Annotated in this window: 182 protein-coding genes, 2 tRNA genes, 4 pseudogenes and 1 riboswitch; of the genes and pseudogenes, 93 read left to right on the plus strand and 95 right to left on the minus strand. The window is 65.4% G+C overall.

Annotated elements, in window-relative coordinates:
• The coding region (locus ACW2Q0_RS17155) for a DUF2637 domain-containing protein (protein WP_457191227.1) at positions 1 to 699 on the minus strand (699 nt) is incomplete at its 3' end.
• On the minus strand, positions 699 to 1,160 hold the full coding sequence (locus tag ACW2Q0_RS17160; RefSeq protein ID WP_457191228.1) for a hypothetical protein: 462 nt from the start codon (positions 1,158 to 1,160) through the stop codon (positions 699 to 701). The genes ACW2Q0_RS17155 and ACW2Q0_RS17160, both read right to left, overlap by 1 nt.
• Positions 1,161 to 1,376: 216 nt before the next feature.
• On the opposite strand from ACW2Q0_RS17160, the gene ACW2Q0_RS17165 reads away from it, so the two are divergent.
• Positions 1,377 to 2,060, plus strand: a complete 684-nt coding sequence (locus tag ACW2Q0_RS17165; protein ID WP_457191230.1) for a GntR family transcriptional regulator — start codon at positions 1,377 to 1,379, stop codon at positions 2,058 to 2,060.
• A 52-nt stretch (positions 2,061 to 2,112) separates the two neighbouring features.
• Here ACW2Q0_RS17165 and ACW2Q0_RS17170 read toward each other — a convergent pair whose 3' ends face one another.
• Positions 2,113 to 2,946, minus strand: coding sequence for a hypothetical protein (locus ACW2Q0_RS17170; RefSeq protein WP_457191232.1), 834 nt, complete (start codon positions 2,944 to 2,946; stop codon positions 2,113 to 2,115).
• A gap of 646 nt (positions 2,947 to 3,592) precedes the next feature.
• Between ACW2Q0_RS17170 and ACW2Q0_RS17175 the strand changes: the two genes are divergently transcribed.
• From ACW2Q0_RS17175 to ACW2Q0_RS17205, 7 genes are all read left to right on the plus strand, one after another.
• Positions 3,593 to 4,210, plus strand: a complete 618-nt coding sequence (locus ACW2Q0_RS17175) for a DUF6630 family protein (RefSeq protein WP_457191234.1) — start codon at positions 3,593 to 3,595, stop codon at positions 4,208 to 4,210.
• Between the two features lie 128 nt (positions 4,211 to 4,338).
• Positions 4,339 to 4,393, plus strand: a tRNA-Arg gene (locus tag ACW2Q0_RS17180).
• 409 nt (positions 4,394 to 4,802) lie between these two features.
• Complete coding sequence (locus ACW2Q0_RS17185; RefSeq protein WP_457191236.1) at positions 4,803 to 5,411, plus strand: Rv0361 family membrane protein; 609 nt, start codon at positions 4,803 to 4,805, stop codon at positions 5,409 to 5,411.
• 75 nt (positions 5,412 to 5,486) lie between these two features.
• Entirely contained in the window at positions 5,487 to 6,827 is a 1,341-nt protein-coding gene (locus tag ACW2Q0_RS17190) for a metallophosphoesterase (RefSeq protein ID WP_457191238.1), read from the plus strand.
• A 129-nt stretch (positions 6,828 to 6,956) separates the two neighbouring features.
• Positions 6,957 to 7,976, plus strand: coding sequence for an iron ABC transporter substrate-binding protein (locus ACW2Q0_RS17195; protein WP_457191240.1), 1,020 nt, complete (start codon positions 6,957 to 6,959; stop codon positions 7,974 to 7,976).
• A gap of 2 nt (positions 7,977 to 7,978) precedes the next feature.
• Positions 7,979 to 9,532, plus strand: a complete 1,554-nt coding sequence (locus tag ACW2Q0_RS17200; protein ID WP_457191242.1) for an ABC transporter permease — start codon at positions 7,979 to 7,981, stop codon at positions 9,530 to 9,532.
• Positions 9,529 to 10,578: an ABC transporter ATP-binding protein gene (locus ACW2Q0_RS17205; RefSeq protein ID WP_457191244.1), complete on the plus strand. Its 1,050-nt coding sequence runs from the start codon at positions 9,529 to 9,531 to the stop codon at positions 10,576 to 10,578. Before ACW2Q0_RS17200 ends, ACW2Q0_RS17205 begins: the two co-directional genes overlap by 4 nt.
• A 107-nt stretch (positions 10,579 to 10,685) precedes the next feature.
• Here ACW2Q0_RS17205 and ACW2Q0_RS17210 read toward each other — a convergent pair.
• Positions 10,686 to 10,757, minus strand: a tRNA-Cys gene (locus ACW2Q0_RS17210).
• Between the two features lie 169 nt (positions 10,758 to 10,926).
• Here ACW2Q0_RS17210 and ACW2Q0_RS17215 point away from each other — a divergent pair.
• On the plus strand, positions 10,927 to 11,475 hold the full coding sequence (locus ACW2Q0_RS17215) for a MarR family winged helix-turn-helix transcriptional regulator (RefSeq protein ID WP_457191246.1): 549 nt from the start codon (positions 10,927 to 10,929) through the stop codon (positions 11,473 to 11,475).
• Positions 11,476 to 11,594: 119 nt separating this feature from the next.
• The gene (locus ACW2Q0_RS17220; protein ID WP_457191248.1) at positions 11,595 to 12,662 is read left to right on the plus strand and encodes an Hsp70 family protein; all 1,068 of its coding nucleotides are present in this window, start codon (positions 11,595 to 11,597) and stop codon (positions 12,660 to 12,662) included.
• 111 nt (positions 12,663 to 12,773) lie between these two features.
• Here ACW2Q0_RS17220 and ACW2Q0_RS17225 read toward each other — a convergent pair whose 3' ends face one another.
• The 5 genes from ACW2Q0_RS17225 to ACW2Q0_RS17245 are packed head-to-tail and all read right to left on the minus strand — an operon-like array spanning position 12,774 to position 18,245.
• The gene (locus tag ACW2Q0_RS17225; protein WP_457191250.1) at positions 12,774 to 13,562 is read right to left on the minus strand and encodes an enoyl-CoA hydratase; all 789 of its coding nucleotides are present in this window, start codon (positions 13,560 to 13,562) and stop codon (positions 12,774 to 12,776) included.
• A 43-nt stretch (positions 13,563 to 13,605) separates the two neighbouring features.
• Positions 13,606 to 14,502: a 3-hydroxyisobutyrate dehydrogenase gene (gene mmsB, locus ACW2Q0_RS17230; protein WP_457191252.1), complete on the minus strand. Its 897-nt coding sequence runs from the start codon at positions 14,500 to 14,502 to the stop codon at positions 13,606 to 13,608.
• Entirely contained in the window at positions 14,499 to 15,581 is a 1,083-nt protein-coding gene (locus ACW2Q0_RS17235; RefSeq protein ID WP_457191254.1) for an enoyl-CoA hydratase/isomerase family protein, read from the minus strand. The genes mmsB and ACW2Q0_RS17235 overlap by 4 nt, the downstream gene beginning before the upstream one ends.
• Positions 15,578 to 16,717 (minus strand): acyl-CoA dehydrogenase family protein, encoded by a 1,140-nt coding sequence (locus ACW2Q0_RS17240; protein ID WP_457191256.1) that lies wholly within the window; start codon positions 16,715 to 16,717, stop codon positions 15,578 to 15,580. Before ACW2Q0_RS17240 ends, ACW2Q0_RS17235 begins: the two co-directional genes overlap by 4 nt.
• Positions 16,718 to 16,745: 28 nt before the next feature.
• The gene (locus tag ACW2Q0_RS17245) at positions 16,746 to 18,245 is read right to left on the minus strand and encodes a CoA-acylating methylmalonate-semialdehyde dehydrogenase (protein WP_457191258.1); all 1,500 of its coding nucleotides are present in this window, start codon (positions 18,243 to 18,245) and stop codon (positions 16,746 to 16,748) included.
• Positions 18,246 to 18,580: 335 nt separating this feature from the next.
• Between ACW2Q0_RS17245 and icmF the strand changes: the two genes are divergently transcribed.
• From icmF to ACW2Q0_RS17260, 3 genes are read left to right on the plus strand one after another with little or no spacing between them, the layout of a single operon-like run.
• Complete coding sequence (icmF, locus tag ACW2Q0_RS17250; RefSeq protein ID WP_457191260.1) at positions 18,581 to 21,799, plus strand: fused isobutyryl-CoA mutase/GTPase IcmF; 3,219 nt, start codon at positions 18,581 to 18,583, stop codon at positions 21,797 to 21,799.
• A 55-nt stretch (positions 21,800 to 21,854) separates the two neighbouring features.
• Positions 21,855 to 22,118 (plus strand): TetR/AcrR family transcriptional regulator C-terminal domain-containing protein, encoded by a 264-nt coding sequence (locus ACW2Q0_RS17255; protein ID WP_457191262.1) that lies wholly within the window; start codon positions 21,855 to 21,857, stop codon positions 22,116 to 22,118.
• Between the two features lie 43 nt (positions 22,119 to 22,161).
• Positions 22,162 to 23,235 carry an amidohydrolase family protein gene (locus tag ACW2Q0_RS17260; protein WP_457191264.1) on the plus strand — a complete coding sequence of 358 codons (1,074 nt, stop codon included), beginning with the start codon at positions 22,162 to 22,164 and terminating at the stop codon, positions 23,233 to 23,235.
• A 32-nt stretch (positions 23,236 to 23,267) separates the two neighbouring features.
• On the opposite strand, the gene ACW2Q0_RS17265 is transcribed toward ACW2Q0_RS17260, so the two are convergent.
• The 7 genes from ACW2Q0_RS17265 to ACW2Q0_RS17295 form a co-directional block, all read right to left on the minus strand.
• Entirely contained in the window at positions 23,268 to 24,029 is a 762-nt protein-coding gene (locus ACW2Q0_RS17265) for a helical backbone metal receptor (protein WP_457191266.1), read from the minus strand.
• Positions 24,026 to 24,289, minus strand: coding sequence for a hypothetical protein (locus ACW2Q0_RS17270; RefSeq protein ID WP_457191268.1), 264 nt, complete (start codon positions 24,287 to 24,289; stop codon positions 24,026 to 24,028). Before ACW2Q0_RS17270 ends, ACW2Q0_RS17265 begins: the two co-directional genes overlap by 4 nt.
• Positions 24,289 to 25,056 carry an SWIM zinc finger family protein gene (locus ACW2Q0_RS17275; protein ID WP_457191270.1) on the minus strand — a complete coding sequence of 256 codons (768 nt, stop codon included), beginning with the start codon at positions 25,054 to 25,056 and terminating at the stop codon, positions 24,289 to 24,291. The genes ACW2Q0_RS17270 and ACW2Q0_RS17275 overlap by 1 nt, the downstream gene beginning before the upstream one ends.
• Positions 25,053 to 27,863 carry a DEAD/DEAH box helicase gene (locus tag ACW2Q0_RS17280; RefSeq protein ID WP_457191272.1) on the minus strand — a complete coding sequence of 937 codons (2,811 nt, stop codon included), beginning with the start codon at positions 27,861 to 27,863 and terminating at the stop codon, positions 25,053 to 25,055. Before ACW2Q0_RS17280 ends, ACW2Q0_RS17275 begins: the two co-directional genes overlap by 4 nt.
• Positions 27,864 to 27,984: 121 nt before the next feature.
• A complete protein-coding gene (locus tag ACW2Q0_RS17285) occupies positions 27,985 to 29,196 on the minus strand; it encodes a benzoate/H(+) symporter BenE family transporter (protein WP_457191274.1) in 1,212 nt (403 codons plus the stop codon).
• A gap of 228 nt (positions 29,197 to 29,424) precedes the next feature.
• Positions 29,425 to 29,859 (minus strand): RICIN domain-containing protein, encoded by a 435-nt coding sequence (locus ACW2Q0_RS17290; protein WP_457191276.1) that lies wholly within the window; start codon positions 29,857 to 29,859, stop codon positions 29,425 to 29,427.
• A 330-nt stretch (positions 29,860 to 30,189) separates the two neighbouring features.
• Positions 30,190 to 30,666, minus strand: a complete 477-nt coding sequence (locus tag ACW2Q0_RS17295) for an SPW repeat protein (RefSeq protein ID WP_457191278.1) — start codon at positions 30,664 to 30,666, stop codon at positions 30,190 to 30,192.
• Positions 30,667 to 30,773: 107 nt separating this feature from the next.
• On the opposite strand from ACW2Q0_RS17295, the gene ACW2Q0_RS17300 reads away from it, so the two are divergent.
• Both ACW2Q0_RS17300 and ACW2Q0_RS17305 read left to right on the plus strand, forming a co-directional pair.
• Positions 30,774 to 31,241, plus strand: a complete 468-nt coding sequence (locus ACW2Q0_RS17300) for a MarR family winged helix-turn-helix transcriptional regulator (RefSeq protein ID WP_457191280.1) — start codon at positions 30,774 to 30,776, stop codon at positions 31,239 to 31,241.
• A 255-nt stretch (positions 31,242 to 31,496) separates the two neighbouring features.
• On the plus strand, positions 31,497 to 32,303 hold the full coding sequence (locus ACW2Q0_RS17305; RefSeq protein WP_457191553.1) for a sulfurtransferase: 807 nt from the start codon (positions 31,497 to 31,499) through the stop codon (positions 32,301 to 32,303).
• A 14-nt stretch (positions 32,304 to 32,317) separates the two neighbouring features.
• Here ACW2Q0_RS17305 and ACW2Q0_RS17310 read toward each other — a convergent pair whose 3' ends face one another.
• Together ACW2Q0_RS17310 and ACW2Q0_RS17315 are read right to left on the minus strand one after the other, a co-directional pair.
• Positions 32,318 to 33,028: an HNH endonuclease family protein gene (locus ACW2Q0_RS17310; protein WP_457191282.1), complete on the minus strand. Its 711-nt coding sequence runs from the start codon at positions 33,026 to 33,028 to the stop codon at positions 32,318 to 32,320.
• 76 nt (positions 33,029 to 33,104) lie between these two features.
• Entirely contained in the window at positions 33,105 to 33,467 is a 363-nt protein-coding gene (locus ACW2Q0_RS17315; protein ID WP_457191284.1) for a hypothetical protein, read from the minus strand.
• 200 nt (positions 33,468 to 33,667) lie between these two features.
• On the opposite strand from ACW2Q0_RS17315, the gene ACW2Q0_RS17320 reads away from it, so the two are divergent.
• Complete coding sequence (locus tag ACW2Q0_RS17320; protein WP_457191286.1) at positions 33,668 to 34,351, plus strand: DUF899 domain-containing protein; 684 nt, start codon at positions 33,668 to 33,670, stop codon at positions 34,349 to 34,351.
• On the opposite strand, the gene ACW2Q0_RS17325 is transcribed toward ACW2Q0_RS17320, so the two are convergent.
• The 3 genes from ACW2Q0_RS17325 to pdhA are packed head-to-tail and all read right to left on the minus strand — an operon-like array spanning position 34,352 to position 37,813.
• Positions 34,352 to 35,674, minus strand: a complete 1,323-nt coding sequence (locus ACW2Q0_RS17325) for a dihydrolipoamide acetyltransferase family protein (RefSeq protein ID WP_457191555.1) — start codon at positions 35,672 to 35,674, stop codon at positions 34,352 to 34,354.
• Between the two features lie 58 nt (positions 35,675 to 35,732).
• Positions 35,733 to 36,704 (minus strand): alpha-ketoacid dehydrogenase subunit beta, encoded by a 972-nt coding sequence (locus tag ACW2Q0_RS17330; RefSeq protein ID WP_457191288.1) that lies wholly within the window; start codon positions 36,702 to 36,704, stop codon positions 35,733 to 35,735.
• Complete coding sequence (pdhA, locus tag ACW2Q0_RS17335; RefSeq protein WP_457191290.1) at positions 36,701 to 37,813, minus strand: pyruvate dehydrogenase (acetyl-transferring) E1 component subunit alpha; 1,113 nt, start codon at positions 37,811 to 37,813, stop codon at positions 36,701 to 36,703. The genes ACW2Q0_RS17330 and pdhA overlap by 4 nt, the downstream gene beginning before the upstream one ends.
• A 146-nt stretch (positions 37,814 to 37,959) precedes the next feature.
• Here pdhA and ACW2Q0_RS17340 point away from each other — a divergent pair, with 146 nt between their 5' ends.
• A complete protein-coding gene (locus ACW2Q0_RS17340) occupies positions 37,960 to 38,469 on the plus strand; it encodes an Lrp/AsnC family transcriptional regulator (protein ID WP_457191292.1) in 510 nt (169 codons plus the stop codon).
• A 23-nt stretch (positions 38,470 to 38,492) separates the two neighbouring features.
• Here the strand turns inward: ACW2Q0_RS17340 and ACW2Q0_RS17345 are convergent, their stop codons facing one another.
• Positions 38,493 to 38,927, minus strand: coding sequence for an acyl-CoA thioesterase (locus tag ACW2Q0_RS17345; RefSeq protein WP_457191294.1), 435 nt, complete (start codon positions 38,925 to 38,927; stop codon positions 38,493 to 38,495).
• 58 nt (positions 38,928 to 38,985) lie between these two features.
• Between ACW2Q0_RS17345 and ACW2Q0_RS17350 the strand changes: the two genes are divergently transcribed.
• From ACW2Q0_RS17350 to ACW2Q0_RS17360, 3 genes are all read left to right on the plus strand, one after another.
• A complete protein-coding gene (locus tag ACW2Q0_RS17350; protein ID WP_457191296.1) occupies positions 38,986 to 39,255 on the plus strand; it encodes a hypothetical protein in 270 nt (89 codons plus the stop codon).
• A gap of 73 nt (positions 39,256 to 39,328) precedes the next feature.
• The gene (locus ACW2Q0_RS17355; protein WP_457191298.1) at positions 39,329 to 40,606 is read left to right on the plus strand and encodes an MFS transporter; all 1,278 of its coding nucleotides are present in this window, start codon (positions 39,329 to 39,331) and stop codon (positions 40,604 to 40,606) included.
• Between the two features lie 43 nt (positions 40,607 to 40,649).
• A complete protein-coding gene (locus tag ACW2Q0_RS17360) occupies positions 40,650 to 40,886 on the plus strand; it encodes a hypothetical protein (protein ID WP_457191300.1) in 237 nt (78 codons plus the stop codon).
• Between the two features lie 47 nt (positions 40,887 to 40,933).
• On the opposite strand, the gene ACW2Q0_RS17365 is transcribed toward ACW2Q0_RS17360, so the two are convergent.
• From ACW2Q0_RS17365 to ACW2Q0_RS17375, 3 genes are read right to left on the minus strand one after another with little or no spacing between them, the layout of a single operon-like run.
• The gene (locus ACW2Q0_RS17365) at positions 40,934 to 42,364 is read right to left on the minus strand and encodes an NAD(P)(+) transhydrogenase (Re/Si-specific) subunit beta (RefSeq protein WP_457191302.1); all 1,431 of its coding nucleotides are present in this window, start codon (positions 42,362 to 42,364) and stop codon (positions 40,934 to 40,936) included.
• Positions 42,364 to 42,702, minus strand: a complete 339-nt coding sequence (locus ACW2Q0_RS17370; protein ID WP_457191304.1) for an NAD(P) transhydrogenase subunit alpha — start codon at positions 42,700 to 42,702, stop codon at positions 42,364 to 42,366. The genes ACW2Q0_RS17365 and ACW2Q0_RS17370 overlap by 1 nt, the downstream gene beginning before the upstream one ends.
• The gene (locus ACW2Q0_RS17375) at positions 42,702 to 43,820 is read right to left on the minus strand and encodes a Re/Si-specific NAD(P)(+) transhydrogenase subunit alpha (protein WP_457191306.1); all 1,119 of its coding nucleotides are present in this window, start codon (positions 43,818 to 43,820) and stop codon (positions 42,702 to 42,704) included. Before ACW2Q0_RS17375 ends, ACW2Q0_RS17370 begins: the two co-directional genes overlap by 1 nt.
• A 280-nt stretch (positions 43,821 to 44,100) precedes the next feature.
• On the opposite strand from ACW2Q0_RS17375, the gene ACW2Q0_RS17380 reads away from it, so the two are divergent.
• From ACW2Q0_RS17380 to ACW2Q0_RS17390, 3 genes are read left to right on the plus strand one after another with little or no spacing between them, the layout of a single operon-like run.
• Positions 44,101 to 44,565: an HIT family protein gene (locus ACW2Q0_RS17380; protein ID WP_457191308.1), complete on the plus strand. Its 465-nt coding sequence runs from the start codon at positions 44,101 to 44,103 to the stop codon at positions 44,563 to 44,565.
• Positions 44,562 to 45,401, plus strand: a complete 840-nt coding sequence (locus ACW2Q0_RS17385) for a maleylpyruvate isomerase family mycothiol-dependent enzyme (protein WP_457191310.1) — start codon at positions 44,562 to 44,564, stop codon at positions 45,399 to 45,401. The genes ACW2Q0_RS17380 and ACW2Q0_RS17385 overlap by 4 nt, the downstream gene beginning before the upstream one ends.
• A 6-nt stretch (positions 45,402 to 45,407) precedes the next feature.
• A complete protein-coding gene (locus ACW2Q0_RS17390) occupies positions 45,408 to 46,046 on the plus strand; it encodes a Type 1 glutamine amidotransferase-like domain-containing protein (protein ID WP_457191312.1) in 639 nt (212 codons plus the stop codon).
• A 32-nt stretch (positions 46,047 to 46,078) separates the two neighbouring features.
• Here ACW2Q0_RS17390 and ACW2Q0_RS17395 read toward each other — a convergent pair whose 3' ends face one another.
• Entirely contained in the window at positions 46,079 to 46,597 is a 519-nt protein-coding gene (locus tag ACW2Q0_RS17395; RefSeq protein WP_457191314.1) for a GtrA family protein, read from the minus strand.
• A gap of 87 nt (positions 46,598 to 46,684) precedes the next feature.
• Here ACW2Q0_RS17395 and ACW2Q0_RS17400 point away from each other — a divergent pair, with 87 nt between their 5' ends.
• A complete protein-coding gene (locus ACW2Q0_RS17400; RefSeq protein ID WP_457191316.1) occupies positions 46,685 to 48,043 on the plus strand; it encodes an FAD-binding oxidoreductase in 1,359 nt (452 codons plus the stop codon).
• A gap of 29 nt (positions 48,044 to 48,072) precedes the next feature.
• Positions 48,073 to 48,408: pseudogene (locus ACW2Q0_RS17405) on the plus strand (GNAT family N-acetyltransferase); the annotation flags it as partial.
• Between the two features lie 137 nt (positions 48,409 to 48,545).
• On the opposite strand, the pseudogene ACW2Q0_RS17410 reads toward ACW2Q0_RS17405, so the two are convergent.
• From ACW2Q0_RS17410 to ACW2Q0_RS17425, 4 genes and pseudogenes are all read right to left on the minus strand, one after another.
• Positions 48,546 to 48,620, minus strand: a pseudogene (locus tag ACW2Q0_RS17410) (hypothetical protein); the annotation flags it as partial.
• A gap of 1,296 nt (positions 48,621 to 49,916) precedes the next feature.
• On the minus strand, positions 49,917 to 50,642 hold the full coding sequence (locus ACW2Q0_RS17415; protein WP_457191318.1) for a hypothetical protein: 726 nt from the start codon (positions 50,640 to 50,642) through the stop codon (positions 49,917 to 49,919).
• Positions 50,639 to 51,034, minus strand: a complete 396-nt coding sequence (locus ACW2Q0_RS17420; RefSeq protein ID WP_457191320.1) for a kinase — start codon at positions 51,032 to 51,034, stop codon at positions 50,639 to 50,641. The genes ACW2Q0_RS17415 and ACW2Q0_RS17420 overlap by 4 nt, the downstream gene beginning before the upstream one ends.
• Before the next feature lie 134 nt (positions 51,035 to 51,168).
• Positions 51,169 to 52,032 carry a GntR family transcriptional regulator gene (locus tag ACW2Q0_RS17425; protein ID WP_457191322.1) on the minus strand — a complete coding sequence of 288 codons (864 nt, stop codon included), beginning with the start codon at positions 52,030 to 52,032 and terminating at the stop codon, positions 51,169 to 51,171.
• 190 nt (positions 52,033 to 52,222) lie between these two features.
• On the opposite strand from ACW2Q0_RS17425, the gene ACW2Q0_RS17430 reads away from it, so the two are divergent.
• The 11 genes from ACW2Q0_RS17430 to ACW2Q0_RS17480 all read left to right on the plus strand — a co-directional run bounded on the left by ACW2Q0_RS17430 (position 52,223) and on the right by ACW2Q0_RS17480 (position 59,733).
• Positions 52,223 to 52,699: a hypothetical protein gene (locus tag ACW2Q0_RS17430; RefSeq protein ID WP_457191324.1), complete on the plus strand. Its 477-nt coding sequence runs from the start codon at positions 52,223 to 52,225 to the stop codon at positions 52,697 to 52,699.
• Between the two features lie 2 nt (positions 52,700 to 52,701).
• The gene (locus tag ACW2Q0_RS17435; protein WP_457191326.1) at positions 52,702 to 53,343 is read left to right on the plus strand and encodes a DUF2637 domain-containing protein; all 642 of its coding nucleotides are present in this window, start codon (positions 52,702 to 52,704) and stop codon (positions 53,341 to 53,343) included.
• A 10-nt stretch (positions 53,344 to 53,353) separates the two neighbouring features.
• Complete coding sequence (locus tag ACW2Q0_RS17440; protein ID WP_457191328.1) at positions 53,354 to 53,623, plus strand: hypothetical protein; 270 nt, start codon at positions 53,354 to 53,356, stop codon at positions 53,621 to 53,623.
• A 235-nt stretch (positions 53,624 to 53,858) separates the two neighbouring features.
• A complete protein-coding gene (locus tag ACW2Q0_RS17445; RefSeq protein ID WP_457191330.1) occupies positions 53,859 to 55,163 on the plus strand; it encodes an FtsK/SpoIIIE domain-containing protein in 1,305 nt (434 codons plus the stop codon).
• Positions 55,160 to 55,483: a hypothetical protein gene (locus ACW2Q0_RS17450; protein WP_457191332.1), complete on the plus strand. Its 324-nt coding sequence runs from the start codon at positions 55,160 to 55,162 to the stop codon at positions 55,481 to 55,483. The genes ACW2Q0_RS17445 and ACW2Q0_RS17450 overlap by 4 nt, the downstream gene beginning before the upstream one ends.
• Positions 55,483 to 55,710, plus strand: coding sequence for a hypothetical protein (locus tag ACW2Q0_RS17455; protein ID WP_457191334.1), 228 nt, complete (start codon positions 55,483 to 55,485; stop codon positions 55,708 to 55,710). Before ACW2Q0_RS17450 ends, ACW2Q0_RS17455 begins: the two co-directional genes overlap by 1 nt.
• Entirely contained in the window at positions 55,707 to 55,958 is a 252-nt protein-coding gene (locus ACW2Q0_RS17460; RefSeq protein WP_457191336.1) for a hypothetical protein, read from the plus strand. Before ACW2Q0_RS17455 ends, ACW2Q0_RS17460 begins: the two co-directional genes overlap by 4 nt.
• Positions 55,958 to 56,587 carry a hypothetical protein gene (locus tag ACW2Q0_RS17465; protein WP_457191338.1) on the plus strand — a complete coding sequence of 210 codons (630 nt, stop codon included), beginning with the start codon at positions 55,958 to 55,960 and terminating at the stop codon, positions 56,585 to 56,587. Before ACW2Q0_RS17460 ends, ACW2Q0_RS17465 begins: the two co-directional genes overlap by 1 nt.
• Positions 56,587 to 58,245 (plus strand): replication initiator, encoded by a 1,659-nt coding sequence (locus tag ACW2Q0_RS17470; protein WP_457191340.1) that lies wholly within the window; start codon positions 56,587 to 56,589, stop codon positions 58,243 to 58,245. The genes ACW2Q0_RS17465 and ACW2Q0_RS17470 overlap by 1 nt, the downstream gene beginning before the upstream one ends.
• A gap of 70 nt (positions 58,246 to 58,315) precedes the next feature.
• Positions 58,316 to 58,480 (plus strand): helix-turn-helix domain-containing protein, encoded by a 165-nt coding sequence (locus ACW2Q0_RS17475; RefSeq protein ID WP_457191557.1) that lies wholly within the window; start codon positions 58,316 to 58,318, stop codon positions 58,478 to 58,480.
• Positions 58,480 to 59,733 carry a tyrosine-type recombinase/integrase gene (locus tag ACW2Q0_RS17480; RefSeq protein ID WP_457191342.1) on the plus strand — a complete coding sequence of 418 codons (1,254 nt, stop codon included), beginning with the start codon at positions 58,480 to 58,482 and terminating at the stop codon, positions 59,731 to 59,733. The genes ACW2Q0_RS17475 and ACW2Q0_RS17480 overlap by 1 nt, the downstream gene beginning before the upstream one ends.
• 44 nt (positions 59,734 to 59,777) lie before the next feature.
• Here the strand turns inward: ACW2Q0_RS17480 and ACW2Q0_RS17485 are convergent, their stop codons facing one another.
• The 4 genes from ACW2Q0_RS17485 to ACW2Q0_RS17500 all read right to left on the minus strand — a co-directional run bounded on the left by ACW2Q0_RS17485 (position 59,778) and on the right by ACW2Q0_RS17500 (position 63,510).
• Entirely contained in the window at positions 59,778 to 60,938 is a 1,161-nt protein-coding gene (locus ACW2Q0_RS17485) for an acyl-CoA dehydrogenase (RefSeq protein ID WP_457191344.1), read from the minus strand.
• A gap of 158 nt (positions 60,939 to 61,096) precedes the next feature.
• Entirely contained in the window at positions 61,097 to 61,777 is a 681-nt protein-coding gene (locus tag ACW2Q0_RS17490) for a TetR family transcriptional regulator (protein ID WP_457191346.1), read from the minus strand.
• A 64-nt stretch (positions 61,778 to 61,841) separates the two neighbouring features.
• Entirely contained in the window at positions 61,842 to 62,351 is a 510-nt protein-coding gene (purE, locus tag ACW2Q0_RS17495) for a 5-(carboxyamino)imidazole ribonucleotide mutase (RefSeq protein WP_457191559.1), read from the minus strand.
• Positions 62,335 to 63,510, minus strand: a complete 1,176-nt coding sequence (locus ACW2Q0_RS17500; protein WP_457191561.1) for a 5-(carboxyamino)imidazole ribonucleotide synthase — start codon at positions 63,508 to 63,510, stop codon at positions 62,335 to 62,337. Before ACW2Q0_RS17500 ends, purE begins: the two co-directional genes overlap by 17 nt.
• A gap of 129 nt (positions 63,511 to 63,639) precedes the next feature.
• On the opposite strand from ACW2Q0_RS17500, the pseudogene ACW2Q0_RS17505 reads away from it, so the two are divergent.
• Positions 63,640 to 64,119: pseudogene (locus tag ACW2Q0_RS17505) on the plus strand (GtrA family protein); the annotation flags it as partial.
• A gap of 59 nt (positions 64,120 to 64,178) precedes the next feature.
• Here ACW2Q0_RS17505 and ACW2Q0_RS17510 read toward each other — a convergent pair.
• From ACW2Q0_RS17510 to ACW2Q0_RS17520, 3 genes are read right to left on the minus strand one after another with little or no spacing between them, the layout of a single operon-like run.
• Positions 64,179 to 65,492, minus strand: coding sequence for a sensor histidine kinase (locus ACW2Q0_RS17510; RefSeq protein WP_457191347.1), 1,314 nt, complete (start codon positions 65,490 to 65,492; stop codon positions 64,179 to 64,181).
• Positions 65,493 to 65,510: 18 nt separating this feature from the next.
• Complete coding sequence (locus tag ACW2Q0_RS17515; protein WP_040686995.1) at positions 65,511 to 66,188, minus strand: response regulator transcription factor; 678 nt, start codon at positions 66,186 to 66,188, stop codon at positions 65,511 to 65,513.
• A gap of 30 nt (positions 66,189 to 66,218) precedes the next feature.
• On the minus strand, positions 66,219 to 66,776 hold the full coding sequence (locus ACW2Q0_RS17520; protein WP_457191350.1) for a PH domain-containing protein: 558 nt from the start codon (positions 66,774 to 66,776) through the stop codon (positions 66,219 to 66,221).
• Positions 66,777 to 67,051: 275 nt separating this feature from the next.
• On the opposite strand from ACW2Q0_RS17520, the gene ACW2Q0_RS17525 reads away from it, so the two are divergent.
• Positions 67,052 to 68,005, plus strand: coding sequence for an acyl-ACP desaturase (locus ACW2Q0_RS17525; protein ID WP_457191352.1), 954 nt, complete (start codon positions 67,052 to 67,054; stop codon positions 68,003 to 68,005).
• An 81-nt stretch (positions 68,006 to 68,086) separates the two neighbouring features.
• On the opposite strand, the gene ACW2Q0_RS17530 is transcribed toward ACW2Q0_RS17525, so the two are convergent.
• Both ACW2Q0_RS17530 and ACW2Q0_RS17535 read right to left on the minus strand, forming a co-directional pair.
• A complete protein-coding gene (locus ACW2Q0_RS17530) occupies positions 68,087 to 68,887 on the minus strand; it encodes a biotin--[acetyl-CoA-carboxylase] ligase (protein ID WP_457191354.1) in 801 nt (266 codons plus the stop codon).
• Positions 68,888 to 68,896: 9 nt separating this feature from the next.
• Entirely contained in the window at positions 68,897 to 69,076 is a 180-nt protein-coding gene (locus ACW2Q0_RS17535) for a hypothetical protein (RefSeq protein WP_457191356.1), read from the minus strand.
• 268 nt (positions 69,077 to 69,344) lie between these two features.
• On the opposite strand from ACW2Q0_RS17535, the gene ACW2Q0_RS17540 reads away from it, so the two are divergent.
• The 3 genes from ACW2Q0_RS17540 (at position 69,345) to ACW2Q0_RS17550 (ending at position 72,068) form a co-directional block, all read left to right on the plus strand.
• Positions 69,345 to 70,985: an acyl-CoA carboxylase subunit beta gene (locus ACW2Q0_RS17540; protein WP_457191357.1), complete on the plus strand. Its 1,641-nt coding sequence runs from the start codon at positions 69,345 to 69,347 to the stop codon at positions 70,983 to 70,985.
• 122 nt (positions 70,986 to 71,107) lie between these two features.
• Positions 71,108 to 71,428 (plus strand): acyl-CoA carboxylase subunit epsilon, encoded by a 321-nt coding sequence (locus ACW2Q0_RS17545; protein WP_457191359.1) that lies wholly within the window; start codon positions 71,108 to 71,110, stop codon positions 71,426 to 71,428.
• Positions 71,429 to 71,432: 4 nt separating this feature from the next.
• Positions 71,433 to 72,068: a Maf family protein gene (locus ACW2Q0_RS17550; protein WP_457191361.1), complete on the plus strand. Its 636-nt coding sequence runs from the start codon at positions 71,433 to 71,435 to the stop codon at positions 72,066 to 72,068.
• Here the strand turns inward: ACW2Q0_RS17550 and ACW2Q0_RS17555 are convergent.
• Positions 71,994 to 72,779 (minus strand): helix-turn-helix transcriptional regulator, encoded by a 786-nt coding sequence (locus tag ACW2Q0_RS17555; RefSeq protein ID WP_457191363.1) that lies wholly within the window; start codon positions 72,777 to 72,779, stop codon positions 71,994 to 71,996. The two genes, ACW2Q0_RS17550 and ACW2Q0_RS17555, sit on opposite strands and share 75 nt — an antisense overlap.
• A 166-nt stretch (positions 72,780 to 72,945) precedes the next feature.
• Here ACW2Q0_RS17555 and ACW2Q0_RS17560 point away from each other — a divergent pair, with 166 nt between their 5' ends.
• The 3 genes from ACW2Q0_RS17560 (at position 72,946) to ACW2Q0_RS17570 (ending at position 76,950) form a co-directional block, all read left to right on the plus strand.
• A complete protein-coding gene (locus ACW2Q0_RS17560) occupies positions 72,946 to 73,860 on the plus strand; it encodes a sulfurtransferase (RefSeq protein WP_457191365.1) in 915 nt (304 codons plus the stop codon).
• 237 nt (positions 73,861 to 74,097) lie between these two features.
• Positions 74,098 to 75,903: an acetyl/propionyl/methylcrotonyl-CoA carboxylase subunit alpha gene (locus ACW2Q0_RS17565; protein ID WP_457191367.1), complete on the plus strand. Its 1,806-nt coding sequence runs from the start codon at positions 74,098 to 74,100 to the stop codon at positions 75,901 to 75,903.
• A 78-nt stretch (positions 75,904 to 75,981) separates the two neighbouring features.
• On the plus strand, positions 75,982 to 76,950 hold the full coding sequence (locus ACW2Q0_RS17570; RefSeq protein ID WP_457191369.1) for a patatin-like phospholipase family protein: 969 nt from the start codon (positions 75,982 to 75,984) through the stop codon (positions 76,948 to 76,950).
• On the opposite strand, the gene ACW2Q0_RS17575 is transcribed toward ACW2Q0_RS17570, so the two are convergent.
• On the minus strand, positions 76,903 to 77,145 hold the full coding sequence (locus ACW2Q0_RS17575) for a DUF4352 domain-containing protein (RefSeq protein ID WP_457191371.1): 243 nt from the start codon (positions 77,143 to 77,145) through the stop codon (positions 76,903 to 76,905). The two genes, ACW2Q0_RS17570 and ACW2Q0_RS17575, sit on opposite strands and share 48 nt — an antisense overlap.
• A 206-nt stretch (positions 77,146 to 77,351) precedes the next feature.
• Between ACW2Q0_RS17575 and ACW2Q0_RS17580 the strand changes: the two genes are divergently transcribed.
• On the plus strand, positions 77,352 to 77,765 hold the full coding sequence (locus tag ACW2Q0_RS17580; RefSeq protein ID WP_457191373.1) for a DUF1707 SHOCT-like domain-containing protein: 414 nt from the start codon (positions 77,352 to 77,354) through the stop codon (positions 77,763 to 77,765).
• Positions 77,765 to 78,103: a hypothetical protein gene (locus tag ACW2Q0_RS17585; protein WP_457191374.1), complete on the plus strand. Its 339-nt coding sequence runs from the start codon at positions 77,765 to 77,767 to the stop codon at positions 78,101 to 78,103. Before ACW2Q0_RS17580 ends, ACW2Q0_RS17585 begins: the two co-directional genes overlap by 1 nt.
• 1 nt (position 78,104) lies before the next feature.
• Here ACW2Q0_RS17585 and ACW2Q0_RS17590 read toward each other — a convergent pair whose 3' ends face one another.
• The 3 genes from ACW2Q0_RS17590 to ACW2Q0_RS17600 all read right to left on the minus strand — a co-directional run bounded on the left by ACW2Q0_RS17590 (position 78,105) and on the right by ACW2Q0_RS17600 (position 81,383).
• The gene (locus ACW2Q0_RS17590) at positions 78,105 to 79,352 is read right to left on the minus strand and encodes a YVTN family beta-propeller repeat protein (protein WP_457191376.1); all 1,248 of its coding nucleotides are present in this window, start codon (positions 79,350 to 79,352) and stop codon (positions 78,105 to 78,107) included.
• Positions 79,353 to 79,515: 163 nt separating this feature from the next.
• Entirely contained in the window at positions 79,516 to 80,865 is a 1,350-nt protein-coding gene (gene lat, locus ACW2Q0_RS17595; RefSeq protein WP_457191378.1) for an L-lysine 6-transaminase, read from the minus strand.
• A 65-nt stretch (positions 80,866 to 80,930) separates the two neighbouring features.
• Complete coding sequence (locus ACW2Q0_RS17600) at positions 80,931 to 81,383, minus strand: Lrp/AsnC family transcriptional regulator (protein WP_457191380.1); 453 nt, start codon at positions 81,381 to 81,383, stop codon at positions 80,931 to 80,933.
• A 109-nt stretch (positions 81,384 to 81,492) separates the two neighbouring features.
• Between ACW2Q0_RS17600 and amaB the strand changes: the two genes are divergently transcribed.
• Positions 81,493 to 83,022: an L-piperidine-6-carboxylate dehydrogenase gene (gene amaB / locus ACW2Q0_RS17605; protein ID WP_457191382.1), complete on the plus strand. Its 1,530-nt coding sequence runs from the start codon at positions 81,493 to 81,495 to the stop codon at positions 83,020 to 83,022.
• Positions 83,023 to 83,225: 203 nt separating this feature from the next.
• Here amaB and ACW2Q0_RS17610 read toward each other — a convergent pair whose 3' ends face one another.
• Positions 83,226 to 83,771 carry a histidine phosphatase family protein gene (locus ACW2Q0_RS17610; protein ID WP_457191384.1) on the minus strand — a complete coding sequence of 182 codons (546 nt, stop codon included), beginning with the start codon at positions 83,769 to 83,771 and terminating at the stop codon, positions 83,226 to 83,228.
• A gap of 137 nt (positions 83,772 to 83,908) precedes the next feature.
• On the opposite strand from ACW2Q0_RS17610, the gene ACW2Q0_RS17615 reads away from it, so the two are divergent.
• From ACW2Q0_RS17615 to ACW2Q0_RS17640, 6 genes are all read left to right on the plus strand, one after another.
• Complete coding sequence (locus tag ACW2Q0_RS17615; RefSeq protein WP_457191563.1) at positions 83,909 to 88,723, plus strand: ATP-dependent helicase; 4,815 nt, start codon at positions 83,909 to 83,911, stop codon at positions 88,721 to 88,723.
• Positions 88,724 to 88,956: 233 nt separating this feature from the next.
• Positions 88,957 to 89,763 carry a DNA-formamidopyrimidine glycosylase family protein gene (locus tag ACW2Q0_RS17620; RefSeq protein ID WP_457191386.1) on the plus strand — a complete coding sequence of 269 codons (807 nt, stop codon included), beginning with the start codon at positions 88,957 to 88,959 and terminating at the stop codon, positions 89,761 to 89,763.
• A 333-nt stretch (positions 89,764 to 90,096) separates the two neighbouring features.
• Positions 90,097 to 90,678: a TetR/AcrR family transcriptional regulator gene (locus ACW2Q0_RS17625; RefSeq protein ID WP_457191388.1), complete on the plus strand. Its 582-nt coding sequence runs from the start codon at positions 90,097 to 90,099 to the stop codon at positions 90,676 to 90,678.
• Between the two features lie 91 nt (positions 90,679 to 90,769).
• Complete coding sequence (locus ACW2Q0_RS17630; RefSeq protein ID WP_457191390.1) at positions 90,770 to 90,988, plus strand: hypothetical protein; 219 nt, start codon at positions 90,770 to 90,772, stop codon at positions 90,986 to 90,988.
• A 54-nt stretch (positions 90,989 to 91,042) separates the two neighbouring features.
• Positions 91,043 to 91,711: a response regulator transcription factor gene (locus ACW2Q0_RS17635; RefSeq protein ID WP_457191392.1), complete on the plus strand. Its 669-nt coding sequence runs from the start codon at positions 91,043 to 91,045 to the stop codon at positions 91,709 to 91,711.
• A gap of 2 nt (positions 91,712 to 91,713) precedes the next feature.
• Positions 91,714 to 92,985 (plus strand): sensor histidine kinase, encoded by a 1,272-nt coding sequence (locus ACW2Q0_RS17640; protein ID WP_457191394.1) that lies wholly within the window; start codon positions 91,714 to 91,716, stop codon positions 92,983 to 92,985.
• Positions 92,986 to 92,988: 3 nt separating this feature from the next.
• Here the strand turns inward: ACW2Q0_RS17640 and ACW2Q0_RS17645 are convergent, their stop codons facing one another.
• Entirely contained in the window at positions 92,989 to 94,722 is a 1,734-nt protein-coding gene (locus tag ACW2Q0_RS17645) for a glycerol-3-phosphate dehydrogenase/oxidase (protein WP_457191396.1), read from the minus strand.
• A gap of 283 nt (positions 94,723 to 95,005) precedes the next feature.
• Between ACW2Q0_RS17645 and glpK the strand changes: the two genes are divergently transcribed.
• Entirely contained in the window at positions 95,006 to 96,526 is a 1,521-nt protein-coding gene (glpK, locus tag ACW2Q0_RS17650) for a glycerol kinase GlpK (protein WP_457191398.1), read from the plus strand.
• A gap of 98 nt (positions 96,527 to 96,624) precedes the next feature.
• On the opposite strand, the gene ACW2Q0_RS17655 is transcribed toward glpK, so the two are convergent.
• The 4 genes from ACW2Q0_RS17655 to ACW2Q0_RS17670 all read right to left on the minus strand — a co-directional run bounded on the left by ACW2Q0_RS17655 (position 96,625) and on the right by ACW2Q0_RS17670 (position 101,858).
• The gene (locus ACW2Q0_RS17655; protein WP_457191400.1) at positions 96,625 to 97,827 is read right to left on the minus strand and encodes an aminotransferase-like domain-containing protein; all 1,203 of its coding nucleotides are present in this window, start codon (positions 97,825 to 97,827) and stop codon (positions 96,625 to 96,627) included.
• 91 nt (positions 97,828 to 97,918) lie between these two features.
• Positions 97,919 to 99,001 carry a hypothetical protein gene (locus ACW2Q0_RS17660; RefSeq protein WP_457191402.1) on the minus strand — a complete coding sequence of 361 codons (1,083 nt, stop codon included), beginning with the start codon at positions 98,999 to 99,001 and terminating at the stop codon, positions 97,919 to 97,921.
• A gap of 73 nt (positions 99,002 to 99,074) precedes the next feature.
• Complete coding sequence (locus ACW2Q0_RS17665) at positions 99,075 to 100,055, minus strand: hypothetical protein (protein WP_457191404.1); 981 nt, start codon at positions 100,053 to 100,055, stop codon at positions 99,075 to 99,077.
• A 399-nt stretch (positions 100,056 to 100,454) separates the two neighbouring features.
• The gene (locus tag ACW2Q0_RS17670; protein ID WP_457191406.1) at positions 100,455 to 101,858 is read right to left on the minus strand and encodes an NAD(P)H-quinone dehydrogenase; all 1,404 of its coding nucleotides are present in this window, start codon (positions 101,856 to 101,858) and stop codon (positions 100,455 to 100,457) included.
• A 125-nt stretch (positions 101,859 to 101,983) separates the two neighbouring features.
• Between ACW2Q0_RS17670 and ACW2Q0_RS17675 the strand changes: the two genes are divergently transcribed.
• Positions 101,984 to 102,463, plus strand: coding sequence for a gamma-glutamylcyclotransferase (locus ACW2Q0_RS17675; RefSeq protein ID WP_457191408.1), 480 nt, complete (start codon positions 101,984 to 101,986; stop codon positions 102,461 to 102,463).
• 51 nt (positions 102,464 to 102,514) lie between these two features.
• Here the strand turns inward: ACW2Q0_RS17675 and ACW2Q0_RS17680 are convergent, their stop codons facing one another.
• The 3 genes from ACW2Q0_RS17680 to ACW2Q0_RS17690 form a co-directional block, all read right to left on the minus strand.
• A complete protein-coding gene (locus ACW2Q0_RS17680) occupies positions 102,515 to 103,714 on the minus strand; it encodes a M20 family metallopeptidase (protein WP_457191565.1) in 1,200 nt (399 codons plus the stop codon).
• 59 nt (positions 103,715 to 103,773) lie between these two features.
• The gene (locus ACW2Q0_RS17685; RefSeq protein ID WP_457191410.1) at positions 103,774 to 105,006 is read right to left on the minus strand and encodes a M20 family metallopeptidase; all 1,233 of its coding nucleotides are present in this window, start codon (positions 105,004 to 105,006) and stop codon (positions 103,774 to 103,776) included.
• 93 nt (positions 105,007 to 105,099) lie between these two features.
• Entirely contained in the window at positions 105,100 to 105,804 is a 705-nt protein-coding gene (locus ACW2Q0_RS17690; RefSeq protein WP_457191412.1) for an enoyl-CoA hydratase-related protein, read from the minus strand.
• 373 nt (positions 105,805 to 106,177) lie between these two features.
• On the opposite strand from ACW2Q0_RS17690, the gene ACW2Q0_RS17695 reads away from it, so the two are divergent.
• On the plus strand, positions 106,178 to 106,957 hold the full coding sequence (locus ACW2Q0_RS17695) for a purine-nucleoside phosphorylase (protein WP_457191414.1): 780 nt from the start codon (positions 106,178 to 106,180) through the stop codon (positions 106,955 to 106,957).
• Entirely contained in the window at positions 106,958 to 108,472 is a 1,515-nt protein-coding gene (locus tag ACW2Q0_RS17700) for a phospho-sugar mutase (protein ID WP_457191416.1), read from the plus strand.
• Between the two features lie 4 nt (positions 108,473 to 108,476).
• Here the strand turns inward: ACW2Q0_RS17700 and upp are convergent, their stop codons facing one another.
• Positions 108,477 to 109,100: a uracil phosphoribosyltransferase gene (gene upp / locus ACW2Q0_RS17705; protein ID WP_457191418.1), complete on the minus strand. Its 624-nt coding sequence runs from the start codon at positions 109,098 to 109,100 to the stop codon at positions 108,477 to 108,479.
• Between the two features lie 145 nt (positions 109,101 to 109,245).
• Here upp and ACW2Q0_RS17710 point away from each other — a divergent pair, with 145 nt between their 5' ends.
• The 5 genes from ACW2Q0_RS17710 to ACW2Q0_RS17730 all read left to right on the plus strand — a co-directional run bounded on the left by ACW2Q0_RS17710 (position 109,246) and on the right by ACW2Q0_RS17730 (position 112,940).
• Positions 109,246 to 109,563 (plus strand): hypothetical protein, encoded by a 318-nt coding sequence (locus ACW2Q0_RS17710; protein ID WP_457191420.1) that lies wholly within the window; start codon positions 109,246 to 109,248, stop codon positions 109,561 to 109,563.
• Positions 109,564 to 109,567: 4 nt separating this feature from the next.
• A complete protein-coding gene (locus ACW2Q0_RS17715; protein ID WP_457191422.1) occupies positions 109,568 to 110,686 on the plus strand; it encodes a bifunctional WXG100 family type VII secretion target/C40 family peptidase in 1,119 nt (372 codons plus the stop codon).
• Between the two features lie 20 nt (positions 110,687 to 110,706).
• Complete coding sequence (locus ACW2Q0_RS17720) at positions 110,707 to 111,057, plus strand: hypothetical protein (protein WP_040686879.1); 351 nt, start codon at positions 110,707 to 110,709, stop codon at positions 111,055 to 111,057.
• Between the two features lie 240 nt (positions 111,058 to 111,297).
• A complete protein-coding gene (locus tag ACW2Q0_RS17725; RefSeq protein ID WP_457191425.1) occupies positions 111,298 to 111,645 on the plus strand; it encodes a YbaB/EbfC family nucleoid-associated protein in 348 nt (115 codons plus the stop codon).
• A 26-nt stretch (positions 111,646 to 111,671) separates the two neighbouring features.
• On the plus strand, positions 111,672 to 112,940 hold the full coding sequence (locus ACW2Q0_RS17730) for a primosomal protein (RefSeq protein WP_457191427.1): 1,269 nt from the start codon (positions 111,672 to 111,674) through the stop codon (positions 112,938 to 112,940).
• A 3-nt stretch (positions 112,941 to 112,943) separates the two neighbouring features.
• Here the strand turns inward: ACW2Q0_RS17730 and ACW2Q0_RS17735 are convergent, their stop codons facing one another.
• The 3 genes from ACW2Q0_RS17735 to ACW2Q0_RS17745 all read right to left on the minus strand — a co-directional run bounded on the left by ACW2Q0_RS17735 (position 112,944) and on the right by ACW2Q0_RS17745 (position 116,274).
• Positions 112,944 to 114,041, minus strand: coding sequence for an adenosine deaminase (locus ACW2Q0_RS17735; protein WP_457191429.1), 1,098 nt, complete (start codon positions 114,039 to 114,041; stop codon positions 112,944 to 112,946).
• A gap of 316 nt (positions 114,042 to 114,357) precedes the next feature.
• Complete coding sequence (locus ACW2Q0_RS17740; RefSeq protein ID WP_457191431.1) at positions 114,358 to 115,644, minus strand: thymidine phosphorylase; 1,287 nt, start codon at positions 115,642 to 115,644, stop codon at positions 114,358 to 114,360.
• Positions 115,645 to 115,872: 228 nt separating this feature from the next.
• Positions 115,873 to 116,274, minus strand: a complete 402-nt coding sequence (locus tag ACW2Q0_RS17745) for a cytidine deaminase (protein ID WP_457191432.1) — start codon at positions 116,272 to 116,274, stop codon at positions 115,873 to 115,875.
• A 298-nt stretch (positions 116,275 to 116,572) separates the two neighbouring features.
• Between ACW2Q0_RS17745 and sdhC the strand changes: the two genes are divergently transcribed.
• From sdhC to ACW2Q0_RS17770, 5 genes are all read left to right on the plus strand, one after another.
• Positions 116,573 to 116,971 (plus strand): succinate dehydrogenase, cytochrome b556 subunit, encoded by a 399-nt coding sequence (gene sdhC, locus ACW2Q0_RS17750; RefSeq protein ID WP_457191434.1) that lies wholly within the window; start codon positions 116,573 to 116,575, stop codon positions 116,969 to 116,971.
• A 5-nt stretch (positions 116,972 to 116,976) separates the two neighbouring features.
• Complete coding sequence (locus ACW2Q0_RS17755) at positions 116,977 to 117,408, plus strand: succinate dehydrogenase hydrophobic membrane anchor subunit (RefSeq protein WP_457191436.1); 432 nt, start codon at positions 116,977 to 116,979, stop codon at positions 117,406 to 117,408.
• Between the two features lie 93 nt (positions 117,409 to 117,501).
• Positions 117,502 to 119,268, plus strand: a complete 1,767-nt coding sequence (gene sdhA / locus ACW2Q0_RS17760) for a succinate dehydrogenase flavoprotein subunit (protein WP_457191438.1) — start codon at positions 117,502 to 117,504, stop codon at positions 119,266 to 119,268.
• Positions 119,268 to 120,038 carry a succinate dehydrogenase iron-sulfur subunit gene (locus ACW2Q0_RS17765; RefSeq protein ID WP_457191440.1) on the plus strand — a complete coding sequence of 257 codons (771 nt, stop codon included), beginning with the start codon at positions 119,268 to 119,270 and terminating at the stop codon, positions 120,036 to 120,038. The genes sdhA and ACW2Q0_RS17765 overlap by 1 nt, the downstream gene beginning before the upstream one ends.
• Positions 120,039 to 120,203: 165 nt before the next feature.
• Complete coding sequence (locus tag ACW2Q0_RS17770) at positions 120,204 to 120,536, plus strand: GNAT family N-acetyltransferase (RefSeq protein ID WP_457191442.1); 333 nt, start codon at positions 120,204 to 120,206, stop codon at positions 120,534 to 120,536.
• Positions 120,537 to 120,541: 5 nt separating this feature from the next.
• On the opposite strand, the gene ACW2Q0_RS17775 is transcribed toward ACW2Q0_RS17770, so the two are convergent.
• Positions 120,542 to 121,225, minus strand: coding sequence for a JAB domain-containing protein (locus tag ACW2Q0_RS17775; RefSeq protein ID WP_457191444.1), 684 nt, complete (start codon positions 121,223 to 121,225; stop codon positions 120,542 to 120,544).
• A gap of 34 nt (positions 121,226 to 121,259) precedes the next feature.
• Between ACW2Q0_RS17775 and ACW2Q0_RS17780 the strand changes: the two genes are divergently transcribed.
• Complete coding sequence (locus tag ACW2Q0_RS17780) at positions 121,260 to 121,670, plus strand: alpha/beta hydrolase (protein WP_457191446.1); 411 nt, start codon at positions 121,260 to 121,262, stop codon at positions 121,668 to 121,670.
• Here the strand turns inward: ACW2Q0_RS17780 and ACW2Q0_RS17785 are convergent.
• Complete coding sequence (locus ACW2Q0_RS17785; RefSeq protein WP_457191448.1) at positions 121,635 to 121,838, minus strand: type II toxin-antitoxin system VapB family antitoxin; 204 nt, start codon at positions 121,836 to 121,838, stop codon at positions 121,635 to 121,637. The two genes, ACW2Q0_RS17780 and ACW2Q0_RS17785, sit on opposite strands and share 36 nt — an antisense overlap.
• A gap of 130 nt (positions 121,839 to 121,968) precedes the next feature.
• Here ACW2Q0_RS17785 and ACW2Q0_RS17790 point away from each other — a divergent pair, with 130 nt between their 5' ends.
• The 3 genes from ACW2Q0_RS17790 to ACW2Q0_RS17800 all read left to right on the plus strand — a co-directional run bounded on the left by ACW2Q0_RS17790 (position 121,969) and on the right by ACW2Q0_RS17800 (position 123,998).
• The gene (locus tag ACW2Q0_RS17790; RefSeq protein ID WP_457191449.1) at positions 121,969 to 122,109 is read left to right on the plus strand and encodes a DUF4396 domain-containing protein; all 141 of its coding nucleotides are present in this window, start codon (positions 121,969 to 121,971) and stop codon (positions 122,107 to 122,109) included.
• A gap of 180 nt (positions 122,110 to 122,289) precedes the next feature.
• Positions 122,290 to 123,222: a phenylalanine 4-monooxygenase gene (locus ACW2Q0_RS17795; RefSeq protein ID WP_457191451.1), complete on the plus strand. Its 933-nt coding sequence runs from the start codon at positions 122,290 to 122,292 to the stop codon at positions 123,220 to 123,222.
• Between the two features lie 101 nt (positions 123,223 to 123,323).
• Positions 123,324 to 123,998 (plus strand): SnoaL-like polyketide cyclase, encoded by a 675-nt coding sequence (locus ACW2Q0_RS17800; protein ID WP_457191453.1) that lies wholly within the window; start codon positions 123,324 to 123,326, stop codon positions 123,996 to 123,998.
• Between the two features lie 22 nt (positions 123,999 to 124,020).
• Here the strand turns inward: ACW2Q0_RS17800 and ACW2Q0_RS17805 are convergent, their stop codons facing one another.
• On the minus strand, positions 124,021 to 124,626 hold the full coding sequence (locus ACW2Q0_RS17805) for a TetR family transcriptional regulator (protein ID WP_457191455.1): 606 nt from the start codon (positions 124,624 to 124,626) through the stop codon (positions 124,021 to 124,023).
• Positions 124,616 to 126,160: an MFS transporter gene (locus tag ACW2Q0_RS17810; protein WP_457191457.1), complete on the minus strand. Its 1,545-nt coding sequence runs from the start codon at positions 126,158 to 126,160 to the stop codon at positions 124,616 to 124,618. Before ACW2Q0_RS17810 ends, ACW2Q0_RS17805 begins: the two co-directional genes overlap by 11 nt.
• Before the next feature lie 125 nt (positions 126,161 to 126,285).
• On the opposite strand from ACW2Q0_RS17810, the gene ACW2Q0_RS17815 reads away from it, so the two are divergent.
• The gene (locus ACW2Q0_RS17815) at positions 126,286 to 127,590 is read left to right on the plus strand and encodes a D-alanyl-D-alanine carboxypeptidase family protein (protein WP_457191459.1); all 1,305 of its coding nucleotides are present in this window, start codon (positions 126,286 to 126,288) and stop codon (positions 127,588 to 127,590) included.
• A gap of 275 nt (positions 127,591 to 127,865) precedes the next feature.
• Here ACW2Q0_RS17815 and ACW2Q0_RS17820 read toward each other — a convergent pair whose 3' ends face one another.
• From ACW2Q0_RS17820 to ACW2Q0_RS17835, 4 genes are read right to left on the minus strand one after another with little or no spacing between them, the layout of a single operon-like run.
• Positions 127,866 to 128,576: an ESX secretion-associated protein EspG gene (locus ACW2Q0_RS17820; protein WP_457191461.1), complete on the minus strand. Its 711-nt coding sequence runs from the start codon at positions 128,574 to 128,576 to the stop codon at positions 127,866 to 127,868.
• On the minus strand, positions 128,573 to 129,934 hold the full coding sequence (locus tag ACW2Q0_RS17825) for a hypothetical protein (protein WP_457191463.1): 1,362 nt from the start codon (positions 129,932 to 129,934) through the stop codon (positions 128,573 to 128,575). The genes ACW2Q0_RS17820 and ACW2Q0_RS17825 overlap by 4 nt, the downstream gene beginning before the upstream one ends.
• Positions 129,935 to 129,936: 2 nt before the next feature.
• Entirely contained in the window at positions 129,937 to 130,572 is a 636-nt protein-coding gene (locus tag ACW2Q0_RS17830) for a DUF3558 domain-containing protein (RefSeq protein WP_457191465.1), read from the minus strand.
• Positions 130,569 to 130,943 (minus strand): hypothetical protein, encoded by a 375-nt coding sequence (locus tag ACW2Q0_RS17835; RefSeq protein ID WP_457191467.1) that lies wholly within the window; start codon positions 130,941 to 130,943, stop codon positions 130,569 to 130,571. The genes ACW2Q0_RS17830 and ACW2Q0_RS17835 overlap by 4 nt, the downstream gene beginning before the upstream one ends.
• Before the next feature lie 358 nt (positions 130,944 to 131,301).
• Between ACW2Q0_RS17835 and ACW2Q0_RS17840 the strand changes: the two genes are divergently transcribed.
• The 8 genes from ACW2Q0_RS17840 to ACW2Q0_RS17875 all read left to right on the plus strand — a co-directional run bounded on the left by ACW2Q0_RS17840 (position 131,302) and on the right by ACW2Q0_RS17875 (position 136,643).
• Positions 131,302 to 132,180 (plus strand): helix-turn-helix domain-containing protein, encoded by an 879-nt coding sequence (locus ACW2Q0_RS17840; protein WP_457191567.1) that lies wholly within the window; start codon positions 131,302 to 131,304, stop codon positions 132,178 to 132,180.
• On the plus strand, positions 132,177 to 132,380 hold the full coding sequence (locus tag ACW2Q0_RS17845) for a DUF397 domain-containing protein (protein WP_457191469.1): 204 nt from the start codon (positions 132,177 to 132,179) through the stop codon (positions 132,378 to 132,380). The genes ACW2Q0_RS17840 and ACW2Q0_RS17845 overlap by 4 nt, the downstream gene beginning before the upstream one ends.
• Before the next feature lie 453 nt (positions 132,381 to 132,833).
• On the plus strand, positions 132,834 to 133,259 hold the full coding sequence (locus ACW2Q0_RS17850; protein ID WP_457191471.1) for a YbaB/EbfC family nucleoid-associated protein: 426 nt from the start codon (positions 132,834 to 132,836) through the stop codon (positions 133,257 to 133,259).
• Positions 133,260 to 133,268: 9 nt separating this feature from the next.
• Positions 133,269 to 133,568 (plus strand): hypothetical protein, encoded by a 300-nt coding sequence (locus ACW2Q0_RS17855; protein ID WP_457191473.1) that lies wholly within the window; start codon positions 133,269 to 133,271, stop codon positions 133,566 to 133,568.
• On the plus strand, positions 133,565 to 134,791 hold the full coding sequence (locus ACW2Q0_RS17860; protein WP_457191475.1) for a DUF6973 domain-containing protein: 1,227 nt from the start codon (positions 133,565 to 133,567) through the stop codon (positions 134,789 to 134,791). The genes ACW2Q0_RS17855 and ACW2Q0_RS17860 overlap by 4 nt, the downstream gene beginning before the upstream one ends.
• On the plus strand, positions 134,788 to 135,324 hold the full coding sequence (locus ACW2Q0_RS17865) for a hypothetical protein (protein WP_457191477.1): 537 nt from the start codon (positions 134,788 to 134,790) through the stop codon (positions 135,322 to 135,324). Before ACW2Q0_RS17860 ends, ACW2Q0_RS17865 begins: the two co-directional genes overlap by 4 nt.
• A gap of 28 nt (positions 135,325 to 135,352) precedes the next feature.
• Positions 135,353 to 135,964, plus strand: coding sequence for a hypothetical protein (locus ACW2Q0_RS17870; protein WP_457191479.1), 612 nt, complete (start codon positions 135,353 to 135,355; stop codon positions 135,962 to 135,964).
• A gap of 295 nt (positions 135,965 to 136,259) precedes the next feature.
• Positions 136,260 to 136,643 carry a hypothetical protein gene (locus tag ACW2Q0_RS17875; RefSeq protein ID WP_457191481.1) on the plus strand — a complete coding sequence of 128 codons (384 nt, stop codon included), beginning with the start codon at positions 136,260 to 136,262 and terminating at the stop codon, positions 136,641 to 136,643.
• 254 nt (positions 136,644 to 136,897) lie between these two features.
• On the opposite strand, the gene yhjD is transcribed toward ACW2Q0_RS17875, so the two are convergent.
• Complete coding sequence (yhjD, locus tag ACW2Q0_RS17880; protein WP_457191483.1) at positions 136,898 to 137,917, minus strand: inner membrane protein YhjD; 1,020 nt, start codon at positions 137,915 to 137,917, stop codon at positions 136,898 to 136,900.
• A gap of 66 nt (positions 137,918 to 137,983) precedes the next feature.
• Positions 137,984 to 139,018, minus strand: coding sequence for a tryptophan--tRNA ligase (gene trpS / locus ACW2Q0_RS17885; protein WP_457191485.1), 1,035 nt, complete (start codon positions 139,016 to 139,018; stop codon positions 137,984 to 137,986).
• Positions 139,019 to 139,545: 527 nt separating this feature from the next.
• On the opposite strand from trpS, the gene ACW2Q0_RS17890 reads away from it, so the two are divergent.
• The gene (locus tag ACW2Q0_RS17890; RefSeq protein WP_457191487.1) at positions 139,546 to 139,701 is read left to right on the plus strand and encodes a hypothetical protein; all 156 of its coding nucleotides are present in this window, start codon (positions 139,546 to 139,548) and stop codon (positions 139,699 to 139,701) included.
• Between the two features lie 82 nt (positions 139,702 to 139,783).
• Here ACW2Q0_RS17890 and ACW2Q0_RS17895 read toward each other — a convergent pair whose 3' ends face one another.
• From ACW2Q0_RS17895 to ACW2Q0_RS17905, 3 genes are read right to left on the minus strand one after another with little or no spacing between them, the layout of a single operon-like run.
• Positions 139,784 to 140,269, minus strand: coding sequence for a barstar family protein (locus tag ACW2Q0_RS17895; RefSeq protein WP_457191489.1), 486 nt, complete (start codon positions 140,267 to 140,269; stop codon positions 139,784 to 139,786).
• The gene (locus ACW2Q0_RS17900) at positions 140,269 to 140,754 is read right to left on the minus strand and encodes a ribonuclease domain-containing protein (RefSeq protein WP_457191491.1); all 486 of its coding nucleotides are present in this window, start codon (positions 140,752 to 140,754) and stop codon (positions 140,269 to 140,271) included. The genes ACW2Q0_RS17895 and ACW2Q0_RS17900 overlap by 1 nt, the downstream gene beginning before the upstream one ends.
• Positions 140,755 to 140,805: 51 nt before the next feature.
• Positions 140,806 to 141,621 (minus strand): exodeoxyribonuclease III, encoded by an 816-nt coding sequence (locus tag ACW2Q0_RS17905; RefSeq protein WP_457191493.1) that lies wholly within the window; start codon positions 141,619 to 141,621, stop codon positions 140,806 to 140,808.
• Positions 141,622 to 141,691: 70 nt separating this feature from the next.
• On the opposite strand from ACW2Q0_RS17905, the gene ACW2Q0_RS17910 reads away from it, so the two are divergent.
• A complete protein-coding gene (locus ACW2Q0_RS17910) occupies positions 141,692 to 142,537 on the plus strand; it encodes an alpha/beta fold hydrolase (protein WP_457191495.1) in 846 nt (281 codons plus the stop codon).
• Positions 142,538 to 142,620: 83 nt separating this feature from the next.
• Here the strand turns inward: ACW2Q0_RS17910 and ACW2Q0_RS17915 are convergent, their stop codons facing one another.
• Positions 142,621 to 143,274 carry a TetR/AcrR family transcriptional regulator gene (locus ACW2Q0_RS17915; RefSeq protein ID WP_457191497.1) on the minus strand — a complete coding sequence of 218 codons (654 nt, stop codon included), beginning with the start codon at positions 143,272 to 143,274 and terminating at the stop codon, positions 142,621 to 142,623.
• Between the two features lie 156 nt (positions 143,275 to 143,430).
• Between ACW2Q0_RS17915 and ACW2Q0_RS17920 the strand changes: the two genes are divergently transcribed.
• Positions 143,431 to 143,874, plus strand: a complete 444-nt coding sequence (locus tag ACW2Q0_RS17920) for a nitroreductase family deazaflavin-dependent oxidoreductase (RefSeq protein WP_457191499.1) — start codon at positions 143,431 to 143,433, stop codon at positions 143,872 to 143,874.
• Here the strand turns inward: ACW2Q0_RS17920 and ACW2Q0_RS17925 are convergent.
• The 4 genes from ACW2Q0_RS17925 to ACW2Q0_RS17940 form a co-directional block, all read right to left on the minus strand.
• Positions 143,871 to 145,082, minus strand: a complete 1,212-nt coding sequence (locus tag ACW2Q0_RS17925) for an MFS transporter (RefSeq protein WP_457191501.1) — start codon at positions 145,080 to 145,082, stop codon at positions 143,871 to 143,873. The genes ACW2Q0_RS17920 and ACW2Q0_RS17925 overlap by 4 nt on opposite strands.
• Before the next feature lie 163 nt (positions 145,083 to 145,245).
• Positions 145,246 to 145,410 (minus strand): hypothetical protein, encoded by a 165-nt coding sequence (locus tag ACW2Q0_RS17930; RefSeq protein WP_457191503.1) that lies wholly within the window; start codon positions 145,408 to 145,410, stop codon positions 145,246 to 145,248.
• 112 nt (positions 145,411 to 145,522) lie between these two features.
• Positions 145,523 to 146,740, minus strand: coding sequence for an NADP-dependent isocitrate dehydrogenase (locus ACW2Q0_RS17935; RefSeq protein ID WP_457191505.1), 1,218 nt, complete (start codon positions 146,738 to 146,740; stop codon positions 145,523 to 145,525).
• Between the two features lie 270 nt (positions 146,741 to 147,010).
• Positions 147,011 to 147,148 (minus strand): hypothetical protein, encoded by a 138-nt coding sequence (locus ACW2Q0_RS17940; RefSeq protein ID WP_457191506.1) that lies wholly within the window; start codon positions 147,146 to 147,148, stop codon positions 147,011 to 147,013.
• Positions 147,149 to 147,357: 209 nt separating this feature from the next.
• A riboswitch (SAM riboswitch) is annotated at positions 147,358 to 147,468 on the plus strand.
• Positions 147,469 to 147,850: 382 nt separating this feature from the next.
• Here ACW2Q0_RS17940 and metX point away from each other — a divergent pair.
• Positions 147,851 to 149,005, plus strand: a complete 1,155-nt coding sequence (metX, locus tag ACW2Q0_RS17945) for a homoserine O-acetyltransferase MetX (RefSeq protein ID WP_457191508.1) — start codon at positions 147,851 to 147,853, stop codon at positions 149,003 to 149,005.
• A 157-nt stretch (positions 149,006 to 149,162) separates the two neighbouring features.
• Here metX and ACW2Q0_RS17950 read toward each other — a convergent pair whose 3' ends face one another.
• Positions 149,163 to 149,408, minus strand: coding sequence for a DUF3017 domain-containing protein (locus ACW2Q0_RS17950; RefSeq protein ID WP_457191569.1), 246 nt, complete (start codon positions 149,406 to 149,408; stop codon positions 149,163 to 149,165).
• 267 nt (positions 149,409 to 149,675) lie between these two features.
• On the opposite strand from ACW2Q0_RS17950, the gene ACW2Q0_RS17955 reads away from it, so the two are divergent.
• A complete protein-coding gene (locus ACW2Q0_RS17955; RefSeq protein ID WP_457191510.1) occupies positions 149,676 to 150,140 on the plus strand; it encodes a tRNA (cytidine(34)-2'-O)-methyltransferase in 465 nt (154 codons plus the stop codon).
• Between the two features lie 9 nt (positions 150,141 to 150,149).
• On the opposite strand, the gene ACW2Q0_RS17960 is transcribed toward ACW2Q0_RS17955, so the two are convergent.
• The 9 genes and pseudogenes from ACW2Q0_RS17960 to ACW2Q0_RS18000 all read right to left on the minus strand — a co-directional run bounded on the left by ACW2Q0_RS17960 (position 150,150) and on the right by ACW2Q0_RS18000 (position 159,755).
• Entirely contained in the window at positions 150,150 to 150,380 is a 231-nt protein-coding gene (locus ACW2Q0_RS17960) for a DUF167 domain-containing protein (RefSeq protein WP_457191512.1), read from the minus strand.
• Positions 150,337 to 151,452, minus strand: a complete 1,116-nt coding sequence (locus ACW2Q0_RS17965) for a DUF4349 domain-containing protein (RefSeq protein ID WP_457191514.1) — start codon at positions 151,450 to 151,452, stop codon at positions 150,337 to 150,339. The genes ACW2Q0_RS17960 and ACW2Q0_RS17965 overlap by 44 nt, the downstream gene beginning before the upstream one ends.
• Before the next feature lie 101 nt (positions 151,453 to 151,553).
• Positions 151,554 to 154,925, minus strand: a complete 3,372-nt coding sequence (locus ACW2Q0_RS17970; protein WP_457191516.1) for an error-prone DNA polymerase — start codon at positions 154,923 to 154,925, stop codon at positions 151,554 to 151,556.
• Positions 154,926 to 154,993: 68 nt separating this feature from the next.
• Positions 154,994 to 155,449, minus strand: coding sequence for a hypothetical protein (locus ACW2Q0_RS17975; protein WP_457191518.1), 456 nt, complete (start codon positions 155,447 to 155,449; stop codon positions 154,994 to 154,996).
• 256 nt (positions 155,450 to 155,705) lie between these two features.
• The gene (locus tag ACW2Q0_RS17980) at positions 155,706 to 156,605 is read right to left on the minus strand and encodes a sucrase ferredoxin (RefSeq protein ID WP_457191520.1); all 900 of its coding nucleotides are present in this window, start codon (positions 156,603 to 156,605) and stop codon (positions 155,706 to 155,708) included.
• Complete coding sequence (locus ACW2Q0_RS17985) at positions 156,605 to 156,820, minus strand: hypothetical protein (protein ID WP_457191522.1); 216 nt, start codon at positions 156,818 to 156,820, stop codon at positions 156,605 to 156,607. Before ACW2Q0_RS17985 ends, ACW2Q0_RS17980 begins: the two co-directional genes overlap by 1 nt.
• 9 nt (positions 156,821 to 156,829) lie before the next feature.
• Positions 156,830 to 157,201, minus strand: a pseudogene (locus ACW2Q0_RS17990) (alpha/beta fold hydrolase); the annotation flags it as partial.
• Positions 157,202 to 157,237: 36 nt separating this feature from the next.
• Positions 157,238 to 158,806: a DNA polymerase Y family protein gene (locus tag ACW2Q0_RS17995; protein WP_457191571.1), complete on the minus strand. Its 1,569-nt coding sequence runs from the start codon at positions 158,804 to 158,806 to the stop codon at positions 157,238 to 157,240.
• A gap of 169 nt (positions 158,807 to 158,975) precedes the next feature.
• Entirely contained in the window at positions 158,976 to 159,755 is a 780-nt protein-coding gene (locus ACW2Q0_RS18000; protein ID WP_457191524.1) for a hypothetical protein, read from the minus strand.
• 472 nt (positions 159,756 to 160,227) lie between these two features.
• On the opposite strand from ACW2Q0_RS18000, the gene ACW2Q0_RS18005 reads away from it, so the two are divergent.
• Positions 160,228 to 161,349, plus strand: a complete 1,122-nt coding sequence (locus tag ACW2Q0_RS18005) for a serine/threonine-protein kinase (protein ID WP_457191526.1) — start codon at positions 160,228 to 160,230, stop codon at positions 161,347 to 161,349.
• 104 nt (positions 161,350 to 161,453) lie between these two features.
• Here ACW2Q0_RS18005 and ACW2Q0_RS18010 read toward each other — a convergent pair whose 3' ends face one another.
• The 3 genes from ACW2Q0_RS18010 to ACW2Q0_RS18020 all read right to left on the minus strand — a co-directional run bounded on the left by ACW2Q0_RS18010 (position 161,454) and on the right by ACW2Q0_RS18020 (position 163,932).
• Positions 161,454 to 162,089, minus strand: coding sequence for a response regulator (locus ACW2Q0_RS18010; RefSeq protein WP_457191573.1), 636 nt, complete (start codon positions 162,087 to 162,089; stop codon positions 161,454 to 161,456).
• Between the two features lie 136 nt (positions 162,090 to 162,225).
• A complete protein-coding gene (locus ACW2Q0_RS18015) occupies positions 162,226 to 162,663 on the minus strand; it encodes a VOC family protein (protein ID WP_457191528.1) in 438 nt (145 codons plus the stop codon).
• Positions 162,664 to 162,714: 51 nt separating this feature from the next.
• Positions 162,715 to 163,932 (minus strand): ATP-binding protein, encoded by a 1,218-nt coding sequence (locus tag ACW2Q0_RS18020; RefSeq protein WP_457191575.1) that lies wholly within the window; start codon positions 163,930 to 163,932, stop codon positions 162,715 to 162,717.
• A gap of 463 nt (positions 163,933 to 164,395) precedes the next feature.
• Between ACW2Q0_RS18020 and ACW2Q0_RS18025 the strand changes: the two genes are divergently transcribed.
• Both ACW2Q0_RS18025 and ACW2Q0_RS18030 read left to right on the plus strand, forming a co-directional pair.
• The gene (locus ACW2Q0_RS18025; RefSeq protein WP_457191530.1) at positions 164,396 to 166,057 is read left to right on the plus strand and encodes a PspC domain-containing protein; all 1,662 of its coding nucleotides are present in this window, start codon (positions 164,396 to 164,398) and stop codon (positions 166,055 to 166,057) included.
• Positions 166,050 to 166,262 (plus strand): hypothetical protein, encoded by a 213-nt coding sequence (locus tag ACW2Q0_RS18030; RefSeq protein ID WP_457191531.1) that lies wholly within the window; start codon positions 166,050 to 166,052, stop codon positions 166,260 to 166,262. Before ACW2Q0_RS18025 ends, ACW2Q0_RS18030 begins: the two co-directional genes overlap by 8 nt.
• Before the next feature lie 253 nt (positions 166,263 to 166,515).
• Here the strand turns inward: ACW2Q0_RS18030 and ACW2Q0_RS18035 are convergent, their stop codons facing one another.
• Complete coding sequence (locus ACW2Q0_RS18035) at positions 166,516 to 166,971, minus strand: hypothetical protein (RefSeq protein ID WP_457191533.1); 456 nt, start codon at positions 166,969 to 166,971, stop codon at positions 166,516 to 166,518.
• 74 nt (positions 166,972 to 167,045) lie between these two features.
• Positions 167,046 to 168,614 (minus strand): glutamine-hydrolyzing GMP synthase, encoded by a 1,569-nt coding sequence (gene guaA, locus ACW2Q0_RS18040; RefSeq protein ID WP_457191535.1) that lies wholly within the window; start codon positions 168,612 to 168,614, stop codon positions 167,046 to 167,048.
• 143 nt (positions 168,615 to 168,757) lie between these two features.
• Here guaA and ACW2Q0_RS18045 point away from each other — a divergent pair, with 143 nt between their 5' ends.
• Positions 168,758 to 169,558: an alpha/beta fold hydrolase gene (locus tag ACW2Q0_RS18045; protein WP_457191537.1), complete on the plus strand. Its 801-nt coding sequence runs from the start codon at positions 168,758 to 168,760 to the stop codon at positions 169,556 to 169,558.
• Between the two features lie 11 nt (positions 169,559 to 169,569).
• On the opposite strand, the gene ACW2Q0_RS18050 is transcribed toward ACW2Q0_RS18045, so the two are convergent.
• Both ACW2Q0_RS18050 and guaB read right to left on the minus strand, forming a co-directional pair.
• Positions 169,570 to 170,742 (minus strand): GuaB3 family IMP dehydrogenase-related protein, encoded by a 1,173-nt coding sequence (locus ACW2Q0_RS18050; RefSeq protein WP_457191539.1) that lies wholly within the window; start codon positions 170,740 to 170,742, stop codon positions 169,570 to 169,572.
• A gap of 437 nt (positions 170,743 to 171,179) precedes the next feature.
• Entirely contained in the window at positions 171,180 to 172,724 is a 1,545-nt protein-coding gene (gene guaB, locus ACW2Q0_RS18055; protein ID WP_457191541.1) for an IMP dehydrogenase, read from the minus strand.
• Between the two features lie 306 nt (positions 172,725 to 173,030).
• Here guaB and ACW2Q0_RS18060 point away from each other — a divergent pair, with 306 nt between their 5' ends.
• Positions 173,031 to 173,444, plus strand: coding sequence for a DUF5319 domain-containing protein (locus ACW2Q0_RS18060; RefSeq protein WP_040686729.1), 414 nt, complete (start codon positions 173,031 to 173,033; stop codon positions 173,442 to 173,444).
• Between the two features lie 200 nt (positions 173,445 to 173,644).
• Here ACW2Q0_RS18060 and ACW2Q0_RS18065 read toward each other — a convergent pair whose 3' ends face one another.
• The 3 genes from ACW2Q0_RS18065 to ACW2Q0_RS18075 all read right to left on the minus strand — a co-directional run bounded on the left by ACW2Q0_RS18065 (position 173,645) and on the right by ACW2Q0_RS18075 (position 176,331).
• The gene (locus ACW2Q0_RS18065; protein ID WP_457191543.1) at positions 173,645 to 174,769 is read right to left on the minus strand and encodes an anti-sigma-D factor RsdA; all 1,125 of its coding nucleotides are present in this window, start codon (positions 174,767 to 174,769) and stop codon (positions 173,645 to 173,647) included.
• A complete protein-coding gene (locus ACW2Q0_RS18070) occupies positions 174,762 to 175,340 on the minus strand; it encodes a sigma-70 family RNA polymerase sigma factor (RefSeq protein WP_354951867.1) in 579 nt (192 codons plus the stop codon). The genes ACW2Q0_RS18065 and ACW2Q0_RS18070 overlap by 8 nt, the downstream gene beginning before the upstream one ends.
• Before the next feature lie 127 nt (positions 175,341 to 175,467).
• Entirely contained in the window at positions 175,468 to 176,331 is an 864-nt protein-coding gene (locus ACW2Q0_RS18075; RefSeq protein WP_457191546.1) for a hypothetical protein, read from the minus strand.
• A gap of 627 nt (positions 176,332 to 176,958) precedes the next feature.
• Between ACW2Q0_RS18075 and ACW2Q0_RS18080 the strand changes: the two genes are divergently transcribed.
• From ACW2Q0_RS18080 to ACW2Q0_RS18090, 3 genes are all read left to right on the plus strand, one after another.
• Positions 176,959 to 177,252, plus strand: coding sequence for a WhiB family transcriptional regulator (locus tag ACW2Q0_RS18080; RefSeq protein WP_014981828.1), 294 nt, complete (start codon positions 176,959 to 176,961; stop codon positions 177,250 to 177,252).
• A 339-nt stretch (positions 177,253 to 177,591) separates the two neighbouring features.
• Entirely contained in the window at positions 177,592 to 178,167 is a 576-nt protein-coding gene (locus ACW2Q0_RS18085) for a sigma-70 family RNA polymerase sigma factor (protein ID WP_457191549.1), read from the plus strand.
• 1 nt (position 178,168) lies between these two features.
• Positions 178,169 to 178,420 carry an RskA family anti-sigma factor gene (locus ACW2Q0_RS18090; RefSeq protein WP_457191551.1) on the plus strand — a complete coding sequence of 84 codons (252 nt, stop codon included), beginning with the start codon at positions 178,169 to 178,171 and terminating at the stop codon, positions 178,418 to 178,420.
• Positions 178,421 to 178,515 lie beyond the last annotated feature (95 nt).

Below are 178,515 nucleotides of genomic sequence, written 5' to 3' on the forward strand. Positions count from 1 at the left end.
AGCCAGCGGACGAGGCTCGACCGGGGTAGCCGCAGGTGCGGGAGTAGACGCATAGTTCGCTGCCGTACGAGGCGAAACACCCAGCGCCTTACCGATTTCGGTGTAAGACTTACCGTCGGCCCGCATAGCGACCGCACGAGCAACCGTCGCGGGATCACGCCGCGGCCGAGACTTCTTGCGAACCGGAACCGGGACGGGTGCAGGAGTCGGAGCAACATCGCCCCGTACTTCCTGCCCTTCTCCAGGCTCGCGGACAGGTGACGGCTCCGCGTCCGAAGCCGACTCGCGTTGAGCCGCACGGAACAACACGACCAAGCCGTGGGTGTCCACGAGCAGCGAGATAGGAGCGACAGCAGCCACCAGCGCCGATGCCCACCACGGAAGTTCACGGCCAGCAGCGACCGCGTGCAAAGAGTTACCGACCACCGAGACCGCAGCCCCGATGATCAACACCCCGCTAAACCATTGACGCTCAGGACTTTTCGCGAGAACCACCGCCCCGAGTGTCGCCAGGATGATGGTGCCGTCCACGATCACCGGGAACAGCCACGCATCCCGAGCCGGGATATGGGCGAGGATCGCCAGGTCCCGCAGAGTCGCGAAGGACAGCCGAAATGCCGCCGCCCCAACACCCGCGATGATGATGACGGCGGACCAGCGCGCCACACGCATCCCCGCCGACCGGCCCGCCGTATTCATCACGCCGCCTTAGAACCGGACGGACGCGCCGCACCAGGATCAGCCGGTGCCTGCTTCGAACCGGAGTTGTCGCCCTTGATGCCGGTCGCTCGGACGTTCCAGCCGATCGACTTGAACTCACCCGAGCCGACGATCTTCGGCTTGACCTGCAAACCCTCCAACTCGATCGGCGTCATCCCCGGGGCGATCTCGGGCGCCGCCGGAACCGGCTGCACGTCCGACACGAAAATCACATCGAAGCTGGCCTGCTTCGCATTGGCCGCAGTCGGATCGGTGACCGTGCCCTTCCACAACCGCTTACCGGTGCCGTTGCCGTCGTTGTCGAAGTCGAGCTTCTGACGCTTGGGCGCATTGCGATCGGAGTTGTACTCCGTCATCGCCTCAATCGCCCCCAACAGGTACACACCCTTCGGGTACGCCTCACCGAACGGCGGGTTCAACCACAAATCCTTCAAAGCCATTGCTTCACTCCTCCAAGAAAATAGGTCGCTGTACTGCGCCGATTCTGCGCATACATAACAGCGTATACGCAACTACGTATCGGCACAAGACCTTGCGTATACGTAGAATCAAGAGGGGTTTACGCGATGCTGTGCATGCCAGAAATTTGCGTATACGCAGCAGGTATACTGAACATCGTTGTCGAAACAACGGACACCACTCGGAGGGCATGCGCCATGACAGAACCGCAGTACGTTTCCATCGCGGGAGAGATCGCACAGAAGATCCGCAGCGGTGCACTGCCGGCCGGGACGCAGCTACCGAGCTACACCGAACTCGCCAAGACGCACGGCGTATCGGAGATCGTCATCCGCAGCGTGAGAGATCTTCTCGTACGTCAGGGGCTCGTCCGTACAGTCCAACGCCGAGGGATGTTCGTCGTCAATCAACCGAGGCTGGTTCGTATTGCGCCGGAGCGTCAGTGGGAGGACCCCGAGGTGACCTTTGGTAATGAGTCAGCGGGTGGGCGTGAAGCGGTGACTATCCAGCGCGAAGAGTCGCGGTTGACCGCCGACGATGAACTTGCCTCGTTACTCCGGGTCGATGTCGGCGCCGAAGTCATCCACACAGTGGTGAAAGCCGCCGTGGAGGAGCGCCCTGTTTCGATCTCCGATAGCTACCAGCCGTCTGATGCGCCCGAGGTCAGTTCGGCGGAAATTCTTGAGGAGACCGTCACCGATCGTCCGGCGGTACCCGCCCACGCGGAATGGCTACGCACGAGTGCCAGCGACCTCATAAAAGCTGTTCATCAGCGATTTCTCATGTCAGACGGGCGTGTGCTGATGGTCTCTGACGTTTCGTATCCGAAGGACCGGTACGGGTCGTTTGTGTTCCGCATGGCACTCGATCCACAGGAGTGATTCACGCCAGAAAGGGGTCGTCGCCGCCGGAGGTGACGGCCCCTTTTTCGCGTCAGCGCTTCCGTATCCATCCTTGAGCGACGTCACTGAGGTTCCACCACGAGACGAAATGCTTGTCGACACTTTCCAAGGTCCAGCGCGCCGCGAGACCATCGAAGAATTTGTCGTCGCCGGTTTTACCGCCCATCGGCTCACCCACATAGATGAGCCGATGCCCGCCGCGAGACTCGAATTCTTCGAGTGCGGTAGACGCCATCGGGTCGTTCCATCCGGGCGGCCAGCACATAAAGAGCACGCCGTCACCGTCGAGATCACTCTCGAACCGGGCGAGGGCTTCGACCGGATACCACTCGTTTGCCTGTCCTCGGACTGCCGGGAATGACACATTCGTTGTAGATGCTGGCGGTTCGGAGTCGTACGCGCAGACCGGCACATCGACATCGGCGAGTTGTCGTGCCCAGTAGCCGCGTCCCGCGCCGAGTTCGAACACTTTGCGCCCCAGCGAAAACTCTCGCATCCACAGCACAGTCTCAGGCGCCGGTACCGCGTAAGCATAGGTTGCTTGCAAGATCGTCTGCGCGAACCCGAGCCGTGCGCTTCCCCTTGGACTTCCGCCATCGATTCGTCGCCGCTGGCCGTCGTCGGTAACTGCCGGAGCGACGATGTCCCAGTAAGGGTTACGGGAAGCCGAATCATCTCCGGTCATGTAGTGCAGCAACCGGAGATCGAACGCACGATCTACAGCTTCATCGCCAGTGCCCGACAGCATCGGTGCAGTGTTCAGATACTCTGCGACCTTCGGGAACTCGGCGTTCAATCGCGATTCGTCCTCAAGCAGTGCCGCGAGTTCAGTCCGGCGGTCCGGCGTCAACACAAGCCCAGTCATATCCTCATTCTCCGGGTGCCGTCGCGTACTACGAGGGTGGTTGCTGAATTTCGCTATATAGAGTCAAGAGCGCCCCGGCGGCGCTACGCGCCGCCGCCGCGCTACGACGCGCAACGCTCCCTCCGCACGCTGCGTTCGCGGCGCGTCGGCACGTCGGCGGCGCACCGCTTCGCCGAGGCGCATTCTGGCCCAGTTTGCGTGTTCTGGCATCCGCTCTGGCGACGTGGCATCACGCAGACTCTTCGGCCCTGGCCGCTTTTTCATTCACCGGACAGTGCTGGGCACGACGACAGCCGTACCCGACCTACCTCCGCAGCTGCACGCGGATTCACCGGCCCCGGCCGGAGTGACTGGCTGTGGTCCCGACACCGATTCGGCCGACATATCCTCCAACGGCAGCTGACCTGCGCAGATGAATTGCTGAACGAATCCGGTGGTGGTAGTCCCTGCCTCCTCATGGCCCAATCGTCTCGCTCCGGCCGAACGAGTCAAGGACCACCTACGGTGTCCGCTACGCGGTGCCTACGGCATCCTTGACACGCCCGACCTCCACTGAGGGATGGCCAGTATGAGGAAGCAGGGGAAGGGAAGTCACCAGGCTGCGAGCGGTCAGCGACAATTGGGCGCGTTCCCTTACGATTCCGCTATGGAGCCGCATACCGGAGTTTCGTGGTCAGACCCCTACCCGTTTCCGCCGCCCTACTCCTCACCGACCCGATCGATCGAATACTCGCTGATGTCGGTCGCGGTCTTGCTGGCCCCGGACGCGCACCTCGCCGGAGGCATGGTCGAGATTGTTAGCTCGGCGATGGACAATCCGGACGAACTGGTGCAGTACTACCGAGGGTGGCTCTCCAACTCGTCCAGGTCGCAAAGCCAGCTCGCACGGGAGGGGTTGCTCGCGTCTATGCAAGGGGGAATGGTAGGCAGGGAACCGTTCCTGGTCCTGTGCGACTGGCGCGAGAGTGCCGACGACATACACGAACAACTGCGACCGGTGCCATCACGTCCAGCGATGTCGTGGGATCAGCCTCCAGGGTTGTCTGACGGCCCATCGGAATATCCCCGTAACGCCGAGGACTATCTACGCGAGACCGCCCGCCAGAGCCGCGAGGCCGGTATGACAATGATTCGCATCACTCGGGGCGACTCATACTATTTCGGATTCATACCAACCGAACGATGTGAACTGCTTCTCGCTGACGCCGCAGCTGCGGGCTTCACGTACGAAAACGGCTTCCTATTCGAAATCGTCACAGGATAAGCCCGACACTGTCCCCGTGGTGCTGTCCAATGACACGTCGGTGACACAACTACCCCGGACACAGCCGGACAGCCGGATCCCGAATCGCCATATGACGCGACGACCACATCCGGTCGGATACCCCGAAAACCTCACTGGAGCTGCCTCCGGAGCAGAAGGCCGCAGGTTCGAATCCTGCCGAGGGCACACAACGAAGGAGGCCCTGACCAGCGCACATGCGGTCAGGGCCTTTCTTGTCTAGCCAACGCGTCGGTCCGCATCCGCTCGACAGTTGCCTTATCGGCGGCGTGTACCCAGATCGGACCCGTTGAATCCTCTGGTCACACAGGGGATGCCCGGCACGTCCCGACGTGGCATCAGATCACCTGCACGTTCCCATCTTCCGCATGGCCCGACGATCTCGCTCTACTCGGACGAGTAAAGGACCACATACGGTGTCCGCTACACGGGCACTCCGCTCCTGGTTGGCTCATGCTCACGGAGACGACGAGCCCGTGCTCAGTGCGCACTCGCGTTGAATCGGTGTTCGGGTCGTGACGGGTCGGGTTGCCGTAACCTCACTCACAGATGGGGTGAGCGGGAGGACGGGATCATGACATATCCGCAGGGTGGGCAAACGCCATTCGGGCAGCCGCAGTACCCGCAAGGGGCGGGGCAGCCGCAGCAGGGGTACGGGTATCCACAGCAGGGTGGGTATCCGCCGCCTAGTGGTCAGGGATATGGGCCGCAGCAGGGGTATCCGCCGCCGAAGCGCAGGACCGGTTTGATTATCGCTCTGTTGGTGTTGGTGCTGGTCATCGCGGGAGCGGTTGCCGCCGGTGTGGTGCTGATGGCGCAGGGGAAGACGCCGCTTGCCTCGGATGAGAAGAAGATCCAGGTGGCGATCCACGACTTCTACGACACGCTCGGGAAGAGCGGGTTCGCCGCGGCAGCGGCCAAGGCGTGCGCGGCCGACCGTGCCGACTTCGACACACTGACCGAGGAGCAGAAGAAGGAATTCGACAGCGCCAAGGTCGAGGTCGATATCGACAAGATCGATGACATCGTCATCATCGGTGACCGCGCGACGGCCAAGATCACCGGAAAACTCACACTGACCGTCCCGGGTGAGACCCCGGATACCGATACGGGCACTACCGAACACCTGCGCAAGGAAGACGGGAAGTGGAAGGTCTGCTCGGCGGAGTCGGGTAAGAACTGACGTAATCTCGGTCGAATGAGCTGCTGCGGGCCGTCGCGCCGGACCTTCCTCAGCGCCATTGGGCTGGCCGCGCTCGTGAGCATCGCGGACCGGGGTTCGGTTCGGGCCCAAACGAATCCGCTTTTCGCGACCGATCTCGAGGTCGTGACGGTCACCGAACGATCGGTCATTCTGACCTGGACGACGGTGACCCCGGATCCGAATGGTCGATTGCTGGCGGTCGACGCGGACACCGAAGTGCGCCTCGGACCGGCCGATTCCGCGCTGACCACCGTCTACGCCGATGACGAGCGCACGCCGTTCCACTACGCGGAGATCGACGGCCTCGAACCGGGCCGCCGCTATCGATTCCAGGCATGGTCGAACGGCATCCGCGCCGTACCTGCCCTCGCACTGACCACCCGAGCCCCCGGAAGTCCGGAGTCCACTGGTGAATTCACCACCCTGACACCGCCGCCGGGCCGACCACTGCGCACCGTCGCACTCGCCAATGACGTGCACTACGGCGAGCAGGTCAGCGGCCTCATCGTCGACAACCTGCCCGCGGGTTTCCGGCAGGAGCCCGGCCTGCCGCCCTATCCGGAAGTCATGCTGGCCGCCGTACTCGATGATCTGCACCGCCCCGACCGCGCCGCCGATATCCTGCTCATCGCGGGCGATCTCACCGCCGAGGCGAAACCGGAGCAATCGCGTTCGGTTCGCCGGCACCTGGACTCCTGGGGCGCGCAGGGCCGCGACTATCTCGCCGTACGCGGCAATCACGACCGCCCGCACATCGGCTCGGAATATCAGGGCTGCATCCACGCACCCGCGGATCATTACGATTGCTGGGCCGAGCAGTTCACTCCACGTGAGCAGCTGATCGAGCACGAGATGGGCGGCCTGCGGCTGATCGGACTGGACACCAGCCAACTCGACGGTTCGGGCGGCAGCATCGAAGTCGCACAATTCGACCGGCTCGGTGAACTGCTGCGCGCGGATCCGGATCGCCCGACGCTGGTGTTCGGACATCACCCGGTGACCGTCGAATCCGGTTCGACCAATACCGCCGGACCGGGCTTCGTCCTCGATCGCACCGACAGCATCGAACTCCAAACGCTCTACGAACGCGCCCCTGGCGTATTCCTGCAGCACAGTGGCCATACCCACCGCAACCGTCGCACCCAGCCCGACACCGCTTGCGCGGTGGAATTCCTGGAAGTGGCCGCGGTCAAGGAGTACCCGGGCGGCTACAGCCTGCTGCGCCTGTACGAGGGCGGGTACATGATCAACTTCTATAAGACCCGCACCGCGGCCGCCCGCCGCTGGAGTGCGACCACCCGGGGCGAATACTTCGGTCTGCTGCCGGACTACACGCTCGGTACCTTCGCCGACCGCAATCACGTTGTGCTGCGGGACTTCTCGGGCCTGTCCTGACCGACGAGCCAGCCAACCCGCGCCCGCCGCAGCCGTACCGATACCGTTACGCAGTTCGGACGCGGTATCTTGCTTAGGTAAGCCTCATCATATGAAGTGGAACCTTGCACGCGTCGGAAGGACTCGAACATGTCGATCAGATGGAAAGCGATTTCCGCGGCGTTGACCGTCGCTGTCGCGGCGCTCGGCGTGACGGCCTGTTCGAATTCCTCGGACGACAAGAACGAGATAACCGTCTACAACGCCCAGCACGAATCCCTGACCAAGGAATGGGTGGACGCGTTCACCAAGGAGACCGGCATCAAGGTCACGCTGCGCCAGGGCGGTGACACCGCACTGGGCAACCAGTTGGTCGCCGAGGGCGCGGCCTCCCCCGCCGATGTCTTCCTGACCGAGAACTCCCCCGCCATGGCGCTGGTGGAGAATGCCGGACTGTTCGCCGATATCGATAAGACGACGCTGGACCAGGTGCCCGCCCAGTTCCGCCCGTCCACCGGGAAGTGGACCGGAATTGCCGCCCGCTCAACGGTTTTCGTCTATAACAAGGATAAGATCGCGGCCGACAAGCTGCCCGCGTCGCTGCTCGATCTGGCGCAGCCGCAGTGGAAGGGCCGCTGGGGCGCGGGCGTTTCCGGCGGCGACTTCCAGGCCATCGTGGCGGCGCTGCTCGCACTAAAGGGTGAGGACGCCACCAAGGCGTGGCTCGCGGGCATGAAGAACAACGCCACCGCATTCCCGAACAATGTCGCCACCATGAAGGCGGTCGACTCCGGTCAGCCCGATGGCGGCGTGATCTACCACTACTACTGGTACCGCGATCAGGCCAACACCAAGGAGAGCAGCAACCACACCGCGCTGCACTACTTCAAGAACCAGGATCCGGGCGCGTTCATCTCAGTTTCCGGTGGCGGCGTACTGAAGTCGAGCAAGAAGCAGGAATCGGCGCAGAAGTTCCTGGCCTTCATCACCTCCAAGACCGGGCAGCAGATCCTGCGCGACGGCTCCTCGCTCGAGTACCCGGTCGCAAGTGATGTCGCGGCCAATCCGGCGCTGCCGTCGCTTGCCTCGCTGCAGGCACCGGCCATCGATCCGAGCAAGCTCGATGCCAAGAAGGTGACGGCGCTGATGACCGAGGCGGGGCTGCTCTAGTCATGGCCGTCCGGACCGCTGTCGCCGCATCCCGGGTCGGAAGACCCGGACCACTCGTCACGACCATCGCTGTGCTGTTGGTGGCGGCGACATTCGTGCCGCTCGGCTACATCGTGTCCACTGTCTTCTCCACCGGCCTGCACGAGGCTGCGGAGCTGGTGTTCCGCCCGAGAGTCGGTGATCTGCTGCGTAATACGGCTGGGCTGGTCATTGTCACCGTCCCGATCTGTGTGGTGCTCGGGATCGCGCTGGCCTGGGTGGTGGAGCGTACGAATGTGCCAGGTGCGGCGTGGTGGGGGCCGGTTTTCGCGGCACCACTGGCCGTGCCGGCGTTCGTGAACAGCTACGGCTGGGTCAGCGTCTTCCCGACCATGCACGGGCTGTGGGCGGGTGTGGTGATCTCCACCATGTCGTATTTCCCGCTGGTGTATCTGCCCGCGGCGGCCACGCTGCGCCGTCTCGATCCGGCAGTGGAGGAATCGGCGCGTGCGCTGGGGTCCGGGCCGGTCGCGGTCTTCACCCGAGTCGTCTTGCCGCAGTTGCGATTGGCGATTCTCGGCGGCGCACTGCTCATTTCGCTGCATCTGCTCGCCGAATACGGCGCGTTCGTGATGATCCGGTTCGACACGTTCACGACCGCGATCTTCGAACAGTACCAATCCAGCTTCGCCGGCCCGGCCGGCAGCATGTTGGCCGGTGTGCTGGTGCTGTGCTGTCTGGTGCTGTTCGCGGCCGAGGCGGGGGCGCGCGGTAGGGCGCGTTACGCCAGGATCGGCGGCGGTGCGCCGCGTGCGGCTGTCCGGGTCGCGCTGGGGCCCGCCACGATTCCGGTGCTGCTCGCCTTCGCCGGGGTGATCGTCGGCTCGATCGGCGTACCGCTGTGGACCATCGTGCGCTGGCTGCGCATCGGCGGTGCGCGGGTGTGGGATTTCACCGAAATCGGGACGGCGCTCGGGCAGACCGTCGGGCTCGCCGCAATGGCCGCGCTGCTCACCACGCTGTGCGCGTTCCCGGTGGCCTGGATCGCGGTGCGCTCCACCTCGGCCTTCGCCCGAATCGTAGAGGGCGCCAACTACATTACGAGTGCGCTACCCGGCATCGTCATCGCGCTGGCCATGGTGACGGTAACCATCCGGTGGGCGCCGCCGCTCTATCAGACGGTCACCATGGTCGTGGCCGCCTATGTGTTGCTGTCTCTGCCTCGGGCGCTGGTCAGCGTGCGGGCCGGTTTGGCGCAGGTGCCAGTCGGGCTGGAGGAAGTGTCGCGGTCGCTCGGTCACTCGGGGCCGGTCACCTTCCTGCGCGTCACGCTGCGGTTGACCGCGCCCGCCGCGGCCTCCGCGGCGGCGCTGGTGTTCGTCGCGGTCGCAACCGAATTGACCGCGACATTGCTGTTGGCGCCCAGCGGAACTCGCACGCTGGCGATGCGATTCTGGTCGCTGTCCGGCGAATTGGACTACGCGGCGGCGGCACCCTATGCGCTCATCATGATCGTCGCGGCGGTGCCGGTGACGTATCTGCTGTTCACCCAATCCAGGAAGGCGGCTGGGCTATGAGTCGACTTGTCGTGGCGGACGTTTCGAAGACGTTCGGCCAGCACCGGGTCCTCGGCGGGATCAGTCTCGAAGTGCCGAATGGCAGTTCGACCTCGGTGGTCGGCTCGTCGGGGTGCGGTAAAACCACGCTGCTGCGGGTGATCGCCGGATTCGAGGCGCCGGATACGGGTTCGGTCGCGATCGGCACGGAAACCGTGACCCGCGAGCGGTTCTCGGTACCGCCGCAGCGCCGCAATGTCGGATACGTCGCGCAGGACGGTGCACTGTTTCCGCATCTGACCGTCGGTGAGAACATCGCCTACGGCCTACGCAGCGGATTCTGCGGCCTGCGACGCGGCCGGAATCGGGTGAACGAACTGCTGGAGATGGTCTCGCTCGATCCGTCCTACGCGGACCGACGCCCGCATCAACTCTCCGGCGGCCAACAGCAGCGCGTCGCACTCGCGCGTGCGCTGGCCCGCAAACCGCGGTTGATGCTGCTGGACGAGCCGTTCAGCGCACTCGATGCCGGATTGCGAGCCACTACCAGGCAGGCCGTGGCCGATACGCTGCGCGCAGCGGGCATGACAAGCATCCTGGTCACCCACGACCAAGAGGAGGCGCTCTGCTTCGCCGAACAGGTCGCCGTCATGCGCGAGGGGGTATTCACCCAGGTCGGCACGCCGGAAGAGGTCTACGCCGCGCCCACCGATCTGTTCACCGCCAAATTCCTCGGTGATTGCGTGCTGCTCGACGCGGTGGTCGAGGGCGATGTGGCCAAATGCGCGCTCGGCCGGATTCCGGTGCAGAAGTCCGCGCCGACGGGTCCGTCGACCATCATGATTCGTCCGGAACAGCTTGTGGCGCAGGTGGTTTCCGATAGCGAGCCGAAAAGCGGAATCGTGCGCGAGGTGGAGTTCCGCGGGCCCGATGTGATGCTGACCATCGCGCTGGACGGCGATGTCGAACCGGTGCGGGTGCGCCGGGCCAGCATCGCGGCGCCGACAGTGGGCCAGCGCGTCCGTCTGGACGTGCTCGGTAACGCCGTGGCCTTCGAAGCGACGTGAACCACGGACGCCCGGTACGGCGGTGGCGTATGGCCGGACCGGGCGCCCACAGCAGACCTTTTCGAGCGACCTGCAAACAGTCGCCGACGATGGCGCCATTGAATTAGAGCGAGCGGCGGGAATTGAACCCGCGTAAACGGCTTTGCAGACCGTTGCCTAAACCACTCAGCCACGCCCGCCTCGCCATGAATATTGCCGCCGCCGCATCGAAATGCCCACGATTGCACTCAGCGTGATCCGAACCGATGACACCCGAACCTCGGTCACCGGATCCGAATGCGACTTCTGCGACTCTCACCGATCGAGAGAGGAGCCGGAGCGGCACCGGAGCATGGAATGATCAAAGTCATGTCGCAGCCACGTCCACTACCGGTTGATCCGATCGAGGAGGCCCATCGTCAATGGGTCGGCCACGGCTGGGGCGATGTCGCCGACGGAATGGCAGCGGTGACCTCATTGGTTCGCGCCCAGCAAATCGTGATGGCGCGGGTGGACGAGGCCCTGAAACCAACCGGCCTTACTTTCTCTCGATATGAACTTCTGATGCTGCTCGCCTTCAGCAAGACGGGTGCACTGCCCATGGCGAAGGCCAGTGCGCGACTACAGGTGCATCCCACCAGCGTGACGAATACCGTCGACCGACTCGAGGCCGCCAAGCTTGTCGAGCGTGTTCCGCATCCCAGCGATCGACGTGCGACACTTATCGAAATTACTTCCGCCGGAAGGCAATTGGTCGCCGAGGCGACCAAGGAGCTGAACGCGAAAGTCTTCTCGATTCCGGGTCTTCCACCGGATCGGCTACAGACTCTGCTGCAGCTGCTCGCGGAATTCCGCCATGCCGCAGGCGACTTCGACACCGGCGCCGAACCGGCCCGGTGGTCGGCGCACGAGCAGTAGCCAAACACCCGAACCGGTCGGTATTTACACTTCTCGGACGACCGACCGGTAACGGTCTGGCATCCAACTAGCGAATTCCCCGCCCCGTCGTCTTGGCACCGGAGCCGAAAGGGTCCACCATGGAATCCATGGTGCTGGTCCTGGGGGTATCGGCGGGCGCAGGCGGGGCCCGCGCGATGCTGACGCATTCCGATCAGCCGCACCTGCCTCCAATTGATCGATGCCAGGTGCGGCGTCGGGCGGGTGGTGGGGTCGAGGAACCGGTCTTCGAGGCGATCCGGCAGATGCGCGCGGCCGCCGACCGGCGCGACGAGCTGATCACCGGAACCGCGGTGACCTGCCGCTGCCCGCTGCACGTCGACGCCATCCGGACCGCCGCGGGCCGCAACCGGCTCACCATCGCCGACGAACCGCTGGCCCAGCTGCGCTACCTGCGCTTCACCGGCCGACTGCCCACCACCGGCTCGGTAATCCTCTACGACCTCGGCAGCTCCGGTGTCACCATTACCCACGCCGACTGCCGCACCGACACCATCCTGTCCAGCAAACGCAGTACCGTACTCGGCGGCGATGGCTACGACGCACTGCTGCGCTGGCAATTGGCCCGCGGCGGCGTACTAACCGACAAACCGACCAGTCGCAGGCACCGCGAAGAACTCAGCAGCGCCCGCGTAATCACCGCCATGGATACCAGTTCCGGCGAACGTGCCGTGGTCACCCGCAGCGATCTCGCCGAACTGTGCGCCGCGGGCATCCATTATTCCGCGTCATTCGTCCGCCAACTGATCGAGGAAACCGGCGTTCAGCCAGAGGCCCTGATCTTGCTCGGCGGTTGCACCCGCAATCCCGATATCCGCGAAGAATTATCCGAAATGATCCAACTCCCGGTCATTTACGACGAGGAGCCCGAATACGTTTCGGCTCGCGGTGCGGTATTGCTCGCCGCAGAATGTCCCAACGGTGATGTGCGCATGGCACGCCTACGCAGCGGAGCGCTGGCCGGCGCACTGGCGCCGACCCCCACCGGCCGTCGCAAACTCATTGCCGCCGTTGCGGTTACGGTCGCCTTGGGCGCAACAATCGCCGGACTGCTCGCCATCAACCACACCGCCACCCAGCCGCCCGGTGGCGTCAACGCGCCGACCCCCGTCGAAGTCGCCGGAATCCCGGTGACCTCCTTCAACTGAACCGTCGTTCGCGAGCTGAAACCGTTCCCTGCGTCGCGGCCGTCGCTGACCGCCCGAACAGCACTGTGCCCGGCCGAGATTCACGCGGCCGGGCACAGGTGCAGTCGTGGGTCAGCGGTTGGTGAACTTGGCTGGGCGCTTCTCGACGAAGGCGCTCATACCTTCCTTCTGATCGTCGATCGCGAACAGCGAGTGAAAGACTCGGCGTTCGAAGCGCAGGCCCTCGGCGAGGGTGGTTTCGAAGGACCGGTTCACGGCTTCCTTGGCGATCATGGTGACCGGCAGCGACATCGAGGCGATGGTTTCGGCGACCTCGAGTGCGGTGTCGAGCAGTTCGGCGGCGGGCACGATGCGGGACACGAGACCGGCGCGCTCGGCCTCCTCGGCATCCATATTGCGGCCGGTGAGTACCAGATCCATGGCTTTGGCCTTACCGATGGCGCGGGTCAGGCGCTGCGAACCGCCGATGCCCGGAATGACGCCGAGCTTGATTTCCGGCTGACCGAATTTCGCGTTATCGGCGGCGAGCATAATGTCGCAGATCATGGCCAGCTCACAGCCTCCGCCGAGGGCATAACCGGCGACGGCGGCGATGGTGGGCTTGCGGAACTGCGCCAACCGGTCCCAGCGGGCGAAGTAGTCGTTCATGAACATATCCATGTACGACTTGGGCTGCATCTCCTTGATATCGGCGCCGGCCGCGAAGGCCCGCTCCGAACCGGTGATGACGATGGCACCGATCGCGTCATCGTGCTCGAGTTCGTCGAGCGCGGCGATGACATCGTCGAGGACCTGCGCGTTCAGCGCATTCAGCGCCTTCGGACGGTTCAGCGTGATCCAGCCGACCCGGCCCTTGCGCTCCAGCAGAATCGTCTCGAAGTCGGGCCCACCACCCGTCACCGGACCTCCACCCCCACGGAATCGCTTCGCAATGCATCCATCTTCAGACACCTTCTTGGTCGGAACGGTCACGGATATCGGTGACGATAGCGGAGAAGTCCTTACCCGCCTGCGCCTGGTTGAACCGCGTGTAGATCTCGGCGGCCAGCAGGCCGAGTTTGCCGTCGACATCGTTATCGCGCAGGGCGTTCGCGGCCAGGCCCAGGTCCTTGGTCATCAACGCGGTGGCGAAACCGGGCTGGTAGTCGTTGTTGGCCGGGCTGGTGGGCACGGGTCCCGGGACCGGACAGTAGCTGGTCAACGCCCAGCTCTGACCGGATGCGGTGGAGACCACATCGAAGAACGACTGGTGGCTCAGTCCCAATTTCTCGCCGAGCACCAGCGCTTCGGACAGACCGATCATCGAGATACCGAGCAGCATGTTGTTGCAGATCTTGGCGGCCTGGCCGACGCCCGAGCCACCGCAGTGCACAACCTTGCCGCCCATCACCTGGAGCACATCGAGCGCATCGGCGAAGTCGGCCGCGCCGCCGCCGACCATGAAGGTCAGCGTGCCCGCGGCGGCGCCCGCGACACCACCGGAAACCGGGGCGTCCAGTGCGCGATGGCCCGCATCGATGGCGCGGATCGCGGCCGTCTTGGCGTCGGCGACATCGATGGTGGAGCAGTCGACGAACAGGGTGCCCGGATTCGCGGCGGGGAGCAGATCGGCGTAGACGTCGAGGACCAGCTTGCCATTGGGCAGCATGGTGATCACGACATCGCGACCGACGGCGGCCGCGGCGGCCGAATCCACTACCGTGGCGCCGTCTTCGCGTGCCTGCTCCTGTGCGGCGGGGACCGGGTCGAAGGCGAGCACGTCATATCCGGCCCTGACCAAGTTCGCGGCCATCGGCCCGCCCATGTGGCCGAGACCGAGGAAACCGATCCGCTTCGTCATTTACCTGCCTCCAAACCCAGTTCCTTATTGCCCAATTCGACGAAATACGCGTCCACCTGCGCCGCGGTGACTTCGGCGAGCGTCGCGGGTGACCACGTCGGGTTGCGGTCCTTATCGATCACCTGCGCGCGGATGCCCTCCACCAGATCGTGGGAGGCCAACGAGGCGATGGACACGCGATACTCCTCGTTCAGCACCGCCTCGAGGCTTGTCGCGGCACGCGCCGCACGCAGCGAACGCAACGTAACCTTCAGTGCTACAGGCGATTTCGCGAGCAGTTCGGCCGCGGCCGTGAGGGCCTCCGGCGAACCGTGCGTCCGCAACCGATCGACGATCTCCTCGACCGTTTCGGCGCTGTAGCAGGCATCGATCCAGTCCCGCTGGGCGAGCAGTCCGGATTCCGGTGGGTCCGTGGCGAATTTGGCGATGGCGATCTCAGCGGACTCGCTACGCAGCGTTTCCAGCAGTGCCGAAATGTGCTCCGAGGCCACGTAGTAATCGGCGAAACCCGCGGCGATGGCGTCACCGGCGCTCATCCGCGCGGTGGTCAGTGCGACGTGCGTACCGATTTCGCCCGGCGTGCGAGCGAGCAGGTAGGTGCCACCGACATCCGGAACGAAGCCGATGCCGACTTCCGGCATACCGATCTTGGAGCGCTCGGTGACGATCCGATGGCTACCGTGGCCGGAAAGACCGACGCCACCGCCCATCACAATGCCATCCATGACCACCACATACGGCTTCGGATAGCGGCCGATCAGGGCGTTGAGAATGTACTCGTCGCGCCAGAAGAGGCCGGTGGCCGAATCCGCATCGGCGGCACCGGTCGAAGCGGACCGATTGTTCATCTCGACCGCGTCGTGGTGGATGGCGACGATATCGCCGCCCGCGCAGAGCCCGCGCTCCCCCGCGCCGGTGACGGCTACGGTACGCACCTCGTCGTCATCGGCCCACCCCCGCAGTGCCGCGGAAATAGCAAGGGCCATTGTATGGTTCAGCGCATTGATGGCCTTGGGCCGGTTCAGCGTGATCAGACCGAGTCCGTCCCGCTTATCGATGAGAACTTCGGGTTCGGTCATGCTGCTCCTACCACCGAGCGGGCGACGACCACCCGCATGATTTCGTTGGTGCCCTCCAGAATCTGGTGCACCCGCAGATCACGGACGATCTTCTCCACACCGTATTCGGCCAGGTAACCGTAACCGCCGTGCATCTGCAGCGCCTTGTTCGCGACCTCGAATCCGGCGTCGGTCGTGAACCGCTTTGCCATGGCACACAATTCGACCTTGTCATCGGCATCCGCATCCAACGCGGCCGCGGCGCGCCACAGCAGGGTCCGCGCCGCCTCCAGCTCGGTACGCATATCCGCGAGCTGGAATTGCAGTGCCGGATTGTCCAGCAGTCGGCTGTTGAACGCCTTGCGCTGCGCCAGATACGCCACGGATTTCTCCAGCGCCGCCTGGCCGCCGCCCAGCGAACAGGCGGCGATATTGAGTCGACCGCCATTGAGCCCGTTCATGGCGATGCGGAAGCCATTGCCCTCGACACCGAGCATATTGGCGGCGGGCACCCGGGCGTTGTCCATAATCACCTGACGAGTGGGCTGGGCATTCCACCCCATCTTCTTCTCATTGGCGCCGAAGGAAATTCCCGGCGTATCGGCCGGAACGATGAACGCCGAAATCCCGCGCGCCCCCGCATCGCCGGTACGCGCCATGATGACATACACATCCGTGCTACCCGCACCGGAGATGAATTGCTTGACTCCGGTGAGCAAGTAATCGTCACCGTCGCGAACGGCCTTGGTCCGCAAGGCGGCCGCATCCGATCCCACCCCCGGCTCGGTGAGCGCGTAGCTGCCCAGCCATTCCATCGAGGTCAGCCGGGGTAGCCAATGGTTACGCTGCTCCGCATTGCCGTAGCTATCGATCATCCACGAAACCATATTGTGGATGGAGATATACGCCGCGATGGCGGGGCAGCCGGTGGCCAGTTGTTCGAAGATACGCACGGCATCGAGCCTGCGCAGCCCGGAACCGCCGAGATCCTCGCTTACATAGATACCGCCCATGCCGAGCGAACCCGCCTTGCGCAGCACATCCACTGGAAAGTGCTTCTGCTCATCCCATTCCAGGGCGTTCGGGGCGAGGTATTCGTCGGCGAATTGGCGCGCCATTTCGGCAATGGCGCGCTCGTCGTCATTCAGTGCGAACACGATCGTCGACCTCCCGTCGGTCCGCTGCTCAATCCATCGTCGGAATGACGAAGTGGTTGCTGTCCTTCAGCCCGGAAGGCCAGCGCTGGGTGACGGTCTTGGTCTTGGTGTAGAAGCGAATGGAATCCGGACCGTGCTGGTTCAGATCGCCGAATCCGGAACGCTTCCAGCCGCCGAAGGTGTGGTACGCGATCGGCACCGGAATCGGCACATTGATGCCGACCATGCCGACCTGCACGCGGGCGGCGAAATCCCGGGCGGTATCGCCGTCGCGGGTGAAGATCGCGACACCGTTGCCGTACTCGTGCTCGTTGGGCAGTGCCAGCGCTTCGTCGTAATCCTTGGCCCGCACGATCGACAGCACGGGACCGAAGATCTCCTCCTTGTAGATCCGCATTTGCGCCGTGACGTTGTCGAAAAGCGTTGCGCCGGTGAAGTACCCGCCCTCACCACCGGCGACCTCCAGGCCGCGGCCGTCAATGACCAGCTCCGCACCCTCGTCGACGCCGATCTGGACGTAGTTCTCGACCCGGCCGAGCGCATCCGCGGTGACCAGCGGGCCGAAATCGGCACCGGCATCGTCGGAACGTCCGACATTGAGCTTGGCGATGCGCTCGATCAGCTTCTCGCGCAAACGATCCGCGGTCTCCTGCCCGACCGGGACGGCGACCGAGATGGCCATACAGCGCTCACCCGCCGAGCCGTAGCCCGCGCCGATGAGCTGGTCGGCGACATCGTCGAGGTCGGCGTCCGGCATGACGATCGCGTGGTTCTTGGCGCCGCCGAAGCATTGCGCGCGCTTACCGTTCGCGGTCGCGGTCTCGTAGATGTACTGCGCGATCGGGGTGGAACCGACGAAGCCGACGGCCTTGACGGTCGGCGAATGCAGGATCGCGTCGACGGCTTCCTTATCGCCGTTGACCACGTTGAATACGCCTGCGGGCAGACCGGCCTCGAGGAACAACTCGGCCAGCCGCAGCGGCACCGAGGGATCGCGCTCGGACGGCTTGAGCACGAAGGCATTTCCGCAGGCCAGTGCCGGTCCGGCCTTCCACAGCGGGATCATGGCCGGGAAGTTGAACGGGGTGATACCCGCGACCACACCGAGCGGCTGACGCATGGAATAGACATCGATGCCGGTGCCCGCGCTCTCGGTGTACTCACCCTTGAGCAGGTGCGGAATACCCGCCGCGAATTCGACGACCTCGACACCGCGCTGGATATCCCCCTTGGCGTCGGCGATGGTCTTACCGTGCTCGGCCGACAGCAGTGCTGCGAGGGAATCCATTTCGTCCTGCACGAGCGTCAGGAACTTCATCAGCACCCGGGCCCGCTTCTGCGGGTTGAACGCGGCCCACACCCGCTGCGCCTCGGCCGCATTCGCGATGACGGCATCGACCTCGGCCTTGCTCGCCAGCGGCACCCGCGCCTGCACCTGGCCGGTATTCGGGTCGAAGACATCGCCGAAGTTGCCCGAAGCCCCGGCGACACGCTGTCCGCCAATGAAGTGAGTCAGTTCGCGAACCATGCCAGTCCTGTTCTTGTAGTGGACGCCGCGCGTTGCGCGATCTGCGGTCATCCTATAGTTGGATGTCCAATTAAATTGGACAGTGTGACTCATCCCACGGAAACCATCGAGCGACCGACCCGAAGGCGAGTGCGAACAGCGCCGTCGCGAGCGGCACGCGAGAGCTGTGCGGGACCGCGATACGTGCGAACAATACGGCGACGCCCCCGGCGAGCATGATCGCGCCGAGGATGAATCCGCAGGCACGTCTACCTGGCGCTGTGACCGACACCACCGTAATATTAGTTTGACGTCCTAGTATCGGGCGCCAAACAGGATCTCCCCTGGAGGACCCCGTGGCCGACCGCAGCGCGCAGCACACGCCCACCCATCCCGTCCGATTCGTGACCTCGGCCGCGCTCTTCGACGGACACGATGCCGCGATCAACATCATGCGGCGGATCCTGCAGGCGCAGGGCGCCGAGGTCATTCACCTCGGGCACAATCGCGCGGTCAGCGAGGTCGTGGACGCGGTACTCACCGAGGATGCCCAGGGCGTCGCGGTGAGTTCGTATCAGGGCGGCCACGTCGAGTACTTCGAATATCTCGCCGACGCGCTGAAAAAGGCCGGTGCCGAGCATGTCCGGATCTTCGGCGGTGGCGGCGGGGTGATCGTCGCCGAGGAGATCGCGCGCCTCGCCGAATCCGGCGTGACCATCTTCTCCCCCGAGGAAGGCCAGCGACTCGGCCTGCCCGGCATGATCAATCAGCTGATCCGGACCTGCGATGTCGATCTCGCCGCGGAACCGCCGATGCTGGACGCGGTACTCGCAGGTGAGCGGGCTGCGCTCGCGCGCGCGATCACCTGCCTGCAGCAGGACACACTGTCGGAATCGGATCGACAGACCCTGGTGTCGGCCGCCGCCGCGCGCACCGTGCCGGTACTCGGCATCACCGGCACGGGCGGTTCCGGAAAGTCCTCGCTCACCGATGAATTGGTGCGCCGTCTGCGTTCGGATCAGCAGGACAAAGTGCGCGTCGCGATTCTCGCGGTGGATCCGACCCGGCGTCGCGGCGGCGGGGCACTGCTCGGCGACCGCATCCGCATGAACGCCCTCGACGGCGAGCACATCTTCTTCCGCTCACTGGCCACCCGCGGCGGCCACGAATTGCCGCAGAATATCGACGCCATCGTGACCGCCTGCAAGGCAGCGGGATACGACCTGGTCATCCTGGAAACCCCCGGCATCGGCCAGGGCGATGCCGGGGTCACCGACCACGTCGACGTGTCGATGTATGTGATGACACCGGAATTCGGCGCGGCCTCCCAGCTCGAGAAGATCGACATGCTGGATTTCGCGGATGTGGTGGCGATCAATAAGTTCGAGCGACGCGGCGCCGAAGATGCGCTGCGTGATGTCTCGCGCCAGCTGGTCCGCAATCGCGAGGAGTTCAGCAAATCTCCGGAGGAAATGCCCGTATTCGGCACCAGTGCGGCCACTTTCAACGATGACGGAGTGACGGCGCTCTACCAGCACCTCACCAGGTTGCTCGCCGAGCGTGGTCTGCGGATGGAACCCGGCGTACTTCCGAAGGTGGATACCCGCTCCTCCACCAGGTTCGCGCAGATCATCCCGCCCGCCCGGGTGCGCTATCTCGCCGAGATCGCCGAGACCATTCGGACTTACCATGCCGACACGACCACACAAATCGTTGCGGCACAACGCTTGCAACGGCTCGAGCAGGTGGCGGCCGAGCTGCCCGATGACATCGCGGTGGCCGAGCTCACCGAAAAGGCCCGCGACGCAGTGCATGCCGATAATGCCGAACTGCTCGCGGGTTGGCCCGCACTGGCCGAATCCTATCGGGGCGATGAGCAGGTGGTTCGGATTCGTGATCGCGAGATCCACACCCCGCTGCGCCGGGAGACACTGTCCGGCAACTCCATTCCGCGCGTAGCGCTGCCGCGGTTCACCGATCACGGCGAGCTGCTGCGCTTCCTGCGCTCGGAGAATCTGCCCGGACGGTTTCCGTTCACCGCGGGCGTCTTTCCGTTCAAGCGCGATAACGAGGATCCGGCGCGGATGTTCGCCGGTGAAGGCGATCCATTCCGCACCAACCGGCGCTTCAAGGTGCTCAGCGAACACGCCGAGGCGACAAGGCTTTCCACCGCCTTCGATTCGGTGACGCTCTACGGCCATGATCCGGCCGAACGTCCGGATATCTACGGCAAAGTCGGCACCTCCGGTGTCTCGATCGCCTCACTCGACGATATGAAGGCGCTCTACGACGGCTTCGACCTGATCGCGCCTACCACCTCGGTATCGATGACCATCAACGGTCCGGCTCCCACCATCCTGGCCTACTTCCTCAATACCGCCATCGACCAAGCGTTGGAACGCTTCTCGGCCGCCGAGGGCCGCCGGCCCACCGCCGAGGAGGCCGCGGATCTCGAGGCGCGCACCCTGGCGACAGTGCGCGGCACGGTGCAGGCCGATATCCTCAAGGAGGATCAGGGCCAGAATACCTGCATCTTCTCCACCGAATTCAGCCTGCGCATGATGGCCGATATCCAGGAATGGTTCGTGCGCAACGGTGTTCGAAACTTCTACTCCGTCTCGATCTCCGGCTATCACATCGCCGAGGCGGGCGCGAATCCGATCAGCCAGCTGGCCTTCACCCTCGCCAACGGATTCACCTATGTCGAGGCATATCTCGCGCGGGGCATGCGGATCGACGATTTCGCACCGAACCTGTCGTTCTTCTTCTCCAACGGGATGGATCCGGAATATTCGGTGATAGGCCGGGTAGCACGGCGCATCTGGGCCATCGCCATGCGAGATCGCTACGGCGCCGATGAGCGTTCACAGAAGTTGAAGTACCACGTGCAGACCTCTGGCCGGTCGCTGCACGCACAGGAGATGAGTTTCAACGATATCCGCACCACGCTGCAGGCGCTCATCGCGATCTACGACAACTGCAACAGCCTGCACACCAATGCCTATGACGAGGCGGTGACCACACCTACCGAGGAGTCGGTGCGCCGCGCGCTGGCCATCCAGCTCATCATCAACCGCGAGTGGGGCGTCGCGATGAACGAAAACCCGCTCCAGGGCAGCTTTCTCATCGATGAACTCACCGATCTCGTGGAAGAGGCGGTGCTGGCCGAATTCGATCGGATCAGCGAGCGTGGCGGGGTCCTCGGGGCCATGGAGACCGGCTATCAGCGGGGCAAGATCCAAGACGAATCCATCCGCTACGAGCACCGCAAACACGATGGCTCGCTGCCGATCATCGGTGTCAATACCTTCCGCAACCCGCACGGCGAACCGCATCGGGTCATCGAATTGGCGCGCGGCACCGAGGCCGAGAAGCAGTCACAGTTGCAGCGTGTGCGCCAGTTCCAGACCGACCATCGCGATGCCGCGCATGCCGCCCTCGCCCGCCTGGACGCGGTGGCCCGCACCGACGACAACATCTTCGAGGTGCTGATGGACGCCGCCCGAGTCTGCACGCTGCAACAGATCACCGACACCTTCTTCACCGTCGGCGGGCAGTACCGCCGCAACGTGTGAGAAATACCTTGGACCTACGCACAGTTCGCAGCCTTCGGCGGACCTGACCGACACCGTGCTGGAGCGCACCTCGCGGCGCATAGCCGAGGCGCCGGCCGATCGGCTCGCTCGTCTCACGCTTTCGGGACGGCTGCAGACCGATGATCCGGCGCAGACGGCCGAGCAGCTGTTCGCCCTGCTCACCACGCCACTGGAAACGCGGTCGCGGCTCGGCACCCGCGAGGTGAGCGATGCCGGGCAGCACGAAATCGCCGATTCGGACATCCCTGTCCGCATACGGTTCCCGCTGATTGCGAACACCCTCGCCGCGCACATGTGACAATCGCGAGGTCAGGGCCTTCGACGTGGTTGGGACGGCGGGCATGGATCTTTCGGATATCGAGATTATCGACAGTCATATTCATCAGTGGGATCCGTTCGGCACACCGCGCGAATTCAGCCAGACCGCGAAGTTGCTCCGGATGCTGCCCATTCCGATCGATGTGGCCAAGCGGGTGGCACCGCGCCGGGACCGGGAATTCGTCGGGGATCCGACCGCTTATACCAAGCCGTATCTGCCCGCGAATTACCGCGCGGATGCCGACGGCGTCCCGGTCGAGTCGATCGTGCATATCGAGGTCGGGTGGACCGGAAAGGGAACGCTGGCCGCAGCCGAGGAGACGAAGTGGGTGGCCGGACTGCCATTCGGCGGCGGCAATCCGGCACTCGGCGCAATCATCGGGAGCGCCGATCCGGCCGCACCGGATTTCGCGGTGCTGCTCGATACCCATATGGCCACATCACCGCTGATACGCGGTATTCGCGCGCATGTCGCGCACCATCCCGATCCGGATGTCCGTCCCTATGCCCGGCACGAGAGCGCACTCACCACCACGGAATTCCTGAACGGGTTCGCGGCATTGGCCGAGCGTGGACTGTCGTTCGAGGCCTGGGTCTATTCGCATGCGCTACCCGATGTGACGGCACTCGCCGAGCGTTATCCGGAAGTCCCGATTGTGCTCGACCATCTCGCCACACCCGCGGGGATTTTCGGCCCGGTGGGTACACGCACCGGAACGAATCCGAGCCTGCGCCGGGATCTATTCTTCCGGTGGCGCGACGATCTCACCGCACTCGCCGAAAACCACAACGTGGTCGCAAAGGTCAGTGGCTTGATGATGCCGGTCCTCGGTCACCCGGTACCGCCACGTGGCACCTCGACGCCGATTCCGGTATTGCTGGATCGAATTCGCCCGCTCGTCGCGCACGCCTTCGATGTTTTCGGCGCCGACCGGATGCTGTGGGGCTCCAATTTCCCGGTGGACAAACCGATTACGACCATCGCCGACAGCGCCGAGATCATCGCCACCGCAATCACCGAGCACGGCGGCGGCCACAGGGAGCTGGAGCAGATCTTCCGAACCAACGCCCAGCGAACCTACCGAATCGAATGGTGAGCCCAGGATGCTCGGTGCAGTGGGCATTTCTATCAGGTGACGAAGGCTTCGGCGATTTGGCGGGTCAGGGTGTCGCGGGCGGTGGCAAGGGATGGGCCGTACCAGGTGAGGATACGGCCTTCGACCAGGGCGACCGGAAGACCTGGGAAGGCCTCGGGGCCATCGGATCTGGTGAATACGTAGGGTTCGTCAGGGAGCAGGACGAGTTCGACATCGCGAGTCAGCTCGTCCTCGGAAACGTGCGGATAGCGCTCGGCACGGTCGGTGTGCACGAGCCGCAGGCCGAGGCGCGCTGCCAGATCGCCGGTGAAGGTGTCGTGGCCGACCACCATCCAGGGATTGCGCCAGATCGGTATGACCGTATTGCGCCGTGGTGCCGGAGATGGTGCGGACCAGGATACTTCGGCCTCGATGAGCCAGTTCGGCACGGCAGCGTCGAGCGCTTCGGTAAAAAGACGGCGCAGTGAGGCAAAGCCCTCGTCCAAGGTTTCGATTCTGGTGACCCACACCGGGATTCCCGCATCGCGCAGGCGCTGCACATCGATGCGGCGATTCTCTTCCTGATTGCACAGCACCAGATCCGGTGCGAGCTCGATGATTCGGCGGACATTCGGATTCTTGGTGCCACGAACCCGCTCGACATCCAGGTCGGCCGGATGGGTGCACCAATCCGTCACCGCGACAAGGACTTCGGGGCTACTCACGGCGACGGCCTCGGTCAGCGACGGCACCAGCGACACCACCCGACGTACCGGGCGGTCGATGGGCACGGCCGCACCCAGATCGTCGGTCATGCCAGAGCCCGACGGCACAGGACACGCAACTGTTCGAGCGGCACGGACAGGAGCGTATCGCCCGCGCCGAGAAGCGGCAGACAGCGGATCTGCACCGTCTGCTCGGCGCATCCACAGTCCATGAGCAGTGTGCGCAGCATACCGAGCCGGGTCCCGTCGACGCGCTCCTCGGCCGCGGCGACGATCGGGTCATCCGGCGCCCAGGCCTTGCCACATTGTGTTTCGCGACTGCGCTGGTACCCGGACCGGCCGCACACCACTAGCGATCCAAGGCTTCGTAGAGTGCGCGGATATCGCGCAGACCGGCCGCGGCCATCGGTTCGTCCTCGGCGATCATGCGCAGGGCGCGGCGCAGCAGGGTCGAATCCAAGTCATCGATGGCGGGGCGGAATTCGAGCTTCGGCAGGTCGGGCAGTTGGATGCGGTCCCCGTAGGGATCGTCGCAGACGGCTGGGGTCGTATCCCGTTCGATACCGATAATGAGGGTGTCCAGGTCGAGGCCGCGCAGGGTGAGGATTTCGCGAGGACGCTCATCGAGACGTTCGGCGAGCAGATAACAGACCGCGGCCACATGTTTGCACGGCCAGCCGGGATCCGGGCAGGTACAGGAGAAGTCGAGATCCGCTGCCGTTGTCGGGAGCAGATGCTCACCGAGGCTCGTCGGCAATGCGCCGGAGGCGATTTCGGCCAAAACACCCGGCGTGGTCCGGATGGTCTCGATCAGCAATCCGAGTTCCTCGTCGCGCAGCGGCCGGATGGCGAAAACCGAGGTGAACGGGCGCGGCTGGCTCCCTTGCACTTCCGCGGTGACCGCACCGGGTTCGATCCGATAGCTCACGACCTGTCCGGCCCTGGCGTAGGTGCGCCCGCGAGCGAGTCGCCCCGGTTCGGCCATCCGTTCGACCGCCTCGATCAGCGCCTTACCCCACCAGGTGCGGCCGAATCCGCCACGGCGGCTGCGTGCTTCGACCCCGCCGCGCACCGGGCGACGCTTACCGTACTTGCTGTAATCGTCGAACGGACTCAATCGCCGACCGCCTCCGCGCCGAGGGCGAAAAGCCGGTGCAGTTCGTCCGTGCTCAATTCGGTGATCCAGGTCTCGCCCGCGCCGACGGCCAGATCGGCGAGTTGGCGTTTACCGCTGATCATTTCGTCGATCTTCTCCTCGATGGTGTCGACGCAGATCAGTTTGCGCACCTGCACATTACGCTGCTGACCGATCCGGAAGGCACGATCGGTGGCCTGGTTCTCGACGGCGGGATTCCACCAACGATCCAGGTGCACGACATGGTTGGCGGCGGTGAGGTTCAAGCCGGTGCCACCGGCCTTGAGCGACAGCAACATCAGCGGTGGACCGTATGGTTCCTGGAAGCGCTCGACCATGCTGTCGCGCCGCTTCTTCGGCACACCACCGTGCAGGAATGGGATCGCCGCACCGAAGCGCTCGGTCAGATAGGGCGCGATGAGATCGCCGAATTCGCGGAACTGGGTGAACAGCAATGCCTTCTCACCGTCCGCCAGCACCGCCTCGAGCACATCCTCCACCAGGGCGAGCTTGCCGGAGCGGTGACCGCCGCGGTGCAGCACCCCGGAGCCGTCGCCGAGGAAATGCGCGGGATGGTTGCAGACCTGTTTGAGCCGGGTCAGCGCGCCGAGCACGGCACCCTTACGCGCCATACCCTTCGCGTCCTTCAGCTTGGTCATCATGTCGTCGACGACCGCCTGGTACAGCGCCGCCTGTTCGACGGTCAGATTGGCGCGCACCGTCATCTCCAGTTTCTCCGGCAGATCGCTGATGACGGCGGGATCGGTTTTCACTCGGCGCAACACGAACGGCTGCGTGACGGTGCGCAGCCGGCTGATGGCGTTCTCGTCCCGATCGCGCTCGATCGGCACGGCGAACCGGGCACGGAACGTCTGTGCGCTCCCGAGCACTTTCGGCATTGTGAAGTCGAGAATCGAGCGCAATTCCTCGAGACGGTTCTCCACCGGAGTTCCGGTGAGCGCCAAGCGATGCCGGGCGGGCAGTGCGCGCGCCGCCTTCGCCTGTCTGGTCCCCGCGTTCTTGATGTGCTGCGCCTCGTCGAGCACCACCCGATCCCACTGTTGCCGCGCCAATTCGGCTGCGTCCCTGGCCAACAGCGAGTACGTGGTGATCACCAGGTCGGCATCCGCAACAGCTTCGTCCAATTCCGTGCCGGACTTGCGGGCGACACCGTGATGCACTGATACCCGCAGATCAGGGGCGAATCGCCGCGCCTCGCGCTGCCAGTTGCCGACAACCGACATCGGGCACACGAGCAGCGTCGGTCCAGCACCGTCGGTCCCCTCGCGCTCGTGCACGAGCAAGGCCAACACCTGCACGGTCTTACCCAAACCCATGTCATCCGCCAGGATTGCGCCGACGCCATAGCGGCTCATGGTTGCGAGCCAGGCCAAACCACGCTCCTGATACGGCCGCAACTGCGCCTTCAACCCGACCGGCGCAGTCACCGGTACCGGCTCGCGAGTCCGGTCCAAAAGGTCCGCGGCCCAACCGGTTGCGCTGACCTCGGTGATCGGCACCTTCTCGACATGGCCGGTGACCAGTTCGCCGACCAGATCGGCGAAGGTGATTTCCGAATCGTCGAGATGGGCGGCGACGTAGCGGGCGGCGGCGGCCAGCACCTTGTGGTCGGCGTGCACCCATTCTCCGCGCAGCTGCACCAGATCCGATTTCGAGCGGACCAGCCTTGCCATTTCGGCCTTGGTCAGCACGGTATCGCCGAGCGCGAGTTCCCAACGGTAGGAGACGAGTCCCCGCATGCCGACGGTGCTCTCGGCGGCGGGTACGGCGCTGTCCACACGTAGCCGCATGCTGGGGGCGCTGATATTCCAGGCCCGCGGCAGCAGCAGCCGCACCCCTGCCGCCTGCAGCGCATGGGCGCCGTGTTCGACCAAGTCCGCGACCACCTCGGTCGGCAACAGCAGATCCATCGACTGCGGATCGTTCGGCAGGTCGCGCAGTCGCGGATAGGCCCGCGTCGCCTCCCCCAACTTCTCGATCGCAGTGCGGACCAGTACCGGATCGCCCAGCAGCGGAACCGGATTCGGTGCTTCACCATCGGCGCGCAGACAGACCTGCAGGCGCCATAGCGCCACCACATCGTCGACATCGGTATCGGCCTCGCCCAGCGCGATATCCCCTTCGGGCTCCAGCAGCCGAAGCACCAATTCGGGCTCGTCCCCGGTCAGACTCGCCCGCCAGCGTTCCAGCACCTCGGCCAGCTGATGGCTGCCGCCATCCAGGGCGCTGTCATCGGTCAGTGCGGCCACCAGCGGATGCGCCGACGGTGGTGGATCCAGTAGCTCCCGGACGATCGGATCGGCGAGTTCGGCGACCATATCCTCGAGCAACAGCCCCGGCTTCCCCGCGACGCGCAGTGCGGGCGGCATGGCCACCGCCAATTCCGCGAGCCAGGCACGCTGCCGCTCGCCGCCGACCAGCCGCCACCGCACCCACCACTGCCCGTCGCCGCGGCGCAGTTCGGGCGCGACCCGCCCGGCCCGCACCCACCGCTCGACTCCGTGCGCCACATGCGCGAGAAACCGCAGATCGCCCGAAACCGCATCGACCGGCAACCGTTGGCGCAGCGCGACCGCGGCCGCCGCGGGCACCATCGCATGCGCCCTGACCTGCTCGGTTTTCTCCTGCGACCCGCTGACCAGCACCAGTGCCCGATGCCGGAACTTCGACGCCGCAAGCACTCCACCCAGCGGTTCGGGTAGCGCGACGACCGGGGCCTGCTGCCAGAGCAGCAAGCCCGATCCCGGCGACCACAGACCGTGCAGCATCACCCCATCCAATCAGGCGGGTCCGACAGTGGTTGCGGCCATCCCATCGGGCCTGGGACGGGCGACAGAGAACGTGCCGATTGCTTTTCATACGGCGCAACGTAACGATGGCGACCGACCACTACTCGTGGCGCGCGAGGACCTTGCGCACGACCAGACCAACGACCAGTGCCGAGAAGGCCGCACCGATGCCGAAGAACCCGACACCGGAGGCGGCGATCAGGAACGTGACGACGCCCGCCTCGCGGTGGTGTTCGGATTTCAGGGCACCGGCGAGGGTGGCCGCGAGGGTGGCCAGCAGGGCAAGGCCCGCGACGGTTTCCAGCGTGCCCTTGGGTGCGGTGGCGATCAGGGTGACCAGCGCCGCCGAGCCGAGGGCGAGAATCAGATAACAGGCACCCGTGGTGAAGGCCGCGATCCAACGGCGTTTCGGGTCCGGATGCGCGGCGGGGGCGGCCGAGAGCGCGGCACTGATCGCAGCCAGATTGATCGCGTGCCCGCCCGCGGGCGCGCCGAGCACGGTGCCGATACCGGTGATGGACATCGAAGCGCGCCAAGGGATTTGGTAATCGAAGGACTTCATCACGGCGGTGCCTGGAATGTTCTGGGAAGCCATGGTGACGATGTAGAGCGGAATGGCGATACCGATCATCGCCTGCCAGCTCCAGTGCGGCACGGTCAGTTCGAGCGAGGGTCGCATCGCCGCGAGGTCGAGTTGCTTGTGCTGCACCGCGATACTGATGCCCGCCCCGATCGCCGCGGTCGCGAAGGCCGCGATCACGGCCCAGCGCGTGGCGAATCGCTGCAGCACCAGCCACACCACGATCACCGGCACTACCACCGCCGGACTGGCCTGCACGGCCTTCACCGGTGCCAGACACAGCGGCAGCAGTACACCGGCGAGCATGGCCTGCGCGATCTGCACCGGAATCACGGCTACCAGATTGCCGAGCCGCTGCCACAGTCCGGTGATCACGATCAGCACTCCGGTAACCGCGAACGCCCCGACGGCCGCGGCCCAGCCACCGGCGACCGCACCGGTGCCGGCGAGCAGTGCCGCGCCCGGGGTCGACCAGGCTAGCGTGATCGGCATTCGGTACCGATAACTCAGCAGCATCATCCCGACGGCCTGGGTGAGGCAGAGCACGAGCAGTCCCGACGCCGCCTGTGCCGAGGTGGCCCCGAGCGCCGTGAACCCGCTCAGGACCACCGCGAAGGAGCTGGTGAATCCGACCAGCGCGGTAACAACACCGGCCCCGATCGGCTGTGCGAGCCGCGCCTCACGATGGACCGGTGCGGGAGCGTCGGCGAGCGCCGGGGAAAGCCTGGACATTTCTGGAATACTCCCCGGTCATCAGTCCAGTTGTCACAGCCAGTCGCTGGAAACTGGACTGAATTCCGCGCATCCGGCTAAGAACTTCCCAGGGGACGCCGACCGACCAGATGTGTTCACCGCCGTCTATGCGAAAACTGCCATCGTGCGTGTTTCGAGGTTCGACGGATAAGTTGCGCCACCACCGTTGCCCATCAGTCGCCGGGTTAATTCATCCAGGGACCGGTGTTATGTGCGCTGGAACCGCCACTGCTGGGTATCGCTGGTTTGCGCGTATCGCTTCAACCCGGGCCGCTCGCTGCCGATGTCGTGGCCGGGGAGGGCGAGGACGAGTTCGCTTGCCGGCCAGGCAGCGATCCGGTGACGGTCGGGGTGTGTTTCGTCGGTCCTGATCTGCCATCCCATCGGGGTTCCACCGCACTCGACGTGTGCTCCTTCGCTCGCCTGGACCTCGCCGAGTCCGAGGCGGGCACCGGTGAGGCCGTTGGCGATGAACCAGATTCCTTCGCCGATTTCTGGCGCGCTCGATAGCAGCCAGTGCTGCCAGCCGTCTTCGACGCCCGGCTCTCCCACCACGGTGACCTGGTCGGTGCTGTCGAGTGCCAGCACGTGACCGGTGCCGACGTTGACGACGCGATACACGCCCTCGCTCAATTCAGTCATGATTCTCGTCCTCACCATGCGCGCCACCGCAACACTCATCCGCCGACACAGTCGTGTTGGCCGGTGAGTCGACCCGGCACAATCCGAGGTTCAGGTGGCTGAACTGGGGTCTGTGGTCTTCAGCGGTACAGCGGCGTGTTGTGCCTCTGCGGACGGCGTGTTCCCGCGGAGTGGGCAGCATTGAGCGCGCCGACTATGAGTTCGGGCAAAATCCCGATGCTTGGTCAGCGCGCGCAAAACCCCGGCCTGCGCCGTACCTCGGCTGCCTGCCCCCACAAGCGAACGCTGTCGTCGCCGCACCGTGGGAGTCTTAGGCTCATCCGGACGATCCTAGCTTTGTCCCGCTCCCACGGACGGCACCCGGCCTGGCAGTAGGCCGGTTCGGCTCATCCCGAAGAACATCGAGCCCAGACCGAGAAGGAGTGCGACCCCGCCGGCGACTACGTTGCTCCAGATCGTCGATGCGGTGTCGACATTGCCGCTCACGACCCAGGGAGCGATGATCGTCCATACACCGATCACTGGAGCAGCCCAGACGATGCCGTGTGTGCGGCCGTACACCGAAGCGAATCCGAGGGCCAGTATCGCCAGGGCGATTCCGACGATGAGGTTGTTCCCTGTCAATGTCGGGCGCCAGTTGAATCCGACAACCCAGGGGGAGATCGCGATATAGAGCCCGGTCAGGAACATCAGGCCGGCGACCGCTTGGGCGGCCGGCGCTTCCGAGGCGAGCTCATATTTCTCATGCTTGGCCCGCAACTCCATGATGTCGGGATGCCGGCTCATGCTCATGGCCTCACTGGTCATGTCCTGCACCACCCTTCAAAGGCAGTTTGTGAATAGAGACTGCCGAGCGGAGACGACCACAGCCCTAACCGCCCGGCCTATGCGTCATTCTATGATAATATCACGATATGATACATCAGTCCATGATGGCGGCTGATCACCTCAGTGACGCGGAGTATTCGAGACTGCTGGCGTTCCGGGCCGGGCTCCGCCGGTTCCTGCGATGGAGCGAGCAGCGGGCAGCCGATGTGGGACTCACCGCCACGCAGCATCAACTGCTGCTGGCGATTCGAGGCCATTCCCATCCAGCTGGCCCCAGCATCGGAGAAATCGCCGAGTATCTGTGCACCCGGCACCACAGCGTGGTGCAACTGATCGATCGCGCCGAGCAACTCGGTCTCGTCGTTCGCAATCGGGGGCAGGGCAAGGACCGTCGCGTCGTGCGCCTCGCGCTGACCGAGCTGGGTCGGGAAGTTCTCGCACAGCTCAGCGCGACCCATCTGGAAGAACTTCGGCGACTGGCCCCGTTCGTCGACGCGCTCGTCGACCCCACCGCGATGCCGCCCTCGGATGAGGCCTGTCCGGTTCGGTCATAGTCTCGGCGCGCCGTCGAGCCCCACATTCACCTTGGCCGAATTCTTGACGACTACATGGCAATTTGGCCACCGAAAACACGGTACTGTCGGCACTATGACCAGCGGCGACGCTTTCAGCGAGCACACTGGTAACTCACCTGGCACACCCAATACCGATGTGGCACATGACATAGACCCTGCACCCAGGCATGGCGGCTCTCACCACAATGGCCTGAATACTCGGAGAGGCGGAACACAGCGTTGTTGAGCGCGGTACTGATCTCGGCGGATGAACTTCGGGAAGTATTGGCGAACAAGCGGGTTCATCTACTCGATGTGCGTTGGGCACTCGGTGATCCAGACGGTCCACAGCATTATCTGAACGGGCACATCCCCGGCGCGGTCTTCGTCGATCTGGAGACCGAATTGGCCGCACCGCCGTCCCCGGCACGCGGGCGGCATCCACTGCCCGATCCCGCGCAGCTGGAAAAATGCGCGCGCAGCTGGGGTCTGCAGGCCGGCGATCCGGTGGTCGTCTACGACGCGACCGGCGCGATGGCGGCGGCAAGGGCCTGGTGGCTATTGCGCTGGGCCGGCATCGCGGATGTGCGAATTCTCGACGGCGGTCTGCCCGCGTGGACCAGTTCGGGCGGTGCGATCAGGACCGGCGAGGAGGCCGATCCCGAACTCGGTGATATCGAGGTGAATCCGGGTCAGCTGCCCGTCATCGATGCCGATGCGGCCGCCCAATGGCCCGGCGTCCTGCTCGACGCCCGCGCGGGCGAGCGCTACCGCGGCGAGGTGGAGCCGGTCGATCCGCAGGCAGGCCACATTCCGGGCGCGATCAGCGCACCGACCACGGAAAACCTCGACGCCGACGGCCGATTCCGCAGCATGGACGCCTTGCGAGATCGGTTCGCCGCATTCGAGTCCGAGTCGGTCGCGGTCTACTGCGGCTCCGGAGTGACCGCGGCCCACCAGGTCGCCGCGCTCGCCGCCGTAGGTATCGAGGCCGCCCTGTACCCGGGCTCGTGGTCGCAATGGTCGAACGACCCGAAACGCCCGGTCGCCACCGGGGCATAACCGAATTCCGGTCGCTACGGACACAAGCGGGCAATGTCGCTCAGCACGGCATTGTCCGCTGCGGTCACCGGTAGGTCGTATCGGGCCGCCACAGTCAGGTATTTGTCCGCATAGAAGCAATGGTTCGCACGCGCGGGCGGCAGCCATTGCGACGGTGTGCCATCCCCCTTGGCCTGGTTGGCATTCGCCGTGGTGGCCAGCAGATTCACATCGATATCGTTGGCGAAACGCACCCGCCGTTCCAGCGGCCAGTGCGCCGCACCCATATCCCAGGCCGCGGCCAGCGGATAGACGTGGTCGATCTGGACATCGCCCGCATCGGCCTTGCCGAAGGTGATCCGGTCACCGGTGTACGGATCGTCGAGAGTGCCCGCGATGACCACACAGCCGTGGGTACCGGGTCGCAAGCGCACCCCGGTCAGCTGCGCACTGAGCACGTTATTGCGGGTATCGCAGCCGTCGTGTCCGCCGGGACCGGCGTAGTCATCGGTCCATGACGGCCCGAATACGCACCGCTGTCCTTCCCGACAACCGCGCTCATAGCCGCCGGGATGTCCCCGCACGGCGACGACCCGCACCGAGGCGAGCAATCGTTCGAGCTGAACCCGGGTGGGCGTGCCCGGTGCGGGTGCGACCGATTCGCCGCCCGGATCGATGCATCCGGGCAGCGCCAACAGCGCCGCCCCGAGCAGGGCAGGCAACCATCGTCGGATGTCGGCACGCACGGCCCCAGATGTACCCGTGTGCACCGACACTCGGACAAACCAGCTGAAACGCCTCGGAAATGGAGCCGGTCAGGACTCACAGCCAGGCGCGAGCCAGCAGTTCGTCATCGGCGACTTCGCTCGCCCGCGGCGGGAATCTGGTTGCCGAAATGGACTCCGGATGCGCGCCATCGTGCCCGATCAGCCAGGAACCCCCGCGCTCCTCGCACTCGGCGATCTTCGCGAAGGTGTTGAGCAGGAACGTGACCGCTTCACGTGGGTCCAAGGTTCGGGCCAGGCGCTGCGATTCGCCCGGGCGGGACAGGTCCAGCCAGACGCCGGACTGTCCGTCCAGTCGCATGCCGACGATCTTGTCGGCATTGACAAAGGTGAATTTGCGCCGTTCCCATGGCGTGGTCGGCGTGAAGCTCTGCTCGAGTACCTGGAGCAGAATCGTCATGCTTTGCCCTCCGCTTCCGTTGATGCCCACTGCGGTTCTCATGCGATGACCAGCGGATATACCAGTATGTTCCGAAAATGGTGCCAAGGGTAGTAACGGCTCCATCTCGGCGAGTTCGCCGGAGTTATCCGGCGACCGATGAGTTCGTCGGCCGGGCCGCGTCTATATCTGCAAACGCAATATGATCAGGGAGGACTCCGATGAATACCCTGCCACCCGTTGTCGACTCCGATACCTGGCAGCGCCAACTCGACGAGTTGCGTATCCGGGAGAAGGCGGCGACCCGAGAACTCGATGCGATCGCCGCGCAGCGGCGGCGCCTGCCGATGGTTGAAATGCCCGAGTACGCCCTCGAAGGCGAGCAGGGACCGGTCCGGCTGGCGGATATCTTCGACGGCAAGTCACAGCTGATCGTCTACCACCACATGTGGTTCCCGGGCCAGACATGGCAGTGCGGTGGTTGTACCGGGTTCACTTCGCAATTCACCCGGTTGGAGTTCCTGGACAACTACGATGCCCGGTTCATCATCGTCACCCAGGGGCCGATCGGCGAGGCACTCGCGTACAAGCGGCGAGTCGGCAACAAAATGGCCTGGTATTCCACGGCGAACAGTCCATTCGGCACCGATGTGGGCGCGCCGCCCGGCGGCGGATTCGCGGTCAACGTATTCCTGCGCGACGGCGATACGGTCTATCGCACCTGGCACACCAACGGCCGCGGCACCGAGCAGCTCAGTCACAGCTTCGCGCTGATCGACGCGCTGCCGTACGGGCGGCAGGAGCAATGGCAGGACTCGCCCGAGGGTTGGCCACAATCGCCCACCTACAGCCGTTGGAGCGACTCGAAGGACATCGCCGCACACTACGGCGCCCCAGAGGCGTGATTACATCCGGCTCAATAGCGTGAGCGGATCCTCGAGCAATCCGGCGACGGTCGCGAGGAAGCGCGATGCCAGTTCACCGTCGATCATCCGGTGGTCGAAACTGATGCCGAGGGTGGTGACCCACCGGACGGCGAGTTCGTCACGGAATACCCACGGGCGCTTGCGAATCGAGCCGAGGCACAGGATCGCGGCCTCGCCCGGATTGACCAGCGGAACACCGGCGTCGACACCGAAGACGCCGACATTGGTGATGGTGAAGGTGCCACCGCGCAGATCGGTCGGGGTGGCACCACCCGAACGCGCGGTCTCGGCGAGCCAGGCGATTTCGCGGCACAGGTCGCGCAGGCTCGAGGTCTGGGCTTCCTTGAGATTGGGCACCAGCAGACCGCGTTCGGTGGCGACCGCGATGCCGAGATTCACATAGTGCTTGGTGATGATCTCCTGCTTGGCCTCGTCCCAGCATGCGTTGACACCGGGATATTCGGCGAGGGCGGCGAGTGCGGATTTGGCGACCAGGGCCAGCGGTGTCAGTACCAGCCCCTCGAAGGATTTGGTGGTGCGCAGATGGTCGAGCAGTTCCATCGATGCGGTGAAGTCGATGGTGACGAAGGTGCTGGCCTGTGGGATGGCGCGCGCGCTCGCCAGCATGGCGGCCGCGGTGCGTTTGCGGATTCCGCTGATCGGCGTGCGTTCCTCGCGAGATGCGGGGCGAGGGGTGCCCGCATCCGAATCGGTGCCCGATGGCGTCGGTGGCGCGGGCGGGCCGTCGGTGTTCGTCACCGCGGCCCGCGGCTGCGATACCGGAACCGCGCCGCGCACGTCCTCCACCGTCACGGCGCCATCGGGGCCCGAACCCGCGACGTACCAGAGGTCGATGCCGAGTTCCTTGGCTAGTTTGCGCGCCCCCGGAGTCGCCGCGGCCCGCCCCAGACCCGTCGCGACCGGTTCGGCGGTCGAACTCGCCTGCGGTGCGGTCGATTCCGTCGACGCCGGTCGGCGCCGCCGCGACACCGTCTCCCCCTCGGGCCCGTATCCGACCAGAACCGAAGTCCGCCCGTTCGCAGTTTCCTGCGCGGACGCGACCGCCAGATCATTGCGCACCCGGATCAGCGGCGCACCCACCGCGATCGTCTCGCCGGGCTGCGCGAGTAGTTCGACCACCGTCCCCGAAAACGGCGACGGCAGCGACACCACCGCCTTGGCCGTCTCCACGTCGGCGATCGTCTGATTCAGCTGCACCGTGTCACCGACACCCACCGACCACGACACCAACTCCGCGTCGGTCAGTCCCTCGCCGAGATCGGGTAGGCGGAATTCCAACATATTGCCCTGATCTTCCTCGGGGGCACGATCTTCCACTGGGGCACCTCTCAGTGAGCGGTCAGGCGGCGAGTGAGCGATCGACCGCGGCGAGAATGCGGTCCGGATCGGGCAGGTGGTGCTTTTCGAGCTTAGCCGGGGGGTAGGGGATGTCGAAGCCACCGACGCGCAGTACCGGCGCTTCCAGGTAGTAGAAGCAGCGCTCGGTGATCCGTGCGGCGATCTCGGCCCCGAGCCCGCCGAAAACCGGCGCTTCGTGTGTCACGATCAACCTGCCGGTTTTGGCCACCGAAGCCGCGATCGTGTCGACATCGATCGGCGATAAACTACGCAGATCGACCACCTCGAGCGAATGCCCCTCCTCGGCGGCGATTTTCGCGGCGGTAAGGGCCGAGGCCACGGTGCCGCCGTAGGCGACGACGGTGGCATCGGTGCCACTGACGCAGACGCGGGCGCGGTCCAGCGGCAGGGCCTCCGCATCGAAATCGACCTCGGCCTTATCCCAGTAGCGCCGCTTGGGTTCGAAGAAGATCACCGGATCATCGAGCGCGATCGCCTGGCGGATCATGAAATACGCGTCGGCGGGATTGCTCGGCGTCACGACACGCAGTCCCGCGGTGTGGGCGAAATACGCCTCCGGCGATTCCGAGTGGTGCTCCACCGAACCGATTCCGCCGCCGAACGGAATGCGAATCGTGATGGGCACGAATACCTTTCCCTGCGTGCGATAGTGGATCTTGGCGACATGCGAAACGATCTGGTCGAAGGCCGGATAGACGAAGCCGTCGAATTGAATCTCACAGACCGGCCGGTAGCCGCGCAGCGCCATTCCGAAAGCCGTTCCGATAATTCCGGATTCGGCCAGCGGCGTATCGATGACGCGGTTGTTCCCAAAATCCTTTTGCAGCGTATCGGTTACCCGGAAGACCCCGCCGAGACGTCCGATATCCTCCCCCATCAGTACGACTTTCGGATCGTCGTCCATGGCCCGTCGCAGCCCGGCATTGAGCGCTGCGGCAAAGGTCGTGATCATGTGCGAACTCCTTCCGGTCGCGCGGTGGTCTCACCGGGATCGCCGGCCAGATACGCCGCGTACTCGCTCCGCTCCTGGGTGATCAGCGGATGCGGGGTGGCATAGACATGATCGAACAGCTGTGTCGGTGCCGGATCCGGCATATCGATGGTCGCGGTGCGCACCTGGTCCGCGACTTCGTCGGCGCGCGCATCGACGTGACGCTCGAATGCCGTGTCCCACAGCTCCTCTCGCTCCAGCAGCTTGCGCAGCCGCGCGATCGGGTCGCGGCGCGCCCATTCCTCGGTCTCGGCGGTGGAACGGTAGCGGGTCGGATCGTCGGCGGTGGTGTGTGGGCCCATCCGATAGGTGAGCGCTTCGATGAACGACGGTCCGCCGCCGGTGCGGGCGCGGGCGGCGGCCTGCCTGGTGATCGCGAGAACAGCGAGCACATCGTTGCCGTCGACCTGCAGGCCGGGAATCCCGTACCCGTAGGCGCGCCGCGCGATCGGAGTCGCGCTCTGGATCCGGACGGGGGAACTGATTGCCCAGTGGTTGTTCTGGCAGAAGAAGACGACCGGCGCGCCCCAACTCGCGGCGAAGCCCAAGGCCTCGGCGAGATCGCCCTGACTCGAGGCGCCGTCACCGAAGTAGGCGATGGTCGCGATCTCCGCGCCGTCGAGATGAGCGGCGTAGGCGTAACCGGTCGCATGCAGGCCCTGCGAGCCGACGATGATGTTCGGGTTGGTCATATTGACCGCTTCGGGATCCCAGCAGGAGTGCGCGACCCCGCGCCACATCCGGGTGAGCTCGGTGGGATGGACGCCGCGGCAGTAGGCGACGGCATGCTCGCGGTAGCTGCAGAAGACGTAGTCGTCGGGGCGCAGCGCGTAGGCCGAGCCGACCTGAGCGGCTTCCTGTCCGATCATCGGCGCCCACAGTCCAAGCTGGCCCTGGCGTTGCAGGGCAGTTGCCTCGGTGTCGATCCGGCGGGTGACAACCAGGTCCGTATACATCGCGCGAAGCTGTGCGGGACCGATGTCGGCGACCAGTGCGGCGTGCTCTCGGTCCACTACGCGGCGGCCGTCGGGTTGTACCAACTGAACCGGATAGTCGGATTTGTTCGTCATTCGGGATCGCCTCCTGACTGCGGACGCAGGGCGGGTGTGCCCCATATCACATAGCATCCACGAGTAGGCGATGTGCGCAAGTGATCGCTACGCGAGTAAGCAGAATGCCCAAATATTGATCGCAACGTACTGTCATACTGCGTTGTATGACCAGTAAAGAACCGGCCGACGTGACCTTGGACGCCACCGATGCGCGGCTGTTGCTCGAGCTGGTCGCCAACCCACGCGCGACCGGTGTCGAGCTGGCGACCCGGCTCGGGTTGTCCCGCAATACCGTGCAGGCGCGGCTGTCGCGCTGGGAGGCGAACGGTGTGCTGGCCAGCTTCGAACGTCGCGTGCAACCACAGGCGCTGGGCTACCCACTGGCAGCTTTCGTCGCCGTCGTCGTCGATCAGCATCGATTGGATTCGGTGGTCGCCGAACTCGCCCGGGTACCGGAGGTGACCGAAGTGTGCGGCATGACCGGGCTGACCGATCTCACCGTCCGGGTGGTAGCGCAGGATGCGGACGATCTGTACCGGATCGCCGGGCAGATATTGAAGATTCCCGGCGTGGAGCGCACCAATATGGCATTGGTGATGCAGCAATTCGTCGGCCCACGCACAGCACCGCTGCTGCATCGCCTGGCCGCCGCCGATCGCTCGCTACGAGCCTGATCCGGTGAATACTCGCGGCACGTTCACCCAGTGACGAGGGTGGCGGCGGCGGTGCGGATTATTTCGGGGATTTCTACTGGTTTGCGCGTTTCGTTGTCTACGTAGACGTGGACGAACGTGCCGGTGGCGGCAAGTTCCAGGGCATCGTCGGCTTCGCGGAAGATGGCCAGGTCGTAGGTAATGCTGGACCGGCCGAGTCGGGAGATGCGTAATCCGACCTGGAGTTGGTCGGGGAAGCTCAGGGAGCCGTGGTACTGACAGGAGGTCTGAGCGACCACGCCGAGAGCGGGCAGTTCGCGGATATCCGTGCCGGTGGCGTGCATGAGCCAGGCGTTGACGGCGGTGTCGAAGTAGGAGTAGTACGTCACGTTGTTCACGTGACCGTAGTGGTCGTTATCGGCCCAGCGGGTCGGCATCGGCCAGAGGACTGGATACTGCGGCGTCACCAGGCCGACCATAGCTCAGCCGGAGTACTGCCCTGCCGGTGGTCGCGTGGACTCACACCGAAGTGCTTGTGTGGCACTGACCGAGTACCAACTGTCCGCCGACGTCGTCAGCCTGCTCGACTACCTGCTCGGCACGATACTGGACGGCAGAACTCCAACATCGCGGACGGCTTCCAGCGTGCTGCCGGCCGGGAGCCGAAAGATATCCGCGATTACGCCCGAGGAGAAGGCCGCCGGTGTGCGGAACATCTCAAGTCAGTGGATGGTTGTAAGCGGTAAGACCACCGCACGGACGCCGATCTCAACGGCGAGATCCGCGGAGCCCGGCCTAGGCCGATGATGTCCCGGACCGGCTCCCCGTGCGGCCACGCGATCGAACTCGAGGCGGTACCGTCGAATCGGTGGCGACCACGATGATCGATCCGCAGACCCGGGTAGCACGCGCCGCGGTATTCGTGGTGTTCGCGTTGAACGGTTTCCTGCTGGCCATGTGGGTCGTGCACATCCCGACCATTACCGACCGGACTGGGATCGCGCATTCCACGCTGGGCATGTTCATTCTCCTGCTCGCCGGTGCCGGCATTGTCGGCATGCGCATCGCGGGCCCGCTCGCCGACCGATTCGGCAGCCGGATCGTGGTGGCGGCCGCCGCAGCGATCACCTCGATATCCCTGCTCGGACCAGGACTCGCGACGGGGCCGGTGGGCCTGGCGATCGCGTTGGCCTGCTTGGGTTTCGGCAGTGGCGCGCTGGACGTTTCGATGAATACCCAAGCCGTGCACGTCGAGCGGGTTTATGACCGACCGATCATGTCGTCGTTCCACGCCTTGTTCTCCGGCGGTGGATTCCTCGGCTCGCTGCTGGGTGCCGCCGCTCAGCGCGCGGGATGGGATGTGCGCCTGAGCTTGTCGCTCGCGGCGGTGACCGGGCTGGCGATTACCGCCGCGCTCGCGCCACGCCTGCTGACGGACACCGGATCGGTTGCGCGAGAATCGAACCCGGACGCCCCCTCGGAGCGCGACCGGTACGAGCACGACCACATTCCGCAGGACCGCGGTGGCGAGTCCGAAACCATGTCATACGACGCCGCAACAGCCCCGTCGACAACCGTGACAAACCGCTCCCGAAAAGTCCTGGCGCTGGCCGCAATCGCCTTCGCCCTACTCCTCACCGAGGGCGTCGCCGCCGACTGGAGCGCTCTGCAGGTCCGTGACCACCTCGGTGTCGACGATGCCACCGCGGCCCTGGCATTCGGCGCATTCTCGTGCACCATGACCGCAGGGCGATTCACCGCCGACCGCGTCGCAGGCGCCTTCGGCCGCGTCGCAGTCGTCCGTTACGGCGCCCTGCTCGCCGCATTCGGACTGATCTTGATCATGGCTTCGGGCCGGCTGCCGCTGACGCTGTTCGGCTGGGCGCTCTGCGGCCTCGGCGTCTCCGGCGGCATCCCGCAAATCTTCACCGCCGCAGGCAATCTCGGCTCGACTACGGCGGCCACCGACATGTCGCGGGTATTCAGCCTCGGTTACCTCGGCCTGCTCGCCGGCCCCTCCATCATCGGCTGGCTGACCGATCTGGTCACACTCACCATCGCCATGGTCGTCCCGCTCGTCGCCGCCGTGTTCTGCTGCTGCTACGCGAGTGCGGTCGCGCCACCCCAGAAGTCGCGCGGCCGGATCAGCGGGCTGTAGCGCAGTCTGCGTGCATAGCACTCCGGGTCGGTAGGTTCGAGAGATGTTCGATAACAACAGGCTCGAGCGCCGGATCGATCAGCTCGAACGCAAGCTCGACGCGATCATCAAACACCTCGGACTCCCTTACGAAGACCCAGCGACACCCTATGACGAAATCGACGAACTCATTCGGCAGGGCAACAAGATTCACGCGATCAAGGTCTATCGCAGCCACACGAGTAGTAGCCTGCGGCAGGCCAAGGATGCGATCGAAGCGCGCGAACGGCAGTTGGGATGACGAAAGCCCGCTTCCGCGAACGGAAGCGGGCTTTCGTACACCGGTACTTACAGCGCTTTGAGTTCTTCGGTGACAGCTCCGACGGATTTCTTCGCGTCGCCGAAGAGCATGGAGGTGTGGTCGGCGTAGAACAGTGGGTTGTCAATACCTGCGAAACCACTATTCATCGAACGCTTCAACACGATCACGCTCTTGGCTTGGTCGACGTTGAGGACGGGCATCCCGTAGATCGGGGACGAGGAGTCCTCGCGGGCGGCGGGGTTGGTGACGTCGTTGGCGCCGATTACCAAAGCCACATCGGTGCGGGCGAATTCGCCGTTGATGTCGTCCATTTCCTTGAGCGCGTCATAGGAGACCTCGGCCTCGGCGAGCAGCACGTTCATATGGCCGGGCATGCGTCCAGCGACGGGGTGGATAGCGTATTTGACCTCGACGCCCTTGGCCTCCAACAGCGAGGCCATTTCCTTGACCGCGTGCTGGGCCTGGGCAACGGCCATACCGTAGCCGGGGACCACGATGACCTGATTGGCGTAGGCCATCTGGATCGCGGCATCCGCGGCGGATGTGGCCTTGGCCTGCTTCTGCTCACCACCACCGGCACCGGGTGCGGTGCCGCCGCCGCCGAAGCCACCGGCGACAATGGCCGGGATCGAGCGGTTCATCGCCTTGGCCATGAGGTTGGTCAGGATTGTGCCGGAGGCACCGACGATCATGCCGGCCACGATCATGGCGGTGTTGTTCAGTGCCAGACCCGCGGCGGCCGCGGACAAACCGGTCAAAGCGTTGAGCAGGGAGATGACGACCGGCATGTCGGCGCCGCCGATGGGTAGCACGACCATCAGGCCCAGTACACCGGCGAGGACGAGGACCGCGATCATCCAGTACTGGGGCACACCGTCTTTGGTGGCGCCGATCCCGATCACGACCGCCGCGGCGATCGCGCCCACCAGCAAAAGCAGGTTCAGCGGTTGCTGGAATTTGCCGACGCCGATCGGGCGTCCGGGCAGGATCTCCTGCAGCTTGCCGAAGGCGATCAGCGAACCCCAGAACGACACCGATCCGATGATCGCCGCGAACAGCGAGCCGATCACGATGTGCACGGTGGGTTGTTCGTCGAAATGCGAGAAACCCTGGGAGTTGATGAATTCCGACCACGCGATCAACGCGACCGTGCCGCCACCGACACCGTTGAACGCGGCCACCAGCTGCGGCATCGCGGTCATCTTGGTGTATTTCGCGGGCGGCACACCCAGCACGACACCGACCACGAGCCCGGCGACGATCAGAATCCAGTTCGAGGTGTGGCGGATGGAGATCAGAGTGGCCACCACGGCGATGACCATGCCCGCGGCGGCGATCAGATTGCCGCGCACGGCGGTCTTCGGACCGGTCAGGCCCATCAGACCGTAGATGAACATGCCGAAGGCGACGATGTAGAGCCCGTTGACCAGATAGGTCACATTGTCGAAGGTATGCATCACGCTGCTCCCTCTGATCGCTCGGCCACGGCAGCCTTGACCGGCGCGGCCTTCTTGCCCTTGAACATGCCCAGCATCCGGTCGGTGACCACGAAACCACCGATGACGTTCAGCGTTCCGAACACGACCGCGACGAACAGGATGATCTGGGTCAGGATCGAGGGATCCGCCACATTGCCAAGGGTTACCAACGCGCCGAGCACGACGATGCCGTGAATGGCGTTGGTACCCGACATCAAAGGCGTGTGCAGGGTATTGGGGACCTTGGAGATGACGGCGAACCCGACGAACCCGGACAACACCAGGATCGCGATATTGGCTAGCAGTTCGGTGTACATCAGGCATCCACCTCACGAGTGACGCAGGAATCGGCGAGCACCTGATCGGAGAAGTCGGGCGCGAGTTTCCCGTCGACCAACATCAACTCCAACAGTGCCGCAATATTCTTCGAGTACAGCTCCGAGGCATGCTCGGGCATGGTCGCGGGCAGATTCAGCGGCGAGGCGATCGTCACCTCGTGCTTGACCACCGTCTCGCCTGGTTCGGTCAGCTCACAGTTGCCGCCGGTCTCACCGGCCAGATCCACGATCACACTGCCGGGCTTCATGCCCTCCACCGCCGCCGCGGTCACCAGCCGCGGCGCGGGGCGACCCGGCACCAACGCGGTAGTGATCACCACGTCGAAACCCTTGATCGCATCCTCGAGCGCCCGCTGCTGTTCGGCCTTCTCCGCATCAGTGAGTTCACGGGCGTACCCGCCCTCACCGGCGGCGTCGATACCCAGATCCAGCCACTGCGCACCCACCGACCGCACCTGATCGGCGACCTCGGGACGCACGTCATACCCGGTGGTCCGGCCACCCAGACGCTTGGCCGTCGCCAGCGCCTGCAGACCCGCCACGCCCACACCGAGCACCAGCACGGTCGCGGGCTTCACCGTGCCCGCCGCGGTGGTCAGCATCGGGAAGAATCGCGTCGATTCCGACGCGGCCAGCAGCACGGCCTTATAACCGGCCACATTGGCCTGCGACGACAACGCGTCCATCACCTGAGCACGCGAAATACGCGGAATCGCCTCTACGGCGAAAGCGTGTACCCCGGCCACCTTCAGCGCCGGAATCTGGTTCTCGGCATTGCGCGGGGCGAGGAAGCCGATCAGGGTCTGCCCGCTGGTCAGCTTCGCCACCTCGGCGTCACCGGGCGGAGCGACCTTCACCACCACATCGGCCGACCACGGATCACCGATGGTCGCGCCCGCATCTTCGTAGGCCGCGTCCGGAATGAGCGCGCCGACCCCGGCACCCGCTTCGACCACCACCTCGACCCCCTGCTTCAGCAGGCTCGGAATGATCTTCGGCACCAAAGCGACACGCCGCTCGCCCGCGTTTGACTCGCGAACGACTCCGACACGCGCTCCGCGCGGCGATTCGTCGCCTACGCTCTGCGTTGTCTCCACTTGTCAGACTTCCTTCTCTGGCTGAGCTTCACGCAACCGGTCGACCGCCGGACGATGTTACTTTGGAGTAAGTTCGTCCAAATTCTCGCAAACTGTACCCGGCTCGCGGTGAGCGTAGCTGAGATGCTGGTCACAAGCTGCGGCCAGATTCCGCCGTTTTGTCGGATTCGTGACCAACACCAAGGTTGGAAGCCTGGTCGATGCGATGCAATACCCCGGATAGTGACATGCGTCATGCTCAGTCTGTTGCCCGGGGGCCCTACGCCGTATGGTCGGCGGTGTGAACGACTGCGTCTTCTGCCGCATCGCGGCAGGACAGGCCCCGGCGACCAAGGTCTACGAGGATGACACGCTCTGCGCATTCCTGGATATTCGTCCGATCGCCCGCGGCCACACCCTGATCATCCCGAAACGACACGCATCCGAACTTGCGGAGCTGGACGCCGACTCGGGCGCGCACATCTTCCGCGCCGGACATCGGCTCGCACTCGCGATCCGACGCAGCGAGCTGGCCGCCGACGGTGCGAATCTCGTCCTCAATGACGGCACCGCTGCCTTCCAGACGGTTCCGCATGTCCACCTGCACGTGATACCGCGCCGGCACGGCGACAAACTGAGCATGGCCGCCGGGCTGCTGCTGCGGCGCCCACACGATCCGCAGACCACAGCGGCCGCCATCCGCGCCGGAATATCGGCATTGGAAAACGCAGGCGAGACCAGCGCCGAGCAGGGATCGCGAGGATGACCGACTCGCCCCAGGACCGGACCGAACTGACCGGCCTGCTGTCGGAGCAATGGGAGGCGATCGCGACACTGGTCGCCGATCTCGATGAAGAGCGTTGGCGCACATCGTCTCCGCTGCCGGGCTGGTCGCTGTTCGATGTGGTCGCACACGTGGTCGGCACGGAATCCTGGCTGCTCGGTGAGCACCCACCCGCACACGATCCGATCCGGCCCGAAACCGATATGCAGACGCTGCCGCATGTGCGCAACGAGACCGGCGTGTTCAACGAGATCTGGGTCGACAGGCTGCGGCCGCTGTCGGGTAGGCGACTGCTCGAGCTGTATCGCGAGGTCACCGAGCGCAGGCGCGCGGCACTGGCATCATTCGGTGACGCGCAATGGCAGGCCGAGACCGTATCCCCGATCGGCAAAGTCAGCTATGGCCGGTTCATGCGGGTGCGGCTGTTCGACTGCTGGGTGCACGAACTGGATATCGCCGACGGGCTCGGCGTTTCGATCGACGAGGGCGGGCCGCGCGCCGCGCGCGCCTTCGGCGAACTCACCGCCAGCATCGGGCGAGCGGTCGCGAAGGGTGCGGGAGCGCCGGACGGAACACGCATCACCATCGAGCTGACCGGCCCGTTACCGCAGACACTGCACGTCGCGATGGACGGCCGCGCCACTGTCGTCGAGGAACTGGACGCACCCGCCACCGTGGTGGTTCGGATGGACTCGGGCCTGTTCGCCCGACTGCGCGGCGGACGCACCACGGCGGATGCGCACGAGGGCGAATTCACCATCTCCGGCGACGTGGCACTCGGCAACCGACTGGTGCGCAGTCTGGCCTTCACCATCTGAGCCCCGGTGCGACTTTTCCTGTCCAGCTACCGATTCGGCGGACACTACGACCGGCTCGCCGCGCTCGTCGGCGAGCCGGGCCGAGTCGCGGTGATTCCCAACGCATGTGACGCCTGGCCTGCGGCCTGGGCGGCTGCGGTCACCAGTGACATGACCCCGCTGCGCAAACTCGGCTACACCCCCGAGGTGCTGGATCTGCGCGAATTCGTCGGACGGGCAACCGAACTGGAAACCACCCTGGCGAAATACCCACTGGTGTGGGTGCGCGGCGGCAATACTTTCGTGTTGCGCGCCCAATTCGCCCGCAGCGGAGCCGATTTCGTACTGCCGAAGCTGCTCGACGCCGATGCGCTGGTGTACGCCGGGTACAGCGCTGGCGCCTGTCTGCTGACTCCGGATCTGCGCGGTCTGGAGTCCGCCGATGATCCGGCCGAGGTCGAACCGGCCTGCGGCATCGAACCGCTGTGGGATGGGCTGGGATTGGTCGACCATCGCATCGTGGCGCATCTGGACTCGGCGACCGATCCGGACGGTATATCCGCGGCACTGGCCGCCCGCTATCGAGCCGAGGGGATCGCACACTGGGCGCTCACCGACAACGATGTCGTCGTGGTCGACGGCGACAATATCGAGATCTTGCGGTAGGCGAAACCAATCCGCCGATCACGTGCGAATGATCAGGCCGACGGGGACATGACGACGGCGTCACTGCGGCGGAATACCACCCAGCGCATCGCGCTGTACATATAGACCGCCTCGCAGGCCCCCGCCAGCAACCGCGACAGATGGTATTCCAAGCCCAGCGCGGCCAGTCCGCTACCGACGCCGAGGATGAAGGCGAGGTAATTGATCACGACCACCACCACGTACACCACGGCCTGCCTGCCGACGGGCGCGTGCGAGTGGAAGTTGAACGTGCGATTGAGGACGAAGCTGAGCCCGAACGCGCACATATAGGCCACCGTGACCGACAGCCATACGGGCAGTCCCAACCAGCCGTGCAGCACTGTGAGCAGCGCCAGGTCGATTCCGAAGGTGAAACCGTTGATCAGCGCGAAGCCCAGAAACGTCGGGGCGACAAGGTGATTCAACCCCGACGGCAGCCGCGCGACGACGGCTTCGCACCAGCGGGAGAAGCCCGCCACCAGGGACTCGGTGCTCGTCACGCCGCCAGCATGCCAGCGGTAGGTGTCCATCAGGTGAGCGCCCAGGAAACAAGATCGGGTGGAACCCCAGAGTCGACCGCCCACCCGGGCTCGCACCCACCGTATAGCGTGAGCTGTGTGGACCTGCATGACCTGATCTCCCACCTGCCCGACGGCGCGATACTCACCGACGCCGACCTGCTGGCAGGCTATCGACAGGACTGGGCACGCGATCCGGGCGCCGGCGCACCGCTGGCCGTGGTCCGTGCGACCGGCACCGATGATGTCGCGGCGACATTGCGGTGGGCACATGAACACAAGGTCGCGGTGGTGCCGCGCGGGGCCGGATCCGGACTGTCGGGCGGTGCGACTGCCGTCGACGGTGGCATCGTGCTCAGCACCGAACGCATGCGCGCGATCACCGTCGACCCGGTCACCCGCACCGCGGTAGTTCAGCCCGGCCTGCTCAATGCGGAGGTCAAACGTGCGGTCGCCGAACACGGCCTGTGGTACCCACCGGACCCATCCTCCTTCGAAATCTGTTCGATCGGTGGCAATGCGGCCACCAACGCGGGCGGCCTGTGCTGTGTGAAATACGGCGTGACCACCGATTACGTGCTCGGCATGGAGGTGGTGCTCGCCGACGGCACGGTGGTCCGGCTCGGCGGACCCCGGCTCAAGGATTCGGCGGGCCTGTCGCTGACCAAGATGTTCGTCGGCAGCGAGGGCACGCTCGGGGTGATCACCGAACTCACCTTGCGACTGCTGCCCGCACAGCCGCCACAGTCCACTGTGGTAGCGACCTTCGCGACGCTGACCGCCGCCACCGACGCCATCCTCGGCATCACCGGCGCCCTGCGGCCCGCCATGCTCGAGTTCATGGATGCCGTCGCGATCAATGCGGTAGAGGACGAGCTGCGGATGGGTCTGGATCGCGAGGCCGCCGCGCTGCTACTCGCCCGTTCCGACGCACCAGGCGAATTCGCCGGGCACGAGGCCGAAGTCATGGCGGGCATCTGCGAAAAGTCCGGTGCCACCGAGGTTTTCCACACCGAGGATCCGACCGAAGGCGAAGCCTTCACCGCCGCACGGCGTTTCGCCATTCCGGCGGTCGAGAAGATCGGGACGCTCCTGCTCGAGGATGTCGGTGTTCCGTTGCCGCGGCTCGCCGATCTGGTCAACGGCGTCGCTGCTATCGGGGCACACAACGATGTGCTGGTTTCGGTGATCGCGCACGCCGGGGACGGCAATGCCCACCCGCTCATCGTGCATGATCCGGCCGACACGGATATGACCGAACGCGCGCACCGCGCCTTCGGCGAGATCATGGATCTGGCCATCGAACTCGGCGGCACCATCACCGGCGAGCACGGAGTGGGCCGTTTGAAGAAGGCGTGGCTGCCCGATCAGCTCGGACCCGATGTGATGGCTCTCACACGCCGGATCAAGGATGCGCTCGATCCGCATGGCATCCTCAATCCAGGAGCGATTCTGTAGACGGAACATTCCCGGCCGCTGAGGAGTTTCACCCGACCATGACCACCAGGCTCGAGCACAATGTCGCCGATACCCGATTCGAGATCTATATCGACGACACCCTCGCCGGGTACGCCGACTACGCCGAACGCGAAGACGCTGACCTCACCCGCCCCGTCGGCTCCGCCGACAACCACCCCCCTAAGGTGCGGGATTTCCACCACACCATGACCTTCCCGGAGTTCCGCGGCCGCGGCGTGGCCGCCCAGGTGGTCGAGTACGCGCTGCAGGATTCGCGCGCGGATGGCTTCGCCATCATCCCGACCTGCTGGTACGTCGAGAAGTACATCGCCGAGCACCGCGAATACGCCGATCTGGTCGCCTGATACGGATGGTCCGCGAGGATCGGACCGATTCCCGATCAGTTGCCTCGATGCCGCCCGACCGGCACCGGTTACCGCAAAAAGACCGGGTGTTCGAACCGCTCAGTGCTTCGGCGTGAACTCCCGGTCGGTATGCGTCATCAGCCTCGCAGCAGTGCGCGCGACATGACGACACGCTGGATCTGGTTGGTGCCCTCGTAGATCTGGGTGATCTTGCGGCCGGAAACCGGTGCCCTCGGGGAAGAGCGTGAAAATCTCGTCTGAGCTGGGCGGAAGGTTCTCCTTGGTTCTCACCTGTTCCGGGCGCTCCCCGGCCTCCCACGGCCTGTAGACGGCCTGGCTTTTGCAGCGGATAGATCGCCTATCCGCTGCTTTGGCATGTCCGACACCTACTCTCCCCGCTTCCTCATACTGGCCGATCCTGTGCTGAGGGAGGGTTAGTCAAGGGTGGCCTTCGGCCATCGCGTAGCGACGCGGTAGCGCCCTTTACTCACCCGGACTGAAGTCAGATCATGGGGCCATGAGGAGGCGGGACCCCGAGCCGGGATGTGTTCTCTAGGGGTGAGATTGGTGCTATCCGGCGCGGATGGAAAGGACATGCTGCCGCTACCGTCGATCAGCTGCCCGACATCGGGGGTGACGATGGTCGACTACCGCGGCGAGGGCTTGCGTCTGCGGGCACGTGTTCGGGTCGGTGTCGCCCAATTCCCCGACTGGGAATGGCCCGGAACGGACGGAGCCCGGTCGTAGTGCGGCAGCTGGTACCTCAACGGCACACTCCCCCGGTCCGTGACCGCTGCGGGTCGGGACCACAGCCAGTCGACCGGGCAGCCCGCCGGCCGTTTCGTGATCGGCTGCGGGAGGTAGGTCGGGTACGGCTCACGTCGCGCCCACACTTCCTCTGTTATTGCCAAAATGGCCAATCATGTCCTGGAGCGACATTGGAGGCGCAACGCGTCGCCGACGTGCCGACGCGCCCGGCGGCGAGGGACGAGCAAGACGGTTGCGCGTCGTAGCGCGGCGGCGGCGCGTAGCGCCGCCGCAGGCGCTCTTGATCCTGTATGGCTGAATTCGGCAGTGACCGCAGTACGTGCCGATGGCGCGTCTGGAAGCCAGTCACAGCCCAATTCCCGTAGCCCGATCAAACATCGCTCGCTGCTGCTGCCTGGTTCGTGGAATGGGCTGCGTTCCAAGGGTTCTGGTCGGCGGACTGGCGTAGGGTGATGGCACCTCTCTTCGAGGGGCGGTGGACATTGGTCCAGACACCGCGCCCAGGAGGGAGGTGGTGGGGATGGCGAAACATCGCCGGAGAAAGAGCAAGGCCCCGGTCGACTACGGCATCGTCTTGACGGTTGCTGCCGTGATCGCCGGGGCGCTCATGCTGGTCCGCTGGCTGCGGGCTAAGTAACCCATCAGGTGAGGCGTCGGTTGCACCCGGCGTCTCACCGCCCAGCATCACTCGCGTGACAGATTCAGTGTAAGTGGTGCCCTCAAGAAGTCGGTAGCGAATATCAGATTGCGCTGGTTGCCTGCTGTATCAGCGCCTTGGTGCGGTCCATTCGAGTAGCCAAAGAGTCGAGGGCTGACTGGATAGGGTCAACTGCAAGTTGGATCGCTGCGGTGTCCTTGGCGGGGAAGTTCTCCCCGAAGGGACTTAACGGTGTGGCGACGATACCTGTTGCGCCTGCGCGAACAGAGGCCGCAATTCGTCGGGACGACCCGTCCCAGAGTTGAAAGGCGTTGCCCGTAGCTTCGCGGATGGTACGTACCTGATCCGTGTTGATCTTGGCGAGCTTTCCGCCGACCGGTAAGACGTTGGCGGCGCGAGCATCGCGTGCGAGTGCAGCGTCGAAGACAGTACCGCCAAACATCGGATGGCTGTAAATAGCTGTGCCAGTTGGCAATTCGCGGATAAATTGCAGCGCGCTGACGTGGTCGCGATGCTGCAACACGGCCATCGGTGTGACCATCCGAGTTACAGCGTGCTCGATGTCCGCGGGTTCCCAGCAGCATGGAAGCAATCGAGCTGGCTCGGCGACATCAAGCCATAGGTCGATGATGGCGGCGCGTTCGTCGGGAGTCAGCAGGTCGCCTCGCGTGGTTGATCCCGAGAGAATGAGGTAATCGACCCAGGTTGCGGCGGCTCGCTCCGCGTACCTTCGCGTGGCGGCGAAGTCGATAGAACCATCGCTTGTCTGAATGGTGAGCGCGGGCACAACTACATCGAAGACGGTCACTCGGACTCCATGGCGCGGCGGATTGCGTCCGCTGATTCGGTTGGGGCGGACAATGATGTGTCGATGTTGAGGTGGGCGTCTTCCAGGAGCGGCGTAGCCTCCCATGCGGCAAGTCGGGCATCAACGTCGCCTGTGCCGCGTTCAACGATCCGCGATCGTGCGATATCGGGCGGGCACCACAGCTGCGCGATAATCCATGTTGTCTGAGGAAAGGCGCTGCGTACTGCGGAGATGACTTCAGGCTGCCCTGCATGGATGACGGGGATCGCATCGGCACTAATCATCTCAAGCAGATGACCGCGGTCAATGACATAGCGCGAGCCGTAACGTTCATTCTGCCAAATGATTTGGCCATGCTCCGCTAGAAGATCAAGCGCCTCAGGAGTCGTCATGCGGTATCCATCGGTCCTGCCAGGGCCAGCCTTCAGGCGGTAGTACAGCCGAAATCGGTGATCCGCAGTTGTAAGCGCAGCGGTGACTGTGTCCTTGCCGGATGCTGGTGCGCCATAGAGGATTACGCCGTGACTCATTGGGACGGTATCGCTTCCCGTCGGAACTTCTCGATCAGATGCTGGGCCTGCGTACGTAGTGGCTCGCTGTCCGGATCGTTTTCGATCACAACATGTTCAGCTGCGGGTCGGTATGACTCATCGATTCGAGCCGCGTATTCCTCCCAATGGGACAGCTTCCAGCCATCCCTGCCCGCACCCCGGTGCCGGAGATAAGTCAGCATCGTATCGGGGGTGCATCGGACCCAAGCGAATGTCGTATCGGCTCCTGATGTCGCTGCACGCGCGGTTGCGCGGTCGATCCAAGCCTTGTCATTGAATTCGCGGAGATACGGTGCAGCCGCGATCACCGAGTTGCCGCACTCGATGTTGTCCTGAATGACAGCGGCAAGGGCCTCGTATTCGCGTGGTCGAATTCGATTCAAATAGGTGTCGGATTCGCGATCGTTGATGCTCTCGCCCAGATCTTCAAGGGCCGGTTCGATGATCGGGCGTGCGATCGTGTCCTTGTCGAGGATTGCCCATCCGGTCTCGCGTGCAAGAACGCGGCCGAACTCGCTCTTGCCGCTCCCGGGGTACCCGCCGACGTAGACGACTCGTGGGCGTCCTGGGCGTACCGGTGTCGACATAGCCAAACTGAGCGCTGTCGGTGTAGTGACGACACGGCCTGATCGCTCACGACTCGCTACGTAGCCGTCGTCGGCTAGCTGGTCCATCGCTTTCGTGATCGTGAGCTGGCTGGCTTGCCATTGCTTCGCGAGTTCTCGGGTAGACGGAAGTCGTTGACCATCGCGCAGGCGGCCAGCCTCGATGTCGGCTCGGATGGCGTGAGCGATGCGCAAGTGGGCCGGTGGAACCGGGGTGTGGTCGGGACCGGTCACGGTGCTCCTTCGTGAGTAGCAGTTGCCTCTGTGAGGATAGCAGTCGTCTTTCCTCGCTTTACCTGGGCTTATGCCGAAGTGCGCAGTAGCTGCATATTCACTATGGAAAGTAGTTGCTTTCACTGGAAAGCAACTGCTACCGTAGTGATACGGCGCACACACGGTGCGGAAGTCAAGCCAAGGAGAAGCAATGGCAATCATGAGGGGTTACCGGTTCCCGATCGAGTTCAAGGATGCGTTCCCGCAGGGTTTGGTGCTGCTGGGGGAGATCACGCAGATGACGAAGTACAACCCGGATCCGCGTGCGGCGGTGGAGGGTGTTTTCGACTTCGACAAGGACGGGAACGGCACGGGGTTGCCGTTGTGGTCGGCGTCGGTGACCGACCCGCATGAGGGCAACGAGGGTAAGGCTGCGCGTGCCTCGTTCCAGATCGTGTTCGTCGCCTCGCATCAGCCGGTACCGGCGTCGAAGGAGATCGTTCCGGGTACCGGGATGCGGATGATCGAGCTGGAGGGTTTGACCGCCGAACCGGTGGTTGTCCGGCAGGGTTCGGGTGACAAGAACTTCTCGTATGTCACCTACAAGTTCCGGGCGACCGGGATCAAGGGCGACAACTCCGGTTCGAAGCAGGCTCCGGCCGATATCCCGGGTTCTAAGGCCGCGTAGTCATGAGGTTCAACGTGGCGACCGCGAGCATGCTGCTCGTTCGTGTGTTCGCGGTCATAACCATCGTCGGCGTCGGGGCTGCCGCGTTCCGGTTGTCCTTCGCCACGTTGCAAGACCTGGCCGTGCTGGCTCACATCCCGCGTGGTGATGCGTGGCTGCTGCCGGTCGTCATCGACGGCACGATCCTGCTGGCCACCCTGGGCACGTTGGTGCTGGCCAACAGCCCGGATCGCCGCTACTTCGTGCGGCTGTTGATCATCGGCGCGGCGGTGTCGATCGTGGGCAACTGCCTGCACGCGGTCGTCTCCGGCATCACCCTGCCGGTGTGGGCCTCGGCGGTCCTGTCGGCGACGGTGGCCGCTATCGCCCCGATATCGCTGCTCGCGGACACGCATGGCCTGGCTGTGCTGCTTCGTGCGGCACAACACAATTCGGCTCCAACACCTGTCCCGGCTGCTGCATCGGTCGCTGATGAGGTGGCTGACCAACCAACCCACGCCTCTGCGTCCGAACCCGTTGCCGCCGCTGTTGCGGAGCCGGTGGCGGTGGTGGCTCCTGTTCGTCCTCGTCCGGTTCCTACGCCGGTGCGTCCTGTTCGTCCTGTGCGGCCGGTGCAAGAAGCGCTGCCGCTGGCAATGTCCTGAGGAGTTCCCCATGTCCGAGAAGTTCTACCCACGGCACACAACCGGCGCCGACGATGACGTGCTGGTGACGATGGCCGCCCATCATGTCTCGTTCGAAGTCCATTACTGGAACGGCAAGCTGCACATCGATTTCGGTCCCGCGTGCGGGATGCAGCTGACGATCGAGCAAGCTCAGGGCCTGCGGAACCTGCTCGATCTCGGTATCGCTGACCTGCTGGAAGCACTCGCGGACCGGGAAGCCGCTCAGTCGCGTGTCGATCTGGTGAAGGCGGCGGCGTGATGATCACGAAAGTTGTACTCGCTGGGGTGTTGTTCGTCCCGCTGTTGGCCGCGACTGCCCCGGCTGCGATCGCGGCCCCGGAATCGCCTCGGTGCGTGATGTTTTGTGACGACCAGCACAAGCGTTCGCCGCGTGAGTGCGTGATGTTCTGCGATCAGCCTGCCCCGCCTGCGGATTCGAACGGCTGCCGCCTGTTCTGTGAGCTGGGCAAGCCCTCTGACGCTGAGGGGGCGTGATGTCGACAACGTTGGCGTTGCTGTCTGCTGGTGCGGCAACAGGTGCGGCGGTGCTGGCCTACTGGTCCCGGCTGGGTGCCGGTCCTGGTGCCCGTCCGGTCACCGCGGCGGATATCGCGGCTCAGGCGCCGCCCGGATTGGATACGGCAGTCTCGATTCTGGCGGACCCGCCGCAGACGAACCTGATGCTCGCCGCGCTGGGCCTGGGGTCGATCGAGGGCGGATTCCCCTACCTCGAGGGCTACTACTACACCGATCACGGCCTCGATGTGGACCTGTTGATGCTGGGTGGTCAGTCCCTGTCGGACTGGAACAACGACGAAGTTCTCGACCAGTTCGCCACCTATCTGCGTGTTCCCGGGGTGAGCGTGGTGTCACCCGAGCCCAGCTGGGTCCGTCTCCAGGTGCGGGTGTTCGACACCCTCGCTGCGCCGACAACGGTGTCGGAGGTGGTTCCGGGCGGGGTGGACCTGGAGGCGGTCCCGGTCGGGGTGACCGAGGACTTCGATACCTGGCGGCTGCGGGTCCTCTACGGGCACATCCTGCTCGCCGGTGCCACCGGTTCGGGTAAGGGCTCGGTGTTGTGGTCGCTGGTGGCGGGTCTCGGGCCTGCGATCAAGGCCGGGTTGGTGGATGTGTACCTGGGTGATCCCAAGGGCGGCGCGGAATTCGGCGCGGGTGAGGATCGGCTGTTCGTCCGCTTCGCCACCGACACGACCACGATCCTGGCGATGCTGCGCGAGGCCGAGCAGACCATGCGTGAACGACTCGCCGGGATGCGCCACGCCGGTATCCGCAAGCATGTCCCGACCCCGGATGAACCACTGATCCTGATCATCATCGATGAAGCGGCGGCGTTGTCGTCCTATGCCACCCGCGAACAGCAAGAAGAGTTCCGGCGCCTGACCGGGATGTTGCTGTCACAGGGCCGCGCTGCCGCGGTGTCGGTCGTGGCCGCGTTGCAGGACCCGTCGAAAGAGACGATGCCGAATCGGCAGTTGTTCCCGATCCGGATCGGGCTGCGCCTGGATGAACCGACCCAAACAACGATGGTGCACGGTCAAGGCTCCCGCGATCGTGGCGCCCACTGTGACCGGATCTCCGAGCACACGCCCGGTGTCGGTTATGTCGGCGAGGACGGCACCACCGAGTTCGTGCGGGTGCGGGCGTTCTGGGTCTCCGATGACGCGATCGACCGCATTGTCGAGCTCTACTCTCCGGCACCCGAAATCGTCGGTCCTACTGAGGATTACACGGGTTTCGATCCCGATGACCTCGGCGACGAGGGGCCGGTGGCGGCATGAAGCGCGGGTTCGTCACTGAATGCCATGTCGTCATCTACTGCGACGGCTGCGGCGACATCTACGCCGAAAACTCCGGTGAGTCGGTGTGTTTCGACTCCGTGCATCAGGCCGTGCACTACCTCAACGCTCGATCGGCTGGTGTCGGCTGGATCTACGACGGCGACAAGGTGCTCTGTGACGGCTGCCTGGCCGCTGCCCGCTGCGAAGACCACGGCCATTCCTTCCCTGAAGCCTGGCAGACCACGAAACGGCTGCTCGGCGTCTCCACCCGTTCGCGCACCTGCACGGTGTGCGGCGTCCCCGAAATCGAGGCTCTGTGATGACCATTCGCCGTACTCACGACATCGACGGTTTCGACTATGACGATATCGACGCTGTTCTCGACATCCGCTCGGTACGCCGCTGCCACCTGGAGCGTTCGGGCCTGGACTCGATCGCGGTCGCGGTGCACCTGCTCGCGGAAACCGGGGATCTTCCCGGCTGGGATGACGCCATCGACAACGACGGCGATCACTCCGATGAGTCCGATTGGCGGTGGGCGGCATGAGCGCCCGTAAGCCCGTGCAGTGGGGTGTGTTGATCGGTGAGCAGGTCAAACCCTTGCCGAAGGCCCGCAACGTCACTGACGCCACTCTCTACGCGAGCAATCTGAACACGGCTCGTGGATCGAAAGTGGTTGTGGTGTACCGGGATTCAGATGAAGAGTTGTGGCGTCGCTGGATCGATGAGGCACCGGTACCGACCCAATTGGGCCTCGACTTCGATATCCAACCCGCGGCGAGGGGGCTGCTGTGATGGCCACGAAAACCCAACAACGCGACACCGACCCGTCCGACGTGATCGCGCAGGCACTGCTGGAACTGGTGTGGCTGATCATCAAGGCTGTCGCGGTGATCGCCTGGTGGGCGGTGTTGTTCCCGATGGTGTCGCTGCCGTTGGGGTTGGCGGTCGCGGCCGGCCGTTTCCTCGGCTGGGGATGGGCTGTCGTGGTGGTCGGGGTGTCCATCGCGGGGATGGTGCTCTGGCGTGCGAAGCATCCGGAGACCTTCGAGCGGTGGATCACCTCGCGGGCACGGCACCGGTTCCTGACCTGGTGGCGCTACAGGCGTCGCTGGACCCGGCTCATGACGGCCTGCGGTCTGAGCATCGACCGGGGTGAGCACACCCTTATCCCACCGTTGCGCAGTGTGGAGGTCGGCGATTCGGTGGACCGGTTGCGGGTGCGGATGCTGGAAGGCCACTGCCCCGCCGACTGGGAAAACCGTGTCGAGCACCTGGCACACGCCTTCGGTGCCCTGGAATGCCGCGCCACCATCGCCGGTCCCGCAACCGTGGAACTGGTGATGCGGCACTCGGATTCACTCGCCGAAGCGATCGAGCTGCCCCGTATCGACGGTGGCCACTGGTGGAAGGACGCTGCCTGATGACCAACACCGACACCACCACGGAAGCCAAGAGCCGCGAAACCGCGGCCGAGCGTCGCGCCCTGCCCAACCTGTATGAAGTCGCCGTCGCTGCGGCCGAGAAATTCGGGGTGTGCGTGCGACCGGTCACGATGCGTACCGAGGATCCGCACACCGGGACCGTCTCCTACATCGGGGCACCCTGCAAGGCAACCGTGGCATCGGTGTGCAAGCCGTGTGCGGACAAGGCCCGCTATCTGCGGATCACCCAATGCCGGGAAGGCTGGCACGCCGATACCGAACCGGTGGCCGAGAAGCGTGAACCGACCGAGTGGCAAACCGAATTGCTCACCGCCAGAGCCGATCTCGCGACCCAATACTTGGAGGCGAAAGACGACGGCGACGAAGATCTGATGGCCGCGATCCGGGAAATCGTCGCCGATCTCGACAAGGAATTGCGGGCCTGTGGTCTGCGTGGCCCGCTGCCCGCACTGGATCCGAAACCGGCCAAGCGGCGTGCTCGTTCCACCAAGCGGCGCCAGGATGTGCCGGATCTGCCGCGTAAGAAGGTCACGCGCAACACCATCGGGCGTATCTATGGCGGCAAGTACCGGCCCTCGATGATGGTCACCCTCACCATGCCGTCCTATGGTGCGATCAACCACGATGGCGCGGTCGACAAGGACGGCAAGCCCTGCTCGGATGGGTCCCCGCGTCGGCCCGATGAGTACGACTACCCGAGCGCCGCACGGGACATCGTGTTCTTCTCGGCGTTGTTCGACCGCTGGATTCAGAACCTGCGCCGCGCGGTCGGCTACGACGTGCAGTACTTCGCGGCCGTGGAACCGCAAAAGCGTGGTGCCCCGCACATTCACGTGCTGCTGCGGACCGCGATCCCGCGCGACATCCTGAAACTGGTCACCGCGGCGACCTACCACCAAGTGTGGTGGCCGCACTTCGACCCGCAGAACGAGGTGTATTCCGGGGATCGGATGCCGGTCTGGGACCACAAGGTGATGACCTTCGTGGACCCGGACACGAAGGCACCGTTGCAGGGCTGGGATGACGCCCTGGACGTTCTCGACACCATCGATGACCTCGAACCGGCCTACACCGTGCAGTTCGGGGCACGCATGGACCCCGGCGACATCCGCGGCCATGTTCCCGGCAAGGACGCCGACCGCGCCATCGGCTACGCCACGAAATACCTCACCAAGTCGATCAGCGAGGTCCTGGACACCGATTCGGTGCGCACCTCCGTGCACTACGACCGGTTACACACCGAGCTCAAACACACCCCGTGCTCACCGAAATGCGCGGTCTGGTTGCGGTACGGCATCGTCCCCAAGGGCGCCAGCGACAAAACCATTCCCGGACGCTGCAAGGGCAAAGCCCACCGCCGAGATACCCTCGGCCTGCCCGGTCGCCGGGTCTTGGTCTCGCGGCGGTGGAGCGGCAAGACCCTCTCGGATCACAAGGCCGACCGTGCCGATTTCGTTCGGCAACTCCTGGCCGATGTCGGCATCGTCAAACCCGACACCAGCCATGTGAAGGTCACCCCGGTCGAACCCGGCGACCAATCCCGGCCCCTGCGCGAACACCTGATCATGGCCGCCATATCCCAACGAACCACATGGCGCGCCGAGTACCTGAAAGCCAGGATGGCCGCGAATCCATAAGGCATGCAAGAAGATTCAGAAATTCGGCAAGTAGCGTAGGGGGATAACGGTGGAACTACCCGACAATCGGATGTGGACAGTGGAGGAAGCTTCCTACTTCCTCGGTGTACCTATCAAGACGCTCTATCAGTGGAAGTGGGCGGGAGGCGGACCGCCGGTCAAAAAGGTGGGTCGTCACCTGCGCTACAACCCGGCGAGACTTCGCGCATGGGCTGATCAGGATGAGGCTGCCTGATGGGCCACGTAGACGATCGCTGGTGGCGGCCGACACGTGATGAGGATGGCAAGGTCATCGTCAATGGGCGCGGCAAACCGGTCATGGAAAAGACCGAACTGTACGGGCGTGGTCTGCGTTACCGCGTTCGCTACATCGACCCGGACGGTGCGGAACGATCCAAGTCGTTTCCGGATCGGCAACGCAAACGCGCCGATGATTTCCTGATCGAGGTCGAGTCGGACAAGCGCGAGGGTAAATACATCGACCCACGAGCTTCGCGTAAGACGTTTCGGCAACAGGCGGAAAGCTGGTTCAAGGCACAGTCATCTGATCCGGCCACCCGAGAGGCGCTGCGGAGTCGGTTGGAACGGCAGATCTATCCGGCTCTAGGCAGTTTCACGTTCGACACGATCGAAAAGCCTTCGACTATTCGCGATTTCGTCGCCGGAATGATCGAGCGAGGGTTGTCCGAAAACTATCAAGCGGTGCTATTCACCATCGTGTCATCGGTGTGTGACTCGGCGGTGGACGACAAGGTGATCCGCCGGAATCCCTGCAAGGTGAAGACGGTTCGGCGCCCGGTCGCTCGTAGCCCGAAAGTAGTTGTCTGGCCGGAGGATCGCTTGCACACAGTGAGATATGGGATGGAGCCCCGGTTCGGGATCGTGGCCGATCTCGGTGCTGGTGCTGGACTTCGGCAAGGCGAGATTCTGGGTTTCTCTCCCGACGATGTCGACCGCGATGCGAAGGTCATCCGGGTAGAGCGCCAGATCAAGACTGTCGATGGTGTCATGATGTTCGCTCTCCCCAAGGGCGGCAAGACTCGGACTGTGCCGGTGGCCGATGCGGTGCTCACGGGGATTGACGACCATTCGTGGCAATTTCCTCCGAGCGTGGTGACCTTGCCATGGGGTAAGCCGGATGGCGAGCTGGTGACGGTGCGGTTGCTCATGACCGGTGAGGCGGGTCGGCTCTACACCGGCGACCTGTTCACGAAGGTGGTATGGCAGGCCGCATTCCGGAATGTGGGTCTGGAGTATCGCCCACGGATCGACGGCATGCACGCATTGCGGCACCTGTTTGCGTCGATGCTGTTGGCGGATGGTTGCTCGGTCACCGAGCTGGCCGAGTACCTCGGCCATGAAGATCCGGGATTCACGTTGCGCGTTTATACGCACCTGGTGCCGTCGAGCTATGAGCGTGCACGGCGTGCGATCGAAGGCATGTTCAGTAGACGGCCCGCACTCCTTGACGGCCTGTGGACGGCCTAGAGATGCGACACCTGATCAGCACGAACCGCCCTCGATCGGCGGAATCAGCCTCTGAGCAGTGCGCGCGACATGACGACACGCTGGATCTGGTTGGTGCCCTCGTAGATCTGGGTGATCTTGGCGTCACGCATCATCCGCTCCACCGGGAAGTCGGTGGTGTAGCCCGCGCCGCCGAAGAGCTGCACGGCATTGGTGGTGACCTCCATGGCCACGTCGGAGGCGAAGCACTTGGCGGCGGCGGAGATGAAGCCGAGGTTCTTCTCGCCGCGCTCGGCGCGGGCCGCGGAGGTGTAGACCATGAGGCGGGCGGCCTCGATCTTCATCGCCATATCAGCGAGCATGAACTGGGTATTCTGGAAATCGGCGATCGCGGCGCCGAACTGCTTGCGGTCCTTGGTGTACTCGATCGCGGCGTCGAGCGCGCCCTGCGCGATACCGACGGCCTGGGCTCCGATCGTCGGACGGGTGTGGTCGAGGGTCTGCAGCGCGGTCTTGAAGCCGGTGCCCGGCGCGCCGACGATGCGGTCACCCGGCACCCGGCAGTTCTCGAAGTACAGTTCGGCGGTCGGCGAGCCCTTGATGCCGAGCTTGTGCTCGAGCGGGCCGACGACGAAGCCCTCGTCATCCTTGTGCACCAGGAATGCGGAGATGCCGTTGGCACCCTTGTCCGCATCGGTTACCGCCATGACGGTGTACCAGGAAGACTTGCCGCCGTTGGTGATCCAGCATTTGGAGCCGTTGATGATCCAGTCGTCGCCGTCCTGCTTGGCCCGGGTGCGCATGCCGGCGGCATCAGAGCCGGCCTCTCGTTCGGACAGCGCGTAGGAGGCCATATCGCCGTTGACGATGTCCGGCAGCACCTTCTGCTTGAGCTCGTCGGAGCCGTTGAGGATCAGGCCCATCGTGCCGAGCTTATTGACCGCCGGGATCAGCGAGGACGAACCGCAGGCGCGGGCGACCTCTTCGATCACGATGCAGGTGGCGACCGAGTCCGCACCCTGGCCGCCGTAGGCCTCGGGCACGTGCACCGCATTGAAGCCCGTGGCGTTGAGCGCGGTCAGTGCCTCCTCCGGGAAGCGGGCGTTGCCGTCGACGTCCTTGGCGTACGGAGCGATTTCCTTCTCCGCCAGTCCGCGGATGGCCGCACGCAGTTCATCGTGGAAGTCCTCGAGCTGGAAGAGGTTGAAATCGGGGTTCCCCGCCATGGGACACACTCCTGTTTGTCGGTCGCGATTGTGCTGAATCGGAGTTTCCAGCGCTCGACACTCAGTGCCAAGATTTCATTCAATATACGCCCAGAAAACACGTCAAGTGGCCTGGCAAACCGGCACTCAGTGTCATATAGGGCATAAGTTGACTCTCATCACAACCTACCGAGCTGCCGTGTCACCAGGTCCGCCACCTGCCGCGGCGGCATATCCCTCGGAAACACCGCGACCACCATCTCCGTCGACCCCGACCCGCGCCCACGCGGAATCGCCGACAACTCCTCGCGCAGATCCGCCGTTCCCGCATCCGACTCGCCGCGCACCATACGCCGCAGCAAGTAGTTGTGGGTGGCCGTCACCGCAGCCGTGAATTGCACCCGCGCCAGATCCGGCACCTCCGGCAGCCGCTCGCGCAGATAGTCGGTGAACAACCGCTGGTACCGGAACACGGTCACGATCTCGCGCTCGCGCAGTGCGGGAACCTTCCGCACCACCCGATACCGCCGCTCGGCGATCTCGCGCCACTGGGTGAAACGCTCGAATACCTGCACGACCGCGGCGCATACCGCCGCCCAGGGATCCCCCTGCGCCGCCGCCAGGAACTCCGCCGCCTTCGCCAGCTGCGACTCGTGATCGGCGAAAATCACATCCTCCTTCGACCGGAACTGCCGAAAGAACGTCCGCCGCGAAATCCCCGCAGCCTCCGCGATCTCATCCACGGTCGTCGCCTCATACCCTTGCTCGGCGAACAACCGCAATGCTTGATCCACCACGGTCAGCCGAAACCTGGCCGCATCGTCGCCAGTACGCCCCCGAACGGTTTCCTCGATAGCCACCGCATCACCGTACTGAGCCCGGCCGATACCGGATCCGCATGGCTGAATACCGACGCCGGAATCGTCAGCCGAGAAGTTTGGTGCGCAGGGCTTCGTCCTTTTCCAGGACCATGGTTTCCAGGCCGGCCTGAAACTGTTCCATGCGGGTGCGCAGGGCGGGGTCGTTGCTGGCCAGAATGCGGGCGGCGAGCAGTCCCGCGTTACGGGCGCCGCCGATGGAGACGGTGGCCACCGGGACGCCCGCTGGCATCTGGACGATGGACAGCAGCGAGTCCATGCCGTCGAGATATTTGAGCGGAACCGGCACCCCGATGACCGGGAGCGGGGTAGCGGAGGCGACCATGCCGGGCAGGTGGGCGGCACCGCCCGCACCCGCGATGATGACCTTCAGGCCACGGCCCGCCGCCTCGCGCGCATAGTCGAGCATGCGCTGCGGTGTACGGTGCGCCGAGACGACACCCACCTCGAAGCGAATATCGAACTCCGCCAAGGCGATCGCGGCGGCCTCCATGGTCGGCCAGTCGGAGTCGCTGCCCATGATCAGGCCAACTTGCGCATTACTCACCGTGGGGATCCCATCCGTCGGTCCACATTGCGTGCGACATCCAATGCGCCGCGCGCTCGGCCTGCTCCCGCACCGCGGCGACGTCGTCGCCGAGCACGTTGACATGCCCGATCTTGCGATCCGGGCGTTCGCCCTTGCCGTACAGGTGCACCTTCGCCTGCGGCAATCTGGCGAACAGGTGGTGCAGCCGCTCGTCCATCGACATGGTCGGCGCCTCGGCCGCGCCGAGAATATTCGCCATCACCGTGACCGGCGCCAGCGGACTGGTATCGCCGAGCGGATAGTCGAGCACCGCGCGCAGATGCTGTTCGAACTGTCCGGTGCACGCGCCGTCCATGCCCCAGTGACCGGAGTTGTGCGGGCGCATGGCCAGTTCGTTGATCAGGATGGTGCCATCATTGGTTTCGAAGAGTTCGACCGCCATCGCACCGACCACACCGAGTTCCGCGGCAAGGTTGAGTGCGAGGGTCTCGGCCTGCGCGGCCAATTCGTCGCTCAGGTCCGGCGCGGGCGCGATCACCACAGCGCACTGACCGTTGCGCTGCACCGTCTCCACCACCGGCCAGGTCGCGGCCTGACCGAACGGCGAGCGCGCCACCATCGCCGACAGTTCGCGCTTCAAGTCCACCTTGGCCTCCGCGAGCAGCTGCACCCCGTGCGCCAGCTGATCGGACACGATCGTCTCGGCCTCGGCCGTCGACGCCGGCATCCAGACACCGCGCCCGTCGTAACCGCCGCGCACCGCCTTCAGCACGATCCGCCAGTCGTGTTCGTCACCGAATCGCACCACATCCGCCACCGCGGTGACCGGCACGAAGGCGGGCACCGGCAATCCGAGCTCGGACAGCCTGGTCCGCATGGCCAACTTGTCCTGCGCGAAGACCAGCGCATGTGGCGGCGGCTGCACGTTCACGCCCTCCGCGACCAGCGCCTCCAGATGTTCGGTCGGCACATGCTCGTGATCGAAGGTGAGCGCGTGCGAGCCGACAGCGGCCTTGCGCAGCGCGGTCAGATCGGTGTGGCTGCCGAGTACGACTTCGGGGCTCACCTGTGCGGCCGGGTCATCCGGATTCTCGGCCAGCACCCGCAGCCGCTGCCCCAGCGCGATGGCGGCCTGGTGCGTCATACGCGCGAGCTGGCCACCACCGATCATGGTGACGGTGGGCATGGCGGCAGGATCGAATGAACGGCGGGAGGTCACGCCTCCCGTGGAGACGGTGTTGATGATTCGCTCGCTCACGTCGTGCCATCTTGTCATGTCCGAGCGCGGGGATCCCTACCGGTACACTCGGGCCTTGTGTCTTTCGTCGACGATGTGGTCAACGTCCTCCCCAAGCCCCTGCGGGAGATCGCTTACCGTCACCACGAGCTGATCAAATTCGCCGTCGTCGGCGCGACCACCTTCATCATCGACTCGGGCATCTTCTATGTGCTCAAGTGGACCGTGCTGGAGACCAAGCCGGTCACCGCGAAGATCATCTCCGGTGTGATCGCGGTCATCTGCTCCTACATCCTCAACCGCGAATGGTCGTTCAAGAACCGCGGCGGCCGCGAGAAGCACCACGAGGCACTGCTGTTCTTCGGCGTCAGCGGCGTCGGCGTCGTGCTGAGCTTCATGCCGCTGTGGATCTCCAGCTACGTCTTCGACCTACGCCAGCCCGATGTGAGCTTCACCGTCGAGAACATCGCGGACTTCATCAGCGCCTTCGTCATCGGCAATCTGCTGCAGATGGCGTTCCGCTTCTGGGCGATGCGACGCTGGGTGTTCCCGGACGAAATCAGCGAACTCGTCGAGGAATTCGAGGACCTGCTCGAGGAAGACCAACTCGACCGCAGCTAGCGCGGCTCAGGCACCTGCGCGCCGTTCGACGTGCGCTGTGACGCACTGGATCCGAGGAACATCGCGAACAGCGCGGGACGGCGGCGCTGCAATTCCAATCGTCCACCATCCGCCTCGATGAGCGCCCTGGCGAGGGCGAGCCCTACACCGGTCGAGCCGCCGGCGGAGAAGCCGCGGTCGAAGATGTGCGGCGCGAGTTCGTCACGAATGCCATCGCCCTCGTCGGCGACTTCCACCACCACCAGGGGCTCGCGATCACTGACCGTCCGCACCGTGCGCACCGATACCGTGCAGGTGCCGCCGCCGTGCATCAACGCATTGTCGACCAGCACGGCGAGTGCTTCGCGCAGCCGGGAACCGGTGATCGGCGCGCGCAGCGATTCGTCGCCGATCAGCCGCAGGATCCGGCCCGCCTCGGTGAACGGATGCGACCATTCCTCGACGACACCGCGCAGTTCGTCCATGACGGGTACCGGATCGCGATCGGCGGCGTCCTCGTCACGGGAGGCCCGGACCAGATCGTCGATCGCGTCGGTCAGCCGGTCGACCTGTGCCATCGCCTCCTCGGCCTCGTGCACCACGGCCGGATCGGAATGCTCGGACAATTCGTCCAGCCGCAATCGCACCGCGGTCAAGCGACTGCGCAGTTGATGGGAAACGTCCGCGACCAGTGCGTGCTCACGCTGCAACCGCCCGGCGATCTCGACGGTCGCCGAATCGAGCACATCGGAAACGCGGTCCAGTTCGGAAATCCCGTGCCGCCGCGGATCCGGCCGGAAGTCACCCATAGCCAGTCGGGCGGCACGGGCCGCCACGTCACGCAGCGGATCGGCGACCCGGCGCGCGGTGATCATCGCCACCGATACCGCCGCGCCCAGTGAGGCGAGCACCGCGACCGCCACCACCGCGACGGCCTGGATCTGCCGCGCATGCATCGGACCCGATGGCACCTCGAGGCGCAGCGACCCCTTCGTGCCCATCGCCAGCGATTGCACCACGGGATCGTGGACCTGCTCCGCGCCGATATCGAGCCGGGAGGCATTGTCCTGCGGCGCCGGATAGATGATCGTCAGCTTGCCGTCTTTGGGGATCAGCGGGCGCACCAGGCGGGTATCGAGTTCGCCGAGCACCATCCCGTCACCGTGTTCCTGGGCGATGATCTCCGCGGCGATCCGCTCCAGTCGGCTCTCCAGATCCTTGCGGGTGATGTCTTCGACCCACAGCCACGCGGTGTAGATCAGCGGGACGCCGAGCACCACCGTGGTAATGGTCAGCACGGTGAGGATCGATCGCAGGATTCTGCGCCTCATATCAGTTGTGCCACATCATCAATCGGTGTTCAGCCGGAAACCGACACCGCGCACGGTGACGATGCGTCGCTCGGCCATCGGGCCTTCGTCGCCGATCTTGCGGCGCAGCCAGGACATGTGCATATCCAAAGTCTTCGAACCGCGCAGCTCGGCGTCGCCCCACACCTCGCGCAGGATCGTTTCGCGCGGCACCACTTGGCCCGCCCGATCGATCAAGACCTTGAGCAGCTCGTATTCCTTATTGGCCAAGCCGACTTCGACGCCGTTCACCAGCACCCGGCGCGCCGCGGGCTCCAGCCGGATACCGCCGACCTCGACCGCCTCGTCACCGATTCCGCTGCGCCGCAGAAGCGCTCGCACTCGGGCAAGCAACTCGGCCAAGCGGAACGGTTTGCCGACATAGTCATCGGCACCCGCATCCAAGCCGACGACGAAATCCACCTCGTCGGTACGCGCGGTGAGCATCAGCACGGCCAGATCGGCACCGCGGGCGCGCACCTGACGGCACACCTCGAGCCCGTCCATACCGGGTAGGCCCAGATCGAGGATGAGCAGATCGTGATCGCCCTCCAATGCGCGTTCGAGCACCGCGGGCCCGAAGCGTTCCACGGTGACCGAATAGCCTTCGCGCCCAAGCGCCCGCGACAGCGGTGCGGCGATGGCCTCATCGTCCTCGGCCAGCAGTACGGCGGTCATATGCTCAGATTACGGACCTGCACCGGCAGATCATCGGTAACTGCCCCCGGGTGTGCCGCTGCGGCCGCGGTCGTCCCAGCGCGGATCGCGGTCCCTGGACTCCTCGAACACCTGGCGGTACAGCAGTGCGTGCACCTGCTGCACCTGTGGGATGTCGTCGTATTCGAGCGGTTCCTCGGAGGAAGATCCGATGATCAGGGTGCCGGTGCCGAGCAAGCGATCGAACAGCCCGTGCCGGAACTGCACACTGGAAATCCGGCTCATCGGGATATCGATGCCGGTGTGGGTGATCACGCCCTGCCGGATGAGCACCCGGCGGTCGGTCACGATGAAGTGTGTCGACTTCCAGCTGATAATCCGTGCGACACAACGCCATCCGACGATGCCGAGCCAGACGACCAGCACCACGATCAGCAAAACCGAACGGGTCGTGCCTTCGGTCCTGCGCCAGATCAGCCCCCCGGCGAATCCGGCCAGTGCGGTCGCGACAATGAGCGTCACGATCGGCCAGAACAGCATTTTCCAATGCGGATGACGATGGAGTATCAACTGCTCGTCCGGGGCGAGCACCTCCTCCGGATAACCCATGCCCGAACCCTACCGCGAGAACATGCCGGAAAGCGTGGACAGCGGCGCGTGCCGTGCTGCACAATCGGCACCCTGCCACCGTCGCGACCTCGCAAGAGCCTCTCGAGTAACCTCGAGATTCCGCACAGGATCGCTCCATAGCCTTCGAGCCGGCGGCAACCGCTCGACCCGGCTCTGTCGTTCGACCAGCTCTCGTTTTGTTCTGCTCAATGCTCTGCCTGTGAAAAGACAAGTCCGGCTTGACAAGACGTCGAAAACGAACCGTGGAGGCGTGTGTGACCAAGGATCTGACCCAGCTGCAAATCCTGAAAGAACTCGAACCGGTGGCCGAACAGAATCTCAACCGCCATCTGTCGATGGCCAAGGACTGGCACCCGCACGACTATGTTCCCTGGGACGAGGGTCGCAACTTCGCCGCGATGGACGGCACGGACTGGGCGCCGGAGCAGTCCAAGCTGAACGAGGTCGCCAAGGCCGCGATGATCACCAATCTGCTCACCGAGGACAATCTGCCCTCCTACCATCGTCTGATCGCCGAGAACTTTTCCCAGGACGGCGCGTGGGGCAGCTGGATCGGGCGCTGGACGGCCGAGGAGAACCGACACGGCATCGTCATGCGTGACTACCTTGTGGTCACCCGTGGCGTCGATCCGGTCGCACTCGAACAGGCGCGCATGATCCATATGACCCGCGGCATCCCCTCGCCCGCGTACTGGGGCGGATTCCTCGTCAATGTCGCGTACGTGACGTTCCAGGAGCTGGCCACCCGGGTCAGCCACCGCAATACCGGCAAGGTCTGTGACGACCAGGTCGCCGATCGCATGCTCCAGCGCGTCGCGGCCGACGAGAACCTGCACATGATCTTCTACCGTGACATGTGCGGCGCGGGCTTGGATCTGGTCCCCGACCAGGCTATGGCGGCGATCACCCAGATCCTCGCCAACTTCATCATGCCCGGCTTCGGCATGCCCAACTTCCGCCGCAACGGCGCGCTGATGGCCAAGCACGGCATCTACGATCTGCGCCAGCACCTCGAAGAGGTGGTGGCGCCAGTGTTGAAGAAGTGGAACATCTTCGACCGCACCGACTTCGGACCACGCGGCGAACGGGCTCGGCAGGAACTCGCGGAATTCCTCGAGAAGCTGGAAAAGGACGTCCTCAAGTTCGAGGAACAGCGCGATCGCCTACTCGCCCGTGAGGCGGCGCGCGGCATTATGCAACCGGTCTGATCCGCCGATGCCGTTATCGCGCAACGGCGCCCCGGGCGGGGATTCATGGGTCCCCGCAAGGGGTGCGGATTCCGGGCGGGATCAGTAGCCGGGGCGCAGGTGGGTTACGTCGGCGGCGGAAACGACATGCTCGCCGATGCGTAGGCGGCCCGCGGTGTCGACATCGGTGGCAATGCCCTCGAGGGTCTGGCCGCCGGGTAATTCGGCGCGGACGGGTGCGCCCAGGGTGGCGCAGAGGTCGCGGTAGACGCCGATCAGGTCGGTGGTGTCCCAACCCGCGTCGCGCCACGCGGTGAAGCGGCGGGCGAATTCGGCCAGCAGCGACCGCACGAGCTCGGTGCGGTCGGTCATCTTCGCCCCCGCCAGCATAAGCGAAGTGGCATGCGGCACCGGCAGTTCCGCCTCGGTGAGACTGACGTTCAGGCCGAGCCCGACGACAACGGCGGGCGCGCCGCCACCGGAAGCGACTTCGGCCAGGATGCCCGCGACTTTGCGGCCATCGATCAGCACATCGTTGGGCCACTTCAGATTCGCGTCCACACCGGCGCTCGAGCGCAGCGCGTCCACCACGGCGACACCGGTGAGCAGCGGCAGCCAGCCGAGCGCGGCCGGCTCGATGCCGCGCAGCCGCACCAACATCGACATCGCTATCTGTGCGCGCGGCGGGCTGATCCAGGTCCGCGCATGCCGACCCCGGCCGTGCTCCTGAGTTTCGGCGAGCAGTACCGCGTGGTCGGCGTCGGCCTGCCCGGCCCGAGCGATCAGGTCCGCATTGGTGGACCCGGTCGACTCCACCACATCGATGTGGGAGAAAAACGACAGCGCCGGCGACTCGATGAGACTGCGCCGCAACTGCTCTGCATCCAATGGTGGCCTGTGCACACCGGCAGGCTATCCGACGAGGTCGTATTCGCGAATCGGTGCCGCGACGCGCATGCCGTCATCGGATTCGGCGTCGACCTCCGCCCACTCCCGCGGATCCACCACCGTCGGCTCGGTTTCCACGAGCTGCCAACCGGTCCACGAGGTCGCCGCGGCGTGCTCGGCTACCCTGCTGCTCCAACCCCACATGATTTGCTCCTCAGCTAGATTTGAGCTGCCCTCCCACGCACCCCTGTTGCCCCTTACTCGCTGAAATGCGAACGTCCTGAGGGTATCCGGGCACCGCCCGGCAGCTCCACTGATTTTCCCGGCATCGAGTGCCGCGTTCGGTTCGGTAATCGACCAGGAAGTTTGCGGTCATTCACCGACTGGAACATGATCTAGCTGCGGTTTTCTACTGACCGGTAAGCGGCACTCGGTTACCGAGAAGCACTGGCACTGGTTACACTCCGGAGCCATGACGAGTGTCCAGCACCAGCCCGCATCGGAATCGGCGGGCGCCCCCGATATCCACACCACCGCTGGGAAGCTGGCTGATCTACGGAATCGGTTGGAAGAGGCCAAACACCCGATGGGTGAGGCCGCGGTCGACAAGGTGCACGCCAAGGGCAAGATGACCGCCCGCGAGCGCATCCTCGCACTGCTGGACGAGGGCTCCTTCGTGGAACTGGACGCGCTGGCCCGCCACCGCAGCGTGAACTTCGGGCTGGAGCACAACCGCCCGCTCGGCGACGGCGTGGTGACCGGCTACGGCACCATCGACGGGCGCGACGTCTGCATCTTCAGCCAGGATGTCACCGTCTTCGGCGGCAGCCTCGGCGAGGTCTACGGCGAGAAGATCGTCAAGGTGATGGATCTGGCGCTCAAGACCGGTCGCCCGCTGATCGGCATCAACGAGGGCGCTGGCGCGCGCATCCAGGAGGGTGTCGTCTCGCTGGGCCTCTACGGCGAGATCTTCCACCGCAATATCCAGGCCTCCGGCGTGATCCCGCAGATCTCGCTGATCATGGGCCCGGCCGCCGGTGGACACGTCTACTCGCCCGCGCTGACCGACTTCGTCGTCATGGTCGATGGCACCAGCCAGATGTTCGTCACCGGACCGGATGTCATCAAGACGGTCACCGGTGAGGACGTCACCATGGAAGACCTCGGCGGTGCGCACACCCACATGACCAAATCCGGTGTCGCGCACTACGTCGCCTCCGGCGAGCAGGACGCGCTGGACTACGTCAAGGATCTGCTGAGCTACCTGCCCAGCAACAACCGCGCCGAGGCCCCGCGCTTCCCGGCCACCGACCCGATCAACGGCTCCATCGAGGATTCGCTCACCGACGAGGACCTCGAGCTGGACACGATCATCCCGGATTCGCCGAACCAGCCCTATGACATGCACGAGGTCATCCGCCGGCTGCTCGACGACGACGAATTCCTCGAGGTGCAGGCCGAGCGCGCGATGAACATCGTCGTCGGCTTCGGCCGGATCGACGGCCGCAGCGTCGGCATCGTCGCCAACCAGCCGACCCAGTTCGCGGGCTGCCTCGATATCGACGCTTCGGAGAAGGCCGCGCGCTTTGTGCGCACCTGTGACGCCTTCAATATCCCGATCATCACGCTGGTCGATGTTCCCGGCTTCCTGCCCGGTACCGGCCAGGAATACAACGGCATCATCCGGCGCGGTGCGAAGCTGCTCTACGCCTACGGCGAGGCCACTGTGGGCAAAATCACGATCATCACTCGCAAGGCTTACGGCGGCGCCTACGACGTCATGGGTTCCAAGCATATGGGCGCCGATGTGAACCTCGCCTGGCCGAGTGCCCAGATCGCGGTGATGGGTGCCTCCGGCGCCGTTGGTTTCGTCTACCGCAAGCAGCTGCAAGAGGCCGAGAAGAGCGGAAACGATGTCGACGCGCTGCGTCTCGAGTTGCAGAACGAGTACGAGGACACCCTCGTGAACCCCTATGTGGCCGCCGAGCGCGGGTACGTCGACGCGGTCATTCCGCCCTCGCACACCCGCGGTCAGATCGTCTCGGCGCTGCGTCTGCTCGAACGCAAGATGGTCTCCCTGCCGCCGAAGAAACACGGCAACATTCCGCTGTGATCAAGCGATAACCTCGATGCCCGCGCACACTGGTTGCAGAGACGCGATGAGTCGATTCGGGGATGATGATGTCTTCGACTAGGGCATGGGCTCGATCGAAAAAGAGAGAGGATCTGGCACCTGTGACGACCGTGGCAGATGATGATGTGTTGACCGCCGTCGAACTGGACCTCACAGTCGACCCGATCGCGGATGCGGTCGATGCGACGGCAACTCCGGCGTCGGCGGTGGCCGAGCAGCCGTTCATCCAAGTCATCAAGGGTGCGCCGACCGATGAGGAAATCGCGGCGCTGGTATGTGTACTGTCGGCGGCCGCGAACAGCGCCGCACCCAGCGGACCGGGCGGTCCGTCCGACTTCTGGGGTCGCCCGACCCTGATGCACCGCGGCACCTCGCCGTACTCTCCGTACGCTTTCCCGCAACTGTCACACCTGCGCGACTGATCGGATGACGAGACTCGTTCTCGCCTCCGCGTCGCCCGCCCGCCGCGCGGTGTTGCGCTCGGCGGGCATCGAACCCGTCGTCCGAATCTCCGATGTCGACGAGGACGCCGTTGCCGCGGCACTGCCGCCCGGTACGGCGCCCGAAGTCGTCGTGGTAGAACTCGCGCGGGCCAAGGCACGTTCGGTGGCCGCCACGATTCCGGACTTCGCCGCCGATTGCGTTGTGGTCGGCTGTGATTCGATGTTGCTGGTCGACGGCGAGCTGCAGGGCAAACCGCATACCCCCGAGGTGGCGCGGGCCCGCTGGTCCGACATGGCTGGGCACAGTGCGGATCTCATCACCGGCCATTGCGTCCTGCGCATGCGCGACAGCGAAATCGTCGCCGAGTCCGTCGACTGCAGTTCCACCACAGTGCATTTCGCCAAACCCGAACCCGAAGAGCTGGATGCCTATATCGCTTCCGGCGAGCCCTTGCGGGTCGCCGGTGCATTCACCCTCGATGGTATGGGTGGTTGGTTCGTCGATCGCATCGATGGCGATCCGTCGAGCGTTATCGGAATAGGACTACCACTGTTGCGCCGACTGCTTGGCGACGTTGGGGTCGGCATTGCGCAGCTGTGGCGGCACTCGCCCAGTTGAGGGCGGCGCGATCCGCGGCTCCACCCCGGCCTCCGCGCCGATCGGCACCGGCGTCGCGTCACGCTCCGGCTCTCGCCGTGCCATGAGCCCCAATCGGACCATGCAGAGTTCCGGCTCGACGAACGGTTGCAGCCGGACATTCACCTCGCCGCGCACGCCGTTGCGGTCGAGCACTTCTTTGATCAGGCCTAGGTGCACACCGCAGACCACCTCGGAATGCGTGCGGGCGAGTTCGCGCAGCGGGCAGGCGGTGAGCCGGATCAAGACCTGCTCATCGGTGTCGGCGGCCGCATCGCGCTCGGGTGCGAAACCGAGTTCGGACATCAGCGTCATGGTGACGTCCTTGGCGTCCTCCAGTGATTCGACCGTATGGTCGCCCGCGTCGAGTTTGGCGCCCCAGGCGCGTCCGGCGGCAATGGCCGCCTCGGAGCGACGCCGCAGATCCGGACCGAGCTGGTCGGCGAGCACCTGGGCCAGTTCCTGATAGCCAACCGATCGCTGAACCGCGCTGTAACCGATGCGTGGGCGTCCGCGCCCACGTGGTGGTTGTTGGAACTGCCTTACCAGCGATTCCCTGGTAAGTACATCCAGATGGAACCGAACAGTGGTGACGTGCTGTCCGGTGATTCTGGCCAGTTCTTGGGCGTCGAGAGGTTCGCTGGCGCCACGTAGGATCGCGAGCAGTCGACGCCTCGGCCAAGAATCGGACATAGCTCACCCCTCCTCCCAGGAGACTTTATCGGATGAGGGTGCGATTTATTCGCCCATTCAGCCGATTGTGATCTGAAATGAGTTTCACCAACGCCTCACTCCCGACATCGGCGTGAGACCAAAACCGCTGTAACCACCCGTCTACCTCGCGTGAAGGACCCATATCGTGCCCGTTGCCCCGGACCCTCATCCTGCTTTCGGTTCGTACGCATATCCTCACCGACTAGTAACCACAGAGTGGCTGTCGGCAAACATCGGCACGCCGGGCCTGAAGATCATCGAATCCAACGAGGACATCCTGCTCTATGACATCGGTCATGTTCCCGGCGCCACCAAGATCGATTGGCGGGGCGACCTGAACGATCCGGTTGCGCGTGACTATATCGATGGCGCCCGGTTCACCGAGTTGATGTGCGCCAAGGGAATCGAGCGCGACGATACCGTGGTGCTCTACGGCGATCGCGGCAACGCGCAGGCCGCGCACGCGTTGTGGGTCTTCACCCTGTTCGGTCATCCGGATGTGCGACTACTCGACGGCGGACGGGACGCGTGGATCTCCGAAGTTCGCGACACCACTTTCGACCTGCCGTACCTGAGGCGCAGCGAGTATCCGACAGTCCGGCGCGACGACGGTTCGGCGCGGGCGTTCCGCGAGGATGTATTCGCCCATCTCGGCAAACCGCTGATCGATGTGCGCTCTCCCGAGGAGTACTCCGGTGAACTGATCCAACCTCCGGTCAATCCCGAGGACGTGGAGCTGCGCGGCGGACATATTCCGACCGCGGTGAACATTCCGTGGACCGAGGTCTTCCACAGCGATGGCCGCTTCCGTTCCCGCGCCGAATTGGACGATATCTACGGCGCGCTCGCGACCGCCGACGATCTGGTCGTCTACAGCCGGGTCGGCGAGCGATCCAGCCACACCTGGTTCGTGCTGACCTATCTGCTCGGCTTCGAAAACGTGCGCAATTACGATGGGTCCTGGACCGAATGGGGCAACTCGGTTCGGATGCCGATTGCCAGGGGGTACGAACCGGGCGACGCACCGACGGCCGGCCCGCGCACGGCGCGAGCCCGATAGGCGTGATCTGGGGCGCATCACAATCCCATCGCCGTATTTGATTCGCGACGTTGCGGCCCTACGCGGTCACGCAGGCCGCCGCCTCCGGGCCTGACGTAAGGTCACGGATGTGATCGGTGACCTACTGCGGAGTAGGGCTATCCGAGTGCGGCGGTTGTTGGCAGACTGCCTACACTCCCCCGAGACGGAAGTATGTCGACCACGGGGCGACCAAGAAGATTGCTTACAGGAGGCTCAGTGCCCAGCCATGCCAGCGCGCGGATATCGAAGGTGCTCGTAGCTAACCGAGGCGAGATCGCCGTTCGCGTGATCCGGGCGGCCAAGGATGCCGGTATCGGCAGTGTCGCGGTGTACGCGGAGCCGGATGCCGATGCCCCCTTCGTGAAACTCGCCGACGAGGCGTTCGCCCTCGGCGGGCAGACCTCGGCCGAGTCGTACCTCGTCTTCGACAAGATTCTCGATGCCGCGGCCAAGTCCGGCGCCGATGCCGTCCACCCCGGCTACGGATTCCTGTCCGAGAACGCCGACTTCGCCCAGGCCGTCATCGACGCCGGGCTGATCTGGATCGGCCCCTCCCCACAGTCGATTCGCGACCTCGGTGACAAGGTCACCGCGCGTCATATCGCCGAGCGCGCGAAGGCGCCGATGGCGGCGGGCACCAAGGATCCGGTCAAGAACGCGGCCGAGGTGGTCGAGTTCGCCGAACAGTACGGCGTGCCCGTCGCGATCAAGGCCGCCTTCGGTGGTGGCGGTCGCGGTATGAAGGTCGCCCACTCCATCGAGGAGATTCCGGAACTGTTCGACTCCGCCGTCCGCGAGGCAACCGCGGCGTTCGGTCGCGGTGAATGCTTCGTCGAGCAGTACCTGGACAAGGCCCGCCATGTCGAGGCACAGGTCATCGCCGACAAGCACGGCAACGTGGTGGTCGCGGGCACCCGCGACTGCTCACTGCAGCGCCGGTTCCAGAAGCTCGTCGAGGAGGCGCCCGCGCCGTTCCTGACCGATGACCAGCGCGCACGCATCCACGCCTCGGCCAAGGCCATTTGCAAGGAAGCCGGTTACTACGGCGCGGGCACGGTGGAGTATCTGGTGCAGGGCGACACCTTGTCGTTCCTCGAGGTGAACACCCGCCTGCAGGTCGAGCACCCGGTCACCGAGGAGACCGCCGGTATCGACCTGGTGCGTCAGCAGTTCCGCATCGCCGAGGGCCATGAGCTGGCGATCACCGAGGATCCGACGCCGCGCGGTCACGCGTTCGAGTTCCGGATCAACGGAGAGGACGCCGGTCGCGGCTTCCTGCCCGCGCCGGGCCCGGTTTCGGTGTACCAGGAGCCCAGTGGCCCCGGTGTGCGTGTCGATTCCGGTGTGGTGCAGGGCAGTGTGATCGGCGGTCAGTTCGACTCGATGCTCGCCAAGCTGATCGTCACCGGCGAGAACCGCGAGCAGGCGCTGCAGCGGGCCCGGCGCGCGCTAGCCGAATTCCATGTCGAGGGGCTGGCGACGGTCATCCCGTTCCACCGCGCGATCGTCGAGGATCCGGCATTCATCGGCGACGGCGAAAAGTTCGACGTCTACACGAAGTGGATCGAGACCGAATGGGTCAACAACGTCGAGCCGTACACCCCGGCCGGTGCCGCCGCTGACGAGGACGAAGCGCAGCCGCGGCAGAAGGTCGTCGTCGAGGTCGGCGGGCGTCGGGTCGAGGTGTCGTTGCCGGGCAACTTCACCGTCGGCGCCGGTGCTGCGGGTGCGGGCAGCAATGGCGCCGGGGTGATCCGCAAGAAGCCCAAGCCGCGCAAGCGTGGCGGCGCCGGTGGCGGCACGGCCTCCGGTGACGCGGTCACCGCGCCGATGCAGGGCACCGTGGTCAAGGTCGCGGTCGAAGAGGGCCAGTCGGTGGAGGCGGGCGATCTGATCGTGGTGCTCGAGGCCATGAAGATGGAGAACCCGGTCAACGCGCACAAGGCCGGTGTCGTCACCGGACTATCCGTGGAGGCGGGTGCGGCTATCACGCAGGGCACCGTGCTGGCAGAAATCAAGTAAGTAAACAGCTGGCGAAGACCGTCTCGGAGCGGGCGCTGGACACCGACGTCCGCTCCCGCTCTGTCGTATCGTGGTCCGGTGCCCCTCTCTGCCGTCGTGCCCACCGTCGCGGAGGTCATCCGCGGTCGAGGTGAATCAGCCAGCCGCGCCGACGGATATCGCCTCGCCTTGGTCATCGAGGGCGGTGGCAGCCGCGGCGTCTACTCCAGTGGGATGGTGCAGGCGCTGGAGGAACTCGGGCTCGCCTCGATCTTCGATGCCGTGTACGGCACTTCGGCGGGCGCGATCAACGCGGCGTGGTTCTTGTGTGGGCGGGCGCCGTCGGGTGTACGGTCCTGGACCGATCCGGTGATCATGCGACGCGCGGTCGATCCGGCGCGGCTGCTGCGTGGTCGGCCCGCCTTCGATCTGCACTATCTGGTGAACCAGGTCTACGACGGCATCGAGCCGATGGATTTTCCGGCGATTCTGGCCAATGCCACCACCTTTCATCCGATCGGCACCGATATCCACACCGGGCACGCCGTCGATCTGCACCGCCATATCGTCGATAAGCCCACGCTGATGACCGCACTGCGGGCCTCGGCGGGACTGCCGATTCTCGCGGGTCCGCCGGTACCGCTGGGCGGAGCCGAATATCTCGACGGCGGGCTGTCCGAAACGGTCCCGATCCGCACCGCCGTGCGCGACGGTGCGACGCACGCCTTGGTACTGCGCACCCGACGCACCGATGAACGACGTCCACCCGCGCCGTGGCTGCACCAGATCGTCGGGGGCAGCTATCTGCGCTTCCGAGCGCCGGGCGCCTACCGTGCCTGGCTGCAGCGGCCGTATCAGCAGGATGTCGAGGACAGCTTCCTGGCGGGCCTCGGTGACGCGGTTCTGCAGATCCACCCACCCCTCGGTGCTCCGGATGTGGACAGCGCCGCGCGCGACACCGCGCTGCTCGCCGAGGCATTGACGATCGGGCGCCAAGCCGTGCACGCGTCCCTGGCCGCGCTAGTTGAGCTCGACGGTGGTGCCGTCGGAGAGCATGAAGTCGTGTAGTTCGAGTCGGTTCGGGGTGGCGTCCTGCGGGACGTCGAAGACCAGCTGAGTGGTGGCCGACTGCCCTGGCTGGAGTTCGAACGAATAGCCGTAGCGACGCTGCGCGGTCTGCCACATCGTCGCGATCGCATTGTGGTCGATCTGGCGGCGGCCCTGGGTATCCACGAGGCGTTGGCCGACGGGCAGAAACCGCAACGAGCGATTGCCGTCGCGGGAACAGCCCGTCCGAGTAGTCGACGATTCGGGCCGCTCGACCGACCTGCGAGCCGATGTCCCCGGGTTGCGAATCGAATCGGTCCGCAGAGGCGGCGTAACCGGCCCACTCCACGCCGCGGAATTCGACGAGCCCGGATGCCACGGCAGCACCGGACCGTTCAGCAAAAGCGGCTAGCCTACCTGTCATGAGTGACCTGCCCGAGATCCGCATCGGCACCGCGGAGCGTGAGCAAGCGATGCAGCGCCTTTCCGATCATTTCGCCGCCGGGCGACTCAGCGTGGCGGAGTTCGACGAGCGCAGTGCCGCGGCCGCGGCCGCACTGACCCGTGGCGACTTGGAGAAAGTCTTCGTCGATCTGCCCGATCCCGCGCCTGTCGCCACGGCACCCGCCAAACGCGACTCCGGATTCCTCGACGAGTGGCCGGAGCGGGCGATGGCGGTGATCCCGATCCTGGCGGTCATTCTCTTCTTCGTCACCGGCAGCTGGCTCTGGTTCCTCGCTATCCCGCTAACGGGCGCACTGCTGTTCGGCGGTCGGCACGAACACCGGCGCCGCCGCCCGCGCGACCGGCGCCGCCGCAGGGAGCTGGAGGACTGATGGAGCCCGTCGAAATCAATGCGGGCACGTGGTATCTGCGCGCCCTGCGCGCCGACGACCGCATAGATGATCGCCCCGCCCTCGCCGATGGCGGCATCACCGATCCGGACTACGTCACCCTTCGCGGCGAGCAGTGGGATGACGAATCTCATTTCTCCTGGGCCGTCTGCGAACCCACCACCGCCGAACTGGTCGCCGAAATCGTCGTAACGCCCGGCGCCGACAACACCGCCGAACTCACCGGCTGGGCCCGCCCCGGTTACGAGTCCGCCCTCGAAACCGGGACCACCGCGGTCCGCCGCTTCGTAGCAGACGGCCTGGGCCTGCGACTGTCTTGAGTCAGCGCATTACACCGGTGTGTCCGGTGGAGTAGCGGCCCGGCTGCGGCCAGACGGTCAGTCCATGCGCGCCACGCCCAACAGGTATGCGCGCCAACAGATTCCAGTTCTCGATATCGATCGCGTACACCTCCGCGTGGTATCGACCGGAGACCCAGAAAACTCGCCCGTCCGCGGACAGGTTGCCCATATCCGGACTGCCACCGCCCGGGATGAACCACTTGCGCACCAACGCATTCGCGGCGAAATCCCAGACGGAGATGCTGCCCTCGTGCCGGTTGGTAATCAGCATCTGTTTGGAGTCGCGAGTGACATACAGGCCATGCGCACCTTTGCCGGTCGGCACGAAACCGGTGTTCTCCCAGGACGATGCGTCGATAGTGTAAACGCCGTCCGCGACCATATCGGCGATGAAGAAGATGCGCCCGTCCGGCGACAGCTTGACGTCCTGCGGCATGCCACCACGACCGCCCGGCAGGTCGATCATTTTCACCACCGTGCGCTCGGCCACGTCGAAAACCAGCATGCGGCCACTGAATTCACAACTGGCCAGTGCGAATCGACCGTCGGCGGTGAAGTCCATATGGTCCACGCCCGCGCAGTCGGGCACCGGGAGGGCGTGCACCTTCTGCCAGGTGTGCGGATCGTAGAAGTCCAGCGACCTATCCGCCTCCGCGACAACCAGCGCGTATTGGCCATCCGGCGTGTAGTACATGTTGTAGGGGTCGCGCACCGGGAAGGACTCGCCGGGTTTGCCGGTCCGCGGATCGATCGGCAGCAGGGAACCCCCACCGATCGGCAGATCATTGGTGACATACAGCGTCTGCAGGTCATAGGACGGCACCACATGCTGGGGTTCCCGACCACCGACCGGGAAGCTGTCGATCACCTGGAAGGTTGCCGGGTCGATCACCGAAACCGAATGCGATTCGCTGTTCGGCACGTAGACCAGGGGCCGATGGTCGGCCACCGCCGGACTCAACTCCCGGTTCGCGGCATAGACATCGGTCGGTGACAACGGCGGCGGCATGCCGGGTAACAGATTCTCCAGATGCGGTGGCGCCGCGCTGGTTATGCCGTTGACCGTGGTGGTCGGCGGCGCGGTCGCCACACCCACCGAGCCGGCTTGGCTCGCGGCGCACCCCGCGACCGTCACCAGGACGGTCAGCGAAGCGAGCAGTTGCCGGATGGCGGAAGTTCTGGTTCCGCCATCCGGTGCGCAGCTTCGGTGATTGCGCTGTCGGGTCACGCGCTGCACCGTCCCAGAAAGTGGTGAAGACGAGATGACATGGGTGCGAAGCCTAGGCGCTACCGCCCGGTTTCCCCAGCAATCCGCGCCAGGACGCTACGGATTGCCCGAATCATCCGGAAAAATGCACTCGGACAGTCGGGTTCCGGCGGTGGTCAGCTAACTACCCGACATCGCCGAGTACTCGATCGAGGGCGTCGACCGCGGCATCCAACTCCGCCTCGGTCACGGTGAGTGGTGGCCGGAACCGGATGCCGCATTCGCCGGTGCCGAGAATGAGCACGCGTTCGCGTTCCCGCAGTGCGGTCAGCACGTCATTGCGCAGTTCGGCCGAGGGCAGCGTGATGGCGCACATCAACCCGCGTCCGCGCGGTTCGGTGACCCGAGGATGGTCCGCCGCAAGCTGTTCCAGACGCCGCAGCAGGTGCGCGCCGAGCGGTCTGGACCGTTCGATCAGCTCATCACGCTCGAGCACCTCGAGGATGCGCCGGGTCCGCACCATATCGGTAAGGTTGCCGCCCCAGGTGGAATTGAGCCGCGAGCTGACCACGAAGACGTTATCGGGCACCTCGTCCACGCGCCCGCCCGCCATGATGCCGCAGATCTGGGTCTTCTTGCCGAAAGCGACGACATCGGGCTCGAGCCCGAGTTGCTGGTATGCCCATGTGGTTCCGGTCATACCGACACCGGTCTGCACCTCGTCGAGGATGAACAGCGCGTCGTTTTCGTGACAGAGCCGCTGCACGGCCTGCAGGAATTCCGGGCGCAGATGACGGTCGCCACCCTCGCCCTGGATCGGTTCAGCGATGAAACATGCTATGTCGTGCGGGTTTTCGGCGAAGGCGCGGCGCGCCTGGTCGAGTGCGTGCGCTTCGGCGGCGGGGACGTCGACGCCGTTGGCCAGGAACGGCGCATCGATACGCGGCCAATCGAATTTGGGGAAGCGGGCCGTCTTCACCGGATCGGTGTTGGTCAGCGACATGGTGTAGCCCGTGCGGCCGTGGAACGCTCCGGTCAGGTGCATCACTTTGGTGCCGAGTTCCGGTGCGCGCCCACAGGATTCGTTATGCCTGCTCTTCCAGTCGAACGCGACCTTGAGCGCATTCTCCACCGCCGGTGCGCCGCCGTCGATGAAGAACAGGTGCGGTAGCCGGGGATCGCCGAGTACGCGCCCGAAAGCTTCTACGAAGCGGGCCATCTCGACGGTGTAGATATCGGAGTTGCTCGGCTTGTTGATGGCCGCGACGCTCAGTTCGGCGCGGAACTCTTCGTCCTCGGCCAAGGCCGGATGGTTCATGCCGAGGGCATTCGAGGCGAAGAAGCCGAACATATCGAGGTAGGAGCTGCCGTCGCGTTCATCGACGATCCGGCAGCCACGGGATTTCCGTAGATCCAGCACCAGGTCGAATCCGTCGACGAGGATGTGCGCCGACAGGATCTCGTGTACCCGGGAGGCGGGGGTGACCGGTGCGGTGTCACTCCCCGCGCGGGTGCGCTCCAGTTCGATGGTCACATCCGTAGGGTACGTAAATCTTTACGAAACTTCTACGGAATAACGAATTAATTACGGCCAGACGGCTACCTGTCGTAGAATGTCTGCAAGATGATGGTGCTTCGAGTTCTCACGTTGGCGGTCGTCCTGATCTCCTGCAGCAACTGCTCGAGGTGCCGAGGAGAGGCCACCCGAACCAGCAACACGTAGCTCTCGTCACCGGCCACCGAATGGCATGCCTCGATTCCCGGGATATGTTGCAGCACGGCAGGCGCGTCATCGGGTTGCGAGGGGTCGAGAGGAGTGATGGCGACGAATGCCGACAGCAACTGCCCGAGCGCCTCTGGATCGACATGTGCGGTGTAGCCACGGATTACCCCGCGCGCCTCTAGTCTGCGGACCCGCGATTGCACAGCCGATACCGATAAGCTCGCCTTTTCGGCCAGATTCGACAAGGTGGCGCGACCATCGGCCATCAGTTCACGAATCAGCAGGCGATCGATGTCGTCGAGTACGGGTCTTGCCGGTGTATCCGCCATCAGCGAAGGCTAACCCAGCCGAGGCAACTCGTGGCGAAAACTTTTTCTCGTTAACCCACCGTACCCGTCCGATATTGTTCGCGGACCCAAAGCTACAGCGGAGCAACCGATGACAGAGACGCTCGACGACCACCGGACCAAGAACTTGGCCGCCCGCGCGGCCGAACTGCTGCACATACTCGGCGCGCAGACACCGGTCGTGGGCGAACTGCCCGCGCGGACACCGATCACCGGTGGCACGCTGATGACCCTGCCCGCCGATTCCCTGGACGATGCGGATGCGGCGATCGGCAGAGCAGCGGCGGCCTTCCGCGGGTGGCGCACCGTTCCCGCGCCGGTGCGGGCCGGGGTGGTGCGACGACTGGCCGAACTGCTTACCGCGCACAAGGCCGAACTCGGCGAGCTGGTCACCCTGGAAGCCGGGAAGATCCGCGCCGAGGCCGTCGGTGAGGTGCAGGAGATGATCGATATCTGCGAATTCGCAATCGGTTTGTCGCGCCAGCTCTACGGCAAGACCATGCCCTCGGAGCGACCCGGTCATCGGCTGATGGAGACCTGGCATCCGCTCGGTGTGGTCGGGGTGATCTCGGCGTTCAACTTCCCGGTCGCGGTGTGGGCATGGAATACCGCCGTCGCGCTGGTCTGCGGTGACACGGTGGTGTGGAAACCATCGGAGACGACACCGCTGACCGCGCTGGCCTGCCATACGCTGTTGCGCCGCGCGGCCGCCGACGTCGGCGCGGATCCCGAAGTGCACCAATTGATTCAAGGTGGCGCGGAGGTCGGGTCCCGAGTGGTCGACGACGAGCGGGTGGCGCTGGTGAGCGCGACCGGTTCGGTGCGGATGGGCCGCGCGGTGGCGCCGCGGGTGGCCGCTCGGTTCGGGCGGTGCCTGCTGGAGTTGGGCGGCAATAACGGCGCGATCGTCACGCCCACTGCCGATGTGGAGCTGGCGGCGCGCGGCATCGTCTTCGCGGCGGCGGGTACGGCCGGGCAGCGCTGTACAACCTTGCGTCGGCTGATCGTGCACGCCGATGTCGTCGGGCCCCTGCTGGACCGCGTCGCGGGGGCGTATCGACAACTGCGCGTTGGCAATCCGCTCGACGACGGCGTGCTCGTCGGCCCATTGATCAACGAGCGCGCCTATGCGGGGATGCGTGTGGCGATCGACCGTGCGCTCGCCGATGGCGGCGAATTGGTTTGCGGCGGTGAGCGAGTCGACGGCCTCGGCGACGATGCCTTCTATGTGCGCCCCGCGATCGTGCGGATGCCCGCCCAGACCGCCGTGGTTCGCGAGGAAACCTTCGCACCGATCCTGTACGTGCTGACCTACCGTGACTTCGACGCCGCCATCGAACTGCACAACGGTGTGCCGCAGGGCCTTTCCTCCGCGGTATTCACCGCCGACCAACGTGAGGCCGAACGCTTCGTCGCCGCCGACGGCTCCGATTGCGGTATCGCCAACGTCAATATCGGCACCTCCGGCGCGGAGATCGGTGGCGCGTTCGGCGGCGAGAAGCACACCGGCGGCGGGCGGGAGTCCGGGTCGGATTCGTGGCAGGCATACATGCGGCGCGCGACCAACACCGTCAACTACTCCGATCAGCTGCCACTGGCCCAGGGCATCCAATTCGGCTGAGCCCGTTCGGGATAGCCGGTTTCGGGGAGCAGTTCCCTCGCTGGACTCGCCAACGCCGGAGGGGTGCAGTCTGTCGGCCGATGGAGCGTGGCTGCGCGACCTCCGGCCGCCGCGGCGCGGATCCCTCCATCCCGGCTCAGTTGCTCACTGATGCCGTGCGAGACAGGGCACGGTCGACGTGGGACGGCTGCGCGCAGTCCCCACTACGCCGTGAAGTGCAACGTCCACTCGCCGCGGTAGTGCAGCCGGGTGACGCTGCCCGGCGGAATGTCGATCCGCCAGAACGATTTCGGCGGTGCGTCCAGGGTCACCAGCAGCGCCGCGCGAATCACCGCCGGATGGGTGACCGCGATGGTGGACATGCCCTCGGAGGCGATTTCGGCCATCCAATACCTGGTCCGCTCGACCACATCGGTCACGGATTCGCCACCGTGACCACGGAACTGCGGGTCGGTCAGCCAGGCGTATAGCTCATCCTGCGGCACCGACATCAGTTCACCGCCGCGCCACGCGCCGGCATCCAGATCCCGCAGCCGGACGTCCTGCTCGCCCGGAAGTCCCATCAGCGCGGCCGTTTCCACGGTCCGGCGCTCGGGTCCGGTGAGCACTCGCGCCGCGGCCAGGCGGCCGCCCGCCGCGATTGCCCGGCGACCGGCCTCGGTCAGCGATTCGTCTACTGGAAAACGTGCCTTTCGCATCGCCTCGGTCATGCCATGGCTGACCAGGTCGAGTCTGAGCACCTTTTGCACGGTTGGAAGCGTACGGGGCGACACTGGCGGCCGTACTTCGATTGCCACCTCTTCGCTCGCGCTGGGAGCCATGTGTCGGACCCGAGGTATTCCGGCCATCGCTGCTGGTTGTCGGTGCCCGGGTGCACACTGATGTCATGGCCCAGTTCTCCACCGCGACCCAAGAGTGGTTCGACGGCGCATTTCCCGCGCCGACAGCCGCTCAGTTGGGCGCGTGGCAGGCCATTGCCGCAGGTGAACACACCCTGGTCGTCGCGCCGACGGGTTCGGGCAAGACGTTGTCGGCCTTTCTGTGGGCCATTGATCAACTCGCGACCCGACCGAAGCCCGAGGGCAAGGTCCGCACCTCGGTGCTCTATGTGTCACCGCTGAAGGCATTGGCGGTGGATGTCGAGCGGAATCTGCGCGCGCCGCTGGTCGGGGTCACCCAAACCGCCAAGCGGCTCGGCCTGGATCCGCCGACGATCACCGTCGGCGTGCGTTCCGGCGATACCAGTGCCGCGGACCGGCGATCGATGCAGCGGACACCGCCCGACATTCTGATCACCACGCCCGAATCGCTGTTCCTCATGCTCACCTCGGCGGCCAGGGAAACACTGAGCAATGTCGGCACGGTGATCGTGGACGAGGTGCACGCCATCGCGGGCGGTAAGCGCGGTGCGCATCTGGCGCTGTCATTGGCCCGGTTGGACCTGCTGACCGAGCGGCCCGCCCAGCGGATCGGGCTCTCGGCGACGGTGCGCCCGCCCGCGGAGGTCGGGCGATATCTGGTGGGGAATGCGCCGATCACCATTGTTGCACCGCCCGCACCCAAGACCTTCGATCTGTCCGTGCGCGTGCCGATCGCGGATATGACCGAACCCGGCGATTCCGATCAGCCCGGTTCGATCTGGCCGCATGTGGACGAGGCGATCGTGGATCTGGTGCTGGAGCACCGGTCTTCGATCGTCTTCGCGAATTCGCGCAGGTTGGCCGAGCGGCTGACCGCGCGGCTCAACGAGGCCTACGCCGTGCGGCTGGGCGAGGCCGTCGAGACCGTGTCCGACAGGCCACCCGCGGGGCCCACCATGGTTACACAAGCTGCCTCCCCCATGTCTGACGCGCGCGGCGCGCACAAACCACCAGCCCAACTCGGTGCGTCCACCGAGGTGATCCACGGCGCCGACCCGCTGCTGGCCCGCGCACACCACGGTTCGGTGAGCAAGGAGCAGCGGGCGCTGATCGAGGACGATCTCAAGAGCGGACGGCTGCGCTGCGTTGTCGCCACCAGCAGTCTCGAACTCGGAATCGATATGGGCGCGGTCGATTTGGTGGTACAGGTGGAGGCGCCGCCGTCGGTGGCGAGTGGTTTGCAGCGGGTCGGGCGGGCCGGGCACCAGGTCGGTGAGATCTCGCGCGGGGTGCTGTTCCCGAAGCATCGCACCGATGTCATCCACTGCGCGGTCGCCTCGCAACGGATGACGGCGGGGCAGATCGAGGCGCTGCAAGTTCCCGCGCACCCCTTGGACATCCTGGCCCAGCAGACCGTCGCGGCCTGCGCGCTCGAACCCATCGATGTCGACGCCTGGTTCGAAACCGTGCGCGGCACCGGCAATTACGCCTCGCTACCCAGGTCGGCATATGAATCGGTGCTCGATCTGCTCGCCGGTCGCTATCCGTCGGACGAGTTCGCCGAACTGCGGCCCCGGTTGGTCTGGGACCGCGACGCGGGCACGCTCACCGGTCGCCCCGGCGCCCAGCGACTGGCGGTGACCTCGGGTGGCGCGATCCCGGACCGCGGTCTGTTCGCGGTCTACATGGTCGGTGAAAAGGCCTCCCGGGTGGGCGAACTCGATGAGGAGATGGTGTACGAGTCACGCGTCGGCGATGTATTCGCTCTCGGCGCGACCAGCTGGCGCATCGAGGAGATCACCTTCGACCGCGTGTTGGTCACGCCCGCGTTCGGTCAGCCCGGGCGGCTGCCGTTCTGGCATGGTGACGGACTCGGCCGCCCCGCCGAACTCGGTGCGGCGCTGGGTGAATTCATTCGCAAGGCGGGTGCGCATTCGCCGTCGGATTTCGACCCGGAAGCCGACGGAAAGAAGAAGGCCCCAACGGATCCGGCGGTCGAGGCACTCGTACGTGGCGCCGGCCTCGACGACAAGGCCACCGCGAATCTGGTGACCCTGCTCGACGAACAACGCACTGCCACCGGACAATTGCCCACCGATAAGACCCTGATCGTCGAGCGCTTCCGCGACGAACTGGGCGATTGGCGGCTGGTGCTGCACTCGCCGTACGGTCTGCCGGTACACGCGCCCTGGGCGTTGGCGATAGGTGCGCGGCTGCGCGAGCGGTTCGGGGTCGAGGTGGCGCCCAATGCCTCCGATGATGGAATCGTGGTGCGACTGCCCGACACGACCGACGATCCGCCCGGTGCCGAACTTTTCGTCTTCGAACCCGATGAGATCGACGATATCGTCACCGAACAGGTCGGCGGATCGGCACTGTTCGCATCGCGATTCCGGGAGTGCGCGGCGCGAGCGCTACTGCTGCCCCGGCGCGATCCGGGTAAGCGTGCGCCGCTGTGGCAGCAGCGGCAGCGTTCGGCGCAATTGCTCGATGTGGCGCGGAAGTTTCCGGACTTTCCGATCCTGTTGGAGACGGTGCGCGAATGTCTGCGTGACGTCTACGATCTGCCGGCACTGCGGGATCTACTGGGGCGGGTGGCACGTCGTCAGGTGCGACTGGTCGAGGTCGAGACCGCGACGCCGTCACCGTTCGCCAATTCGCTGCTGTTCGACTACATCGGGCAGTTCATGTACGACGGGGACAGTCCGCTGGCCGAACGTCGCGCCGCCGCACTGTCACTCGATTCGAGTCTGCTCGCCGAACTGCTCGGACGGGTGGAACTGCGGGAGCTGCTGGACGCCAACGTCATCGAGCAGACCGAGCGGGAACTGCAGCGGCTCACGCCCGAACGGTTGGCGCGGGATGCGGAGGGGCTGGCCGATCTGCTGCGGCTGCTCGGACCGCTGACTGCCGAGGAAGTCGCGCGGCGGTGCGTCGGTGCCACCGAGGTTCGACTCGACGACGCGGAGCAATCCGGTGATCCGGCGGAATGGTTCGCGAACTTGGTGACATCGAAGCGCGCACTCGAGGTCACCTTCGCCGGACGAACCTGGTGGGTCGCGGTGGAGGATGCCGCGCGCCTGCGCGATGCGCTCGGCGTACCGCTGCCGATCGGCACCCCGGCCGCATTCATCGAACCCGTCGCCGATCCACTCGGCGACCTGGTCGGGCGCTATGCCCGCACACACGGACCGTTCACTACCGAGGCCGTAGCCGCCCGTTTCGGGCTCGGCACCGCGGTCGCCGCGACCGCACTGCATCGGCTGGTCGCGGAAAAGCGGGTGGTAGAGGGCGAATTCACACCCGCGGCCAGCGGCTCGGAATGGTGCGACAGCCAGGTGCTGCGCCGATTGCGCCGCCGGTCGCTCGCGGCCGCTCGGCACGAGGTGGAACCGGTCGCGACCGCCGCCTTCGGCCGGTTCTTGCCGTCTTGGCAGCACATCGGTACCGGTGAATTGCGCGGGGTCGACGGGGTCGCGGCGGTAGTGGAACAGCTTGCGGGAGTGCCGATTCCCGCTTCCGCATGGGAATCGCTGGTATTGCCCGCGCGGGTGCGCGACTACTCCCCCGCCATGTTGGACGAGCTGATGGCCACCGGTGAGGTCATCTGGTCCGGGCACGGCGCCATCACCGCCAAGGACGGCTGGATTGCGCTGCATCCGGCCGATCAGGCCGCGTTCACGCTGACGCCTGCCGACGAGATCGAACTCTCCGAGGCGCACTTGCGCCTGCTCAGTGCGTTGGGCGCATCGATCACCCCGTGGACGCCCATCGGAGCCGACAGCGAGGCACCGCCCGATCACGTCGTATCGCTGGATGATGACACGGCACAGGATATTTCAGGGAAAATTTCCATCACCACCAACAGTGCCGCACCGCCACTTCGACTCCCCCCGGTTCTGCACGGCGGTGGCGCGTACTTCTTCCGGCAGCTCTCCGATACCACCGGACTGCTCGACGACGCTCGAGTCGCGAACGCGCTGTGGGAGCTCGTTTGGGCAGGTGCGATCTCCGGTGACACCTTCGCCCCGGTCCGCGCACTGCTCTCGGGGACGGCTCGGACCACAACCGCGCATCGCACACCGCGGCGCGCGCCACGCGGACGTGCCTACCTCCCACGACCCAATATGCCGACCAGATCCGGACCACCCGCCGTCGCGGGCCGCTGGTCCCTGCTGCCGGAGCGAGTGGCCGACAACACCCTGCGTGCCCACGCGACGGCCGACATCCTGCTCGAGCGGTACGGCGTGCTGACCCGCGGTTCGGTGCAGAACGAGGGCGTGCCCGGCGGATTCGCGCTCATGTACCGCGTGCTCACCGAATTCGAGGATCGCGGACGGTGCCGCCGTGGCTATTTCATCGATTCGTTGGGCGGCGCGCAGTTCTCCACCACCGATGTGGTGGACCGACTGCGCTCCTTCGACACCGAACGCACCCGCCCCGACACCATCGGACAACGCCGGAGCACCGCATTCACCTTGGCGGCAAGCGATCCCGCGAACCCGTATGGCGCGGCACTGCCCTGGCCGAAGGGACCGTCCGAAGGCGCGGGCCACCGCCCCGGACGCAAGGCCGGGGCCATCGTCGTCCTCGTCGACGGCGAACTCGCGCTGTATCTGGAGCGCGGCGGGAAAACGCTGCTCACCTTCACCGAGGATCCGAACGTCCGCCAGGCCGCGGCCACCGCCCTCGCCGATCTGGTACGCGACCGCCGCGTCGACTCACTGGTGATCGACAAGGTGGACGGAGAAACCGTGCACGGCAACACCTTCGCCGATTTCCTGACCGCGGCCGGATTCTCCGCAACCCCACGCGGACTCCGTTTGCGGAGCAAGCCGTGACCTGGCAGCGAACCCGCAGACGGCATCGCTGCGGCCGCGCGGCACGCGCGACGACCGCTACTCACACGCCGCGATGCCGGAACCACCCGCCGACGACCACGCGCACACCGCGAAGAGTCGATGTCGAACCCGCGCCGAGATCGGCTGCGGCCGTCAGCGTCCGCGTGACGACGCACGGACTCGCAATGCGAGGCCGGCAGTGACTCCGGTCCGAATCAACCTATGGTCGACTCATGCCTGAAGGCGACACCGTATACCTGACCGCGGCCAGACTGCGGCTCGCGCTGGCAGGGAAAACGCTGATCCGCAGCGATTTCCGGGTGCCGCGCTACGCCACGGTCGATCTGGTTGGGCAGCGGGTCGAGGCGGTCGCCAGTTATGGCAAGCATCTGTTCGTCCGAACCGACGAGGTCAGCGTCCACACGCATTTGAAGATGGAGGGTGAATGGCGGACCTACTGCGCCGGTGAACGGTGGACGCGGCCGCCGGTGACCGCCCGGCTGGTGCTCGGCACCGATGACACCGAGGCGGTGGGCTTTTCGCTCGGCACCGTCGAGGTGCTGCGACGCGCGGACGAGCACACCGCCACCGACCACCTCGGCCCGGACCTGCTCGGCGCGAACTGGGATGTCATCGAGGCAGTGCGACGGCTCGAGCGGCATCCGGCCCAACCGATCGGCCTCGCCCTGCTCGACCAGCGCAACCTGGCCGGTATCGGCAATATCTTCCGTAGCGAAATCTGCTTCCTGCGCCGGGTCCACCCCGCCACTCCGGTCGGCGAAGTCCCCGACCTGCTCGCCCTAGTGCACGAGGCCCATCGCGTACTCACCAAAGCCGCCACCAAACCACCATGGCGGCCACTGGCCTACGGCCGCGCCCGCCGCCCGTGCCAGCGCTGCGGCACCCGCATGCTCGTACACCTGCTCGGCGAAACCGAACCCCAACCCGCCCGAACGGCCCGGATCACCCAGTCCGACCGCATCACCCAGCGCGAACGCGGAATCTACTTCTGCCCGCGCTGCCAGCTCGAACCCGCTTAATAGGAGTTACCGGGTCAGCCTGACAACACGACCGGGAGCAAGCGGTGCATCGGCGGCGAGGACTGGCTCGGCCGCCGCTTCCTCCGGCTCACGGCCTTCTGCTCCCGGGCGCTCGGCACACAGCCCGCGCTCGGATCAGCGCACCTCGGCGCCGACGGTGGTACTGGCCGGTGACTGGGCCGCGACCGACTGGTCGGCCACCATGGAGAGCGCGGTGCACAGCGCTGCCCAGGCGGTGGACCTGCTATTTGCGCTACCGTCTTTGCCGTGACCACGGAGCGTTCGACGTCTGGGCACCCTACTGCGAAGCCCTGTCCCGCACCCAAGCGCCGCATGTCCGCGGCCGAGCGACGCGAACAGCTACTCGATGTCGCGCGTGACATCGTCGCCGTCGACGGCTTCGGCGCGGTGAGTATCGATCGGGTCGCGCGCGAGGGTGAGGTCGCACGCGCATTGGTGTATCAGCAGTTCACTGATCTGTCCGGACTGATGACCGCGCTGGTGGATCGCGAATCGGCCATCGCACTCGCCGGTATCGGCACGCTCGACTGGTCCGACGCCGATGACGACGCGGATCGGATCGGGCGCGGCATTCTCGCGTACCTGCATGCCGAGCCGACGAGTTGGCGGATCATCCTCAGCCCGCCCGGCGGCGGACCGCCGGATCTGCGCGACCGGCTCGAACTCGGCCGGTCCTATGCTCGGGCGATCGGCGCGCGGCATCTGTCGCGCCATGCCGGGGTCACCGTCGATCCGGATGGCGCGACCGAGCGAATCATGCTCGCGGCATTGGAGGAACTGGCTCGGCTGCATCTGGGCGACCCGCAGCGGTACCCGGATGAACTGGTACTGCGCTACATTCGATCGCTCATGGCGTGGGCCACCCATGTCGAATCCCCGAAAAAGGAGCATTGAACGGCGGTTTCAGCGTCATCACGAAATTCTCACGCACGCTTTGGTTTTCTTGTCCCAACGCGGGAACAACCCGCGCGAAAGAGAGGAAACCATGAAGATCCGCTCCGCGATCGCCATCGGAACGCTCGCACTCGCCGCCGCCGCGGGCGCCGGGGTCGCCTCGGCCGCACCCATCCCGATGCACACCGATTTCATCGGCAACTACGCGACCTACGAGGCCTGCGCCGCCGACGGGAACTCGCCGAAGACCGGTGGCACCCAGTGGGAGTGCCGCCAGGTCGCCGACGGCTGGGATCTGTACACCTACTGAGTACTCGGACGCCAGCCAGCGCATCGGGAGTGAAATACCTTATTCTCTGACCTCGTGCGAGTGCTGGTGATCGAGGACGACGAGGGTCTGGGCATGGAAGTCACCGCGGGACTGCGCTCGGCCGGTTTCGCGGTAGACCTCGCCGCCGATCTCGCGGATGCCGATGTCAAGATCTCCGTCAATGGCTACGACGTGATCGTGGTGGATCGCGGCCTACCCGATGGCGACGGTCTGCAATTGGTCGCGGCGTACCGCGCGCGGGGGCAGCGGGTGCCGGTCCTGATGCTCACCGCTCGCGACGCACTCGCCGATCGTATTGCCGGCTTCGAGCATGGCGCCGACGACTACCTCGTCAAACCGTTCGCCCTCCCGGAACTCCTCGCGCGGGTGCGTGCGCTGTCGCGGCGGCGCGAACATCCGGCGCCGGCCCGAATCGTGCTCGGCGATATCGATATCGACCTGCCGCGGCGCCGGGTGCAGCGCGCGGGCATTCTGCGGTCGCTGACGCCGAAGGAATTCGCCGTACTCGAACTGCTCGCCATCCGCGCGGACAGCGTCGTCTCGCGTTCGGAGCTCATCGAATGCTGCTGGGACGAAATGGCCGAACCCGCATCGAATGTCGTCGACGCCGTCATAGCGCAGCTGCGTCGCAAGCTCGGTGCACCACCGGTGATCGAGACCGTGCGCGGCACCGGATTCCTGATCGGAACTGACTCATTCTAACCGTGATTTCCACGGCGGATGCCCGCCCCGCCGTGGCCCGCCTCCGCCGCACCCGCTGGCTGCTCACCGCCCTGATCACCGCCATCACCGCGACCTGTCTGATCATTCTCGGCATCGTCGCGGCGACCATCGATGCCCGCTCGCGGGAGACCGCGCTCGACGATTCCCTCGATCGGGTGGTGAGCGGACTCTTTCGCGCCGTCGACCTGCCCGAGGGCGAGGAAACCATCGACATCAGCCAGCTCGAGAACGACGTGCTCGCCAATGGCGAGGTCGCGGTGGTGGTGCTCAGCGCGCGCGGAAATGGCAAGTGGCAGGAGAATTTCGCGCATCTGCGCTCCTGGCTGCCCAAGGATGACGGCGTGGCCGGCCTCGCCGATGACGCCGACCTGGCCGGGCAGACCCTCTTCCGCGACGGATACGACGGCGCGGGCCGCCCGGTCCGTATCGCGGCGACACCCATCACCTGGGAGGATTCCGAGACGAAGGCCGTGGTTATCGCGGGCACGAATCCCGGTGCATTCGACCGTGATCGGGCGCTGCTGATCTGGGGACTCGTCGTCGGCGGGCTCACGCTCGTCGCGCTGTCCGCGATGGCCGGACATCTGCTCTCGAGCCGGAGCATGCGACAGGCCATTGTGCTGCTCGAAGAGCAGGAGCGTTTCCTCGGCGATGCCGCACACGAATTGCGTACGCCGCTCACGACTCTCGGATTGGTCACCGCACCGCGCCGCCGTAATCCGCACGAGGTCGAGCGAGCGCTGGTCGATGCCAGGGCATTGGGCAGTCGGATGGAACGGATCGTCGCGGGATTATTGGCGCGTGCGCGTATGCAGTCGGGTATCACCACCATGGAGCAGGTGCAGTTGCTGCTCGATCAGCTCACCGAATCGGTGGTCGAGGAATTCCCGCAGGCCGATATCGTGCTGCGGGCCGATCCCAGTGTGGTGACCGGGGATCCGAATCTGCTGAGCCTCGCGGTGCGCAATCTCATCGAGAACGCGATCACGCACGGGGCGGTCAACCGCGGTGCGCCAGTGGAAATTCATGTCGCCGATGGCCGGGTCAGCGTGCGTGACCATGGTGCGGGTTTGCATCCTCAGCTGTCGAGCAGTCCGTTCACCCGCGGGGTCAGCGGGGGGCGGGGCAGCGGGATCGGGCTGGCGCTGGTGGCGTGGATCGCCGAATTGCACGGCGGCACCGCGACGATGGAACCGGCCGCGGGTGGCGGCACGATCGCCTCGATTGTGCTGCCGCCACCAGCCGTCGACTAAATCTCAGCTGTCCAACGGGACCGGTTCCAGGATTTCCGGGCGCGGTTCGGGGGCGGCGATGCGCAGGGCATCGGCGGAGCGGTCGTCCGGCTGGGTCTGGGAGTGCACCTCCGCATCGACGCGGGCCTGGTAAGTGCTTACCTCCCAGTCGATTTCGTCCTCGTCCCAGCCGAGGATCGGTGCGACCAACCGGGCCACCTGTTCGGCGCAGTTCGCGCCGCGGTGCGAGTATTCGATGGAGATCCTGGTCCGGCGGGCCAGAATGTCGTCCAGATGCAGCGCGCCCTCCGCTGCGGCCGCGTAGACGGCCTCCACCTGCAGATACGACGGTGCGTCCATAATCGGTTGCAGCAGTTCGGGTTTGCCGTCGGCCATCGCCATAACCTCGTCGATCAGCGAGCCGTAGCGATCGAGCAGATGTTTGACCCGGTACGGATGCACACCGTATGCCTCGGCGAGTTGGACCGTCTGATTGATCAGCGCGAAATAGCCGTCGGCACCGAGCAGCGGCACCTTCTCGGTGATGGACGGCGAAACGCGCGCCGGAATGTCCTGCGCCGCTTCATCGACCGCGTCATAGGCCATCACCCGGTAGGTGGTGTACTTACCGCCCGCTATGCCGACAAGTCCGGGCGCGACCCGGGCGACAGCGTGCTCGCGCGAAAGCTTGGAGGTCGAATCGCTTTCTCCCGCAAGCAAAGGCCGCAGACCTGCGTACACGCCGTCGATATCGGCGGGCGTGAGCGGAGTGACCAGCACCTGGTTGACCCGGTCCAGCAGATAATCGATATCGGCCTTGGTCGCCGCCGGATGGGCGAGATCCAGATTCCAGTCCGTGTCGGTGGTGCCGATGATCCAGTGCGCGCCCCACGGGATGACGAACAGCACCGAGGTCGCGGTGCGCAGGATGATCGCGGTATCGCTGACGATGCGGTCGCGCGGCACCACGATGTGCACGCCCTTGGATGCGCGCACGTGGAAGCGGCCACGATTGTGTGAGAGCGCCTGGACCTCATCGGTCCACACGCCGGTCGCGTTGATCACCACATGCGCGCGGATTTCGCCGGTGCAGCCGTCCTCGCTATCGCGCACTTTCACCCCGACAACTCGGTCCGCCTCACGCAGGAAGCCGACGACCTGGGTAGACGTACGAATAACCGCACCGTAGTGCGCGGCGGTGCGAGCGACGGTCATGGTGTGGCGGGCATCGTCGACGACCGTGTCGTAATAGCTGACGCCGCCGACCAGCGCGTCGGGGCGCAGCCCGGGTGCCAGCCGCAGCGCACCGTGTCGGGATAGATGCTGTTGTCCGGGAACGGATTTCGCGCCGCCCATGGTGTCGTAGAGCACCAGCCCGGCGGCCACGTACGGGCGTTCCCAGCCCCGGTGGGTCAGCGGGTAGAGAAAGCGCAGCGGTTTCACCAGATGCGGTGCGAGCGTGGCGAGGGACAGTTCGCGCTCCCGCAATGCCTCGCGCACTAATCCGAGTTCCAGTTGCTCCAGGTAGCGCAGTCCGCCGTGGAACATCTTCGAGGACCGGCTCGAGGTACCGGAGGCGAGATCGCGCGCCTCGACCAGCGCGACCTTCAGACCGCGCGTAGCCGCGTCGAGCGCGATACCCGATCCGACCACACCGCCCCCGACGACGACCATGTCGAAGTGGTCCTTACCGAAGCGCTCCCATGCCGCCGCTCGCTGTTCGGGGCCAAGGAACTGCGATTCCGGTTTCTTGGTCATGGTCGACTCCTCCAGCCGGCATCGGGGTGTAGACGACGTTTGTGGTCTTTCGGGCACACGATCGAGCTGCTCAGTAAGGGGGCGGTGTTCTGTTGTACAGGCTAGGGGAATCGGCGACGATCCCCTGTCGGGTCCGACGCCGTGTCGCCCGCAGCCGATAACTGGTGCTACCCGCCGGTAACCGATACTGAGACTAGTCCGAAAACCCGCTGGCCGCGATGTGACGCACAATGCTCTCCGCGGTTTCCGCCGCGCGCCACGTCGGTTTTAGTAGCCTGCACGAATGCGTCGCTATGTGGCCGCCATTGATCAGGGCACGACCTCGAGTCGGTGCATCATCTTCGACCGACAGGGCCGCGTCGTCGGTGTCGCGCAGCGCGAACACGAACAGATCTTTCCGCGGCCGGGCTGGGTCGAGCATGATCCCGAAACCATTTGGCGCAATACCGAATTCGTGCTCGGCGAGGTACTTCGAAGCACCGGCATCGCCGCCGACGAGATCAACGCGATCGGCGTCACCAATCAGCGCGAAACGACCGTGGTGTGGGATCGGGCCAGCGGCAAGCCGATTCATCATGCGATCGTCTGGCAGGACACCCGCACCGACCGTCTGGTCACCGAACTGGGCGGCGAATTCGGTGCGACGCGCTATCAGGACCGCACCGGTCTGCCGCTATCCACCTACTTCGCCGGCCCGAAACTGCGCTGGATTCTCGACAATGTCGAGGGTGCGCGGGGCAGGGCCGAGGCCGGTGAGCTGTGTTTCGGCACCATCGACAGTTGGGTGCTGTGGAATCTCACCGGTCAGCACATCACCGACGTGACCAATGCCTCGCGCACTATGCTGATGGATCTGCGGACCCTGCAATGGGATTCGCGGATCTGCACGGAATTCGGGATACCGCAGTCGATGCTGCCCGAGATCCGCAGCTCGTCGGAGATATACGCGGAGATCGGCTCCGGTCCGTTGGCGGGCATACCCGTCGCGGGCATTCTCGGCGACCAGCAGGCGGCGACCTTCGGCCAGGCCTGTCTGTCGCCCGGCGAGGCCAAGAACACCTACGGCACCGGCAATTTCATGCTGCTGAATACCGGAACCACTCCGGTATTCAGCAGGCACGGCCTGCTCACCACCGTCTGCTACCGGCTCGGCGGCGAGGCGGCGGTCTACGCGCTGGAGGGCTCCATCGCGGTGACCGGCTCACTGGTGCAATGGTTCCGGGACAATCTCGGCATCATTTCCGCCGCCGATGAGATCGAACCGCTGGCGCGCAGCGTCGAGGACAATGGCGGCGCCTACATCGTCCCCGCGTTCTCCGGTCTCTTCGCGCCGCGCTGGCGCCCGGATGCCCGCGGTGTCATCGCGGGCCTGACCCGCTTCGTCAACAAGGCGCATCTGGCGCGAGCGGTGTTGGAGTCCACCGCCTTTCAGACGCGCGAGGTCATGGACGCGATGCGTGCGGACGCCGAATCCCAGCAGTTGCGGCTGGAATTGACCACGCTCAAGGTCGACGGCGGAATGGTCGGCAATGATCTGCTGATGCAGTTCCAGTCCGATATTCTCGATGTGCCGGTGGTCCGTCCGGTCGTCAATGAAACCACCGCGCTGGGTGCGGCTTATGCGGCCGGACTCGCCGTCGGTCTGTGGGAGAGCACCGATGACATCCGCGCCAACTGGGCCGCGGATAAGACCTGGCGGCCCGCGATGTCGGCCACGGACCGCGAAACCCATCTCGCCGCCTGGAATAAGGCCGTGGAGCGCACCTACAACTGGGTCGGCTCCCCCGCCTCCCCGAATATTTAGCCGGTCGTCGGCCGCGCCGAGGGTCACGGCGCGGTCCGGCGGCGGAGTGCGCAGCGGCGCTTGGTCGTACCTGACGAGTTATCCACGTGCTGACGAAATCAGTCGCCGCGTGCAGTGGCCCTCAACTGCTCAGCAGCTCTGGCCATCCGGGCGACCGCAGCTTCCAGCGCCGGCGGGTCGAACGTAGTGAAGCACATGCGCATCGAGTGGCTGTAATCGGTGTCGACGGCGAAGGCCGAACCGGGGACGAAGGCCACGCCGTGCGCCAAGGCTCGGGGCAGCAGTTGATCGGTATCGGTGCCGTCGGTGAAATCGGCCCATACGAACATGCCACCGGCGGCGTCGGTGCAGGTGACGCGGTCGCCGAAGCGGGTGCGCACGGCGTGCACGAGCGCCTTGGCGCGGTCGCCGTATGCGGTGCGGATGGTGTCGACGTGGCCGGTCAGCCAGGTTTCGTCGGTGAGCAGGTCGGCGGCGATCTGGTGGGTCAGCGCCGAACCGCACAGGTCCGCACCCTGCTTCAGCAATTCGACCGCGCGACAGATCCGTTCCTGCGCCACCATCCAGCCGACCCGCAGCGCGGGCGCGAGGATCTTCGAGGCACTGGAGAGCCGAATCACATTGCGGGAGTAGGTTGCCACAGGATCGGGCGAAGGCTGATCGAACCAGAGCTCACCGTACGGATCGTCCTCGATCACCCAGAAGCCGTGGGTATCGGCGAGTTCGGCCAACTCGCGACGACGCGACGGGCTCATGGTTACGCCACCCGGATTGTGGAAATTGCTCACCGTATGCACGACCGCCGGCCGCTCACCGCATGCAAGCAGCTCCTTCAGCACCTCCAGCCGCATACCCTCGGCATCCAAGGGCACCGCGACAATTCGCGCACCGGCCGCCCGGAACACCTGCAGCGCCCCGACATACGCCGGATCCTCGACGACCACCAGCGCACCCGGATCCAGCAGCACCTCGGCGAGCAGCGAAAGCGCCTGCTGCGATCCATGGGTCACGAACACCTCGTCGAACCCCACCGAGCGGCCGAGCTTGGCCGACTCCCGCTGACGCAGCACATCGCGCAGCGGAGCCCAACCGGGCGACTCGGTGTACTGCAACACCGCGGAACCGCGCAGCGCCGCATCGGCCGCCGTGGCGAGACGTTCCCGTGGCATCAACTCCGCATCCGGCAGACCACCCGCGAGGCTGATCACCTCGTCGCGCGTGGTCAGCTTGAGCAGATCACGAATCGCCGAACTCTTCAGTCCGCCCAGCTTGGCCGCGAGCGGTGGATCGGTCGGCGACATGGAAACCTCCGAGGGAACGCCACGGTACGCGAAACCCCACTGTCCCACACCGCTACCAAATTGTGAAATATTCATCCCATGATCTGAGAACTCAGGCGCGCTCCCGGATCGCGAAGATCACCGTCTTGCCGTCTCGGACCACCGTGATGATGGTCTGCCGGTAGACATTGGTCGTGCCGTCGGGCCGATGCTCGGTGAGGTCCACCTCGAAGGTGTCCGCGGCCGCCTCGGCAATCCGCAGGCAGTGTGTGGTGCCAACCGGGATCTGTTCGTTGATGGCCCGCTGGATAACCTCGGCCGTCGACACATTCTCGGCATCCGGCGCGACGAACCTGCGCGCGCGTTCACCGCTGCGGTCGACGTAGAACTCGTACTGGAAGCCGAGGATCGCACCGGCGCCGCTCGCGGTGTCGCCCTGCCCGTTGCCGCGCGTCACCTTGCCATCTTTGCTCGCGGGGCAGCTCAGCGCGGCCGAGGTGCTCGGCGGTGCGGGTGGCGCCACCTGCGGACTGCCGTTGCCGTCGCGGCGGACCGCGACGAAGGTCACCACCAGCGCGAGGACCACCACGATCGCGGCGAGCACACCGAGCACGATCCACCGGCCGCGCGAACTGTGCCGCGGGGCCGCGGTGATGGTGTCGGAGATCAGCGTCGGCGCGAGACGCTTGGCGATCGGATCGTCGGCCCAGGACAGGCCCGACGGCTCGGACGGCGGCTTCGGTACCTCGCCCGATTCGGTGGGGCTGTTCCACCAGGTGTCACGCTGGCCCGTGGCCGGTGTCGCATGCCGGACGGTGGCCTCGTCGGGGTCCGGCTCGACCGGCGGTTCGGGTCGACGGGTCGGCGGCTGCGGTTGCCGCGTCGGCGGTGGCGGTACGTCACCGAACACGGTCGAATCCGGCGCGCGGTGCTGCGGAGGTGGCGGCGTCACCGTCGGCGGTTCGTCGGCGGGACGCCAGATCAGCTCGGGATGATCAGCGGCAGGCTCCGGCACCGACCACTGCGGTCGAGCCTGCGCACCCGTCGGCGGACCGAATTCACCGACCGGCGGACCGAAATCGTCCAATGGGGGTCCGAAATCGCCCAACGGGGGTCCGAAATCGCCCAACGGGGGTCCGAATTCCGACCCCGACCGGTCGGATTCGTTATCCCTGCGATCACCCTCGGAGCCCACACCAAATCCTTTCCCCAGGACACACGGGTGGGGCGGTCGCGAACGACCGCCCCACCCGTCGAATCAGCTCGTGTCAGTACTGGAGCGACCCACCCCACTGGGTGGTGACCCCGGCAACGTTGACCGTCTGCGGAGCCAGCTCGCCTGGCGGCACCGGAAGTTTAACCTGCGCGGCGGCCTCTAGGGCGGCCGCGCCGCCCGGCTGTTCCCGAATCCACTGCTCGACCGCCGCCTTGGCCAGGTTGGCCTGGGTGGTATCGATGATGACCTCGGTCTTGTTGTCTGCCAGACCCTCACCACCGGTGTAGGAGGTGACCTTGACACTGTTGGCGGTGATGTATTCGACCGACACACCGGCCTCGCCCTGACCGGTCGGGGTGCGGTAGCCGACGGTGCCGACGTAGCCCGAGGCGTTGTTGAAGTGGTGGGTGTTGGCCACATAGCCGGGTGCCAGCGAGCCACCGTCGATATTGGCGCCGATCTCCTGGTGCGGCCCGTCCATCTCGACGACGGGCGCGGCGGGAGCCTGCTGGAAGCGCGGGGCTTCCCAGCGCGGCTGCTGCACCAGGGTTTCGGTCTCCGGCTGCTGCGCGGCCCGGGCGTTCGGATCGGTCTGGGTGTTCGCACCAGGCGCGGTGGTACCGGGCTGCACGGGCTTCGGAGCCGTGCCGGGGGCCGTATCCGGCACTGCGGCGGGCAGCGCGGGACCGGCCTGTCCCGGCACCGGCAGCGGCGCGACGCGCGGGGTGGTGACACCCGGCTGGGTCGGCTGGGACAGCATCGGATCCTTGGGCGGATTCGGCATGATCTGATTCGGATCCGGCGTGGTGACACCCGGCTGGCTCGGCGTCGGCGACGGCTTCGCCTCCGGCTTGCCCGGCTCCGGCTTGGTGGTCTCCGGCTGGCCCTGATCCGTCGGCGCCGCGGTGCCGGGATCGGCAGGCGCGGCCGGGGTGGTCGGTGTACTCGGCTGATCCGGAACTGCCCCCGCCGGCGCAGCGAAGAGCGTGGCCACGGCCGCCGCGGTGGCCAGTGGCAACGATGTGCTAGCCATCGCTCGCTGCGCCCGACTCGGCTTACGATGTTTCACTTTTCGCAATCCCTTTCCCGTGTGCGACCGAGTGGGTCACACGCAGATATCCCTGGTGAGACGCTTGGTCCACGAACGAGGACCGGCGAACGACCACGCGGTGCGTTCACCGTTGCCGCTGGAAAGGATCGATCCCCCCACACAGAACCCTCGCGATCGCCCGCCGATCGCATCTCTGCGGGGAAGTGAACCACATGCGCGGCGGACTGGCAACGCGGTGAAAGTCCAGACAAGACAATAGGTCTCGGGCAACCTAACTCGATCACCGAATCGAGCACCAGCACTCGATCACCAGCACTCGATCACCGAATCGAGCACCAGCAAGTGAGATCTATGAGCGCGGCAAAGCCACCAAGGCGCCTGTTAATCCAGGTCGTCGTGACGCATCAAAAGCCGGGCCGCCTCGGTGACCGAGCCGGTGAGCGACGGGTACACCGAGAAGGTCTGGGCGAGATCGTTGACGGTCAGGTTGTTCTGGACCGCGAGCGCGATCGGCAGGATGAGTTCTGAGGCGATCGGCGCGACGACCACGCCGCCGATGACCACACCGGTCGCGGGCCGACAGAAGATCTTGACGAAACCGCGGCGCAGACCCGACATCTTGGCTCGCGGATTGGTGTTCAAGGGCAGCATCACCGTGCGCGCGGGCACCTCGCCGTTATCGATGGCGGTCTGGCTCACGCCGACGGTCGCGATCTCCGGACGAGTGAAAATGGCCGAGGCGACCGTCTTCAGCCGGATCGGGCTGACGCCCTCACCCAGCGCGTGATACATCGCGATGCGGCCCTGCATGGCGGCCACCGAGGCCAGCGGCAGCAGACCGGTGCAGTCGCCCGCCGCGTAGATACCAGGTGCCGAGGTGCGCGACACCCGGTCGACCCGCAGATACCCACCGCGGTCGAGTTCGATGCCGACCCGTTCCAAGCCGAGGTCATCGGTATTGGGGGTCGAGCCGACGGTCATCAGCGCATGCGTACCCGTGACCGTGCGGCCGTCCGAGAGCTTGACCACAATGCCCTCGACGGTGCGTTCCACCGCATCCGCGCGGGCGTGCTTGACCAGCTCGACACCGCGTTCGGCGAGCGCGTCCTCGAGCACGAGCGCGGCATCGGCGTCCTCACCGGGCAGCACCCGGTCACGGCTGGAGACCAATTTCACTCGCACACCCATTTCGGTATACGCGGAGACGAATTCGGCACCGGTCACACCGGAACCCACTACGACCAGGGTCTCCGGGAGTTCCTCCAGGTCGTAGAGCTGACGCCAGTTCAGGATTCGCTCGCCATCGGGCTCGGCGCCGGGCAACACGCGCGGGCTCGCACCAGTGGCGATCAACACCACTTCGGCCTCGACGGACTCCTCGGTGCCATCGGCCAGCAGTACGCGCACCCGGTGCGCGGCCAACCCGGTGGCCGGACCACTGAGCTGTCCGCGTCCGGCCAGCACCGTCACGCCCGCGGCCTGCACCTTGGATCGGATATCGGAGGACTGCGCCAGCGCCAGCGCCTTCACGCGCGCGTTCACCTCGCCCATTTCGATCTGGGCCTGGCTCGGATCGAGGGTAATGCCCAGGTCACGGGCGCGACGCAGATCGGTGCGCACGCCGGTCGAGGCGATGAAGGTCTTCGACGGCACGCAGTCCCACAGGACACACGCCCCGCCTATGCCGTCGCTGTCGATCAGGGTGACGGTGGCTCCGTGTTGGGCCGCCACCAGTGCCGCTTCATAACCGGCCGGTCCGCCACCGATGATCGCTATGCGGGTCATGGATACCTCCGCTGGAGCTGTTCGACCGGGATCTCCGGCGCCGGTACACAACGTTAGCTGGCGAACACACGGTCATCTCGCCGGGATAGAGACGCTGCGCGCGGGTTATTGGATACCCTTGCGTCGTGCCGATCTACGCCGCCTACGGGTCCAACATGGACTCGTCCCAGATGCTCGAGCGCTGCCCGCACTCCCCCATGTACGGGACGGGCTGGTTGGAGGGCTGGCGCCTCACCTTCAGCGGCGACGACATAGGCTGGGAGGGCCCGCTGGCCACCGTCGTCGAGGAGCCGGGTTCGCAGGTATTCGTCGTGCTCTACGACGTATCCCCCGAGGACGAGCAGCGCCTCGACCGCTGGGAAGGTTCCGATTTCGGCATCCACCGCAAGATCCGGCTGCGCGTGACGCCGAGTGCGGGCAGCGGATCCGAACCCATCCTGGCCTGGCTGTACGTACTCGATGCGTACGAGGGTGGGCTACCCTCGGCGCGCTATATCGGCGTCATGGCCGATGCGGCGGAAAAGGCCGGCGCGCCCGCCGAATACGTGCACGCACTGCGCACCCGCAACAGCAAGAACGTCGGACCCGGATTCTTCGGTAGCTGAACGAACGCGGAAGCGGCCGACCTTGTCGGGTCGACCGCTTCCATGGCTTCGTCAGCCCGCGTTCAACACGATATTGCTGAGCACCCGGACACCGACGGCAAGTGCGCGTTCGTCGAGATCGAAGGTCGGCTGGTGCAGATCCAACTGTTCGCCGTGACCGGCCCAGACCCCGAGGCGTGCCATCGCGCCCGGCACCTCCTCCTGGTACCAGGAGAAATCCTCACCGCCGCCGGACTGCGGCGTATCGGCGAGTGCGTCCGGGCCGAGGGCGCGAATCGCGTCCTCGAACATCCTGGTCGACTGCTCGTCGTTGACCACCGGCGGCACGCCGCGGCGATAGTTCAACTGGTAGCGGACCCCGGTCGGGGCGAGCAGGCCGTCCACGATCTCGCGCACCATCGGCTCCAGCAGCGACCAGGTCGCGTGATCGCCGGTGCGGACAGTGCCGGTGAGCATGCCGGTCTGCGGAATCGCATTGGGCGCCTTGCCCGCGCTGACCGCACCCCAGACCATCACCGTGCTGGTACGCGGGTCGATGCGGCGGCTGAGCAGCCCGGGCAGGCCGGTGATCACGGTGCCGATGGCGTAGACCAGATCGCTGGTCAGATGCGGACGCGAGGTGTGCCCACCCGGCGAATCGAGGACCAATTCGATGGTGTCGGCGGCCGAGGTGATCGCACCGACCCGGATGCCGACTCGGCCGACCTCGAGGCGGGGATCGCAGTGCAGTGCGAAGATCCGGTCGACACCCTCCATCGCGCCGGCCGCGACCATATCGATGGCACCGCCCGGCATCACCTCTTCGGCGGGCTGGAAGACGAATCGCACGCCCACCGGCAGCTCCTGATCGGCCAGCGCGAGGGCGGTGCCGAGCAGGATCGTGGTGTGCGCGTCGTGGCCACAGGCGTGCGAGACGCCGGGGACGGTCGAGGCGAAGCTGAGTCCGGTGAATTCCTGCAGTGGCAGCGCGTCCATATCGGCGCGCAGTCCGATGCGCGGCGCGTCCACCGGACCGATGTCACAGAGCACTCCGGTGCCGTTGGGCATCTTCTGCGGCGTCAATCCCGCCTTGGTCAGCCAGGCCGAGACGAACTCGGTGGTGGCGAATTCGGTGCGGGACAGCTCCGGGTTCGCGTGGATATGCCGACGCCACTGGACGAGATCGACCGTGTGCTCGGCCAGCCAGGCATCGACCGCATCCGGTCCGGCTGCCGCGATATCCGATTGCGCGGCGCTGCCCTGGCCCCCCATGGTCACGCGCGTCGCTGTCCCGGTGCGTGTCGCGTGCGCCGCGGAGCGGCCGGTAATGCTCACCGAATGTCCTCCTGTCGTTGAACGAGCCGTTGCAACAACCTGTCCCTATGTACTTGATCGCGGGCTACGGCGATAGCGGTACGCGCGAGCGCGATCGCACCGTCGGTTACCGCACGATCCGCCGAAGCGTTGACACTCGCCGCGGCGAAGCCGGGCTGATGCGTCACCGCCCCACCGGCATCTATGCCGATGACCGGATGTATGCCCGGTACGACGTTGGTGACGTTGCCCATATCCGTACTCCCGAGCGGTCGCTGCGCCTCGAGTTCCGGTGCGATCGGCACCCGCCCCAAGTCGACGATTTGCTCGCGGTAGGCAAACAGTAATCCCGAATCGGGCGTCAGCTCGGTATATGTCGGCGCAATCGTCCGGATTTCGTGAGTGCAGCCGGTCGCCAGCGCACCCGCCTCGAAACAAGCCGACGCTCGTCGCATCAGATCGTCGAGGGATGCGGAGTCGACTGCGCGTAGGTAATACAGCAGTTCCGCACGTCCGGGCACGATGTTGGGGGCCACGCCACCGTCGCTGACTATACCGTGCAGTTGCTGCCCGGGTTGGAGATGTTGACGCAGCAATCCTAGAGCAACCTGAGCGACGGTCACCGCGTCGCCCGCATTGCGGCCCTTTTCCGGGGCCGCGCTGGCATGCGCCTCGTGGCCGTGGAAGACCACCGATAGATCGGCCAGCGCCAGCGAGCGCGCATCGACGATATCGAGGGGGCCGGGGTGCACCATCATCGCCATCGCGACATCGTCGAAGACACCGCGCTCCAGCATCAGGACCTTGCCGCCGCCGCTCTCCTCGGCGGGTGTCCCGAAGACCACGACAGTGATGCCGAGGGCGTCGGCCACCTCGGCGAGGCCGAGTCCGGCGCCGACCGCGGATGCGGCGATGATGTTGTGTCCGCAGGCGTGCCCGATCTCGGGCAGCGCGTCGTATTCGGCGCAGATAGCGACCGTGAGCTCGCCGGATCCATAGGTCGCGCGGAAAGCGGTGGGCAGGTCGGCGATGCCGGTCTCGATCGCGAAACCACGTTCGGCCAGCGGTGCGATGGTCTTGGCAACGCTGCGGGTTTCCTCGAACGCCAGCTCCGGTTCGGCGTGGATCGAATGCGAGAGCTCGATCAGTTCGGGCGCCGCGGTCAGGATCGCGGCCTCCGCCGCGGCGCCGGGATGCGCGAGGTGGATATCCGTCTGTGATTCGGGGTGCCCGCTGCGCGGTGGTGGCATGGCACACAGTCTGGCACTGCGCCGACGATCGGGCGCGTCCTGCGTCCGGGGGTCAGGTCGCCGCGCGCGGCAAGGGTTGCGCCCAGGCTGCGGTTATTTCGGGGCGAACGCCAGATTCTCCGGGGTGGTCGGCGTCGCGAGCCCGGCGAGCGCCTTGGCGTGCAGCGCCCGCTTGATCACCGGCAGATTCGGCTTGCGATTTGCCGCGAGGGCACCCGCGCGCTCGAGCGCAGAATTCAGCAACATATCAGCATCCGCTTTCGCATCGACAATTCCCGCGCTGATGGCCTCATCGGCGGCGAAGCGGTGTCCGGCGGTCATGGCCTGTACGCAGACCTGGTTGGTCAGGCGCTCGGTGAGCAGCGCGTTCATGCCGACAGTGAACGGCATGCCGAGGTGCACCTCGGGCAGACACCAGAAGCCACGGTCGGCGCGCACCACTCGAAAATCGTGCGAGGTGGCGAGCATGGCGCCCGCCCCGAAAGCGTGCCCGTTGACGGCGGCGACCGTCGGCAGCGGGAAAGTCAGCAGCCGGGAGTAGATGCTGTGCACCCGGTCGAGGTAGCCGTGCATCCGGTCCAGGTTGCCGAACAGCCAATCGGTATCGAGCCCGTTGCTGTAGAACTTCCCAGTCGCCGTGGTCACCAGCGCTGCCGGCCCCTCGGACGCCTCCACCTGGTCCAACAGCCCGTGGAACGCATCGATCCAATCCGGATGGAAACGGTTCTCACTGTCGGCCTGCCCCTCGTTCCCGAGATAAACGACGAACACATCCCCTGCGCGTTCCAGATACGGCATGCGTGCAGCGTAACGAGTACGCGACGGAATACCTACTCGCGGGTAGCAAATCGTCGGCAGGTCCGCGGCCGCGAGCGTCGCTGCTCATCCTGGCCCCAGCGAAGCGAGTCTTGCGGGCGCGGAGTTCGCGGCCCGTCTCGCGTCCGAGCTGTCGAAGCGCATGCGACAACGCCCTCGACCGAGTAGTCCCTTATCGGTACACAGCGGCTCGACAGCCGCAGCTGCCGAGCCGCCGTTCGTAAGTCTCGAGTCTCGACGGCATCCGCTGGCGACTGCTCGCAGGTCGCTCGGAAGGGCCGGACGCGAGACACCAGGTGGCCGCGAACACGCCGAGCCGCAGGCGCGGCAAATCAAACACGGCTATCGTGACGGCATGCTTGCCGAACAGGCCGCGAGGGCGATTGCCGAACGCACGGGAGTGGAGCGGCACCGGGTTGCGGTGGTGCTCGGGTCGGGGTGGCAGGAGGCAGCCGCGGAGATCGGGACGCCGACGGCTTCGGTGCCTATGCCGGAGCTGCCCGGATTCGGGACGCCAAGTGCGCAAGGGCATATCGGGACGGTGCATTCGGTCGCCGTCGACAACACGCCCGTACTGCTGCTGATGGGGCGGCAGCATCTGTACGAGGGTCATCAGCCGAGCGATGTGGTACATCCGGTGAGCGCGGCGATCGCGGCGGGTGCGGACACTGTCGTGCTCACCAATGCGGCGGGCGGGATCCGGGACGGACTGCGCGTCGGTGAGCCGGTGCTGATCAGCGATCATCTCAATCTCACCGGCCGCACGCCGCTGGCGGGCGCGACCTTCGTCGATCTGGTGGACGCGTGGGATCCCGAATTGCGTGCGCTGGCAAGGGAAATCGATCCGAGCCTGGCCGAGGGCGTGTACGCGGGTCTGACCGGACCGCAGTACGAGACTCCGGCCGAGATCCGGATGCTGCGCACCATCGGCGCGGATCTGGTCGGCATGTCGACGGTGCTCGAGGTGATCGCGGCGCGCGCGCTCGGGGCCCGAGTGCTCGGCATCTCGCTGGTCACCAATCTCGCCGCGGGCGTCACGGGTGCGCACCTCTCGCACGCCGAGGTACTGGCAGAAGGACATGCGGCCGCACCGCGCCTCGGCAAACTGCTGCGCGGCGTACTGGAACGGCTCTAGATGCTGCGCTTCGGCACCGCCGGGCTACGTGGGCCGCTGCGCGACGGGCCCGACGGCATGAACCCGGACACGGTGAGCCGGGCCACCGCCGGACTGGTGGACTGGTTGCGCGGTCGCTGTCTCGGCGGCGGCGCGGTGGTCATCGGACGCGACGCCAGGCACGGCTCCGCCGAATTCGCCATCGCGACCGCGGAAATCTTTGCCGCCGCGGGCTTTCCGGTGACACTGCTGCCACGCCCGCTGCCCACGCCGATCGTCGCATTCGCGGTGCGTGAGCTGGGAGCCGTCGCGGGAGTACAGATCACCGCATCGCATAATCCCGCGACCGACAACGGCTACAAGGTCTATCTCGACGGCGGTTCGCAACTGATCGCACCGGCCGACACCGAGATCGAGCGCTGCATCGAGGCCGTCACCGAGTCGATCGCCCGCATGCCTGTCACACCGGCGGCCGATGACGTGGTGCGCCGCTATATCGATCGGGTGGCCCGGCTGCCCGAATCGATCGGCGGTCCCGGCCAACGTGCCGATATCCGGATCGCGTTGACACCGCTGCACGGGGTCGGCGGCGATACCGCCGTGGCGGCCCTTGCCGCAGCGGGATTTCACCATGTGCACGTGGTGGGTGCGCAATTCGCACCCGATGCCGACTTCCCGACCGTCGCCTTCCCGAATCCCGAAGAGCCCGGCGCCACCGACCTTCTGCTCGCCACCGCCACCCGGATCAACGCGGACCTCGCTATCGCGCTCGATCCGGATGCCGACCGCTGCGCCATCGGAATTCCGGACGGCGATGGCGGTTGGCGCATGCTGCGCGGCGACGAAACCGGTGTGCTGCTCGGCGCTTGCGTGTTGCGGACCGCGCGGCCGGATGCATTGGTGGCGACCACCATCGTGTCGTCGCGATTGCTCTCGAAACTCGCCGCCGCCCGCGGGGCGCGGTACGCGGAAACGCTGACCGGTTTCAAATGGCTGGCCCGCGCGGGCGACGGTCTGGTCTACGCCTATGAGGAGGCCATCGGTCACTGCGTGGACCCGGCCACGGTCCGCGATAAGGACGGTATCTCCGCGGCGGTGCTCGCCGCCGATCTCGTGGCCCGTCTGAAGGCCGCGGGCCGCACCCTCGCCGACGAACTCGACGACTACGCGGTCGAATTCGGGCTCCACGTCACCGACCAGGTCGCCCTGCGGCTACCCGACCCCGCGGCCGCCGCGGATCTGGTGGATCGGCTACGCACCGCCCCGCCCGACGAAATCGCGGGCGAGCCGGTCGAATACACCGATCTGCTCCAGGCGCGCGGTCGAATGCACACCGACGCACTGATTTTCGAGGGGGCCAGCGCCCGTATCGTGGTGCGCCCTTCGGGCACGGAGCCGAAACTCAAGTGCTACCTGGAGGTGGTCGAACCGGTCGCCACCCGGCACGCACTCGCCGCCGCACGATCCGCAGCGGCACACCGTCTCACCGACCTCCGCGCGTTCTGCGACGCGCTGTTGTTCGCCCGGCCGCGCTGATCGGTCAGCGGGGGCCGAATTGCCGGTCCCCCGCGTCGCCCAGACCGGGAACGATGTACGCGTCGGAGTTGAGGCCCGCATCGACGACGGCGGTGACCAGACGCACTGGCAGACCTGAATCCGTAAGGGCGGCAATACCTTCGGGGGCGGCTACGACACAGACCGCAGTGATGTCGGTCGCACCGCGAGCGGCGAGCAGTTGCAGGGTGTGGCGCATCGAACCGCCGGTGGCCAGCATCGGGTCGAGTACGAAGACCGGCGTCTCGGACAGGTCGGCGGGCAGCGATTCCATGTACGGCACCGGCTGATGGGTGGTTTCGTCGCGGGCGATGCCGACGAAGCCGACCCTGGCATCGGGGATCAGCTCGGCGGCCGCGTCGACCATACCGAGTCCGGCACGCAACACCGGAACCAACAGTGGCGGCTGCGCCAATCGCGTTCCCTCCGTGTCGGACACGGGCGTGGTGATCGGGAAGTGGATCACCGGTGCATCGCGCAAGGCCTCGTAGATCAGAATTCCGGTGAGATCGCGCAGCGCCGCACGGAAGGCCGGATTCGATGTGCTCGCATCGCGCATCGTGGTCAGCAGGGCGGCGGCGAGTGGATGGTCCACGGTGTGCGTGCGCATGAGGGAACGATAAGGTCGAAGACGAGTTCGGCGGCGAACCTCCACCCGAATTTTTTTCGAACAGCTGGAACCGATTGGTAAGGCGGCGCGTCGAACTAGGTGGATGACGTACTCTGCCTGGGAACGACAGATGGGGGAAAGCACTATGCGAAAGATGTCGGCCGACACCGCGGGCATCACCGCCTACGGCGCGACCGCCGCGGCGATGTCCGGTGATCTCGCCGCCGCCGGAGTGAGCGCCGCGGCCGCCGATCCCACTCTCCTCGGCCCCATCATGGGCTTGATCGGCGGCGACTTCATGGCCGCCTACGCCGCCGCGCACGCCGGGCATGTCGCCTCGATCGGTCAGCTGTCCGCGGTGCTCGCGAGCATGGGCGGTGCGGCTGCCAGTTCCGCCGTCGTGCTCGAGGAAACCGACCTGAACAATGCCGCCGGGCTGCGCGCCACCGGACTGGACGGATGACGCGGTGATCGATGTCAGCGTCCTGGTCCAGCCACTGCTCGACCTGCTCTCCAGCTTCGGCTCCGGCGTCCTACCCACCGGCGGGCCGTCCGACGCACTGACCTCCACCTCGACCGCCATCGACCAAGTACACGCGCTCGGCCGCAACAGCATCGACCAGGTGAACAACGCGTGGGACGGCGCGGCCGCCGATTCTGTCACCGCGAAGGCCCTACGGGTGCAGACCTCCGCCGCTACCATTTCCGACCGCGGCAACGATATGGCTACCGTCGTGAATCAGGCTGCCGCCCAGGTCGAAACGGGTCAGAAGGAGCTGAACGGGATCGTCCAGTCGTTCGTGAACCAAGCCACCGGCCTCGGCCCGGCACTGGCGACGCCGGAAGGGCTGACCGTGCTCGTCGGCTCCGCGATCGACCACATCGGTCAGGGGCTGAATGTGGTCGGCCGCGTACGCAATGAACTGGATACCCAGACCGCGTCGATGACCGAGCTGACTCCCGCGCCGTCGACGCCGTCGCTGTCCAATGTCGCAGGCACAGTAAGCGCCGCCACGCAGGGTGCGTCGCAACTGTCTTCGACGGTGGGCACAATCGCGAGCGGTGCGGGCAGCATGCTCAGCAGCCTGATGAGCACCGCGAGCAAGGCCAGCACGACGACCGCGAGCACGGCGTCGACGTCCAAACCGAGTACCAGCAGCACGACCGGGCAGTCGTCGGCCTCCGGCAAGGGAGTGAAGGTCACCCTGCCCGACGGCAGTGTCGTGGCGGCCCCGAACGAAAAGGCGGCGACCGCCGTCAAGGCAGCCATCGGCGCGGTCGGCACCCCCTATGTGTGGGGTGGCAATACGCCCGGCTCCGGACTGGATTGCAGCGGTCTCACCAAATACGCGTACGGCGAGGCCGGTGTCGATCTGCCCAGGCTGGCGCAGGAACAGGGCAATGGCCATATGCAGGTGTCGCCGGGCGATCTGATGCCGGGGGATCTCGCAGTATGGGACGGCCACGTCGCGATGGTGATCGGCAACGGGCAGTTCGTCGAGGCCGGTAATCCGGTCCAGATCAGCTCGATTCGAACCGACAACATGGGCATGAACTTCCATGGCTTCTACCGGCCGACCTCATAAATGAGCGGAGCGAACGAATAATGTCCCAGCCCCAGACCCCACCGATACCTAATGTCACGGTGGCGTCGAGCACCAATCGATCGGGCACCATCTCGGTCCGTGCCACGGACCAGGGCATGCCGATCGAGATCAAGTTCGAGCGCAGCGAATACCGTTATGGCGCACAGACTCTGGCCGACGAGATCCTGCGACTGACCAAGCGCTCCACTGTCGCCGCGCGCGCCCGCCGCCGCGAGCTGCTCGCCGAGGCGGGGATGCCCGCCGACATCCTGGACAAGCTCGGCCTGCCGACGCGCCAGGCCGCGGTGGACGAACTGGACCGGATCGATGACGCGGACACAGGACCGACGAGCTGGATGAGGCCGGTTTGATCGAGCTGAGCGAGCGAACAATAGACACACCTGCGATCGCAGTCATGCTGGAGCCGGGCGCTGGCGAGGTGCAGGTACATGAGTGAGCGGAGCGAACGAATCATGAACACAGGCGCGCTCGCGCTCATGCCGGAGCTGAGCGCTAGCGAGGCGCAGGTACATGAGTGAGCGGAGCGAACGAATCATGAACACAGGCGCGCTCGCGCTCATGCCGGAGCTGAGCGCTAGCGAGGCGCAGGTATGAGTGCGGAAATGGACGCGCTGGTCGCCAACGCGACAGCGAAACTGGAAGCGCTCGAAGCCGCACTGTACGGCCTGAAGCAGGTGCACGGCCGGTTCCGGACCGAGGACGGCACGGTCAGCGTAGAGGTGAACAGCGACGGCGCCCTGGTCGCGCTGAGTCTGTCGGAGTCGGTCACCTCGTTGCCGCCGACCGAGGTCGGTCAGCTGATCATATGGGCCTGTCGCCAGGCCGCCGAGGACGCCGGCGCACAGCGATCGAAGGTCGTTGCGACACTGAACGAGTCATTCGCCGGGGCGCCGGAGGGTGCACCCGGAAGCGTTGGGGGCGGGCCGGATAGTCACTGACACGGAAGGTCGATAGGCTTCCGCACATGGCTTCTGGAGACATCGTCCCGATCGAGCTCGGCCTGACCGACGGCGATCTCGTCACCCTGTGGGCACCGCGCTGGCGCGACGGTGACGACGAGTGGGAGGCGTTCCTCGGACATGAGGACTCCCTCTACGGTTTCGAGACCGTCGCGGAGCTGGCCGCATTCATCCGGACCAACTCCGATAACGATCTCGTGGACCATCCGGCGTGGAAGGTCGTGGCCGGGCTGTCGGCGGCGGAACTGGAGCCGGAGGAGAACTTCACCTTCGACCTGGTCGGGGTGCCGGAGCTGGTTGCGAGCGATCCCGATGTCGATACCATCACCGAGCTCGACGACACGCTCAGCATGGTGCGCAATATCGGTGAGGTGTGCGAGCTGGAGACGGTGACCAAGTTCTTCGGCTCCCATCCGGTGGTCGGCGCACTGGCCAGCGGCGTGAGCGCCTTCGTCGGGCGCGACGGCGAGGAGCTGTGGGATCAGATCGGCGCCGCCATCGCCAAGGGCTGGGACGACGTCCTCGACGCCATCGACTCCGTGGTGCGGACCCCTGAGGTCGATGCGGAGGCGGTCGCGGTCGCGGAGGCCGAACTGCTGGCCGCGGAGGAGAACGTCGTCGACGCCGATGACGCCGCCGACAGCGAGGAGGACGAGGAGTTCGAATCCGTCGACCTCGATGCGGACGACGAAGACGAGGAAGACGAAGACGAAGACGAAGACGACTCGTTCTGGCATGAGGTCGGCATCGACCCGGTCAAGATCGTAACCTCCGACGGCAGCTACTTCACGCTGCGCTGTTATCTCGACGACGAGCCGATCTTCCTGGGCAAGGACGGAGCAATCACGGTTTTCGGCTCCGAGCGTGCGCTGGCCCGCTACTTGGCCGATGACCACGAGCACGATCTGGCGCGGGTGAGCACGTACACCGATGTGCAGACCGCCGCCGTCGACGGATCACTCGAGGTCGAGGTGACCGATGAGAACGTCTACGTCCTGCCTGGTCTCGCCGACGATCTGGGTGAGGGCCCGGAGGCGGTCGATATCGAACAGCTCGATCTCGCGGTCGAATTGTTCACCGACGCAGCCGATTACGCCGACGACGATACGGTGGAGCAGGCGTTGGCGCAGTCCACTCCGCTCGGCTGGTATGTCTCCTACCTGCTGAACCCGGACCCGACCCGCCTGGCCCCGAACCCGCCGTTCACCGCGGAGGCCCAGAGCTGGCGGGATCTGGAACGCAATTTCGAGTCCCGGCTCACGCAGGAGAAGTAGGAGCTACCCGAGCAGGACGGCGTAACCCGGCTTGATGATGTCGTCGATGATGCGCAGGCGTTCGGGGAACGGGATGAACGCGGACTTCATGGCGTTGATGGTGAAGCGTTCGAGATCGCTCCAGCCGTAACCGAAGGTGTCGACCAGCTTGAGCATCTCCTGGCTCATGCTGGTATCGCTCATCAGGCGGTTGTCGGTATTGACCGTGACGCGGAAACGCAGCCGGGCCAGCAGGTCGAACGGATGCTTGTCGAGTGACGGGACCGCGCCGGTCTGCACATTCGACGACGGACAGAGCTCGAGCGGAATTCGCATATCCCGCACGTAGTTCGCGACGAGTCCGAGTTTCGCATCCTCGATGGCGCCGGGGACGGTGATGTCGTCGGTGATCCGCACACCGTGGCCGAGCCGATCGCAGCCGCAGAATGCCAGCGCCTCGTGGATGGACGGCAGTCCGAACGCCTCACCCGCGTGAATGGTGAAATGCGCACTATTGGCGCGCATGTATTCGAAGGCGTCCAGGTGGCGGCTCGGCGGGAACCCCGCCTCCGCGCCCGCGATATCGAAACCACCGACGCCGCGATCGCGCCAGCGCACCGCGAGTTCGGCGATCTCGCGCGAGCGCGCCGCATGCCGCATGGCGGTGAGCAGACAGATCACCACGATCGGGCGACCGTCCTCGGCCGCGACCGCCGCACCCTCGCGGAATCCGGCGAGGGTGTGCTCGACCACTTCGTCCAGGGTCAGGCCACGCTCCAGATGCTGTTCGGGAGCGAAGCGGACCTCGGCATACACCACACCGTCGGCGGCGAGGTCTTCCGCACATTCCCGAGCCACGCGGCGCAGGCCCTCGGGGGTCTGCATGACCGCGACGGTATGCGCGAAGGTTTCCAGATAGAGCTCGAGCGAACCGCTGTCGGCCGCATCGCGGAACCATGCCGCCAGTTCGGTCTCGTTATCGGCGGGTAGGTCGTCGTAACCGCAATCGGCGGCGAGCTCCAAAACCGTCGCGGGCCGCAGACCACCATCGAGATGATCGTGCAGCAGCGCCTTGGGAGCTTGGCGGATCGAGGCAAGGGTCAAAGGCATCGGTCCTGTCATGAACACACGTTAGCCGCACCGCCCCCTGCATGCGGCTGTGATTGCGCTCTCCACCACCCCGGCCACCACATAACCTGCGACAGCCCTGCTCGAGCCGCGATTTGCCACCTGGAAAGCCTCTTTGACCAGCAAATAATCAACGTATCGGTCGGTTTTGCACCCACTAGCCACACGCACCGGCGCAGTGGTCCGCCCAGGCTGGGTCAGGCGAGCTCATGTATTCGGGAGTATTCCCGCGTGCCGAAGCGAACAGTGAGTTCGTGCGTTCAGGCGAGTGCGTGCCGAGTGAACTGCGGGACGTGGCGCGGCTGGACTGTCAGGTCGTGATGCGGTCCAGGACCAAGGGGGATTGCGGTGGGGGCGAGGTTTCGATGGTGATGGAGTTTTCGAGGGCGGCCAGGGCGGCGGGGAAGGCTTCCGGGGTGTCGGTGTGCAGGGTGAGCAAGGGTTGGGTTGCGGATATGGGATCGCCTGGCTTGGCGTGCATTTCGATGCCCGCGCCGAATTGGACGGGGTCGCCTTGGCGGGCTCGACCTGCACCGAGTCGCCAGGCAGCGATGCCGACTGCCATCGCGTCGAGGCTGGTGAGCACACCGTTTTGCGCGGCCCGCACGGTCTCGGTGTGCTCGGCGCGTGGCAGGGGCGCGTCCGGATCGCCGCCTTGAGCCGCGACCATGGCGCGCCAATGGTCCATCGCACGGCCGTCGGCGAGGACGTCGGCCGGGTCGATATCGAGTCCGGCCTGGGCAACCATCTCGCGGGCGAGGCTGAGCGTCAGCTCGACGACGTCGGCGGGGCCACCGCCCGCGAGTACCTCCACCGATTCGGCGACCTCGAGCGCATTGCCCGCGGTCCGGCCGAGCGGAGTGTCCATCGCGGTCAGCAGTGCCACGGTCCGTACCCCGGCGTCGGTGCCGAGTTCGACCATGGCCGTGGCCAATTCGCGCGCCCCGTCCAGGGTTTTCAGGAAGGCACCGGAGCCTACCTTCACATCGAGGACCAGGGCGGCAGTACCTTCGGCGATCTTCTTGCTCATGATCGAGCTGGCGATCAGCGGTATGGATTCGACGGTCCCGGTGACATCGCGCAGCGCGTACAGCCGCTTATCGGCGGGTGCGAGATCGGTACCGGCCGCACACACCACCGCGCCGATGCCGGGATCGGCCAGCATCTCCCGCATGCGTGCCATCGGCACATCGGCACGCCACCCTGGGATCGATTCGAGTTTGTCCAGCGTCCCGCCGGTATGCCCCAGCCCGCGCCCCGACAACTGCGGCACCGCCGCACCGCACGCGGCGACCAGCGGCGCCAGCGGCAGGGTGATCTTGTCCCCCACCCCACCGGTCGAATGCTTGTCCACGGTCGGCCGCGGCAGATCGGTGAAGTCCATCCGCCGCCCGGACGCGATCATGGCATTCGTCCACCGCGTGGTTTCCCGACGCGTCAGACCACGCCAGACGATGGCCATGGCCAATGCCGCCATCTGCTCATCGGCCACCGCCCCGTTGGTGAATCCATCCACCACCCAATCGATCTGCGCATCCGACAGCTCCCCGCCGTCCCGCTTGGCCGTAATGATCGAAACCGCGTCCAGTGCCGTCACACCGGCAAGTCTGGCATGGGACACGCTCGGGCCCCGGAACTTGCCGGTGACCTCCGATAGCCTCAGCGCATCATCGAGTCGGCGTCTGAGGAAGCGCTGACGCACACACCCATCGATCGCCGCGCAACCGACCTCGTAACCGCCGATTCGACTCACCGATGTCGAGCTGTCGACCGAAGCCGAAATCGGCGCATCGTTCGAAGCGGATCGCTGAGGACGACATTCACCCTATGTTTGCCCAGCGTCCAGATCGTCGGGGCCGAAGGCGTCTGGGAGCAGGGTTCGCAGCGGGACGGGTCCGGCTTTGTGGTCGACCTGCAGGTCGGGTCCGCCGTGTTCGTAGAGCAGCTGTCGGCAACGGCCGCAGGGCATCAGGATTTCGCCCCGGGAATCGGTTACGGAGATAGCCAGCAAACGCCCGCCGCCGCCCGCGAATAAGTTACCGATGAGTACACATTCGGCGCACAGGCCTAATCCATATGAGACATTTTCCACATTGCAGCCGCTCACAATTCGGCCGTCGGAACTGAGAGCCGCAGCGCCGACTGGAAACCGTGAGTACGGCGCATAGGCATTGCGCATAACCTGAATTGCTTTGTCGCGCAAGGTTTTCCAGTCGATATCCGACACTGGAACCCCCCTTTCGAGCCGAGCCGCAAATGCCGCGCGAGGGCCACGGCGGAACTCTTTACACATCAAGAAAGGTAAACCTAACTCGCTCGACTGTAGCGCAACGCACCGCACGCTGAATTAGTTCCGCGATTGCGAGGGGATTAGAGTCCAGATCAGATCGGTTCAGGTTCCCGGCGGCGGGCCCCGCGCGAGCCAGATGGAGCAGCAAAGCGCAGCCACCTGGGCATTTATATCCACGTCGCCTACGCCGGACTTGCAACCGGGTCCATCAACGACGTTGGAGGCACCGCACTCTATGACCACGACAGAAGCTCCGGCACAGCCGAAGCGGAAGACGCTGTACCGAGGCGACCCCGGAATGTGGTCCTGGGCGCTGCACCGGATCACCGGTGTCACCATCTTCTTCTTCCTCTTCGTGCACGTCTTGGACACCGCACTGGTTCGGGTCAGCCCCGATACCTACAACCACGCCATCGAGACCTACAAGAACCCCATCGTCGCGCTGATGGAGATGGGTCTTGTCGTCTGTGTGCTGTTCCACGCGCTCAACGGCGTACGCGTGATCCTGGTCGACTTCTGGGGCAAGGGCCCGAGGTACCAGAAGACGATGCTCTGGGTGATTCTCGCCATCTGGTTCCTGCTGGTGGTTCCGGCCGTCGGTCGCCAGTTCTTCTACCTGTTCACGGAGCACTGATAATCATGAGCGCACCTGTTCTCGGTAAGTCTTATGACCGGCCCGCGAGCCTGGATCTGCCCCGCTCGCCGCGTGCCCGCTCCAACAGCAACTTCGAGAAGTACGCGTGGCTGTTCATGCGCTTCTCCGGCCTGCTGCTGATCGTGCTGGTCCTCGGCCACATGACGATCATGCTGCTGCTCGACGGCGGCGTGAAGCGCCTGAACTTCGCCTTCGTCGCGGGCCGCTGGTCCAGCCCGTTCTGGCAGTTCTGGGATCTGACCATGCTCTGGCTGGCCCAGCTGCACGGCGGCAACGGCCTGCGCACCGTGATCGCGGACTACTCGCGCAAGGACTCGACCCGGTTCTGGCTGAACACACTGCTGGCCATCTCGATGATCCTGATCGTGGGCGTCGGCACCTACGTCATCTTCACCTTCGACCCCAACATCAGTTAGGAACAGGCGAACTCCGATGAGTGAGCGCAGCGAACGAATCATCGACACAGCGTGTTTCACACATGCCGGAGCCGAGCGCAGCGAGGTGGAGGCATGAGTGAATCCCGGATTCAGGAGCACCGCTACGACGTCGTCATCGTCGGTGCCGGCGGCGCCGGTATGCGCGCGGCGATCGAGGCCGGTCCCCGGGCCCGCACCGCCGTCCTGACCAAGCTCTACCCGACTCGCAGCCACACCGGCGCGGCCCAGGGCGGCATGTGTGCCGCACTGGCCAACGTCGAAGAAGACAACTGGGAATGGCACACCTTCGACACCGTCAAGGGTGGTGACTACCTGGTCGACCAGGACGCCGCGGAGATCATGGCCAAGGAGGCCATCGATGCCGTGATGGACCTGGAGAAGATGGGTCTGCCGTTCAACCGCACGCCCGAGGGCAAGATCGACCAGCGGCGCTTCGGTGGTCACACCCGCGATCACGGCAAAGCCCCGGTCCGTCGCGCGTGTTACGCCGCCGACCGCACCGGCCACATGATCCTGCAGACGCTGTACCAGAACTGCGTCAAGCACGACGTCGAGTTCTTCAACGAGTTCTACGTGCTCGACCTGGTGCTTTCCGAGACCGATCGCGGTCCGGTGGCGACCGGTGTGGTCGCCTACGAACTGGCCACCGGCGAACTGCACGTCTTCCACGCGAAGTCGATCATCTTCGCCACCGGCGGTTCCGGCCGGATGTACAAGACCACCTCGAACGCGCACACGCTGACCGGTGACGGTATGGCGATCGTGTTCCGCAAGGGTCTGCCGCTGGAGGACATGGAATTCCACCAGTTCCACCCGACAGGTCTGGCCGGTCTGGGCATTCTGATCTCCGAGGCCGTCCGCGGTGAGGGCGGCATCCTGCGCAACGCCAGCGGTGAGCGCTTCATGGAGCGCTACGCCCCCACCATCAAGGACCTCGCGCCGCGTGACATCGTCGCCCGCTCGATGGTGCTCGAGGTGCTCGAGGGCCGCGGCGCCGGGCCGAACAAGGACTACGTCTACATCGATGTGACCCACCTCGGCGAGGACGTCCTCGAGGAGAAGCTGCCCGACATCACCGAATTCGCACGCACCTACCTGGGTGTCGACCCGGTGAAGGAACTGGTGCCGGTCATGCCGACCTGTCACTACGTGATGGGGGGTATCCCGACCCGGATCCGCGGCGAGGTGCTGCGCAACAACACCGATGTGGTGCCCGGCCTGTATGCCGCGGGTGAATGCGCGTGTGTCTCGGTGCACGGCTCCAACCGTCTCGGCACCAACTCGCTGCTCGACATCAATGTCTTCGGCCGCCGCTCCGGCATCGCCGCCGCGGAGTACGCCCAGCGCAGCGAGTTCGTCGACATGCCGGAGAACCCGGCGCAGATGGTGCAGAATTGGCTGGCCATGCTGCTCTCGGAGCACGGCAACGAGCGCGTCGCGGATATCCGCACCGAACTGCAGTACACGATGGATATGAACGCCGCGGTGTTCCGCACCGAGGACACCCTCAAGCAGGCGCTCACCGATATCCACGCGCTCAAGGAGCGCTACACCCGAATCACGGTGCAGGACAAGGGCAAGCGCTACAACAGCGACTTGCTCGAGGCCGTCGAGCTCGGCTTCCTGCTGGAACTGGCCGAGGTCACCGTGGTTGGCGCGCTGAACCGCAAGGAATCGCGTGGCGGCCACGCCCGCGAGGACTACCCGGACCGCGATGACGTGAACTTCATGCGGCACACGATGGCCTACAAGGAGGGTGCGGAACTCATCTCCGAAATCCGTCTCGACTTCAAGCCGGTGGTGCAGACCCGCTACGAGCCGATGGAGCGTAAGTACTGATGACTGCCGTACTCGAAACACCCCCGCAGAAGGCCGCACCGGTTCCCGAGGGCTCGGTCATGGTCGACGTCAAGATCGCCCGGTTCAACCCGGAGGACGGCAAGGGTGCGCACTGGGAGACCTACCAGGTGCCGGTGCTGCCGACCGACCGCTTCCTCAATGTGCTCATCTACATCAAGTCCTACCTGGATGGCACGCTAACCTTCCGCCGCTCCTGCGCGCACGGCGTCTGTGGTTCGGACGCCATGCGGATCAACGGTGTGAACCGGCTGGCCTGCAAGGTGCTGATGAAGGACATGCTGCCCAAGAGCGGCAAGACCCTCACCATCACCGTCGAGCCCATCCGCGGCCTGCCGGTGGAAAAGGACCTCGTGGTCAACATGGAGCCGTTCTTCGACGCGTTCCGTGCCGTGAAGCCCTACCTGATCACCTCGGGTAACGAGCCCACCCGCGAACGCATCCAGAGCCAGGCCGACCGCGCCCGGTTCGACGACACCACAAAGTGCATCCTGTGCGCCTGCTGCACCACCTCCTGCCCGGTGTACTGGAGCGACGGCAGTTACTTCGGCCCGGCCGCGATCGTGAACGCACACCGCTTCATCTTCGACAGCCGCGACGAAGGCGCCCGCGAGCGCCTCGACATCCTCAACGACGTCGAAGGTGTCTGGCGCTGCCGCACGACCTTCAACTGCACCGAGGCCTGCCCCCGCGGCATCGAGGTCACCAAGGCCATCCAGGAAGTCAAGCGCGCACTGCTCTTCGCCCGCTGACCCGAGGCACCCGAAGGCCGCCTGTATCGAAAGATGCCGGCGGCCTTTGTCGTCCGCGCGGTACGCAATAAACGCCGGTACAGATGTGTTCCATGGGGGCATGAGCGAACGAACGGTAAACACAGCCGAGCTCGTGCCGGAATCTCGCGAAAGCGAGGCGCAGGCGTGAACGAACCGAAGGTGGAGGTCGTCGGCGTTCCCGAACGCAGCGCGTACGAGATCCGACTCGACGGCACGATCGTCGGCGAAGAGTTGTACTTCGATGACGGAGCACATCGTGTCTTCTATGCGACCGAGGTCGATCCGGTATTCGGTGGCCGGGGCTTGGGCAGCATTCTGATCCGCGACGCACTCGCGGACTCCGTGGCGAGCGGCCGCCGGATCGTAGCGGTTTGCCCGTTCGTGGTGCGCTGGGTCACCAGGCACGACGACTTCGCGGCAAACATCGATGAGCCGACATCCGCACTGCTGCAACGCATTCCGGTGCTACCCCGCTGAACGCACTACGCGCCGGACCCGTGCAGCGGTGCGGCGCTGGCCCACCCGTCCCCCGCGACCACCACATGATCGAGAAAGCGCAGGCCGACGGTGCGGGCGGATTCCATGAGCAGGGTGGTCGCGCGACGGTCGTCGAAGCTGGGCACGGGATCACCGGAGGGATGGTTGTGGACGACCGCGAAGGCACGCCCGTCGTGGCGCAGCACGGTATTCAGAATTTCACGGACCGGAACGGCCACCTGATCTATCGCGCCCTCGGCAACGAATACCTTGCGCCGCAAGCGATTCTGCGCATCGCACACCAGCACCAGCAACCGTTCTACCCGGGCGCCGGTGAACAGCGGCAGCGCCACCCGGAAGACATCGGCGGCGCCGTCCAGACGCGGTGTGGTTTCCGGAATGTTGCGGGCCCTGGTGCCGAGGTGGAAGGCCGCGATGATGGCCGCGGCCTTGGCATCCCCAACACCGGCGTGCCGCGATAGTTCCTCCGGCCGCGCGGCCGCCAAACCGGCGATGCCGCCGTACTCGACGATCAGTTCGGCGGCCATATCCAGGGCGCTTTCACCCCGACGGCCCTGACGCAGTAGCACGGCGAGCAACTCGCGGTCGCTGAGCGCGTGTGGGCCCAGCGTGAGCAGCCGTTCCCGTGGTCGTTGACTGGATGGCAATTTGGCGATGGGTACCGACATCAATCCCCCTCGAATGCGGTTCGATCTCCGCATCATGCCAGCCCCCACCGACACTCGGCGGTGCTGGCGGCCAAGGTCTGCCTGCCGCGTTCGCCCGGTTGACTGGGTTCCGTTCGACGCCTGCGCGTTCCGGCCGGTCCCACCGACCAGCCGCCCGCATATCCCGACGGTGACCGGCCTACCGAAGTTGGTGGTCGTCTCCGCCACCGACGATCCGGTCACGCCGTACCAGGGCGCGACGAATCTCGCCCATGCGCTGGGCACCACCTTGCTCACTTATGAAGGCATCCAACACGGTTCGTTCCTGGACGGCATCAAAGGCGTCGACGAACCGGTCCTGAAGTACCTGATCGAGCTGACCTCGCCGCAGGACGGGCTGTGCTGCCCGACTCGGTATGCGGCGGTCCGATCACCCGTCGACAACCGCGATTTCGGGTGCGCGTAAGGTAGTCAGCACGCCCGCGGCCAACCGCTCCAGATGGTGAAGTTGCCGCTCGTGCACCACGATTCGGCGCAGCGCCTCGTTGATGGTGGCGTTGCTCGTCGACGTGCCCATGATGGCGGCCGCGGCGGCGAGCAGTTTCTGGTCGAGATCGATCCGCACGGATTTCATGCGCCCTCCTTCGTACATTCGCCATATTGCTTTATCGGCTCGCTCATGTCTGGCAAATTGGGCACAACGTCGGAATTCACTGCTGCGGTGACCGTCGCACCGGCCGTGGATTCGGTCTCGATCACGGTTCATGGAAGTCGTCGACAACATCGTTATCCTCGCCGTGCCCGCGGCCATGGACGCGCATCTGGATACGGTCATGTTCTGGGCGACACTCGCCTTCTCGCTGGTGCTCGCATCCGTACTCACCACGCCGGTCGACAACGGATGATCGGCCGCGACAAGGGCCATGCGGTGGTGCACGAATTGTTCGGCAACGACTGATCAGCTCGCCCCGGCAGGAGCCGGTCTACTGCCGGTAATCACGCGAGAGAGCCCGCCCAGCTATGCAGTTTGCGCAGCTGGGTGAGCTTTTGTTGTCGCAACGGCCCAGCGGTGCTTGCATCGAGGTATGTTCACCGAAGCTCAGCTGTACTCGCCGGTGACCCGATCCGGCGATGGCGATGTCACGGTGCACCTGAGCGACGAGCACCCCGGCGTGCACGATCCGGATTACCGCGCCCGCCGCAATGCGATCGCCGCGATGGCGCTGGATTACGCACCGGGTAGACCCCTGCCGCATATCGACTACACCGATGCCGAACAAGAAGTGTGGCGCATCGTGTCCGCGGAATTGGCCCGCAAACACCAGAAATACGCCGCCACCGAGGTGCTCGCGGCCGCGGCGCGGCTCGGTTTGCCGAGCGATCACATTCCACAGCTCGATGAGGTCTGCGCGGCATTGACTCCGCTGACCGGATTCCGCTACGTGCCCGCCGCGGGCCTGGTGCCGCTGCGCGAATTCTTCGGCTCCTTCGCCGACCGGACCTTCCACTCCACCCAGTACATCCGACATCACTCGGCCCCGCTGTACACCCCCGAACCCGATGCCATCCACGAGATCATCGGGCACGCCAACCAGATCGCCGCCCCGCGCTTCGCCGCGATCTACGAGGCGGTCGGGGCAGCCGTTGCCCGATTGACCACCGAGACGGCGCTGAAGTTCCTCGCCGATGTCTTCTGGTTCTCCATGGAGTTCGGCGTGGTTCGGGAGAAGGGCGAAATCCGTTGCTACGGGGCCGGATTGCTGTCCTCCTACGGCGAGATCGAGGAGTTCCGGCACGCCGAGCTGCGACCGCTGGACGTGGCGGCGATGGGTAGCGCCGTCTACGACATCACGCACTACCAACCGATCCTCTATTGCGCACAGTCGATTTCGGAGATCGAAGATGTGATCGGCGGCTTCTTCGCCACGATGGACGACGATTCCCCGAATCGCGCGCTGCGCGCCACCGAAAATGTGACACATCATCGTTTAAACTCGAAAGTTGCTGGAACACATTAGAGTTCGGCGAATTCACCCACTCCGCTGATCCGCCGCGACAACTGGACAACCGACTGCTAGCCTGCCTCCGATCCGATCTCTTCGAAGGGGCCAGAGCCGAGATGACAGTTGATACAACCGATTCCACAGCCGAGACGACGCCGCTGTGGCTTCAGGGCCGGGATGCGGTAGTCGCCGCGACGCCCGCCGAGCATTGGCGCAATGACGCGCCCGACTACCACCTGACCAACGAAACCGTGCCGCGCGAGCGCACCACCGATCACGCCACGGGCTCGCTCGAGGCCGTCGTCGAGGATCTGGTGCGGGTCTTCGAGATGGAGGTTTCACACAAGAAGGATCCGGCGACCTGGGTTTCGCTGGTGGCCGAGCACTACCGGGGCCGGGTCAACGGCGGAACGTGGCAGGACGCCGAGGAATTCGCGCGGATCGGCAGCTACAACATCCTGATCGGCGACAACCCGTACTACGAGGTCGAGCAGGAGACCTTCGAGTCCTCGCACCACATCTTCCACACCGCCTTCCCGGGCGGCTTGTTCTGGGAGGTGCTCGAGGTGCTGGCCGGACCGCCCGCGGTCACCTTCCGCTGGCGGCACTGGGGACGCTACGAGGGCGAATACAAGGGTCATCAGCCCACCGGTGCTTTGATCGAGATGTTCGGCATGACGATCGCCAGGGTCAGCGACGACCTGCGCATTCTCGAACTCGAGCACTTCTACGACAACAATCAGTTGCTCGGTCCATTGGCGCACGGCTGCCCGGTTACCAAGCCCGCCTAGGATTTTCGACCGCTCGGCAGCGCTACTGCTTGCCGAGCGGTAACCCTGCCTCCAGGAAATCCAGGGCGCGATCGAGGTTCTCAGCATTGAGCGGTGTGAGCGGCGCGATGCCCAGCGCGATGCCCGCCACGGCGCCGGCGGTCACGCGTATCTCGAAGTCGTCCGCATCCCGACCCATCTGCTCGGCGAGCAGACCCGCCATCAGATCGATGCCACGTTGCATTTCCAATCCGATGGCCGCACGCAGCTCGGGCACGTGATATACCAGCGCCTGGCGCTCCTGCTCGAATGCCAGCTCGGCAGCGGGCAGGTTCGCGAACACTGCTGCCAGCGCATTGCGGAATGCGGTCAGCGGCGGGATGTCGTGTGGCTGGGCTCGTATCGCATCGATCATCAGCGGATCGAGATCGTCGGCCAGCACCAGCTGTTCCTTGGTCGGAAAGTAGCGGAAGAAGGTGCTGGGCGATACCTCGGCCGCCGCGGCGATCTGCTCGATGGTGGTCTCGGCGTAACCCTGCTCACGGAACAGCCGGAACGCTTCTTCGCGAATCGTCCGGCGGGTCCGTTCCTTCTTCCGTTCACGCAGACTCTGCGCGGCCGTCCCGTTCACGGGCAGTTCAACCGACATGTTTCGATTGTGGCCCATCGACCGCCACCAGCGCCTCCGGTGTCGCATCCGGACGTTGTGGTGCGGCTGTGGACCGCCGGGGCAGCACCCGCAGCGCGAGCGGCACCGCCACCGCGCAGATGGCCGCGCACACCCACAGCATCGCGCTCATCCCGCCGATGAACGCCGATTGCACCTGCTCCAGCATGCCCACATTGCCGGTTGACTTCGCGACCGCCACACCGGCGTTCACACTGTCGCGAATCGGGTCGACATTCAGCGCTCCGAGTTCGGAGCGATACACGGTGGCCAGAACGGTGCCGAGCAACGCCACCGCGATGGTGCCCGCCGCCTGACGCAGCGCCTGCACCAACGCCGAGCCGACACCCGCGCGGGCCACCTCGAGATCGTCCAGCGCGACCGCCATGCCGACCGGCAGCCCGAGGCCCATGCCCGCGCCGGTCAATCCGACCCACAGGGCCACGAACCAGTACGGGGTCCCCAGTTCGGTCAGCCCGCCCAGGCCCATGCCGACGGCCAACACCATCAGGCCGAGTGCCACCATGAGCGCCGGGCCGAGTTTCGGCTGCCACCGATCCCCCAGCCGCGATCCGACCAGCAGTCCGGCGATCATCGGCAGTAGCCGTACCCCGCTGCCGAGCGCGTCGACGCCGAGGACCGCCTGGTAGTACTGCGGCACGGTGAAGAACAGGCCGAATAAGCCGAAGGTGATGATCACGGTGAATGCCGCGCCCCAGCGGAAACCGGGGCTGCGGAACAGGCCCAGATCGATCAGCGGGAAGCTCGCACGCCGCTGCCACACGATGAATACCGCGACGATCGTCGCGCCGCCGAGCAGCGCAGCCCAGCCGAGTCCGTCGTCCCAGCCCTTATCACCGAGCCGGATGAATCCGTAGGTGACCCCGAGCATGCCCAGGATCGATAGCGCGATGCCGGGCAGATCCATCGGCTGCTGGTCCGGGTTCCGCGACTCCGGTACCAGGGCCGCGACGGCCGCCGCACCGAGTACCACCATCGGGACATTGATCAGGAATACCGAACCCCACCAGAAGTTATCGATCAGCCAGCCACCCAGGATCGGACCGAGCGGCAGTCCGAGTGCGGTCGAGGTGATCCAGATATTCATGGCCTTGGCCCGCTGGACCGAATCCGGGAAAAGCACCGGCAGCACCGCCATCGACAGCGGCATCATGACCGCGGCCGCGACGCCGAGGACCACGCGGGCCGCGATGAGTTGACCGGCGGTGGTGGCGAAGGCGCAGGCCAGCGAGGCCGCGCCGAACAGCACCAGCGCACCGAGCAGTAACTTTTTGCGGCCGTACCGGTCGCCGAGCGCGCCCGCGGGCAGCATCACGGCCGCGAGCGCCAGTGTGTAGGCCGTGCTGAACCACTGCAGCGCGCCGGTATTCGCGTTCAGGTCCACCGCGAGAGTAGGCAGCGCGACGGTCAGCACCGTCATATCCAGGCCGATGGTCAGCATTGCCAAGGCCAGCGCCCCCAGCGCCAACCAGGGGCGAGTCGATTCTGTGTGCATAACCCCTCCAAAAATGAAAGTCACATCTTTTTGATAGTAACTCTCATTTAGTAGTTAATGTCAATACCTGCCCATTCGTGTCTCTGCCCGGCCCTGCGCGCGACCGATCAGTAGGCTCGCAGCCGATGAACACCCGGGACCTTCGCCTCCTCGTCGCCGTCTGCCTTGGTTCTGCGCTGACCATCGCGGCCGTCACCTGGGGCCCTGCCACGACCGTTTCGCATGCGACACCGTCGAGCAACACCACGACGACGCCGTTCACCACCCCGAATACCGACAGCTGCCCGCAGAAGACGAAGCCGCCCAACCCGATCGACGAATCCGAGGTCCCCGAACCCGGACAGCCGACGCCGACACCGCTGACCGTGCCGATACCACCGGTCGGCGGTTCACGTCTGGGTGAATGTGGTGTCGTCATCCCGCGCGGCGCACCGCCGGTGCCGCAGGACATCTCCGCCACGGCCTGGCAGGTCACCGATCTCGATACCGGTGAGGTGCTCGCCGCCAAGGATCCACACGGACGCTACCGGCCCGCCAGCACGATCAAGGTGCTGCTCGCGACCGTCGCACTGCGCAACCTCGACCTGAACAAGACCGTCACCGGAACACAGGAGGACGCGAATGCCGACGGCACCCGCGTGGGTATCGGTTCGGGCGGCCGTTACACCAACCGACAGCTCATGCAGGCACTGGTCATGGCGTCGGGCAACGATGCCGCGCACGCCATCGCGGCGCAACTCGGCGGTGACGCCGGTGCCGTGCAGAAGATGAACGAACTGGCGAAGTCGTTGTACGCCTTGGATACTCGCACCGCCAGCCCATCCGGCCTGGACGGCCCCGGCATGAGCACCTCGGCCTACGACCTGACGGTGCTGTTCCGCGAGGCGATGACAATTCCCTTGTTCGCCGAACTCATCCATACCGAGCAGGTCGACTTTCCCGGCTATCCCAAGGACCCGAAAAACCCTGACGACAAAGATCATCCGGGCTTCCCGATCGCCAACGACAACCGTCTGCTCTACGACTACGACGGTGCGCTCGGCGGCAAGACCGGTTACACCGACGACGCCAGGCAGACCTTCGTCGCCGCCGCCCAACGCGACGGCCGCAGACTCGCCGTGACGCTGCTGAAAGCCGATGTGCTGCCGCTGCGTCCATGGGAACAGGCCGCGCGTCTGCTCGATTACGGTTTCGCGCTGCCGAAGGGCGCCACCGTCGGCAAGCTGCCCGAAGCCAAGTCCGAATCCACGAAAGCCACTGCGGGACTAGCCTCTCCACCACAAGAGGACACCGACCACGAGGCGCAGCCCGCCGATGAATCCGATAGCCACGCGGTCCCCCGCACGCTACTGCTGGTAGGCGGCGCCCTCCTGGTCCTCGCGCTCTTGCTCGGAGCCCGCCGCGCCAACCGCCGGCGACGACAGCACTGAAGCCGTAGCCCCAAGCACTCGCACGACGTGCGCGACCGGAGCCGCGAGCGCACCCACGCATAGCCAACCACGACAGTATCGATCGAGAAGCCAGCGCTTATATCACCGTGGGGCCAGGCGGCGATTTCGGTCTCGAGCTCAGTCGCCGATGCAGGGCTGCGAACTGGCTCAGTTGTTGAGCGGCCCGCGGCAGTCGCCACGGATGTATACCGGATTCGCGGCCGGTCGAGCAGAGCACCCGCCGGCACCGACAGCGCCCGGTATCTGGCAGTGGATCAGGGGAGCGGCTGTGCCATGCGGGTGATTTCGCGGCGAATCGCGGCCTGGTCGCAGGGGGTGATGTGGAATTCGTTGTATTGGTGGCGGTAGTGGTAGCGGCCGTCGCCGTCGATATCGAACCAGTTCAGATATTCGGGTGCGGCGGGATGTGAATCACGTAGGCCGCGAAGGGTTTCCACGGTTCCGGAACCGGAGCGTGGGGCACGCAGCAGGCGATAGATCCGGTCGGACGCTGTCTCTTTGATGCCGGTCCAGGACTCGAGATTGTCGACCAGGCGTTCGACATCCTCGACCACGGCCGGATGCCGTCCGGGCGGCACGTCGCCGAGCACCGCCGTGAACACGGCGGGCACGATCGCGGCGGTACCGACCTCGAGCACGACATTGCCGCCGAATTCGGCGGTGGGGCCCGGCCGTTGTACCAGGGTGACACCGATATCGGCATCGATCGCACCGAACGCGCGCAGCGGACGCCGCCGAGTTCCGGTGAGCGTCAATGCGATTCGCGGATCCGCTGCCACGCGCAAGGCCGCCGAGAGGTCCGGGTTCGCGTGCAGTGGCATGCGGCGGTTCAATTCGCGTGTGAGCTGGTCGAATTCGTCCTCCCAGCGCACCGAGGCGATCAGGCGCAACGGAAAGGGGTAGCGATCCGACTGCGTTTCGCGCCAGATGTGCATGAACTCATCGGGGGTGAACTCGAACTTCACCTGCGCTCACCGCTCGGGTGGGCCGGTTGCGCCGAGGGCGCGTCGGCCCCGATCGACTGGGGAACCGCCGGATCATCCGGGCCGACCAATTCTTCGTACTGGCCGATCAGGTAATCGGGGACCTTGCGGCTCGACTCGTCCTCCCCCGATTTACGCCCCGCGCCGGGCGCCGACATGCCCGACATACCGTTGCGGCCGCTGCTGGCCGCGCTGGTCGCTGCGGTGGAAACCATTGCCGCGCTGGGGCTTCCGGTGGTCGGCACGCCGGTGACGCTGCGTCCCGGACTCGGTGTGGTGCTGCTGCCGAAGCCAGATGTGCCGCCCGGTCCGGATGTGCCGAGGCCACCCGGCTGCCCCGAGGGCGTCTGGGTGGTGGTTGTCGCGGCGGGCGAGGTGGCGGTGGTGCTCGCGGTCGTAGTCGGGGACTGTGTCTGTTGTCCGGCAGTGGAATTCGAGTCGAGTCCTGTGGGGTTCACCGTGCCCTGATCGGTCCCCGGTGTCCCCGATCCGTTCGACTCGCCGTTGCTACCACCGGTGTTACCGGTGCCCGATCCGGTGGTGCCGCCAGTGCCGCCACTGCCGCCCCCGCTACCGCCACTCGGCCCGGTAACGCCCTCGGCGCCCCCGCCGCCCGGCGACGTGACCGGCACGAATGTCGGGACTCCGGACCCGGCGGGACCGTAGGACGGTTTGTAGTTGTTGTTCATGGTGTCGATCGCCGTGCGATGCAGGGCCTCGATACCGCGCTGATAGGCGAGCTCCTGGCTGTCACCGGCCCCGACAAGTCCCGCACCGACCGCGGAAATAATCACCTGCGCGGGGTCCAGTGAGTTCGCCGAACCCCTGCTCCCTTGTGCCGCGGACGGCGGCGGCACCGTCATCTTCACCACTTCGGCAGCCGACGCCACGCCTTTGATCCGGTGCCCGCAGGCATTGATCACCTGCTCGACATCACTTGCCTGCCGATAGAAGCTCTGCGCCGCAGCGAGAGCCGCATCGGCCATAACCCCCTCGATGCCCGATGCCAACGCCTTCTGAATCGCGAGATTCGCGCCGAACAACCCACCGCTCAGCGCGGTGGCGATGCTGATCCAGGTATCGGCCTGATGATGCATGATGCCCGGACTCATCTGCTGGGCGTGGGTGTAGATCTCCTCGTGAGTGATGCCCTCGAACTGCTCCATCCGAGTGATGTACGCCGGATCCTGGCCGTTGGCGGAAATCTTCGTCCCGTACTGCTCCGCGCCCTGCTGCTGACCGCGCGCAAGCGTGCTCGGCTGGGTGGTGTCCGGCTTGCGGCTCGAATCGAATGCACCGAGCGCCGAGGGAACATTATTGATGTCGAGAGGGCCGGTCATCGTCAGTTGTCCTTGCCGATCTCCGGTTCGATGGTGGAGGCGATGTCGGTGATGCCGTCGCAGGGGTCGGTATCCTGCGGAGCCCGAGGGGTCAGGTATGCGGAGATCTGCACGAATCCCACCTTCGTACGCAGATCGACCTGACAGCCGCGATGGACCTCTGGATCACGGACGAGGAGAGCTTCGCGGCCGTTCACGGTGATCGGCTGACTGTAGGAACCGACCTTCGCGAGATCTTCCGCCCAAGTTGCGTTACCGGAATCCAGACTCAGATCGCGCAGTTGGGAGGAGAAGCTGCAGACCAGGAAGCTGTACTCGGCGACTAGATCTCTACCGCGCTTACGTGAGGCCGGATCGAACCCAGCCCTTTGAATGGCTTGGTCGCTGACCCATGTACACGGGTCGAAGACGATCTTGGGACGTCCCGTGATGGAAGTGTATTTGTTGTCCTGCGAGGGCGGCTGGAGTTTGGGGTCGGTGAGCGTTGGCCGCGCTGATTGCGTGCCCGTGGACGAGGTGCTGGCCTGATCTGAGTTGGCAGTGGGCTGTGTCGGGTCGTTTTTCGTCGTACAACCCGCGGCCAGCAGGGTGGCGGTCATTACCAGCAGTGCCAGCGCAGAATTCCGTACTGTCGTCATCGCCCCCGTACCTCCGAGATGGCGGTATTGATCGACTGCGCGTACATCACGTCGGCTTCCTCCACCAGTTGACCGGCTCGTAGATAGGCCGCCGCCATCTTTAACGCCGCTTCTCTCATCCCTTCGAGAGCCTCCGTCATCTTCACCGCTTTGCCGGAAAATCCGCTTTGAAGCTCCTGAGCGGACTCGAATCCACCAAAACCTTCATGACTGCGCACACTGCGCGACGCGATGATCTGTGGTTCGAGTGTCTTCTCAACGAACCTCGTATAGACCTCGGCGCACCGTTGCGCGGCGTCGGCCTCCATCCGAAACGTTCCCCCACTGGCCTGTTGATACAGCGCGTTCGCGGCCGACTGCCCCACTTCCATCGACTGCCCCTCCCTCGCGGTCCGTGCGCTTATTGTACTGGACGCGTGAGACGGTCAATCGGTTCCATTGGGACATAACGACAGTCTCAATGGTTTTGATCCTGCCGGTTCGGACCACATATGCCGCGCTCAGCGTGAACACTCACACGAAGCCGCCTGCATGTACCGGGCTCGCGGTGGGGCGAGCGGACTGATGGACAGGCACACACCAACGCTGATCTGGTTCGCGAATCCGCCGCTGGATGCAATTCTTCCTGGGGTTATGCCCTGATTGCATGACGATTCGCAATGCCACCTCCATATGGGATGGCGGTGTGGTCTGCTGACGCGAACAGTGAAACCTGAAGGGAGGCGGGCAATGTCGGAGGACGGATCGACGCTGGCACGGCGGCAGCTGGGGAAGTATCTGCGGGATGGACGGGAGGGGTGCGGCCTCACGTTGGCACAGGCGGCGACGTTGATCGAGCGCAGCGGCAGCACGTTGCAGCGGATCGAGAAGGGCACAGTAGCGCATCTGCGCGATGTGGACCTCGACGCACTGTGCAAGATCTACAGTTTCGATGCGGACCACACGGCCGCAATGAAAGGGCTTGCGATACAAGGCAATGAGCTGAGCTGGTGGTACGAGTTCGGCGACGTCATGCCGACAAACTTCGACTTCTTTGTCGGGCTGGAGGCTTCGGCACAGCGGCTTACGACCTATGAGCCCGAACTCGTGCCCGGGTTGTTGCAGACACCGGCATACGCGAGTGTGCTCATCCGATCCGTCTACCCGGACGATGGCCCCGAGGAGCACGCACGCCGAGTGCAGCTGCGCACACGTCGGCAAACGAGAATCACCCGAAAGCACCAGCCGGCGACACTCAACGTCATCCTGCGAGAGTCGGTCCTCCGGGGGATGATCGGCGGGTCGAAGGTGATGGCGACCCAGATGAGGTATCTCGCCGACATGAGCACACGCTCCAATGTCAGGTTGCAAATCCTCCCGTTCCGCGCGGGGTTTCCCTTGGGGGTCGCGGTTGGTCCATTCGTAATTCTGGAGTTCGGCACGGATAAGCAGGGACAGGCGATCGAGCCTCCGGTGGTGTACACAGAGACGTTCACGGGGAACTTGTATCTGACGAAACCAACCACTATTCAGCGATACCATGAGGCGTACCAGAGCCTCCGGCAAAACGCGATGGATCCCGCCGACAGCCGTGCTCTGCTCAGGCGAATGGCAAAGGAGTACGCGTGAACATTGATCTGACGGGTGCCGACTGGTTCAAGAGCAGTCGCAGCGGGGGCAACGCGAACTGCGTCGAAGTCGCCTTCCTTCCGAACAACCATGTCGGCGTTCGTGATTCGAAGAACCCATCCGGGCCCGCACTCGTATTCACCCCAGCCGAATGGTCAGCCTTCACCGCCGCAACGACTCGCGGAGAGTTCAACCGCTGACGGCCCCGAATCGGCAGCGGGGTAACCCCGAAAGCAGCAGCGCCGCAAACACACCCGCCCCGATCTAGGCGGCGCCGCGGCCTTCCAGCATCAAGCCGCTGTGGCACCCCCAAACAGGAGTTGCGAGCAGGCCACAGGACTGCCCAGTCGAGCCGCGCACCCCGTCACGCCTCGATTGACAAGTCGGCGGGGCGGGACAGAGGTCGGAACGGGCTATCAGAGCTCGGAAGCGATACCGTCCGAGCTTGAATTCGTTGATTGCCAACCTGATTGCTTACCGGATACACAGATGTATATATGGCCCGCCCCGATACGGTGAACTGGGCTGTGATCGCCGATCAGACATGTGGTCCCGCCGTTTTCCGGCACGAAGCCGGTTGCCGACAACCTGATACGTTTGTGGGAACCTGCGGCGTCGGAGCAGGCACGAGATGATCGGGGGGTTGGGGCGGAATGGCTGAGGACACCGAAGAGTTGGCCACGCGGATCAAACGGATCAACGAGGCGACCGAGCGGGTGCGGGGGCGTGCCCAGTCTGCGGACGGCACCGTGTACATCGAAACCGATGCCCGCGGGGCGATTACGGATCTGCGGCTCGCGCCCCATGCTGTGGAGCATGGAATGAGCCGACTGGCCATGCTCATCGCCGATCGGCATCGGGCGGCGTATACGAATGCCGAAGCCGAGGCTCAGCAGGTGTTCACGGAGGTGTCGGCGGAGTACCGGCACGTGGATAGCGGATCCGGCGACACGCGGGACGAACAACGTACGATCCAGAACTCGGAGCCAGCCGCGCTGCCGACGTATGTCCCAACACATCTCCGTGGCGACAACGGCACTCGCCGCGGTGCGTATGACGGCCACGATTACGTCATTTGAGGTCGAGGAATGTTCGAGATCGATCCGGTGCGAGTTCGTGAACTCGCCAACAAAGTGCGCGGACACTCGACCACCATTGCGGGTAAGGCACCAGTGGCCGTTCCCGTCCGCGATGAGGCCCGAGCCGGAGCGAGGGAATCGCTGGCACTGACTCGGGCCGAGGAGACGCTGAAAGCTCTTGATGGAGTGCTGAAGTTCCATGCAGCACGGTTCAGCGGAATCGGGGATCTCGCGGAGAAAGCAGCGAACGAGTTCGAGGAATTGGACCGGCAGCACGCCACAAAACTCGATCAGGCCGGGCCGCGATGAGCGAATCGGAACCGCTGACGATCTCGCAGGTACTTGCATGGAATCTCAACCCAGCCGACAACCTGGCTGTAGCCCTGAGTCGAGCAGCCGAGGAAATCGAAGCGGAAGTCGAAGCCGCCGCCGGCGCGCTCGCTGGCTCGTATGCGTACTTCAACAGCGAGTCCGGCGAATCCGCTCGCCAGCGTGCCCAGGACGATCACAAAGACGCGCTCACCACCGTCGATATCTACCAAGAACTTTCAGGGGTCATCGCTTCCACGACAGCGGTGTTCGAGGGCATGATCCTCCTGATTCGAGCGGCGATCAAGGAGATAGAAGACTCCGAATGGGACCTGTTCTATAAGGATGACGGCACAGTGATGTCGAGGAAGTCCAATTGGGAGTGGATGAAGAAGTACTGGTGGTCTCCGGGCACTGCTATCGTGCACAAGGAGCTCGAGGAGGCCAGGCTCGCCGGAGGACTGCGCGCGGCCTTGAACCGAATTCAGGAAGCGGACCTGATAGCAGAGGGGACGATTCAAGGTTTGCTCGAGAAGGTCCCGAATTCGGCTCGACAGGCCCTCATCGCCGTACCCACCGATACCGAGCTGGCGAAGATTCTCACCAACTATCAAACCGACGCCACCAAGGAAACCGTGGTGTGGCCCAGCGGCTGGCTCCTCGACACCGTACGCAGCTGGGACCCGACCTTCAAAGCAGGAGCGATGCCGCGAGAGGAAGCCACTGCGCTGGAAAACCTGATCGCCCGGAAGGGGCTCCTCGGCCTCAAGGAGTTCTACGACATCAAAACGGAAGCGGAGCAGGCCGCCACGGGCCAATTCTCTGGATTTAATTTGGAAGAGCATACGAACGTGCTTGCCGACGGACACGGCGACGCTTTCCGGCACGCCTATTGGAACGCGCGGATGACCCAAGATTTCGGCGAAGAATGGACCCAAACATACACAACAGCGCACGAAAAGACCGGCGGGAATCCTCCAGCTCGCGAAGCGATGGATCTGTACAACAACCAACTCGGACGCAGCATAGCTTTAGATAATCCCGACGCCAGCCCCGATCAGTTGCAGGCCAAGATCTCGGAAGCCATTCAGAATGGGCAGGCAGTCGTGCTCAAAACGCCGGACGGTCAATCTCAACCGCAGATAACCTGGAGCAATCGGGTGGCCGTCGCTGACACAAATATCCAATCCGGAGTAGGGCTTCCGCTACCCGGGAAGCGATGAGGAATAATATGAGAATTCGATATTTTGCCCTCGTCGCAGTAGTGATGCCGATGATGAGCGGGTGCTTCGGGAAGGTACCGCCATCCGCCGAGGAAGTATGTGGCTCCAACATCTTCAACTTCCACGGCAACGATCAGCCGCTCGGAGCTGGTCGGCGTCTCGAGGAAGAGATCCGTAATGCGGCCGCCGCCGGTGCCCCGACCACCCTTGGCGATATCACCCGCAGTGCCGGGTGGTCGGATAACTGGGACCGGATGATCGAGGTATATCCAGATGAGAAGGTCGATCGATTGAATTCGGACGCACAGACCGACCTGCCCGAGCCCTGCTGGAAGGGACTGCCACGGCGTAGAGACTGGGATGACCCTTCGGTGGGCTACTATCTCTTTCTCTCGAACGGAAAACCTGTTCAGGCCGTGGAATGGGATAGCTACGAGCAACCCCCGCTGAGTCGGCACCGCAAGATATCCCCACTCACGCCGCTATCTGCGCTGATTGTCGACAAGGATGGCGACCTCGTACCCGCTGGTTGACATCGAACTTTCCACCCGACGACGAAATATGGCCTCGGATAACGGAATTGAAGTCCTCCGGCACACTGTAAGGAATGGTGCTCCTGCGCACGTTTTCGCCCCGCGCACGAAATCGCGGGGCGAAAACCTGCGCGGCGCGAATCTGACCCCCGGTATGCGTCTGCTCCCTGCACTCGGGCTGGCGGCAATCCTGCTCCTGCCCGCCGGCTGCGATCTGTCGTCGGCCGACGAAAAAGTCATCGTCGAACAAGAGAGTCCAGCTCTGGCGGAAGCATTCGAACGTGTTCGGAACTCTCACGGCACAGCTCGACTCGGGGACCTCATTACCGAATCCGGGATTCCGGTGAGTTCATGGGACCGGATGTACAGCTTCTCGTCCGCCACAAAGGAAAGCCTCAACGATGCTCTCGGGACGAAGGGATTGGACTGGTGGGGTCTCCCTTTTATGTCCGACTCTCTCATACAAGTATTCGTCAATAATGGCAAAGTCGTGTACGCATACAGTGACCGCAATCCACGGTACACGGCTTATCGGGGCGCAATACCAGAGTCTGAGGTGAAAGCCGTGGAACGACCGGCAGTGGGAACAACGGAAAGCGACACCTATTGGAGCATCCAAATCGAAGAGTTCGCGAAATAGGGTATACGCAATGCAGGGCGGTCCGCGTCGCGCACCCGACACCGATTGGAAGATTGGAAGCAGGACGGAGTGGCATAGTGCGCGGACAGCAGTCTCGGGCCGACGATAATCTCTCATGGCGTATGCCCACTCGACGGAAGGCCTTGATCATCTCTATTCGGCTCCGAATATAATAGCAGTGGTCGCAGGTGTGTTCGTTTTGACATCGTGTAGCACAAGGGAATTAGTTGCGCCAACCGCCGAGTCGAGTTCGCCAGTAGCAGCGACAGCGAGCCCGGTAGCATGCACCAGCACAATGATCACCGACTCGAGGAAACCAGATGAGAAATACCTGACGGCGAAAATTGCTAGAATAAAGTTTCCTACGGGAACCTGCTTGTTCATGGTGACAACGGGCACTGCACGAGAAAAACCGGACACAATGCACATTACCGTCCATCTCGACGTGGCGGCCTCGACAAGCCCAGACGATCTACGTCCGGTCGCTACTGATATCGCACACCTTCTCAAGAAAACCGAAATCGGACAGCGTACTTCGGTCGTGGACATCAACAACTGGGGTACCGCGAGGCCGAAGTACCGAACACTGCTAACCGATGAGAATTTCCAAGAACACCCGTGGAACGGCGTTCCATCCAAGGAAGCCGAGAGGACGATCTGGAAGATCGTGGATCCATAATTATGGGGACGGCGATCAGGCTCATCCGTAAATATCTTCGAGAATCGAACAGTTGCGGAGTGATTGTCGATGGCTAGAGATTTGAACGTAGACCTCGGCTCCTCGAAGACGTTTCCAAGGTTTAGCTGAATGAAGTGGCGCTAGAATTGGGTAAGACAGCTGCAAATATCGACGAGTTGAAATACACGGTCGTACAGTTCGGGCCCCTGCGCGGCGTGCGAATTTGTGCGCGGAACTGAGAGCAGTGACCGCGTTCAGCGGCGGCGCAATCCTGAAAGGACTAGCGCTGCAAGCGCTCCCACGCCGAAGGAAGCGGCGGCGGTACCCATCGAGACGCTGGGGGCACTCGCGCGGGGTTTGATTACGGCGGGGGCGGGTGGGGGGATTTCGGCTTCGATCTCGTTTTCGGATGCTGTTGCGGCCCAAGCGGTTGCGAACAGGATGATGCGATAGGTGGTGTAGGTGAACACCATCAGGCCGATGATCGATCCGAATACCGCGCCCGCGGGGCTGTGTAGCACGATCTGCAGGTAGAACGACGCGACGTATTTGAAGAGTTCGAAGACCACTGCGGCGATCGCCGCGGCTCGGGCGGCACTTCGCAACGTGACCGGCTCGCGGGGCAGGCGCGCGATCATCCAGACGAAGACCGCCCACGAAGCGAGGAAGCCGAGCAGTATCGAAATGAGGACCAGGAGCAGCCGGGCGCCGGGCAACTCCGACAGGCGGAAAGTGGTCAGCAGTCGCGCGCCGAGGGTGCTCGATGCCAGCGTGGACAGGCCGATCGAGACCACGAAGGCCAAGCCGAGCCCGATCAATGCACCGAGGTCGGAGAGTTTGCTGAGGAACCAATTGCCTTCGGGGGTCGTCTGTTCCCACTGTTCGGTCAGTGCCGCCCGCAGATTCGCCATCCAGCCGAGTCCGGTGTAGACACCGACGAGCAGACCGAGCGTGCCGACCGTGCCGCGCGATCGGACCGCCTGATCGATCAGATCATTGAGCTGGCCGCCGAGTGATCCCGGAATGTTCTCGATGATCTTGTTCCGCAGTTCGGTGAGCATTTCCGGATCGCCCGACAGCACGGAACCCGCGATCGCGAAGGCGACCATCAACATCGGAAACAGCGACAGCACCGTGAAATACGTGATCCCGGCCGCGTAGTAATCACCGCGTTGCCGCTGATAGTTTCCGCCCGCGCGGATCAGGTGATCCAGCCATGGTCGCGACTGGATCCGCCGTTCGAACGCCGCCTTGATGTTGTCGATCACCTGCACCTGTCACGCCCCTTCAACAGAGACCGCGGTGTTGATCCGCAAGCGGTCGGTACCGGTATTCCCCGGCTAGTGGGCCAAAAACCCCACCCGGTCGTAAACCTGCGCCAGCGTGTTGCCCGCGATCTCACGCGCCCGCTCGGCACCAGCGGCGAGAATGCGGTCGAGTTCACCCTGATCCGCCAGGTACTCTTGCACCTTTACCTGCAGCGGGGTGACAAATTCGACAAGCGCGTCGGCGACGTCGGACTTCAGATCGCCGTAACCCTTACCGGCATAGTCGCCTTCCAGCGTGACGATCGGGGTGCCACTCAGTGAACTCAGGATCACCAGCAGATTGCTGACACCCGCCTTGATCTCCGGGTCGTAGCGGATTTCGCGCTCGTTATCGGTGACCGCGGAGCGAATCTTCTTGGCGGAGACCTTCGGATCGTCGAGCAAGTTGATCAGACCGGCATCGGTGGAGGCCGACTTACTCATCTTCGATGTCGGATCCTGCAGGTCGTAGATCTTCGCGGTGCCCTTGACGATATGCGCCTCCGGCACCACGAAGGTCTTCTTGAACCGAGTGTTGAAGCGCTGAGCCAGATTTCGGGTCAACTCCAGATGCTGACGCTGATCCTCGCCGACCGGCACCTGATGCGCGCGGTAGAGCAGGATGTCGGCGGCCATCAGCACCGGATAGGTGAACAGTCCCACGCTGGCGTTATCCGCACCCTGTTTGACCGACTTGTCCTTGAACTGGGTCATCCGGCTGGCCTCGCCGAATCCGGTGATGCAGCTGAGCACCCACGTCAGCTCGGCATGCTCGGGCACCTGGCTCTGCACGAAGAGGGTGGAACGCTTGGGGTCGATACCGAGCGCGAGCAACTGGGCGGCCGCGGCCTTGGTACGCCGGCGCAGTTCCTTCGGATCCTGCGACACGGTGATCGCGTGCATATCCGGGATGAAGTACAGCGCGTCGTAATCGTCCTGCATCGTCACCCAGTACTGCAGCGCCCCAAGGTAGTTGCCGAGATGGAAGGACGCGCTGGTGGGCTGGATCCCGGACAGCACCCGCTGTTTGCGTTCAGCGGCCGGGTTCGTCTGAGCAGGACTGGACATATCCCGATCTTCGCATGTGGTGTTCGATCGGCGGCGTTCGCGGGTCCTTCCATGGTTACACGCCTCACTACCGCCTCCGGGCCCGTCGCTCGCGCGGTATTCGATCGACGGCGGTCACCGGGCCACTCCGTGGTTTATGCCTCACTTCCGGACCCGTCGCTCGCGACGGCAGCTCACGCGGAATTTCGCGCCGCCCAGTTTCGTGGGTCGAGGCCAGGCATACTCGGACGGCCGGTGCTGTGCAGTTCGCGTTCCCGCTTGGATAACAATTTGTAGACCGGCGCGCTCGGACCCGCCGGCGTCGCACACAACACCGGTGGCAGCACCGGCGGTGCGATGTGTGCGCACGCCTTGGGCCAGCGTGGAAGGCGAGTTGCTCGGGCAACCCCCAGCGGATCCCGTACATCTCGCGGATGCGCGGCGGCAGGCTGCCTGTACCAGCAGGTAGAACGCGTCGACGACCTGGCGCATCGGCCTGTGCTGCGGATAGGGCACACGCCGACCTGCGCGCCCGCACGAACCAGACGGTGCGGGTTTTCGCCCGCCTGGTCGCCGCCGAGGGCATCGACTTCTACGGCGTCACCGACCCGCATCCGGATCCCGCCATCGACTTTCGCGCGACCTACCTGGTCGGCGGCCTGGTCCAAACCTCACCGCCTGGCTTCAGGACGACCTGCCCCTGACCCGGGACGAACTGATCGACCACACCACCGACGTCTTCGTACTCCTCGGCGAGGACCTCGCCCGCCGCCTCACCTGAACACCCTACGGACTCAGGCGGACGATCTCCGGGTCCGATGGTTCGCCTTGCAGCACGACACGGAAGGCCAGGCCCTTGGTGGACCAGTAGTCGGCGGCTTCGCGCATGGCTTCGGTGAACCAGGCGCGTTCCTCCAGTTCGTCGACGAGCAGATCGGCCGAATCGCGGATCACGGCAACGTATCCGGCGGCGGGACCGACGAAATCATCAAGATCGCGCAGACATTCGTCGAAGGCGTCCTTATTCGCACCGAAGTAGTACGGGAATTGGAACGCGGCCGCGAATTCGTCGAAAACGCGTGCGGTAGTGCGCATTTTTGGCCCGCGTAGTTCCCGCACCGCGTAGTCGACGGGGGCGTCGTAACGCACGCCACTGAGTGTTGGGGCATCGACGGGGAGGGCACCGAGGACGGCGGTCGGCGCCGAGGCCGCCCGGTCGATGGACCGCCCGGCCTCGGGACGGGCAAGGAACTGCGATAACGGAACTGTCATCAGCGCATCCTCGTGAAGGTTTCGTAGTGGTCGCTGGTGTACCAGGCGGAACCGTCGCTGCCGGTCACAATGCGTTCGGCATCGCGGGAACGGTTCGGCTGCTTCGGATTCACATCCCATTCCTGGTAGGTGATGGCCGTGCCCGCCGAATCCTTGGCAGGCAGCGTGCCGGCGCGGTTCATCCAACGGTCACCGCCCTTGGTGCCGGACGCGTTCGCCGAATCCGGCCAGCGGCCGGCGTCGATTTCGGCCAGGGTCGCGTAGGCACGGTCCGGCACACCAGGGGCTCGAACGATGGATGTGGTAATCACATCAGGGCCGCGCGCCGGCGCGACCACGCTGGCGCTGCGAGTGGTCGAGGTGACCGAGGCCGCGGTAGGTTTGCTGTCCCCGCCACCGCGCGAGGCGAGCAATGCGATCACCAAGGCCATCAAGGCCACACCGAGTGCGGCGAAGGCGCGAACCCGCTTCGAGGAAATATTCATGCGATCCCGATCTCCAGCACTGCCATGTCGTGAATCATCTTCGCCTGAATCTCATCGATATTGCACCGTGACGGGCGCATGGTCGGACCAACGTTCGGCATAGGTGGCGGCGCGTTCGACCACGGCCTGCTTCGCCCGGGTGGCCACCTCGCCCCGCGCCAGGTGGTAATCGATGCGCCAACCCGCATCATTGTCGTAGGCGCGGCCCCGGTAGGACCACCAGCTATACGGGCCCGCGACACCGGGATGCAGGCTGCGAACCACATCCACGTATCCGGCGGCGAGCATGCCATCGATCCAGGCCCGCTCCTGCGGGAGGAAGCCGGAGTTCTTCAGGTTGCCCTTCCAGTTCTTGATATCGAATTCGGTATGCGCGACATTCCAGTCGCCGCAGATCACGAAATCGCTGGTCTGCGCGCGCATATGGGTGCCGATTTCGTCGAGGAAACGGTACTTTTCGTCCTGCATCGGCGTATCCGCCTCGCCGGTGTGCACATACACGCTGGCCACGGTCAGTTCGTCGAATTCGGCCTCGACATAGCGTCCGGTACCGGCGAATTCGGCACTGGGGTCCCAGGTTCCGTCCTGCCAGCGACCGATTCCGATGCGCACGGCCCGCGGTTCCCGACGGGACAGGATGCCCACTCCGGCCCGCCCCTTCGCCCCCGGCTCGGCATGCGTCAGATACCAGCCCGCTTCCAGCGCGGGCGCGAGCGCCGCGCGGGTCTGCTCATCGGTTGCCCGGGTCTCCTGAAGGCAGATGATGTCGGCCTCGGTGGCTGCCAGCCACTCGAGCATCCCCCTGCCCGTCTTACCGGTCGCCGCACGGACGCCGTTCACGTTGATCGACGAGATGATATAAGGCACCTCACGACCGTACAATGCTGGTCAGAGGAATTCCCCCGGGACATCGCAGTCCAGGAAGGGGTGATCGACAATGAAGTCAGGCACCACCAACTCCCCCGCCCCGATCAAAGCGCTGCATATCGGATCCGGTGATCCGGTCCTGCTCCTGCACGGGTTCATGCTCTCGCCGCACTGCTGGGAACAGGTTGCGCTGCGGCTTTCCGCGCATTGCGAGGTATTCGCCCCGGCCTTCGCAGGCCACTGGGGTGGCGAACCGATCGACGGCCGGTTGACCGATACCCATGCCTTCGCCGATCAGATCGAGGATCAACTCGACGAACTCGGTTGGCGTACCTGCCATATCGCGGGCAATTCGCTCGGCGGCTGGGTCGGATTCGAACTGGCCCGCCGGGGCCGGGCCCGCACCCTGACCGCGATCGCACCGGCGGGCGGTTGGCACTCGCCCTCGCTCATTCAGTTCCGTGCGGGCGCGAAGTTCCTGTCGCTGGTGCCGCTCGTCCAAATCGGCAAGCGGCTCGGCGGATTCGCGATCAACAATCCGATCGTGCAGCGGTTCGTGCTGCTGTTGCTCAGTAAGAACGCCGCCGCCGTCTCGCGGCGCGATATCGCCGCCGTGATCACGGCCACCCTGCATTGCGATGCCATGATTCCGATGATCATGGGCACCGTGCGAGCTCCCGCACTGGAAGACCTATCGACCCTCCCGACCCCGGTGCGCCTGCTGATGGCCGAATACGACCGGATCATCCCCAACCGCGTGTACGCACGCCGCTTCCTGCAGGAACTGCCCGACTCCGCCGATCGCATCCTGGTCAACGGCGTCGGGCACGTCCCCATGCTCGAAGCGCCCGACCGCATAGCAACGTTGATCGCCGAACATATCTACGCCAGCCGCACCCACTTGCGCGCTGTCTGAAAACACACCACATGCCGTTCACCGCCGCACACGTGCTGCGCCGACCGCACAGGGCAGGTCAACGGCGGCGAAGAGCCCATTGGCTATTCGGCGTGCCCCGGCAATGGCCGCGCGGCCAGCGCGGCGGTCGCGATCTCGCGTAGATGCACCGACGCCCGCCGCCAACGCCGGTGCGCCCGTTCGGAATCCGGATCTATGAAGTTGGAGACCAGGATCCCGTGCAGCGCATCCATCGCGGTGTCGACGAAATCGCGAGCTTGCTTGCGCCGTATCTCATCCGGGACGAATCGGGTGACCGCCATCAGCACCGCATTGTTGACGAACGGTTCGACCTTATCCATGGCCGAGGCGAGTACCGGATCGGTCCGGCCCGCCAGCCACAGCTCGGCGGTGGCTATGAACAGCGGCCCCTGATGGAGCTCCCAGAGGAAGTCCAGGGCCGCCCCGACGGGGTCGTTACCGCCTTGGACCTCGGCCATCTCCCGCATCGCGGTCTCCGCGCGCAACTGCGCCAGATGGCTGATCGTCGCGACCACCAGATCGGTCTTGGACCCGAAGTGGTGCACCTGCGCCCCACGGGTGACCCCGGCCCGCTCCGCGACCCGCGGCGTCGTGGTCCCCGCGTAACCGTATTCGACCAGGCAGTCGATGGTGGCGTCGAGCAGCCGGGTGCGCATTTCACTACTGCGCTGCTCCTGCGTGCGGCGCTGCTGCTTGGGCGCTTCGGGCCTGGTCATTCCGGCGACTCTACACTTACATACAGATCTGTACGTTCATTTGCCGTCTGCCGCGGTTACTCGCCGACCTGCGCGGATTCTTCAAAAAAGTGATCTGATCGGTCCGCCCATCGGCGACGATTACCTCGACCCGATTTCTCGATCCGAGGAGCGCAGATGGCCAACGATTGGAATCAGAACATCATCGCGGAGTTCCGGGCGAATGCGGGCAAGGTCGGCGGCCCGTTCGAGGGCAAGGATCTACTGCTGCTCACCACGATCGGTGCGAAAACCGGACTGCCGCGCACGAACCCGACGGCCTATATCCGCGACGGCGACCGTGTGGTGATCGTCGCGTCCAAGGCCGGCGCGCCCGTCAACCCGGACTGGTATCACAATGTGCTGGCGAATCCGAAGGTCACGCTGGAGATCGGCACCGAAACCATGGAGGCGACGGCCACCCCGATCACCGGAGGTCCGGAACGCGATCGGCTCTACGCCGCGATGGTGGCGGTCATGCCGGGCTTCGCCGAATACGAGACCAAGACCGATCGGGTGATTCCGGTCGTCGCGCTGCAACCCAACGCCGGAAAACCCAGCGCCGGAAAACCCAGCGCCTAAGCCACGGCGCGCCGACCGGTCCAGAAGGTCACCGTGAACAGCAGCACACCCAGCACCGCCAGCCCCGCACCGACGGTCGCGGGCGCGGTGTAGCCCAGGCCCGCCGCGATGACGAGTCCGCCCAACCAGGCGCCCGCCGCATTGGCGATATTGAGGGCCGCGTGATTGAGCGCCGCGGCGAGGGTCTGAGCGTCGGCGGCGACATCCATCAGCCGGGTCTGCAGACCGGGCGCGAGCGCGGCACCCGATGCGCCGATGAAGAAGGCACCGACCGCCGCCGTGTACGGGTTATGTGCGGCGGCAACGAATCCCGCGAGGATGACGACCATGGCGATCATCGACAGGTAGATCGCCCGGTCGACGCCGCGATCGGCCAAGATGCCGCCGACAATATTGCCCGCGACCATGCCGAGCCCGAAGAGCATGAGCACGAACGGCACCAGACCGAGTGCCATCCCGGCCACATCGGTCAGCGTGGTGGTGATGTAGGTATAGACGGCGAACATGCCGCCGAAGCCGATCGCGCCGACCAGCAGGGTCAGCAGCACCTGCGAGCGACGCAGTGCGCCGAGTTCGGTCATCGGGTTGGTGATCCGGATACCGTGCAGCTCGGGAACGAATCGGAGCAGGGCCGCGACGGTCGCGACACCGACGAGCGCGGCCACTACGAAGGCATCGCGCCAACCCAGATGCTGGCCCAGCCAGGTCGCACTGGGAACGCCGACAACATTGGCGGCGCTCAGTCCCAGCATAACCGCGGCGACCGCTTTTGCGCGCTGGCCTACAGGTGCCAATGTGGCAGCGGCCAGCGAGGCGACACCGAAGTACGCGCCGTGCGGCAGGCCGGAAACAAATCGCGCGATGACCAGAGTGTCGAACGTGGGCGCAATAACCGTCGCCGCGTTTCCGATAGTGAACGCGACCATGAGGGCGACGAGCAGACGTTTGCGCGGCACCCGCGCGGCGAGTGCGGCGATCAGCGGTGCGCCGACGACAACGCCGAGCGCATAGGCCGATACGGCATGCCCTGCGGTCGGCTCGGAGACGTGCATGGCGCTCGCGATATCGGGCAACAAACCCATGGTGACGAATTCGGTTGTGCCGATCCCGAATCCACCGAGGGCCAGCGCGAGCATCGCCGGAATATGCCAGCCCGTCCGCTCGGCCTCGGCGGATGCTGGGGTATGCGTGGCAGCGGTATCGGTCACGTAGTGATGTAACCGCCCGGCGACTGCCCACGCTTCCCCTGCAAGCGTGAGTTCCCCCACGTCAGCGTCGCGAAATCGAAAGCCGCACCCGCATACCGCGCATTCCGGGCACCACACGGCGAACCTGCCTCGATCCCCGCACCAGATATCGCGATCCGACCGTTCACATCGGAATGCCGACGACGGTGACACACGGGTCGCGAAACAGTGCGGGCACCCGTACCACCGGTGCGGTGCGGGTGCCCGGATCAGCACCGAGGCTCCGCGTAACAAGTGGAGCCCGGTTCACATCAGCCTGCTCGAGCGACAACCGATTTCGCTCGAACATGGGTAACTCGTCGGGGACGCCCAGACCTCAGCCGCGCCGTTACCGGCGGCCTGGTGCGAAGATCTCGCGGCACCGACGACCGGCGGCAAAAGGCGCGCAGAGGCGGGGGAGCTCAGCGCAGGGCGCGGGCCAAGTTGGCGTCGAGCGCACCGAGGAACTCCTCGGTGGTCAGGTAGCCCTGATCGCCGCCGACGAGCAGCGCAAGGTCCTTGGTCATCTGGCCGCCTTCGACGGTCTTGATGACGACATCCTCGAGGGTCTGCGCGAAGCCGATCACCTCGGGAGTGTTGTCCAGCTTGCCGCGGTGCTCGAGGCCGCGCGTCCAGGCGAAGATCGACGCGATCGGATTGGTCGAGGTCGGCTTGCCCTGCTGGTGCTGGCGGTAGTGCCGCGTGACAGTGCCGTGCGCGGCCTCGGCCTCGCAGGTCTTGCCGTCCGGGGTGAGCAGCACCGAGGTCATCAGGCCGAGCGAGCCGAAGCCTTGGGCCACGGTGTCGGACTGCACGTCGCCGTCGTAGTTCTTGCAGGCCCAGACGTAGCCGCCCTCCCATTTCATGGAGGAGGCGACCATATCGTCGATCAGGCGATGCTCGTAGGTGAGGCCCGCCGCGTCGAACTGGGTCTTGAACTCGGCGTCGAACACCTCCTGGAAGGTGTCCTTGAACATGCCGTCGTATGCCTTCAGGATGGTGTTCTTGGTCGACATGTAGACCGGGTAGTTCTGCTGCAGGCCGTAGTTGAACGAGGCCCGCGCGAAGTCCTCGATGGACTTCTTGAAGTTGTACATCCCCATCACGACGCCGCCGTCCTCGGGCATCTTCACGACCTCGTGCACGATCGGCTCGCTGCCGTCGTCGGGAGTGAAGGTGAGGGTGACGGTGCCGCCCTGGAACACCTTGAAGTCGGTGGCGCGGTATTGATCGCCGAAGGCGTGACGGCCGATGATGATGGGCTTGGTCCAGCCCGGGACCAGACGCGGCACGTTCGAGATGATGATCGGCGCGCGGAAAATGGTTCCGCCGAGGATGTTGCGGATGGTGCCGTTGGGCGAGCGCCACATCTTCTTCAGGCCGAATTCCTCGACCCTGGCCTCATCCGGGGTGATCGTGGCGCATTTCACGCCGACACCGTGTTCCTTGATCGCGTTCGCCGCGTCGATCGTGACCTGGTCGTCTGTTTTGTCGCGGTATTCGATACCGAGGTCGTAGTACTCGAGGTTCAGATCGAGATACGGGTGGATCAGCTTGTCCTTGATGAACTGCCAGATGATCCGGGTCATCTCGTCGCCGTCGAGTTCGACGACGGTGCCTTCAACCTTGATCTTGGACATGGATCTTCGTGTCCTCCTAGGATGGTGCCCTCATTGCACGGCCAGGCGAACACGCTTGTGAGCGGACCCCAGCTGTTCCAACAGACAACGTATATGTCCCGCGTTGTCCGCGAGACGTGTGGTGCAAACAAGACAAGCGTACTGCTGCCACTGAGCTCACCGCGCGGGCAGCCCCCCATGTGAGCCCGCCCGGAATTGTTACCGACAAGTAGGTCGGCGACGCGGCGCGAGACAGCAATGTCCGGGTATCTCGTCGGACACCCGGACACGCTATTTCAGGATCAGACTGCGACCGGAATCCGCGCCTTCCTCGAATCCGCTGATCAGGTTTTCCGGCTTGTCCCGAATCATCAACGCGATCACCGGAATTGCCGCGAGGAAGCACCCGGCGCCGCCATAGCACGCCACGTCGCAGCTGTGGATCGAGGCGCAGGTTGTCGAGCGTCGGGTTGTTCTGCACGAAGGTTATGGCCGTCTGCACCGAGATGGCGGTGCGCCGTGCGGTGCCGACCACGCCGCCGATCTGCTGTGCCGCATTCAACAGTCGGTGCCCGAACCAGTGGAAAACCGGTAACGGATTTCAGTCGCCGACCGCCCGGCGGTTACCATGTCCGTCAGGTCATGAGTGCCAGCGCGAAGCCCCGGCTTGCTGGACGGCAACCCTCCAGCAGCGGTGGGGTGCTCCGGGTGATGACCGGGCTCTCGATGGTCGAGGGCAAGCGCGCACTTCAGGAGGTATTCCGATGAGTTGTTGTCCGTCACCCGCACTTCGATAAGACCTGTCGGCGAACAACACCTTGGAGCACGACATGAGTGACCCCATCGCGTCCGCGGCCGATCGGTTCGTCGCGAGCGCGCAGATCACCGGCGCATCCACCCGCCCGATCTACCGGACCGCGGCCCGGTTCAGCCGGGTAGCTAACATCGGGGCCGTGCGTTCTCTCGTGATTCATCCGGCGTCGGCGACGCACAGTTCCGCGGGGGTGACGTCATGAGCGCGGTCACGACGGAGCCCAGCGCCAGCGAGGCGGACGTGAGGGAGCGCAGCGAGCGAACCATCAACACAGCACCCTCGGTCACGGCGGAGCCGAGCGCCAGCGAGGCGGAGTCGTGACCGTGAGCGCTGACCCGAGTACCGCGCACCCGTCAGCGGCAGCCCTGCCACCGCCGGACGGGCAGCTCGGCATCTTCGCCATCGGGGATGTGCGGCTGGAAAGCGGCGCGATCATCCCGGACGTGCATCTGGCCGTGCAGCGCTGGGGCGAGCTCTCCCCCACATTGGACAATGTGGTGCTCGTCGAGCACGCGCTGACCGGCGATTCGCATGTCGTCGGGGTGCCCGACGACATTCATCCGCTGCCCGGCTGGTGGGACGGCATGGTCGGTCCGGGGGCACCGGTGGATACCGACGAATGGTGTGTCATCGCGACGAATGTGCTGGGCGGATGCAAGGGCAGCACCGGCCCCTCGACGCTGGCGCCGGATGGAAAGCCTTGGGGTGCAAGGTTTCCGGAAATCTCGATCCGGGATCAGGTGACCGCGGAAGCGGCACTGCTGGATCTGCTCGGCATCGAACGCCTGGCCGCCGTCGTCGGCGGTTCGATGGGTGGTATGCGGGTGCTGGAATGGATCGTCGGCGCACCGGAGCGGGTCGGATCCGCACTGGTACTGGCCGTCGGCGCACGCGCGACCGCCGACCAGATCGGTACGCAGACAACGCAAATCGCCGCCATCAAGGCCGATCCGGACTGGCAGGGCGGGGATTACCATGACACCGACCGCGCCCCGATGACCGGTATGGGCATCGCCCGCCGCATCGCCCACCTGACCTACCGCACCGAGGGCGAACTCGATCACCGCTTCGAGAACAATGCGCAGGGTGATGAGGATCCGCGCAACGGCGGCCGCTACGCGGTACAGAGCTATCTGGACCACCAGGCCGAAAAGCTTTGCACCCGCTTCGATCCCGCCACCTATGTCCTGCTGACCGAGGCGATGAACCGACATGATATCGGCCGCGGGCGCGGTGGTATCGCGGCCGCGCTCGCCGCCACCCCGGTACCGTGTGTGGTCGGCGGGGTCGACTCGGATCGCCTGTACCCGCTGCGAACACAGCAGGAATTGGCCGACGGTTTGCCGGGCTGCGAGGGCCTGGAGATCGTGCACTCCCGCGACGGTCACGACGGCTTCCTCACCGAAGCCGCCGCGGTTTCCAAGCTGCTGACCGAAACAATGCGATTGGCGCGGGTCAGCCGCACCAGCTGAAGTTTCGCCGACTTCGCAATCCGGTTCGTAGCCATGGACGGAGCATTCGTCGACGCGTAGTCGCGATCCCGACGTCACCCACCGCACCCGGGTCGCCAACCCCGCGAGCGCATCCGCGCGACACCCGTCGAGCCGGAGCTGACGCCGTATGGGCGTCTCAGCCGACGCCCAGCGTATTGATGGTCGCGGCGATGAATACTATGGCGGTGCCGAGCAGGCTCAGCGCGGCGACATCGAACGGCCTGCTGCGCACCGCGAGCAGTCCGACCCGGGCCGTTGGCAGACACAGCCGGAAGGTTGCCGCGAGCAGGGCCGCACCACCGAAGAACAGCGCGCCGCGCCGCCAGCGGTCCCAGGCCACGAAAACGACCGCGAGCAGAATGACCGCCGTCACGACCAGCATAGGCAGATGGCCGCGCAGGAACTGCGCACCCAGGCTGGTCCGGCCGGACTGCCGTTCGGCGGCAGAGGAGTCAACGTCGGTCACGCCCCGATTCTTGCAGACGGCGTGCGGCCGCTGACACCAGTGCGGCGCGGCCGTGCGCCGCACGCCGAGCTTCGAGGCAGGGCTCCTGCTCCGCAACGGGTTTTGCCGCCCAGCGGACACCTGATCGAACATTGCCCCTGACTACTACGCGGCGTAGACCGAGCGACCTGGTTGACTGCACTGGTGTTTCGTTTGATGTTTCACGAGCCCGCTATTCCCGGAAATACCGGCAATGCGATCCGACTTGTCGCGGGAACCGGGTGTGAGCTGCATCTGGTCGAGCCGCTGGGGTTCGACCTCTCGGAGGCGAAGTTGCGGCGGGCCGGATTGGATTACCACGATCTGGCCTCGGTGACGGTGCACAAGAATCTCGCGGCGGCGTGGGCGGCGGTGCGGCCCGAGCGCGTCTTCGCATTCACTACCCAGGCGAGCACGCGGTATACCGATGTGGCCTATCAACAGGGGGATGTGCTGCTGTTCGGCACCGAACCGACGGGGTTGCCGACAGCGGTACTCGATGATCCGCACGTCACCGATCAACTGCGCATTCCGATGCTGCCCGGCCGCCGCTCGATGAACCTCTCCAATGCCGCCGCCGTCACCGTCTACGAGGCTTGGCGCCAGTTCGGATTTCCCGGCGCGGTATGACCTTGTCGCTCAAAGGTCTACTTCGAAGCGTTTGAAGGGGGAGGTGGCCCCTGCGGCCAGACGGACGGCGGATTTGGGGATACCGTAGTGGTCGGCGAGCAGTTCGATGGCGGCCTTGTTGGCCTTACCTTCCACGGCTGGGGCGCGGACATACAGCTGGAGGGTGCCGTCGTCGAGGGTTTCGACGAGTGGGCCCTTACGGCTGTTCGGCTTGATCGTCGCCCTTACGACCGTCGGCACCTGTATCTCCTATCGTCCCAGTGCTTTTCCCGGCCTCAGTGCCCGCGCCGGTTCCAGCGCCTGGCGCAGTCTCAGCACCGGTATCCGTCCCTGCACCAGTCCCGGTCCCGACACCTGTACCCGTCCCGGCTCCTGCACCTTCCGCCGCCGTCGCGCCAGCGCCGGTCGGGGCGCCGACTACCGCCTTACCCTCCTCGGATTCTCCCCGACGCGAGGAGTCGCGCTTGCCACCCCGCACCACCCGCACGACGCCCCACACCACCGCGCCGATCACCACGACGAATCCGAGCCACGGAATCGCCTTGCCGGTGAACACCACCGCGTCCTTCAGCCAACCCACCAGTGAATGCCAGCCGGAGACGATGCCGTCCCAGAAATTGGTCGGCCCCTCGTCGGATTCCTTGTTCTGGGCGGTGATGTCGATGGTGAGTGTGGACAGCGCGACCTGATCGTCGAGATGTCGCTTCTGCGCGGTGAGGCTGTCGAGCTCACCCTGCCGACTCGACAGCGCCTGTTCGGCGGCGATGAGATCCGCCGTATTGGTCGCACCGGCGATGAGCGTGCGCAACCGGTCGACCGAGGCCTGCAGCGCCTTGATCCTGGCGTCGAGGTCCTCCCACCGCATGGTGACATCGTCGCGGTTGGTGCTCATCCGGGTGACCCGGCCGACCCCGCTCAGGCCGTCGATGAACTTGTCCGTCTTATCCGCGGGCACCCGCACAGTGAGCGTGGACTGCGGATCGGTGTCACCGGTCCCCGGCTGCTCGGTGCGGCTGTCGACCCGGCCGCCGACCTCGAGCACCCGATCGGTCACCTGACCGGCCGCCCTGATCGGGGCGTCCGCAGTGATGTCGACGCTGCCGGTGACGACCTCCTTGCGCGCCTCGACGGTGGTCCCGCCGGTATCCCCCTTCGCCGGGGAGCCCTCGCGCAGACTCGGTGGCGGCGCCATCGGCGCGACGGTCGCCATGCCCGACCGGCCTGTGCCGGCCTTGTCGCCGTTGCCGTCACCACAGCCGACCAGCAACGTCAAACCCAGCAGGCCGATCACCAGCGCAGCAAGCTTCCGCATGGACGCAGGGTAGCCGCTGCGACGAATTCGGTCACGAAACACGATGCGGGCCATCCCCGAACGCCCAAGCGGCGCCGACCAATTTCACGAAGAATCGTGGCTCAACGAAAGTCACGAGATTTCGAATCGACGCGCAGGTCCATGCGCTGCAGATATTCGGCGACGACGCTGACCGCGCCCTCGGCATTCTGGACGCGACCGCGGATGAGCAGAGCAGGGGCGCTCTGGGCCAGGCGGCGATAGCGGGTCCACAGGCCCACCGAGCAGACGACGTTCACCATGCCGGTTTCGTCTTCCAGGTTGAGGAAGGTGACACCGGCGGCGGTGGCGGGGCGTTGGCGATGCGTGACGGCGCCGCCGACCAGCACGCGGGAGCCATCGGCCACATCGAGCAAACCTGCGGCGGGGATGACGCCGAGCGCATCCAGTTGCGGGCGCAGGAATTCGGTGGGATAGCTGCCCGGGGAAATACCGGTGGCCCAGACGTCGGCGGCGGCCAACTCGAGGTCGCTCATGCCGGGCAGGGCAGGAGCAGTGGTGGCGGCACCGGTGCCGGGGAGACGGTCGCGACGTTCGCCCGCCGCGGCGCCGGCCGCCCACAGCGCCGCACGTCGGGTGATGCCGAGACAGCCCAAAGCGCCTGCGGTCGCCAGGGATTCGGCCTGGGCAACGGTGAGTTCCACCCGTCCGGTCAGGTCGAGGAAGGAGGTGTACGGGCCGGTCGAGCGGGCGGCGACAATGCGTTCGGCCAGGTCGGTACCGATATGGCGAATCGTCGCAAGGCCGAGCCGCACCTCGTCGCCCTGGTTTTCGAGAGTGGGTTCGGCGCGGCTGGCATTGATATCGGGTCCGTGCACCAGGACGCCGTGCCTACGGGCGTCGGCGACCAGCGACTGCGGGGAGTAGAACCCCATCGGCTGGGCACGCAGCAATCCGGCACAGAAAGCCGCCGGATAGTGCAGTTTGAACCAGGCCGAATAGAAAACGATCGAGGCGAAACTCTGCGAATGGCTCTCCGGGAAGCCGAAATTCGCGAAGGCGTACAGCTTTTCGTAGATGCGGTCGGCGACTTCGCCGGTAATGCCGTGCAGATCGCGCATGCCCTGATACAGCCGGTCCTTGAGGCGCTCCATGCGTTCCGGTGAGCGTTTGGAACCCATGGCGCGGCGCAGTTGATCGGCCTCGGCGGCGGTGAAACCGGCGACGTCGATGGCCATCTGCATGAGCTGTTCCTGAAACAGCGGCACACCGAGGGTGCGTTTCAGCGAATTCTTCAGCGCGTCATGGTCATAGCGCACCTGCTCGTCACCATTGCGGCGGCGGATGTAGGGATGCACCGAACCACCCTGGATCGGACCCGGTCGAATGAGCGCCACCTCCACCACCAGGTCGTAGAATTTCCGCGGCTTCAGCCGGGGCAGCGTGGCCATCTGCGCACGCGACTCCACCTGGAACACCCCTACCGAATCGGCGCGCGAGAGCATCTCGTAGACGGCGGTTTCCTGCAGGTCCAGCTGGTGCAGTTCGACGGTTTCGCCCTTGTGCTCGCGCACCATATCGATCATGTAGTGCAGCGCGGAGAGCATACCGAGACCGAGCAGGTCGAACTTCACCAAATCGATTGCGGCGCAATCGTCTTTATCCCACTGCAGTACGCTGCGGCCGGGCATGCGCGCCCATTCGACCGGGCAGACATCGGCGATGGGCCGGTCACAGATCACCATGCCACCGGAATGGATACCGAGATGCCTCGGCAGACCTTCGATTTCGGCGGCCAACTCCAGTACTTCCGCGGGAATATCGGCACCGGTTTCGGCGCCGACCCCAGTCCAGCGACTCACCTCTTTACTCCAGGCGTCCTGCTGTCCGGGCGAAAAGCCCAGTGCGCGTGCGGCATCGCGGACCGCGGACTTGCCGCGATAGGTGATCACATTCGCCACTTGCGCGGCATATTCGCGGCCGTATTTGGTGTAGACGTGCTGGATCGCCTCCTCACGGCGATCGGATTCGATATCGATGTCGATATCGGGCGGACCGTCGCGCTCCGGGGCAAGGAAGCGTTCGAACAGCAACTCGGCGGCGATCGGGTCGACATTGGTGATGCCGATCGCGTAGCAGACGGCCGAATTGGCCGCCGAACCCCGGCCCTGGCAAAGGATGTCGTTATCCCTGCAGAAGCTGACGATATCGTGCACCACCAGGAAGTAGCCGGGAAATTTCATTGTGTTGATGATCGCGAGTTCGTGCTCGATCTGCCGATACGCCGCAGGATTTCCCGACGGCGGACCGTACCGTCGAGCGGCACCCGAAAAGGTGAGCTCACGCAGCCAGGAAGCCTCGTCGTGGTTATCGGGCACCTCGAACGGCGGCAGGCTCGGCGCGATCAATTTCAGATCGAAGGCGCATTCGCGCGCGAGTATCACCGCATTCGCCACCGCCTCCGGACAGGCGGCGAACAACTGCGCCATCTCCGCACCGGAGCGCAGATGCGCGCCACCGGTCGGCGGCAACCAGCCCGCGATATCGTCCAGGCTCCGGCGCGCTCGGATGGCCGCGAGAGCCATGGCGCGACGGCGCTGGGCGGGGGCGGCGAAATGTGCCCCCGTGGTGGCCACCACGGGCAGACCGAGGCGATCGGCCAGAGCGATGAGGTGGGAGTTGCGTTCGTCGTCCTCCGCAATGCCGTGATGGGTGAGTTCCACGCTCACCCGGTCGGTGCCGAAGCGCTCCGTCAGGTCGCGCAGGGCGGCCTCGGCTCGCCTGAGGCGGGTGTCGCCCGCTTGCAGATCGCGGTCGAGGGCTTGGCGCACCTGGCCTTTGCGACATCCGGTCAGAATGTGCCAGTGTCCATCCGCCGCCGCGGTGAGCGTGTCCAGGTCGTAGCGGAGGATGCCCTTCGCACCCGCGGCCATATGCGCGGCCGCGATCTCGCTGGAGAGTCGGCGATAGCCCTCTTGACCGCGGGCGAGCACCAGCAGATGCGGACCGGCCGGATCCGGCGAGCCGGTGCGTGGCGCCGAATCGGGTGCGCCGATATGGCCGAGCGAACTGCCGAGTCGCGGTGTGTCTGCCGCGGTGCCGAGCGACAATTCGGCGCCGTAGACCGTCGGTATACCCCATTCCCTGGCCGCCTCGAAGAAGCGCACGGTTCCGTAGAAGCCGTCGTGATCGGTGAGCGCGATCGCCTCCAGTCCGAGCCGTACCGCCTCCTCCACCAACTCCTCCGGCTGACTCGCGCCGTCGAGGAAGCTGTAGGCCGAATGCGCGTGCAACTCCGCGTACGGCACCACCGGACCACCGGCCGGTTCGACCGGTTCGACCGGTTCGGGCCGATAATCCCCACGCTTGCGTGACCACGCCGGACTATCGCCGCCGTCGCCCGGATACATCGCGTCCGGATTCGTCGGCCCCGGCCTTCCGGACAGCACCCGTTCCAGCTCCGCCCAGGTCGGCGGGCCGTTGCTCCAACCCATGCCACATCACCTCCTCGCCTACTCGAACATACATTCGAAATACGAAAGCGGTGTGGACACCCACGGAATCAGGCAGCCGGGAGCGGATCCGTCGACCTCTCGGACAGTGCGACCTCGACCTTGTCCAGACTGGTGCGGATCACAGCGCCATAGGCGTCATTGGCGAGGACATCGAGGTGGCCGCGGGCGATAGTCAGCTGCATGTAGGCCACATCGAAGTCACCGACCCGACGGTGACTGTCGGCGAGGTTGAGGTAGAGCGAGGGCAGGAATCCGCGTAGCCCCTCATCGAGCGGAACGCCGGGCCCGAAGACCGCGGCCAGCGCGCGTTGATCCCAGTGCAGCGCAGCTTCGGCCGTACCCTGCAGATCGGCGAGGTGGTGCGCAATTACGCAGCGCTGCAACGGATCTCCACCATCACCGAGCTCGCCCCACAGCTCCACCAGCATCCGCCGCGCCGCCTCCGGATCCCCGCCGGAGAGCCGCACCGCGGCAAAGATTTCCGCCATCCGATCGTCCGCCATGCGCAGAGTATCGCACATATGTTCGATAGATTCGAGGGCGGGTTCGAACACCCCGGCGTGGCTCGATTCGAACGCCCGACATGACGAAGCACGCTTGGCGGGTTAATTTACTTATGAGTAAGTTCATGCCAACTAGATCTGCGAAGGAGCAGCGATGACCCAGCCGCGGCCTTCATCCCGCAGGGGGCGATGAAGGCCGCCACGAACGGGATACGGCTGCGGTGGATCTCGCCGCAACCATGTCCCGTTCGTCTTCTCAGCCGGGCTGGATCCGATCGACCACGACCGCGGTGACCGGTTTCGGGGCGGCACCGCAACTGGCCTGGCGTGGTGGAAGTTCGACCGCGCGAGTCGTCACCCGCCAGCGGCGGCCGTCGCGATGGGTAACCACGGCGAGAGCGGAATCGGTTGCGGTGGAATCTGTTTCGAGATGGACCGTGAGATCGTCGAAATCAGCCGAAACTTGTTCGCGCACTGCGATTTCCGCGGCCTGCTCGACCGGATGGTGACCACTGCGACCACGCAGTCCAGCCAACGAAACCGCACCGCGTCCCACGGCATCGACCGCCGCGACGGCAGCCGCGGTATCGACACGGCCGTAGGTCAGCCCGGAGGGCAATAGCACCATGGCGGGTGCGAAGCGATGGCCGCCGATGTGCGAGCACTCCCAGACCCGGTCCGGATAGTCGGCGGCCAGATTCGCGGCGATCGGGCGGCCGAACAGCGCGCAGCACTGATCACGTTTTCCGTGCGCGCACACCAGGATCAGTGAATCACGCACGGGCGCACCGATTCCCGGCGGTGGGCCGTTCAGGAGGTTCAGGTCCAGGTCGAGCAACTGCTTCAGATCGGTGATCTCGAGGCGTTCGCACCAGAAGCCCCGCGGAGGCGAACTAGCGATCAGAACCGTTCGGACACCGTTGAATTCATTGCGGCCCGGCCGCCGGATCAGCGTCGGACGAACCTTCGCGGCAGCGGTGCGGGCGGCGAGTTCAGCAGTGATCTCCGTACCGAGCACTTCATCACCGATCACGTCCCGGCCCCACGCGCCCGGCTGCTCGACGCACAACCACCCCGACACCCGAGTTGCCGTGCCCGGCAGGGGTATATCGACCGCGGCCGCCGCCGAACAAAGCATCCCTTCGAATCCGGTCATCAGCCCAATGTCCGTCCGTCGACGAACCTCTGCCCTGCGCCGTATGCCCCATGCCCGCGACCGTCGGCTTTGGCCCGATCGATCTCGGCCTGTCCGGCCGGATGCATCAGCCCCTGCGGCCAGACCCCGTCCGCCGAGGCATGGCTGGTCGCGAACCAGTCGCGGAATGACGGCTCGTCGGGGAGGAACAGAACCGGACGGTCTTGCGCGGGCACCGCTTCACTCTAGATCCGCTGATTCGCGGCAGGTGCGAGCGTCGCGAGGAACGGCAGCACGGCCGCCTCGAATTCGCGATAGCGGTCACGGTGGATGCTGTGGCCGCAGGTGAAGGCGGCCACCGCGCAGTCCGGGACGGTGTCGCACAGAATCGCCAACTTCTCCGGATCGACCATGCCGCCGGGGCCGCCGCACAGCACCAGGGTGGGTGCGGCGATATCGGCGAGCCGATCCCACCACTCCGGATTCGGCTTGCGGAACTGTTCGAGCGCGGTCCGCGTCATCGAGCGATCGAAGGCAAGCACCGCGCGCGGATGCCGGATCAGGCTGGTGGTGGCGTGCCAGAGTTCCGGGATGGTCGGGAAGCGACGAGGTACTGTGTTCGATTTGCCGCGCCTGCGGTGCGGCGTGTTCGCTCAGTCGTAAAGCCCTTCGGCGCGCCAGGTCCGATCGCTGTAGATGAGCAGCAGGACGCGGACATCGGCCGGTTCACCGGCGAGTTGCACCTGGATGCGGGCGGCGATTCCGGTGCAGAGGGTGTCGGATTCCGGGGTCCACCAGTGTTCGTCCACCGGCCACGGACCGGCCCAGCCCGCGAGGTGCCACTGCTTACTGCCCCAGCGCAGCAGGGCCGGGTCGGCGGTGAAGAGGCCGCGGTCGGTGACCTGCACGGATGTTCCGTCGGCGGCCTCCAAATACACCACTGGACGGCTCATCAGGATCACCGCGGGCGCGGGCCTGGGCAGACTGCCGGGCCACGGCAGGGCCGGATCGGTGGCCGGAGTCGGCTCGTCACCGAGCGCGACCATGGTGATGCGTTCGGCGGGTCCGCGACCGCCGCTGAGCACGCCGACCCGAACCGCCTCGCCGCCGAGCAGTCCCTGCACCCGGATCAAGGCGCGGCGGGCCCGCTCGTCCTCCTCGCCGACACCACCCCACAGACCGAGCTGAAGTGCGCTCGCCGCAACGACTTCGACGGGTTCCAGGCGCAGCAGTGTGATCGGCGCGGTCGGCCGGTCGCGGCGGGTGAGCCAGCCGTCCAGCTGCCAGCGCACCCGGTCCGCGGTGCCCTCCGGGGTCAGCGGTTCGGCACACCGCCAGATACGCGAAAGTTGCTCGCCCGCCTCGGTTTCGGCGAACACCGACAACCGAGTGCAGGCCATCGAGGCATTGGCCAATTCCTCGTGCAGCTGGGTGGCGAGCATGCGCCCCGCGAAGGCGGCGGCATCGACCCGATCGATCGGCGGATCACAGCGATACTGCACCGTCAGATCCTTCGGCGGGCGACGCGCGGACGGTGGGCGCTCCGGCACGGCCCTGGCACAGCGGTGCGCCAGCACGGCATCGGCGCCGAAACGCGAGGTGACCTCGATCGGGGTCAACGCGGCGAAATCACCGATCCGCCGTAATCCCAAGCGATGTAACAGATCCACCAGATCGACACGTTCCGGTGCGGACAGACTCGGTTCGAGCGCGAGTTCGCGCACCGGCAGTGGTGCCAGGAATCGCGCACCGCCGCCGGGCGGCACGATCGCGGTGAAACGCGCGGCGATCACCGCCGTGGACAACTCATCGGCAATGCCGATCTGCGCCTCCACCCCCACCGCGGCGGCCGCGTCGACGAGCCGTTCGGCCGCCACCTCCTCGGATCCGAAGAACCGCGCCGCACCCCGCGCACCGAGCACCAACAGTCCAGGACCCAGCACCTCCACCCCCGGCACCGTCGCATCGATGGCTGCCACCACGGGCTCGAACAGGCGCGCATCCCGATCCGGATCCAGCTGCGCGATATACACATTCGGACACCGCGCCTGCGCCTCCCGCTTGGTCAGCCCACGCCGCACCCCGTCGGCTCTGGCAACGGCCGAACACTGCGCTACCTTATTGGCGAACAGCACCGCCACCGGCCGTGTCGCGGGCACCCGTGCCACCGCCGCCGCCGTCACCGCCGACCAGTCCGGACACCACAGCGCCAGCACCCGCATCCCACCGGCCCGACTCGGCCGAATCACCACCCCACCCCTCCGGACGTATGGCCGGCCGGATCACGCCAGCGCACCACCTCGCTCGCGGACCGGACCGCGCTCGCCGCACCTCGCCGAAAGGCCGCTTCGTGTGGCAGAACCCATGATCCCGCGATCGCCGAGAGCCGACTCATGACGCCGCACCCTGGGCTTCAACGGTCATTTCATCGGCCGCGGTAACCGTTTCCAGTGACACCCACTCCACCCGACTCGGACTGGGGCGCAGTTCGAGTCGGCCGCGGCAGGGTGGGCCCGCCTTGCCACGGACCGCGACCTCCAGGCTGAGTGAGCGGAGGCGGCCGCGGCCCGCGCCGAGGCCGCCGTATCCGGCGATACGGGTATCCACGCGCAGGGACGGATTGGGCCAGCGGCCGTCGGCGACCACCAGGGTTGCTCCCTTACTGCGCGCACGGGCGGCGATGACGCGGGTGCGGGATGGGGCGACGGCGGCGCCGGCGAGGCCGAGCACCACCAGATCGAGGCCGTCGAGCAACACCGCGGCCACCTCCACCGGATCCGGCCCGGGATCGGCGACGACGGCGAGGCGCTGCAACTGCGCACCCATTTCGACCGCGGCGAGCAGCCCGAGACGCGGCATCCCGACCACCGCGGCATGCCCACCGCCCTCGGTCACCGCGGCGAGCAGCCCGGCCAGCAGCGAACTCGCCCCCGAATAGGCCACCACCGACCCCTTGACCAGGCCACCATCGGGCAATAATTCCGCAAGGGCGGGCGGCACCGCGAGCGCTTCCCTGCGCAATTCGGCGGCGCGCGGAATCCGCTCGGCCGCCGCTTCCCCCCGCCCGGGTATCGCGGCCATCCGTCGGCGCAGCTCATCCAGTGTCGGTTTATCCCTCGGCGGCTTACCGTCCCGCCGTCTCCCCGCCCCTGAATCCTCATCCGAACCCATCACAACCACCTACTTCCAACGATGGACCCGAGGCGAAGCACGGTCCGAACCCTCACTAACAAGGGTTCAGCACCGATCCAGCTATCGATCGATATCGAATATACGTTCGATACCCGCTCAGTAGAAACCCGCCCCCGACTTCCGTCAAGTACGCGCACCGACCGCGATCACTTCGCAATGCCGCCGCTGTTTCGACAGCTCCTACCCCGCTTCGGTCCGAACCGCCCGACTGGCCGCTGTCGCAGATCTCGACCGCCCGAAGGCGCGGGATTCCCACCTTCACAAGTCGGGTTTCCGGTTTCACCGGCGACTGTCCCACCGACATCCGTCGTTGAGGTCGTATGCTCGGCTACCGCATTCACCCGCCTTTCATCGGCATGGCGGACGGCATGCATCCGGATCGGCTGCTGACGCAATCGGACGTCGGCCTCGAATCAGGCCAGCTAGCCTCATTTTCCGCTACCCTGCACCCGTGACCGAACGCGCTCGTCCCATTGTCGGCCCCGAATATCTGGTAGCCGGCCGCTACCGACTGCAGTCGAAGCTGGGTGGCGGCGGCATGGGCGCGGTATGGCTCGCACACGATCGCCTGCTCAACCGGGATGTCGCGATCAAACAGGTGCTCAGCACCGCCGGACTCCCGGAGGCGGAGGCCAATGAAATCCGCAACCAGATCATGCACGAGGGCCGAGTCGCGGCCAAGCTCTCGCATGAGCACGCCATCGCCGTCTACGACGTGGTGCTGGAGGCCGGTGAGCCCTGGCTGGTGATGGAACATCTGCCATCACGCAGTGTCGCAAGGGCATTGGCGTTGGTAAATGCGCTGCCGCCGATCGAGGTGGCACAGATCGGGGCGCAGGTCGCCGACGCCTTGGCGGCCGCACATGCCGCGGGCATCGTGCACCGCGATATCAAACCGGGCAATATCCTCGTCGCCGACCGCGGACCCATCGTCGGCATGGCCAAGCTCAGCGACTTCGGCATCTCGCGCGGCGCGACCGACAACTCCGACGAACCGGACGGCGTGATCACCGGCACCCCGGCCTACCTCCCCCCGGAGGTGGCGCGCGGTGCGCAGCCGACCACGGCCAGCGATGTGTTCTCCCTCGGCGCCACGCTCTACACCGCGATCGAGGGGCAACCGCCGTTCGGCATGGACGACGACACCGATGCCGTGGTCTATCGGGCGGCCATGGCCCAGATCATCCCGCCGAGCCGCAGCGGCATGCTCACCAACGCCTTACTGCACATGATGGAACCGGCCCCACAGCGCAGGCCGACCATGGCCGAGGCGCGGGACGAAATCCTGACCGCCGCATTCGGTCCCGGCACCGGTCCGTACGTCCTCGGTGCTCCGGTGCGCACCGAGGACGGCACAATTCCGGCCTGGGCGGCCCGCAATTCGGCATCGGGCCTGCGCAGTCCGCATTCGACTCCGCTGCCGCGCCCACACCGCGGCACCCTGTCGGCTCCCGCGGCCGCCGCACCCCAGCGCCCGAAGCCGAAGGAACCGAGCAATGCCCCGCTCGCGATCGCCATCGGCCTGCTGATCGGCCTGGTCATCATCATCGCCGTCATCATCGCCATGATGTAACCCGCAGCTCCTCAACTGCCGCACGACTTCACCCGGCCGACGACTTGGCGCGGCGCGCATGAAATCGCACGGCGAAGAAAACCGTGTGCAGCAGCAGCTCGCGCTCAGTCGATGCGGCGGCGGTGGGCCCAGCGGGTGAGGGCGTTGCGGTTGGACTGCTGGGTCTTGCGGAGCACGTTGGAGGCGTGTGTCTCAACGGTTTTCACCGAGATATACAGCTTCTCCGCGATTTCCCGATACGTGTAGCCGCGGGCGAGCAGCCGCAGGACCTCCAGTTCGCGTGGAGTGAGCGAATCCAGTTCGGGATCCAGCGGTGGCTCCGGCACCGGTGATTTACCGGTGAACGAGTCGAGGACGAAACCGGCCAGCCGCGGGCTGAATACCGCATCGCCACCGGCGACCCGCCGAATGCCGTCGGCCAGTTCGGATCCCGAGATCGTCTTGGTCACATAGCCGCGCGCACCCGCACGGATCACCGCGATCACATCCTCGGCCGCGTCGGAGACGCTCAACGCCAGGCACACCGGACCGTCATCAATCCCGGCCAGTACCGCGACCCCACCACCGTCGAGCATGTGCACATCGAGCAGCACCACATCCGGGCGTGCCGCATTGATTCCTGCGACTGCCTCGGCCACACTCCCGGCCTCCCCGACGACCTCCATATCGGTCTCCCGGCTCAGCTCCGCCCGAACACCTGAGCGGAATACGGCGTGATCATCGACAAGAAAGACCCGCACCACCTACTTCTCCTCACCGTTACCCGAAATGTGCGTGCATGTATGACCACTCATACTTTCAGGCAGCCGTTCCTTACGAAACTGGTTCGAGTCACTGTCGGCGCTTGATCGGGAGCCGCGCGGCGAGGAGTGCCGTTCAGTGGAGTTCCTCGACCAGCCCGATGATGATGCCTTCGGGGCCGCGGACGTAGCAGTACCGGTAGCTGTCTTCGTATTGGGCTACCGTGCCCACGATTTCGGCGCCATGGGCGCGCAGGCGGTCGAGGACGTCCTCGACATCGTCGACGACGAACGTCAGGCGAGGGATGCCCGGGGCATTCACCGGCGCTTTCGGCGCAGTGCTGGTAGTCACTGGCGAGTGGAACGTCGAGAGCTCGACCCGGCCATGGCCGTCCGGAGTCCGTAGGACGGCGATGTCTGCTCGGACGCCGTCCAGTCCGAGGAGGTCGTCGGCCCATCGGCCCCCGACTGTTGCTTCGCCCTCCAGTTCCAGACCAAGTTCGACGAAGAACGCGATAGCAGCCGCGAGATCCTCGACCACAACGCCGGCGTGATCCATCCGGTGGATCGTCATTGAGATTCTCCTCGAGATTCGTTACAGCCCATTCTGGCCGGGTTGATCGGTTCAGGCGCGCTGACGCTCGGCCCGCTGCTGGATCAGCTCCTCGACCGCGGTGCGCGGCATGATGATCCGCACCTCGGTGCCCCGACCGGGTGTGGACAGAATCTCCACCTGACCGCCGCGCCGCTCGATTCTGGCGCGAATGGATTTCGCGACACCCCGCCGATCCTGCGGCACCGACGTGATATCGAATCCGGCCCCGCGATCGCGCACAAAGATGCTCACCTGATGCGGCTCCGCCTCGGCGAACAGATCGATTTCCGGTACGCCCGCATGTTTGGCGGCATTCACCAGCGCCTCCCGGCTCGCGCCGAGCAATGCGGTGAAATGCTCCTTCGGCAGGCCGGATCCACTGTCGGCACCGTCCATCGTCACATCGCCGACGGTGACCGGAGTCACCTTCACTCCGTGCTGATCCTCGACCTCGCCCGCGATCGTGCGCAGCGCCGCGGCCAGACTCGACTGCGCGGGCGCGGAATCCTCGAACAGCCAGCGCCGCAGTTCCCGCTCCTGACTGCGCGCCAGCCGGAGCACCTCTTGTGGATCATCGGCCTGACGCTGGATCAGCGCCAACGTCTGCAGCACTGAATCATGCAGGTGGGAAGCGATTTCCTCGCGTTCCTCATTGCGAATTCGGGCCGCGCGCTCGGTATTCAGCGCACGCATCATGCGCAGCCACAGCGGCACCGTCAGCAGACCGGCACCGATCAGCGTCACCGCCACCGCGATCAGCGCGGAACCGAGCGAACTGAGATCGATCCTGGCCAGCACCACCACACCGAGGCCGAGCACGATCATCGTGATTCCGGCGACGATGCGCGACCAGGTCACCACCGACGGTCGCGCGGGCAGTCCGAGCAGCGACCGCGGGCCGTCGGTGTCGTATTCGCGCCACACCAGCGCCGCACCCACCGCCACCACGACGATCGGTACGATCACCTTCGCCGCGGTACCGCTGAACAGCCACGAAACCCCGACCGCGAGCCCGAGCCCGAGCAGGGCCAATCCGATTGCCTGACGGCGCTCCCTACCGGTCGGCTTTACCGCATCGTGGCCGCCCGGAGTGAAGATCCAGAGCATCCCGTACGCGACGATTCCGGCCCCCGCCAACGCGGACAGCAATACGAATGCCATCCGCACCTTGAACACATCGAGCCCGAGATGATCGGCCACACCACCGGCCACACCACCGACGATCCGGCCACCCGAACGCCGCACCATCCTCGGATACGGCGCGATGGGCTGGACGACCGGCGCGACGCCGAAGCGGCCGGGGCCGGGCGCGCACCCGGGCGCGGCACCGAAACCTCGGGGATCTGCCCCCCGAGCAGCATCGAACGCGGGCACGGACGGGTACATGCTTCGATACTGACACGGCCCACCGACACCCGACCATCAGGAATCGCCCTGATCTTCACAGGTGGACGGCCACCCACCGGAGCCCGTAGCGGTCGATCGGGCGGACCAGTCGATAGTGGCTCGATCGCCCCCGGCGAGATCAAGCCGATCCAAGTCGGCACGAAGAGCCTGGCCACCGGCGGCACCGACTATCTGGTCAGCCACGACTACCATCTGGTGGGCCGCGGCCACTAACCCAAGGGACCGATTGGTCCAAAAGTATCAGCCATAGTTTCAGGGTTCCCCCCGATGCGCCGAAGCTCTGGTCAGCACCACCATGGAAAACATGACGAAAACGAGCTTCGGCGATCAGATACACCAGATGTGGCAGACGCGGCCCGTCCGGTTGCCGCGGCAAGGTCCGATCGCGGGCGTCGCGGCCGGGTTCGGGCAGCGCTACCGGATCGATCCGGTGCTCGTGCGGGTCGCGCTCGTGGTGTCGACGATCTTCGGCGGGGCGGGCATTGTGCTGTACCTGCTCGCCTGGCTGCTGTTCAGCGAGGCGGGTGATCAGTCCTCGGCGGCCGAGTCGCTGTTCGGCAAGGGGCACAGCTCGCAGTCGCAGACCAAGACCATCGTTTTGATCGTGGCACTCGCCATCGCGGTCAGCACCATCGGACCGGCCGGCGTCGGATTGGCCGGCTCGGGCATGATCAGCATGTCGCTGCTGCTGGCCGGTTGGTGGATGCTGCACATGCGTAACCCGCAGCCACCGCCTGGCACGAGTTCGCTCGGCGCCTTCGATGGCGATCTCACCGCGACCGGCTATCCCGGGGCGGTATTCCCGCAGCGCACCATGCCAGGCGATTTCTACGCGCCGCAGACCAGCATGTACACGCCGTATACGAAGCTGCCGGACGCGTATGTTCCGGACGCTCCCGCACCGGCGGCACCGGTTGCGAATACCTCGGCGCGGCAGGCGGATCCGGACACCGCCCTGCGGCCAGACGGCGATTCCGAAGTGATCGAAAAGAGCGGCACACCAACCGATTCGGGCAGCAAACCAGCTGATGCCGACACCGTCCTGCTCGACAAGAACGGGACCTCGGCGCCCCCCGTCGAGCCCACAGTGCCTGACAACGAAGCAGCGCCGGGGATCGCCGCTTCCGAACCGTCACACGTGACCGGCGGACCGTCGAGCACGACAATACAGCCTGCCGGCGAGAGCAACTCCGACCCGATAAGCGGCAGTACCTCATCGCGATCCGAATCCGCTTCGAGCACAAGCACTCCCCCATCCCGCACGCCGGCCGTGACACCCGCGAACCCCGCTGGACCGACCCCACCCTCCTGGGATCCGCTCGGCGTCGCCCCACTCGCGTGGGATCTGCCCGAACCCACGCCGACCCGCACCATCGTCGCGCCGCCGCCGAACCGTCCCCGCTCCCGGCTCACCCCGGTGGTACTCGGCCTGGCCATTCTGGCCGCCGCCGGTGCGGGTGCGCTTGCCGCCTCCGGCGTCGAGTGGATGACTCCCGGCCGCATCGGCGCGGTAGCCCTGGCGGTGATCGGGCTGGGCCTGGTGATCGGCGCATTCCTCCGGCGCGGCTACGGACTGCTCGTACTGACCGCACCGCTCGCGGGATTCGTGGTGCTGGCCTCGATGCTCGGCCCGATCCATTTCGACAGCGCCACGGTCGGCGATCGCACCTGGGCGCCGACCTCGATGGCCGATCTGGCGCCGAAGTACGAGTTGACCGTCGGAACAGGCACATTGGATCTGCGGTCGCTGCAGCTGACCGAGAACCGGACCGTCGAGGTCGCGATCCAGATCGGCGAGGTCAAGATCCTGCTGCCCGAGGCGATGGCGGTGCGCACCGAGTGCTCGGTCAATATAGGAGATGTCAACTGCCCGACCGGCATTACCGGCCCACACGCCGAGGGCGCACCGGTGCTCGATCTGAAAGTCCATGTCCGGACCGGCAATGCGGAGGTGCACCGTGGCTGACCCCAGCGAAAACAACGTCACCAAGCGGGGACCGTCGGCCTCCTTGCTGATCGTCGGATTACTCGCCCTCGGCGTGAGCATCTGGGCCTTCGTCGGCCCGGCCTCCATGACCGCCATCGGGGTGGCCTCGCTCGGCTGGATCGTCGTGATCACGGCCATTGTGGTCGGCATCCTGCTGGTCATCTCTCCGCGCAGACCCCGCTGATCGCCAGGCATGGCCCGTCCCGAGGACGGGCCATTTTCTTTCCGGAGGAGCAGAACGCCAATGCCGATGGCGCAGTTCGACAGCGACAACGAACCGAGCGACCATACGGGAATTCCGATCGGCCGTTTCGTACCGCTGACTCCGAGTCGCAGCTACCTCGGCGGCGGCTTATCGCTCGGGCAACTCATCCTCAGCCGCAAACCGGACGCGCCGCCGACCGGCACCGACCCCGAACAGATACTGCCCGGAACCACTACTCCGCATAGGCCGGGCAGCCCAAATGCACACTGATCCGGTCGAGTAGCCGCTGCATACTCCTGCGCTGCTTGCCCTCGGCACCCCGCGCGACCATTGGCACCATCCACCGTCCACTGGTCGCGATATTGAACACCTGCTGGGTCACCCGAGCCCCCTTCGGATGCGGCAACACTCGACACTCGGCGCGAAACCACCACGGCCCCTGCACCGCGAGCATCGCCTGGGCCCGATCCACCTCGACCCGAATCCCATTGGGATCCCCCGCGATCGCGGCACAGAATTCATTCGGGCCACCGCGCAGCCGCAGCTCGGGAGCGAGCCCGTCAGCGAGGAAGAAGGCGTTGTCCGGACCGACCGGACCGGCGCTCACCGTGGTGAGCAGCGCGGCCACCACTCCATACGGTGCCTCGACGACCGCAGTGACGGTGCAGAGCGGCTTCTTCGCTGCCATCCGGCCCCCTGGGAAGTGGATCTACCCGGCTGACGGTACTCCCGAAACCCGGCAAATCGGGCCCGATTGTGGGGTCACTCCCACTCGATGGTGCCCGGCGGCTTGCTCGTCACGTCGAGGACAACCCGGTTGACCTCGGCCACCTCATTGGTGATGCGGGTGGAAATGCGCTCGAGTACGTCATAGGGCAACCGGGTCCAGTCCGCGGTCATGGCGTCCTCGCTGGAGACCGGGCGCAGCACGATCGGGTGACCGTAGGTGCGGCCGTCGCCCTGCACACCGACACTGCGCACATCCGCGAGCAGCACCACCGGGCATTGCCAGATCTGGCGATCCAGTCCGGCGGCGGTCAGCTCCTCGCGGGCGATGGCATCGGCCTGCCGCAGCGTGTCCAGGCGGTTCGCGGTGACCTCACCGACAATGCGGATGGCCAGACCGGGCCCTGGGAACGGCTGGCGGGAAACGATTTCCTCGGGCAGTCCGAGTTCGCGGCCGACAGCGCGCACTTCATCCTTGAATAGCAGCCGCAGCGGTTCGACGAGGTCGAACTCCAGATCGTCGGGCAGACCGCCGACATTGTGGTGGCTCTTGATATTCGCGGTGCCGGTGCCGCCACCGGATTCGACGACGTCCGGGTAGAGCGTGCCCTGTACCAGGAATTCGACCTGGGGCGCGGAGCCGCCGCTCTGTTCGACGACGACCTCGGAGACCGCATCCTCGAACGACCGGATGAATTCCCGGCCGATGATCTTGCGCTTCTCCTCCGGATCGGTGACGCCCTTCAGCTCACCGAGGAATTTGTCCACCGCGTCGACGGTCACCAGCTTGGCGCCGGTCGCGGCGACGAAGTCCTGCTGCACCTGCTCGCGCTCCCCCGCCCGCAACAGGCCGTGGTCGACGAACACACAGGTCAGCCGGTCACCGATGGCGCGCTGCACCAGCCCGGCGGCGACCGCGCTGTCCACCCCACCCGACAGCCCGCAGATCGCATGGCCGTCGCCGATCTGCTCGCGCACCGAAGCGATCAGCGATTCGGCGATATTTGCCGGGGTCCAGGTGGCGGGGATCTCGGCGAGCTCATGAAGGAAGCGGCTGAGCACCTGTTGACCGTGCGGCGAGTGCAGCACCTCCGGGTGGTACTGCACACCGGCCAGTTTGCGGGCCCGATCCTCGAATGCGGCGACCGGGGCGCCCGCGCTGGTTCCGGTGACCTCGAAGCCCTCGGGCGCGTCGGTGACCGCGTCGCCGTGGCTCATCCACACCGGTTGTTTGATGGGCAGGCCGCCGTGCAACAGACCGCCGTCGATATTGAGCTCGGTGCGGCCGTATTCGCGGGTGCCGGTACGCGCGACGGTGCCGCCGAGCGCCTGCGCCATGGCCTGGAAGCCGTAGCAGATGCCGAAGACCGGAATGCCGAGATCGAAGAGCCGCGCGTCCAGCTGCGGTGCGCCCTCGGCGTACACGCTGGACGGCCCACCGGACAGAATCACCGCGAGTGGCTGCTTCTCGGCGATCTCGTCCACCGTGGCGGTATGCGGGATCACCTCCGAGTACACGCTCGATTCGCGGACCCGCCGGGCGATCAGCTGGGCGTACTGTGCGCCGAAGTCGACGACGAGGACCGGTCTCTGGGTTTCTGCCACTCGAACAGTTTAGTGAGGGAGCGCAGCGAGCGAACCATCGGCACAGCAGCATCGCTGGCATCGGGGCCGAGCGCCAGCGAGGCTTTGATGTCAGCGGCGGAAATCCTCCCGCACGCCCCCGCACCGCTGGTTATCCTCATGCCGTGCCCTTCGCCCGCGCGATAGACGCCGACATCCATTACGAGGACAGTGGCGGCGACGGTCCGGTGGTGTTACTAGCACACGAATTCTTCATGGACCGAACGATGTTCGCGTCGCAGCGGGCCGCGCTCGCACCGGAATTCCGGATCGTGTCCTGGGATGCGCGCGGGCACGGTCGTACCAAGGACGAGGGGCTACCGTTCACCTATTGGACCGCCGCGCGCGACGCCCTCACCGTGCTCGATCAGCTCGGCGCCGAGCGCGCCGTGGTCGGCGGCACCGCGCAAGGGGGCTTCACCGCGCTGCGCACCGCGCTCATCGCACCCGAGCGGGTTTCCGCACTGATCTTGATCAGCACCGACGCGCACGGCCCGACGCCCGAACAGTCCACCGCGACCCAGAAATTCCTGGACGAGTGGTACGACGACGGCTCCCGGCAGGAGGCCGTCGAACAGCTGGCGTATTGGCTGATCGGCGATGACGAGTGGTACCGGGCGATCTGGGCCAAGCGGTTGCTGGGCCGCGACCGCCGCGGCATCGAAGTCGCCGCGGGCTGTCTACTCGGCCGCGATTCGGTGCTCGATCGCTTATCCGAAATCACCTGTCCCGCCTTGGTGATTCACGCCACCGACAGCGGTATCACCCGCGAGCGCGCACAGCAGCTGGCCGACCGTCTCACCGCATCGACCTTCGTCGAGATCGCCGGTGCGCGGCTCGCGGTCACCATGACCCACCCCGAAGCGGTGAATCACGCCATCCAACAGTTTCTGCGCGACCGGTCCGTCCCGACGCACATCCGCTGAGCGCGGCTACCTCAGGCACGAACGCTGAGGCCGACCCGCTGGAATTCCTTGAGGTCGGAGTAGCCCGCCTTGGCCATCGAGCGACGTAGGCCGCCAACAAGATTCAGCGAGCCGAACGGGTCGTCGGAGGGGCCGTACAGCACCCGCTCCAGGCTCGGACGCACCGCCTCGCCGGTATCGCCGGACAGTTCGCCGCCCAGATCCCACGGATCCTCCACATGCAACAGCGAACCGCGCGGCACCGACGGATGCGCGGCCGAGGACGGCCAGTACCAGCCGCGACCCGGCGCCTCGGCGGCCAGCGCCAGCGGCACACCGAGCATGGCGGCATCGGCACCACAGGCGATGGCCTTGGCCAGCTGACCCGAGGTGGCGATGTCGCCGTCGGCGATCACATGGACATAGCGTCCGCCGGTCTCGTCCAGGTAGTCGCGGCGCGCGGCGGCGGCATCGGCGATGGCGGTGGCCATCGGCACCCCGATACCGAGCACCTCACCGGTGGTCGTCGCGCCCGGATAGGAGCCGTAGCCGACGATGACGCCCGCCGCGCCGGTACGCATCAGATGCAGCGCGGTCTTGTGATCGCTCACGCCACCGGCCACCACCGGCACATCCAGTTCGGCGATGAAGGTCTTGAGGTTCAACGGCTCGCCATCGCCGACATGTTCGGCGGAGATGATGGTGCCGTGCACCACGAGCAGGTCGATACCGGCCTGCAGCAGCGCCGGGGTCAGCGCGCGCGCGTTCTGCGGGCTCACCCGCACCGCGACCGTCACACCGGCGGCCCGCACCTGCGCGACCGCGGCGGCAAGCAGATCCGGCTGCATCGGCGCGGCATGCAGTTCCTGCAGCAGCCCGACGGCACGCTCGTAACCGCCCTTGGCGACGAGTTCGAGCAACTGGTCGATCTTGGCGGCGACATCGGCGTGCCGGGCCCACAACCCCTCACCATTGATGACGCCGAGGCCGCCGAGCCTGCCGAGTTCGATGGCGAACTCCGGCGAGACCAGCGCATCGGTGGGGTGCGCCAGGAACGGGATCTCGAATCGATAGGCGTCCAACTGCCACGCCAGCGATACCTGCTTCGACGAACGGGTCCGCCGCGACGGGACGATATCGACATCGTCCAGTTCGTAGGTACGCCGGGCGGTCCGACCCATACCGATCTCGACCATGTCGCGCACGCTTGTTCTCCTTAGTTTCGGCCGCGCCAGCGCGGCGTGTGCCGTTTCTCCGGCCGCGCCTACGGCGCGGCGTGTTCGCGGCCCCAGTGTCTCGCGTCCGAGCCGTCGACACTCGCGACTACGGCCGGCGCATTCGCTTCGACGACTCGGACGCCAGACGGGCCACGAACTCCTCGCTCGGACTCGCTCCGTCATGGTCACCGATAGCAGCACTGTGCAGCAGCCGATGCACACGCCCCAGACGGTCGAGTCCCGTACCCGCTGGTTTATGCGCTTCGACGACTCGGCTGAGTCGATCGAAGCGCCTTCGCGCGGACGTGCGACAGGCCGCGAACTCCTCGCTCGTAAGACTCGCTCCGTCGTGGTCGTATATCGAGCCGTCGATCGCGAACACTGTCAATCATGCACGGACCATTCCGTCCAGTACACAACTCGGGCTAGCCGCGACCAGTGTAGTTGGGCGCTTCGACGGTCATCGTGATGTCGTGCGGGTGGCTCTCCTTGAGCCCGGCCGCGGTGATCTGCACGAACTGCGCCTCTTGCAGATCCGCGATGGACTGCGACCCGGTGTAACCCATGGCCGCCCGCAGCCCGCCGACAAGCTGATGGATCACCTGGTTGACCGGTCCGCGGAACGGCACCCGGCCCTCGATACCCTCGGGCACCAGCTTGTCCTCGGCGAGCACGTCGTCCTGGAAGTAGCGGTCCTTCGAGTAGGACTTGGCCTGGCCGCGGCCCTGCATGGCACCGAGCGAACCCATGCCGCGGTAGCTCTTGAACTGCTTGCCGCCCACCAGGATCAGCTCACCCGGCGATTCGGCCGTACCGGCCAGCAGCGAACCGAGCATGACTGTGGACGCGCCCGCCGCGATGGCCTTGGCGATGTCACCGGAGAACTGAATACCACCATCGGCGATCACCGGAACGCCATGCGGCTTGCACGCGGCGACGGCCTCGAGGATCGCGGTGATCTGCGGCGCGCCGACACCGGCGACCACCCGGGTCGTGCAGATGGAGCCGGGACCGACGCCGACCTTCACCGCATCCGCGCCGGCCTCCACCAGCGCGGCCGCACCGGCCCTGGTGGCCACATTGCCGCCGACGATCTGGATGCGATCACCGACCTCTGTCTTGACCTTGGTCACCATCTGCAGCACACCGGCCTGATGCCCGTGCGCCGTATCGACGATGAGCACATCCACCCCGGCGTCGGCCAAGGTCATCGCGCGCGACCAGGAGTCCTCGCCGACACCGATCGCGGCGCCGACGAGCAGCCGGCCGTCGCGGTCCTTGGTGGCGTCCGGGTATTGATCGGTCTTGACGAAGTCCTTGACAGTGATGAGTCCGCGCAGGCGGCCGTTACCGTCGACGATCGGCAGCTTCTCGATCTTGTGGCGGCGCAGCAACCCGAGCGCGGCTTCGGCGGTGACGCCCTCCTGCGCGGTGATCAGCGGCGCCTTGGTCATCACATCGGCGACGCGCCGGTTCTGATCCACCTCGAAGCGCATATCACGGTTGGTGATAATGCCCACAAGCGCGCCGGTCTCGTCCACCACCGGCAGACCGGAAATGCGGAAGCGGCCGCACATCGCGTCGACCTCGGCCAGGGTGTCGCTGGGACGACAGGTCACCGGATCGGTGACCATGCCCGCCTCGGACCGCTTGACCGTCTCGACCTGCGCGGCCTGATCGGCGACCGAGAGATTGCGGTGCAGTACGCCCATACCGCCCGCGCGCGCCATGGAGATGGCCATGCGCGCCTCGGTCACGGTGTCCATCGCGGAACTGCAGAGCGGGGTGCGCAACCGGATCTCGCGGGTCAGTTGGCTGGAGGTTTCCACCGAGCTCGGGATGAGATCCGAAGCGGCCGGTAGCAACAGCACATCGTCGAACGTGAGGCCGAGCATGGCGATCTTGTTCGGATCGTCACCACCCGTAGGAGGGCGGACCGCGATTCGTTCGCCCGATACGGGATTACTCATTCGGATCGACCCCTCCTGGACGTCGAAAGCAACGAACGCCGGGACGGCCGGCGTCGTGGAAGCTGATGGGATGGACGGTGGCGGCTCCGCCAGCGCTGTCGGATACTGGCCGGGGCCCGTCACCTATGGTATCTGTCCCGCAAACTCGCGCCCGACTGCGCCTCGCCAACGCTCGGCTCCGCCGTGCGCGAGGGCGGCTGCGCCTGTGGTTCACTCGCTGCGTTAGCTCACGGAACTGAGCCCGCCGCCGAAACTGGCGCGCCGCATAGCTGGCGAAGAGCACCCTGTTCTGCGTACCGTGGGGGTGTGCGTGACCATCTACCACCTGGCTTGCCGCCGGATCCGTTCGCCGGAGACCCCTCCGACCCGTCCGCCGCGCTCGATGCCATCGAGCCCGGTGAACCACTGGATCCCCACGAGCGCCTTGCGGTCGAGGAGGATCTCGCCGACCTTGCGGTATACGAGGCACTACTAGCGCACCGTGGCATCCGAGGACTCGTGGTCAGCTGCGAAGACTGCAGACAGGACCACTACCACGACTGGGATATGCTGCGCGCCAACCTGCTTCAGCTGCTGGTCGACGGCACGGTGCGCCCACACGAGCCCGCCTACGACCCGATGCCGGAAGCGTATGTCACCTGGGATTACTGCCGGGGGTACGCGGACGCCTCGATGAACGAGGCTTTCCACGGCGACGGATTCGACGGGTTCGACAGCTGACATCGCGCCCACCAGTGCGGGCGTGATGTGAAATAGCTGACATACAAAAGCCGACCGCCGGTCGGCGATCGTTCATGCACTTTTTTCAGGTCTCCGCACACCTACTACGCACGCGCGGATGTGGCGGATACACGTCCGCCACAGCGCTTCTGCTGAGCGCTTTTCACCAGCCGAATCACTGCTGGAGGTATCGACTCCGATTAAGCCGCCGGCCCGGATCCCGGCAGCCCCGGCAAAGACGGCAAACCGGTGGGAATTACGAAGGTCGGCGGCTGCTGATGGGTCGGGGTTTGCGCCGGTGGGCCGCTCTCCACGCTCGGCACGACCCCCGTGGGCTGGGTTCCCACAGCGGTGCTCGGCGGAGCCTGGATCGTGCGACTGGGTTGCGTCGGCTGTTCCGGAGTGGTCACCGGCGGCTGAGTTGTCGGCGGTGTCGACTTATCCGGTGTACTCGGTTCCGTCGTCGGCGCCTTCGGTTCCGTCGTCGGCGCCTTCGTATCCGTCGTGGGTGCCTTCGTATCGACCGGCGGCGCCACCACGGAGGTCGAACCAGTACCACTCGTAGGCTTGGTAGTCGGCGAGTTGGTGCCATCGGTTGCCGACGGGTTGGATGTCGTCGTCGGTGTTGTGCTCGACGCGAGCGACTTCCCGATCTCCGGAGCGACCTTGTTCAACTCCGCGAGCAAGGCGTTGAATTCGCTGATTCGTTTGTCCCGTTTGACCGGGTCGTCGATCAACTCGGCATTCGCCTTGGCACCCTCCAGCCTTTCTCTGGCCTGCGCCGGATTGTCCTGAGCGAGTGCCGCTTTCGCGGTCGCCAGATCGCTGTCGGCACGCTGCACTACAGTCGACTGCGCCTGTTCGCTGAACACGACTTCTTTCACCCGCCAGAGCGGATCGCCCGGAGCCGCGCCATAGGAGAACGCCGAAAGACCACCGATGACCAGAGCCAGCGCCGCGGCCGTCCCGAGAATCGGACGGATAAGCCGTAGTCGCCCACCGGACTGCGCACCGATACGGACCTGCCGGGCACCGATCTCCTGGTTGACCGCGGCAACGATCTCATCGAGGCTCGGTTCACCGGGCAATGGCGGAGCAATCAGCTCCGCACGCCAGTCCGCCAGCAGCGACGCGAGCTGAAACTCCTCCGCGCTGTCGGTCTGTACCGGACCGCTGCTAGCAATGGCATCGATCAGCGCATCGTCTCTGCGCACCGCCGCGATGTCCACCGGACCGGTGTCACCACTCCCGGCGTAGGGACCGCTGTTTCGCGATCCACGTCGCGCCTTCCCGTCGCCCCGACCGCGCTCGCCATCCCTAGCCATACATTTCACCTGCCCTCGCCACTTGTGACTTCAGTTTCGCGAGCGCCCGGTGTTGAGCGACGCGTATCGCACCCGCCGTACTGCCCACGGCGACTGCGGTTTCTTCTGCTGACAAACCCATGACCAAACGCAGGATCAAAATCTCGCGATGCTTCTCCGGAAGCGTCGCGAGCAGACTATTCATCTGCCTGCTCGTTTCGGATTCCAGAGCTCGCTGTTCCGGCCCTTGGTCGGTGGATATGACATCTGGTACTTCGGCCATTGCCTCCGCCTTGTTACGGGCGGCGTTGCGATGAGCGTCGGCAACCTTGTGCGAAGCGATTCCGTATACGAAGGCCATGAAGGGCCTGCCCTGGTCCTGATACCGGGGCAGAGCTGTCATCACGGCCAGACATACCTCCTGCGCGACGTCGTCCGCAGAAAGTTGTCCACGCTCCGCGGCGCCGATCCGCGCGCGGCAATAGCGCACCACCAACGGGCGGACCATTTCGAGTACCTGGGCTAAAGCGGATCTGTCGCCCTGCGCTGCGGCAGCGACGGCGAGGTCCAACTCTTCGCCCGTGTTCGTCATCGTCAGAGAATTTCCCGGCGTTACAAGTGGCACCGGCAGTGATGACCAGTGCTTCCGCGGGAGGCGCGGAACGGGTCTAACAATAGCGATACAACCCGTGGATACGGGCAACACGGTGGCCTGTTGATCAGACTTGGGAACTGCTCATGGGACGAAGGCGCCCGCCACGACGGCCGATGGCCTCCGCGCATATCTGCGCATCGGTCGCGGCGGCGCTCGCGTCGGCGCCGACGGATACCCCGGCGCGCAACATCGAACTGGCCCAACGCAATGGGAGCAACCCGTACTCGTGGCACTGCTCGGCGACCGCATCGGCGAGCATGCGTGCGCGGTCGATATCACCGGCTGCCGCGGCGGTCGCAGCGACCAGAAGCCGGGACTTGACCCGATGCCGGACCGAGGGGCTGTCCTCGGCCAGTGCGAGGGCTGTCGCGGCGTGGGGTGCGGCGGTGTCGGCGGCGCCGGAAGCGAGGGCGGTCTCCGCACAGACCCAATGCCAGCGGATCAGCGTTCGCCAGCTGTGCGGCGAGTCCGCCTGGGTCATCGCGTCATGACTGCGCCGGAGCAGACGCGTGGCGAGCGCCAAGCGGCCGATGCCGAGCGCGTCGGCCGCGAGACCGGTCAGCGCATCGCAGATCGCGGCCACCCGGTCGGGGCCGCCCGCATCCGCCGTCGGCAGGATCAACGCGGCCGCGCGTCCGTCGTACGCGGCGGCGCGGGCATGCCAGCCGAGCTGACGCAGAAACGACCCTTGGGTACTCGCGGCCAGCGAAAGCAACATCGGATCGGTGGTGTGGGCGCGCAATACTCGCAACTCTTCACGCGCCGCGGCGTATCGCCCCTGACCACCGAAAATCACCGACCGATGCCAGGAATCGAGCGGGTTCGCGGCGGCCGGCAACTCGGTAGCGGCGCAGCCGGGGTCAGTCCCGAATGCCGCGTCGGCAAGCATGGCGGACTCGATATATATAGGGGAAGCGGGCACCAGCACGGCCGGACTCTAACCCGCGCGCCGCATGCGACCGTACGGCGGGAAACCGTCCGCTAGGTACTTCCGGCTAATATTTAGCACTTCATCGCCGTCACCATGTTTCCATCAAGTAAAAGCACTTCCGGCAATCACATAGCGTGTGTGACCGGAATTCACATGCGTTTCGCGCAATTAACCTCAGCGCCCAGTTTCCGCCATCTCCCGGCCGACCGACATCATAGCGACGCCTCGGCAATGTGACAGGACCCACGTCCGCATGTACTCGATGCCGAACCGCGACATAGCCGCCAACCCGTTCCGACCTGCGGGAATGTGGAATGCTGACGCCATGCGAAAACCTACCAGCCTCTGGTTAACTGACCAGTGTTACTGGACGAGTCCAAAAAGTAAACATCTTCGAGGTTAAATTTCGCAGCTTAAGATTTAGAAAACTGCTGCACCGAACTATTGACGGAATTTCGCGACTGGACCTAACGTAGCTCATCGCCACGGTCGGCGCCGCGCGAAATTGCAACGACCGCAATAGGCGAGCCCATGGCACGCCGCCGACCCGACGTCGTGGCCCACAACTGTTGCAGAACAACTGCTCGACAACGCTGACGAGCTCGCACCACGAGGAGTTCACCAATGCCCATGCCGACCCACCTCCCCGGACCGAACGCGGACGTCTGGGACTGGCAGATGCGAGGATCCTGCCGCGGCCAGGATTCCGCGGTGTTTTTCCACCCGGACGGTGAACGCGGCCGGGCTCGTACCGCGCGCGAGATGCGCGCCAAGGAGATCTGCCGGGCCTGCCCGGTACTCATGCAGTGCCGCAGCCACGCGCTCAAAGTCAGCGAGCCTTATGGCATCTGGGGCGGTATGTCCGAAACCGAGCGCGAGATGCACGCCCGGCGCAACCGTCGACGCATGGCCGTCTAAAACGAACTTCTTCCCATCCATGTGGCGCGGCGCGCCGAATGCCTAGCAAACACCGGCGATGGCCACAAGCCGAAGTCGGTTGCAAGTACGGCGTTTCGCGAAAACCATCGGCGTGTCACGGCGGGTCGCCGCCAGAAAACGCCTTGCGTGTCGTGGTTTACCGGGAAATTGCTAGTCCGTATACGGTTCGCCGCCACCCCACCGCGCGGGGCCCCATAGCGGCGCGCTACGGTAGTGACCGATGACACAGAATGGAGCGTTGTGACAACGCGGCCGCCGGCCGCAGAGGGCGACTCGTTCCGAAGAGAAGCCATCCCACCCACTGTTGCTTCGAACGGGGTGGAATCTGCGGTAACGGCACGCGCCGCCGAAAGTATCGAGCTCGCCGCACTTCTCGAACGCTGCGGCCGGTCCGACCAGGAGGCATTCGCCGAGCTGTACGACCGCACGTGCGCGCGTGTGTTCGGCTTGGTGCTACGCGTCCTGCACGACCCCGGATACGCCGAGGAGACCACCCAGGAGGTGTATCTCCAGATCTGGCGGACCGCGTCCAGTTTCGACGCGACCAAAGGATCGGCGGTGACATGGTTGATGACCCTCGCGCATCGGCGGGCCGTCGACCGCGTCCGCGCCGAACAGGCCCATACCCTGCGCGAATTCGCTTATGGGATAAGGGTTCTCGGCAACGAATTCGATGAGGTCACCGAAGAAGTCGAGCGCAGGTTCGAGCAGCAGGCCGTCCTGGAGGGTCTAGGGACATTGACACAGACTCAGCGGGAAGCCATCTCGCTCGCCTACTACGGCGGGCGCACCTACGCGGAGGTCGCCGACTACCTCGGCGTAGGGTTACCGACCGTTAAGTCCCGTATACGGGACGGATTGACACGACTGAAGAAAAGTTTGGGGGTGACGTGAGATGGACGACGCTCGGATCGATCTCGCGCACGCCGTCGCGCTCGGATCGATCGACGACGAAGACCACAATGCGGTACGGGAAGTGCTCGACGGCGAGGACCCCGCGCTACACGCGGAATTCATGACCGAGGTCCAGCAGACGAAGGAAGTCCTCGCCGTGCTCGCGGAGGCGACGGCGGCCCGTCCGCCGGTCGCCCTGCGTGCCGGATTGCTCGCCGCCATCGCCGCTGAGCAGCCACCGGTCGCCTCTTAGAACTTCGCCTACCCGAGTCGGAATCGGTTGTCGCGACTGATATTCCGACCTGTTGTGCGTTCATATCGTTCACAAAACGAAGGCCCCCGGGACGT

The organism is Nocardia citri (assembly GCF_054065835.1).

Excerpts from the sequence above, each read along its gene's own strand:
- ACW2Q0_RS17160 (WP_457191228.1), bottom strand. The coding sequence starts at position 1,160 with ATGGCTTTGAAGGATTTGTGGTTGAACCCGCCGTTCGGTGAGGCGTAC.
- ACW2Q0_RS17165 (WP_457191230.1), top strand. The coding sequence starts at position 1,377 with ATGACAGAACCGCAGTACGTTTCCATCGCGGGAGAGATCGCACAGAAG.
- ACW2Q0_RS17170 (WP_457191232.1), bottom strand. The coding sequence starts at position 2,946 with ATGACTGGGCTTGTGTTGACGCCGGACCGCCGGACTGAACTCGCGGCA.
- ACW2Q0_RS17175 (WP_457191234.1), top strand. The coding sequence starts at position 3,593 with ATGGAGCCGCATACCGGAGTTTCGTGGTCAGACCCCTACCCGTTTCCG.
- ACW2Q0_RS17185 (WP_457191236.1), top strand. The coding sequence starts at position 4,803 with ATGACATATCCGCAGGGTGGGCAAACGCCATTCGGGCAGCCGCAGTAC.
- ACW2Q0_RS17195 (WP_457191240.1), top strand. The coding sequence starts at position 6,957 with ATGTCGATCAGATGGAAAGCGATTTCCGCGGCGTTGACCGTCGCTGTC.
- ACW2Q0_RS17200 (WP_457191242.1), top strand. The coding sequence starts at position 7,979 with ATGGCCGTCCGGACCGCTGTCGCCGCATCCCGGGTCGGAAGACCCGGA.
- ACW2Q0_RS17205 (WP_457191244.1), top strand. The coding sequence starts at position 9,529 with ATGAGTCGACTTGTCGTGGCGGACGTTTCGAAGACGTTCGGCCAGCAC.
- ACW2Q0_RS17215 (WP_457191246.1), top strand. The coding sequence starts at position 10,927 with ATGTCGCAGCCACGTCCACTACCGGTTGATCCGATCGAGGAGGCCCAT.
- ACW2Q0_RS17220 (WP_457191248.1), top strand. The coding sequence starts at position 11,595 with ATGGAATCCATGGTGCTGGTCCTGGGGGTATCGGCGGGCGCAGGCGGG.
- mmsB (WP_457191252.1), bottom strand. The coding sequence starts at position 14,502 with ATGACGAAGCGGATCGGTTTCCTCGGTCTCGGCCACATGGGCGGGCCG.
- ACW2Q0_RS17235 (WP_457191254.1), bottom strand. The coding sequence starts at position 15,581 with ATGACCGAACCCGAAGTTCTCATCGATAAGCGGGACGGACTCGGTCTG.
- ACW2Q0_RS17245 (WP_457191258.1), bottom strand. The coding sequence starts at position 18,245 with ATGGTTCGCGAACTGACTCACTTCATTGGCGGACAGCGTGTCGCCGGG.
- ACW2Q0_RS17260 (WP_457191264.1), top strand. The coding sequence starts at position 22,162 with ATGGATCTTTCGGATATCGAGATTATCGACAGTCATATTCATCAGTGG.
- ACW2Q0_RS17265 (WP_457191266.1), bottom strand. The coding sequence starts at position 24,029 with ATGACCGACGATCTGGGTGCGGCCGTGCCCATCGACCGCCCGGTACGT.
- ACW2Q0_RS17280 (WP_457191272.1), bottom strand. The coding sequence starts at position 27,863 with ATGCTGCACGGTCTGTGGTCGCCGGGATCGGGCTTGCTGCTCTGGCAG.
- ACW2Q0_RS17285 (WP_457191274.1), bottom strand. The coding sequence starts at position 29,196 with ATGTCCAGGCTTTCCCCGGCGCTCGCCGACGCTCCCGCACCGGTCCAT.
- ACW2Q0_RS17290 (WP_457191276.1), bottom strand. The coding sequence starts at position 29,859 with ATGACTGAATTGAGCGAGGGCGTGTATCGCGTCGTCAACGTCGGCACC.
- ACW2Q0_RS17295 (WP_457191278.1), bottom strand. The coding sequence starts at position 30,666 with ATGACCAGTGAGGCCATGAGCATGAGCCGGCATCCCGACATCATGGAG.
- ACW2Q0_RS17300 (WP_457191280.1), top strand. The coding sequence starts at position 30,774 with ATGATACATCAGTCCATGATGGCGGCTGATCACCTCAGTGACGCGGAG.
- ACW2Q0_RS17315 (WP_457191284.1), bottom strand. The coding sequence starts at position 33,467 with ATGACGATTCTGCTCCAGGTACTCGAGCAGAGCTTCACGCCGACCACG.
- ACW2Q0_RS17320 (WP_457191286.1), top strand. The coding sequence starts at position 33,668 with ATGAATACCCTGCCACCCGTTGTCGACTCCGATACCTGGCAGCGCCAA.
- ACW2Q0_RS17325 (WP_457191555.1), bottom strand. The coding sequence starts at position 35,674 with ATGTTGGAATTCCGCCTACCCGATCTCGGCGAGGGACTGACCGACGCG.
- ACW2Q0_RS17330 (WP_457191288.1), bottom strand. The coding sequence starts at position 36,704 with ATGATCACGACCTTTGCCGCAGCGCTCAATGCCGGGCTGCGACGGGCC.
- pdhA (WP_457191290.1), bottom strand. The coding sequence starts at position 37,813 with ATGACGAACAAATCCGACTATCCGGTTCAGTTGGTACAACCCGACGGC.
- ACW2Q0_RS17340 (WP_457191292.1), top strand. The coding sequence starts at position 37,960 with ATGACCAGTAAAGAACCGGCCGACGTGACCTTGGACGCCACCGATGCG.
- ACW2Q0_RS17345 (WP_457191294.1), bottom strand. The coding sequence starts at position 38,927 with ATGGTCGGCCTGGTGACGCCGCAGTATCCAGTCCTCTGGCCGATGCCG.
- ACW2Q0_RS17355 (WP_457191298.1), top strand. The coding sequence starts at position 39,329 with ATGATCGATCCGCAGACCCGGGTAGCACGCGCCGCGGTATTCGTGGTG.
- ACW2Q0_RS17360 (WP_457191300.1), top strand. The coding sequence starts at position 40,650 with ATGTTCGATAACAACAGGCTCGAGCGCCGGATCGATCAGCTCGAACGC.
- ACW2Q0_RS17365 (WP_457191302.1), bottom strand. The coding sequence starts at position 42,364 with ATGCATACCTTCGACAATGTGACCTATCTGGTCAACGGGCTCTACATC.
- ACW2Q0_RS17370 (WP_457191304.1), bottom strand. The coding sequence starts at position 42,702 with ATGTACACCGAACTGCTAGCCAATATCGCGATCCTGGTGTTGTCCGGG.
- ACW2Q0_RS17385 (WP_457191310.1), top strand. The coding sequence starts at position 44,562 with ATGACCGACTCGCCCCAGGACCGGACCGAACTGACCGGCCTGCTGTCG.
- ACW2Q0_RS17395 (WP_457191314.1), bottom strand. The coding sequence starts at position 46,597 with ATGGACACCTACCGCTGGCATGCTGGCGGCGTGACGAGCACCGAGTCC.
- ACW2Q0_RS17420 (WP_457191320.1), bottom strand. The coding sequence starts at position 51,034 with ATGACGACTCCTGAGGCGCTTGATCTTCTAGCGGAGCATGGCCAAATC.
- ACW2Q0_RS17430 (WP_457191324.1), top strand. The coding sequence starts at position 52,223 with ATGGCAATCATGAGGGGTTACCGGTTCCCGATCGAGTTCAAGGATGCG.
- ACW2Q0_RS17435 (WP_457191326.1), top strand. The coding sequence starts at position 52,702 with ATGAGGTTCAACGTGGCGACCGCGAGCATGCTGCTCGTTCGTGTGTTC.
- ACW2Q0_RS17440 (WP_457191328.1), top strand. The coding sequence starts at position 53,354 with ATGTCCGAGAAGTTCTACCCACGGCACACAACCGGCGCCGACGATGAC.
- ACW2Q0_RS17445 (WP_457191330.1), top strand. The coding sequence starts at position 53,859 with ATGTCGACAACGTTGGCGTTGCTGTCTGCTGGTGCGGCAACAGGTGCG.
- ACW2Q0_RS17450 (WP_457191332.1), top strand. The coding sequence starts at position 55,160 with ATGAAGCGCGGGTTCGTCACTGAATGCCATGTCGTCATCTACTGCGAC.
- ACW2Q0_RS17455 (WP_457191334.1), top strand. The coding sequence starts at position 55,483 with ATGACCATTCGCCGTACTCACGACATCGACGGTTTCGACTATGACGAT.
- ACW2Q0_RS17460 (WP_457191336.1), top strand. The coding sequence starts at position 55,707 with ATGAGCGCCCGTAAGCCCGTGCAGTGGGGTGTGTTGATCGGTGAGCAG.
- ACW2Q0_RS17465 (WP_457191338.1), top strand. The coding sequence starts at position 55,958 with ATGGCCACGAAAACCCAACAACGCGACACCGACCCGTCCGACGTGATC.
- ACW2Q0_RS17470 (WP_457191340.1), top strand. The coding sequence starts at position 56,587 with ATGACCAACACCGACACCACCACGGAAGCCAAGAGCCGCGAAACCGCG.
- ACW2Q0_RS17475 (WP_457191557.1), top strand. The coding sequence starts at position 58,316 with ATGTGGACAGTGGAGGAAGCTTCCTACTTCCTCGGTGTACCTATCAAG.
- ACW2Q0_RS17480 (WP_457191342.1), top strand. The coding sequence starts at position 58,480 with ATGGGCCACGTAGACGATCGCTGGTGGCGGCCGACACGTGATGAGGAT.
- ACW2Q0_RS17485 (WP_457191344.1), bottom strand. The coding sequence starts at position 60,938 with ATGGCGGGGAACCCCGATTTCAACCTCTTCCAGCTCGAGGACTTCCAC.
- ACW2Q0_RS17500 (WP_457191561.1), bottom strand. The coding sequence starts at position 63,510 with ATGCCCACCGTCACCATGATCGGTGGTGGCCAGCTCGCGCGTATGACG.
- ACW2Q0_RS17510 (WP_457191347.1), bottom strand. The coding sequence starts at position 65,492 with ATGAGGCGCAGAATCCTGCGATCGATCCTCACCGTGCTGACCATTACC.
- ACW2Q0_RS17515 (WP_040686995.1), bottom strand. The coding sequence starts at position 66,188 with ATGACCGCCGTACTGCTGGCCGAGGACGATGAGGCCATCGCCGCACCG.
- ACW2Q0_RS17520 (WP_457191350.1), bottom strand. The coding sequence starts at position 66,776 with ATGGGTTATCCGGAGGAGGTGCTCGCCCCGGACGAGCAGTTGATACTC.
- ACW2Q0_RS17535 (WP_457191356.1), bottom strand. The coding sequence starts at position 69,076 with ATGTGGGGTTGGAGCAGCAGGGTAGCCGAGCACGCCGCGGCGACCTCG.
- ACW2Q0_RS17540 (WP_457191357.1), top strand. The coding sequence starts at position 69,345 with ATGACGAGTGTCCAGCACCAGCCCGCATCGGAATCGGCGGGCGCCCCC.
- ACW2Q0_RS17550 (WP_457191361.1), top strand. The coding sequence starts at position 71,433 with ATGACGAGACTCGTTCTCGCCTCCGCGTCGCCCGCCCGCCGCGCGGTG.
- ACW2Q0_RS17555 (WP_457191363.1), bottom strand. The coding sequence starts at position 72,779 with ATGTCCGATTCTTGGCCGAGGCGTCGACTGCTCGCGATCCTACGTGGC.
- ACW2Q0_RS17580 (WP_457191373.1), top strand. The coding sequence starts at position 77,352 with ATGAGTGACCTGCCCGAGATCCGCATCGGCACCGCGGAGCGTGAGCAA.
- ACW2Q0_RS17585 (WP_457191374.1), top strand. The coding sequence starts at position 77,765 with ATGGAGCCCGTCGAAATCAATGCGGGCACGTGGTATCTGCGCGCCCTG.
- ACW2Q0_RS17600 (WP_457191380.1), bottom strand. The coding sequence starts at position 81,383 with ATGGCGGATACACCGGCAAGACCCGTACTCGACGACATCGATCGCCTG.
- amaB (WP_457191382.1), top strand. The coding sequence starts at position 81,493 with ATGACAGAGACGCTCGACGACCACCGGACCAAGAACTTGGCCGCCCGC.
- ACW2Q0_RS17615 (WP_457191563.1), top strand. The coding sequence starts at position 83,909 with ATGGCCCAGTTCTCCACCGCGACCCAAGAGTGGTTCGACGGCGCATTT.
- ACW2Q0_RS17620 (WP_457191386.1), top strand. The coding sequence starts at position 88,957 with ATGCCTGAAGGCGACACCGTATACCTGACCGCGGCCAGACTGCGGCTC.
- ACW2Q0_RS17625 (WP_457191388.1), top strand. The coding sequence starts at position 90,097 with ATGTCCGCGGCCGAGCGACGCGAACAGCTACTCGATGTCGCGCGTGAC.
- ACW2Q0_RS17630 (WP_457191390.1), top strand. The coding sequence starts at position 90,770 with ATGAAGATCCGCTCCGCGATCGCCATCGGAACGCTCGCACTCGCCGCC.
- ACW2Q0_RS17645 (WP_457191396.1), bottom strand. The coding sequence starts at position 94,722 with ATGACCAAGAAACCGGAATCGCAGTTCCTTGGCCCCGAACAGCGAGCG.
- glpK (WP_457191398.1), top strand. The coding sequence starts at position 95,006 with ATGCGTCGCTATGTGGCCGCCATTGATCAGGGCACGACCTCGAGTCGG.
- ACW2Q0_RS17655 (WP_457191400.1), bottom strand. The coding sequence starts at position 97,827 with ATGTCGCCGACCGATCCACCGCTCGCGGCCAAGCTGGGCGGACTGAAG.
- ACW2Q0_RS17665 (WP_457191404.1), bottom strand. The coding sequence starts at position 100,055 with ATGGCTAGCACATCGTTGCCACTGGCCACCGCGGCGGCCGTGGCCACG.
- ACW2Q0_RS17670 (WP_457191406.1), bottom strand. The coding sequence starts at position 101,858 with ATGACCCGCATAGCGATCATCGGTGGCGGACCGGCCGGTTATGAAGCG.
- ACW2Q0_RS17680 (WP_457191565.1), bottom strand. The coding sequence starts at position 103,714 with ATGGGGGGCCAGGGCAGCGCCGCGCAATCGGATATCGCGGCAGCCGGA.
- ACW2Q0_RS17685 (WP_457191410.1), bottom strand. The coding sequence starts at position 105,006 with ATGCCACCACCGCGCAGCGGGCACCCCGAATCACAGACGGATATCCAC.
- ACW2Q0_RS17690 (WP_457191412.1), bottom strand. The coding sequence starts at position 105,804 with ATGCCGTATCTGGAACGCGCAGGGGATGTGTTCGTCGTTTATCTCGGG.
- ACW2Q0_RS17695 (WP_457191414.1), top strand. The coding sequence starts at position 106,178 with ATGCTTGCCGAACAGGCCGCGAGGGCGATTGCCGAACGCACGGGAGTG.
- ACW2Q0_RS17700 (WP_457191416.1), top strand. The coding sequence starts at position 106,958 with ATGCTGCGCTTCGGCACCGCCGGGCTACGTGGGCCGCTGCGCGACGGG.
- upp (WP_457191418.1), bottom strand. The coding sequence starts at position 109,100 with ATGCGCACGCACACCGTGGACCATCCACTCGCCGCCGCCCTGCTGACC.
- ACW2Q0_RS17710 (WP_457191420.1), top strand. The coding sequence starts at position 109,246 with ATGCGAAAGATGTCGGCCGACACCGCGGGCATCACCGCCTACGGCGCG.
- ACW2Q0_RS17720 (WP_040686879.1), top strand. The coding sequence starts at position 110,707 with ATGTCCCAGCCCCAGACCCCACCGATACCTAATGTCACGGTGGCGTCG.
- ACW2Q0_RS17725 (WP_457191425.1), top strand. The coding sequence starts at position 111,298 with ATGAGTGCGGAAATGGACGCGCTGGTCGCCAACGCGACAGCGAAACTG.
- ACW2Q0_RS17730 (WP_457191427.1), top strand. The coding sequence starts at position 111,672 with ATGGCTTCTGGAGACATCGTCCCGATCGAGCTCGGCCTGACCGACGGC.
- ACW2Q0_RS17735 (WP_457191429.1), bottom strand. The coding sequence starts at position 114,041 with ATGACAGGACCGATGCCTTTGACCCTTGCCTCGATCCGCCAAGCTCCC.
- sdhC (WP_457191434.1), top strand. The coding sequence starts at position 116,573 with ATGACCACGACAGAAGCTCCGGCACAGCCGAAGCGGAAGACGCTGTAC.
- ACW2Q0_RS17755 (WP_457191436.1), top strand. The coding sequence starts at position 116,977 with ATGAGCGCACCTGTTCTCGGTAAGTCTTATGACCGGCCCGCGAGCCTG.
- sdhA (WP_457191438.1), top strand. The coding sequence starts at position 117,502 with ATGAGTGAATCCCGGATTCAGGAGCACCGCTACGACGTCGTCATCGTC.
- ACW2Q0_RS17765 (WP_457191440.1), top strand. The coding sequence starts at position 119,268 with ATGACTGCCGTACTCGAAACACCCCCGCAGAAGGCCGCACCGGTTCCC.
- ACW2Q0_RS17775 (WP_457191444.1), bottom strand. The coding sequence starts at position 121,225 with ATGTCGGTACCCATCGCCAAATTGCCATCCAGTCAACGACCACGGGAA.
- ACW2Q0_RS17780 (WP_457191446.1), top strand. The coding sequence starts at position 121,260 with ATGCCAGCCCCCACCGACACTCGGCGGTGCTGGCGGCCAAGGTCTGCC.
- ACW2Q0_RS17785 (WP_457191448.1), bottom strand. The coding sequence starts at position 121,838 with ATGAAATCCGTGCGGATCGATCTCGACCAGAAACTGCTCGCCGCCGCG.
- ACW2Q0_RS17790 (WP_457191449.1), top strand. The coding sequence starts at position 121,969 with ATGGAAGTCGTCGACAACATCGTTATCCTCGCCGTGCCCGCGGCCATG.
- ACW2Q0_RS17795 (WP_457191451.1), top strand. The coding sequence starts at position 122,290 with ATGTTCACCGAAGCTCAGCTGTACTCGCCGGTGACCCGATCCGGCGAT.
- ACW2Q0_RS17800 (WP_457191453.1), top strand. The coding sequence starts at position 123,324 with ATGACAGTTGATACAACCGATTCCACAGCCGAGACGACGCCGCTGTGG.
- ACW2Q0_RS17805 (WP_457191455.1), bottom strand. The coding sequence starts at position 124,626 with ATGTCGGTTGAACTGCCCGTGAACGGGACGGCCGCGCAGAGTCTGCGT.
- ACW2Q0_RS17810 (WP_457191457.1), bottom strand. The coding sequence starts at position 126,160 with ATGCACACAGAATCGACTCGCCCCTGGTTGGCGCTGGGGGCGCTGGCC.
- ACW2Q0_RS17815 (WP_457191459.1), top strand. The coding sequence starts at position 126,286 with ATGAACACCCGGGACCTTCGCCTCCTCGTCGCCGTCTGCCTTGGTTCT.
- ACW2Q0_RS17825 (WP_457191463.1), bottom strand. The coding sequence starts at position 129,934 with ATGACCGGCCCTCTCGACATCAATAATGTTCCCTCGGCGCTCGGTGCA.
- ACW2Q0_RS17830 (WP_457191465.1), bottom strand. The coding sequence starts at position 130,572 with ATGACGACAGTACGGAATTCTGCGCTGGCACTGCTGGTAATGACCGCC.
- ACW2Q0_RS17835 (WP_457191467.1), bottom strand. The coding sequence starts at position 130,943 with ATGGAAGTGGGGCAGTCGGCCGCGAACGCGCTGTATCAACAGGCCAGT.
- ACW2Q0_RS17840 (WP_457191567.1), top strand. The coding sequence starts at position 131,302 with ATGTCGGAGGACGGATCGACGCTGGCACGGCGGCAGCTGGGGAAGTAT.
- ACW2Q0_RS17850 (WP_457191471.1), top strand. The coding sequence starts at position 132,834 with ATGGCTGAGGACACCGAAGAGTTGGCCACGCGGATCAAACGGATCAAC.
- ACW2Q0_RS17855 (WP_457191473.1), top strand. The coding sequence starts at position 133,269 with ATGTTCGAGATCGATCCGGTGCGAGTTCGTGAACTCGCCAACAAAGTG.
- ACW2Q0_RS17860 (WP_457191475.1), top strand. The coding sequence starts at position 133,565 with ATGAGCGAATCGGAACCGCTGACGATCTCGCAGGTACTTGCATGGAAT.
- ACW2Q0_RS17865 (WP_457191477.1), top strand. The coding sequence starts at position 134,788 with ATGAGGAATAATATGAGAATTCGATATTTTGCCCTCGTCGCAGTAGTG.
- ACW2Q0_RS17870 (WP_457191479.1), top strand. The coding sequence starts at position 135,353 with ATGGCCTCGGATAACGGAATTGAAGTCCTCCGGCACACTGTAAGGAAT.
- ACW2Q0_RS17875 (WP_457191481.1), top strand. The coding sequence starts at position 136,260 with ATGATCACCGACTCGAGGAAACCAGATGAGAAATACCTGACGGCGAAA.
- trpS (WP_457191485.1), bottom strand. The coding sequence starts at position 139,018 with ATGTCCAGTCCTGCTCAGACGAACCCGGCCGCTGAACGCAAACAGCGG.
- ACW2Q0_RS17895 (WP_457191489.1), bottom strand. The coding sequence starts at position 140,269 with ATGACAGTTCCGTTATCGCAGTTCCTTGCCCGTCCCGAGGCCGGGCGG.
- ACW2Q0_RS17900 (WP_457191491.1), bottom strand. The coding sequence starts at position 140,754 with ATGAATATTTCCTCGAAGCGGGTTCGCGCCTTCGCCGCACTCGGTGTG.
- ACW2Q0_RS17910 (WP_457191495.1), top strand. The coding sequence starts at position 141,692 with ATGAAGTCAGGCACCACCAACTCCCCCGCCCCGATCAAAGCGCTGCAT.
- ACW2Q0_RS17915 (WP_457191497.1), bottom strand. The coding sequence starts at position 143,274 with ATGACCAGGCCCGAAGCGCCCAAGCAGCAGCGCCGCACGCAGGAGCAG.
- ACW2Q0_RS17920 (WP_457191499.1), top strand. The coding sequence starts at position 143,431 with ATGGCCAACGATTGGAATCAGAACATCATCGCGGAGTTCCGGGCGAAT.
- ACW2Q0_RS17930 (WP_457191503.1), bottom strand. The coding sequence starts at position 145,410 with ATGTTCGAGCGAAATCGGTTGTCGCTCGAGCAGGCTGATGTGAACCGG.
- ACW2Q0_RS17935 (WP_457191505.1), bottom strand. The coding sequence starts at position 146,740 with ATGTCCAAGATCAAGGTTGAAGGCACCGTCGTCGAACTCGACGGCGAC.
- ACW2Q0_RS17950 (WP_457191569.1), bottom strand. The coding sequence starts at position 149,408 with ATGCTGGTCGTGACGGCGGTCATTCTGCTCGCGGTCGTTTTCGTGGCC.
- ACW2Q0_RS17965 (WP_457191514.1), bottom strand. The coding sequence starts at position 151,452 with ATGCGGAAGCTTGCTGCGCTGGTGATCGGCCTGCTGGGTTTGACGTTG.
- ACW2Q0_RS17970 (WP_457191516.1), bottom strand. The coding sequence starts at position 154,925 with ATGGGTTGGAGCAACGGCCCGCCGACCTGGGCGGAGCTGGAACGGGTG.
- ACW2Q0_RS17975 (WP_457191518.1), bottom strand. The coding sequence starts at position 155,449 with ATGGCGGACGATCGGATGGCGGAAATCTTTGCCGCGGTGCGGCTCTCC.
- ACW2Q0_RS17980 (WP_457191520.1), bottom strand. The coding sequence starts at position 156,605 with ATGACCGGATTCGAAGGGATGCTTTGTTCGGCGGCGGCCGCGGTCGAT.
- ACW2Q0_RS17995 (WP_457191571.1), bottom strand. The coding sequence starts at position 158,806 with ATGCGGGTGCTGGCGCTGTGGTGTCCGGACTGGTCGGCGGTGACGGCG.
- ACW2Q0_RS18000 (WP_457191524.1), bottom strand. The coding sequence starts at position 159,755 with ATGGGTTCGGATGAGGATTCAGGGGCGGGGAGACGGCGGGACGGTAAG.
- ACW2Q0_RS18015 (WP_457191528.1), bottom strand. The coding sequence starts at position 162,663 with ATGACGATCCACCGGATGGATCACGCCGGCGTTGTGGTCGAGGATCTC.
- ACW2Q0_RS18020 (WP_457191575.1), bottom strand. The coding sequence starts at position 163,932 with ATGGTGCGGCGTTCGGGTGGCCGGATCGTCGGTGGTGTGGCCGGTGGT.
- ACW2Q0_RS18025 (WP_457191530.1), top strand. The coding sequence starts at position 164,396 with ATGACGAAAACGAGCTTCGGCGATCAGATACACCAGATGTGGCAGACG.
- ACW2Q0_RS18035 (WP_457191533.1), bottom strand. The coding sequence starts at position 166,971 with ATGGCAGCGAAGAAGCCGCTCTGCACCGTCACTGCGGTCGTCGAGGCA.
- guaB (WP_457191541.1), bottom strand. The coding sequence starts at position 172,724 with ATGAGTAATCCCGTATCGGGCGAACGAATCGCGGTCCGCCCTCCTACG.
- ACW2Q0_RS18065 (WP_457191543.1), bottom strand. The coding sequence starts at position 174,769 with ATGGCTAGGGATGGCGAGCGCGGTCGGGGCGACGGGAAGGCGCGACGT.
- ACW2Q0_RS18070 (WP_354951867.1), bottom strand. The coding sequence starts at position 175,340 with ATGACGAACACGGGCGAAGAGTTGGACCTCGCCGTCGCTGCCGCAGCG.
- ACW2Q0_RS18080 (WP_014981828.1), top strand. The coding sequence starts at position 176,959 with ATGCCCATGCCGACCCACCTCCCCGGACCGAACGCGGACGTCTGGGAC.
- ACW2Q0_RS18090 (WP_457191551.1), top strand. The coding sequence starts at position 178,169 with ATGGACGACGCTCGGATCGATCTCGCGCACGCCGTCGCGCTCGGATCG.